164 protein-coding genes, 5 tRNA genes, 1 rRNA gene, 1 other RNA gene and 3 pseudogenes are annotated in these 198,872 nt (G+C 56.7%); 46 read left to right on the top strand and 128 right to left on the bottom strand.

Annotated elements, in window-relative coordinates; all coding sequences use genetic code 11:
• From G438_RS0103510 to panB, 13 genes are all read right to left on the bottom strand, one after another.
• A 16S ribosomal RNA gene (locus tag G438_RS0103510) occupies positions 1-110 on the bottom strand; the annotation flags it as partial.
• Between the two features lie 557 nt (positions 111-667).
• The gene (gene tyrS / locus G438_RS0103505; protein WP_026460182.1) at positions 668-1,933 is read right to left on the bottom strand and encodes a tyrosine--tRNA ligase; all 1,266 of its coding nucleotides are present in this window, start codon (positions 1,931-1,933) and stop codon (positions 668-670) included.
• 175 nt (positions 1,934-2,108) lie between these two features.
• Positions 2,109-3,539 (bottom strand): argininosuccinate lyase, encoded by a 1,431-nt coding sequence (gene argH / locus G438_RS0103500; protein WP_026460181.1) that lies wholly within the window; start codon positions 3,537-3,539, stop codon positions 2,109-2,111.
• A 25-nt stretch (positions 3,540-3,564) separates the two neighbouring features.
• Positions 3,565-5,019 carry an O-antigen ligase family protein gene (locus G438_RS10540; protein ID WP_051259245.1) on the bottom strand — a complete coding sequence of 485 codons (1,455 nt, stop codon included), beginning with the start codon at positions 5,017-5,019 and terminating at the stop codon, positions 3,565-3,567.
• A gap of 237 nt (positions 5,020-5,256) precedes the next feature.
• Positions 5,257-6,495 (bottom strand): argininosuccinate synthase, encoded by a 1,239-nt coding sequence (locus G438_RS0103490; RefSeq protein ID WP_026460180.1) that lies wholly within the window; start codon positions 6,493-6,495, stop codon positions 5,257-5,259.
• A gap of 14 nt (positions 6,496-6,509) precedes the next feature.
• A complete protein-coding gene (argR, locus tag G438_RS0103485) occupies positions 6,510-7,022 on the bottom strand; it encodes an arginine repressor (protein ID WP_051259244.1) in 513 nt (170 codons plus the stop codon).
• A complete protein-coding gene (locus G438_RS0103480; RefSeq protein WP_026460178.1) occupies positions 7,019-8,254 on the bottom strand; it encodes an acetylornithine transaminase in 1,236 nt (411 codons plus the stop codon). The genes argR and G438_RS0103480 overlap by 4 nt, the downstream gene beginning before the upstream one ends.
• Positions 8,251-9,429, bottom strand: a complete 1,179-nt coding sequence (gene argJ / locus G438_RS0103475; RefSeq protein ID WP_026460177.1) for a bifunctional glutamate N-acetyltransferase/amino-acid acetyltransferase ArgJ — start codon at positions 9,427-9,429, stop codon at positions 8,251-8,253. Before argJ ends, G438_RS0103480 begins: the two co-directional genes overlap by 4 nt.
• Positions 9,426-10,487: an N-acetyl-gamma-glutamyl-phosphate reductase gene (argC, locus tag G438_RS0103470; protein WP_034284922.1), complete on the bottom strand. Its 1,062-nt coding sequence runs from the start codon at positions 10,485-10,487 to the stop codon at positions 9,426-9,428. The genes argJ and argC overlap by 4 nt, the downstream gene beginning before the upstream one ends.
• A gap of 72 nt (positions 10,488-10,559) precedes the next feature.
• Positions 10,560-11,054 carry a flavodoxin domain-containing protein gene (locus G438_RS0103465; RefSeq protein WP_026460175.1) on the bottom strand — a complete coding sequence of 165 codons (495 nt, stop codon included), beginning with the start codon at positions 11,052-11,054 and terminating at the stop codon, positions 10,560-10,562.
• A 192-nt stretch (positions 11,055-11,246) separates the two neighbouring features.
• Positions 11,247-13,883: a phenylalanine--tRNA ligase subunit beta gene (gene pheT / locus G438_RS0103460; RefSeq protein WP_026460174.1), complete on the bottom strand. Its 2,637-nt coding sequence runs from the start codon at positions 13,881-13,883 to the stop codon at positions 11,247-11,249.
• 1 nt (position 13,884) lies between these two features.
• Positions 13,885-14,970: a phenylalanine--tRNA ligase subunit alpha gene (pheS, locus tag G438_RS0103455; RefSeq protein WP_026460173.1), complete on the bottom strand. Its 1,086-nt coding sequence runs from the start codon at positions 14,968-14,970 to the stop codon at positions 13,885-13,887.
• Positions 14,971-15,075: 105 nt separating this feature from the next.
• Complete coding sequence (gene panB / locus G438_RS0103450) at positions 15,076-15,879, bottom strand: 3-methyl-2-oxobutanoate hydroxymethyltransferase (protein ID WP_240470969.1); 804 nt, start codon at positions 15,877-15,879, stop codon at positions 15,076-15,078.
• A 135-nt stretch (positions 15,880-16,014) separates the two neighbouring features.
• Between panB and map the strand changes: the two genes are divergently transcribed.
• On the top strand, positions 16,015-16,905 hold the full coding sequence (map, locus tag G438_RS0103445) for a type I methionyl aminopeptidase (protein ID WP_026460171.1): 891 nt from the start codon (positions 16,015-16,017) through the stop codon (positions 16,903-16,905).
• Positions 16,906-16,974: 69 nt separating this feature from the next.
• A complete protein-coding gene (gene ppgK, locus G438_RS0103440) occupies positions 16,975-17,724 on the top strand; it encodes a polyphosphate--glucose phosphotransferase (protein WP_026460170.1) in 750 nt (249 codons plus the stop codon).
• A gap of 244 nt (positions 17,725-17,968) precedes the next feature.
• Here the strand turns inward: ppgK and rnpB are convergent.
• Positions 17,969-18,339, bottom strand: an RNA gene (rnpB, locus tag G438_RS11865) — RNase P RNA component class A.
• A gap of 52 nt (positions 18,340-18,391) precedes the next feature.
• Between rnpB and G438_RS0103435 the strand changes: the two genes are divergently transcribed.
• The gene (locus tag G438_RS0103435) at positions 18,392-19,177 is read left to right on the top strand and encodes a YaaA family protein (protein ID WP_026460169.1); all 786 of its coding nucleotides are present in this window, start codon (positions 18,392-18,394) and stop codon (positions 19,175-19,177) included.
• A gap of 79 nt (positions 19,178-19,256) precedes the next feature.
• On the opposite strand, the gene G438_RS0103430 is transcribed toward G438_RS0103435, so the two are convergent.
• Both G438_RS0103430 and G438_RS0103425 read right to left on the bottom strand, forming a co-directional pair.
• Positions 19,257-19,988: a zinc ribbon domain-containing protein gene (locus G438_RS0103430; protein WP_026460168.1), complete on the bottom strand. Its 732-nt coding sequence runs from the start codon at positions 19,986-19,988 to the stop codon at positions 19,257-19,259.
• The gene (locus G438_RS0103425) at positions 19,985-20,833 is read right to left on the bottom strand and encodes a Nif3-like dinuclear metal center hexameric protein (RefSeq protein ID WP_026460167.1); all 849 of its coding nucleotides are present in this window, start codon (positions 20,831-20,833) and stop codon (positions 19,985-19,987) included. The genes G438_RS0103430 and G438_RS0103425 overlap by 4 nt, the downstream gene beginning before the upstream one ends.
• 96 nt (positions 20,834-20,929) lie before the next feature.
• On the opposite strand from G438_RS0103425, the gene lipB reads away from it, so the two are divergent.
• From lipB to G438_RS10530, 4 genes are all read left to right on the top strand, one after another.
• Positions 20,930-21,631: a lipoyl(octanoyl) transferase LipB gene (gene lipB / locus G438_RS10535; RefSeq protein WP_051259249.1), complete on the top strand. Its 702-nt coding sequence runs from the start codon at positions 20,930-20,932 to the stop codon at positions 21,629-21,631.
• On the top strand, positions 21,628-22,701 hold the full coding sequence (gene lipA / locus G438_RS0103415; RefSeq protein WP_026460166.1) for a lipoyl synthase: 1,074 nt from the start codon (positions 21,628-21,630) through the stop codon (positions 22,699-22,701). Before lipB ends, lipA begins: the two co-directional genes overlap by 4 nt.
• 9 nt (positions 22,702-22,710) lie before the next feature.
• The gene (locus G438_RS0103410) at positions 22,711-24,378 is read left to right on the top strand and encodes a class I adenylate-forming enzyme family protein (RefSeq protein ID WP_084403016.1); all 1,668 of its coding nucleotides are present in this window, start codon (positions 22,711-22,713) and stop codon (positions 24,376-24,378) included.
• A gap of 140 nt (positions 24,379-24,518) precedes the next feature.
• Positions 24,519-26,057 carry an NAD(P)/FAD-dependent oxidoreductase gene (locus G438_RS10530; RefSeq protein WP_084403014.1) on the top strand — a complete coding sequence of 513 codons (1,539 nt, stop codon included), beginning with the start codon at positions 24,519-24,521 and terminating at the stop codon, positions 26,055-26,057.
• 195 nt (positions 26,058-26,252) lie between these two features.
• Here G438_RS10530 and G438_RS0103400 read toward each other — a convergent pair whose 3' ends face one another.
• Positions 26,253-26,690, bottom strand: coding sequence for a DUF2871 family protein (locus tag G438_RS0103400; protein ID WP_051259241.1), 438 nt, complete (start codon positions 26,688-26,690; stop codon positions 26,253-26,255).
• A gap of 121 nt (positions 26,691-26,811) precedes the next feature.
• Between G438_RS0103400 and G438_RS0103395 the strand changes: the two genes are divergently transcribed.
• Together G438_RS0103395 and G438_RS12725 are read left to right on the top strand one after the other, a co-directional pair.
• Positions 26,812-27,057, top strand: a complete 246-nt coding sequence (locus G438_RS0103395; protein ID WP_026460163.1) for a hypothetical protein — start codon at positions 26,812-26,814, stop codon at positions 27,055-27,057.
• On the top strand, positions 27,054-27,185 hold the full coding sequence (locus G438_RS12725; RefSeq protein WP_338054381.1) for a helix-turn-helix transcriptional regulator: 132 nt from the start codon (positions 27,054-27,056) through the stop codon (positions 27,183-27,185). The genes G438_RS0103395 and G438_RS12725 overlap by 4 nt, the downstream gene beginning before the upstream one ends.
• Before the next feature lie 110 nt (positions 27,186-27,295).
• On the opposite strand, the gene G438_RS0103385 is transcribed toward G438_RS12725, so the two are convergent.
• Together G438_RS0103385 and G438_RS0103380 are read right to left on the bottom strand one after the other, a co-directional pair.
• Positions 27,296-27,372: transfer RNA gene (locus G438_RS0103385), tRNA-Val, on the bottom strand.
• A gap of 193 nt (positions 27,373-27,565) precedes the next feature.
• On the bottom strand, positions 27,566-27,964 hold the full coding sequence (locus G438_RS0103380; RefSeq protein ID WP_026460162.1) for a DUF3052 family protein: 399 nt from the start codon (positions 27,962-27,964) through the stop codon (positions 27,566-27,568).
• A 274-nt stretch (positions 27,965-28,238) separates the two neighbouring features.
• Here G438_RS0103380 and aceE point away from each other — a divergent pair, with 274 nt between their 5' ends.
• Entirely contained in the window at positions 28,239-30,962 is a 2,724-nt protein-coding gene (gene aceE, locus G438_RS0103375) for a pyruvate dehydrogenase (acetyl-transferring), homodimeric type (RefSeq protein ID WP_026460161.1), read from the top strand.
• 74 nt (positions 30,963-31,036) lie between these two features.
• On the opposite strand, the gene G438_RS10520 is transcribed toward aceE, so the two are convergent.
• The 12 genes from G438_RS10520 to ispG form a co-directional block, all read right to left on the bottom strand.
• On the bottom strand, positions 31,037-31,708 hold the full coding sequence (locus G438_RS10520; RefSeq protein WP_084403012.1) for a thymidine kinase: 672 nt from the start codon (positions 31,706-31,708) through the stop codon (positions 31,037-31,039).
• A gap of 100 nt (positions 31,709-31,808) precedes the next feature.
• Positions 31,809-33,224: an aspartate ammonia-lyase gene (gene aspA, locus G438_RS0103365; protein ID WP_026460160.1), complete on the bottom strand. Its 1,416-nt coding sequence runs from the start codon at positions 33,222-33,224 to the stop codon at positions 31,809-31,811.
• Between the two features lie 153 nt (positions 33,225-33,377).
• Positions 33,378-34,124, bottom strand: a complete 747-nt coding sequence (locus tag G438_RS0103360; protein WP_026460159.1) for a succinate dehydrogenase/fumarate reductase iron-sulfur subunit — start codon at positions 34,122-34,124, stop codon at positions 33,378-33,380.
• A complete protein-coding gene (locus G438_RS0103355) occupies positions 34,121-36,067 on the bottom strand; it encodes a fumarate reductase/succinate dehydrogenase flavoprotein subunit (protein WP_026460158.1) in 1,947 nt (648 codons plus the stop codon). The genes G438_RS0103360 and G438_RS0103355 overlap by 4 nt, the downstream gene beginning before the upstream one ends.
• Entirely contained in the window at positions 36,067-36,777 is a 711-nt protein-coding gene (locus G438_RS10515; protein WP_034284918.1) for a succinate dehydrogenase cytochrome b subunit, read from the bottom strand. The genes G438_RS0103355 and G438_RS10515 overlap by 1 nt, the downstream gene beginning before the upstream one ends.
• Before the next feature lie 306 nt (positions 36,778-37,083).
• Positions 37,084-37,692, bottom strand: coding sequence for a PepSY domain-containing protein (locus G438_RS11860; RefSeq protein ID WP_026460157.1), 609 nt, complete (start codon positions 37,690-37,692; stop codon positions 37,084-37,086).
• 55 nt (positions 37,693-37,747) lie between these two features.
• On the bottom strand, positions 37,748-38,098 hold the full coding sequence (locus tag G438_RS0103340; protein ID WP_240470968.1) for an acyl carrier protein: 351 nt from the start codon (positions 38,096-38,098) through the stop codon (positions 37,748-37,750).
• Positions 38,095-38,595: a DUF3145 domain-containing protein gene (locus G438_RS0103335; protein ID WP_026460155.1), complete on the bottom strand. Its 501-nt coding sequence runs from the start codon at positions 38,593-38,595 to the stop codon at positions 38,095-38,097. Before G438_RS0103335 ends, G438_RS0103340 begins: the two co-directional genes overlap by 4 nt.
• 148 nt (positions 38,596-38,743) lie before the next feature.
• On the bottom strand, positions 38,744-39,235 hold the full coding sequence (gene def / locus G438_RS0103330) for a peptide deformylase (protein WP_026460154.1): 492 nt from the start codon (positions 39,233-39,235) through the stop codon (positions 38,744-38,746).
• 6 nt (positions 39,236-39,241) lie between these two features.
• Positions 39,242-41,050 (bottom strand): proline--tRNA ligase, encoded by a 1,809-nt coding sequence (locus G438_RS0103325; RefSeq protein WP_026460153.1) that lies wholly within the window; start codon positions 41,048-41,050, stop codon positions 39,242-39,244.
• 52 nt (positions 41,051-41,102) lie between these two features.
• Positions 41,103-41,594, bottom strand: coding sequence for a hypothetical protein (locus tag G438_RS0103320; protein WP_026460152.1), 492 nt, complete (start codon positions 41,592-41,594; stop codon positions 41,103-41,105).
• A 16-nt stretch (positions 41,595-41,610) separates the two neighbouring features.
• Positions 41,611-42,747, bottom strand: coding sequence for a flavodoxin-dependent (E)-4-hydroxy-3-methylbut-2-enyl-diphosphate synthase (gene ispG / locus G438_RS0103315; RefSeq protein WP_051259248.1), 1,137 nt, complete (start codon positions 42,745-42,747; stop codon positions 41,611-41,613).
• Between the two features lie 131 nt (positions 42,748-42,878).
• Here ispG and G438_RS12720 point away from each other — a divergent pair.
• Both G438_RS12720 and G438_RS0103305 read left to right on the top strand, forming a co-directional pair.
• A pseudogene (locus G438_RS12720) lies at positions 42,879-43,870 on the top strand (aldo/keto reductase).
• A 176-nt stretch (positions 43,871-44,046) separates the two neighbouring features.
• The gene (locus G438_RS0103305; RefSeq protein WP_034284913.1) at positions 44,047-45,405 is read left to right on the top strand and encodes an anaerobic C4-dicarboxylate transporter; all 1,359 of its coding nucleotides are present in this window, start codon (positions 44,047-44,049) and stop codon (positions 45,403-45,405) included.
• A 100-nt stretch (positions 45,406-45,505) separates the two neighbouring features.
• Here G438_RS0103305 and G438_RS0103300 read toward each other — a convergent pair whose 3' ends face one another.
• The 9 genes from G438_RS0103300 to rpsB all read right to left on the bottom strand — a co-directional run bounded on the left by G438_RS0103300 (position 45,506) and on the right by rpsB (position 53,786).
• Complete coding sequence (locus G438_RS0103300) at positions 45,506-46,759, bottom strand: M50 family metallopeptidase (RefSeq protein ID WP_026460149.1); 1,254 nt, start codon at positions 46,757-46,759, stop codon at positions 45,506-45,508.
• Complete coding sequence (gene dxr, locus G438_RS0103295; RefSeq protein WP_026460148.1) at positions 46,759-47,973, bottom strand: 1-deoxy-D-xylulose-5-phosphate reductoisomerase; 1,215 nt, start codon at positions 47,971-47,973, stop codon at positions 46,759-46,761. The genes G438_RS0103300 and dxr overlap by 1 nt, the downstream gene beginning before the upstream one ends.
• The gene (locus G438_RS0103290; RefSeq protein ID WP_026460147.1) at positions 47,973-48,524 is read right to left on the bottom strand and encodes a DivIVA domain-containing protein; all 552 of its coding nucleotides are present in this window, start codon (positions 48,522-48,524) and stop codon (positions 47,973-47,975) included. The genes dxr and G438_RS0103290 overlap by 1 nt, the downstream gene beginning before the upstream one ends.
• A complete protein-coding gene (gene rlmN / locus G438_RS0103285) occupies positions 48,521-49,738 on the bottom strand; it encodes a dual-specificity RNA methyltransferase RlmN (protein WP_026460146.1) in 1,218 nt (405 codons plus the stop codon). The genes G438_RS0103290 and rlmN overlap by 4 nt, the downstream gene beginning before the upstream one ends.
• Positions 49,735-50,631: a phosphatidate cytidylyltransferase gene (locus G438_RS0103280; RefSeq protein ID WP_026460145.1), complete on the bottom strand. Its 897-nt coding sequence runs from the start codon at positions 50,629-50,631 to the stop codon at positions 49,735-49,737. Before G438_RS0103280 ends, rlmN begins: the two co-directional genes overlap by 4 nt.
• The gene (frr, locus tag G438_RS0103275) at positions 50,631-51,188 is read right to left on the bottom strand and encodes a ribosome recycling factor (RefSeq protein ID WP_026460144.1); all 558 of its coding nucleotides are present in this window, start codon (positions 51,186-51,188) and stop codon (positions 50,631-50,633) included. The genes G438_RS0103280 and frr overlap by 1 nt, the downstream gene beginning before the upstream one ends.
• A 107-nt stretch (positions 51,189-51,295) precedes the next feature.
• On the bottom strand, positions 51,296-52,009 hold the full coding sequence (gene pyrH / locus G438_RS0103270) for a UMP kinase (RefSeq protein ID WP_026460143.1): 714 nt from the start codon (positions 52,007-52,009) through the stop codon (positions 51,296-51,298).
• Between the two features lie 75 nt (positions 52,010-52,084).
• A complete protein-coding gene (gene tsf, locus G438_RS0103265; protein WP_026460142.1) occupies positions 52,085-52,912 on the bottom strand; it encodes a translation elongation factor Ts in 828 nt (275 codons plus the stop codon).
• A 22-nt stretch (positions 52,913-52,934) separates the two neighbouring features.
• Positions 52,935-53,786, bottom strand: a complete 852-nt coding sequence (rpsB, locus tag G438_RS0103260; protein ID WP_026460141.1) for a 30S ribosomal protein S2 — start codon at positions 53,784-53,786, stop codon at positions 52,935-52,937.
• A gap of 368 nt (positions 53,787-54,154) precedes the next feature.
• On the opposite strand from rpsB, the gene G438_RS0103255 reads away from it, so the two are divergent.
• Positions 54,155-54,667 (top strand): M23 family metallopeptidase, encoded by a 513-nt coding sequence (locus tag G438_RS0103255; protein ID WP_026460140.1) that lies wholly within the window; start codon positions 54,155-54,157, stop codon positions 54,665-54,667.
• 57 nt (positions 54,668-54,724) lie between these two features.
• Here the strand turns inward: G438_RS0103255 and G438_RS0103250 are convergent, their stop codons facing one another.
• The 12 genes from G438_RS0103250 to rpsP form a co-directional block, all read right to left on the bottom strand.
• Positions 54,725-55,645 carry a tyrosine recombinase XerC gene (locus G438_RS0103250; protein WP_240470966.1) on the bottom strand — a complete coding sequence of 307 codons (921 nt, stop codon included), beginning with the start codon at positions 55,643-55,645 and terminating at the stop codon, positions 54,725-54,727.
• A gap of 17 nt (positions 55,646-55,662) precedes the next feature.
• A complete protein-coding gene (gene dprA, locus G438_RS10500) occupies positions 55,663-56,874 on the bottom strand; it encodes a DNA-processing protein DprA (protein WP_051259240.1) in 1,212 nt (403 codons plus the stop codon).
• Positions 56,861-58,423, bottom strand: a complete 1,563-nt coding sequence (locus G438_RS0103240; RefSeq protein ID WP_026460138.1) for a YifB family Mg chelatase-like AAA ATPase — start codon at positions 58,421-58,423, stop codon at positions 56,861-56,863. The genes dprA and G438_RS0103240 overlap by 14 nt, the downstream gene beginning before the upstream one ends.
• A complete protein-coding gene (locus G438_RS10495; protein WP_034284910.1) occupies positions 58,420-58,833 on the bottom strand; it encodes a YraN family protein in 414 nt (137 codons plus the stop codon). Before G438_RS10495 ends, G438_RS0103240 begins: the two co-directional genes overlap by 4 nt.
• A 329-nt stretch (positions 58,834-59,162) precedes the next feature.
• Complete coding sequence (locus G438_RS0103230) at positions 59,163-59,462, bottom strand: DUF2469 domain-containing protein (RefSeq protein ID WP_026460137.1); 300 nt, start codon at positions 59,460-59,462, stop codon at positions 59,163-59,165.
• A gap of 108 nt (positions 59,463-59,570) precedes the next feature.
• The gene (locus G438_RS0103225; protein WP_034284908.1) at positions 59,571-60,257 is read right to left on the bottom strand and encodes a ribonuclease HII; all 687 of its coding nucleotides are present in this window, start codon (positions 60,255-60,257) and stop codon (positions 59,571-59,573) included.
• A gap of 5 nt (positions 60,258-60,262) precedes the next feature.
• Positions 60,263-60,997: a signal peptidase I gene (lepB, locus tag G438_RS0103220; protein ID WP_026460135.1), complete on the bottom strand. Its 735-nt coding sequence runs from the start codon at positions 60,995-60,997 to the stop codon at positions 60,263-60,265.
• A gap of 86 nt (positions 60,998-61,083) precedes the next feature.
• The gene (gene rplS, locus G438_RS0103215) at positions 61,084-61,440 is read right to left on the bottom strand and encodes a 50S ribosomal protein L19 (protein ID WP_026460134.1); all 357 of its coding nucleotides are present in this window, start codon (positions 61,438-61,440) and stop codon (positions 61,084-61,086) included.
• 184 nt (positions 61,441-61,624) lie between these two features.
• A complete protein-coding gene (trmD, locus tag G438_RS0103210) occupies positions 61,625-62,971 on the bottom strand; it encodes a tRNA (guanosine(37)-N1)-methyltransferase TrmD (RefSeq protein ID WP_026460133.1) in 1,347 nt (448 codons plus the stop codon).
• Positions 62,971-63,492 (bottom strand): ribosome maturation factor RimM, encoded by a 522-nt coding sequence (rimM, locus tag G438_RS0103205; RefSeq protein ID WP_026460132.1) that lies wholly within the window; start codon positions 63,490-63,492, stop codon positions 62,971-62,973. Before rimM ends, trmD begins: the two co-directional genes overlap by 1 nt.
• An 88-nt stretch (positions 63,493-63,580) precedes the next feature.
• Entirely contained in the window at positions 63,581-63,820 is a 240-nt protein-coding gene (locus G438_RS0103200) for an RNA-binding protein (RefSeq protein WP_026460131.1), read from the bottom strand.
• Positions 63,821-63,822: 2 nt separating this feature from the next.
• Positions 63,823-64,275, bottom strand: coding sequence for a 30S ribosomal protein S16 (gene rpsP, locus G438_RS0103195; RefSeq protein WP_026460130.1), 453 nt, complete (start codon positions 64,273-64,275; stop codon positions 63,823-63,825).
• A 449-nt stretch (positions 64,276-64,724) separates the two neighbouring features.
• Here rpsP and G438_RS12775 point away from each other — a divergent pair, with 449 nt between their 5' ends.
• The 3 genes from G438_RS12775 to G438_RS10485 all read left to right on the top strand — a co-directional run bounded on the left by G438_RS12775 (position 64,725) and on the right by G438_RS10485 (position 66,634).
• Complete coding sequence (locus tag G438_RS12775; RefSeq protein ID WP_240470965.1) at positions 64,725-65,009, top strand: hypothetical protein; 285 nt, start codon at positions 64,725-64,727, stop codon at positions 65,007-65,009.
• A gap of 39 nt (positions 65,010-65,048) precedes the next feature.
• The gene (locus G438_RS10490; protein WP_051259239.1) at positions 65,049-65,990 is read left to right on the top strand and encodes an inositol monophosphatase family protein; all 942 of its coding nucleotides are present in this window, start codon (positions 65,049-65,051) and stop codon (positions 65,988-65,990) included.
• A gap of 128 nt (positions 65,991-66,118) precedes the next feature.
• Positions 66,119-66,634 carry a GNAT family N-acetyltransferase gene (locus tag G438_RS10485; protein ID WP_051259238.1) on the top strand — a complete coding sequence of 172 codons (516 nt, stop codon included), beginning with the start codon at positions 66,119-66,121 and terminating at the stop codon, positions 66,632-66,634.
• Between the two features lie 49 nt (positions 66,635-66,683).
• Here the strand turns inward: G438_RS10485 and G438_RS0103175 are convergent, their stop codons facing one another.
• From G438_RS0103175 to ileS, 13 genes are all read right to left on the bottom strand, one after another.
• Positions 66,684-67,790, bottom strand: a complete 1,107-nt coding sequence (locus G438_RS0103175; RefSeq protein WP_026460128.1) for an amidohydrolase family protein — start codon at positions 67,788-67,790, stop codon at positions 66,684-66,686.
• Positions 67,790-69,379 (bottom strand): signal recognition particle protein, encoded by a 1,590-nt coding sequence (gene ffh / locus G438_RS0103170; protein ID WP_026460127.1) that lies wholly within the window; start codon positions 69,377-69,379, stop codon positions 67,790-67,792. The genes G438_RS0103175 and ffh overlap by 1 nt, the downstream gene beginning before the upstream one ends.
• A 67-nt stretch (positions 69,380-69,446) precedes the next feature.
• A complete protein-coding gene (gene ftsY, locus G438_RS0103165) occupies positions 69,447-70,805 on the bottom strand; it encodes a signal recognition particle-docking protein FtsY (RefSeq protein ID WP_034284905.1) in 1,359 nt (452 codons plus the stop codon).
• Positions 70,806-70,847: 42 nt separating this feature from the next.
• The gene (locus G438_RS0103160) at positions 70,848-71,174 is read right to left on the bottom strand and encodes a hypothetical protein (protein WP_026460125.1); all 327 of its coding nucleotides are present in this window, start codon (positions 71,172-71,174) and stop codon (positions 70,848-70,850) included.
• 77 nt (positions 71,175-71,251) lie between these two features.
• Positions 71,252-74,878 carry a chromosome segregation SMC family protein gene (locus G438_RS0103155; protein WP_026460124.1) on the bottom strand — a complete coding sequence of 1,209 codons (3,627 nt, stop codon included), beginning with the start codon at positions 74,876-74,878 and terminating at the stop codon, positions 71,252-71,254.
• 65 nt (positions 74,879-74,943) lie between these two features.
• Complete coding sequence (gene ndk / locus G438_RS0103150; RefSeq protein ID WP_026460123.1) at positions 74,944-75,402, bottom strand: nucleoside-diphosphate kinase; 459 nt, start codon at positions 75,400-75,402, stop codon at positions 74,944-74,946.
• 89 nt (positions 75,403-75,491) lie between these two features.
• Positions 75,492-76,220, bottom strand: a complete 729-nt coding sequence (gene dhaM / locus G438_RS0103145) for a dihydroxyacetone kinase phosphoryl donor subunit DhaM (RefSeq protein ID WP_026460122.1) — start codon at positions 76,218-76,220, stop codon at positions 75,492-75,494.
• Positions 76,217-76,849, bottom strand: coding sequence for a dihydroxyacetone kinase subunit DhaL (dhaL, locus tag G438_RS0103140; protein WP_026460121.1), 633 nt, complete (start codon positions 76,847-76,849; stop codon positions 76,217-76,219). Before dhaL ends, dhaM begins: the two co-directional genes overlap by 4 nt.
• An 8-nt stretch (positions 76,850-76,857) precedes the next feature.
• On the bottom strand, positions 76,858-77,850 hold the full coding sequence (gene dhaK / locus G438_RS0103135) for a dihydroxyacetone kinase subunit DhaK (protein ID WP_026460120.1): 993 nt from the start codon (positions 77,848-77,850) through the stop codon (positions 76,858-76,860).
• Positions 77,851-77,969: 119 nt separating this feature from the next.
• Positions 77,970-79,688: a bifunctional folylpolyglutamate synthase/dihydrofolate synthase gene (locus G438_RS0103130; protein WP_026460119.1), complete on the bottom strand. Its 1,719-nt coding sequence runs from the start codon at positions 79,686-79,688 to the stop codon at positions 77,970-77,972.
• A gap of 167 nt (positions 79,689-79,855) precedes the next feature.
• Positions 79,856-80,698 carry a hypothetical protein gene (locus G438_RS0103125; RefSeq protein ID WP_026460118.1) on the bottom strand — a complete coding sequence of 281 codons (843 nt, stop codon included), beginning with the start codon at positions 80,696-80,698 and terminating at the stop codon, positions 79,856-79,858.
• Between the two features lie 167 nt (positions 80,699-80,865).
• Positions 80,866-81,843 carry a hypothetical protein gene (locus tag G438_RS0103120; RefSeq protein WP_026460117.1) on the bottom strand — a complete coding sequence of 326 codons (978 nt, stop codon included), beginning with the start codon at positions 81,841-81,843 and terminating at the stop codon, positions 80,866-80,868.
• A 285-nt stretch (positions 81,844-82,128) separates the two neighbouring features.
• Positions 82,129-85,416: an isoleucine--tRNA ligase gene (gene ileS, locus G438_RS0103115; protein WP_026460116.1), complete on the bottom strand. Its 3,288-nt coding sequence runs from the start codon at positions 85,414-85,416 to the stop codon at positions 82,129-82,131.
• Between the two features lie 627 nt (positions 85,417-86,043).
• On the opposite strand from ileS, the gene trpB reads away from it, so the two are divergent.
• Positions 86,044-87,327 (top strand): tryptophan synthase subunit beta, encoded by a 1,284-nt coding sequence (gene trpB / locus G438_RS0103105; RefSeq protein ID WP_026460114.1) that lies wholly within the window; start codon positions 86,044-86,046, stop codon positions 87,325-87,327.
• A gap of 122 nt (positions 87,328-87,449) precedes the next feature.
• Here the strand turns inward: trpB and G438_RS10480 are convergent, their stop codons facing one another.
• The 5 genes from G438_RS10480 to glpA form a co-directional block, all read right to left on the bottom strand.
• Positions 87,450-88,445: a DUF4349 domain-containing protein gene (locus G438_RS10480; RefSeq protein ID WP_051259237.1), complete on the bottom strand. Its 996-nt coding sequence runs from the start codon at positions 88,443-88,445 to the stop codon at positions 87,450-87,452.
• Positions 88,446-88,620: 175 nt separating this feature from the next.
• On the bottom strand, positions 88,621-89,382 hold the full coding sequence (locus G438_RS0103095) for an SDR family oxidoreductase (protein WP_026460113.1): 762 nt from the start codon (positions 89,380-89,382) through the stop codon (positions 88,621-88,623).
• A gap of 132 nt (positions 89,383-89,514) precedes the next feature.
• Positions 89,515-90,771: an anaerobic glycerol-3-phosphate dehydrogenase subunit C gene (locus G438_RS0103090; RefSeq protein ID WP_026460112.1), complete on the bottom strand. Its 1,257-nt coding sequence runs from the start codon at positions 90,769-90,771 to the stop codon at positions 89,515-89,517.
• Positions 90,768-92,015 (bottom strand): glycerol-3-phosphate dehydrogenase subunit GlpB, encoded by a 1,248-nt coding sequence (glpB, locus tag G438_RS0103085; protein WP_026460111.1) that lies wholly within the window; start codon positions 92,013-92,015, stop codon positions 90,768-90,770. The genes G438_RS0103090 and glpB overlap by 4 nt, the downstream gene beginning before the upstream one ends.
• The gene (glpA, locus tag G438_RS0103080; RefSeq protein WP_026460110.1) at positions 92,012-93,598 is read right to left on the bottom strand and encodes an anaerobic glycerol-3-phosphate dehydrogenase subunit GlpA; all 1,587 of its coding nucleotides are present in this window, start codon (positions 93,596-93,598) and stop codon (positions 92,012-92,014) included. Before glpA ends, glpB begins: the two co-directional genes overlap by 4 nt.
• A gap of 278 nt (positions 93,599-93,876) precedes the next feature.
• On the opposite strand from glpA, the gene G438_RS0103075 reads away from it, so the two are divergent.
• From G438_RS0103075 to G438_RS0103045, 5 genes are all read left to right on the top strand, one after another.
• Positions 93,877-95,892 carry a M13 family metallopeptidase gene (locus G438_RS0103075; RefSeq protein ID WP_026460109.1) on the top strand — a complete coding sequence of 672 codons (2,016 nt, stop codon included), beginning with the start codon at positions 93,877-93,879 and terminating at the stop codon, positions 95,890-95,892.
• A gap of 310 nt (positions 95,893-96,202) precedes the next feature.
• Positions 96,203-98,773 carry an aminopeptidase N gene (gene pepN, locus G438_RS0103065; RefSeq protein ID WP_026460108.1) on the top strand — a complete coding sequence of 857 codons (2,571 nt, stop codon included), beginning with the start codon at positions 96,203-96,205 and terminating at the stop codon, positions 98,771-98,773.
• A gap of 202 nt (positions 98,774-98,975) precedes the next feature.
• Complete coding sequence (locus tag G438_RS0103060) at positions 98,976-100,577, top strand: DUF418 domain-containing protein (protein WP_026460107.1); 1,602 nt, start codon at positions 98,976-98,978, stop codon at positions 100,575-100,577.
• A 163-nt stretch (positions 100,578-100,740) separates the two neighbouring features.
• Complete coding sequence (locus tag G438_RS0103050; protein ID WP_026460106.1) at positions 100,741-101,133, top strand: hypothetical protein; 393 nt, start codon at positions 100,741-100,743, stop codon at positions 101,131-101,133.
• 100 nt (positions 101,134-101,233) lie between these two features.
• Entirely contained in the window at positions 101,234-102,322 is a 1,089-nt protein-coding gene (locus G438_RS0103045) for a DUF4432 family protein (protein ID WP_026460105.1), read from the top strand.
• Here G438_RS0103045 and G438_RS0103040 read toward each other — a convergent pair.
• The 11 genes and pseudogenes from G438_RS0103040 to G438_RS0102990 form a co-directional block, all read right to left on the bottom strand.
• On the bottom strand, positions 102,315-103,328 hold the full coding sequence (locus G438_RS0103040; RefSeq protein ID WP_026460104.1) for a bifunctional riboflavin kinase/FAD synthetase: 1,014 nt from the start codon (positions 103,326-103,328) through the stop codon (positions 102,315-102,317). The genes G438_RS0103045 and G438_RS0103040 overlap by 8 nt on opposite strands.
• Before the next feature lie 16 nt (positions 103,329-103,344).
• Positions 103,345-104,709, bottom strand: coding sequence for a tRNA pseudouridine(55) synthase TruB (gene truB, locus G438_RS12600; RefSeq protein ID WP_026460103.1), 1,365 nt, complete (start codon positions 104,707-104,709; stop codon positions 103,345-103,347).
• Positions 104,710-104,888: 179 nt separating this feature from the next.
• A pseudogene (gene rbfA, locus G438_RS10475) lies at positions 104,889-105,332 on the bottom strand (30S ribosome-binding factor RbfA); the annotation flags it as partial.
• Between the two features lie 115 nt (positions 105,333-105,447).
• Complete coding sequence (locus G438_RS0103025) at positions 105,448-106,644, bottom strand: HipA domain-containing protein (protein WP_026460102.1); 1,197 nt, start codon at positions 106,642-106,644, stop codon at positions 105,448-105,450.
• The gene (locus G438_RS10470; protein ID WP_034284904.1) at positions 106,637-106,894 is read right to left on the bottom strand and encodes a helix-turn-helix domain-containing protein; all 258 of its coding nucleotides are present in this window, start codon (positions 106,892-106,894) and stop codon (positions 106,637-106,639) included. The genes G438_RS0103025 and G438_RS10470 overlap by 8 nt, the downstream gene beginning before the upstream one ends.
• 281 nt (positions 106,895-107,175) lie before the next feature.
• Positions 107,176-108,882 carry a hypothetical protein gene (locus tag G438_RS10465; RefSeq protein WP_051259235.1) on the bottom strand — a complete coding sequence of 569 codons (1,707 nt, stop codon included), beginning with the start codon at positions 108,880-108,882 and terminating at the stop codon, positions 107,176-107,178.
• 188 nt (positions 108,883-109,070) lie between these two features.
• A tRNA-His gene (locus tag G438_RS0103010) sits at positions 109,071-109,143 on the bottom strand.
• Positions 109,144-109,356: 213 nt separating this feature from the next.
• Positions 109,357-109,710 carry a metallopeptidase family protein gene (locus tag G438_RS0103005; RefSeq protein ID WP_026460101.1) on the bottom strand — a complete coding sequence of 118 codons (354 nt, stop codon included), beginning with the start codon at positions 109,708-109,710 and terminating at the stop codon, positions 109,357-109,359.
• 22 nt (positions 109,711-109,732) lie between these two features.
• Positions 109,733-110,647 carry an ATP-grasp domain-containing protein gene (locus G438_RS0103000; RefSeq protein WP_034284903.1) on the bottom strand — a complete coding sequence of 305 codons (915 nt, stop codon included), beginning with the start codon at positions 110,645-110,647 and terminating at the stop codon, positions 109,733-109,735.
• 37 nt (positions 110,648-110,684) lie between these two features.
• Positions 110,685-111,803: a D-alanine--D-alanine ligase family protein gene (locus tag G438_RS0102995; RefSeq protein ID WP_026460099.1), complete on the bottom strand. Its 1,119-nt coding sequence runs from the start codon at positions 111,801-111,803 to the stop codon at positions 110,685-110,687.
• Positions 111,804-111,851: 48 nt separating this feature from the next.
• Positions 111,852-112,880, bottom strand: a complete 1,029-nt coding sequence (locus G438_RS0102990; protein WP_026460098.1) for an NAD(P)H-dependent glycerol-3-phosphate dehydrogenase — start codon at positions 112,878-112,880, stop codon at positions 111,852-111,854.
• 46 nt (positions 112,881-112,926) lie between these two features.
• Between G438_RS0102990 and G438_RS11855 the strand changes: the two genes are divergently transcribed.
• Entirely contained in the window at positions 112,927-113,589 is a 663-nt protein-coding gene (locus G438_RS11855; protein WP_051259234.1) for an AMIN-like domain-containing (lipo)protein, read from the top strand.
• A 92-nt stretch (positions 113,590-113,681) separates the two neighbouring features.
• Here G438_RS11855 and G438_RS11850 read toward each other — a convergent pair whose 3' ends face one another.
• The 7 genes from G438_RS11850 to leuC form a co-directional block, all read right to left on the bottom strand.
• Positions 113,682-114,542 (bottom strand): hypothetical protein, encoded by an 861-nt coding sequence (locus G438_RS11850; RefSeq protein ID WP_051259233.1) that lies wholly within the window; start codon positions 114,540-114,542, stop codon positions 113,682-113,684.
• Positions 114,529-115,191 carry a DUF6318 family protein gene (locus G438_RS0102975; protein WP_131245739.1) on the bottom strand — a complete coding sequence of 221 codons (663 nt, stop codon included), beginning with the start codon at positions 115,189-115,191 and terminating at the stop codon, positions 114,529-114,531. Before G438_RS0102975 ends, G438_RS11850 begins: the two co-directional genes overlap by 14 nt.
• Positions 115,192-115,454: 263 nt before the next feature.
• Entirely contained in the window at positions 115,455-116,180 is a 726-nt protein-coding gene (locus G438_RS0102970; protein WP_026460094.1) for a lysophospholipid acyltransferase family protein, read from the bottom strand.
• A gap of 29 nt (positions 116,181-116,209) precedes the next feature.
• Positions 116,210-117,220, bottom strand: a complete 1,011-nt coding sequence (locus tag G438_RS0102965; protein ID WP_051259232.1) for a diacylglycerol/lipid kinase family protein — start codon at positions 117,218-117,220, stop codon at positions 116,210-116,212.
• A 258-nt stretch (positions 117,221-117,478) separates the two neighbouring features.
• Positions 117,479-118,801 carry a UDP-N-acetylglucosamine 1-carboxyvinyltransferase gene (murA, locus tag G438_RS0102960; protein WP_026460092.1) on the bottom strand — a complete coding sequence of 441 codons (1,323 nt, stop codon included), beginning with the start codon at positions 118,799-118,801 and terminating at the stop codon, positions 117,479-117,481.
• 335 nt (positions 118,802-119,136) lie between these two features.
• Positions 119,137-119,802, bottom strand: coding sequence for a 3-isopropylmalate dehydratase small subunit (leuD, locus tag G438_RS0102955; RefSeq protein ID WP_026460091.1), 666 nt, complete (start codon positions 119,800-119,802; stop codon positions 119,137-119,139).
• A gap of 26 nt (positions 119,803-119,828) precedes the next feature.
• Positions 119,829-121,238 (bottom strand): 3-isopropylmalate dehydratase large subunit, encoded by a 1,410-nt coding sequence (gene leuC, locus G438_RS0102950; protein ID WP_026460090.1) that lies wholly within the window; start codon positions 121,236-121,238, stop codon positions 119,829-119,831.
• Positions 121,239-121,409: 171 nt separating this feature from the next.
• Between leuC and G438_RS0102945 the strand changes: the two genes are divergently transcribed.
• Together G438_RS0102945 and G438_RS12175 are read left to right on the top strand one after the other, a co-directional pair.
• Positions 121,410-122,144 carry an IclR family transcriptional regulator gene (locus G438_RS0102945; RefSeq protein ID WP_026460089.1) on the top strand — a complete coding sequence of 245 codons (735 nt, stop codon included), beginning with the start codon at positions 121,410-121,412 and terminating at the stop codon, positions 122,142-122,144.
• 172 nt (positions 122,145-122,316) lie between these two features.
• A complete protein-coding gene (locus G438_RS12175) occupies positions 122,317-122,895 on the top strand; it encodes a rhodanese-like domain-containing protein (protein ID WP_205618400.1) in 579 nt (192 codons plus the stop codon).
• Between the two features lie 173 nt (positions 122,896-123,068).
• On the opposite strand, the gene G438_RS0102930 is transcribed toward G438_RS12175, so the two are convergent.
• The 8 genes from G438_RS0102930 to gltX all read right to left on the bottom strand — a co-directional run bounded on the left by G438_RS0102930 (position 123,069) and on the right by gltX (position 128,912).
• Positions 123,069-123,141: transfer RNA gene (locus G438_RS0102930), tRNA-Glu, on the bottom strand.
• Positions 123,142-123,199: 58 nt separating this feature from the next.
• Positions 123,200-123,272, bottom strand: a tRNA-Glu gene (locus G438_RS0102925).
• Between the two features lie 26 nt (positions 123,273-123,298).
• Positions 123,299-123,370 (bottom strand) — tRNA-Gln (locus tag G438_RS0102920).
• Between the two features lie 104 nt (positions 123,371-123,474).
• Entirely contained in the window at positions 123,475-124,347 is an 873-nt protein-coding gene (locus tag G438_RS10455; protein ID WP_034284902.1) for a metal ABC transporter permease, read from the bottom strand.
• 1 nt (position 124,348) lies between these two features.
• On the bottom strand, positions 124,349-125,353 hold the full coding sequence (locus G438_RS10450; protein WP_051259231.1) for a metal ABC transporter permease: 1,005 nt from the start codon (positions 125,351-125,353) through the stop codon (positions 124,349-124,351).
• A gap of 8 nt (positions 125,354-125,361) precedes the next feature.
• Entirely contained in the window at positions 125,362-126,198 is an 837-nt protein-coding gene (locus G438_RS10445) for a metal ABC transporter ATP-binding protein (protein WP_084403008.1), read from the bottom strand.
• Entirely contained in the window at positions 126,195-127,145 is a 951-nt protein-coding gene (locus G438_RS0102900; RefSeq protein ID WP_026460086.1) for a metal ABC transporter substrate-binding protein, read from the bottom strand. The genes G438_RS10445 and G438_RS0102900 overlap by 4 nt, the downstream gene beginning before the upstream one ends.
• 258 nt (positions 127,146-127,403) lie before the next feature.
• On the bottom strand, positions 127,404-128,912 hold the full coding sequence (gltX, locus tag G438_RS0102895) for a glutamate--tRNA ligase (RefSeq protein ID WP_026460085.1): 1,509 nt from the start codon (positions 128,910-128,912) through the stop codon (positions 127,404-127,406).
• Positions 128,913-128,989: 77 nt separating this feature from the next.
• Here gltX and G438_RS0102890 point away from each other — a divergent pair, with 77 nt between their 5' ends.
• Positions 128,990-130,171: a MalY/PatB family protein gene (locus G438_RS0102890; RefSeq protein WP_026460084.1), complete on the top strand. Its 1,182-nt coding sequence runs from the start codon at positions 128,990-128,992 to the stop codon at positions 130,169-130,171.
• Between the two features lie 181 nt (positions 130,172-130,352).
• Here G438_RS0102890 and G438_RS0102885 read toward each other — a convergent pair whose 3' ends face one another.
• Positions 130,353-131,129, bottom strand: coding sequence for a fumarylacetoacetate hydrolase family protein (locus tag G438_RS0102885; RefSeq protein WP_026460083.1), 777 nt, complete (start codon positions 131,127-131,129; stop codon positions 130,353-130,355).
• A gap of 4 nt (positions 131,130-131,133) precedes the next feature.
• Positions 131,134-132,621, bottom strand: coding sequence for an alanine/glycine:cation symporter family protein (locus G438_RS0102880; RefSeq protein ID WP_026460082.1), 1,488 nt, complete (start codon positions 132,619-132,621; stop codon positions 131,134-131,136).
• A 167-nt stretch (positions 132,622-132,788) separates the two neighbouring features.
• On the opposite strand from G438_RS0102880, the gene G438_RS0102875 reads away from it, so the two are divergent.
• Positions 132,789-135,452: a DEAD/DEAH box helicase gene (locus G438_RS0102875; protein WP_026460081.1), complete on the top strand. Its 2,664-nt coding sequence runs from the start codon at positions 132,789-132,791 to the stop codon at positions 135,450-135,452.
• Between the two features lie 269 nt (positions 135,453-135,721).
• Here G438_RS0102875 and G438_RS0102870 read toward each other — a convergent pair whose 3' ends face one another.
• From G438_RS0102870 to G438_RS0102845, 6 genes are all read right to left on the bottom strand, one after another.
• Positions 135,722-136,759, bottom strand: a complete 1,038-nt coding sequence (locus G438_RS0102870; RefSeq protein ID WP_131245737.1) for a hypothetical protein — start codon at positions 136,757-136,759, stop codon at positions 135,722-135,724.
• A complete protein-coding gene (locus tag G438_RS12170) occupies positions 136,752-137,963 on the bottom strand; it encodes a class C sortase (RefSeq protein WP_240470964.1) in 1,212 nt (403 codons plus the stop codon). The genes G438_RS0102870 and G438_RS12170 overlap by 8 nt, the downstream gene beginning before the upstream one ends.
• A gap of 149 nt (positions 137,964-138,112) precedes the next feature.
• Entirely contained in the window at positions 138,113-139,732 is a 1,620-nt protein-coding gene (locus G438_RS0102860) for a SpaH/EbpB family LPXTG-anchored major pilin (protein ID WP_165569220.1), read from the bottom strand.
• 87 nt (positions 139,733-139,819) lie between these two features.
• Complete coding sequence (locus G438_RS0102855) at positions 139,820-142,438, bottom strand: MSCRAMM family protein (RefSeq protein WP_165569219.1); 2,619 nt, start codon at positions 142,436-142,438, stop codon at positions 139,820-139,822.
• A gap of 485 nt (positions 142,439-142,923) precedes the next feature.
• Entirely contained in the window at positions 142,924-143,433 is a 510-nt protein-coding gene (ybaK, locus tag G438_RS0102850) for a Cys-tRNA(Pro) deacylase (protein WP_051259230.1), read from the bottom strand.
• Between the two features lie 12 nt (positions 143,434-143,445).
• Positions 143,446-143,835 (bottom strand): YccF domain-containing protein, encoded by a 390-nt coding sequence (locus tag G438_RS0102845; RefSeq protein ID WP_026460076.1) that lies wholly within the window; start codon positions 143,833-143,835, stop codon positions 143,446-143,448.
• A 220-nt stretch (positions 143,836-144,055) separates the two neighbouring features.
• Here G438_RS0102845 and G438_RS0102840 point away from each other — a divergent pair, with 220 nt between their 5' ends.
• On the top strand, positions 144,056-144,751 hold the full coding sequence (locus G438_RS0102840) for a YggS family pyridoxal phosphate-dependent enzyme (RefSeq protein ID WP_026460075.1): 696 nt from the start codon (positions 144,056-144,058) through the stop codon (positions 144,749-144,751).
• Between the two features lie 79 nt (positions 144,752-144,830).
• Here G438_RS0102840 and G438_RS10435 read toward each other — a convergent pair whose 3' ends face one another.
• The 3 genes from G438_RS10435 to ilvD are packed head-to-tail and all read right to left on the bottom strand — an operon-like array spanning position 144,831 to position 149,503.
• Complete coding sequence (locus G438_RS10435; RefSeq protein WP_240470963.1) at positions 144,831-145,997, bottom strand: lipoate--protein ligase family protein; 1,167 nt, start codon at positions 145,995-145,997, stop codon at positions 144,831-144,833.
• A 6-nt stretch (positions 145,998-146,003) separates the two neighbouring features.
• Positions 146,004-147,620, bottom strand: coding sequence for a citramalate synthase (gene cimA / locus G438_RS0102830; RefSeq protein ID WP_026460074.1), 1,617 nt, complete (start codon positions 147,618-147,620; stop codon positions 146,004-146,006).
• 2 nt (positions 147,621-147,622) lie between these two features.
• Complete coding sequence (ilvD, locus tag G438_RS0102825) at positions 147,623-149,503, bottom strand: dihydroxy-acid dehydratase (protein WP_026460073.1); 1,881 nt, start codon at positions 149,501-149,503, stop codon at positions 147,623-147,625.
• Positions 149,504-149,726: 223 nt separating this feature from the next.
• On the opposite strand from ilvD, the gene G438_RS0102820 reads away from it, so the two are divergent.
• A complete protein-coding gene (locus G438_RS0102820) occupies positions 149,727-150,905 on the top strand; it encodes a cobalamin-independent methionine synthase II family protein (protein ID WP_026460072.1) in 1,179 nt (392 codons plus the stop codon).
• Between the two features lie 129 nt (positions 150,906-151,034).
• Here the strand turns inward: G438_RS0102820 and G438_RS0102815 are convergent, their stop codons facing one another.
• Positions 151,035-151,766 carry a glutamine amidotransferase-related protein gene (locus G438_RS0102815; protein WP_026460071.1) on the bottom strand — a complete coding sequence of 244 codons (732 nt, stop codon included), beginning with the start codon at positions 151,764-151,766 and terminating at the stop codon, positions 151,035-151,037.
• A gap of 57 nt (positions 151,767-151,823) precedes the next feature.
• Here G438_RS0102815 and hisN point away from each other — a divergent pair, with 57 nt between their 5' ends.
• From hisN to G438_RS0102800, 3 genes are all read left to right on the top strand, one after another.
• A complete protein-coding gene (gene hisN / locus G438_RS0102810; RefSeq protein WP_026460070.1) occupies positions 151,824-152,609 on the top strand; it encodes a histidinol-phosphatase in 786 nt (261 codons plus the stop codon).
• A 222-nt stretch (positions 152,610-152,831) separates the two neighbouring features.
• Positions 152,832-154,040 carry an exonuclease SbcCD subunit D gene (locus G438_RS0102805; RefSeq protein WP_026460069.1) on the top strand — a complete coding sequence of 403 codons (1,209 nt, stop codon included), beginning with the start codon at positions 152,832-152,834 and terminating at the stop codon, positions 154,038-154,040.
• Positions 154,037-157,195, top strand: a complete 3,159-nt coding sequence (locus G438_RS0102800; RefSeq protein ID WP_026460068.1) for an AAA family ATPase — start codon at positions 154,037-154,039, stop codon at positions 157,193-157,195. The genes G438_RS0102805 and G438_RS0102800 overlap by 4 nt, the downstream gene beginning before the upstream one ends.
• Before the next feature lie 129 nt (positions 157,196-157,324).
• On the opposite strand, the gene G438_RS10430 is transcribed toward G438_RS0102800, so the two are convergent.
• The 3 genes from G438_RS10430 to G438_RS12435 all read right to left on the bottom strand — a co-directional run bounded on the left by G438_RS10430 (position 157,325) and on the right by G438_RS12435 (position 159,915).
• Complete coding sequence (locus G438_RS10430; RefSeq protein WP_034284901.1) at positions 157,325-157,789, bottom strand: DUF6912 family protein; 465 nt, start codon at positions 157,787-157,789, stop codon at positions 157,325-157,327.
• A gap of 193 nt (positions 157,790-157,982) precedes the next feature.
• Positions 157,983-159,287 (bottom strand): CpaE/TadZ family protein, encoded by a 1,305-nt coding sequence (locus G438_RS10425; RefSeq protein ID WP_051259228.1) that lies wholly within the window; start codon positions 159,285-159,287, stop codon positions 157,983-157,985.
• Entirely contained in the window at positions 159,280-159,915 is a 636-nt protein-coding gene (locus tag G438_RS12435) for an SAF domain-containing protein (protein WP_026460067.1), read from the bottom strand. The genes G438_RS10425 and G438_RS12435 overlap by 8 nt, the downstream gene beginning before the upstream one ends.
• A gap of 100 nt (positions 159,916-160,015) precedes the next feature.
• On the opposite strand from G438_RS12435, the gene G438_RS0102780 reads away from it, so the two are divergent.
• Entirely contained in the window at positions 160,016-160,225 is a 210-nt protein-coding gene (locus G438_RS0102780) for a helix-turn-helix domain-containing protein (RefSeq protein WP_026460066.1), read from the top strand.
• 13 nt (positions 160,226-160,238) lie between these two features.
• Here G438_RS0102780 and G438_RS10420 read toward each other — a convergent pair whose 3' ends face one another.
• Positions 160,239-160,799 carry a hypothetical protein gene (locus tag G438_RS10420; RefSeq protein WP_131245735.1) on the bottom strand — a complete coding sequence of 187 codons (561 nt, stop codon included), beginning with the start codon at positions 160,797-160,799 and terminating at the stop codon, positions 160,239-160,241.
• Positions 160,800-160,915: 116 nt separating this feature from the next.
• On the opposite strand from G438_RS10420, the gene G438_RS0102770 reads away from it, so the two are divergent.
• Positions 160,916-161,698 (top strand): LysM peptidoglycan-binding domain-containing protein, encoded by a 783-nt coding sequence (locus tag G438_RS0102770; protein ID WP_026460065.1) that lies wholly within the window; start codon positions 160,916-160,918, stop codon positions 161,696-161,698.
• Positions 161,695-162,177: an Rv3235 family protein gene (locus G438_RS11845; RefSeq protein ID WP_051259226.1), complete on the top strand. Its 483-nt coding sequence runs from the start codon at positions 161,695-161,697 to the stop codon at positions 162,175-162,177. The genes G438_RS0102770 and G438_RS11845 overlap by 4 nt, the downstream gene beginning before the upstream one ends.
• Before the next feature lie 18 nt (positions 162,178-162,195).
• On the opposite strand, the gene secA is transcribed toward G438_RS11845, so the two are convergent.
• The 6 genes from secA to mtrA form a co-directional block, all read right to left on the bottom strand.
• Positions 162,196-165,021 (bottom strand): preprotein translocase subunit SecA, encoded by a 2,826-nt coding sequence (secA, locus tag G438_RS0102760; RefSeq protein ID WP_026460064.1) that lies wholly within the window; start codon positions 165,019-165,021, stop codon positions 162,196-162,198.
• Positions 165,022-165,409: 388 nt separating this feature from the next.
• Positions 165,410-166,051: a ribosome hibernation-promoting factor, HPF/YfiA family gene (gene hpf, locus G438_RS0102750; RefSeq protein ID WP_026460062.1), complete on the bottom strand. Its 642-nt coding sequence runs from the start codon at positions 166,049-166,051 to the stop codon at positions 165,410-165,412.
• Positions 166,052-166,306: 255 nt separating this feature from the next.
• Positions 166,307-167,059, bottom strand: a complete 753-nt coding sequence (locus tag G438_RS10410) for a ComF family protein (RefSeq protein ID WP_051259225.1) — start codon at positions 167,057-167,059, stop codon at positions 166,307-166,309.
• 336 nt (positions 167,060-167,395) lie between these two features.
• Entirely contained in the window at positions 167,396-169,297 is a 1,902-nt protein-coding gene (locus G438_RS0102740) for an LpqB family beta-propeller domain-containing protein (RefSeq protein ID WP_026460061.1), read from the bottom strand.
• The gene (mtrB, locus tag G438_RS10405; RefSeq protein ID WP_084403000.1) at positions 169,294-170,919 is read right to left on the bottom strand and encodes an MtrAB system histidine kinase MtrB; all 1,626 of its coding nucleotides are present in this window, start codon (positions 170,917-170,919) and stop codon (positions 169,294-169,296) included. Before mtrB ends, G438_RS0102740 begins: the two co-directional genes overlap by 4 nt.
• The gene (gene mtrA, locus G438_RS0102730) at positions 170,909-171,589 is read right to left on the bottom strand and encodes an MtrAB system response regulator MtrA (RefSeq protein ID WP_026460060.1); all 681 of its coding nucleotides are present in this window, start codon (positions 171,587-171,589) and stop codon (positions 170,909-170,911) included. Before mtrA ends, mtrB begins: the two co-directional genes overlap by 11 nt.
• Positions 171,590-171,790: 201 nt before the next feature.
• On the opposite strand from mtrA, the gene G438_RS0102725 reads away from it, so the two are divergent.
• From G438_RS0102725 to G438_RS0102705, 5 genes are all read left to right on the top strand, one after another.
• Positions 171,791-173,131 carry a glycerophosphoryl diester phosphodiesterase membrane domain-containing protein gene (locus tag G438_RS0102725; RefSeq protein ID WP_026460059.1) on the top strand — a complete coding sequence of 447 codons (1,341 nt, stop codon included), beginning with the start codon at positions 171,791-171,793 and terminating at the stop codon, positions 173,129-173,131.
• Between the two features lie 2 nt (positions 173,132-173,133).
• Positions 173,134-173,760 carry a DUF4129 domain-containing protein gene (locus tag G438_RS0102720; protein WP_034284898.1) on the top strand — a complete coding sequence of 209 codons (627 nt, stop codon included), beginning with the start codon at positions 173,134-173,136 and terminating at the stop codon, positions 173,758-173,760.
• Positions 173,760-174,905: a DUF4350 domain-containing protein gene (locus tag G438_RS0102715; RefSeq protein ID WP_026460057.1), complete on the top strand. Its 1,146-nt coding sequence runs from the start codon at positions 173,760-173,762 to the stop codon at positions 174,903-174,905. The genes G438_RS0102720 and G438_RS0102715 overlap by 1 nt, the downstream gene beginning before the upstream one ends.
• A gap of 292 nt (positions 174,906-175,197) precedes the next feature.
• On the top strand, positions 175,198-176,127 hold the full coding sequence (locus G438_RS0102710; protein ID WP_051259246.1) for an AAA family ATPase: 930 nt from the start codon (positions 175,198-175,200) through the stop codon (positions 176,125-176,127).
• Positions 176,127-177,464 carry a DUF58 domain-containing protein gene (locus G438_RS0102705; protein WP_026460055.1) on the top strand — a complete coding sequence of 446 codons (1,338 nt, stop codon included), beginning with the start codon at positions 176,127-176,129 and terminating at the stop codon, positions 177,462-177,464. Before G438_RS0102710 ends, G438_RS0102705 begins: the two co-directional genes overlap by 1 nt.
• Before the next feature lie 188 nt (positions 177,465-177,652).
• Here G438_RS0102705 and G438_RS0102700 read toward each other — a convergent pair whose 3' ends face one another.
• Positions 177,653-178,645 (bottom strand): stage II sporulation protein M, encoded by a 993-nt coding sequence (locus G438_RS0102700; RefSeq protein WP_026460054.1) that lies wholly within the window; start codon positions 178,643-178,645, stop codon positions 177,653-177,655.
• A gap of 18 nt (positions 178,646-178,663) precedes the next feature.
• Here G438_RS0102700 and G438_RS10400 point away from each other — a divergent pair, with 18 nt between their 5' ends.
• Positions 178,664-179,518, top strand: a complete 855-nt coding sequence (locus G438_RS10400) for an RDD family protein (RefSeq protein WP_051259224.1) — start codon at positions 178,664-178,666, stop codon at positions 179,516-179,518.
• A gap of 394 nt (positions 179,519-179,912) precedes the next feature.
• On the opposite strand, the pseudogene G438_RS12595 reads toward G438_RS10400, so the two are convergent.
• A pseudogene (locus G438_RS12595) lies at positions 179,913-180,248 on the bottom strand (DUF3499 domain-containing protein); the annotation flags it as partial.
• A 121-nt stretch (positions 180,249-180,369) separates the two neighbouring features.
• Between G438_RS12595 and G438_RS10390 the strand changes: the two are divergent.
• Entirely contained in the window at positions 180,370-180,702 is a 333-nt protein-coding gene (locus G438_RS10390; RefSeq protein ID WP_026460053.1) for a metallopeptidase family protein, read from the top strand.
• Positions 180,703-180,945: 243 nt separating this feature from the next.
• On the opposite strand, the gene G438_RS0102680 is transcribed toward G438_RS10390, so the two are convergent.
• From G438_RS0102680 to G438_RS0102670, 3 genes are read right to left on the bottom strand one after another with little or no spacing between them, the layout of a single operon-like run.
• Entirely contained in the window at positions 180,946-182,349 is a 1,404-nt protein-coding gene (locus tag G438_RS0102680; RefSeq protein WP_026460052.1) for a DUF5719 family protein, read from the bottom strand.
• Complete coding sequence (locus tag G438_RS0102675; protein WP_026460051.1) at positions 182,346-185,516, bottom strand: glycosyltransferase; 3,171 nt, start codon at positions 185,514-185,516, stop codon at positions 182,346-182,348. The genes G438_RS0102680 and G438_RS0102675 overlap by 4 nt, the downstream gene beginning before the upstream one ends.
• The gene (locus G438_RS0102670; RefSeq protein ID WP_026460050.1) at positions 185,513-185,809 is read right to left on the bottom strand and encodes a WhiB family transcriptional regulator; all 297 of its coding nucleotides are present in this window, start codon (positions 185,807-185,809) and stop codon (positions 185,513-185,515) included. The genes G438_RS0102675 and G438_RS0102670 overlap by 4 nt, the downstream gene beginning before the upstream one ends.
• Before the next feature lie 145 nt (positions 185,810-185,954).
• Here G438_RS0102670 and G438_RS11840 point away from each other — a divergent pair, with 145 nt between their 5' ends.
• A complete protein-coding gene (locus tag G438_RS11840; RefSeq protein WP_131245732.1) occupies positions 185,955-186,848 on the top strand; it encodes a hypothetical protein in 894 nt (297 codons plus the stop codon).
• 193 nt (positions 186,849-187,041) lie between these two features.
• Here the strand turns inward: G438_RS11840 and glf are convergent, their stop codons facing one another.
• The 5 genes from glf to rfbB form a co-directional block, all read right to left on the bottom strand.
• Positions 187,042-188,223, bottom strand: coding sequence for a UDP-galactopyranose mutase (gene glf, locus G438_RS0102660; RefSeq protein WP_026460048.1), 1,182 nt, complete (start codon positions 188,221-188,223; stop codon positions 187,042-187,044).
• 48 nt (positions 188,224-188,271) lie between these two features.
• A complete protein-coding gene (locus tag G438_RS0102655; protein WP_240470962.1) occupies positions 188,272-189,219 on the bottom strand; it encodes a glycosyltransferase family 2 protein in 948 nt (315 codons plus the stop codon).
• A gap of 174 nt (positions 189,220-189,393) precedes the next feature.
• Positions 189,394-190,353 carry an NAD-dependent epimerase/dehydratase family protein gene (locus G438_RS0102650; protein WP_034284892.1) on the bottom strand — a complete coding sequence of 320 codons (960 nt, stop codon included), beginning with the start codon at positions 190,351-190,353 and terminating at the stop codon, positions 189,394-189,396.
• 5 nt (positions 190,354-190,358) lie between these two features.
• Positions 190,359-191,300, bottom strand: coding sequence for a glycosyltransferase (locus G438_RS0102645; RefSeq protein ID WP_131245730.1), 942 nt, complete (start codon positions 191,298-191,300; stop codon positions 190,359-190,361).
• A gap of 3 nt (positions 191,301-191,303) precedes the next feature.
• Positions 191,304-192,311, bottom strand: a complete 1,008-nt coding sequence (gene rfbB / locus G438_RS0102640; RefSeq protein ID WP_026460044.1) for a dTDP-glucose 4,6-dehydratase — start codon at positions 192,309-192,311, stop codon at positions 191,304-191,306.
• Between the two features lie 141 nt (positions 192,312-192,452).
• On the opposite strand from rfbB, the gene G438_RS11835 reads away from it, so the two are divergent.
• The 3 genes from G438_RS11835 (at position 192,453) to G438_RS0102620 (ending at position 198,872) form a co-directional block, all read left to right on the top strand.
• Positions 192,453-196,028 (top strand): N-acetylmuramoyl-L-alanine amidase, encoded by a 3,576-nt coding sequence (locus G438_RS11835; protein ID WP_051259223.1) that lies wholly within the window; start codon positions 192,453-192,455, stop codon positions 196,026-196,028.
• Between the two features lie 135 nt (positions 196,029-196,163).
• On the top strand, positions 196,164-197,717 hold the full coding sequence (locus G438_RS0102630) for a DUF2142 domain-containing protein (protein WP_026460043.1): 1,554 nt from the start codon (positions 196,164-196,166) through the stop codon (positions 197,715-197,717).
• Positions 197,718-198,539: 822 nt separating this feature from the next.
• Positions 198,540-198,872: a transposase gene (locus tag G438_RS0102620; RefSeq protein WP_026460041.1), complete on the top strand. Its 333-nt coding sequence runs from the start codon at positions 198,540-198,542 to the stop codon at positions 198,870-198,872.

The raw sequence follows: 198,872 nt of genomic DNA, 5'->3' as shown, positions 1-198,872 counted from the left end.
CCGTTCGCCACTCACCACCCAGACGCAAGCGCCCAAGCAGCCCGTTCGACTTGCATGTGTTAAGCACGCCGCCAGCGTTCGTCCTGAGCCAGGATCAAACTCTCCGAAAAAAACAAAACGGAAAACCCCAGCCAACCACCCACACACAACACGCGCAGACAGCCAACCAGAAACAATCCCAACCAAAAAACTCAAAAACAAAAAACAGGCAAAACAAAAACAAACAAACACACTATCGAGTTCACAAACAACAACCACACGGGTCCCACAACTATTGCTAGCGTTAGTTCCTGGTGATCGTCGCGGAGCATTTTCCGCTCTCGGCGACGGGTATTAACTTTAGGACGTTTGGCACCTGCATGTCAAGGCGAAAACTGCGACCCTAGTCACCTTTATTCAATCCGCAACAATTAAAACATCATCCAAACCTCAATGTGGCGGATTTTCGGGGCATAACACCCAGAAAATCCGCCACATATGTGAGCTCTGAGATGTCGAAAACATCTGTCGCACCATTATCTACTTGAGCGTTGACGCTCTGTCTGATCGGTGCAGCCCGCCCAACAGAACCGACGAGCTATGCGCGAGCTGCTTTGGAGCGTTGAGGCTCTGTACGATCGTTGCCGTCCATCGACTCTTGTGTCATCGTTCAGCCTCACCTGACCCTTTAGTCGGTCAATTCAACGACGATCAGATTACGCCGCCCCTTACGGACAAGTGCCAAGCCTCCTGGCAGCGCATCGGCGTGACCAATTGGCGCATCCTCATCGTCCACCTTGATGTTGTTCAAGTAGGCGCCACCTGAAGCTACCGTACGTCGCGCCGCAGAACGACCTTTTTCAACACCTGCACCGACCAACGCGTCAACGACGGTTCCTTCGCCCAGTTTTACCTGGGCACGCGGAAGGTCGGCCACTGCACTACGTAGCGTCACCTCGTCAAGCTGGCGAAGGTCGCCACTACCCCACAGTGCAGCGGTAGCCGCTAGCACGCGGTCAAGTTCCGTTTCACCATGTACGAGCGCGGTAACTCGGGCGGCAAGTTCTTTCTGTGCTGCGCGCTGGTGCGGTCGTTCGGCAACTTCCACTTCAAGTGCCGCCACCTCTTCACGTGTAATGAAGGTGAAAATCTTCAGGAAACGGATCACATCTTCGTCGGCAACCTGTAGCCAGAACTGGTAGAAGGCATAGGGACTCATCATTGCTGGGTCCAACCAGATAGCGCCGCCTTCTGATTTACCGAATTTTGTCCCATCGGCTTTGGTAATAATCGGCGTCGTCAAGACATGGGTCGTGGCACCTTCAACCTTGCGGATAAGGTCCACGCCACCGATCATATTGCCCCACTGATCATTACCGCCGGTCTCCAAAGTGCATCCGTGACGGCGGAATAGTTCCAAGTAGTCATTGGCTTGGAGGACCTGGTAGGAAAATTCGGTGTAGGAAATACCTTCCTCAGATGCCAAGCGGCGCGCCACGATATCGCGCGAAAGCATCGTTCCGATGCGGAAATGTTTACCAACACCACGCAACAGGTCAATGGCTGACATCTCCTGTGTCCAGTCCAGATTATTCACCATAGTTGCAGCTGCTGGACCGTCGAAATCTAAGAAACGTGCAATCTGATCCTTGAGGCGGCCAGTCCATTCCTTCACCACTTCAGTGGGGTTGAGTTGCCGCTCCCCCGACTGACGAGGATCACCAATTTGTCCGGTCGCGCCCCCCACCAATGCAAGTGGGCGGTGTCCGGCCAATTGCAAGTGCCGCATCACAAGGACCTGAACAAGGTGCCCGTGATGCAACGACGGTGCGGTGGGATCAAAACCGCAATAGAAAGTAACCGGCCCTTGAGAAAGGTGCTCACGCAGCGCGTCAAGGTCGGTGTGCTGAGCAATCAGCCCACGCCACTGGAGGTCGTCCAGAATGTCGGTCACAATCGTTTCCTTACAGTCGATGATCAATCTATTAGCGGCCTTCTACAGACCCTTGTCTCGTTGGGATCTACAAGACCCTACTGAGATCTCGTGGCACCCTGAGCATTTCTCGCAGAAGCCCATTTAAGTGTAGGTGACGAATGCGCTTCGCAGAGCTTTGCCACAGCTTCCGTGCCTATTCCGTCGCCTCGGCCCACCCCTTCAGGTCTGCCACGGCGCGCTCAAGCTCTGCGAGCTGTTCGAAGACCCGAACAGGAGCGGTACCTCCTCGGCCAGTCCTGGCATTAACAGAGCCTTCAATCGTCAACACATCCCTTACGGAAGGTTCAAGGTAAGGCGAGGCAGAACGCAATTCTGCATCCGTGAGATCAATGAGTTCCACCCCGCGGGCCTCAGCGATTCTCACACAGGCACCAGATATCTCATGTGCCTCACGGAAGGGAATACCGCGGCGTACCAACCACTCTGCAATGTCAGTGGCCAGTGAGAAACCCTGGGGCGCCAATTCTTCCATACGTGAAAGGTTCAGCGTCATCGTGTCGACCATGCCTGACACAGCAGGCAGAAGAACGTCCAAGGTGTCAATCTGGTCGAAAACGGGTTCCTTATCCTCTTGTAGATCCCGGTCATAGGCCAGTGGCAGACCTTTCAGCATCGTCAGCAGTGCCATGAGGTCGCCAACAAGGCGTCCAGCTTTACCACGCCCGAGTTCGGCAACGTCCGGGTTTTTCTTTTGAGGCATAATTGACGAGCCTGTCGAGAAGGCATCGTCAAGGGTCACGTAGTGAAACTCTTTCGTATTCCATATAACAATTTCTTCACATAGGCGCGAAATATCAACGCCAATCATCGCCATAATGAAAGCAAATTCGACGACAATGTCCCGCGACGCGGTCCCGTCAATCGAATTGGCAACGCTTCGGCTAAAACCAAGTTGGTGCGCTACTGTCTGCGGGTCCATACCCAAGGTATTTCCTGCAAGCGCTCCAGAACCATAGGGAGAAATGGCAGCCCGTTTGTCCCAATCGACGAGGCGGTCCACGTCACGTACTAACGGCCAGGCATGCGCTGCCAGATGATGGGCCACCAACACCGGTTGTGCGTGTTGCAGGTGGGTGCGGCCCGGCATGATCGCGGTACCAGCTTGATGTGCTTGTTTCGTTAGGGCTTCCACGACGGCGAGTGTGCGCAGGGCAATGAGTCGCGCATGTTGACGCAGATATATGCGAATAAGTGTGGCGATTTGATCGTTGCGGGAACGCCCTGCCCGCAATTTACCACCCAAATGATCGCCTGCACGCTCCAATAAGCCACGTTCTAAAGCGGTGTGGACGTCTTCATCTGCTGGCGAGGGCCGGAATGTGCCAGAAGCAACGTCTGCGGCCAAAGCGTCGAGGGCATCGTGCATCGCAGCAATCTCGTCGCTATCAAGTAAACCGGCTGCATATAACGCGTCGGCATGGGCGTGGGAGCCAGCAATATCCGCCTGCGCGAGGCGCCAATCGAAATGTGTGGACACCGACAATGCGGCAAGCGCATCTGCGGGGGCACCACTGAAACGACCACCCCACAGGCCAAATGTCGAGGCATCAGAAGAAGACGTCATATAACGATGATGCCTTTTTTCGTCGCTAAACGGCGTCGCGGTCCCCTTCGTGGACAGCGATCAGTGGTTCTTTAGCTGTCGCTCTCATTGGGTAGACACGTACCACCAGCCATGTGGCGATGGCGACAAACAGCACCCAGTTACCTTCTGAAATCAATCGCGATTCGGTAAATGACTGGACCACCAGCGCACAAACCAGCAGCATCGGAGCCAAGGTGAGGTAAGAGCGGGAAATATTGGAGTAAGCCACGTGAATAACGCTGCCACTGACCGCGATGACCGCAATGATCAGTATGGCCGCGCCGATGATTCCGGTCTGAAAAAGTGCCTCGATATACGCGTTATGTGCCGACATTGTGGGGGTGCCGTCTCCACGCACGACGAGGCGACGGAACATGGGAATCCACGGCGCCCAATACATAATCCATCCCCACCCTAGGATCGGGTGGCGCTCCCAAAGGTTGAAGAGGCGACTCCAGATCAGACCACGTCCGCTGAGATCTGAACTGCGATTCGTCCAATCGCTGATGTGTTCGTGGGCGAAAAACGATACGACTACCGAGAGTGCGGCCATCGCCAGCAGCACAATGAATACGTAACGACGCATCGGGGGTTTCAATAGGCGCAATCCCAGCGCAGCAAGAAGTACCGTCGCACAGATCAGCGAGGCGATGATGACGGTGGCTGACCGTGTCAGTGCAAGCACGGTAATGCACACAGCGATCCACACGAGGCTACTTAGCGTCTTTTCTCGCCGGTCAAGCCATATCAGGATCACGCACAACAGGCATAAAAGAGCAACAAAGGCCAGTGGATTGCGATTGCCAACAAAGCCTTGTATAGGCCCGCCTTCGAAAAGGAGGGCATTGACCCAATACTGGCTGTCGGCAACATAGGGCCAATCGCGCATATAGAACGGCGGAATGCGGTGGCCAACAAATATTTCAACGAAGAGTTCAAGCGCAAGGCTCAGGCTCAGTATCCACTTAAAACCAGCGGTAAAGATGTCCAGGAGTTCCCGCAGAGGAAACGCGATGGCAATGAGCAGACCACCCAAGGTGGTGGCGATGGACATCATGGATGCAACTGAGGTTTCCAATGGGTACTGCGACCACAAGACTGACAGCGTGCACCACAGAACGAAGGTGGCTGGCAAAAGTGGAATGCGGCGCAGCAGCAAACGCCGTCCCGCGATCACGAATAGTGCCGAGGCAACCACCAGGGTAAGCGCTGCGACAATACCGAAACCCCACCAGCCCAATAGATTGCGCACGCCATGACCGGCGAAGGTAAGCACGATCGTCCAAATGGCCACTGGCGGAAGGGCACGCTGTGCAAATACCCGGTGGCGTTCCACCATGGTGTCACGCACGTCGTGGAGCGCGTAGCTGAGTGGATCCCACACCACATCGTGAAGATATTCGCAGATAAAGGCAATGATGGCCGAGGCTTTGGTGCGCAAGGGGCTACCAGCGGCCATCCGTAGTCCTTCCTTCCAACGGTTAATGACAAACTAGGACCGCACTGCGTAACGGGTACGAGGCCCCGCACGGCGGCGGTGCCCAACGGTAACGATAGTAGACGAAAACAACCGGGAACCCCGACAAATATGCGGGGTTCCCGGTTACGATTCGGTTGCGATCATGGGTGTGGGAAGCTCTCTAATGGCCCATCAGATCGCATTGTTCCCAGGGTTACGACCATGGGCGCGAAAAACCTAGAGGGTGCCTTCACCCAGTTCAGGGCCACGCCCAAAACGCACGTCACGGGCGGTAGCCAACCGTGACGTCATCCCAAAGATTTCAATGAAGCCACGCGAATGAGACTGGTCAAAGGTGTCGCCAGTTTCGTAGGTCGCAAGGTTGAAATCATAAAGAGACGATTCAGAACGTCGACCGGTGACTGTGGCGCGCCCTCCGTGGAGCACCATGCGAATATCGCCACTGACGTACTGTTGCGTATCAGCGATAAAGCCGTCAAGAGCACGTTTGAGCGGTGAGAACCATAGTCCGTCGTACACTAATTCGCTCCACCGTTGATCAACTTGCCGTTTGTAGCGACCCAGTTCTCGCTCAATAGTGACCCGTTCAAGTTCCTGGTGTGCGGTGATTAGAGCAACCGCGCCGGGCGCCTCGTAAACCTCACGCGATTTGATGCCGACGAGTCGATCTTCCACCATGTCAATGCGGCCGACACCTTGCGCGCCCGCGCGACGGTTCAGTTCTTGGATCGCTTGAAGGGGCGTGACCGGCCGAGAATCAATGGCAACTGGGATACCCGCCTCGAAGGTGATAACGATTTCGTCGGGAAGCGGTGGGTATGTCGGATCATCCGTGTAGTTGTAGACATCTTTGGTGGGAGCATTCCAAATGTCTTCAAGGAAGCCCGTTTCAATGGCTCGTCCCCACACATTTTGGTCAATGGAGAACGGGTTGTGTTTAGTTGTTTCGATGGGCAGATTATGCCTATTGGCATAGTCGATGGCCACGTCGCGGGTCAGCGCCAGGTCACGCACAGGTGCCAGACATTTCAGGTCAGGAGCAAAGGACGTGATGGACACTTCGAAACGCACCTGATCGTTGCCTTTGCCGGTGCAGCCGTGGGCAACGGTTGTGGCACCGAATTGGCGTGCTGCTTGGACAAGGTGTTTGGAGATGAGTGGGCGCGAAAGTGCCGACACGAGCGGGTAGACGCCTTCATATAGGCCGTTAGCGCGCAGTGCTGGCATACAGAAATCCTGCGCAAATTCATCTTTTGCGTCAGCGATATAGGCTTCAACGGCTCCACAGTCAAGGGCTCGTTGGCGGATGACTTCGAGGTCTTCGCCTCCTTGGCCAACGTCTACGGCGACGGCGACGACCTCCATTCCGGTTTGTTCTTCAATCCATCCGATGGCCACGGAGGTATCGAGGCCACCAGAGTAAGCAAGTACGACGCGATCTTTCGACGGTGTCATTGAGTATTTTCCTTTCATTTCTCCGTTGAATATCCCGGCTGGGACATTTCAAGGAGTGTGTGTTCTACAGCCTGGGCGTCGTCAACCGAGCGACAGATGACCAGTATCGTGTCGTCTCCGGCGATGGTGCCTGCAACTTCGTCCATTCGAACGGCATCTATGGCACTGCCCAGTAGTGATGCGGCGCCAACTGGCGTGCGCAGCACAAGATGGTTGCCGACCTGGGTGGAGCCGGTGAGCAGGCTTTGGCACCACCGTACGAGGCGTTCTCTACCGGCTTCGCCTTCATGTGTAGGGGAACCATCAAGGTCAGGAACGGTGTAAACGAGAAGCCCTTCATGTGACCGCACTTTTGTTGCCTGCATTTCGACAAGGTCGCGTGACAATGTCGCCTGTGTCACTTCAAATCCGTGTCGGAGTAGTTGGCTTCGCAGTTCCTGCTGCGAGTTGATGCGATTGGCAGCGAGCAAGTCACGGATCGCTTCCTGGCGTGCTGCTTTAGTTCGTGGCACGGCTGCAGTATTCACTTCGCGTTATTCTCCTTTCGTGCGGCATCGTAGAGCGTAGGCAGTGCCTGGGTGAAGATGTCAACCTGCTCGTCAGTGATAGTGAGGGCAGGCGCGAGGCGGAGCGTCGTTTCGCTTGTGGCGTTGAGGAGAAATCCGTTGCGTCGGGCGGCTGTGACCATTGCGGGTGCGACAGGTTCTGCCAGTTCAATGCCGATGAGCAGACCACGTCCGCGTACCTCACGCAGTGACGTGCCGAGGTATTGGCTAAGGTCAGCGCGCCAGCGTGCACCCAGGTCGCGGCTTCGTTTCACCAGATCTGTCTGCTTGATGGTGTTGATGACGGCAAGGGCCGCAGCTGCGCACACAGGGTTTCCACCGAAGGTGGAGCCGTGCATTCCCGGTCCTAGTATTTGCGCAGCTTGTCCGTAGGCTATGCAGGCACCGATGGGCATACCTCCTGCGAGTCCTTTTGCCAGGGTAACGACGTCGGGCGTGATTGCCGACCAGTGGTGTCCCATCCATTGTCCTGTTCGTCCAAGCCCGGTTTGCACCTCGTCAATGACCATCAGTGCGCCGTAGCGGGTGGTGAGTTCACGGACGAGGCGCATGTAGCTGTCGTGGATTACGTGTACGCCCGCTTCGCCTTGGATGGGTTCAATGAATATAGCCGCAACATCGTCGCTCATTGCGTCACGAAGCGCGGTCTCATCATTTGCTGGGATGAACTCGATAGGACCAAGAAGTGGCGCGAAAGGAGCGCGATAGCTTTCTTTCCACGTCAGGGCTAAAGCACCGGTGGAACGTCCGTGAAAGGAGTGGTCGAGGGCCAAAATACGCGTCTTGGGCGTGTCGGCAGTATTGGCATAGGCTTTGACGATTTTGAGGGCTGCTTCAGTTGATTCGGTGCCGGAGTTTGTCAGAAATACTTTGCCCGACACTGGCGTATCGGGCGCAGTGATGGCAAGTAGGTGTTCCCCCAGCGTCACTTGAGGAATACTTGCAAAGAAATTGGAAATATGGCCCAGGGTTGTGATCTGTTGGCTCACGGCATCAACAATCGCGGGGTGTGCATGCCCTAGTGCGTTGACCGCGATACCTGCGTAGAGGTCGAGATACTTGTTGCCCTCGCTATCCCATACGTGGGTGCCATCGCCGCGAACGAGCATCAGTGACGGTGTGCCGAAGGTTGGCATGAAGGTATTGTCGTAACGCGCGGACCAGCCCTTTGGGCTATCGGTGATAGTACTCATGATGTGTAGGCACTGTTCTCGTGGACATAGTCGTGTGTGAGGTCATTGGTCCAGATCGTGGCGCTTGCATTGCCCGCATGGAGGTCGACGACGACCGACACTTCCCTGGCTGACATGTCGACCAGCGCGCGGTCTTGCCCTACGCCGCCTGCCTGGCACACCATGACATGGTTAATGATGACGTCGATCGCATTAGGGTCGTATGGGGCAACGGACTGTGGGACGGTTCCTACTTCAGAGATAATGCGTCCCCAGTTCGGGTCGTTGCCAAAAACGGCGGTTTTAAACAGGTTGGAGCGGGCAACTGCGCGTCCCACTGCTTCAGCGGCCTCCTCGCTGGTGGCGCCGGTGACGGTGATGGCGATGTCATGGCTTGCACCTTCGGCATCTGCAAGCAGTTGCCGAGCGAGGTTTGCACACGCAACTGTCAATTCGGCAGTGAAGTCCTCGATTCGTGGTGTAAGGCCACTTGAACCTGAAGACAAAAGGAGCACCGTGTCGTTCGTGGACATACATCCATCCGAGTCTGTCCGGTTAAATGTTGTGCGTACCGCTTCGGCTAAAGCGGCTGCGGCATTGTCATTATCCAGACAAGCATCGGTAGTGAGGACGCACAGCATGGTGGCAAGTCCCGGTGCAAGCATCCCCGCACCTTTGGCCATGCCGCCGATTCGCCAACCATCGGCGTATTCGCTGGCATATGTTTTCGCCACTGTGTCTGTGGTGCGGATCGCGTCTGCGGCGTCGAGGCTTGCCTGGGCGTGGGCAGATGCTGCTGCGCAAAGTGTGGGGATTGCGCCAAGGATTCGGTCCATGGGGAGCGGTACGCCGATAATGCCTGTGGAGCATACGCCCACGTGTTGTGGAGCGATGCCGATATGCGCGCCAACAGCTGCTGCCGTTGTGCGGGCGTTATCCATGCCAAGCGTTCCAGTGCAGGCGTTGGCGCCACCAGAATTTAATATGACGGCCCCAAGGGGGCCGTGGGTGAGATGTTCACGTGTGAGCGTGACAGGTGCGGCAACGATCCGATTCGAGGTGAATACACCTGCACTTGCAGGAACCGGCCCGTTGTTAATGACGATGGCGAGGTCCTTGCCACCACTGCTCTTAATGCCTGCTGAGCATCCTGCTGCTGTGAAGCCCCGTGGATAGGTGACGCCGCTGTAGGTCATGGTGCTACTCCGATCGTGGGAACGGCGGTATATTCGGGCAAGCCGAGGGCAATATTTGCGCTTTGAAGTGCGGCCGCGGCGGTGCCTTTACCGAGGTTATCGATGGCACAGATCATGACCAGCGCACCTGCCCGCTCGTCTATGCTCCAATGAATTTGAACTGCTCCAGTGCCGGTGAGTGGGCCCGTGGTCGGCCATGTAGGTGCCTGTGTGACAGTGACCAGATACTCTTCGTCGTAAACTGCTAGCGCTTGGTCAACATCGGCTCGTGTGATCCCACACTTGAGCGGGGCAACTACGGTCGCCAAAATGCCACGTGACAGTGGTGCCAGAACAGGCGTGAACGTCAGGCGCGCGTCGCCAGTAGCACCGGCGAGGCGCAGGTTTTGAAGGATTTCCGGGATGTGGCGATGAGAGCCGCCCACGGCATATGGCGCCAAGGTACCGCTTGCCTGCGATGCGAGTAGGTGTGGCTTCAGCGTTTTTCCTGCTCCAGAGTATCCGACTGCCAGGGTGGCAACCAGTGACTGTGTATCGATAATATTTGCATTGACTGCACATTGTGCAGCAAGGGTAACAGCTGTGGCATTGCATCCCGGTACAGCCAGTCTGGTGCTGTTGGCGATTAATGCGCGTTGCTTTACAGCACGACTTTCACCGGCGTGGAGGAGTTCCGGCATGGCGTATGTCCACGCTGGACAGTATTCGCCACCGTAATAGCGCGCCCATTCATCCGCATCGACGAGGCGGTGATCCGCCGCGAGATCAACAACAATCCCATTGTCACCTGATTCTGCGAGCGCGTCGCCGATCGCGCCAGAATGACCGTGCGGCAGTGCCAGAATGACAAGATCATGACCTGCAAGGGTGTCCACACGGGTTTCCTGAATCATGCGGTCAGCGAGTTGCGGGATATGGGGTTGGTAATTGCCCAGAGGTTGCCCACTTGAGGAGGCTGCAGTAACGGTCACAATGTCAATTTCGGGGTGCTGCGCCAGCAAACGCAGCGTTTCTCCACCTGCGTAACCGGATGCGCCCGCAACTGCCGCCTTAATCATGCACATAACTATACATGTGCATGAATATTATTCATATTGTGTGTCCGTAGGGTGATCATCCCACGTCAACGCCTACTGTGCACCTTCCAACTGCGTGGCAATCGAGTCCGCCCAGGCATTGATTTCGGTCCAATCACGGAAATCACCTTCGACCGCACCCGCCAAACGCACGATAGTTCGTTCACGCAATGAAAGCAGTGACGGGAAATAACGCCCTGGGAACATTTTATGTTCAACGGCACGTACCCTGGTCAACACCGGACCAATACGTGATGGGTCCTGCGGAACGTGCTTGGGCACTCCATTCATCCCCACAGAAAAGGCCCAAACTGGGATGCGTTCCAATTCCTCTTCAAAGCGCATCATAAACTCGTGCGCCTGCTCAATCCACTGCATCATATAGACTGCCGAGCCACAGATAACAGCATCAAAGCCGTCCAGCGTCTCTACGTCTTCAGGGCTGCGCCTGCTCACCTCAAATCCGCGTTCCACCAAATGTTTAGCCAACGCGTCAGCAATTTCGGTTGTCGCCCCATGCTTCGAGGATGCCGTAACTAGGATGTGCATGAGATAAGTGTGACAGAGTTTCGAAGCGAAAGCCCGTCACAAAGTCCCGACTCTTATCCCTCTCAACGGCGTGACAGGTAATCTGCGCGCACAAAAGGGTCTTTAGGCACGCCCCTCGCTCACCTATGGCAAAGCCGCACCTAGGCCGATCCCTTCGCGCGCGCAGACAGCATCACAAGTGACGCAAGACCCTCACGCGCGCAGACGCCCACCAAGTTGCTTGGTCACGCGTTGAATAACATTTTGGCGTACAGCCGCAATTTCCTGCGCTGACAGTGTGTGGTCGCCGCGTAGACGCACAGCAAAGGCCAACGAACGATATCCCGCGTCAACCTGATCACCCTGATAAATATCAAAAAGGGTGACGCTTTCCGCTAGGGCACCCGCGCCTTGACGCACCGCCTGCTCAACGCGGGAGGCTGGAATATCAGCGGGAAGGACGAAAGCAAAATCTTCCTTGGCGACCGGATAGGTGGACACTGGCCGAACCTGCACGGGCGCCTCGTCCATCGCACCGATTAACGCATCCAGATCAATTTCGGCAGCGATCGCGCGAGGCGGCAAAGCAAACGCCTGACACACACCCGGATGCAATTCACCAGCCATGGCAATATCGACGAGGTCGCGGCCCCGCCGGACAAAAATACGTGCCACGCGACCAGGATGCCACGGCGCCACATCAGCCGGATCAGTTGCAGGACTCGGCATAGGAGCGCCCTTTAGTGTGCTCACTTGCGCCTCCCAAGCGCGACACACCTCGACGCGAACACCAAGTACGCTTGCCACACGTTTCACAGCGTCCACGCCATCATGCCAGTCATAGGCACGTTGGCCCTCCAACGCGGATCCTGTTTTTCCCGCAAGGACAATACCCACATGCCACGGTTGGCGTGGGGTACCTGCCATAAGTGCCGCAAGTTCCTCATCGGCAGGACGGCGGTCAGCACCAATGAGTGGTGTTGGCTGGCACCCCTCAGGGCGCACAACCATGCCGCATTCGAAAAGCCCTACGCCTTCCATACCTCGTGAAATATTACGCGCAGCAGTATCCAACAAGGTATCGATAATGGATGTCCGCAATAGCGGTGTGTCATCAGCCAACGGGTTACGTAAACGCAGTGCGTTGCGACGCGTATCGGAAGGAGTCAGGCGTTGACGATCAAAAGAGTCCGATACAAATGGGTAGGAATTGACCTCAACGAGCGCTGACTCAGCCAGGGTTTGCGCCACCATACGTCGCGCCTTTTGCGCCTGAGTGAGGCCTTTACCTGCGGGTGCAGCCGGTAGGACAACCGGAATATTGTCATAGCCGTCTAAACGGGCAATTTCCTCAACCAGGTGTGCCGGTCCCACCAGGTCAGGTCGCCACGACGGTGGTACAACCTGCAAGGCGTCATCCACATATGTGACGCTGCATCCGATGGTTTCCAGTAACTCAACGATCCGCTCCTGGCTATATTCAACCCCGGTGAGGCGCTGAGCATGGTCACAGGCAAAACGAATGGGCGCAGGTGAATATGTATCGTCCAGGTCTGTGACCGCAGGGTCTGCAACCCCACCGCCATAGCGAACCAGAAGGTCAACCGCCCGCTGCGCAGCCACCGCAGGCAGTCTCGGGTCAACACCGCGTTCAAAACGCTTGGAGGCTTCCGAAACCAGGCGGTGACGACGCGAGATGCGCGCAACGGACACCGCATCAAAATGCGCCGCCTCAAGTAAAATATCCGTCGTATGCTCCTCAACTTCGGAGTACTGACCGCCCATCACACCGGCAAGACCAATAATGCGTGTCCCCTCACCCTGTGGTGAATCAGTAATGAGTAGATCCTCGCCGTCAAGGGGACGCGTGACATCATCAAGTGTGACAAGGCTTTCGCCGGGCATTGCGCGCCGCACAACGATTGGGCTAACCAAAGCCGAAAGATCGTAGGCATGCATGGGTTGACCAAGATCTAACATCACGTAGTTGGTCACGTCTACTGCCAACGAAAGGGACCGCATACCTGCCGATTCAAGACGGTCAACAAGCCACTGTGGGCTTGGGGCCTGTGGATTAATGCCGCGGACGATACGCGCAACAAAACGGTCGCAGCCAATACGCCCATTAATAGGCGCCCGATCGGCCACCTTCACCGGGAAGCCATCAGCGGTGGCGGCAGGCACCTCGGAAATAATGGTGCCAACAACACCTGGATCACGGAAAGAAGCCCCCGTGGAATGCGAATATTCGCGGGCCACACCACGCATCGAAAAGCAATACCCGCGGTCAGGAGTGACGTTGATTTCAAGGATTTCTTCACCTAAACCAAGGAACCCAAGAAGATCAGAGCCCACGGCCGGGATATCGCGGTCAGGATAACGTTCGGTGAGGACGATAATGCCGTCGTGCTCATCTCCAAGACCAAGCTCCCGAGCCGAACAAATCATGCCATCAGAAATGTGCCCATAGGTTTTGCGCGCCGCAATGGCAAAATCTCCCGGTAATACTGCACCCGGCAGGCAAACAGCAACAAGGTCGCCTTCAACGAAATTATGGGCACCACAGATAATGCCGCGGCTAGGAAGGTCAGAAGGCTCTTTGCCGCTACCGGGCGCATCGTTATGCTCCCCCACGTCCACACGGCAATAATTGACGGTTTTCCCGTTGGAAGCCGTTTCTTTCACAATGCTCAGCACGCGCCCAACAACAAGTGGACCGGTAACTTTCGCGGGGTGGATTGTTTCTTCTTCGAGACCGACCTTTACCAGCGCTTGAGCAAGTTGCTCAGCAGTGGTACCGGCAGGGATATCGACATGATCTGAAAGCCAGCTCAATGGAACTAAAGGCATATCAACGACCCTTTCCGTGAATGCCGAATTGCTGGGAAAAACGCACGTCGCCTTCAACAATGTCGTGCATATCGGCAATACCGTGACGCAGCATCAACGTGCGCTCAAGCCCCATACCGAAGGCAAAACCGGTGTAACGCTCCGGGTCAACCCCATTGGCTCGCAACACATTGGGATTCACCATGCCACAGCCACCCCATTCGATCCAACCGGGACCACCCTTCTTCTGGGGGAACCACAGGTCCATCTCGGCGCTCGGTTCGGTGAAAGGAAAGAAACTTGGGCGCAGACGCGTCTTTGCCTCAGGACCAAACATGGCTTGAGCAAAATGGTCAAGAACACCTTTGAGATGCGCCATCGTGAGCCCTTCGTCCACCGCAAGGCCTTCGACCTGGTGGAAGACCGGCGTATGTGTGGCATCAAGCGCGTCGGAACGGAAAACCTTGCCCGGGCACGCAACGTAAATGGGAACGCCTCGTTCAAGCATGGCACGCGACTGGACCGGCGACGTGTGAGTACGCATCACCAGGTTCCCATCGGCAGGGTGCTCTCCGCCGACAGTCGTTCCGTCAACATAGAACGTGTCTTGCATTTGGCGCGCCGGATGATCGATGTCGAAATTCAAACTGTCAAAGTTAAACCACTCGTGTTCAACCTCGGGACCTTCAGCGATTTCCCATCCCATTGCCACGAAGAAATCCGCGATTTCTTCCTGCAGGGTCTCAAGTGGATGACGCGCCCCCACCTGATGGCGCATGTAAGTAGCAGTCACGTCAACAGACTCTTCAACGAGCACCCGCGCCTCGTACTGGGCCGCGAGCACATCTTCACGGGCAGCAAATGCGTCGGTGAGTGCTTTACGTGCGGCACCAAGATTGCGCCCTGCCGCACCACGATCACTCGCATCGAGGCTACCAATCGTGCGGTTGGCGAGGACAAGCGCAGCATTATCCCCAAGGAAAGCAGCACGCACAGTTTTCAATTGAGCCAAGTCGGTTGCGGCCGTGATCTCATCTAGTCCCTCATTGACGAGGCGGGCGACGGCCGTCTCATCAAGGGGATTAAGGCTGGGTGAACGCTCGTCCATATCCTTATTTCCTCAGTCGTCAATTCAACAAGCACCAAGGGTGCACCGTGAACATCATAGTTGTGCCACCACCGTAGGGGCAGCGCTGCCCATAGCAGGAGCGATTTAGTGCTCTTTGTAGTGGCCGCTAGAAGGGAAGGAACGCTCACTTACCGAAGCAACGTAAGCGCGTGCCGCCTCGCCAAGCGCAGCACCGACCTCACCAAAGCGTTGCACGAAGCTAGGCGCCCAATCACCCATACCTGCCATATCCGACCACACCAACACTTGCCCATCGGTATGTGGTCCGGCACCAATGCCGATCGTTGACACTGAAAGCTCCCGAGTAATACGCGAGGCAATATCGTCTGGCACCATCTCTAAGACCAGCGCAAAGACACCCGCTTCCTGTAGCGCACAGGCATCTTCAAAAAGACGTTCAGCGGCTTGGCCTCGGCCCTGCATACGGGGACCACCAAGGGCATTTTCGCTCTGAGGGGTGTACCCAAGGTGTCCCATCACAGGAATACCCCCTTGGGTGAGTAAACGAATTGTCTGGGCACGCGCGGCGCCACCTTCTAATTTCACAGCATGGGCGCCCGCGCGCATGAGTACTGCCGCGTTGTCAAAAGCCCGCGTGGAATCGGCCTCGTAGGTACCAAAAGGCAGATCAGCAACCACCATGACACGCTCAACACTTCGGGCCACTGCGCCTGTAGCCCGCTCCATATCGGCCAGCGTCACCTGGAGGGTGGAAGGATGCCCAAGCACGACATTGCCCAAAGAATCGCCAACAAGCAACATATCGACACCAGCTGCCTCAAATATGGGGGCCGTAAGTGCATCGTATGCCGTCAGCATTGTCAGCGGCCGCCCCTGCGCTTTGGCTTCGGCAACATGATGGATACGGAAACGCTTAGGGCGTGCCATAGGTGCCGCATGATGTGACATATGTGTCCTCACTATTTGCAGGGCGAAGTACCACCGCCATTTTCCTCCTTTTTTGCCACTATGACCAATGAAGTGTGCACGTCGCTGCCCCGCTATGCGGCGTATCCTGGTTTCATGACTGACCTTGACGCATTGGCTCGCCGCGCACCGTTGGGCACCCTCACCCCCGGCATTATTTCGCCCACACGCACCGTCCCGGACCACATTGATCGACCTGAATATATGTTCCATGACGGACCGGAGGTCGTCACCGCATCAGATATCAAAGACACCGAAACCATTGAACGAATCGCCGCTGCAGGCAAGCTCGCAGCACAGGCACTTGTTGAAGTTGGTCAGGCTGTTGCGCCCGGCGTTACAACGGATGAGCTCGACCGGATTGGGCACGAGTTCCTTTGTGATCACGGCGCATACCCATCGTGCCTGGGGTATATGGGCTTCCCTAAGTCAATATGCACCTCGATTAACGAGGTCATCTGCCACGGTATCCCCGACAACCGGCCCCTTGCCGAAGGCGACATACTCAACGTTGATATCACTGCTTACCTTGATGGTGTTCATGGTGATACATGCACGATGTTCGAGGTTGGTACTGTCGACGAAGAGTCTCATCTGCTTATTGAACGCACACGCCAGGCGATGCTCCGTGGCATCAAAGCAATACGCCCTGGCCGTGAAATCAACGTGATCGGTCGAGTGATTGAAGCCTACGCGAAACGTTTCCACTACGGTGTCGTCAAAGACTACACGGGCCATGGTGTTGGAGAAGCCTTCCATTCAGGTCTCATTGTTCCGCACTATGACGCAGCGCCTCGACACAACGAGGTGATGGAGGTCGGCATGGTATTCACTGTTGAACCTATGCTGACCCTGGGCACCGTTGAATGGGAGCAGTGGGAGGACGGGTGGACCATCGTCACCGCGGACCGGGGCCGTACTGCCCAATTTGAACACACGGTTGTTGTCACTGAAGATGGTGCGCGTATTCTCACGAGTGTGGACTAGGCATTATGGCGCCCACCACATAGGCTATGGTGTGGATTGAATCACCCAACTAACCTGAGAGGGAAAGTAATGGCTAACGTGGCGTGCGGTATCGATATTGGTGGCTCAGGAATCAAAGCGGCCATTGTCGATCTTGACTCAGGCGAATTCGTTGGCGACCGTATCCGTATCGAAACACCTCAACCTGCGACACCTGATGCTGTGGCTGATGTGTGCCGCCAACTCCTTGAACAACTAGACGTTGGTGCTGACATTCCAGTTGGTATCGCCTTCCCTGCCCCGGTCTTGAAGGGTGTCATTCCATTTATGGCCAACCTCGACGACTCTTGGGTAGGCATTGACGTCAACGAATTGATGCTCAAACACCTGGGACGCCCTGTTGCACCTCTTAACGACGCTGATGCGGCTGGTATCGCCGAGGTCGCTTATGGTGCCGCTAAAGGTGTGAAGGGAACCATTATTCTTACTACCCAAGGTACCGGCATTGGCTCTGCCATCATTGTTGACGGGGTGTTGGTTCCCAATACTGAGCTTGGCCACCTTGAAATAGACGGGTATGACGCTGAGAAACGTGCCTCAGCAGGACAAAAGACGCTGCAGGACCTGTCGTGGAAAAAGTGGGCCAAACGTCTCCAACGCTACTACTCCCATGTGGAGATGCTGTTCTCACCCGACTTATTTGTTGTCGGTGGTGGCGTATCGAAGAACCACGAGAAATTCATGCCGCTGTTAGATCTGCGCACACCAATGGTACCTGCTGTGCTTTTTAACACTGCGGGTATCATTGGTGCCGCGTATTGGGCGGCGACACGCGCGTAATTTAGGGCTGCTGAACGCCCATAACGGTGGGTCTTGCATGGTGCGGGACCCACCGTTTTGTACGTGACGACAGTTGCGTTGCGCGGTGCCCACCGCTTTACACCAAACCACTGTTGCACTGCGCATAATGCCTGCAGTCCCATGCGAAACCACCGCTGCATTGCGCAGGCGCAACGCGACCAGCCTTCACCCGGCTGTGCACTCCAGCTGCGTTACCTGCCTTTTTCCCGGCGAATACATGTGGCGGATGAGGCAACCGTACGCCGGGTTCTGTTCCGCGGACGCTCATCACGTACGCGGTGGCGACCATCCATCTAGGACTGCTGTTACCAGCAGCCTCAAGCGACCTACCCGCAGACATTGGGCGGGCCGCCCTTAGCGTCTACTGCTTGGTCTTGCTCCGAGTGGGGTTTACCAAGCCAACGCAGTCACCTGCGCTGCTGGTGGGCTCTTACCCCACCGTTTCACCCTTACCGTCACAGCTGCGACGGCGGTTTGTTTTCTGTGGCACTATCCCGCGGGTCACCCCGGGTGGCTGTTAGCCACCACCCTGCCCTGTGGAGCCCGGACGTTCCTCGACACCTCAGTGGGTGGCGCGGCCGCCTGGTTACCTCATCCGCTTGGCCATGGTACCGCGCAACGCGCCCACGTGCCGTATCCTGACCACGTGTTCATTTGGCTGCCCCCATCCGAAGGAAAAACTGCTCCCGCAACAGGCCCTGCCCTCGACCATGCTCATCTAGCATTCCCCCAGCTTTACGAGGCGCGCCGTCAGCTCGCCACGATTCTTGCTACTACCGATGGTGACGTCGGCAACGCGGTCAATGGTGCGATACTTCATTCCCCTTGCGCACCTGCCAGGACACTCTTTAGCGGCGTGTTATTTGCCGCAGCGCGCCTGTCGCATCTGGAACCTTTGGCACATACTCGGGCCTTGAAAACGGTGCGCATATTTAGCGGATTATTCGGTGTTGTCCTCCCCGATGATCTCGTCCCCGATCATCGTTTGCCTATGGCGACAACGATCCCGGGCCTCGGTTCGCTAGCCACATTTTGGCGCCCACACCTGGACCTTGCGCTCGCCAACGAGGCAGCTGAGGACCTCATCCTTGATTGCCGTTCCGGCGCATACCGCACTGCTTGCCGGGCACCTTGGGCGCATGTCGTCGAATTAGCGGTGGTAAGACAAAGCTGCGGCAAGCGGTGCGTGATTTCGCACGACGCAAAACGCTGGCGTGGGTTGGCAACTGCGGCCTTCCTTGCAGCGCCGACGAGTCCTGCTGACATTCAAGACGCCGACGAACTTGCGTCCCACTTGCACAGCCATCTTGATGCGATTGTGGCGACCGACGCTAAAGGTGTCGATCATCATGCCATCGCCGTTGAACTCACGCAGGCGAAATACACCAAACAAGGTGGTAGCCACCGTATCGCCACCTTGGTCACAGACTAGATCGCCTACACCTAGCCACCTTGGTCACAGACCAAAATACGTGCATTGGCTCAGTTCACCTACAGCGCGAGCCTCCATCTTAGCCGTTAGTGCGCACCACAATCTGACCTGTGTCTTCGGTCCAGTACAGCTGATCAGCAGGGGTACGTCGAATCACGTCGAGTTCAGCGGGCGACAAATCGGTTCCAATACCTTGAACCAGACCATTACGCACCTCCACGACGGCCAGTGCACCATTTTTTTCACGGGACCGTTCGTATTCAGCAACAAGGGCTTGCCCAAGGCTTGCGGCTAACTCACGCCGTTTGGCTATGACAGCACGCAATTCGTTATCTGCATCGGCCATATCGGCCAAGAAATCTGCCTTCACCTTTTCCGCGTCAGCGGTGATCGCCTCCATCTGGGCTTTCATGTCACTTGTTGCTTTGTCGGAAGCTTCGAGGCGTTCTTCAGCGGAGAGTTGGTCACTTTCAAGCGAGGCCAAACGCTGGTTCATTTGAGCGATTTCATGCTGCATTGCGCTGATGTCCCGCAGTGGCACTTCACCTTTGTCGACGCGACCCTGTTGACGGTCCCTGCGGGCAGTTACTTTTTCGATTTCTGCCTCAATACGTGCTGCCTCACGTGTGATATCTGCACGAACTGCGCTTTGGTTGATAATTGCCCGTTTGAGGTCGTCGGCGCGGGCAGCAAGTTCTCGCACGGTAGCGTGAGCAGGATGATGATCACGCGTATGCCGGAGAGCAGATTCACGCTGGTCAAGTGCTTGAAGCTCAAGAAGTTGAAGTTGGTCGGCGTGAGAGACGTTCACCGTAGTCCTCCGGTGGTGGGTCGATGGCTGGTCCAGGGTTCAGTGACAATGGTAGAGACTTCTACGCCAAGCGACACATTATCGGCCTCGGCGCTGTCACGAAGTTTGTCAGCCAGTAGCGGCAACCACGGCCATTCTGTGGCCCAATGACTTGCACAAAGCAGAGCAGGCCCACCGCCTTCGATATGTTCTGAAGCAGGGTGGTGGCGCAGATCGGCGGTAAGAAATACGTCGGCGCCCATCTGACGTGCTTGGGCAAGGAAATGATCGCCGGCTCCCCCACTGACCGCGATACGCGTGACGGGGGTCGCCTCGTCGCCGGCTACATACAGTCCGTGCGGACCTGCCGGTAAGACCGCCGCAACGCGGTTGGCGAAGTCTGCCAAGGTAGTCGTGGCAATTGTGCCGATGCGACCAAGCCCGATGGTGTATCCATGGGCATCGACACCGTGGGGAACAAGAGGCTGACACTCAGTCAGTCCGACCAGACGCGCCAATGCATCGGCAACACCGTCATGTGCCACATCAGCGTTGGTGTGGGCGCAGTACAGCGCCGCATTTGCACGGATTAGATCGGCAACCATCTTTCCTTTCGGGTCATTTTCCGGCAGGAAAGATGTGCCACGAAGATACAGCGGATGATGGGTGAGTAGCAGATCAAAGTTGCCGTCCACGCATTGCCCGACGGTAGCCGACACTGGGTCCACGGCAAGAAGTATCCGAGAAATATGTCGCTGAGGATCACCAAGGATGAGGCCGACGCGATCCCATTCTTCAGCGCTGTGGCGCGGGTACCATGCTTCGATGCGGCCGATTACGTCGGCAAGTGTCCACTGCTTCGTCATTGCCTAAGCCTATCGGGGCATGACATTCCTTTCATCTCGTCCATACCGCCGGTTTAGCACTGCCCATCGTGGTGGCGCGGAGTAGCATTGTCTGCCGTGCGTATCGTTGATTTATTGCCTCGTGGCCTCACTGATTATCTGGAGGTGGACCGCCTGCAGCGTGCTCTTCACAGTGAGGTGGTTGCCGGAGGTGAAGATGCGCTGATTGTTGCCGAATTTACGCCGACGTGGACGGCGGGCCGACACACGAAACCGCAGGATATTCCTGATACGACACTTGAGGTAATCCCGGTTGATCGGGCAGGTTCAGCGACGTGGCACGGCCCTGGGCAACTCGTGGTGTACCCAGTGGTGAAGTTGAAAGAACCGGTCGATACGCTGGCGTGGATTCGTAGTGTCGAGGCTGGAGTTCTCAGCGCATTACGCGACGTGTGGGGGCTTGACGTCGAACGTATTGACGGCCGCGCGGGGGTGTGGATTCGCGAGGCGGGCCTGCCGGACAGGAAAATATGCGCGATCGGTTTGAAGGTGGCGCGCGGAGCCACCCTTCACGGTATCGCCTTAAATGTCTCCATCGACATGGGGCGGGCCTTTTCTGGGATTATCCCCTGCGGCCTCGTTGATGCCGATGTGGCGAGTTTACATTGCGAAGGTGTCACCACCACCGTTGTCGGCGCTGCCAACCATGTCGTTACTCACCTTGTTGCCAGTATTTCTGGGCAACTTGCCCGCCCAGCCACTACCGTGACACGTATCACCGATATGGCATTGCCGCCCATTCAAGGAGAACCCGTATGAGCACTCTTCCTAGCCCTGAAGGCAGAAAGTTGCTCCGTGTCGAAGCGCGGAACTCACAAACGCCGATTGAGGATAAGCCGGATTGGATTCGCTCTCACGCACGTTCGGGCGAAAACTATATGGATATGCGCGCCCTCGCGGCTGGCAAGACCTTACATACGGTCTGCGCAGAAGCCAATTGCCCTAATATCCACGAGTGTTGGGAAGATCGTGAGGCAACCTTCCTTTTAGGAGGGCGTCTATGCACCCGCCGTTGCGACTTTTGCAATATCGCCACAGGTCGCCCCACCGAATATGACACCGACGAACCCCGCCGTGTCGCAGAGTCGGTGCGTGACCTCGACCTACGTTATGCCACCATTACGGGTGTGACACGCGATGACCTGCCCGACGGCGCCGCGTGGCTCTACGCCGAAACATGCCGCCTCATTCACGAACTCAGCCCCAATACCGGTGTGGAACTACTGGTTGACGATTTCCGCGGCCAACTCGACGGTGTCGAACTCGTGGTCAGTGCTGGCCCGCAGGTTTTTGCCCATAACCTGGAGACGGTTCCGCGGATCTTTAAGCAGATACGCCCCGCATTCCGATATGAGCGTTCCCTTGAAATGATTCGCCATGCGCACAGCCTCGGGGCGATGACAAAGTCGAATCTCATCTTAGGGATGGGTGAGACCCGCGACGAAATACTGTCAGCGATGGCTGACCTACGCAGTGCACACTGTGATTTGCTGACACTCACCCAGTATCTGCGTCCCTCCCCATTGCATCATCCGGTCGACCGTTGGGTACATCCAGAAGAGTTCCTTGAGCTGTCGGTTGCGGCTGAAGAGATGGGTTTTGTCGGTGTCATGGCTGGCCCTCTGGTGCGTTCGTCGTATAGGGCAGGCTCATTGTGGGCCAAAGGGATGCGCAGTGCTGGACGAAAGATCCCTGAGCATTTGGCGCATTTGGAAGACTCAGGTACCACGTTGCAGGAAGCGCGCACAGTACTGACGGATTTGCATCGTCGCCGCGCAGCACGGGAGGCAGTGAAAGCCAAACGAGCTATGGCTGAAGCTGCTGGTTAGTGTTGTGTCATGCCTAATGGGATATCACCGGTGTCCTTACCGGCTGTGTCAGTAGATGCTCACCCTGCGGCAGTAGACGCGGTTCCTGTTGCCGACTACTCACCTGCACGGGTCTTGGCACGTGCCGCAGCCCAGCGACCACACCGCCTTTCCTTGGTGAACGCCTCCACCGGTCAGCAGTGGACGGTGGCACAAGCATGGCGCGCTGTGTGTCAATCGGCACAGGTTTTACAGGACGCGGGTATCAGTGCTGGAGACCGCGTTGCAGTCGTTGCCTCGAATTCGCCGTGGCATTTCATTGTGCATGTCGCTGCGTCGCTACTTCACGGTGTCACCGTTCCCCTGTCGCCGCGCCTGCCTCGCCGCCAACTTCGCGCGTTACTGGATGACTGTCAACCCCGACTCATTCTCACTGAGGATTCACTGGTGAATCAGGGCGTTTTTTATCAAGACATGGTGATGTCCGTACAGGATTTTGCGCAGTTGACAGCGCGCGTATCACCTCAGTTCAACGGCAATATTGTGCCATGCCATCATCATGCGGCAGCTATTATTTACACCTCGGGAAGTACCGGCCAACCTCGTGGGATTACGCTCAGTCATCGGCACCTGTGGTGGGCAAGCGCATCATTTCGTGATGGCTTTGAGTACTCCCCCGGCACGGATATTGTGGGGGTTGCGGCACCTCTGTCACATATTGGCGGCTTCAATGGCACGTCGTTAGATGTCTTTAGTCATGGTGGCACAGTTGTCGTATTTGATTCCTTCGATGCTGACCTCATTGTGCGCAGCGTTGATCACTATGGAATCACGATGATGTTCGCTGTTCCCGCCATGTGTTATGCCCTGATAGAGGCACACACACGGCTGGGTACGCATTTGTCCACGTGGACTCGACCACTCATTGGCGGCGAAAAGCTCTCCCCTGTCTTAGCGCAAGATATGAAGAAAGCAGGACTTTCCCCCATCCACGTGTGGGGAATGACTGAAACGGGTGGGGCTGGTACCTTTGCGTCCCCAGAGATGTACGAGGCGCACCCGGGCACTATCGGTCAGCCTTTCCCCTACACGGACCTGCGCCTCGTCGATCAGGACGAGGCAGTGATCACCGGCCCGAATCTTGTCGGTACCCTTCAGGTACGCGGCCCCGGGGTCGTTTCAACCCCACCTACATCAGCGATGGAAGGATCCGCCACGCAGTCAACCTGGCTTGATACTGGCGATTTAGCGCAGTGGGATGATGGCGGGGCTCTCCATTTTGTTTCACGCGCTTCGCGCATGATTAACACGGGCGGAGAATTGGTCGCTCCTGCGGTGGTGGAAGAAGCACTACGTGCCCTTCCTCAGGTGCGCGATGCATTGGTCGTTGGCCTACCCGATGAACGCTGGGGACAGATTGTTGCTGCTCTGTTGGTCCCTGCCAACACCGCTAAGGTCCGAGGCGCTGTTGACAACGGGGACGAGGCTTTGTCTGGGCTTGATGCAGCGTCAAGGCACGAGAGTATGCTGCTGGGCGTTGACGCGATACGGAGTGCACTTGCTGGCGAACTGGCCCCGTGGCAACAGGTGCGCCATGTGGTGTGGACACAACGATTGCCACTGACGTCGACGGGCAAGCCTGATATTGCGGCTGCCGCCGCCCAGTTGGAACAGACACGCGCGTCAATCGAGGCCTAATTCTGGTGTCGTCAGCGTTGCGGGTTTTGGTGCCGTGAGCGTTGCGGGCGGCGCCATCAGATAAGTCACATGGTCACCCATAGGCAGCACCCATCGATTTGAGTAACATCAATGTGTCGTAATTAAAGGAGGGTTTTCCTATGGCTCGTCATCGCATTGTGATCATCGGTTCTGGCTTTGCTGGCCTTGTGGCGGCACGTCGTCTCCGAAAAGCCGATGCTGATATCACGCTCCTTGCTCGCACAAGTCACCACCTTTTCCAACCCCTGCTGTACCAGGTAGCCACCGGCATCTTATCCGAAGGTGATATTGCCCCAACGACTCGTGAAATCCTTCGCGGCCAAAAGAATGTGACCGTCTTACAGGCCCTCGTTGAAGATATTGACACTGATGCCCGCGTTGTCCGTTGGCGTAACCACAACCGTTGGGAAGAAACCCCCTACGACACGCTGATTGTCGCTGCAGGTGCGGGCCAGTCCTACTTCGGTAACGATCATTTCGCTGTCTTTGCGCCCGGCATGAAAAGTATCGACGACGCCCTTGAGTTGCGCGCACGTATTTTCGGCGCTTTCGAGCTGGCTGAGATCGAAGCCGACCCAAAGCAGCTTGAAAAGCTTTTGACATTTGTTGTGGTGGGCGCTGGGCCAACCGGTGTGGAGATGGCTGGACAGATACGTGAACTCTCGGCAAAAACCTTACGCGGAGAATTCCGCAATATTGACCCCACCGACGCGCGCGTAATCCTCGTCGATGGGGCACCCGGGCCGTTGCCTGTCTTTGGCGAAGACCTCTCCCATATCACCCGACGGAATCTTGAGAAACTCGGCGTAGAAATGCGGATGAACGCATTTGTCACCGACGTTGATGCCACCTCGGTGACTCTGCGCGACAAAGATGGCAACGTCGAAGTCATTGACTCCATGTGTAAGGTGTGGGCAGCAGGCGTCCAAGCCTCTCCCTTGGGCAAGGTACTGGCTGAGCGCACAGGTGTCGAATTGGATCGATCGGGGCGCGTCGTCGTCGACAAAGACCTCACCATCCCAGGCCACCCAGAAATCTTTGTCCTCGGTGACATGATGAGCGTACCAGGCGTGCCTGGCGTCGCTCAGGGCGCAATTCAGTCGGCACGCTTTGCTGCCGATACGATACTGGCCCGCCTCACGGGACGGGAGCCTCGCCAAGAAATATTTACCTATTTCGACAAAGGATCGATGGCAACGATTTCCCGTTTCCAGGCCGTTGTCAAGATGGGGAAGGTACGCCTGACCGGCTTCGTGGCTTGGGTGGCATGGTGCTTCCTCCATCTGCTTTACATTGTGGGCTTCAAATCGCAGATCGGAACCCTGCTTCACTGGCTCGTGGCCTTCATGTCGGGCGCGCGCCCACAACGCACGACAACCAATCAGCAGTTGGTAGGTCGCTTGGCGTTGGAAAGTTTAGGAACTGGATCATCAGGGCGCCTGGTTGCGGGCGAGCGGCTTGTTGATGATATCGACGCCGACGCCAGTGCTGACGCTGCGGATACTATCAAAGCTGATACTGCAGGTGCTGCCACTGCCACCACAGATAGTGCCCAGGACATTCAGGAAAGTACCGACACCGAAAGCACCAGCAACGATGAACCTGACACCAGCGGCTATCAGCCTGGTAACGCCGAAGAGGACAAAACTACCCTGTAGACAGATCACCCGAAAAGAAACCGCTGATCAGCGAGTACCTAGCACTAGTGGCTGCACATCGCACACAGGTGCCTCACGCATGGTGAATTAGCTCCACACCCACTCATTGCATATATGTCCACACGGGTGAGCCAGCACTGCCGCGACGCGGTAGTCACCGACCGGATAGGTCACCTTATTTTTGTGCAGGAAGCGCTATTTTTGTGCAGGAAGCGCTTTGAAAAGGGTGACGAAGAACAGCACTAACCCGACAGTCAGTACTGTATGTCCCACACCCGATACCAGCGTCATCACCCATGGAATATCCATCCCGCGTACCGAATGGAAGCCTCGACCAAATAGGGTAATGATGGTCAAGAACAGACCTACATTCCATGCGACAAGGAATGGCAGGTAGGTTTTACGTGAACTCAGCAGCATCGAACGCTCAAGGAGCAGGGCAATCAGCATCAGGATCATACCTAAGGTAAGGGTATGTCCATGTGTGAGGCCAAGGACGCCAGAGTCATATTCAGCGTGACGGGTGAGTTCACGAAAGGCAATCCCGCTTGTCAAACCCAGGGCTGCCCAAAATGACGCAAGGATCACCAAGGTTTTTTGTGCGCGGAGCGACTTCACCGAAGTTTCTGACATAGTGTCACAATAACAGATTAACGCCAATTCGCCCACCCATGCCAAATGCACTTAACACTGTTGTTAAGTCGGCACCCTCCTCATCCTGACGAATACACCGCCCCGATGGTTAAACCTGGCCGTGATCGGCGTCAATCTTGTGACAATCCTTGTACTGTCCCAGCTCATGAAAGCTGAAGGTCAGACATTCGCAGACCTCTTCACCCCGTTTAACGGCAGCGATATCCTCTGTGGACTCCTTTTCGGAGCGGTCATTATCGTCACATGGTTTCCCGCAGCCTTTATTGGCAATTTGTGGACAGGGGCCATCCTTCTGGGCGCATGGCTAATCGCCGCACTCATCACATGGTGGAGGTATCAGCGATGAAAAACACTGTGCGTGAGCTACGCGTTGAAAAACGCTGGACACAGGCAGAACTTGGCGAAAAACTCGGTGCCTCTGGGCAAACAATCATCGCTATTGAGAACGGAAAATACGACCCATCATTAGGGTGAGCTTTAAGATATCAGCAATTTTCGCCGTCGCACTGGAAGAAATTTTCACGCCTGACGCCGACGATATCGACAAAGCACGATAGGCGATTCGCACGCTATCGCCTGGTATATGGTGGGCCCGGCCGGGTTCGAACCGACGACTTCTGCGGTGTAAACGCAGCGCTCTGACCAACTGAGCTACAGGCCCTTGCCCCGAAGGGCACCAGATAAGTGTACTGGCAATAATCGTTTCGACAAATCCGAATCGCCCCACACCCACAAAAGCTGCGAGCCTCACACGGTCGCCTTGCGTGCGCCCCACCCCGAAAGGAAGAAATCCGCCCAAAGGCCGCCGACGCCTCGTCAATTATTGCCGAGGCACCAGCACCGTGAGATGGTATTCAGCGGCCTCGCGGACGGGCAGTAAGGCGAATCCCCGACCAATCGGCACCAACAGAGGCAGCCGACGTGGAGTTCAAACCAGCAACCTTTGCTGCTTCCTCCACGTCAGACACTGGTACTGCCTGCGCACGTCCCGGCTTAGGGATCAGCACCCACACGACACCACCATCATCAAGATTTGACACGGCATCAACCAGCACGTCAGCCAAATCTTCTTCGTCGGCGTCATCTGCTCGCCACCAAACGATGACACCATCGACGACATCTCCGTAGTCGACATCGACGAGCATTTCGCCGGTGTGCGACTCGACTGAGGCACGCAACGCCTCATCGCAGTCATCGTCGAGGTAAAACTCCTGCACAATCTGCCCTGCAGCGAATCCAAGGTTGACGGTCATGACAACCACCCGACTACCTGGCATTGAGTCTGATGTACTCCACGGGAAAACACATGCACATCGTATGACATTGCGGCGCATCGCACATCTCTTCGATCAAAATGTTGCGCAATTGAGTCCTGAACATGAATTCGAACTAAATGAGGCTTTTCCCATAGGCCGGAAGTCCCCTACAAGGGTGAAAAAGAACGACGAACGTTAGACAATAGAGGCAAGCAACAAAGGCGTACACCTCAGCCGCCAACACAGATGAGACGAAGGATATTCAGAGCCGATGAGCGAGTTGCATCCCGTAGTCAATGGCCTACTCAGCCAAGTCCCTGACAATGACCCCGCAGAAACCGCCGAATGGGTCGAGTCACTGGCCGGTTTGATCGACGAAAAAGGTGGACCTCGGGCCCGCTATATCCTCATCCACATGCTGGAGCAGGCGCGCCGCGCAGGCGTGCAACTGCCGCAGAACTACACCACCCCATACGTCAACACGATCCCAGTGGCAGATGAGCCGTACTTCCCCGGCGACGAAGCGATGGAACGCCAGTATCGTCGTTGGATCCGATGGAACGCCGCCGTCCAGGTAACACGCGCACAACGCCCAGGCGTCAAAGTTGGTGGACATATCTCGTCCTACGCGTCAGTGTCGACCCTGTACGAAGTGGGTCTCAATCACTTCTTCCGCGGCAAAGACCACCCCGGTGGTGGCGACCATGTCTTCTTCCAAGGGCACGCCTCCCCTGGACCGTATGCACGCGCCTTCCTTGAAGGCCGCCTCACTGAAGAAGAAATGGACGGTTTCCGTCAGCAGGTGTCAACCCCCTCAGGACTGCCCTCCTACCCGCACCCCCGTCAACTCCCCGATTTCTGGGAGTTCCCCACGGTGTCGTTAGGACTTGGGCCAGCTGCAGCTATTTACCAGGCATGGTTCGACAAATACCTCCACCTGCGCGGCCTTAAAGACACCTCCCAACAGCGCACCTGGGCGTTCATCGGTGACGGTGAAATGGATGAACCAGAATCGCGTGGACTGCTTCAGCTGGCTGCCCAACAAGGCTTAGATAACCTGACCTTCGTCATTAACTGCAACCTTCAGCGCTTGGACGGGCCGGTTCGCGGCAACGGCAAAATCATTCAGGAACTTGAAGCCTTCTTTAAGGGCGCTGGCTGGAATGTCATCAAGGTGATCTGGGGTCGCGGCTGGGATCAGTTACTCGCAGCAGATAAGGACGACGCACTGGTCCACCTGATGAATGACACCCTTGATGGTGACTACCAAACCTTTAAAGCCAATGACGGCGCCTACGTGCGCGAACACTTCTTTGGCCGTGATCCTCGCACCAAGGCGATGGTGGAAAACTGGACCGACGACCAGATTTGGGCACTTCAGCGTGGTGGGCACGACTACCGGAAGGTCTACGCCGCATACAAGTCCGCTGTGGAACATACGGGACAGCCCACCGTGGTTTTGGCGCACACCATTAAGGGTTACGCATTAGGGTCGAACTTTGCTGGCCGTAACTCCACGCACCAGATGAAAAAGATGACGCTGGACGACGCCAAGATGCTGCGTGATCGTCTGCAGATTCCCATCACTGACGAACAACTTGAAGCTGACCCCTACAAGCCTCCGTACTACATGCCCCCAGCAGATCACCCTGCGCTACTTTACATGAAGGAGTTGCGTGAGAAACTGGGCGGATGGGTGCCAGAGCGTCGTAGCCATAATCCTCAGCTTCCTGAACTCCCTGCAAAGCCTTTCGAAGCGCTGGCCAAGGGTTCAGGTCAGTTGGAGGTGGCGACCACCATGGCGTTGGTACGTCTGATGAAGGACCTGCTTAAAGACAAGAACGTCGGCCGCTACATGGTGCCGATTATTCCTGACGAGGCACGCACCTTCGGTCTTGACGCAATCTTCCCCTCGGCGAAGATTTTCAACACCCACGGGCAGAACTACACGCCAGTAGACGCTGACCTTATGCTGTCCTACAAGGAATCTGAGCAAGGACAGGTACTTCACACGGGCATTACCGAAGCTGGTTCAGCAGCTGCGCTGCAAGCTGTCGGCACCGCATATACGACACATAACCTGCCGATGGTACCGTTCTACATTTTCTACTCGATGTTCGGTTTCCAACGCACCGGCGACCAGTTCTGGGCTGCTGCCGACCAGTTGGCCCGCGGTTTCGTTATCGGTGCGACCGCTGGCAAGACCACATTGACCGGTGAGGGCCTCCAGCACCTCGATGGACACTCGCATCTGATTGCTGCCACCAACCACGGTTTCGTCGCTTACGACCCGGCGTATTCCTACGAGATTCGCCATATCGTCTTTGATGGCCTACAGCGCATGTACGGCCCAAGTGATGGCCGCGATCCTAATGTCTTGTACTACCTCACCGTGTATAACGAGCCATACCAGCAGCCTGCTGAACCTGAGAATCTTGACCGCGAGGGCCTGCTCAAGGGTATCTACAAGGTGGAAGATCATTCCGGCTACGGGCACAAGGTCCAGTTGCTCGGCTCGGGCGTGTCGGTACCGTGGGTACGGCAAGCTAAACGCATCCTCGCCGAACAATGGGGTGTGGACGCTGCCGTGTGGTCTGTGACGTCGTGGACAGAACTACGTCGTGATGCGTTGGAAGCTGACGAACACAATTTCCTTCACCCCAATGGTGAGAAACGTACACCTTTTATTGCCACACGCCTAGGCGGTGCACAAGGCCCGTTCATTGCCTCTACCGACTACGATCGTATGTTGCCTGACCTGGTACGCCAGTGGGTTCCCGGCACCTACCATGTGTTGGGTGCCGACGGCTTCGGTTTGTCCGATACGCGCCGAGCTGCACGTCGCCACTTCCATATTGACGCTGAATCAATTGTGCTGCGCACATTGCAGGCGTTGGTAGAAGAAGGCCGCATGGACCATTCGGTCCTTCAGCAGGCAATCGAACGCTACGATCTGCACAACATTCCAGCTGCAGAAGTGGTCCACGAAGACTAACAATGCAAGGGGGGGGCAGTTCACATGTGGTGAACTGCCCCCCCTTGTGTATGACGGGCGGACGCCGCACTTTTCTACACCGACTCAGCAAACTCGGGCAACGCCTCGTTTCGCAGACGTGTCCCCTCAGCACTTGGCGCCGGGCGGGCAGAACGAAATGGTAGACGACCCCCCGCGTTGAGATAACACGACGGACAGAGCGACTCGTAGGTGACCGCTACCCCATCGATGGCCACCTGCTCGCCATCGAAAACGTAGGCATCGTTGACCTTACGGCCGTTGAACATGGCTTTACGGCCGCATCGGCAGATAGTTTTCAGTTCTTCCAGCGAGTGCGCAACCTCAAGTAAACGTCGGGCACCGGGGAATGACACAGTTCGAAAATCTGTCCGAATGCCATAAGCAATCACCGGGATATTCAGCTCAACGGCAACCGTCATCAGATCGTCGACTTGTGCCTCGGTAAGGAACTGGGCCTCATCTATCAAGATGCACGCGACCGACTCCCCTGGCCCTGCCACCGCCTCGGAAATAAGCGCCATGAGGTCAGCATCGCTGTCAACCAACAGATCGACCTCACGGCTCACTCCGAGACGCGAGACAATCTGGCCACCACCTTTGGTATCGATAAACGGTTTGAGCAGCAGGACACGCTGTCCACGTTCCTCGTAGTTGTGGGCTGCCTGCAGCAGGGCCGTGGATTTACCAGAGTTCATCGCTCCGTAACGAAAATAAAGTTTGGCCACCACAGGATCCTTTCATTCGCCCCGAATCATACCGTGGCGAGGCAGGTGTTCAGGCGCAACTGCTGCGGCGCGGACACGGCGTACCACTTCCTGCTGGTAATCAACCAATCAAACGTCCACGGAAGGAGGGATTTGCCAGGTTTTCCGGCGAGAGTATTTGATCGACCTCTTCTGGGCTGAGCAAACCCATTTCTAGAATAATGTCGCGCACAGTGCGGTTTTCTTCTGCTGCGCGTCGCCCGACGATATCGCCTTTATGGTGCCCAATAACGTCGTTAAAGTATGTGACAACCCCAATGGACCCCGTGACATACCCCAAGCAGACGTCCTTATTGGCGGTGATGCCTAATACGCAACGTTCACGCAGTGTGTCACACGCATTGGTGAGCAGGCTGATGGAACTAAATAGTCCTTGGGCGATCACCGGTTCCATCACATTGAGCTGAAGCTGCCCGGCTTCGGCAGCCATCGTCACTGTCAGATCGTTACCCATCACCTCAAAGCACACCTGATTGACGACTTCAGGGATGACCGGATTAACTTTGGCTGGCATTATGGACGAACCTGCCGCCATCTCGGGCAAATTAATTTCATTCAGTCCCGCTCGAGGGCCCGATGCCAAAAGTCGAAGATCATTGCAGATTTTCGACAGTTTCACCGCAGTGCGTTTAATGGTGGCATGCATCGAAACGTAGGCACCCGTGTCGGATGTGGCCTCAATGAGGTTCGAAGCGCCTTTAATGGGTAGGCCCGTAATCATTCGCAGGTGACGCACTGCGGCCTCTTGGTATCCTGGCGGCGTATTGAGCGCAGTACCAATGGCGGTGGCACCAAGGTTTACTTCCAACAGCAGGTCAGAGTTGTTAATCAGACGATCGTCCTCTTCGCGCAAGGTCACAGCAAATGCCATCATTTCTTGGCCAAGCGTCATCGGCACTGCATCTTGAAGCTGTGTGCGTCCCATTGTGAGGATGTCAGCGAATTCTTGTCCTTTTGCTGCGAAGGCATCCGCGAGCGCATCGACAGCTGTGCGTAGGCGTGCCACTTCGCGATGCAAGGCGATGCGGAATGCAGTGGGGTAGGCGTCGTTGGTGGATTGGGAACGGTTGACGTCGTCATTAGGGTTGATGATGCCGTACTGCCCTTTTTCGTGTCCGGTCAATTCAAGGGCAAGATTGGCAATGACTTCGTTGGCGTTCATATTGACGCTGGTGCCTGCACCGCCTTGGAATTGATCGACAGGGAACTGATCCATGCAACGCCCGTCGTTGACAATGGCGTCGCAGGCTTCAACGATGGCGTCGGCCACCGCTGGGTCAAGGACGCGCAGTTCACGGTTGGCCAACGCTGCTGCTTTCTTTACTTGGACGATGGCGCGCACCATCTCAGGCACATCGGAGATGGTGCGTCCTGAGATTTGGTAGTTTTCGATAGCTCTGAGTGTGTGAATCCCCCAGTATGCATCGGCAGGGACATCGCGTTCGCCAAGTAGGTCGTATTCAACGCGCGTATTCATAACTCTAGGCTCCTTCGTCGCAGCATCGGTCACAACTAGTGTACGTCGCCCCCAGTACACCTGGTGAATGCTCGCACGCGATACCGTGCGCCGCGTGGACCACGAGGAGTGCCGATCCTCTCCCTTATTCGGCGCCAACCTCAGGTGTAACCGTTAGCCATGGCTGGGATGGAAGAAGGCCCACCAGCGTTCGCGCCCCACCATGCTGGTTGCACCCAGGTCAATTCCGGCTGGACATACGCGCACACATTCGCCGTATCCTGAGCAGGCGCCGAAGTATTCATCGAGCGCCGAGGCGGTGGCGCGAGCGCGACGACGGCGTTCCATTGCGGGTATGGGGAGGCGTGCGAGGTGTGCCAAGCGTGCACCCGCGTATAGGGCCGCTGACCCATTTGGGCAGGCAGCGACACATGCGCCGCAGCCGATACAGGCGGCAAAATCCAGTGCGGCCTCTGCGGTGTCATGTCCGATGGGCGTGCTGTCGGCATCTGGGGCAAGTCCAGTGTCGACGCTGGCGTATCCGTTGGCCATCGTAACGTGGTCCAGGACACTGCGATCAACGACGAGGTCTTTGATGACCGGATACAGACCGGATCGTAGCGGTTCGATGGTGATGACGTGCCCTTGTGGGACTTGTCCGAGGCGTTGGTGGCAGGCAGGTAGATTGTCGTGCCATCCGTGGGGTTTGCCATCTACCGTTAGGCCGCAGGCGCCGCATATTCCTTCGCGGCAGTCCGATTCAAAAGCGACAGGTGCGCCTCCGGACTTGGTGAGTATTTCGTTGAGGGAATCCAGTGCTTCGAGGATGCTCATATGTGGTTCGCATTCGATGGGGTACTCCACGAATGTACCGCGCTCATTGGGGCCGTTTTGTCGCCAGATTTTGAGGATGATATTCATTGGTAGCTCCTCGTTGCTACTGTGACACTGCGGTAGGTGAGTTCTTCGCGATGGTGGGTCAATATCGGATCCTGATCCCATGCTTGGCTTTCCCATGCTGACACGCATTGCCACCGTTCGTCGTCACGTTGGGCTTCACCGTCGCTTTGGTATTCGCTTCTAAAGTGAGCGCCGCAGGATTCTTCACGGTGTAATGCGTCGACGCACATCAGCTGCGCAAGTTCAAGGTAGTCTGCAACGCGGCCTGCCTCGACAAGATCCGGGTTGTATTCGTCGTTGGTACCGCTGACACGAAGGGTGTCGTAGAACGCATGTCTCAGGTCAGCAATATCGTTGATTCCACGAAGTAGCCCCTCTTTGTTGCGCACGACGCCGCAGTCGCGGTAGAGGATGCGGCCTAATTCGCGGTGGAAGACTTTCGCGGGTGTGTCTCCGTTGATGGAGCGGAGCCTGTCGAGGCGGTGGCGCACCCGTGTGATAGCAGCAAGGGCAGCCGGATGGTCCTGGGTGATCAGTGGTTGTCCAAGGAGTGTGGCAAGGTAATTGGGGACGGTGCGTGGCAGGGTGAAGGATCCGTCAACGCAGGCCGCAAGGAGAGAGTTGGCGCCTAATCGGTTGGCACCGTGGTAGGCAGCGTTGGCTTCTCCTGCGACGAACAACCCTGGTATTGACGTCATCAGATCGTAGTCGACCCATAGTCCACCCATGGTGAAATGTGCCCCTGGTGCGATACGCATCGGCTGTATATAGGGGTCTTCCCCTGTGGCATCATGGTACATCGCAAAAAGGTTGCCGTAGCGTTCGGCGATGATGGTCGTTCCGAGGCGTTCTATGGCATCGCGAAAATCCAGGTAGACAGAGTTTTTCAGTGGACCAACGCCGTTGCCTGCTTGGATTTGAGCATAGGCAGCGCGTGAGGCAATATCGCGCGGCGTGAGGTTTCCAAAGGCTGGGTAGAGGCGTTCAAGGTAGTAGTCACGTTCGCTGTCGGGAATGTCGGCTGCTTGCCGCGTATCACCTGTTTGACGTGGCACCCAGATACGTCCGTCATTGCGCAGTGATTCGGACATGAGGGTCGTTTTCGACTGCCAGGGAGATGATACCGGTAGCGCGGTTGGGTGGAATTGGATGAGGGAAGGCGAAGCCATATAAGCACCTGCCCGGTGGCATCGCCAGGCTGCAGTCGCATTAGAGTTTTTCGCCAGTGTGGAGTGGAAGTAAATATTGCCGTAGCCGCCAGTGGCAAGGATAACGGCGTGCCCGGGATGAAATTGAATGGTGCCAGTCCTTAAGTCACGGGTGACGACACCGACAGCACAACCGTCTTTGGTTACCAGATCTAGCATTTCGTGACGGACCCACAGTCGGATGCGACCTTGTCCAACCTGCCGCATTAAGGCACTGGATGTGGCAACTTGAAGTTGTTGTCCGGTTTGGCCGCGAGAATAGTAGGTGCGTGACACTTGGACGCCGCCGAAGGAGCGCGTCGATAGTGAACCCGCGTATTCGCGAGCGAAGGGTACGCCGAGGGCATTCATGTGGTCAATGACGCGGCTCGATTCGGCACCAAGTCGCCATGCTTCAGATTCGCGTGCTCGGAAGTCGCCGCCTTTGAGGGTATCGCGGACGAAGCGTTCCAATGTGTCTCCGTCGACGCGGCGCGCCCGGGCGGCGTTGATACCACCTTGGGCGGCGACCGAGTGGGCACGTCTGGGGGTGTCGTGGAAGGTGATGACATCAACGGTGTAGCCTAATTCTGCCAGTGCGGCTGCAGCCCCAGCGCCCGCCAGTCCTGTCCCGACGACGACGATGGTGAAGCGTTTGCGGTTTCCGGGGCTGACCAGTTTGGCATTTGCAATGTAGTGTTCCCATGCGTTTTCGGGTGCGCATTGGGGTTCGCGTGCATCTAGGGCGTGTCCTTGGCGTATCTGTGGTGTGGGCATCAGTTGCCTCCAACAATCAGTGCGTACACGATGACGACGCCGTTACCGATGAGGATCGTTAGTGCGATGATCCCGCTGACGACATGGATGAGGCGTCGGCTGCGTCTGGATGTGCCCCCAAGATCTTGCCAGGCTTGCGGTAGTCCGTGAGCAATATGGAGAGCAAGGGCAGCTAGGGCAACTAGGTAAGTGATGGCCACCAGTGGCCTAGACAGAGAGGCGATGACATTGGCGGCGACGTGGAAGGCGGGGTTAGGGTGTTGGAAACTTTCCGAGGCGACGATAACACCCAGCGTCAGATCCGCTAGGTGGATGGCGAGGAACAGAAGGAGGATGAGCCCGGTGGGTAACATCATGCTGGCAACACGGCCTTGAAAGGCGCGTTTCCTTGTGCCTGGTGTCTTGGTGGCACGTCCTTGACGCCACAGGCTCCATGCGCACAGCACATGGGTGGCCAGGGCCACGGTCATCACGATGCGGAAGAGCCACAAAAAACCTTCATATGGCAGCAGTGGCACAAGAAGCTCCCGCAACCACTGGGCATAGTAATCAAGGTCGGCCGGGTCCATGAGCAGCTTGAGGTTGCCGATCATGTGAATAAGAACGAAGGCAGACATGATGAGGCCGGTGGCACCCATGAGGCTTTTTGCCACCCAAGAGGGTAGCCGTTTTTTCTGTTTCTGTACTTCCTGCTGACCGTGGACCTCCATGTCGCACCCCCTTCACATCAGTCTACGTGACCTAGAGCACAAATGCGACGTGTTGGTGATCGTGACTACATGCGCTCACACCTCCCAAACCCATGACCTCCTCCACCAACTACGCGAACCGCCCCAACATTTGGCAGGTCCAACACCGCCAGCCTGAACTAGCTCACACTACGGCGGCGAGAGTCGACACAAACACCAAAATGGCAGATTTTCAAGGAGCAATCTCCTGAAAATCTGCCATTTTGAGTGGACAGTTGAGCGTTCGGCACACTTTCAAATAGGGCGAAACAATGACATTGCAGAAATTCAGCTCACAATATCGCCTGTTTTTGCGTCAACAAGGACAACTGTCACGTCATCAACCTCGTCAATCTTCCACAGGACCGAGCTGTTAGAGCGCGTCAGATCCACGTCATCAACAAAGTCAGCACCGGATGCAATCAGGGCGTCGGCTAGGGTAATGCTGGCCTCGGCAAGAAGCGCCGCCTCGTCATCATCGATCAGACGATCATCGGCGTCATCATCAGCATCGTCGTCACGATCAGTGGCTACGATGGTGCCGTTGGCGTCGACGTAGACGTCAATATCGGATTTATCCGCACCAACGAGGGAGACATCCCACTGCTGGTTATCGTCCCAGTCAAGTTCGTATACGGTGTAGCCCGGGTTGGCGGCAAGGGCGGCTTCAATCGCCTTTTGGGCACTTTCAATGCTGCCGCCCGTGGTCGTCGTGGTGGTAGTGGTGGAGGTAGTTGTGCCACCAGCGGTGGAGCTATCAGTTGCGCTCGTCGTACTTGACGAGGTGTTGGCGCTGGCAGTATCGGTTGTGGTGGTATTTGAGGCTGTGCCCGAGCAGGCAGCCAGGGAGAATGCAGTAACGGCAGTGGCAGCGATGAAAATATTCTTCGTGTTCATACCTTCAGCCTACGCATCCAGTATTGGATAAGACTTTGATAAAAATTAGAAGGCTCTAAGAAACACCTTCCAGCAGATCACCCAATGTGACCCATGACGCAATATCGGTATCTTTCAGCGTCTTTTTCGTCTCATGCTCCACAGCAGAAACGATGGCATATAAGGCCAGTTGGTCTAGGTCAAGGTCTTCGACGAGGCGCAGCTCAGCTCGCGCTGCACTGGGGTCCAATCCGGTTTCATTCAGCACAGCCTCAATAGCAGCTTCTCGGGCACGCTCGGCAACACTCGACTGCGCGTCGTCAGCGATAGCGGATGCGGCCTCGTCAATAATTGTGGCCGCATTGTCGTCAGGATCGTCAATCCGATACCCCAAAAGGTCTGCAATAGTTCCCATTGTCGCGGTCACCCCACCTGGTTCAACCAGCGCACAGCCACACCCGCACCGGCGTAACGGAAAGGCTCAAGCTCATCGTCCCATGCTTGGCCAAGCGCTAAATCAAGGCCGTCGCGCAATTCCTCATAGGATGTGGCACTGGCCAGCGCAGCACGAATACGGTCCTCGGGAATCACCACGTTGCCAATGGTGTCGATCTGCGAGTGAAAAATCCCTAAAGATGGCGTATGTGACCAGCGCCCACCATCTGTTGTGGCCGTCGATTCTTCGGTCACTTCGTAGCGCAAATGCTCCCAGCCGCGCAAGGCCGAGGCGAGGCGCGCACCAGAGCCAACAGGTCCCACCCATGCATATTCAGAACGAAGCATCCCCGGCGCAGCATCTTGGGCACTCCACTGAAGATGAAGTTCCTGATTGAGGGCAGTGCCCGCAGCCCACTCAATATGTGGGCATAGAGCCGCAGGTGTTGAGTGCACAAAAAGTACACCGCGGGTGTATGTCCCTCTCATTGTGACCTCCAGTCAGTTGAGGATCGTCTTCCCCTACGTCCTCTATCTGGAGCGGTATTCACAATTCGATGCAGTGTCACTGCACACGGCGTGCTCTCATTATGCCTCATAACAAGCCAAAAATGCCAGCACACCAGCCCGCCTAATGTTAGAACGCCTTATTGCGGATATCGCGCAGGGCTTGTTTGCGAGTTGCACGGTCAAGGCGGTCAATATAGATCATTCCGTCGAGATGGTCGCACTCATGCTGGAGGCACCGTGCCATCAGCTCTTCGCCTTCAACCACGACCGGTTTACCGTCAAGGTTGATACCTTCCACGCGGGCATACCACGCTCGCCGGGTGGGGTACCACAGTTCAGGGACCGATAGGCAGCCTTCGTCGCCGTCTTGGAATTCGTCCTCGGATAACGCGACGATCTTCGGATTGAGCACGTAGCCGATGTTGCCGTCGATATTCCACGAAAAGGCCCTCAGTCCAACACCAATCTGATTCGCCGCAAGACCGGCACGGCCATCCAATGCAACCCCATCAAGTAGGTCTTCGACAAGCGCCTTAACACGGGCGTCAATGGTGGTGATGGGGTCACACGGTGTACGCAGTACAGGGTCACCAATAATGCGAATATCACGGATAGCCAACGCAGTTCACTCCCCTACCAACAATGAAGCATGCAGGCGGCGCACAGTGTCAACTGCCTCCGCCACAGGCACCTCCACCTTGTCGCCAGAAGCACGCAGGCGGATCTCGACCTTACCGTCAGCTAAGCCGCGACCAACAACCAAGGCCACAGGTATGCCAACCAATTCAGCATCGGCGAATTTCACGCCGGCGCTCACCTTACGACGGTCGTCATACAGCACATCAAAGCCCAGTTCATCCAGGGTGGCGGCAATACTCGCGGCAGCGTCAAAGACTTCATCGCCTTTGCCAGTGGCCAGCACATGCACATCAAAAGGAGCGATATTGGCAGGCCAGGCCAAGCCTTGGTCGTCGTGATTTGCCTCTGCTAGCGCAGCCATCACACGTGACACGCCAATACCGTAGGAACCCATCGTCACCGTGCGGGCCTTGCCGTTCTCGTCCAGCACCGTCAGTCCAAGGGCCTGCGCGTACTTTCGGCCAAGTTGGAAAATATGCCCAATCTCGATGCCGCGAGCCAGGTGCAGTGGGCCTGAGCCGTCCGGCGCAGGATCTCCTTCACATACCTCAGCCGCCTCGATGGTACCGTCGCCGTCGAAGTCACGGCCCTTGGTGAGGTAGAAAACGTGGTGGTCGATCTTATTGGCCCCGGTTATCCACGTGGTCCCGTCTACGATGCGTGGATCAAGGAGGTAGCGCACGGAACCGCCGATAGCACCGTCCTCGTCTACCGTACGCAATGGCGAATTCGGGCCGATAGCCTGCGGGCCGATATAACCGGCCACCAGTTCAGGGTGCGTTGCTAAATCTTCAGCGCTTGCCATATCAACTTCAGCTGGAGCAACAGCAGCCTCGACACGCTTCATGTCGACCCCACGGTCACCGGGAACACCAATCACTAGCAGTTCCTTGTCGCCGCCAGGGTGGGTCAGTGTCACCACGACATTCTTCAACGTATCGCCTGCATGCCAGGGTCGGTCGGCACGCGGATGCAACTCATTGGCCAGGTTGACCAGAGATTCAATCGTCGGACTATCCGGAGTGGGCAGCACCTGCGCCTCAGGAATACCGTCCATAGGCAGCGCATCGGGCACGGGCGTGGTCACCGCCTCCGCATTGGCTGCATATCCGCCTGCCGAACATACGTAGGTATCTTCACCGATATCACTGGGGTGGAGGAATTCTTCTGAACGTGAGCCACCCATCGCGCCAGACATCGCCGAGACAATCACGTATTCGAGGCCGAGGCGGTGGAAGATCCGCTCATAGGCGTCACGCTCAGCTTGGTAGGAAGCGTCAAGACCAGCATCGTCAACGTCGAAACTGTACGCGTCCTTCATGACGAATTCGCGGCCTCGGATAAGGCCCGCGCGCGGGCGTGCCTCGTCACGGTACTTCGTTTGAATCTGATACAGCGTCAGCGGCAAATCCTTGTACGAGGAGTACATATCTTTCACCAAAAGAGTGAACATTTCCTCGTGTGTGGGAGCCAGAAGGTAGTCGCCGTCTTTACGGTCTTTCAAGGTAAAGAGGGTTGGACCGTAGTCATCCCACCTGTGTGTGGCCTTGTAAGGCTCGGCAGGCAGTAGGGCAGGGAAATGCACTTCATGTCCACCCATGCGGTCCATTTCTTCGCGGACAATATCCTCGACTTTACGCAAAACTCGAAGCCCCAGAGGCAGCCAGGTGTAGACACCCGGAGCGGTGCGGCGAATATAGCCTGCACGCACGAGGAGCTTATGGGAGGCAACTTCGGCGTCAGCCGGGTCTTCACGCAGTGTGCGCAGGAAGTACGAGGAAAGGGTCCTAAGCATAGCCTCAAGGGTAGTTCACAAGGCGGCTGAGCGAAAAACTCAGCCGCGTAGTTCACATTGCTTGGGCAGCGGCCTTGATGTCTCGTAGCATCAGCATTGCCGAGGCGGACTCCGCTGCCAGTAGGGTGCGAAGTCGCCAGGCAGGAACATCTGGCGTTGATGTATGTCGTTCGCGCAGGTGTATGCGGGTGGTGCCATTGGCTTCTGGAAGCAGAGCGAGGGTGCACACACCGCTGCGGTCATCGTCATGGTCAAGACCTGGCAATGGAACGCGCAGGATCAGGCAGTCCTCTTCTTCGGAGGCAATCACATCATCGCCGTGGGCGTGGAATGCGGTTTCAATCACCTGCCATACGGCCTGAGGGTGAGCATGGACCACGATGGCACGGTCAACGACGACATCGGCGCCAGGCGCAAGCAGATCACCTGGCAGCGACAGGGCCGCCTGAGAGCGGGTCAGGCCGATGCGTGACGGAAAGCCTGTTGCACGGATCGCGCAGGCGACGGCCGCGACACCGAGGACAGCAAAGGTAAGGCGACGCATAGGAACTACTTTCGATTTATCGGACAACTGGTATTACTTCGACAGGACCTTCTTGACCGTCTGTTTCCATTGTTTCTGCCAGGATATTGGCATGACGTATTAATGTTTCGACGATCTGGTCTTCAGGCACTGTTTCCACGACTTCACCCTTGATGAAAATCTGACCTTTTCCGTTGCCTGATGCCACCCCAAGGTCGGCTTCTCTGGCTTCACCTGGACCGTTAACGACACATCCCATCACCGCTACACGTAGCGGTACTTTGAGATCTTTTAGCCCTTCTGTGACGTCCTCAGCCAGGGTCCACACATCGACTTGTGCGCGCCCACATGAGGGGCAGGAGACGATTTCCAGCGTGCGTTCACGCAGTCCCATAAATTCCAACATTTTGGTGCCGACTTTGACTTCTTCAACCGGCGGCGCTGACAGGGAGACCCGAATTGTGTCGCCAATGCCTTGGGCAAGGAGTACCGAAAATGCGGAGACGGATTTGATTGTGCCTTGAAAGGCAGGGCCAGCCTCGGTTACCCCCAGGTGAAGCGGCCAATCGCCTTTTTCCGACAAGAGTCGGTAGGCCTCGATCATTGTGAGCACATCGTGGTGTTTCACCGAGATTTTGAAGTCGTGGAAGTCGTTTTCTTCAAAGAGGGAGGCTTCCCATACGGCGGATTCAACCAAGGCTTCCGGTGTGGCGCGCCCGTACTTTTTGAGTAGGCTCGGGTGAAGTGAGCCCGCATTCACACCGATACGCAGTGAGGTACCGTGGTCACGGGCTGCTTTGCAGATTTCTGCGACCTGGTCGTCGAATTTTCGGATATTTCCTGGATTAACACGCACCGCACCGCATCCGGCTTCAATGGCTGCGAAGACATACTTTGGGTTGAAGTGGATGTCAGCAATCACAGGAATGCGGGACTGTTTGGCAATAATTGGCAGCGCCTCGGCGTCTTTATCCGTTGGGCAGGCGACGCGCACGATGTCGCAGCCTGCAGCGGTCAGTTCCGCAATTTGTTGAAGCGTGGCACCAATATCGTGTGTTTTCGTTGTCGTCATCGATTGAACCGAGACCGGTGCACTTCCACCGACGGCAATATCGCCCACCATTATTTGACGGGTCTTCCTACGCGGGAAAGGCGAAGCTTTTACCGACGGCATACCAAGGGCTATTTCAGTCACCTGTCCATTATTCCGTAGATACGTGCAGGCGTCTTAATAGTGACGGTGTGACATCTCCACCACCATTTTCTTTTGATACTATTAAAAATGGTGTCCCGAAGGAGAAGATAATGGAAATGCGCACACTCGGATCCACCGGAGCTAAAGTCTCGATAATTGGACTGGGCACATGGCAGCTCGGCACTGACTGGGGTGATGTCAGTACACACGACGCCACAGCACTGCTCGACACTGCGCTTGGCAGTGGCGTCAATTTCTTTGACACAGCCGACGTCTACGGCGATGGCCGTTCTGAAGGCATCATTGGCACATGGCTATCTACCCGCACCAAGGGCCGCCCGTTTATCGCCACCAAAATGGGGCGTCGCGCAGTGCAAGTAGCCAGCAACTACACGCCCGACGCATTCGAAGCGTGGAATACGCGCTCCCGGCAATTGCTGGGCGTCGACACGATTGACCTTATTCAGCTTCACTGCCCTCCCACCGAGGTACTGACCGATACACGAACTTGGGACGCGCTTAAACGTATGGTCGAAGCTGAAAAAATTCATGCCTACGGCGCCTCCGTCGAAACCTGCGAGCAGGCACTTATCGCAATGGAACAGGGAGCCTCGACCATTCAGATTATTGTGAATGTTTTCCGCCGCAAACCTCTAGAAGAAGTGCTACCAGTGGCCGCCCAAAAGGGTGTCGGCATTATCGCCCGTGTCCCTTAGCCTCAGGCCTCCTCTCTGGAAAATACACCGCTCACACCGTATTCCCAGCGAGCGACCACCGCACCTATAACAGGGATGGCAGCGCATTTGACATCGGCGAAACCTTCTCAGGTATTCCTTTTGATGTAGGTGTCACAGCAGCAGCGCGCTTCACCCAGCTGTGCGCCCAGTACGTCCCACAGGGCGCAACACCTACACAAGTGGCCTTGGCGTGGATTACACAAACACCCGGGATAACAACGGTGATACCCGGTGCACGCAATGCCGCACAGGTGCAGGCCAATGCGGCAGCAGCGGCTTTACCGGCCCTGGATGCAGAACTGTTGGATGCCCTCGAAGAGCTGTATAACGAGGCAATTCGTCCGCACGTGCACCATCGTTGGTAGGCACATCCTAGGCGCCTATCACAGGCGAATTTTCGTTATTGTTACACGCGCAGGGACGGTGGCAGTTCCTATGCATGCATCGCAGACACGCATACGTTGTCATGTAAGGGCTTTAACATAGCAGCAAAAACCCCTACGCTTGTGATAGAACACACATAAACGGTTGGGGGTCCGTGATGCTGTGGCTTCAACTTCTCGTGGTCCTACTGTGTTTACTGCTGGGAACCCGCTACGGCGGACTCGGACTTGGTCTCATCTCTGGATTTGGCCTGGTCATCCTTGTCTTCATCTTCCATCTTCCACCTGGCGACCCGCCAATTTCGGTGATGCTGACAATTCTGGCAGTAATCTCCAGTGCGTCGGTGCTTCAAGCAGCGGGAGGCCTCGATGTCCTCATGCGTTTTGCTGAACGGCTCTTGCGCCGTCACCCGTCACGCATCACGCTGCTGGCACCGCTGACAACATGGACACTCACGATGCTGTGCGGCACTGGCCACGTCGTCTACACCATGTTTCCCATTATTGAAGACATCGCGCTGTCAAAGAATATTCGCCCTGAACGTCCGATGGCTGCCGCATCGGTCGCCTCCCAGGTCGGCATCACCGCCTCACCTGTATCCGTCGCCACTGTGACGCTGGCATCCCTTCTTGCCACCCACGCTGAGGAAAGTGGTGGCGTGGCGTACTCCATTCCACAGATCCTTCAGGTGACCATACCTGCCACACTATGCGGCGTTATCGCAGCCGCCTTCTGGAGTATGAAACGTGGGAAAGATCTTGACAAAGACCCGGAATTCCAAGAAAAACTCAAAGACCCTACCACCCGCGACTTTATTTACGCAGGTGGCTCAGACGCAACGCTGCTCGACAAAGTCTTTCCTAAGACGGCGTATATTTCGACGTGGATCTTTTTTGGTGCCATCGGCATCGTTGTCCTCCTTGGCGCCTTTGAAGTACTCCGCCCCGAATTCGTCAGTGACAATGGCGAAGCCTCTCGCCTCTCAATGAATCTCATCATTCAGATGCTCATGCTGGTAGCGGGCGCTCTCATCCTCATTGTCTGCAAAGTCCCCGCAAAAGAAGTGCCTACCGTCAACGTCTTTTCCGCAGGCATGGTGGCCCTAATATCTGTCTTCGGTGTGGCGTGGATGAGTGAAACCTTTTTCGGCGCCCATATTGACGCCCTTGAAACGTCACTATCAGGCATGGTCGAACAGTACCCATGGACCTACGCCATTGCACTGTTCCTCGTGTCGAAACTCGTCAACTCGCAGGGGGCAGCCATTGCTGCGATGGCCCCCATCGGTCTTGCCATTGGCGTAGATCCCGTGGCAATGATCGGCTTTGCCTCAGCAGCATACGGGTATTTCATATTGCCAACCTACCCATCGGACCTTGCAGCCATCGGCTTTGACCGCACAGGGACAACACGGATTGGAAAATTCATCATCAACCATTCCTTCATCGTGCCAGGTCTTATCTGTGTCGGTGTCGGATGCCTCGTCGGAAGTGGTTTGGCTCAGCTGCTGCTGTAAGGCACCTTACGGAAACACGAGTCCTTTAGTCTGCACGGTCATGCTGAGAGCACTGGGCACAGCATCTGCCAATTGGACTCGGTTCGCACGCTGGACGTACCTAACCCAACGTGATCGGATTAAATATGTCGGCAAGTACAAGGATCAGCGTCATGCCAATAAAGAACGTAGCGACCGTGTAGGTCAGCGGCATCAGACGCGCAGTGTCAGCGGGCCCAGGATCATCAGCGCCACGCAGTTTAGCCACCTGGCGTCGCGTGCCCTCGTAAATTGCGCCAAGGATATGTCCGCCATCTAAAGGAGGCAGAGGCAAGAGGTTAAAAATGAACAACGCCATATTCAGCGACGCGACAAGCATGAGCAAAACAGACGCTGATTGACGCACATCAGTGATTCCAAGGGAGGAGGCATCGCCACTGGTCACCTCCGCAGCAATACGACCAACACCTACCACTGACACTAAACCTGTGCGTTCTCGTGGTTCATCTGTCACGAGCGACGTAGCAACATTCCACACTGACATGGGCAGACGCGCAACTAGGGCAGCTGTGTCGCGAGCCATCGACACAACAGTCTGTCCCACCTGTCCAAGGGTCGCCGGCCGATATTCTGTTCCTGAGCGCACACCAATCGCAACCGTTTCATCTGATACACGCACCGGTGTCAACGTCACCTTAAGATGTTGTCCTTGCCGGTCAACAAGCACTTCGATTGACGGTTTCGTCGACACTGATGTGTCGGCGATGGCATGTTGGAATTGACTCCAACTTGTGATTGCGACACCATCAACTTCAAGCACACGGTCGCCAGCCATCAGTCCAGCAGCGGAGGCGGGACTTTGAGTGTGGCTGCCCGAGGCTGTGGTGACCGTGGGCAGCACCTCGGCAATTTCCGTGGTGGCGCTACGGTAACCAATACCAATCATTGCCGTAGCAGCCAAAATTACGCACAGAATGAGATTGGTAGCAGGACCTGCGAACATGATGAGGAATTTTTTGGGCGCACTCAAACGGTAAAACGCGCGGTGCTCAGTGCCCGCTGGTAGCTCCGAGGCGGACTGGACACGCGCTTCCTGAGCCAGAGTGAGTCGCCCATTATTGCGTGTCAGTCGAGTGCCTGCTTTTGCAGGCGCAAACATCCCTGGAATGCGCACATATCCGCCTAATGGGATAGCGCGGAAAGAATACTGGGTGCCACGCCACGAAGTGGACCACAGCTTGGGGCCAAAACCAATCGAATACTCTGGGACAGGTACCCCAAAACGCTTCGCGAAGTACATATGCCCCAGTTCATGGACAGCAACTGAGACAAGTAGACCGACAATAACTGCGAGTATTCCCCACAAAGACGACATTAGGCACCTAACTGCGCAACAAGTTCACGTGCTTTGGAACACGCCCACTCTTGTGCTCCCATTACATCAGCAAGATCTGGCTGAGCTACCCCGTCATGTTCCTCAAGCACCTGGCCAAGAAGATCAACGATTGCCAGATACGGCAAAGCCTCCCGCAAGAACGCATCAACGAAGATTTCATTGGCAGCGTTATACACCGCAGGGTGGGTGGCAGATGCGGCAACTGCCTGACGTGCCAACGCTATCGCGGGGAAGGTGTGGTCATCCACCGGTTCAAAGGTCCATGCCTGCGGCGCTTCCCACGTCAGGGGTGCTTCAATATCCGGCAGGCGCTGCGGCCACGTCATTCCCAGTGCAATGGGTAGACGCATATCGGGTGGCGATGCTTGGGCAATGGTTGATCCGTCCTGCCAGGTCACCATGGAGTGGACGATGGACTGCGGGTGGATCACTGTGTGTATTTGATCTGGGGCGACATCAAAGAGGAGATGCGCTTCGATCAATTCCAACCCTTTGTTGACCAAGGTCGACGAATTAATGGTGACGACAGGTCCCATATTCCAGGTGGGGTGAGCCAGCGCCTCTTGCGCACTCACGTGGGCGAGGTCGCTTCGTTTCTTACCTCTGAAGGGTCCACCTGAAGCGGTCAGAACAAGGGCAGCAACTTCACTACGGCCTGTGACAACGGGGGCGGTCAAGCCTTTTTCGTGGACACCGCTCAACAGTGCCTGCGCGATCGCGCTATGTTCTGAATCGACAGGAATGATTTGTCCTGCGCGTTGCATTGCGGCGCGGACGAGTGGTCCGCCGACAACCAACGATTCTTTATTTGCCAGGGCAAGTGTGCTGCCTGCTTCCAGTGCCGCCAGCGTCGGACCCAGGCCCACTCCCCCTGTGATGCCGTTAAGAACAGTGGCGGACGGGTATAGTCCGGCAATATGCGTGGCAGCATCTGGTCCTGCAAAAATCTCTGGCAGAGCAGTACCTGTAGGGAGCAGGGCGGTGATCAGTGCCGCTAATTCGTCAGCACAATCGCGTGCAACTGCTACTGCTTCGACCCGATAGTCCACCGCTTGGCGGGCCAAAAGTTCAAGGTCGCCACCTCCGGCACCCAGTGCGCGCACAGTGAAGTGGGCGCGATGCGCCGAAATCACCTCAAGTGCTTGTGTCCCAATTGACCCGGTCGAGCCAAGGAGCACAACCTCGCGTGTCATTAATCAACCGCCAACAAGATCTCGGTGGCACGGCCCAGGTAGGCATCCACCGGACCCTCCGCATAGGCTTTCTTACCGCGTGCAGGACGGAAAATTGCATGCCGTATATCGTCGACAGTAATGTCACCACGGTCGTCAAAATAAGCGGCAAGTTGGTCAAGAAGATCGTCAACGGCTTCCGCATCATAGCCGCGTCCTGATTGTGGACGCGCGAAACGTTCGCCGCGGGGGCGCCGTAGGCGCGGGTACAGGGTTGTTGCTCTGTCAGCGATCTTTTCGAACCATGCCGCCTCGCCATTGACCGCCACATGATCACTACGGTCACGCTGTACGAAGGCAGCTTCAAGACGATTCATGGCAGCGTCAACAGCGTTGATGTCATAGCCACGCCGTTTCAGCAGAAAGGTGGCGCGGCGTACCTGCTCGGAACTGAATTGTTCGGCAGGAACACCACCTTCATAAGCACGTTTGGCATCTTCAAAGAATTCATCCACACCGGCAGGGTCATACCCGTGCTTGAAAAATCCCACGCGCGGGAATGTCATGCTCATGAGTCCTCCTGAGACGCCTGTTGTGTCTGCCGTTCTTTCACTGCGGTGGCAAGCTGTCCGCAAGCCCCGTCAATATCAGAGCCGCGAGTGTCACGGATCGTAGTTGATATTCCATTGTCTCGCAGTATCCGCACGAATTCGTCCTGAGCGCGCCGTGTCGAGGCGGTCCAGATTGATCCTGGTGTCGGATTCAGCGGAATGGGATTGACGTGAACCCAACCGTGGCCTCGTTTATTCAGTTCATCAGCCAGAAGTTGGGCACGCCACGCCTGGTCGTTCATATCTTTAATCAACGCGTATTCGATGGAAACACGCCTACCTGTCGCGCGGAAATACGCGCGTGCCTCGTCAAGCAGCTCAGCCACTTTCCAACGGGAATTAATGGGGATGAGATCATCGCGCAAATCGTCGTCAGGAGCATGCAAGGAGACTGCCAGGGTCACGGGGATTCCTTCGCCAGCAAGTTTCTTGATAGCAGGCACAAGGCCGACCGTTGACACTGTGATACCACGCGCCGACATTCCGAATCCGTGGGGGCTGGGTTCGATAAGGCGTCGCAAAGCTGCCATGACGGCCTTGTAATTCGCCAACGGTTCGCCCATACCCATAAAGACGATATTGCTCAGACGTGTGGGGCCACCTGTCAATTCACCTGACTCACAAGCGGCTCGCGCCAAGCGTACCTGGTCGATAATTTCCGCTGTCGAAAGGTTGCGTGTCAGCCCCATTTGGCCTGTGGCACAAAATGGGCAGGCCATACCGCATCCTGCTTGGGAGGATACACATAGTGTCGTGCGGTCACTGTAGCGCATCAGCACCGACTCGACGGTGGCACCATCGTAGAGTTCCCACAGATGCTTCAGTGTTGTTCCTCCGTCGGCACGGAGCACTGTCACTTCTTTGACGAGGCTGGGCAGGATTTTCTCAGCGACCACTGGCCGTGCCGCAAGTGGCAGGTCACTCATGCGTTCTGGGTCAGCAAGGTTATGTTCAAAATAGTGACGCGAGAGCTGATCCGCACGAAACGGCGGCAGCCCTGCTTCTTTAACGAAGACTTTACGGTCCGCATGGTCAAAATCTGCCAGATGGGCTGGAGCTTTACCTCGCCGTTTGGCCGTAAAGGACAGGATTGGGCGCGCATCCGGGCGTGTGGCCCCTTCTGGCGGCTGGTCGGTGGGCCGTACTTCTCGGCGCGCTGACACGTTCTTTATCACCTCGGTCCCCCTTGGGCGACAAGGAGAAGCAGATGCAGGACGGGGGCTGTCATCAGAATCGAATCAACGCGGTCAAGGACGCCACCATGTCCTGGCAGCAGATTCGACATGTCTTTCAGGCCCACTTCCCGCTTAATGAGCGATTCCGTGAGGTCACCAACAGTGGCAACGAAAGCGATGACGGTACCTGCGAGCACGCCCCATGCCCAGTGGTGCCCCAGGTAAATAAAGGCACCCACTGCCCCGCCGGTACATAACAGTATGGAACCTGCAAAACCTTCCCACGATTTTTTGGGAGACAAGCGCGGCGCCATAGGGTGTCTGCCAAAAAGTATGCCTGCCAGCCACCCGCCTGTGTCACTCAGGGTTGTCAGCCCCACATGTAGCAGCACGATCCACGGGTTCGCGTGCGCTGACACCAGCAGGACCACAAAGGACGCAAGGAAGGGCACGTAGGCTGCTGTGAATACGGAGGCGCTAATGTCGCGCAGCATCCCTTCACGGTTGCCGTCAAGGAGACGCCACAGTATTGCTGAAAAACAGGTGAGGACCAGGGCAGCTAGCAGCGCCTCAGAACTGAGCGTCCACACGCAAATCAGCATCCCAACAGTGCCGACGTAAAGGGGCGGCAATGCGATACGTACTCCGACGCGCGCAAAAGCACCACTGAGTTCCCAGATCGCTAGGACACTGAGGGTGGCAACGAGGCCAACGAATAGCTCAGGTAGGAAGAAAAGGGAGCCGACAAGTAAGCCGATGAGTACAACGGCGGTCCCCACCGCTGCGGGGAGGTTACGTCCGGCACGGCCGGTAGCTGCCAGAGCTGGGTGATCCCGCGAAGGGGTGGGCTCCAGCAGGCGCGACACGAGGCGGGAGCTGGGTTGGTCCGGCATCAGATTGTCAGCAATTCGCTTTCTTTCGTGGCAAGCATCTTGTCGATCTGGTCGACGTGAGACTTGGTGACCTCTTCGAGTGTTTTTTCTGCACGTGCCACTTCGTCTTCACCGGCTTCGCCATCTTTCTTCAGACGATCCAGTGCTTCTTTTGCCTTGCGGCGAACAGCACGAACGGCCACGCGCGCATCCTCGCCTTTGTTTTTGGCTTGTTTAACGTATTCTTTACGGCGTTCTTCAGTCAGGGCTGGCAGCGTCACGCGGATAACATTGCCATCATCGGTGGGGTTAACACCCAGATCAGATTCACGCAAAGTCCGCAGAATTTCTGCTGTAGCACTGCGGTCGAAGGGGGTGATGAGGACGGTGCGAGCCTCTGGAATCTGGAAGGAGGCCAACTGTTGCATGGGGGTAGGAGCACCGTAGTACTCAACAAGGAGTTGTTCGAACATCGCGGAGTTAGCGCGACCGGTACGGATATTTCCAAATTCGGCGCGGGCTACTTCCACTGCACGGTCCATCTTTTCCTCTGCTTCGAGCAAGATGTCGTCAATCACGGGAACTCCTTCATTATGTTTCTTCACAGTCGCCACAAGCCTACCTAATGGCGATGCAGCCTCGTCACAGTATACGAGACTGCATCGACACAGTGAGGTTCTACTGGTTACTTTGCAGCAACCAAGGTGCCGATATTTTCGCCAAGAAGTGCCTTGGTGACATTACCGGGCTCACTCATACCAAAGACGCGCATATTGAGGCCGTTTTCTTGGCATAGGGCGAAGGCGGCGGCGTCGACAACTTTGAGGCCTTGCGCGAGGGCATCAGCGTAGGTAATGAAATCGAGGCGTTTGGCGTCGGGGTTCGTCCGAGGGTCAGAATCGTACACCCCGTCAACGCCGTTTTTGGCAGCCAGCAGTTCATCACAATGTGTTTCAAGTGCACGTTGAGCAGAGACCGTATCGGTTGAGAAATACGGCATACCTGCGCCCGCACCGAAGACCACGACGCGACCTTTTTCCATGTGTCTGATGGCGCGAAGCGGGATATAGGGCTCCGCTACCTGTTGCATAGCGATGGCGCTTTGGACACGTGCAGGCACACCGGCCTGTTCAATGAAGTCCTGCAACGCTAATGCATTCATGACGGTGCCCAGCATTCCCATATAGTCTGCACGGGAGCGGTCCAGACCTGAGCGTGACAGTTCGGCGCCTCGGAAGAAATTGCCGCCGCCAACGACAACGCCCACCTGGATGCCTTGGTTAACAGCTTCGGCAATTTGTGTGGCGATATCGCGTACAACGTGTGGGTCGAGGCCGACTGCACCTCCACCGAATGCCTCACCTGAGACTTTCAGTAAGACTCGTCGTTGCCGGGTCATATACGCTCCTCGTAGATTGTGGGGAAAGTGCTTGTAGTAATGGCCCCGCCTCTGGGGCGGGGCCATTAGGACATATCAGGCGCCAACGTGAACGCGGACGAACTGACTGACGGATGCGCCAGCTTCTTTAAGAACCTGGGCAACGGTCTTGTTGGGATCGCGGGCGAAAGCCTGATCAACAAGGCAGTTTTCCTTGAAGTATGCCTCAAGACGTCCCTGAACGATCTTAGGAACGATGGCTTCAGGCTTGCCTTCTTCGAGGGTGATCTTTTCGAGGGTGGCGCGTTCCTTTTCAAGCACGTCAGCTGGGACGGCGTCGCGGTCAATGTAGGCAGGCATGTAGGCAGCCACGTGCATCGCAATGTCGTGCGCCACGGATGCGCCTGCGGCGTCGGTGACGACGAAGACACCCACCTGCGGGGGCAGGTCAGGGCTGGTCTGGTGCAGGTAGAGATCCACGTTTTCGCCTTCGACGCGGATGACGCGACGGATCTCCAACTTTTCACCAATGACAGCGGCCATTTCGTTGAGAGCATCCTGAACGGTTGCTTCCCCCATGGGGGCAGCCAGCAGTGTCTCAACATCAGCTGCGCCACAAGCCACGGCAGCGTCGAGGACGCTGGCAGCGAAGTCAATGAACTTTTGGTTCTTTGCGACGAAGTCGGTTTCAGAGTTCACTTCCACCATGACGCCGACGGTGCCTTCAACGCGGGCAGCCAGCAGACCAGCTGACGCCTGGCGGCCTTCGCGCTTGGACAGCGACTTGAGGCCCTTGAGTCGAATAATTTCGAGTGCCTTTTCAGCGTCGCCGTCAGCTTCAACAAGAGCCTTCTTGACGTCCATCATGCCGGCGCCGGTTTGTTCGCGCAGCGCCTTGACATCAGCAGCGGTGAAATTCGCCATTGCTGTGTTTCCTTCCTAAAAGTCAGTCCTGTGCGGGGGCTTCTTCAGCGGTCTCTTCGACGGCTGCTTCAACAGCTGCTTCTTCAGCGTTGGCTTCGGTACCTTCGAGGAGTTCGCGCTCCCATTCGGCCAGCGGCTCAGCTGCGGGGGCAGCTTCTTCACCGGTAGCGCCCTTGCGGGTGGCCGAGCGTGCAAGAAGACCATCAGCGACAGCGTCAGCAATGACACGGGTAAGCAGGCCGACAGCGCGGATGGCGTCGTCGTTGCCGGGAACGCGGTAGTCCACTTCGTCCGGGTCAGCATTCGTGTCAAGGATCGCCACGACTGGGATGTTGAGCTTGCGTGCTTCAGAGACTGCGAGGTGTTCCTTCTTGGGGTCCACGATCCACACAGCGGAGGGCACCTTGTTCATGTCACGGATACCGCCAAGGGTACGCGAGAGTTTTTCCATCTCTCGGCGCATCATCAGCAGTTCCTTCTTGGTGCGGCCCGAACCGGCGACGTCATCAAAGTCGATTTGTTCGAGTTCCTTGAGGCGCTGGAGACGCTTGGACACGGTGGAGAAGTTGGTGAGCATACCGCCGAGCCAGCGGTGGTTCACATAGGGCATGCCAACGCGGGATGCCTGTTCGGCCACAGCTTCTTGTGCTTGCTTCTTGGTGCCGACGAAAAGGATGGTGCCTCCGTGAGCGACGGTTTGCTTGACGAAGTCGTACGCAATGTCGATATCGGCGATGGTTTGCGCCAGGTCAATGATGTAGATGCCGTTGCGCTCGGTAAGGATAAAGCGCTTCATCTTGGGGTTCCAGCGGCGTGTCTGGTGACCGAAGTGGACACCGGACTCAAGGAGCTGGCGCATGGTTACGACTGCCATTGGTCGTCCTTCCCCCGCTTATGCGGGTTTGTGGGCGTAGTCGCCCGAACTCGGTTGTCGCCCGTGAACTGGAAGTCCCAGCCTGGGCCCTAGCGCCATAGCCACCCGACTCCCGTAGGACCGCGTCGGGTGTAGCTCCGATCTTGTGCCACACGAGGCGGCTGATGCGGTAATGGCGCGCGTAGTCACCTGCCGTGGCAGATGCCCGTCTATTTTATCCCATTGTGGAAGTTGCCTTGACCATGAGGCTTGTGAGCCTCGTCCCGCAGATCGATTACCGTGGACCGTCTGTGGAACAGTGTGAGTGCACGTCCACAAAGCCCCGCTTCGTTAGCGTAGTCAGTGGGCACACCGTCAAGAATTGACGTATGAGACGCACCGCTACCTTATCCGCAGCGTTCTTGCTTATCGTCGGCTCGCTTTATTCTTTTGTGGCAGCCTCAGCGGCGGATACGTCGACATTGCCACGCTGGCTGTGGCCAACTGGCGGACCTGTTCGGGTTCTGCGCGCCTTTGATCCGCCTGAACAACCATGGCACCCTGGGCATCGTGGGGTTGATCTTGATGTCCCGATTGGCTCCCCTGTCCTCTCCCCTGCCGCTGGCACTGTCGTCTATGCCGGTGTCATCGTCGATCGTCCGGTGGTGTCGATTGATGTAGGCGGGCACTTATACCCGCTGCGCACGACCTTCGAACCAGTCGAGGCGGTGGTGGCGGCAGGTGAGTATGTTGAGGCTGGTCAGCACATTGGGTATGTCGTGGAAGGACATTCGCCGGGCAACTTGCATTGGGGGGCGAAAACCTCATCTCGACACTGGGTGAATCCTTTGCGTTTCCTCGCGGGCCGGTCCGTACTGAAACCTTGGGACAATTACTGGTAAGTATTCCGCAGTGGCCTTCCCCGTCAACCGTGGCATATCGCGAAGCTACCAACGCTGTCATGCCCTTGGATGAGCGCGTCGGTATATCGCCGATAGACGTTGTGCATCGACGTGGGTGTAACGCTGGGTGGTGTTGAGTGAGGCGTGGCCAAGTAGCTCCTGGACTGCACGCAGGTCGGCTCCTCCTTGAAGGAGATGGGTCGCTGCCGTATGGCGTAGCGCGTGGGGTGCCAAGTCCTTGACCCCTGCTGCGGCACAGGCTTGGTGGACCATTGTGCGCACAACTCGTTGGTCGATTCGTGCACCGCGAGCGCCCAAAAACAGGGCACGCTGTCCACTGTCTTTGACTAGGCAAATGCGTACTCGCGTCAGATAATGATTAAGTGCGTCGATGGCGGGATCGCCCAGTGGGACGGTCCGTTCTTTGTTGCCTTTTCCGCGCACCCGTAGCGTCCCATGTTCTTGGTTGAACGACTCGACATTAAGTCCGCACAGTTCTGCCACACGTATTCCGCTGGAATACAACACTTCGAGGATTGCCCAGTCACGCTGAGCGGTCAGGCTAGCCGTAGAATTAAGCGCTACTTCACGCGCCGTTTCCATTAAACGATGTGCTCCTTCAGTGTCTTCAACCTGAGGTAGACGTTGATCGGGCCGTGCTGTTGCCAGTACGACTGCGGGGTCATAGTCAAGCAGTCCTTCTGATTTCAACCATGCGGTGAAGTTTCGCACCGATGAAACATGGCGAGCAATGGTTGACCGTGCAGCGCCCTGCTGGTGGGACTGAGCAAGCCAACGACGCAACGCACGCGTGGTCAGTTCGGTGTTAAGTGTTGCTGCATCGGCGGTGTGTTCCAATCCGAGGCTGTCAAAACAGGAGCGGATATCAGCCCCGTATGCGGCAACAGTATGTGCACTCAGCCCACGCCTGTGTTGAAGATGCTGAAGCCACAATGTTAACGGCGGATGCTCACTCACGTATCAATGCTAACCTGTCATATTTGCTTGACGTCCTTCGGCATGATGTCGCCCCTGCGACTTCGTTGTGGTGCGCGTCGCCATCCTCGAGGATCGCCACACACCCATCCTGATAATTCCAGTCGTGCAAGCGCAGCCAACACTTCTTGGCGGGACAGGCCCGCTGCGTTAACTAAGGTGTCTGTGCTGCACCCTGAACGCGCAGGGAGGGCGTCCCATACGCGTCGCTGGGCAATTGGGAGGGCATCGACGCCGTGATCTTTTTCGACTGGCATACCAAATATCGGTGCTTCGTGTTCTTGGATTGCCCGATGGTACGGGGCGAGCATTTCTGCGATGTCAGCCGCGTGTCGAATGAGGGTGGCGCCGTTGCGGATCAGTTCGTGACAGCCTTGCGACATCGTGGCCGTCACAGGACCGGGCACTGCTCCAACCTCTCGGCCAATTTCCATGCCTTGCCGTGCGGTCGCTAATGCACCTGAACGCAACGCCGCTTCGACAACTACAATGCCGTTACTTGCGGCGGCAATAAGCCGGTTGCGAGCGAGGAAACGCCACCGGGCAGGCCGCCAACTTGGCGGAACTTCGCTGACGATCGCGCCACCTGCGCGGACAATATCTGAAAATAGTTCCCGGTGTGCCTGCGGGTAAGGCACACCAATCCCGCCAGCCATATAGGCCACGGTTGGCGCGCCTGCATCAAGACTGCCACGGTGGGCAGCTGCATCAATACCGAATGCTCCGCCAGATATGGTACCGAAACCGCGCGATGCCAAGTCCACTGAGAGGTCACGGGCGGTCTGTTCACCCATGGGGCTCGAGGCGCGGGCACCAACTACTGCAACCATCGGGCAGAGTGGAAGTTGCCCAAGTACCCATAACAGGCGCGGTGCCCAATGCCCCAGGTCAGCAACGCCCTGCGGCCATCGTGGATTCGACGCGGTGACGATACCGCCTCCAATCCGTTCGAGTACCATCATTTCTTGGTCCACTGAGACATTGCTTGCGCGTGGATACCATCGTTTCCAAGCAGTCGTCCATTCCTGGGCGCCGATCGTCGCATATGCTGCTGCTGGAAGGGCGCCTGGCTTCTGAGCGCTCGCCCATTGGCGGGCTTCATGATCGCCCAGCAGGTGACGCAGTTGGGAGGCCATCGTGTCGCTGGGTTCAGCAACGCAGGACCACCAAATCGCGTCCCTTTCGTCGTCTGTCACGTTACAGGTAGGCATGTGGTCCTCCTGATCGCAGTGACAGGGCGGTGGCGAGGTGTCCTTCGTGTGGGGCAGCACAGTCATCAAGGTCAGCCACACTCCACATCAAACGCAGGACACGGTCTGCACCACGCATGGTCAGGTCGGCGCGTTCAATAGCTTCGTCGAGCAAATTTAAAATCGACCGGGGTGTTGGTAGGTGTGCGCGCATCCATGTGCCGGGTAGTTGGCGGTTGAGTATCCACGGGGTGTCACGTAAGCGATGCGCTGCACGGCTACGCGCGTTGGCCACCCGTTGTCGACTGCCCTGCGATGTATGTGCGGCACAATGCAATAGATCAGCACGCGTCGGTGCGCGCATAGCTATCGTGATGTCGATACGGTCCAGGAGCGGACCCGAAAGGCGTGCTCTGTATCGACGACGTTGGAGCGAGGTGCACGTGCATTGTGTGCGGCGGTTACCACCTCCGCAGGGACATGGATTCGAAGCGAGTACGAGTTGAAAATCCGCAGGGAAACGAGCATGTCCTTTCGCCCGATGCACGCTCACTTCTCCTTCTTCAAGTGGCTGCCGTAAGGCGTCTAAGGCGTGTGGCGAAAACTCGGGGGCCTCGTCAAGAAAGAGGACACCACCATGAGCTAAGGAAACCGCGCCTGGGCGCATATGAGTGCTGCCACCACCAATGAGTGCCACAGTCGTCACACTATGGTGAGGGTTTTGTAATGGAGGTTGGCGGATAAGACCGCCTTTAGTGCCAAGTGTTCCTGCCAGAGAATGGACAGCCGTGGCGGTCAGGGCGGTGGCGTCGTCCAAAGGCGGCAAAATAGTGGGCAATCGTCGGGCAAGCATTGTTTTCCCTGAACCTGGTTCGCCAATAAGATGCAAATGATGTCCACCTGCTGCGGCAACCTCAAGGGCAGCGATGGCGCAGTCTTGACCGCGGATATCGGCAAGATCACCGCTGCTACTTTTTCCTTGTCCCGCCCACTCGTCTGACGTGACGGTTTTTTGTTGCTCAACACTTGGTCGATAGCCACTTGGTGCCGTGCGGCGCGCTGCGCCACCTGCCCACGTGACGACGTCAGCCAAATGATCGAAGGCGGTGACGTCCATGCCTGGTACCAGACGTGCTTCCTTAGCGTTGTCGGTGGCAACTACCGCCTGGCCTATACCTGCCGATGCCGCCGCGACCAGCGCAGGCAGGACGCCTCGTATCGGACGTAAGGTGCCGTCGAGTGATAGTTCTGCCAGCAGCACCGTGGTGTGGAGCCGTTCGGCATGAACTCGTCCTGTCGCAGCCAAGATCGACATTGCGATAGCCAAGTCAAAACCGCTCCCAGCCTTTGGCAGGCCCGCAGGGCACAGGTTAACCACGATGTGCCGGTCGAGGACTTCCAATGCGCAACTTTGTAATGCAGCACGAACCCGATCTTTTGCTTCACGTAATGAGGCATCTGGTAAGCCAACCAGGGTAAAGGCCACAAGTCCGCGGCCTACATGCGTCTCGACTTCAACCAGATGTCCTTCAAGTCCAACAAGGGCGACCGCAAGTGTTGAAGCGCTCATGACACGCCCTCCACCCAGGTCACATGTACCTTGAACTGGTCAAAGTCGATCGGACCACTCGTGGCGAGGATCTGTGGACGGTATTCCACGGGGATCGTCAAAGCAATGACGTCAAGACGTATCGGCGCGCTGGTGTCATATTGGCGTGCCCATTGTGCAGCCAGTGCCCGTAGGCGTCGCAGTTTTTTCGGATCAACGGCTTCAAGTGCGGTGCCATAAAGTGTGCCGACACGTGTCTTGACCTCGCAGATCACGATCGTGCCTGCGTCATCTTGTGCGATGATATCGAGTTCTCCGTTGTGTCCAGCACGCCAATTGCGGGCGAGGATCTGGTATCCGCTTTCCTCCAGCAGGTCAGCAGCAAATGCTTCACCTGCTTTGCCTAGGCCCCTGCGAGTCTGTGCTTGCATATTGATCACCTCCACATTCAGCCTGGCATGTGGTGGCATATATGCGTCGACGATGGGCTGGAAGTGTGGATTGGGTTCGTCTGCTATCCCAGGCTGTGCATAGGTCGCACAGTGTGCCTACTGTGTGGATTCAACATGAAGTGGCACGACATATGTAGATTCGACAGGCACTGGCGCACCGCCGCGTTGGTCCAATATCAGCTACCGCACCGCCGCGTAGCACCCCACGGACAGACGAACACTCACCCCGTCGCCGCGCGCATTCTTCACCATTTGCGCTTTGGCCGCGGGCACCCCACGGACAGACGAACGCCCGCCTTCCAGACCGATTAAGGAATTTGCAGCTCAGATTTTGCTAGCTCTTCAACGTTGACATCCTTGTATGTCACAACACGCACCGAGCGCACGAACCGCGAGGAACGGTAGATATCCCACACCCAGGCATCTGTGAGTGTCAGTTCAAAGAAAATGTCGTTACCAACGGGACGAGCCTGCACATCAACCTGATTACACAGGTAGAAACGTCGCTCTGTTTCAACGACGTAGTTGAACAGCCCGATCACGTCCCGGTATTCCTTGAAAAGTTCCAATTCCAGGGCGTTCTCGTAGCTTTCAATATCTTGGCTCACCCTCTCATCATAGTCGGCGGTCATCTAATCGCTATGCGCAGCCTTGCGCGCGGCTAATTGCCGACGATGCGTTGCTTCTGATCGCACGCATGGGATGGCGTCGCACGGCTAGCGGTCCACGCCAGGTAATTTCCACGATCGTCGATGCCACTGACTTGGCCCCATCTCACGCAGCGCACTGATATGGGCCGCGGACGCATACCCTTTGTTTGATGCCCACGCGTAACCAGGATCAGGCAAGGTTGCCATATAGTCATCACGCGCCACCTTCGCAAGGATCGAGGCCGCCGCAACGACCGCACACGATCGGTCACCTTTGACCTGGGTAACAACAGGAAGGACGTCAAGCGCCTCGCTGCCAGGCAAGGTAGGACCATCTAACGCTGACAGCAGGTCATTGGGCGTAGTGAGCCAATTATGTGAGCCGTCAAGCAACACTCCGCCAAGCGTGTGCCCGTGAGCTTCGATTTCCGCTATGCCACGTCTGGCTGCCAGGCGCAAAGCGCACGTGATCCCCCACCGGTCGATTTCTTCAGCGCTGGCCCACCCCACTGCACTATCACACACCCAATTGGCAACGCGGGGAGCCAAAGCAGTGCGCGTAGTGGCGCTGAGCAATTTGGAGTCCGCTAAACGAGGCGGTGCTTGCCCACAGTGGGCATCAACCAAGGCAACACCAACGGCAAGGGGACCTGCCAACGCACCTCGGCCCACCTCGTCAATGCCGATTACTGTTCCCCATTTCGCGCACAGCGACAGTTCGAGGTCACGAGTGGGTCCGTTGCTGTGTGTCATTACACCTACTGCACTTGAGGGACCGCAGCAAAAGTGTCGCGTCCAGGTAGTGTCCCCCAGTTTCCTATGGGCCAGATAATTGCCACTGCTTTTCCAACGACGGCGTCGGTGGAAATAAACGGGGTTTCGTCGCCACTCATGTGATAGCGCGAATCGGCTGAATTGGCTCGATTGTCCCCCATTACCCACAGTTTTCCTTCAGGTACCGTGACATCAAAAACCATCGTGCAGGCTTGTCCCATCACATAGGGTTCAGTGATGCTCACGCCATTGACCTGAAGTTGCCCACCCATAGTTGGGCATTGAACACGGTCACCACCAACCCCAATGACGCGTTTCACCAAGTTTTGTCCAGCGTCAGCTGGGATGATTCCAAGAAACTCTCCGGCCTTTGTCCACCATGGTTGTTCGCCTGGCGGTAACCACCCTAAAACGTCGTCAAAAACAATGACGTCGCCGCGTTTAATATTGCCAGTCCATGAGTGGATACGTGACACAGCGATGCGGTCATTTTCCACCAGCGTTGGGTTCATTGACGGGGAAGGGATGTAGAACACTTGGACGATAAAGAGGCGCAACAATGTGGAGACAAGCAAGGCCAGGAGCACCACTAGTGCAATCTCTTTGAACCATTCCCATGGTGATGAGGCACGGCGACGCGCCTCACGGTGGAGTTCTCTGCGCGAGGGCAGGTGCATCGGCGCACGGTTCGACGCAGGTGTAAATCCTGCATTATCCATTGGCTCTCCTCACCTGGGTGGTATACACAGTGTGGCCCGAACTGCCGCTTGGGGCAATTCGGGCCACATCAGCAGGCCTTAGCAGATCACTCTGCGGAGCCGGAACGGTGTTCCTTGATCTTCGCTGCTTTACCATGACGTTCGCGCAGGTAGTACAGCTTTGCGCGGCGCACATCGCCCTTGGTGACGACCTCAATGTGGTCGATCGTGGGGGCGTGAAGCGGGAAGGTACGTTCCACACCGACACCGAAGGAAACCTTACGAACGGTGAAGGTGGAGGACACGCCGTGTCCGCGACGAGCGAGCACGACACCCTGGAAGATCTGGATGCGGGAGCGGCTACCTTCAATAACCTTGACGTGCACCTTGACGGTGTCACCGGCGCGGAATGAAGGGATGTCATCGCGCAGCGAGGCTGCGTCGACTGCGTCAAGCTTCTGCATTTTTACTCCTCGACGTCCCTGCCGCAGGTCAGTCACGTCTGATTCGGCAGGTTAACCCTGCGATTTCGTGATGGTCCTCCGCGTATGGCGTCCCCCTGCGGCAGGTTGCGCCACGGCGGACCAGTACATAAGTTTGCCACAGTTTGTGGCAGCACCCAAGTGTCGCCAAGGGCAGATATTTCGCTCATCGGGTGATATTGCGCACCAAGACGTTGTCGATATTGTCCACACCACCAACGTCAAAATGGCGTCTCCCGGCGATACGGAAACCGTGTCTCTTGTAAAACGCAGTCGAGCGTTTATTTCCAATATTGGTCCCCAGCACCACTTGCGTGTGTTGCGTGTGGGTGTAGACATCGTCTACGGCGACTTCCAGAAGTGCCCCTGCGATACCAGAACCACGCCAGGCAGCATCCAGATAGCATTTTGATAGGTAGGCAGCTGTCGTATCAATTTTGCCGGGCCGCACCATACCGTCAGGCAGGGCGTGTGGGCCCACATGCGTCAAGGTGTAGCCCACAGGATGTGTGTCGTCGCCGTCAATGGTCGCGATGAGGATTCGGTTGCGGTCCGGGTTGGCAAGAAGTTCACGGAAAACGTCAACGCCAAGTTGTGTGGCGATAAAGTCGTCAATGGCTTGGCGCGGCAGATGCTCAGGACAAGCGTCAGGGAAGGTCCGTGATGCTAATGCAGAAATGGCAGCCGCATCGTCAGCGGTGGCTGGTCGAATAACCAGGCGTGCGCTGCGCGGTACGAGCACGTAGCCCTTGCGTGCAAGTATTTCCCTGTCGGTAGTACCAAGCGTTGCTGGGTCAAGGCGAGCTACCATGTCGGGCCGACGTACTGCTGTACGTTCAAGGGAGCGCTCACGACGCCATCGCCCGATTGCCGCATGGTCACCACCGCGCAATACTTCAGGGACGTCAAAGTCACGCCACGATGCTGGCCGGGTATAGGCAGGATATTCCAACAACCCGTCGTCGCTATGTGATTCTTCAACAAGCGACTCAGGGTTGCCTACCACGCCGTCAAGGAGACGTCCGACGGCCTCGGCAAGAACGAGTGCCGCCACCTCTCCCCCGTTGAGGACGTAGTCGCCAATAGAAAAGTAGAGGACCTCGATACCTTCGGCTTCGTAATAGTCTCCGACACGTTGGTCAATACCTTCGTATCGACCACAGGCCACGATGATGTGGTCTGCGCTGGTGAGTTCTTCCGCCACACTTTGCGTGAAAGGCGTACCTGATGGTGTGGGGATGGCAAGGATTCGACGAGGCGAAGCCCCTTTCTGCGGTAACACGGGCTGAGCAAGGGCCTCGTCAATAGCCTTCCCCCACACGTCGGGCCGCATCACCATTCCCGCGCCACCCCCATAGGGTGTATCGTCAACAGTGCGGTGTTTATCTGTGGCCCAGCGACGCAGATCATGGACGGCGACGGTCAACAAACCTGCCTGTCGAGCTTTACCCATCAGTGAAAGGTCCAGTGGGGCGAAATAGTCGGGGAAGATTGAGATCAGGTCGAGGCGCATTAGGAGCGGCCTCCGTCTGCTCCATCTATGACATCGTCGTCGAAAAGACCGCCTGGAGCGTCAATGACGACGTAGCCGCCGTCAACATTGACGGTGGGGACAAGCTGAGTGACAAAGGGAACCATGACGGTGCCACTGGGCGCCTTCACCAGAAGGAGGTCTTGTGCTGCCCCCACGTGAAGGCCTGTGACGGTGCCTAACGTATTGCCATCAGGGTCTTGTGCACGCAGGCCTTTTAGTTGGTGGGGATACCAAGCGTCGACTTCTTCGTGTTCGTCAACCAGTAGTGCCGTACCACGCAGTGTTTCAATGGTTTCCCGGTCGTGTACTTCGTCGAAGACAACAAGGACACGGTCTTTATGGGTCCGCAGGTTCGCGATGGTCAGACGTGGGTGTGTGCGGGAATCAGTGTCAAGGATCGCACCTATACGGAGGAGGTCGGCATCGTCCGTACGCACATCAAGGATGGCTTCGCCTCGTAAACCATGTGCGGGACCAATAAGGGCTGCTGTCATCTGCATAGGGCTATGGTACGTGATCGAGGACAAAGGGTTCTTCAGGGAGAAAACGAAGGCCCGGACCTTAGGGCCCGGGCCTTCGCATTTGAAATTATTCCCTGTCAGTGTCGACAACGTCGACTCGGACGGGTCCGCGTGTGGAAAGTGCACCGATCACTGTGCGTAGTGCCCGGGCGGTGCGACCGCCACGCCCAATGACACGACCAAGGTCATCGGGGTGAACCCGAACTTCAAGGAGTTGACCTCGGCGTTGAGAACGGGTGCGCACGCGCACGTCGTCTGGGTTATCAACTATGCCACTGACCAGGTGTTCCAGCGCGTCAGCAAGCATGCTCAGGCTTCCTCTGCCTCGGCCAGAGCCTCAGCGGTCTCTTCAGCGCTTTCTTCCGCAGCAGCCTTTTCGGCAGCCTTCGCAGCTGATGCATCCGCCTTACGCTTTTCAGCGGCGGATTCTGCAGCTTTGATGGCTTCAGCAGCTTCAGCAACCTTGTCACCTTCAGCGACCTTAACGCGGGACACCGCGTCCTTCTTGCCGTTGAAACGAGCAATGTCGCCGGTGAGGACGAGCAGGTTACGGACCTGGTCGGAAGGCTGTGCGCCTACGCCGAGCCAGTACTGAGCACGCTCAGACTCAATGCGAATGATTGAGGGGTTTGGTGTGGGATCGTACAGGCCGATCTCTTCGATGACGCGGCCGTCACGCTTCTTGCGCGAATCGACAACGACAACACGGTAGACGGGTGCATGGATCTTGCCCATGCGCTTCAGTCGGATGCGAACTGCCACTTGTGTGGTCACTCCTGTTTCGTATAGAGGTGGGATGCCACGCGCGATGGTGGGAAACACATCGCAGGTATTATCCCAAGGACACGTTCATTCGGAGTGAGAGGGTCACCGAATGTTCGGGTACAGCGAACTATTTTGCCACGAATACGCCTTATTTCCCAAGTTTCTTCAGCGCTAACTTCGGGCCTATCACAGTGGAACTGGTCACTGAGGTGGCACATGAGTTACAGGCTCGCCAGCGAAAGGTGACCGCATCACATATATGTCCAAGAAATTGCCAACAGTGGTTCAAGGATAGTGTCAAAATGGGCACATCCCTGCAAAGTGTCGGCAATCTTTTCCGACGCATCGCGTTCTCAGTGACGAGAAACCCCATTAACAACATATTCCACTGCCGGAGGTTTATGATCGCCTGCCATCGTTTACGTTTAGTCGCCACGCTCCTTGCTATGACCGTTGAAGAGGCTCAACGAGCAGCCGAGGCTACTACAGTTCAGCAGGCTCAGATTCGCTCTCTTCAGGGGGAAGCGCAGCTGTCCTATCGCAATTGCACTGAGGCCCACGCCGCTGCGGTGAGACCTATATACCAGGGCCAGCCTGTGGCAACGCCGATCGAAACCCTCATGGCGGCCCTGTTCCACCTATATATGAGGGCCAGTCTGGCTACAGCAGGAAACTCGACCGTGACGGTAATGGGGTTGCATGCGAGAAATAACTCTGTGCGCGCGTGGTAGGGTGAAAATATTCCCGATGCAGCAAAGGATGGTCTCGTGATGAGCACGTCAACGCTCACACCGCTGGCTTCAGCTTTAGCTGATATCGCACTTGAAGCAGCATGGGCACCTGCCGCCTACCTGCGTCAAGCAGCACACAGCGGCACAGATTTCACGACGAAAGCAAATTATCACGATCCTGTGACCATCCACGACCAGGCAGTGGAAACCGCGTTACGTATCATCTTGGACTGCGCTGTGCCCGGCTCACTCCTCCTTGGCGAAGAAGGTGGCGCCGCACCACTTGGCGGCCCAACCTGCGACCTTGACGTTGCCTGCGCGCCACTGCCTTCCTCCCCTAGGTGGCACGAGGCGCTCAGTGCGGTAGCAGGCCTCGGCAATCGTGTGCGTTGGATCGTTGACCCCATTGATGGCACCGCAAATTTTGCTGCTGGAATGCCGTGGTTTTGCACGTCCATCGGTGTTGAGCTCGATGGACGTGTCGTAGCAGGCGTAGTTGTGGCACCGCTCCTCGATCAAGCGTGGGCTGCCGACAGCGCTAAGGCGTGGCATGAGGGACGCGGTATTCGCACACCCCTGCAGGCTGGCCGCCCACTTACTGAAAAAGAAGCGCTCTTTATCTGTTACTACCCTGGTCCCAGCACCATCAAACGTGATGGCGCCACCGCACTTGCCTATGAGGCGACACTATTCGAGGCGCATCAGACACTGCGGCGCACAGGGGCCGCTGCCCTTGATCTGGCCCATATTGCGTCGTCGTGGTGTGCAGGAATGATGGGTTTTGGTTTTGGGCCGTGGGATTTGGCTGCTGGTGTACACATTGTCCGCATCGCAGGGGGAACCGTCCATAATCCTGATACAGGCACCGGACTACCTGAAGGTCTACGGCCAGCATGTTTGGCAATCGCCCCTGGCGCCGAATTACCGACCGCGACCAATGTTTTTTCCCAGATTGTGGCGCAGCGGCAGCTCCGCACGTAGCGCCCGAAAGACGCGTGGCAGCACATACGCCTGAGGCGGCTGGGCCACTGGGCCGCTGTGCGGCTGCGCCACTGGGCCGCTGGGACGCCTTGGCCACGGGGTCACTTGGCCACTGTTAGTCTGAGACGATGAACCACACCCTTAACGGACAAACGGTCCTAGAAGGCACCAATCTTCGTTTGCGCCCACTGCGCGCAAGTGATGCCGAAGCATTGATGACGACCTCTAACGATCCTCGGACCCAACAGTGGACAACGATTCCATCTGACTACACCCTTGAGATGGCACACGACTGGATCTCGAACGCCACATTGGTGTGGGCGCTGGCAGATCCGATAACGGATGCCTATCTTGGCTCTATTGACCTGCGACCCGCTGAGCACCAAATGGCCTCCGTTGGCTACGTGACAGCACCTTGGGCACGCGGTCGTGGTCTGCAAACTCAGGCGCTGCAAATGCTCATGGACTATGCCTTCGCCAATGGTATCCACCGTATTGAAGTCTGCGTTGCACTTGACAATGCGGCTTCACGCCACGTGGCCGAAGTTGCTGGCTGCACATTTGAAGGAGTCCGGCGTGCAGGACAATACTGCCGTGGCCAATGGAGCGACCTCGCAGTGTATTCGCGCCTGTCAACTGACTAGATGAAGCAACAACGTCGCCTCGCCCGTCACTCCTTCACAGAGCACGCCACTACTTCACAGACACTACTTGTCCGCCACGGATCACGGTTGTCGGCACACCCCATAGGCGCTCATCGCCACGCGGGTCTTCCTCGAAATGAACGATGTCTGCGACCGCACCATCCGCCAGTGCGTCTTGCCCCATCGTTAAACGTGCCTGCCATGTCGCAATGTCGAGGATACGTTCGGTAGCCACGCCGATAGCTGCCCATGCACGTAATTCATCGCCAAGAACACCGTGTTCTTGGTAGCCGCCAGAATCTGTACCCGGCAAAATCGGCACTCCGCTGTCAAAGAGTGCCTGGGCATGTTCCCTCCGCCGCATCCACATCGCACGCATCGTTGCCCCATATACAGGAAACTTCGTACCTGCTTGGTCAGCGAAAGAACCGAATAACTCAGTTTGCAGAAGCGTGGGCGTCACCATAATGCCGCGGGCCGCAGCCTCAGCCATCTGATCAGCGTCCATACCCGTACCATGCTCAATATCGTCTACCCCGGCCTCTAACAGATCGTCAACTGCACGATGCGAAAAGCAGTGGACAGCGACCCGCGCCCCCGCCTCGTGAGCAGCTGCGACGCCGTCGATCAGTGCCTGACGAGGCCACAGCGGGTCCAGATCAGCATCTGCTCCCCCAGCTCGATCAATCCAGTCGCCCACAATTTTCACCCAGCCGCCGCCACGGCGAGCTTCCTGAGCCATTGCCGTTGGCAAATCACCTGGTTCCACTTCACGCGGCAAACCCCGCAGGTAGCGTTTGGTTCGAGCAATATGTTGCCCACACCGAATCAGAGTCGGCAGATCTGCACGGCCTACGAGTTCAGAGTTATCCACCGGAGATCCACAGTCACGCACCGTGAGCACGCCCGTCGCAAGATCAGCTCGAATTTGGTCTTCACGTTCACGCTTGGCAACAGGGCCGTGGGGGCCGATGCCGACATGGCAGTGCACGTCAACAAAACCTGGCGTAAAGTAGCCACTCAAATCTGCTGGCGCCTCGGCTTCAGCGGGCCTGGCGTGACGAATAACACCACCAGCAACGATCCACGCACCGTGGGTCCACTGGGCCTTCGTGCCTGCTGTGGCACCCCATAGCGTCCAACCTTTGAGGAGCATCACAAACCCTGCAGCATACGTCGCACGTCGTCAGGAAGATCATCCAATGTCGGACGCGCTGCTGGCACATCTTGAGTTTGAGGCACCCCGAAAGCACTGCCAGCTGGTGCGCCACCACGTTGTTCCTTCGGCAGTAGTGCCTCAAGTTCTTGTTGGCGACGCTTAGCGGGGTTACCCGAACGCGCTTTCTTCTTGATGCGCGCACGCTCAGCCTGAGCTTTCTTCGCGTTAGCTTTTTGTTTCGCCTTTCCGCCCTGCCCAGGCATGGCACCCATCCCTGGCATACCGCCCATGGCGCCCATCTGCCCCATCATTGCTTTGGCCCCTTCAAAACGTTTGACCAGGGCATTGACGTCAGCGACAGTGGTTCCCGAACCGCGGGCGATACGTGCGCGGCGTGAGCCGTTGAGGATTGACACGTCACGACGTTCGGCCGGTGTCATGGAGCGCACAATCGCTTCTACACGGTCAATTTCGCGTTCATCAAAATTGGCCAATTGGTCTCGCATCTGCGCCATACCGGGAATCATTCCCAGCAGTTTTTTCATTGACCCAAGTTTGCGGACCTGCTGCAGTTGGGAAAGGAAATCTTCCAAGGTGAGTTCACCCGACATGGCTTTGGCAGCCATTTTTTCAGCTTCTTCAGCGTCGAGTTTCTTCTCGGCCTGTTCGATGAGCGTCATCACGTCGCCCATGTCAAGGATACGTCCCGCCATGCGGTCAGCATGGAAGCGTTCGAAGTCGTCGAGACCTTCACCTGTAGAGGCAAAAAGGATGGGGGCGCCTGTGACACCTCGAACCGATAGCGCTGCACCGCCTCGGGCATCGCCATCGAGCTTGGACAGGACCACGCCAGTGAAGCCCACACCGTCACGGAATGCCGTTGCTGTTGTCACAGCATCCTGGCCGATCATGGCGTCAAGGACGAACATGATTTCGTGAGGGTTGACGGCATTGCGAATGGCAATGGCCTGCTCCATCATTTCCTGGTCAACACCAAGGCGGCCTGCTGTGTCAACGATCACGACGTCAATGCCGGTGGTGATCGCATGGTCGAGGCCCGTGCGAGCAACGCGGACAGGGTCGCCAACACCATTACCTGGTTCTGGAGCCCACACCTCCACGCCTGCGCGTTGCCCAACAACTTGAAGCTGCGTGACAGCATTGGGGCGTTGGAGATCAGAGGCGACCAGAAGTACGCGTTGGCCTTCCTCGGTGAGCCATTTACCAAGTTTGCCTGCCAACGTGGTTTTACCGGCGCCTTGAAGGCCCGCCAACATAAAGACGGTGGGGCCACGCTGCGCAAAATGTAACTCCCGTGTCTGTCCGCCCAAGATCTCAACGAGTTCATCATGCACGATGCGAACGACCTGCTGGCCTGGGTTCAAGGCACGGGAACGCGCAGCTCCATAAGCTTTCTCGCGCACCTGGCTGGTGAACTGACGGACCACAGGTAGGGCAACGTCGGCGTCAATCAGCGCGCGACGTATCTGGCTGATCGTCTGATCGACGTCTTGTTCAGTCAGGACGCCACGTGAACGCAGTTGTTTGAAGGATTCACTCAGGCGATCAGAGAGGTTTCCGAACACGGGTGTTGTTCTCCTGTTGACTTTAGGGCAGCGCGAGGCGCTTGGACTGGCCTTTAGCCTATCGCGTTTAGGCGCCGACGATTGCTTCAACGAATGCGCGCGGATCGAAGGGCGCTAAATCGTCAACCCCTTCACCAAGACCCACGTATTTCACCGGCACACCCAATTCGCGTTGGACGGAAACAACGATGCCGCCCTTTGCTGAACCGTCAAGTTTCGTCAACACAATACCGGTGACGCCAGCAACTTCAGCAAAAACTTTTGCTTGGGTTAACCCATTTTGGCCGGTGGTGGCGTCAAGGACCAGCAGCACCTCTGACAGTGGTGCATGACGTTCCATCACACGACGCACCTTACCCAACTCATCCATCAGTCCGGCTTTATTTTGCAAACGCCCTGCGGTATCGACCATCACTACGTCAACTCCGCGATCAATACCAGCCTTCACGGTCTCAAATGCGACCGACGCAGGGTCGGCACCTTCCTTTTCTGATGCCACCACGTCAACGCCCACGCGGGCAGCCCATGTTGCCAACTGCTGAGAGGCTGCAGCTCGGAAGGTGTCAGCAGCACCAAGAAGTACCGTCTGGTTTTGGGCAACCAAGACCCTGGCAAGTTTACCCACTGTCGTCGTTTTGCCGGTGCCGTTAACACCCACGACAAGGATCGATGCGGGCACCGTCATTCCTTCCACGTCGCGCTTACCCAGATTCAAGGTGCGGTCCATCGTGGGGTCAACAAGTTTTTCCAGTTCTTCGGCAAGGATCTTGCGGGCTTGGCCAGCATCTGTTGTGGAGTGGATTTTGACGCGGGTACGTAGCGCGTCCATGAGTTCTTCTGTGGCTGCTAGCCCAAGGTCTGCAACCAGAAGGGTATCTTCGATTTCTTCCCAGTCTGTTGCTTTGAGTTCGCCCTTTGACAGTACCGACAGCAGTGCCTTGCCAATGGCACCCGAACGCGCTAAGCGACCGCGGAGGCGTTCCATACGCGATGGCACCGACTCGGGCGTTTCAACGGGCGCCGCAGCTGGTACCGTATCGCTCTGCTCGGCCTCGTTGTGTTCTGCGGCGTGGAGCGCGCCCGCGGCAGTATCTGCCTGGGTAATAGCGTCAGCGGGTAGGGCCGCAGTACTTCCAGTGCTTAATGTCTCAGCAGTACCTGGTCCTTCGGTGTCGCCGGCCTTTTCGTGTGTTGGGGTATCCGCCGGTAGGGCGTGGGTTTCACCATCTGCGGTGCCGGTGGCCGCCTCGCGTGACGAGGCGGAGCTTCCTAGCGCTGTTTGGTCGGGAAAGCTGTCGGCTTCTGGCTGCTGGGTACGCTTTGATCGGGTCGCCACGAGAACGCCACCGCCAACAAGTACCCCGAGCGCCATCGTAATAGCAACGGGAAGTGCACCATCACCGAGGAAGGTAATTAACTGATCCATACTGCGTATTATCTCCTACTTCGCTGTCTTGCCCCAGAAGCACTAGCGGTTGCGGGACGAGCGATAACGTTCTTCCAGCCGAGTAGCGACCCCTTCCACCTGGGTAAAACCAGGCAGACGCGAAGGATCAACGTAGGCGGAGCCTTCAACTGAACGGTCGTTCATCATTTCGGCAAATGACACGGTCCGCGTACGAATAGGTTCACTGTCAGTCTCCGTGCGTGCAGAGACGTCGTTGACAGCGTCGCGCGCCCGCACAGCCCATTGTTCAAGGGGACGGCGACGCAGCGCGTAGAACGCCAAGGCACCCGTCGCAAGGGCAAGGAAAAGGAAGGGGACGAACAGCATGAGGAGAGCAAAACCAGTCATAGTTCCATGCAAGCATCTTCGGGCAGGTTCGGCATCTCCAGACACGCGCGGTCACGTATTCGTGACCATGAGGTCACTCACCCTTGAGACAGACGTTGGGAGACCACGCGGGTCACACCTTCGCGCATTGTCACACCGTACAGGGCGTCTGCGATCTCCATCGTCCGCTTCTGGTGGGTGATGACAATGAGCTGACTGCTCTCCTGCAGTTTCTTAAATACTTCAAGGAGACGTGACAGGTTCACGTCGTCAAGGGCAGCTTCTACCTCATCCATGACGTAGAAGGGCGATGGGCGTGCGTGGAAGATTGCGACCAGGAAAGCCAACGCCGCCAGGGAGCGTTCACCACCAGACAGTAACGACAAACGTTTGACCTTTTTTCCAGCAGGTTTTGCTTCGATTTCAATGCCGGTAGTGAGCATATCCTCTGGTTCGGTCAGTACGAGGCGCCCAGTTCCTCCTGGGAAAAGGGTGGCGAATACGGTTTCAAATTGGGCGGAGGTATCTTCCCACGCTTTGGTGAATGCCTCTTCCACTAGACGATCAACATCGTCAACGATTCGCAACAGGTCCGCTTTGGATTTTTTCAGGTCATGGACCTGCGAGACCAGGAACTCGTGGCGTTTAGCCAAGGCTTCATGTTCTTCTAAAGCCAAGGGGTTGACCTTCCCTAGGCGCGCCAATTCTCTACCTGCACGTTCTAACGCTGCCTCTTGCTGAGCACGTACATACGGCACCATAGGTGGCTGGGTATCGCAGTCAGGGTCGTAGTCGATGAGGTTTTCGGGAGCTAACAGGTGTGGCCCGAACTCGGTAATGAGCGCGTCAGCTTCGAGGGAAAGTTCTTCAAGGGATCGCGCTTCAACCTGTTCGAGGCGCAACCGAAGCTCGGCGCGAGCAATTTCGTCGCGATGTGACGCTTCACGTAGCTCCGCCTCTTGGGTGGCAGCATCGTTGAGGGCTTGGCGGGCCGCAGCAAGGTCGTGGAGCCGTTGTGTGCGGTTCTGCGCGACCGTGTCACGTGCCTGCGTTGCCTTTTCCAATATGCGTACAGCAGCGTCGAGGGCTTTGCGTGTGCCGTCAACGACGCCCTGTGCCTGTTGGAAAGCTGCCTGGCGTTCGGCTTCGCGGCGTCGATAAGCGTCACGTTCTTCACGCGCACGCGCAGCCCCCTGGCGCAGGTGGCGTGCGCGGGCTTGCACTTGGCGTGAGCGTTCCTCAATGGCACGTAATTCTAGGCGGGCAGCTGTTTCGTTTTCGCGCGCAGCCCTTGCTGCTGCGGAAGCTTCGTCGGCTGTGGTTTGCGCTTGGGCAAGGTTTTCGGGTGGCGCCAGTTGCGTTGCCGCTTCGAGGCGTTCACGTGCTTCTTCCACACGCGCACGCGCCCATTCCACTTGCTGTTGTGCCCGCTGTTCCACGGTGGCGGCACGCTCTGCTTCAGCGGCCGCAGCCTGCGCTGCAGAGGTGAGGCGTGCGCGTTCCTGCGCAGCTTTAGCGCGCTCCGCGTCGTGAGCACGCAAAGCCTTAAGGGCGTCATTTGCTGCCCGAATTGCTTCATCAAGTTCGGCATTGGCATGACTCAGGCGCTGCGCTGCCTCCATTTGGCGTTGTTCAGCCGCCTGTGCCCCTGCGACAGCTTCGTCGTAGTGGGCATGCAAGGTCAGTGGCGAGCTCGTCACTGTGCCTTGCCCACTGGCACTGACACTGGTAAGGACTTCACCGCGTTGGGTCACCACGCGTGACACGTCAGTGCGAGCAAGGAGTTCGTCAGCTTGGTCAAGGTCAGCGCATATGACCGCGCCAGCAAGAAGTGTGTCGACAGCGCGCGCCACGACAGCTGCGCGGTCAACGCAATGGATCGCCCATGCGGCGCCGTGAGGTAAGGGGAGCAATTGGGACTGACCTGGCCCCGCCTCGGCAATGGTGGCGGCGTCGGTTGCGCCACCATGCGCAGATGTCGTGGCAACGCCTGCCGCACTGGCTTGGCTACCCTCGTCGCCAGGCATTTGACTACCTGCGGCCACCACCATACGGATACGGCCACTTTGTTCCTGTCTGCCTTGGCGCAGTTGATCAACAACAACACCGAAGTCATCCACCACCATCGCGTCGTCAAAAGGATGCAGGAGCGCTGAAATGGCATCCTCATAACCGGGTGTCACCTTCAGATATGACGGCAATTCCCGGTCGACACCACGCCGCCCTTTGAGTGCGGCGGTCGCATCGCTTGGGGTGAGTGATTGCGCCAGAGCGTCACGGCGAGACTCCCAGCTTGCCCGGTCGGCACGTGCCTCACGTTCAACGGCGAGGAGTTCATCAACTGCGGCGCGTGCAGCATCACGGCGCGCCTGGGCGTGTAGATGCGCCTGAGACACAGGCGTGTCATTATCTTCTGTTTCGTCATGCTCTGGCAGCGCTGCTGCAGCTTCTTGGGCGCGAGTGTGCGCATCGGCCACAACTTTGGCCGCACGCTGCGCTTCAGCACTGGCCGCCTCGAATCGGGACTGCGCGGAAGCAACGTCACCAGTGAGGCGCGCGACTTTCTCCCGATAGTCCGCCAAGGTGCGGTGTGACCGTGCGAGTTCTTTCGCTGCGGCCTCGTCACGCGCTTCCGCTTCTTCTTTCGTGCGAATTGCCGCCTGCAGCGCAGATTTGTGTGTTTCAACCTCAGCAAGTATCGCTGCGTCTTCGGTGCTGGCCGCTTGGGCACGCTGGTCAAGCTCTTCGGGTGTGTCGCCTGTTGGAGCATCCAGGGAGCGCGAGTGGAGGCTTACGCGTTCTTGCGCAGCCAGAAGGGTTGCTCCTAGCCGTTCATGGACTGCCATTGCGCGTTGCCACGCACTGGCAGCGTTTTCGACTGACGAGGCGGCGGCAAGTTCTTCTTCTTCAAGGCTTGCCAGGCGGCGCCGAAGGGTCGTCGTGTGTTCGTGTAGTGACGCTAAACGTGCCTGCATGGCCTGGTCGTCGTGCCCACGCGCGTTGAGGCGTTCACGTGCAGACACTATGTCGTCGGCAAGGAGACGCGCTTTCGCGTCACGTAGAGCAGCCTGTATCCGATGAGCACGTCTGGCAGCTTTTGCTTGCCTGGCCAAGGGGCCCAGTTGTCGGTGAATTTCGTTGGTGAGGTCAAGGACGCGCACAAGGTTGGCGTCCATGTCACCCAGTTTCTTTAATGCGCGCTCTTTTCGGCGTCGGTGTTTGAGGACACCTGCGGCTTCTTCAATGAAACCTCGTCGATCCTCAGGCGTTGCCGACAAGATTGCGTCAAGCTGACCTTGCCCAACGATCACGTGCATTTGCCTGCCCATGCCGGTGTCGGACAGCAACTCTTGGATGTCGAGGAGACGCGCAGGTGCACCATTGACGGAGTATTCAGAGCCGCCGCCTCGAAAAAGGGTGCGCGAAATCGTGACCTCTGAATATTCGATGGGCAGGGCCCCATCGGAATTGTCGATGGTGAGTTCCACTTGAGCACGGCCCAGGGCGGGGCGGCTGGATGTGCCAGCAAAGATCACATCAGCCATGTTGCCGCCGCGCAGCGTTTTGGCTCCCTGCTCCCCCATTACCCAGGCGAGGGCGTCAACGACGTTAGATTTACCGGATCCATTGGGGCCCACGACGCAGGTGATCCCCGGCTCCAACCGCATCACGGTTGTTCCTGCGAAGGACTTAAAGCCCCGCAGAGTCAAGGATTTCAGGTGCACAGGTCAAGAATAGTGCCCGCCGAAGGCGTATGGTGCTATCGGCGGGCACTTCGAGACATTAACGTTCAGTTATGGAAGACAAGTTCAGGGAACCACAGGGCAATCTCCCGGTCAGCGGAGGTGGACGAATCTGATCCGTGGACGATGTTATACACGGCAGAACCTCCCCAGTCACGACCGAGATCACCACGGATAGTACCGGGGGCAGCCAACGTGGGATTCGTAGCGCCCATCAGTGAACGCACTCCTTCGATGACACGGTCGCCTTCAACAACAGCGGCAACGATCGGGCCGGAGGTCATATAGTCCAGCAGGTCTTTAAAGAAGTGTTTTTCTTTGTGTTCGGTGTAATGCTCGGTCAGCAGTTCCACGGTAGCTTTTTTAATTTTGAGGCCTTTAAGGACGTACCCCTTGGCCTCGATACGTTTAAGGACCTCACCGGTAAGTCCCCGTTGATACCCGTCAGGTTTGACCAGAACGAGGGTGTGTTCCTTGTGTGGATCCAGCAGATCAGGTGTGGGCATCGTTGCCACCTTTCAGTAAATGTTGAATGACTCGTTCCCCAAGCATAGAGCCCATGCTTGGGGAACGAGAAGAGGAAGCCAACAGGGCATTAGGCGCTTAGTTCGCGCCCTTCAAGGTAGGCAACGACCGCCGCGAGGGCCTCTGCGGCCTGCCTGCCACTGGAGCGTACTTGTACGATGTCGCCATGACGTGCACCGATGGTCATAAGTTCCAGGACCGATGAAGCATCCGCGTCGTTGACGAAGGTTTCTGCGTCAAACTCGGCAGCAAGCCGAGCGAGCAACGCAGCCGGGCGGGCATGTAGTCCTTCCGGGTCGGCCACCGTTGCGTGACGAGACAAGGTCTCACTGTCCAACTGAACGGGGTCACCACTGTGAGGTACGGGCACGTCATTTGTCCACTCCCCTAGTGCGGGAGCCCACTGCGCGCCAGCTTCGCGGGCAGCTGCCACCACCTCGTCAAGCCCGTCACCGACCTGTGCGCGTACCGCCGCCGCAACAGCGCCTTCCACGAGCGGTGCGTCCACCAATGCGAGCAGTTCAGCTTCGTCAGCCATATCGACCACTGACTCTGCCGTCATGGTGGCACTGCCAAGGTCAGTAAGGATCAGCACACCCTTACCGGGCCCTTCAATGGCAGCAAGCGCCGTATCGACAGCCGATTCGATACGGTCATAGGAGGTTCCTAAACCGTCATCGTCACGACCCCCGGCAGCGCATATCGTCACATCTGGCGCCATTTGCCCGGCAAGCTCAGCCAGGCCTTGAGCGATCAGGGTGCTGTGGCTCACAAGAACCACAGCAACCTTTGGACTCATTGCTCCGCTGCGGCCTCAGCTGCCGCAGCCAGAATCAGCGCGGAGGAGACAGCACCTGGGTCGAGGTGGCCGATGGAGCGCGCACCCAGGTATGAGGCGCGTCCTTTCGTCGCTTGCATGGGTTCGGTGGCGAGGGAGCCTTCATGGGCGGCTGCTGCAGCTGCCTGCAGCACAGCAGTTGCGTCTGCACCTTCTGCTGCTGCTAACGAGGCAGCACGCGTTGCTGGTGCCCACGCGTCCACCATTGTTTTTTCGCCCTCTTCAGCTTTGCCGCGTGCCTGTATCCCTTCAAGGGCTGCGCCCACAATGGCAGCAACACCATTTGCGTCAAGCTCACTGGTAGTGGCTGCCTTAGCTGCGCGCAGGAAAGCGGTGCCATAGAGCGGCCCAGCTGCACCGCCCACGGTGGACATCAGTGTTTTCGCCACTGTTTTAAGTACGTCCTGCACGCTTGCAGCCTCGGCGCTTTCTAGGGCGGCGCGAACCTGTGTGAATCCCCGGTCAAGGTTTTCGCCGTGGTCGCCGTCACCGATCATGCGATCAAGATCGATAAGGCGTTCACGGTTGGCAGCAACCACTTCTTGGGTTTTCGCCATCCAGGTTGTTGCCCATGCGGCATCCAGTGCCATTGGTGTCCTCATTTCCACGCAGGTGTATTCACCGGCGCATCGAATAGTTCGAGTAGTTCATCGTCGACGCGCAGTAGTGTCACTGACACGCCAGGCATTTCAAGGCTGGTGACATAATTGCCCACCATTGAGCGCACAATGTCAACACCGTCGGCCGTGAGTAATTCGACCAGACGTCGATGGCAGATATACAGCTCGGATGAGGGCGTTCCTCCCATGCCGTTCACGAGTGTAATGACCTTCTGACCTGCTTCCACCTTGAGGTCATCGCGCACCTTGGTGTAGAGCTCTTCAATGAGGGCGTCGGCGCTTTCCATCTGTCCGCGGCGGTACCCTGGTTCACCGTGAATACCAATGCCGAGTTCGATTTCGTCCTCGGCAAGGTCGAAGCTTGGCTTACCTGCGTGAGGAACGGTGCATGGGCCAAGGGCAAGGCCCATCGAACGCATTTCGGCGTTGACTCGGGTAGCTATCGCGGCAACGCCCGCAAGGTCGTCGCCACGTTCAGCAGCAGCACCAGCGATTTTTTCAACGAAGATCGTACCGGCCACGCCTCGGCGGCCTGCAGTGTAGAGGGAGTCTTCTACTGCGACGTCGTCGTTGACAACGACCGTGGCCACCTCGATATCTTCCATTTCAGCCATTTCGGCTGCTGTTTCGAAGTTGAGGACGTCGCCGGTGTAGTTCTTGACAATATGAAGAACGCCTGCGCCGTGGTCGGCAGCTTTGGTGGCTTCCAAAATGGGGTCGGGTGTCGGTGAAGTGAAAACAGCGCCGGGTACGGCAGCGTCGAGCATACCCAAGCCAACATATCCTGCGTGGAGGGGTTCATGGCCGGAGCCTCCACCGGAGACGAGGCCAACTTTGCCTTCAGCCTTGGGGGTTTTGCGGGTGACGTAGTCGGGGTCGAGGTGTACGTCAACGAGGTCGGCGTGTGCGTGAGCAAAGCCTTCCAGTGTTTCTTTGACGACGGAGTGAACGTCGTTGACCAGCTTCTTCATGGTGCCTCCTTGCAGCAGGGTTCAGTGGTCGCAGCCCGAATGTCGAGCACAGAACCATGGTGCCATTGCTTTGCGCATTTCACCATGCGAAACGGCACAAATGACCACTGAACGTCTGTTCACCCCTTGCGAGCCTCAATGAGATCAATGACCGTTCCAGCTAAAACAACAGACCCAAAGACTACAATACCTGCGCTGTCTGTTGGGTCGGTAGTGGACTCTGCGACCGTGACAGCCTGGTCGATGGCTTCCACAAGGTCGGCGCGCGCGTCAACGCGATCCTCACCAAAGACGTCGCAGGCGATGGCGAAAAGCTCATCAAGCGTCATGGCACGGTCAGTGTCCATGGAGGTGACAACAAGATGGTCAAAGTGGGGTTCAACTTCTGCGAGGATACTTTCCACATCTTTGTCGGCCATGGCACTGAAGACACCAACGGTGCGGGCAAACCCAAAGGATTCATCCAAAGCGTCTGCCAGGGCGGCCGCACCTCCAGGGTTGTGTGCGGCGTCGACAACGATTGTTGGCGATGAACGAATGACGTGAAGCCTGCCAGGCGACGTCACCGACAGCATGGCGTCTTCAAGGAGTTTTCCGTCGAGTTTGCGTCCACCGAGGAAAGCTTCCGCTGCCGCGATGGCAGCAGCGGCATTGCGTGCCTGGTGGGCGCCAAATAGCGGCACGAAGACATCTTCGTAAGTCGCTGCGGGTGTTCGCAGTGTCATCATTTGGCCACCAACGCCAATGGTGCGATCCAGGACTTCAAAGTCAACACCCTCGTAGCGGACAATGGCGTCGACCTGCTGGGCGCGTGCACGCAAAATGTCAAGGACCGCCTCGTCTTGTTTTTCGATGACAACGATTTGGCCAGGTTTAATAATGCCCGCCTTTTCTTGGGCAATTGATTCGAGGTCACGCCCAAGCCATTTTTCGTGATCGCGAGAAATGGAAGTAATCACGGCAACGTCTGCGCCGATAACATTGGTGGCGTCCCATTTTCCGCCCATACCCACCTCGATCACAGCAGCGTCGACCGGATAGTCGGCGAATGCCGCCAGGGCCATTACGGCGAAGACTTCAAAGAAGGACAGCTGTGCCCCACTGGGGTCGGCAGCGGATTGTTGGTCCACCATGCTGATATAAGGAGCAACATCCTCCCAGGCGGCAATGAATGCTTGGTGTGAAATGGGTTCACCTTCGAGGCTGATACGTTCGCGCACATCAGAGAGGTGTGGCGAGGTAAAACGTCCAACCTTCATCCCAGCAGCACTGAGAATGGCGTCCACCATCCGTGCTGTAGATGTTTTGCCGTTTGTCCCTGTGATGTGAACGCTGGGGTAGGTGTGTTGGGGGTCACCAAGGATGTCGAGGACAGCTTCAACGCGGGCTATTGAGGGCTGAACTTTGTGTTCTGGGGCGCGGGCCACGATATTTCGGTAGATGTCGTTAACCTTCGCGACCAGGTCAGCATGTGTTGCTGCGTCGTTGAGGGCGTGCACGTGGAGTCGGTCGGCGGTGTCTTCCTCAATGTCTTCGCGCCATTCCTCCCCTTCGGGCAGTTCTCCGTCGAGCTCAGCAAGGAGGCTGGGGTCTGGGCCAAGCAGCATCGAGTTTTCCACCAGGGCACGCAGCGCGGCTGCTCTCAGGCTTTCGGCTTCCTCGTCGCTATTAATTGACGAGGTGGGGGCAGGCGTATCGTCGTCGTCTGCAGCAATAAGGTACGGCAGTAGGTCGGCAGGAACGGTGGGAGTTGCGGTCTCGTCAGTGTCCTGGGTTGCCTGTGCGTCGCGGGCTGGTTGATTGCCGAAGAACGCGGGGTGACTACCGGCGTCTGCCATGGGGTACCTCCATATGTGGGCTTGAGTGTCCCATTCTAGGCCCTAAGGAGTCGATTCAGATGCGCGCAGTTGCCACCATCCTTTGTGTTGGAGTGGTGGCAACTGCGCGTGACGTGACAACAAGTGCGTTGTTGCACTATGTGGGCGCCTGCTGCACGGTAGGTACGTTATTTGGTCAGGCGTCGTCCCAATAGTGCCGCAGCCCCAACTCCACCGACAAGGATCATGGCAGCAAAGGGAACATTGACCCCTGTTTTCGCGAGTTTGCCTGCACCCTGGGGGGCTTGTGTGGCTGTCGCCGTGACCTGGGGCGTGGTCGCAGGGGATGTTTTTTGTGCACCGTCACCCGGCTGCGTGGGGTTAGTCGCGCCCGGCGTTTGGGGTTCCTGAGGCTTCTCTGTTTGAGGGTCCTGTGGCTTTGGGTCAGCAGGGTTGGGATTTTGCGTTCCGGGGTCGGATGGATTTACGGGTGGAACCGGCGGTTGTCCGTTGTCTGCGACTGCATCAAAACGAAGTTTAGCGGTCGCAGTTGCCGTGACCACCTTATTTGTCTCAGCTCCAGTGCCTTCGACGCCCACCTTAAAGTCGATTGTTTGGGCAGCATTTGCTTTGAGAGTAAAACTGCAACTGGTGTCGGACGCGGTAGGTTCAAGTGTGAGTCGCTGTCCCTCGATAATGCCTGGGGTATCGAAGATCTTGCAAGCACCCCCTGAAAGTTGGATGCCTTCAGCGCCCCCACCGAAGCTACTGACGTGTACGCCAGAAAGCCGTTCTTTTCCAAAATTACTAATGGTCACAACGATTCTGTGCTCTTTCCCGGTTGCGAGAATATGTTGTGCGCCATCACTAAAGTTCGTTCCATCAGAACTGCCCAAACTCACAGATATAGATGCCAAGTCAGGAACACTTGGTGGTGTCACAGTATCGGCAAATGCAGCTATCGGTGCGGTTGCGACAAGAAATGTCGAAAGCACCCCTACGAGAGCAAGTTGTTTTACTCGATGTGTCATATTTGTACCTTTCACAGTGTGTTGGGGACTTATCGCGCGTGATGTCCTTAGGGGCGGTGTTGTGACGAAGCGTCACAGTGTTCCACCAAACGCATGGTGCGCGCAGTCGCCTGAGAATCGTTTCGGATCCTGCATAGCGACTGCGCGCGAGGGGCTGCGACCACTGTTTATTTAGTGGCGAGGCGCCGTCCTAGTAGGGCTGCACCACCAAGTCCAGCGATGAGCACTGTCGCAGCAAGAGGTGTATTCACACCCGTCTTGGCAAGTTTTCCGGCTCCTTGAGGAGCATTCGTCTTCGCTCCCTGGTTTCCCCCCTGCGGCGGTACCCCTGGTTGAGCGCCATTTTGGGTGACCTCGGGTTTCCTTGGCTGCGCAGGAGCGTCACCAGCGGGTGCCTGAGGCTTTGCCTGCGGATCCTGCATCTTTGGATCCAGGGGCTTTGGCTTCTCGGTCTTAGGATCTTGATCCTTGGGATCCTGAGGTTTCGGAGTGTCCTTCGGGTCCTGTGGCTTTGGAGTTTCGGTCTTTGGATCCTCAGGCTTCGGGGTATCCTTTGGGTCCTGAGGCGTGGGATCAGAAGGATTCACATCGGGCTTCTTGGGGTCCTCAGGTTGTGTATTCGGATCGGTCCCTGGATTAGTGTTTTCAGCAGCCTTAAAGTTCACGGTAGCAGAGGCTGTTCCCGTGGCCGGCGTATCTTTTTCGGAAACCATCCCCCCCGCAGCAACGGTGATGACCTTGACACCCGCTTCCTTTGCAGTCACATTGAAGCTGCAATTCGTATACGAGTTGTTCCGCTCTAACCTAATGCCGCTAGGCTTCGTAAGTGGATCTTCAAAGATGTCACAACGTTCAACACGCACTTCAAGTCCTTGCGCATTCAGACTATTTACAAGCACATTGTCAAGGTTGTCTTCTGAACTGTTGGTCAGTGTCACGACGATTCGGTATGGCTTTCCGACGGAAGCGTCGTGCTGCGTTCCATCACTAATGAGTGTGCCTTCATGCCCTAACGACATGGTGAGCTTCGGAACTGAGATGGACAGATCCTGTCCAGTATCAGCCATTGCAGCATGTGCAGGCAGTGTCGCTGCGAGTAGTGTGGCTGCGGCAGCAGTAAGGATGAATTGTGCGGGACGTGCCATACGTCGTTTCCCTCTCCAAGATGATTACTTTCTAACTGCATCACCACCCTACGACAACAATTACTTAACAACCAACCGCACGACGTGCAATTATTGCCACATTCACACCTCTTTTTGAACACACGTCGTCACAATAAGGTGCCATGCGCACGGACTAAAAGCGTAGGGGGTGGAGCTGAGTGCACACTCAACTCCACCCCATCTCAGCCCGCCATTGACCTCTAGGTCAGGTGCATAACAAAAAGTTCACAGGCCTCGTCAAACAGGACAAATGCGACGGAAACGCTACCGCTTGGCCACACTCACCAAAAGCTGCCCACTGGCAGAAGCCACGACTTCCACGGACAGCGCCAAGGTTTCGGTGGCAATCATGTCACTCCACGTGCGCACAGCCTCCACCTTGTCCTCCGGTGCCTCAATGCGCAGATCAATACGGTCAGCAATATGCAGGCCCGCATTCTTGCGCTCATCTTGGACTGCACGCACCACGTCACGCGCGTAACCTTCCGCCTCAAGTTCTGCGGTAAGCGTCGTATCGAGCGCCACAATCGACCCATCAGACAAGACCTGAGCAACCTGCCCCTGCTCAGCATCCACCCGAGTAGACAAGGAGAATTGGTCACCCGTCAGCACCACTGGCCCTTCGCCTGCATCCACACCAGGGAACGTCACCGACTCACCATCAGCGGAAACTTCCCACGCGCCAGCCTTTTGAGCAGCAAACAGCGCAGACGTGTGACGACGAATCTGCGGAGCAAAGGCTCGCGGATTCAAGGACAATTCCGTTGACACCGCCAGACCAGAATCCTCCGGCGTCACAAAACGAACGTCCTTCACATTCACTTCGGACGCAACCAGCGCACCACAACGCGACACCGAGTTGGCAGTAGGAGTCACCACCAGCATCGACGCAAGAGGCTGACGCACACGCAAAGCATTCGTCTTACGCAATGCGTGCGCTGCCGAGACGACGGAACGCACCTGATCCATCGTGGCCACCATCGCCTCGTCAGCCGCAGCTTCCGGCAAGGTCGGCCAATCCACCAAATGCACTGACTCCCCACCGGTAAGCCCACGCCACATTTCCTCAGACAGCAGCGGCAACAGCGGGGCAGTGATCTCCGTGAGTGTCACCAATGCGGTGTACAGCGTGTCGAAGGCCAGCGGATCTTCATCCCAGAAGCGTTGACGTTGCGTGCGGACGTACCAGTTGGTGAGCACATCGAGGTAGTCACGCACCAATTCACTGGCATCACCAATGTTGTACACGTCAAGCGCATCACGCACCGCATCGGCCAAACGCTTGGTGTGGGCAAGAACGTAACGATCCATTTCTGGCAAGGCGGCGACCGCTTCGGGACTTGACAGATCAAGGCGCTTTGCCTCGTAACCCGCGCCCTGATTAGCTGCCCCAGCATACAACGTGAAGAAATAGTAGCTATTCCACATCGGAAGCAACACTTGTCGCACCGTGTCGCGGATCGAGTCTTCCGTCACCACAAGGTTTCCGCCACGCACAACCGTTGACGACATGAGGAACCACCGCATCGCATCCGAACCATATTTGTCGAAAACCATGGATACGTCGGGGTAGTTGCGCAGGGACTTACTCATCTTGCGGCCGTCGTCACCCAGAACAATGCCGTGCGAAACACAATTGGTGAATGCTGGACGGTCAAACAGAGCAGTGGCCAACACGTGCAAGGTGTAGAACCAACCGCGGGTTTGCCCGATGTATTCCACGATAAAGTCGCCCGGGTAATGCGACTCGAACCAGTCCTGATTTTCAAAGGGGTAATGCACCTGCGCGAAGGGCATCGACCCCGATTCGAACCAACAGTCCAGTACGTCGCTGATACGGCGCATCATGGACTTACCGGTGGGATCGTCAGGGTTGGGACGCACAAGCGTGTCAATGAATGGGCGGTGCAGATCTGGCACCTCAACACCAAAGTCTGCTTCCAGTTCAGCGATAGAGCCATAGACGTCCACACGCGGATACGCAGGGTCGTCGCTCACCCACACGGGGATTGGCGCACCCCAGAATCGATTCCGCGAAATCGACCAGTCGCGGGCACCTGCCAGCCACTTACCAAAGATGCCGTCCTTAGTGTGTTCAGGTACCCAGGTGATCTGCTGGTTGAGTTCAACCATGCGGTCACGGATTGCGGTAACACGTACGAACCACGACGACACCGCCTTGTAGATCAGCGGCTTGCGGCAACGCCAGCAATGCGGGTAAGGGTGCACGTAAGACTTCATTTGCACCAGAAGCGCGCGACGCGATGCCTCAACACGTGCCAGCGGACCAGTGGCATCACGCAGGTCAGCGATGATGGGCTTATTGGCGTCAAAAACCTGCAGCCCTTCATAGTCGCTTACCTCCGCCGTGAAGCACCCGCCTTCGTCGACAGGGATAACAGTGCCGATCCCGGCAGCCTGGCACACAAGCATGTCGTCTTCACCGAAGGCTGGTGCCATATGGACCAGACCGGTACCGTCGTCGGTGGTGACATAGTCTCCAGTGATGATCGTCCACGCATTGGGGCCAGGTGCGCCACTTTCTGCGCGGTTTTCGGCAGTGTCGAAGTAGTCGAAGGCCGGGAAATAACGCCGACCTGCGAGTTCTGAGCCTTTGACACGGGCCAGCACATGCGGATTTTCGCCAAGTTCCTTAGCGTAGGCTTCGAGGCGCGCCTCGGCGAGAAGCACATTGTGGCCAGCCACCGGAGAATCAAGGCCAGCATCGACGGCGACCACAACGTAGTCAATATCGGGACCTGCGGCTACAGCGGAGTTAGACGGCAAGGTCCACGGGGTAGTCGTCCAAATGAGGACCAGTTCACCCTGCGTGGCACCGGGAACGACAGGCTCTTCGAGGCGCAGGCCGAGGGTGACAGTGAGGTCTTGACGGTCCTGGTAAACCTCGTCATCCATTTTGAGTTCGTGGTTGCTCAGAGGTGTGCGGTCGTGCCAGCAGTACGGCAGCACACGGTACCCCTGATAGGCCAGCCCTTTATCGTAGAGGGTTTTAAATGCCCAGATCACGGACTCCATGTAGGACAGGTCAAGGGTTTTGTAGTCATTGTCGAAGTCAACCCAGCGCGCTTGGCGCGTCACGTAGTCTTCCCATTCTTTGGTGTAGCGCAGAACGGAGGTACGGCACGCATTGTTAAATGCTTCGATGCCGATACCGCCTTCGCGGGTGATTTCAGTGACGTCGTCAATGCCAAGTTCACGCTGTGCCTCAAGTTCGGCGGGGAGGCCATGAGTATCCCAGCCGAAGCGGCGCTCGACACGGGAGCCACGCATCGTCTGGTAGCGACCAACGAGATCCTTCACGTAACCGGTGAGCAGGTGCCCATAGTGGGGTAGGCCGTTCGCGAAGGGCGGACCGTCGTAGAAGACGAATTCGTTAGAACCGCAGTCTCCTGCGGGGCGACGCTCAATGGATTTACGGAAGGTGTCATGCGCAGCCCAGTACGCGAGGGTGCTGACTTCCATCTGCGGGAATGAGGGAGATGCCTCGACCTCTGTTTCCCGGTGGCGGGGGTAGAAACCATGTTTGGTCATGATGTCCTCGTCTCATGCGTCGCACAGGGACGAGGGCTGACGTTGCCAGCCTCCGCGGTACCACCCCGCTTGCCGCCGTTGCCGAACCCTCGATTACCGAGGCCGTGGCCGGCGACCGCTCATTGCAGGCTTTCGGGCCTGGACCGTTCGGTTCTAGTGGGTCAATACTGGCATGCATTGACTGTTCTTCCGAAGTGCTCCCCGGTGATACCCTGCACGCCTATCGCATCCAGGCCGGATCGTTGCACGGTTAATCGTAGCGGCGGGAAGACGAAGAAGCGATTCCGCTTGACGTGAAGCGCCTTACGCTTGGGCAGCACATGCCGTGGATCGGTTCAGCGCGGCCAATTGCGTTGCCGCAATACGACGTGAAGTTGACAGTGCGATGAGACTGTTTGCGCTCTGGGGAGCGCTCACGCGCCTCGTCCATCCACATTGTGGACGAGGCGTGATGTATCTATCGGTCGAACGATAGCGTGTGCTGTATGACGCGTCACCGTTCCTGGTGGTGGCTCAGCCAATAGGCGAGCCCCTGATGTGTCGTACCTGATTCACTGCTCGCCACGATGGCGGGCAGTTGTCTTATCCGGCACCGGGTCCGCCTCAACACTACTTAGAGGAGTTCCCATGCCAACCGCACTACCTAATGGTGCTGCGCCGACAGCGAATGCGCTGCCAACCGCCTCGGTCATCCCCGGCGACGAGCACAATATCCGTCAAACGCTACTACCGGCCTATTTCGGCCGTTTCGGCGGACAGGAAGTGCCCGATTTTCTACTTCCTGCTCTTGACGAACTTGAAGCGGCCTACGTTGACGCTCTAGCGGACCCCACCTTCATCACCGAACTCAATGCGTTGCGCAAGAGTTACCTTGGCCGCGCCACACCCATCTATGAATGCCGCAACCTCCCCGTTGGAGGTGGCGCACGGATCGTCCTCAAACGCGAAGACCTTGTGCACGGTGGCGCACACAAAGGCAATAACGTTCTTGGTCAGGCACTCTTGGCCAAACGAATGGGAAAGAAACGCCTTATCGCAGAAACTGGTGCTGGGCAACACGGCACCGCCACCGCGATGGTAGCTGCGCTGATGGGGATGGAATGCACCATCTACATGGGAGCACGGGACGTCGCGCGTCAACGACCCAATGTTGAACGTATGGAACTGATGGGCGCTACCGTTCACCCGGTGACGCGCGGTGATTCCTCCTTGAAAGACGCAATTGACGTAGCTTTAGAGGAATGGTGCACACGTTTAGAAGACACCTTCTACCTGCTGGGTACTGCCGCAGGGCCACACCCCTTCCCCACCCTGGTGCGTTACTTCCAAGAAGTGATTTCTGAAGAATCCCGCTCCCAAATCTTGTCCTCCTATGGTCGCCTGCCCGACGCAGTAGTGGCAGCCGTTGGTGGCGGTTCAAATGCGATTGGCGCATTTGCTGCCTACCTTGACGACCCTGAAGTCGACATTGTTGGCGTAGAACCAGCAGGGCACGGCTTGGACACAGGCGAACACGGGGCACCTATCTGCGCTGGCCGTGTGGGTGTTCTCCATGGGATGCGCTCCTTCGTCATGCTCTCAGACGACGGCGAAGTCCAACCGTCACATTCCATTTCCGCTGGCCTGGACTACCCGTCGGTCGGCCCTGAACATGCTTACCTTGCCGAATCTGGTAGGGCACGCTATGTCGGTATCACCGACGCTGAAGCACTTGAGGCGTATAAGAGTTTAAGCCGCTACGAAGGCATTATTCCCGCCATGGAATCCTCACATGCCATCGCACAGGCTTTGAAGATGGCGCGTGAACACGTCCAAACCAATGGGAAAGACGCTGAACCGTTACTTCTGCTCGTCAATCTGTCTGGCCGAGGCGACAAGGATATGGAGCAGGTACGCCAGTATCTGTCCTAGCCAACTCCACGGTGCCGCGACCCAGTGGGATACTGACACCTTCAAACACCAATTCTGCGGTGAATCGGAACTATTGGCCGAAATAGCGGTCATCATCCATATTCGCCGCAGAATTGGGGGTCTCAGTCGTGTGTATCGCTGCCTTCACCGTTGGCTGGCTCCGCACCTTTGATAGACCCGGCACCTTCGGCTGGCTCGGCACCTTTGGCGGGCAGATTTGCGCTTTCGGCGGCTTGCGACCCTTTGAGGTCCTTTGGCCCTTTTTTGCGTCGGCGCCGAATAAGCATCACGACCGGTGTCACGATCACTGCACCAAAGATAGCCCACGGAGCAAGGAAGACCAGGATTCGTCCGATAAGACTGATCCCGTCAACGAATAGCGTCCACGACCCCTCCCACACGTTCTTATCGGAGTCAATGGCCGAACTCGATGTCGTAAGGCTGATCGTCAAGGTTGACAACTCAGTTTGATCAGCCAGATAGGCCCGCTGCGATTTCAACGAATCAAGCTCAGATTGGCGATAAGTCAGTTCGCGTTCAGCCTCAAGTAAGTCAGTGACGTTGGCCGCCTCGTTCATCAATGCCGTCAAACGATCAATGGATGTCTGCAACGCTGCAATGCGAGCCTCAAGGTCTGCCACCTGTTGGCCAACGTCTTCGCGGCTCGTCTCTTGGTTCAGGACAGTACCCACCTCATTCAGGTAGGAGGTCAGTTCCGTGTAACGAGGCGCTGGGATACGTACCGTCGCCTCGGCGCGCGTAGTGTCGCCACTGCCGTAGAAACGGCTGGAATCAATGCGGCCACCCGCCTGCTCTACCCACGTTGTGATCTGGGTCAGAGCAATAGCGGGTTCGTCAACGCGAACCGTTGCCCACCCGGTGACAATGACGTGTTGCGCGCTGACCGTGGAGGATGCCTCCGCGGTGGCGCTACCCGCTTCAATTGCATTCCGGTCCCCTACCGCACCTTCAACGCTGTAGGTGCTATCTGCCACCGTCGACTCAACCGCGGGCTCGTAAGACATGGCATTGGGACTGCTAGCACTACAACCCCCCGCAAGTAATGCGACAGCAAGCACAGGGAGGGTAAGCCGTGTAGTAATGCGATGCAGGGACATGGCGGCACTCCTTAAACAATGTGGCACCTCCAGTTTCGCACCGCGGCGTGTCCACTACGACTCCAAGAGCCGTATCGTTGTCAGATCGTTACCTACTCGTGTGAACGGCACGTCACATCCACAAGTTGTCTGAAGATACACCCACAGCTGTAGCCGCCCACGACCCGCATGCACGCTACGAACGCCGAGCAATCAGCGTATTTGTGGCCTGGGCACGCGGACGAATAATCATCTGGTCGATATTGACGTGACGCGGACGTTCCAATGCCCACACAATTGCCTCGGCAATGTCGTCAGCCATTAGCGGTTCGTCCACTCCGGCATACACTTTGTCAGCGGCGGCCTCGCTACCTAACCGGTTGAGCGAAAACTCTGGGGTTTTCACCATGCCTGGCGCAATTTCGATAATCCTCACCGGCTCACCGACCAGTTCTTGGCGCAACGTGGTCGCAATAATGCGTTCTGCATGCTTGGCCGCCACGTATCCCCCGCCCCCCGGATAGGTGTCGTGTGCAGCAGTCGAGGTAAGGAATACGAGGTCTCCCCCGCCCCTTCGCATACCCGGTAGGAATGCGCGCGTGGTGTGCAGCGCAGTCATCACATTGCGGGCGTACATCGCCTCCCAACGCTGCGGATCGGCATCAGCCACACTGTCCACCCCAAGTGCGCCGCCAGCATTATTGACGAGGGCGTGGATCGGCCCGTCGGCAAGGACTTCCTGAGCCATTGTTGCGACAGCTGCTTCGTCGGTGAGGTCTGCCGCATACCATTGACAACCGATGTCCGCGGCGAGGGCTTGCAGGCGTTCAGCACGCCGAGCAACCGCCACCACCTGCCAACCGTGGGCAACGAGGAGACGCGCAGTCGCCTCGCCAATTCCGGTGGAAGCGCCGGTGACGATAGCGCGCCTGGCGGTGGTATCAGCGTAGGTAGTCATGACCTGATTCTTTCACAGGCAAGGCTGCGGCGCCGCGCAAAAGGAAGGGTACCTGCCAAAGGCACACAAAGCGGCGGTGGTCGGCACCCAACCGGCATCACTCATTTGCAGCGACACGTGCCGTCGTGACCTCTATCCGTTAGGTAGGCCGTAGGCCTTGTGCAGCAGCCAGATAGGATGCACAACATTGGCGCCTGTCGACGTGCGCAACTGCCAGCGACACGTTTCCGTATCGCAAGCTGCAAGTTCAGCGTTGACCTGTTTAATGAAGTCAAAAACTGGTTGGCCGACAGCCTGAGCGATGTCGTATTTTTCTTTCTTCAACCCGTAGGTACCTGCGATGCCGCAGCAGGGCTGACCTGACTCGAGAGCTTTCACTCCGGGGATAAGGTTCATCAGTTCCAAAGCCGGTAAACCCATGCCCGTTGATTTCAGTTGGCACGGAGCATGGTAAGGGATTGTCACGTCGATGGGCTGCATATTCATATCGAGTTCACCTCGATCATAAAGGTCAAGGAGGAACTCGCTGATATCCCACGTGCGGACTGACACATCACTGAGCGCTTCTGTCTCCATGCCAAGGATTTCTTTGGCTTCATGTTTAAGCATTCCACCGCAGGAACCCGAGGCCGTGATGATCGGCGCATTCCGGTTAACGCTGCGCAGGTCCTGCGTCAGGCGCGACACATATTTACGTGCGTCGTCGTACAGGCCGTTAGATTGAAGGGCCAAGCCGCAGCACCCATGTTTGGGAACCAGCACCTCGTAACCGAGGTGCTCCAAGATCAACACGGAATGTATTGACGTTTCCACTTCGAAGTATTGACCTGCACAACCGTGGAAGAAAATTACCTGCCCCTTTGTGCCGGCATTGGGCAGTGGCGTATGGCGTTTGAACCAGCCTTCAAAGGTGCGCCCAGCAGCCTTTGGCATCGGAGCGCTGCGGTGGATACCGATCACCGCCTCCACGGCCACACGCAGTGGTTTAATGGTGAGCAACCAGTTCGCGATTGGTGCGACAGGTGTCATGGCAGCACCCATCAGGGTGGTGCGCGAAATAAGTTTGTCGCGCAGCGGAATACCCTTCTTTTGTTTCATCGCTGTGCGGGCATGGTGGTTGATTTCTGCGACTTTCACGCCCTGCGGGCACACCAATGTACAGGTGCCGCACGATGAGCAGTAGTCGATGGATTCGTCAACTATGACGCCGTCTTTGCGGTAACGTTCCCCCTGAGGACCGACGAATTTTGGTCCAGGGAAGAGGTCGGTCACGCGAGCCACCGGGCATTGGGTTTCGCAGATGGTGCATTTGACGCAGGCGTCAAGTGAGGCACGCAAATTAAGATGACCGGTGGTGATGTCGATGGGGCTGATGTGTTCCAGTGTCATGACAGGCTCCCGATAATCGAGTCGGCGGCGCGCACCGCGCTAACAAGCGCAATGCCATCACCTGATTTTTCGCGCCACCGCATGGCGCCTCTGAGGTTGCCACCCGCAGCGTAGACATTCGTATATACGCTGTGTCCTTGGGCGTCTAGGACACGCATGGTGGGATCCACGTCGAATCCGGCAAGGAAAAGGGGTTGGTCCGCTCCCCAGAAGTCGCCGTGAAGAAGGGCGCCTTCGGGGCAGGCCACCGGAAGTCCAAGGACGGTATCCCCTAAGCGCATATACGAGTCGTATTCAATGGCTCCCGATTCGAAGCCCCCTGCGGCAAGGATAAAGGCTCGCGCTTCAATGCTGCGTCCGCGTCCTGCGCTGTCTACTTTCACTGATGTCAGACGGTCTCCGTCTGTTTCGAAGCCGACAACTGATGCACCGGTGAGTAGGCGTGCTTTGTCTTTGACCATGGCGGTGAGGGCTTGGTTGAGGCGCATGCCCGGCACTGATGGCGGTTGCAGCGGGATTTCAAAGACATCGTGCCCCAGCAGGTCTTGGATTTTCCGCCAGGCATGGGTGTCGTTGATTCCAAGGACTGCGGGCAGTGCGACGACTTCTCCGTCACGCAGAAGCGGTTTGAGCGCCGCGACGAAACGTTTACGCCCGTCGTCGGTGTCAAGGTATCGGGCGTGGTTGAGTCCACTGGTGTCGGCTTCGTCGGGTCGCACCTCAAGGTCGATCCAATCGGCGCGTGCACGTATTGGCCCTCCATCGGGTCCTTGTTGTTTGTTGAGGTTGTCAGCGATCAGAGCGGCCGGGAAATCTTTGAGTCTGCGTAGGCCGATCACGGCGATAGGGCTGTTGCAGGCGATACCGGCTGCCATTGATGGCTGGTACAGGGCGGTGGGTCGCAGCGCACCAACGGCGGTGGGCAGTAGCACGTTGCGCGTGGCGTCGCCTTGAAGGAGGTCTGGGCCAAGCAGGTCTTTCAGCCACGTGCTGGCCTCGTTAATTGCCGAGGCGGTGAAATGTTGGTACGGATGGTGCGGCCTGGATTGGCCAAGTTGGGCTGCCGCCTCACAGGGATCGTCGGCACGCTCAGGGCTGTAGCCCAGGATGTCAATGGTGCCCTGTCCGAGTTGAAGTCCACCAATACCGCGTGTGACAAGGGTGACGGATGCTCCGGCTTGAGCAAGCCTGAGGGTTGCCGCTAGGCCCGCGAGCCCAGCGCCGATCACAACTGCGTCTCTCATCGCACGACCTCCTTATCGCTGGCGGGTAGGTGTTCCACGTCAAGGGTTCCTTCGTGTATCCAGTTGTCCAATGCGGCTTGACGCACCTGAGCGCCGTTCAGGATGGGCCAAATGCCGATCCAACGGTTTTTGAGGAAGAGTTTAAGCAGGCCATTGGCACGGTAGGCGTCGATATCGCCTCTTTCGTGGGCGATGCCGGTTGCGCGTTGGCTACAGAATCCGCCTTGGCATGGCCCCATGCCGAGGCGGACCTGGCGACGTACGTCGTCGAGTTGTCCGTTGGGCAGGTCGTCCATGGTTTTTTCCAGCATCTTCCGTGTGACAAGTTCACATTCGCAGATGATCTGTTCGCCGCCTGGCGCTTTGTTGTTGCTTTCGACATCGCCGAGGCGGTGTCCGATGGTGTAGAGCTTCTTGTCTTCAGAGCCGGGCACAACTTCGTCAGCAGTGGTGCAGGGACGTTTATCGCCCAGTTGGTCGCACATGATGTCGACGATACGTTCTGCCATGAGTCGGTAGGTGGTGAGTTTGCCGCCTGCGATGGAGAGCATACCGGCGACACCGTCGCGGGTCTCGTGGTCAATGACGCTCATGCCGCGCGCCATGTGGCGCGTGTCGGTGGCGCCAACGCGGCTGTCTTTCACCAGTGGCCGCGCGCCTACCCATGCGTGGATTGCGCGGGCTTTGCGGAATCCTGGGATGAGGATTTCACCGGCGTCAAGCATCTGTTGAACCTGGTCGGCGGGGATGGGGAGGTTGTCTGGGTCATCAGCTTTGAGGTCGGTGGTGCCGATGATGCACACCGGGTGTACGGGCACCAGGATGTCGCCGTCCGCTGGCCACACACAGCGGTTGATGACGCGTTGAGTGAGGCGGTGGTTCATTGCGACCATGATGCCTGCGCCTGGGACGACTTCGACGCCGTGGCAGTCAGCAAGTTCGGCAATCTTTCCTGCCCACGGGCCGCCACAGTTGAGGACAAAGTGGCATTCGATGCGCACATCTTCGCCTGCGCGTTCGTCGCGGCAGATCACTGCGTTAACGCGATCGTTTTCTCGAAGGATTTGGGTGACGCGGTGGTAGGTGAGGACTTTCGCGCCGTGAGCCATTGCGGATCGTGCTGCGCCCCAGACCATTTGCCAGCCGTCAACGCTGCCGTCGTTGACCTCGAAGGCGCGTTTAAGGCCCGGGTCAAGGAGGGGTTCACGTTTGAGTGCCTCGCTGACGCTGATTTCTTGGGCAACAACTTTGGTGGCGGCTGCTCGTTGCAGAAATTGGTCGGCGTATTCTTCGTCGTCAACGCTGGTCGTGACGAAAAGGCCGCCAGTGTCTTCGATGGCCGAGGCATGGATGCGTTTAAGGATGATATTTTCTTCGGCGCATTCGGTGGCGGATTCTGGGTCAGAGGCTATGTAGCGTCCGCCTGAGTGGAGGAGGCCATGGAAGCGGCCGGAAGTGCCTTGTGCGAGGTCGCCACGTTCGACGAGAACGGTGCCGTAGCCTCGCATCGCGACGTCACGGACGACGCCGATACCTGTTGAGCCGCCGCCGATCACGACGACGTCGGTTTTTATGGTTCTCACACCTGTCTCCCTTGCCAGTTGTGTCAGATTTCAGGAGCTTCCACCCCCATAGTGCCCCATCAACACGGTATTGCACATCTGCTTTCCCCCTTGCGCACAAATGTGCAGACCACGCGAAAACCCCTGTAAAGTTCTATCCATTTACGCTAAAGAAACCTTTTCTAATTCCGATTACTTTGTCACACATTCCCCGTTTCCGGCCACAAATCACGAAAACAGACCCCTTAAATGCGGCGTATCTTTAGGCACAGGCAGACTCACGCGATTACTCTGAGACCATGTCTGAACCAAAGCACACGTGCCTCCTTGACCCGGCATCCGCAGATCTGACCATCCGTCCGCAAGACGATTTCTTCCGCTACGTCAACGGCACATGGTTGAGGACACACACAATCCCATCTGACCGCCCTGTTGACGGCGCATTCCACGCCCTGCGTGACCAGTCTGAGGAGCGATGCAAACTCCTTAGCGAGGAAGCTGCGGCAGGCACACTCCACGACCCGGATGCGGACCGTATCGCAACCCTGTGGTCACTATTCATGGACGAAGCCACCATTGAAAACCGCGGAGTCGCGCCTTTGACTCCAGAACTACACCTAATCCACGATGCCGCTTCCCACGACGAACTGGCGGTGGCAATGGGCACGCTTCAACGCATGGGTGTGGGAGGCCTCGTCGGATTGTGGGTGGGCACCAATCCGCATGATTCAACAGCGACGATGCTCAACCTCAGCCAGTCAGGTATTGGCCTTCCCGACGAGGCGTACTACCGCGAAGAAGCCCATGAACCTATTCGCCAGGCCTACCAAGTCATGGTGGCCACACTGTTGACGCTAGCTGGCCCCGAAGTGTGGTCAGCAGATCCCCACAGTGCTGCTGCTCGTGTTTTTGCTTTCGAAAAAGCTGTGGCAGCACACCATCGTGACGCGGTGGCTGACCGTGATCCTCTTGCGCACGACAACGCCTTCACCTTGGACCAGCTTGAACAACAGTGCCCAGGTTTCCCCTGGCGCGCTTGGCTTGAAGCAGTGGGCGTGGACACAACCCAGGTGCACACAGTCAACGTCGCTCAGCCCGAACATATGACAAATGCTGGCAAACTGTGGGCAGATACCGACCTCAATGTGTTGAAAGAGTGGCTTATCACCTCAGTACTGGACACGCGCGCGCCGCTCTTGTCCTCAGATTTCGTCAATGCACGTTTCGATTTCCATGGGCGCGTGCTATCGGGCACCGAGGAGCTCCGTCCCCGTTGGAAGCGGGCCCTCGGACTGATTGAAGGATGCGTTGGTGAGGCTCTGGGGCGCCTATGGGTGGAACGCTATTTCCCAGCCGATTCCAAGGAACGAATGGACCGCCTCGTCGATGCCCTTTTGGACGCCTATAGGCGCTCGATCTCCTCCCTCGATTGGATGGGTGAGGCAACACGTGCACGTGCGTTGGATAAACTGGCGACCTTTATGCCCAAAATTGGACACCCGGCGACATGGAAGGACTATTCTGCACTCGACCTTGCCCAGGTCGACGACGTTGTCGAGGCGGTGCGGCGCGCTTCGGCAGTGGGTACTGACCGAGAGCTCGCCAAGTTGGGTAAGCCTGTGGACCGTGCCGAGTGGTATATGACGCCACAAACAGTGAACGCCTACTACAACCCCACCTTTAATGAGATCGTCTTCCCGGCAGCTATTTTGCAACCACCATTTTTCGATCCTGATGCCGATGACGCGGTCAATTTCGGTGCAATTGGCGCAGTCATCGGCCACGAAATAGGACACGGTTTTGACGATTCAGGTTCTCGCTACGATGGGGACGGCAATTTGAAGAACTGGTGGGATGATGCTGACCGTGAGCGTTTCGAGCAGCGTACCCGCGCCCTTATCGCGCAATACGATGCCCTCACCCCCGCCGATCTCGCCGCTACCGATGCAGGCATCGACGTACCGCACGTCAATGGCGGTTTAACCGTGGGCGAGAACATCGGCGACCTTGGTGGTTTGACCATTGCATGGTCGGCTTTTCGGGCGTATTCCGGCCTGAGTGACGACGAGGTGTTTGAGCCTAACGAGGCGGGGTTCAGCGCCGCTCAACGTTTCTTTGTGTCGTGGGCGACGGTGTGGCGTACGAAGGCTCGCCCCGAGTTTGCTCGACAGATGTTGGCAGTTGACCCGCACTCCCCTGCCGAGTTCCGCTGCAATCAAGTCTTGGCCAATATGGATGCTTTTGTTCAGGCATTCAATGTGAAGCCGGGTGACGCCTTGTGGCTGGATCCAGATCAGCGCGTTCGTATCTGGTAGACGGGCTCCGCTAGGTGAGGACTGACAGCGTTTTCATGCCAGCTGTCCGCGGCACTTTTGTTGCAGCGTCACCTATTACCCATGTGCACATCACACCGAAGGCCACCGGAAGACTCTCGCAACAATACGATTCGCGTTCGCAACCCAATAGTGCTGAAACTGCACTGTTCAGCCACTATAAAACCGTTTGAAAGTTGTTCCATTTGCCGTAACTGCGCCTCTTCGAATCGCCCTTGCCGTCAAAAACGTGGGAAGATAGGGAAATAGGTGCCGTTTGGCGAACCATCAACGCATACACGAAAGGTATCCGATGCCGGGCCTGAACCTTACCCACGAAGAGGCAATCGCACGTTCACAGGCGGTGACCGTCACCCACTACGATGTGGAACTGGATCTCACGAAGGGCGAGACCGATTTTCGCTCGAAGACGACGATCACCTTTGACGCCACTGAAGGCGCCCAAACTTTTGTGGATCTCGTGTCGAATAATATCCACTCCATTACCTTGAACGGCCAGTGGGTGGACCCATTGTCGCACCAGGATCATCGTATTGTTTTGCCACCACTTGCTGAGCACAACAGTGTCACCATTGACGCGGACTGCCAGTACATGCACACAGGTGAAGGCCTTCACCGTTTTGTGGATCCTGCCGATGGGCTGGCCTACACCTACTCACAGTTCGAAGTACCTGACGCGCGTCGCGTCTACGCTACCTTCGAGCAGCCTGACCTGAAGGCCACCTTCCGTTTCACGGTGACCGCACCGCGCGGTTGGACGGTCTTTTCCAATAGCCCGACACCAGAACCTGAAAAAATCACTGGTGTTGATGGCGTGGAACGCTGGGTGTATCGCTTCGCCACGACAGAAGTAATGTCGACCTACATTACGGCAATCGTTGCAGGGCCATACGTAGGCGAAACGTCATCGTTGACCAGCACCGATGGTCGCGAAATCCCGTTGGGTGTGTACTGCCGCGCTTCCCTGCGTGAGTACCTGGATGTTGACCGTATCCTCGACATTACGCGCAAGGGTTTTGCGTTCTTTGAAGACAAATATGGCATCGCCTACCCCTTCACCAAGTACGACCAGATCTTTGTACCTGAATACAACGCTGGCGCCATGGAAAATGCTGGCTGCGTGACCTTCCGTGACCAGTACGTGTACCGGACACGCCCCACGGAAGCGGACCTGGAAACACGCGCCAATACCATCCTTCACGAACTGGCTCATATGTGGTTCGGTGACCTGGTCACCATGGAATGGTGGAATGACCTGTGGCTCAACGAGTCTTTCGCGGAGTTCATGAGCCACCTTGCCCTGTCAGAGGGAACCGAATACACCGACGCATGGACGGGCTTTATGCTGCGCAAAGACTGGGGTCTTCGCCAGGATCAAATGCCCACCACGCACCCCATTAAGGCTGAAATACGCGACTTGGCTGACGTGGAGGTGAATTTCGACGGCATCACCTACGCCAAGGGGGCGGCTGTTCTGCGTCAGCTGGTGTCCTACGTGGGTCGTGACGCTTTCTTCGCTGGCCTGCACGAGTACCTCACGAAGCATTCCTATGCCAACGCCACCCTGGCTGACTTGTTGGGTGAACTTGAGAAAGCCTCGGGCCGTGACCTGGCCGCATGGTCGAAAGTCTGGTTGGAAGAAGCAGGTGTCACCATGCTTCGCCCCGCTATTGACTGCGACAGTGACGGCCTCATTCGTCGCCTCACCGTTGAACAGACGGCGTTTACACCAGGTTCGTCTCTTCGCCCGCATCGCTTAGCTGTTGCGGGGTACAGCGTTGACGAGGCGGGCGCCCTTGTCCGCGTACTGCACGAAGAGCTTGATGTGGATGGCGCTTCCACTGAGGTGACGTCATTTGCTGGCCAGGCACGACCGGACTTCATTCTGGTCAACGATGGGGATCTTGCCTACGCGAAGGTCCGCCTCGACGAGGATTCTCTGGCCTTCGCCACGGCAAATATCGCCCTGTTCACTGATTCACTGACGCGTGGTGTTGTGATGGCGTGCGCGTGGGATATGTGCCGTGACGGTGAGATGCCTGCCTCGGATTACCTTGACTTGGCGTTGAATGCTGTGCCGGTGGAAACCAATACGCAGATGCTGGTCCTGCTGCTACGTCATATTGACGAGGCTGTGCGTACTTTTGTTGCGCCCGACAAGCGCGACGTGGCCCAGGAGAAGATTGGTCGCCAGTTGCGTTTGCTGGCCCGCACGGCTGCTAGTGCCTCTGACGCGCAGCAACTATTGGTGCGAGCTTTTGCTCGTAATGCCGTTGTTGGGGAACAGTCTGAGGCGCTGCGGGCTCTTTTCGATGGGAAGCAGACGCTGGAAGGCCTGACCGTTGATGTGGACCTGCGTTGGGCATTGCTGTTCAACCTTGTCCGTGTGGGGGCTGCAGGCGAGTCAGAAATTGCGGCGCTTGAAGCTGAAGATCCCACGATGACGGGTAAGCAAAATGCTGCTGCTGCGCGCGCCGCAGTAGAAGATGCCACTGTGAAGAAGACCGTGTGGGATGCCATTTTGCGCGATACTTCTATTCCGAATGACACTCGTTGGTCTATGGTTTCAGGCTTCTGGGCGCAGGTGAGTGCATCACCGTGCACCTACGCGCCATTTGTGGACGACTACTTTGCCTCGTTGGATGCCATTTGGGACGCCAACACCTTCCACACCGCCGAAGATATTGTCACCTTGATGTTCCCCTCACAGTTGGCGGGCTACGTTGACAGTGTCGACGTGGTTGCAGCTGGACGGGCCTGGATTGATACACACCGTGACGCTTCTGCTGCATTGGTACGTATTATCCGTGAACGGATTTCTGTAGCTGAACGCCAGCTTCACGCCCAAGCCAAGGACCGGTAAGACGTTGCGCCGCCCGTTGCCGGTGGTACGAAGTTCCGCCGGCAACGGGCGACCCCGCCGACAATAAGTGCCGCATCCAGCAATGGGTGACACCACTTGCCCACAGCCGACCTGAGATTTCACCTATCGCCGCGACCAGTCACTTTGACACGGTCGCGGCGATAGTTCATGAAAAATCATCAGAAACGCGTACCCTGGACCTATGGAGCAACTCAGCGTCACGCCCCCACCGTCATTGTCAATCCCTGCCCCAGCTCGTTATGCTGGCCGCCTAATTGGCCTTGATCTTGCGCGAGCCTTGGCCGTTATCGGGATGATATGGGCGCACACGGTCCATATTTACCCAAGCACTGCATGGGGGATTTTTCTCGAAGCAATCCCGCACGGGCGTTCCGCACTCCTATTCACATTCCTTGCGGGTGTTTCCATTTCTATTATTACTGGACGCAATATTGCCTACACCGGGATGCACATGCAGGTGGCGAAGCTGCGCCTCGTGGGCCGCGCACTAGGTCTGTTCTTCATCGGTGGACTGCTTTACACCTTCGCCCATCCGGTTGCCGTGATCCTTGGTTTTTACGCCTTGTGGTTCCTTGTGGCTATCCCGCAGGTGCACCTGTCAGCGAAAACATTATTCATCAGCGGTACTGTCTTGGCGCTGGTTGGCCCGCAGGTAGTGTGGGTGTTCAGCAGTTTTAGTCTGTTTGCCAATATTTTCGGTGGAACGGGCCTCCATGCGGTTTTCTCTGAAGGTTTTGTCACCGGCATGTACCCTGGTCTGGCCTATTTTGCGGTCATCCTTATTGGCATGGGTGTTGGTCGCCTCGACCTGGCTAAAACTCCTGTGAAACTGTGGATGATCGGTGTTGGCCTTGTGACTGCAACTATGAGCTACGGGTTTTCGTGGATCGCTGGACACTCGTTTGCGGCCATCCCCTTCGATTCCAGCATCGGCTTGGGAAGCTCCTCGATCGGCTCAGGTTCTATCTCCCCTTCCACTCCAACGTTGTCGGGCGATACGTCATCGTGGATCATGTCGCCAGAGGCAATAGCGGATGAAAAGTCTTACCTCAAGCAACGCCTTGCTGACCTCGACGCTATTGCCCGCAACGGCGGAAAAATTAATCCTGAGGAGTATTTCGGTTCCTCAATGGCAGATCCCCTTCTTGAAGGTGACCCAAGCGCTTGGACCTACACGTGGCAGACACTTTTTGGTTCCAGCGCACATAGCAATACGACCTTTGAAATCCTCGGCGCCATTGGGGTGTCGCTCGCGCTGGTCGGCATGTTGCTGCTGGTGCAGCACTATGTGCGTATCGCACTTAAGCCCGTGGCAGCCCTTGGCTCCATGTCGCTGACCGCCTACGTGGCACATATTGTGGCCATAGGTTTTGCAGGCGATTTGCTATACATTGGCCCTTCGACGCGCGGCTTTGTCATTATCGTTGTCGCGTTGTTGATCTTCGCTTTCGTGTGGACCTTCTTTTTCGCACGCGGCCCGCTTGAGTGGTTGCTCAGCCGTTTTGCCGACGCTGTGGCGCGCTCGGGCCTTGGCGGGGATGGCAGTGGCGCAACGGCACCACACACAGCACCGCATGTAGTTCAACAGCCCGCATCGCATGTAGTTCAACAACCTGCACCGCATGAAGGGCAGCAACCTGCACCGCATGAAGGGCAGCAACCAGCACCACTTTCGGTACCAACCCGGTCAGCCACACCAACGCCGACGGCGCCGCCGACGCAATCAACACAGCATACGCCGCCGCCCGCGCCTACAATTGGCAATGACGGCAACGATGCCTGAGTTAACGGAGGAACAGTCATGTATCCGCGAAATGTACGTGACATTCGGCGATTTACTCCCAAAGCAATCGCCTTGTTGGTGGTGTTTGGCGTAGGCGTGTGGGCTGTTTTGTGGGGCCTTGTCGTACTGATGAGCTACCTAGCGTGGTTATAGGCAGGCAAAAATGGCAACACTGAGGCATTCGTGGCTGGCACTGCTTCTGGGCGTGATTTGCGCCCTTTCCTACAACTACGCCTTGGGATTCGAGGCATTTCGGAACTTCGTTGGTGACGACAAGGGCTTGTCGGGCGTCCTCTTGGTGTTTCCTCTGATTGGTTACGTCGTGTGCCTTATCGAGTCATTCCGAGTGGGGTGGTCATTCCTGCGTCCCCTTTTTGTCGCTTTGCTGTCAGGCGGCATATTCGTGGCGCATGAAATGACGTATCTGCTTGACGGGAGGAGTCAGCCACTGCCCACGCTCGTCGGCGCCCTCTTTTGGATGGTGATCTATACGTTGCCCGCATTTCTTGGCGAGGCGGTAGGCCAGTTCGTTCGTTACCTTACCCGTCCGCGCTAGGTAGTCCGCTAGCACCACGCCCGCACAACCACCCCCCATTTCACACCGCCCCGCAGCCAAAAGCGCTGCGCGCGCCCGCCTCGGAAAGCACAATAGAGACATGACCCCATGCAACGAAGCACCCGCCGTCACCATTGCTCTGCGCCGTAGCCTATTTGGCGAGGCGGAAACAGAAATTGCGCGCACGGAACGTATCCGTGTATCCGCTTTCACTTACCCCAGTGGTGTGGAGGCGCTGCGTGTCACCACACCTCGCGTCGTCCTTGAATTGCTGCCTTTCCGTGGCCAACAGGTGTGGCACTACTGCGTCGATGGTGAGAACCTCACGATGCGCACCCACTTTGAATACCCGGCTGCCTCCACCGATTTTGCTGCCACCTACGGCCCATTTTTGCTGCACTGTGGACTCACAGGCATTGGGCATCCCGGACCCGACGATACGCATGCGCACCACGGTGAATTGCCAAATATTCGTTTTGACCAGGCCAACCTTGAGTTGCGCACGGGCACGGCCAGCGACTCTGTGACACTCACAGGGTCAGCGTCGGTGCGTTCTTCCCATAGCCTCGATTTAGAGTTCACACCACGCTTAACGGTGTCCAGCGACTCCACCGCCTTGCATGTCAGTGCCACCATCACCAATCATCGGCGCACCGAGGCCGAATACTCCTACTTGTGCCACATTAACTGGCCACTGTCAGCTGCCACGCTTGTCCAAAGTTGCCACCTAGACGACACGCATTTCCGCGTCTACCCCACCGGTGGGGCAACGCCTGACACAGCCGCCTACATTGAACAGATCACCGCCGACCCAGCTGCGGCCTCGTCAATTGACCAGGCAACACCGCTGCACCCGGAATACTGTGCGCTGCTGCGTCCTGAAACGGATGGCGACGGGTGGGCGCATTTCATGATGCTCCGCGATGACGGAACGGCACCATGTGTGCGCTACCGCGTGGAGTATCTGCCGTATGCGATCCGCTGGTTGTCAAATACAGGCGACGAGGTCGCAGCCGGTTTCTGTTTGCCGACTACCGCTCATCATCAGGGACGCAATTTAGCTGCGGCGGAAGGCATGATGGTTCACCTTGGGCCGGGCCAATCTCACGTGATGGAGATAGTTGCTGAGCTGTTGGATCCTGCCCAGGCTCAGCGCGAGCAGGCCCTTATTGAAGGCATCCTCAGCTGAGGTGTCGGTTGCCTGCGGCACCTGCCGTGACGCTGGCTGGATCAACGCGCGTGGCCACACTGATACCCAGTACGGCTGCTGTTGAACGCAGGTCGTCGTCCATTTGTAGCAGCAGCGCTTCCAGGGTGTCGAAGGACATCATTTCACGGATGCGCGCAACGAAGGTGATGGCGACCTGCTCGTCGTACAGGTCTAGGTCACTGCGGCCAAGTACGTGTGCTTCAACGGTGCGTTCGACGCCGTCAAACTGTGGGTTTGTGCCCACGGATATTGCTGCTGGGAGGAATTCGGCGGCCACCGTGTCGGGAACTCGGCGCACGAGCCAGCCTGCATAGACACCGTCACCGGGGACAACGCCTTCAATGTCTCCACGCAGGTTTGCGGTAGGAAAGCCTAGTTCGCGGCCACGTTTGTAGCCATGCTCGACGGTCCCGCGGATCCGGTGCAGGTGTCCAAGGACCCGGGCAGCCCCTGCGACGTCTCCTTCGGCCAGCAATTCCCGCACCCAGGAGGACGACCAGCGACGCCCTTCGGGGGCTTCAATGTCGGTGACCATAACGACGTCGAAGCCGTAGCTGCGGCCAAGGGAACGTAGTGTGTCAATGGTGCCGACATTGCCGCAACCGAAACGGAAATCTTCACCCACAACGACTTCAACAACGTTGAGGGCTTCCACCAGGTAAATGCGGACAAAATCTTCTGGGCTGAGTGTGTAGATACTTTCGTCGTAGTGAATGACGAAGGTGGCGTCCAGGCCTGTGGCGTCCATCGCGTCGAGGCGGTCACGCAGTGGCACGATGAGTTGCAGACCCGAGTTGGGGTTGTGAACCTTTCGAGGGTGAGGGTCAAAGGTGATGGCAACGGATTGAGCGTGGTTACGGCGGGCGCGTTCAACGCAGGTGGCAATCACTTTTTTGTGGCCCAGGTGCATTCCGTCGAAATTGCCGATGGTCACTACGCACCGGTGGTGTGTGGTGATCTCTTTCAGGCTGGTCCAGATCTGCATGGTGGCTGTGGGTTCCTTAGTTGAATACGAGCAGAGTGCGCAACTGGGTGCGTTGAGCGTCAAGTAGGCCCATGACGTGTCCGTCCGGGTGGAGGGCGGCGACAGGCCGTTTACCTTCCGCGGTGCGTGTCGAGGCGCAGCGGAGTGCGTCGATTTCGGCTTGGCTGCGTGTGGGGTGCGCGCCGTTGGCGAAAGCGTGGGCTTCAGCGTCGGTAAGGCGCAGTGCAGGAAAAATGGTGGTAGTGGCATCAGTGAGGCCGATAAGGTATGGCGCCGCTTGCTCGGGTGCCGCTTGCCGAGGTGCCGCTTCGAATTGCTGAGGCGCCGCTTGCTCAGGTGCCGCTTCAAATTGCTGAGGCGCTGCGTTGAGCGCGCTCGACTGTGCAGGAGCGGCAGCGTCATGGGTTTGCTCAGCCGGTGAGCTAGGCGCGCCCTGCTGGGCTTTGGCAGCCTCCTGGAGCTCAGCGAGGCGATGGGCGTCCTCTACGGTGAATGTTCCGACTCGCGTGCGTCGCAGAGCCGTCAAGTGTGCGCCTGTACCAAGCACTTGGCCAAGGTCACGTGCTAGTGCACGAATATACGTGCCTGATGAGCATTCCACCCGCACATCGACATCAATCACCGGAATACCGGCCAGCTGCTCACCCTCAATAGGGTCAGCGTTCCCAATGCCACGCACACCGTCAACATGAGCCACGCCGTCCGTGTTGTGTGCGCCAGCAATATGAGCCACGCCGTCCGTGTTATTCGCGCCAGCAACATGAGCCACGCCGTCCGTGTTATTCGCACCAGCAACGTCGCCAACACACAGTTCGTCAACCGTTCCAGCGCGCCCGGCGCCTTGCCCTGTCTGCCGGTGCTGCATATTTTCGACGTAATGCGTTGCCGGCCGAAGTGGCGACGTCACCTCGAAACGGTGGATCGTGATCGGACGAGCTTCAAGGTCGAAATCTTCACCTGCCCGCACCAGCGCGTGCGCACGTTTTCCGTCAACTTTAATGGCGCTCACCTTGGACGGCACCTGCATAATGTCACCCGTAAGGCCCGCCATCGCCTCGGCAAGAACTGCGCTATCCATGCTGGTGCAGCCGCGAGCGCACGTGACATGCCCCTGTGCGTCCTCGGTACTGGTGTCGACGCCAAAACGAATGGTCGCCTCGTATGTTTTGTCGGCGCCGACCAGGTAAGTGAGCAGCCGCGTTGCCTTGCCGATTCCGAGGACGAGGACGCCCGTTGCCATGGGATCCAAGGTGCCCGCATGTCCAACTTTGCGTGTGCGGGCGATGCGGCGCACTCGTGAGACCACGTCATGGCTGGTCATCCCCGGATCTTTATCAACGATCAGCAGACCAGGGACGGACGTATCGGGTTTTTTTGCCATTACTTGTCGAGGCGGTCGGCCCGTGGTGCGTGTGGGTCGGCGTCACTGCCGGGGGCGTTGTCGGATTCAGCGTCGGCTGCGTTGTCGCTGTCGTCAGGGTCGGCTGAGTCGTCGGTGTCTGCCTCGTCGCTGTCAGCGTCGGCTTCGTCGTCAGCGTACTCGTCATCTTCGTTGTCTTCGTCGCCGTACTCGTCCTCGTCGTATTCACCCGGCTTACGGTACGGATCCGCGTCACCAGCATAGGACGCTTGGGCGGCCACCTGGGCAATCTGCGCGTCTTTAGCTTTGGCGGCAGCGAGGGCCTCTTCCAGGGCGGCAGCGCTTTCCGGCAGAGCGTCCAGGATGAACTCAATTGTCGGCGTCAGGCGGATACCCAGCGCTTTGCCCACCTCAGAACGGATAATGCCTTTGGCTGATTCGAAGGCGGCGGCGCTAGCTTTACGGTCGTCATCCCCGCCGAGCACCGTGTAGAAAATCGAGGCGTGCTGTAAATCGCCGGTGACACGCACATCGGTGATGGTCACAAAGCCCAGGCGCGGGTCTTTAATGCGTCGACCCAGCATACGCGCCACCGTCTGCTGGATGCGGTCCTGAACCTTACGCACACGTGCTTCGTCAGCCATTGCTACTCCTGCCCTTGTCACCTCACGGCCCACCTAATCAACGGGCCCGCCAAGGACTAATCTTACGGCCTTTCACGCATAGGTGTATTTTCTGGGCTCCACGGCGGTGCTGTACTCATGTGTCCATCATCGAAGTGCAACGGTCAATGATGCCAAGAAGCCGCGAGCGCGTCGAGTCGGGAATATCGGGCCAGCTCCACGCCTCTTGGGCATGATGACGAACCCCTTGAGCAGTACGGGTCGCAATTTCGACGACCTCATCTACGGGGAGCGAGACACGATCGGCCAGGTGCATCCAATCGCGCCGAGTGACCGCGTACGCGTGGCTGGCAGAGCCGATTCGCATGGCAAGCCGCGTAGTGAACTGAGACCACAGCATCGTTGGCACCGCGTCATACAAGGGTGCGAGACGCGGATCGTCGTCCAGCATCAGTGAATAGTTTTTCGCATGTGCGTCCGCATTCCCGATTGAGACATTAAAAGCAAGCATCCGAATGAATTCCATTGCTTGGCTCTGTCCCAGTGTTTTCCGTATAAACGTCAGAACCGGAATGGCACCAAGGTCGTATTTTGCATGGGCAGGCCGTCCCATTGCCTGTAGCAAGTCCTCAGTGTGCACTCGACGCACCTGCTCAGCCCCGTTCGCACGGTCGAAACGTTGGACAATGAAGGTGGGATAGCCTGCGATCGTTTCCACATAGGCGTGTGGTGCTTTGATGCCTACGGCTCGTGCCAGTGTTAGTGCTCCCGCTTCGAGTGCGGCAAGTCCGGGCAAGTGTTGGGGTTCTGGTTTGAAAATATGCGTTGACGCGAGCGTTGCACTTGGCCAGAACCATGCATCCCCCATTCGGCGCAGCGTGAATTTTCCTTGCGCTCCTGCAAGAGACATGCGATATGTTCCAATTTGAGCACATTCAAGCCACTCGGTAGATTCGTGGCTGATTGTGGCGACTCGGGAGGCGAGCGCGTCGTCGTCAACGCGAACTACCGGCTGGTGGAGGCGTTCTAGCGTCGCCTCGGGACTAAGGACAAGTGCGCCCGCGATGTCCTCCCCCATGTGAGAAAGCAATGTGAAAGGGTCAGCGGCACTGCCCAGTTGGCGTGCCCACGAGCGACGGACCCGCAGGTCATCCGGCAAAAGATTGTCGAGGTACCTCCCAGGTGCGTTGTGTCCGAAGGTTCCGTCAATGGGAAGTGATAGAGAAATCGGGTGGGTTGCGTCCTTGGTGTAGGCAAAGGAAATGTCGTCACCATTTTTCGTAAAGCACCCAACGTGCAGGCCATTGCGAAATACATTGAGGACTTCACTCATCGTGGCCCTCTTCCCATGGTGCGGGCGCAGGCGCAGGCAATGCCTTTGGTTTGGCACCCAAGGCACGCAGGATACGCCACACCGCTTCGATCTTCCACGTGCCGTCACCTGCCTCCAAACGGCGCACAAGCTCTTCGCTGGTCTGTGCACGTTGCGCCAGCGTTGCGACACTCATCTGCTGGTCGGTGCGGCGCTGCACAATTTCGACGGCAAGGCGACCGTTGGTATCAATGAAGGGCTCATCATTCATGTCGCCTCACCTCCGAACCTGCGGATACTGATATGTGCTCCTCTAAGTGTGCCTGAGGACAACGCACTTTGGGAGTTAACCGGCAGGAAAAGGTGGTGGCCGACGACGCACGGCTCAAGCGGCGGCACAACTTGGTCTATGCCTCATGTGCCTTACGGCATGAGGTCACAACGTCGTAGCCATTGAGATTCTTATCCGCACCATACAGTGACCGGAAAACCGTACAGCGCACGTCGCCGTTCAGCGTTCGCCGAAATCCCTGTACGGGCCACGAAAGATCATTACGATCCAGACGCACTGCGAGCGATCAAGTTGTTCCCATCAGAGGCACCGTAAGACTTTTCGACGATAAGAGTGATAAGCCTTTCAATCATCTCTGAATCCGCAGACTTTGGAAAGCACCACTGTAAGTCGGTTCGTTCAGTCGCGATGCCAACAGTTTGTAGTTCACTATTTTCATAATTCTGTGGCGGCCGCACGTACTTCACCTGGCTAAGCGGGAAGGAATCACCTAGCTCGCCTTTCTCGCGAAAATCGCTCTGATCCGCTGTGATAATACGGCGATCTGTCACCGCAACGAAGAGAGGCGAAACTTTGGCTCCCCGGGAAGATGATTGACCTTCCCACATACGTTCGACGCCTCGAACGACATCTGGTCGTGCTACGCCTGAAGGTTCACGATCCTTCGCAATATATGGGAACGCCAGAGCCCAGAGTTGTTCGTCACCTTCCGTGCAGTACCCAAGCATTTCGAGATACGTTTCAACGTTGTCCACGGTCTTCTCAGGTGCACAAACAATACCTGGAGTCGGATACTTCGTGGCGCCGAGACCTAAGTTTTCCGCCAATGGTTCGATCACTTCAAGGAGTTGTTGGCAGTTCTTCTTCGCAGCATCAGCATCACGTCGCGCCTTAGAGACTCCCCATGTCGTGCTCTTGGTCTGCTTGGCGATAATCGTCAGCTCGCGGAGCAACAAAGACACCAAGCCCCGAATCTCCTCCATATCTTCGTGGATGTGACTGTAAAGCTCTTCCAACGTCCGTTGGGCCACCTCCGCTTCACTCGCATCGTTCGCGCTCCGAGTCCGCGCCATTCCTGCTTTTAGAAGGCCGTAGCACACATGTGCACGAAGCGAGTCCAACAAGGCATAGGTATCAAAAACGATGGCACCGGCGTTAGTCTCCAGGTATTGACGTCTGCGGTGGAGTTCCGATCCTTTGTGAATATTGCAATTTTCAAGTGTCGTGATGTGATTCCGAGTGTTCCGCTTATACAGATCCCGCTGCTTTTGAATGCTCGCCTTTGTGTGACGCACCTGATCCCAAATTGTTTCATTGACAGTGTGCAGTTGTTGGGCCTCCCGGAAGGCGTTGTCGATGGTCGATACCAGCCCCGTCAATTCGGACCACTGCTCATTTCGGATTCCTTGAAGAACCTCTTTGGTTAATTCCGCATGGTCACGTACAAGTGCTTCTATCTGACTCAACTGCACCTGCAACGCGGCCATCGCAATAGCCGGGCCAATTGCTGCCACCGCAGCAGTGGCCGTTACTGCGACTGGAACAAAGCGAGCTTGAGCGATAATCTTCCCGTTTCGGGCAATAGCTCCGAGTTTTGCACCATCTTTCGAAGCAAGTTCACCGCCACTTTTCAACAAAAGCAAAGTCGTGTCACTCAACCGGTATAGGCCCTGCGCGCTAGAAAGCGCCTCCGAAAAATTAGCAACTGCAGTACCAGCGTTACTCGCTCCGCCAATTATTTCAGCGAGTTCAGACTCCTTAGGTGGAGCAATCAATTGGAGATCAATGACGTCATATTCTGGGGGTACTTGACCCGACAGTATCGCAAAATCTGGCGCCAGCTCCCGGAGCGTCAGCGGAACACTTTCTCCTTCGAGATCGACCAATGCTGCTGTGCCGATGTCGGCAGACTGACCCGTTGACTCAGTTTGAGTGTCACCAGCATCCGCGTTGAGTGCACTACCCAAGTCACACCCTCTTTCTCATCGGTGAGAACCCTCGTTGGCGCCAAGTAAAGCGCGGTACTAAGGATATACCAGTCGCATCGTTGCGAGAGGTGACTCCGCTACGGAATCGTCATCAATGAACAGCACCGCACGCCGTGGCGCGCAGCGCAAAACAAAACCCGGTTCGCTGACGAACCGGGACCTGTCTGGGTGGCTGACGGGACTCGAACCCGCGACGTCCTGGACCACAACCAGGTGCTCTACCAACTGAACTACAGCCACCACCGTTACGCGAAGCGCAACGCAGGAAACTCTAGCAGATCGCGCCGGTCAAGGAAAATCCACATGCCCGCACCCACAGTGGCATGAGCCACCTTTGACGCCCAGCAACGACGGTGGCGAAGCTGACGGCACCTGCTCCTGCCCCCGCAGCATCTGGCCTGATAACGACACAGCCACGACAACCGCCCACGCCTCAGCCGACGATAATGCCCGCTATCCCCACCCCATCTGGTGCAATGCCTCGTCCTCAATGCCGAAAAAATGCGCGATTTCGTGAACAACGGTGATGGCAACTTCTTCAGCCAGTTCTTCTTCCGAATCACACATCGCCAGCAGTGGCTCACGGTAAATGAAAATACGGTCCGGCAGCACACCAGCATAGTCACCGCGCTCAGTCAACGGCACGCCGTCGTATAAGCCAAGGAGGTCCTGTGGCTCATCGGGGCCTGGCCTGGCCTCAATGAGGATCACGACGTTATCCAGCAGAGCCAGCAGCTCGTGGGGAATCATGTCTAGCCCGTCATCGACCAGACGCTCAAAAACGTCGTCACTTACCTCAACAGGCATGGTTTACGCTGCCAAGCCTGGCTCACCAGAAGGCGCGCATCGCAATTGCGTCAGCAAAATTACCCATCGCCTCAGGTGTCGCATCCAAGTACAGATCCGCGTCCACCATCGACACTTCCATCACATGGAAAGAGCCTTTGCCGTCAGGCACCACGTCAACACGGTTGAAAAGGAATTGCTCATCACGCCCCATACGGTCACGCACATAAGCGTGCAGAGCATTACGGATCGTCTCACCCCACTGCCACGCCAACGTGTCGGCGCTTTGCGCAGTGACCACCGCCTCGTGAATCGAGGCGTCCGTCACCGACGCAGTGTGCAGCGGAATACGCTTTTCTACCGCGTGAGAAACCAAGCCGTTAAAGAACACCAGCGAAATCTCGCCGTGGACATCAATTTCTTCCAGGTAGCGCTGCACCATCACTGTGCGTCCTGCACCGAGCAGGTCAACAGTTTGTGCCATGGCAGCCTGACGTTGATAAATATCAATCGACGAATAGCGGCCAATATCGCGCACGCCCGACGACACAGCCGGTTTAATGATGAAATCACCATAGGCAGGGAACCGCGTGTGAATCTGGTGTTTCGACAGGTTCTGCCCCGGCTCCAGCCAAGCGGTAGGAATCGTCGGCAAACCGCGCTGAGCAAGTTCAGCCAAGTAATGCTTGTCAGTATTCCAGTCCAGCACATCCGCGTGATTCAATAAACGAGGCACACTGCGCGCCCAGTCCAAAAACTTCGTCCGGTCTTTGGCGTAGTCCGACACGGAGCGCACCACGCACATTCCAGCGTCAGACCAATCCACCTGCGGGTCGTTCCACACGCGGATCGCCGGATCAATGCCCCGTTCCGCAAGGGCGTCTAAAAGCCCTTCTTCGTTGCGGTACAGGTTCGGCATATCCGCCGAAGTAACCAAAGTGACGCAAGGTTTTGCCATAGTTTCCAACCTACCCGAAGAGGTGCCTGCCTTGTGGTCAGCGGAGCCCTGATGGACGGGCCAGCGCCTCGCCCAGCAGTGCGTCGAGCAGTTCCGCATACGAAACGCCTGCCGCAGCCCACATTTGAGGATACATAGAAAATGGAGTGAAGCCCGGGAGTGTATTGACTTCGTTGACGACTACTGAACCGGTGCGCGGATTGTGGAAGAAATCGACACGCGCCAAACCCTCACATTCCAGGGCTTCAAAGGCTTCCAGCGCGACGTTTCGGATCTGCTTTGCCACCGCTTCGTCGACGTCAGCAGGAATAGTCAGGGACACGCCGTCTGTGTCGAAGTATTTAAGTTGGTAGTCGTAGAACTCCCCTTCAGGGACAACGATTTCACCAAGGATCGACGCTTCGGGTCTTTGCCCTGCGCGCGCCAGCACACCGCATTCAATTTCGCGGCCTTCACACAGGGATTCAACAATGATACGCGGGTCGTTATTTGCGGCCTCTTTCATTGCCGCAGCCAACTGTTCTGGCGCATCCACGCGAGAAATGCCAATGGAAGAACCCGCTCGGCATGGTTTAACGAAAACGGGGTAACCCAGGCGTCCAATCCGTTCAGCGCAAGCCTCAGGGTCTTCCTGCCACTGGCGGGCAGTCACCAGTTCCCAACTGCCAACGTCGATACCGGCGGCAGCCAGAATCGTTTTCGTCAAATGTTTATCCATGGACACTGCGCTGGAGGTGACACCGCAACCCACATAGGGTACGTCTGACATTTCAAAAAGCCCTTGGATGGTGCCGTCTTCACCGTAAGGGCCATGCAGCAGAGGCAACACAACATCCACGTCACCAAGGTCGCTCACAGTCCGCGCACCGTCGTCGCCGACGCTGATACGCAGCAGTCGCCTCGTGCCGGGTTGCAGCATGACGGTTTCGTTACCTGCGTGGATGGATTGTCCTTTGCCGTCTTTAAATTCCAGCGCGGCTGGGTCGTCGTCAACTGGCACCCACTGCCCATCTTCGGTGATGCCGATGGGCAGCACATCCCATTTGGTACGGTCAAGCGAACGGAGAATACCTGCTGCGGTTGCGCACGAAATCTGGTGTTCGCTGGAGCGCCCGCCCATGATGACAAGGACGCGCGGACGAGGCTGTTGAGTCATGCTGTCTATCCTATGCGCTCATTTCGCCTGCTCTGTGACGCCCGCAGGCTAGACAAGTGTGATTTTCCATCCGTCCATCTTTTGTGGCCGCGACAAAAGCATCGCCCCCATTTGTTCCACTGTTGCGCGTCCGCTGGCCACTTCGACAACACCGCGGGTGATGGGCATATCGACGCCGAGGGAGTCGGCCAGGGCCAGGATTGGTTCGGCGGCCCGTATACCTTCAACAACACCGCGGGATGCTGCCAGCGCGTCGTCTTTACTCATCCCCTGTCCCATGCGCAGCCCGAAGGAGTAGTTTCGTGACAGGTGTGACGAGCAGGTAGCAACAAGGTCGCCCACACCAGCTAGTCCAAGGAATGTGTCAGCTTGGGCACCCATTGCCATACCCAGCCGCGTGATTTCAGCGAGGCCGCGGGTAATGAGGGTGGAACGCGTATTTGCCCCCAGCCCCAGGCCTTCCACTGCCCCCAGCGCCACGGCGATGACGTTTTTGGTGGCTCCAGCTATTTCACAGCCCACCACGTCTTGACTGACGTAGGAGCGGAACCAGCTGGTGTGGCAGGTGCGTGCCACCGCTGTAGCGACATCAAGGTTTTGGCATGCGACCACTGTGGCGGCAGGTTGGCGCTGGGCAATTTCACGTGACAGGTTCGGGCCAGATACGACAGCGATCCGGTCGCCGTCCAGGCCGGTGGTTTCGCGCGCGACGTCAAATACGGTGGCGTGGGTATCTGCTTCAAGCCCTTTCGACAGTAGGGTCAGCACGGTGTGATTGCCGAGGTGTGGGCTTGCCTGGATAAGTGTGGTGCGCACTGCCGACACGGGGACGGCAACAACCACCATATCTGCGCCTTGCACTGCGTGAGCGAGGTCAGTGGTGGCGCTCATTGATGTGGGCAGTGAAACGGCTGGCAGGTGGGCGCTGTTTTTTCCAGCGTTGATCTGGGCGACTGTGATGGCGTTGCGACCCCAGATGGTGACGCTGCGCCCCGCTTCGGCAAGGATCAAACCAAATGTTGTGCCCCATGCGCCGCTACCAAGGATCGCCACGCGTTCAATAGTCGTTTCACTCATGTTCGAAGACTACTAGTCTTAACCTAGGCTATGGAAAGGAAAGGCAATGTCGTCGCGAATTCGCCGTGCAAGTGTGGGTTTTATTACTGCTGCCGCCACCTGTGCACTTGTTGCATGTTCTCACGGTGCCACCACGTCAACGGGCACCACGTCAACCTCAGGTGACTCGTCGGCCTCGTCATCTGCAAGCGAGGAGACGACGACCAATAGCGACACGTCAGCCACTACCCCATCGACTCAGGCGACCACTGCCGAAGGGACGCAACCCATTAATGGCGACAAGTGGCAGGATAACGCGGCCCCCTCACAGCCTGACTACGCAGGCCAGCTGGTCTTTCACGATATTCGGGTCGGAAGCCACGAAGGTTTTGATCGCGTGGTCATCGAATACGTCGGTGAAGGAACACCCGGGTGGACAACGACCTGGGCAAATCAATCCTACGAGCAGGGCCGAGGCGAACCGCTTCCTTTGACGTTGCCACAGGTTTTTGACGTGGTGATGACTGGTACGTCAATGCCGTTCTCAGATGAAATGATCGCCCAGTATTACCAGGGTGAACGTCTGCTCTCATTTGACGGTATTGAGGTGGCTGTCGATGGCACGTTTGAAGCAGACACGCATATTGCCATTGCGATGAAAGAGCAACGCAAGGTGCAAGTTGGCGTATTAAAGGATCCAGTGCGAGTCGTCATCGACATTCAGAAGTGACGCTACAAAGTAACACCACATCGCGTGCAGAAGTAACAACGCATCGCGCGTCAACGGGTCGTAGGTGGCAGCCTTTGTGTGTGGTGGGGTGTTTAGTGTCCGGCGAGTTCTTCGGCGGTGTCGGTTAGGGCGACGTGTGCTTTGCGTACGGGAAATGGCTGGGTGCGTTCGGTGGTGGACAAGGCGCCGTCGACATGGACTTCTTCTCCGGTAAAAGGGTTGACAATATGGGCGGCCCATGTGGTGGTCAAGGTCAAGACTCGTGCGGGGTGGGTGTGGGTGTAGTGGTGGCTGATGGTCATATCTGGGTAGGGTGCTCCGGGTGTGGATGATGTGATGGGTGGGGTGCCGTCTCCAAAGTCGAAGGTGAAATTTGTGGCGTGCAGTGTGATGGTCACGGGTGTGCCCATTAGGGTCACGGTGTGGGTTTGTGTGGGGGTGGTGGCGTGGGCGAGTTGAGCAAAGTCGATGTAGGCGTATTGGGCAGGTTGCATGACAAGGCCCGCGCCGTTGATAGTGACCGAGGCCAACGCGGCGTACAACAGATCGTGGGTTGAAGGTGTGGGGGTGGGTGTGGGTGTGCCTTGGGGTGGTGGGGCGCAGTAGACCTGTGTGCCGTTATCGCCGATGTACAACACTCCACAGTCCGGGTCAGACACCGGCGCCATAAACGTCACATCCTGCCCAACATGACGCACCACCAACACCTCACCCGAAGCGCTAGGAGAAACGCCCGCCGCCGCACCCACAGCAGCGGCGTTAGCGCTCTCACCTATCCGCGCGCCCACTGTGACCACGCTGGTGTTGCCTGCCGGTTGAGCTCTGGCCCATAATCTCTCGTCTTGTTTGGGGTCTGCTGCCAATGCAGTGCGTGGCAGGCAGAAAACAATCACTGCGGATACAAGGACCAACAGGAGTGGCACAAGGCGTGTGGACTGTTTATTGGCCAACATCTTCGAACGCTCCTCCTCCACAAGCAATCCATGCCCCATCCTGATCACACACGTGAAGTTCCACGACATCGTTTGCTTCAGCGACGTCAAGAAGTTCTCCGTCAAGGTAGGACGCGCGCGCGTCAATCGTCACGTGGACAACGACGGCATATTTTAATTGGTCACTTTCCATCGCCACCGCGTTTTCTACTTGTGTGATGTAGTAGGTGACTTTGTCGGCCCATCCACCCTGCGCGTATCTCTCATTGATGCTGGTGATAAAACCTTGGCACATGGTGCAGTCGGTGGTGGAGCGTTGGGTAAGGGTGGTGGTGTTTCCGGTGCTCCAGGAATAAGCGATGAGGTTCATGTAGTACTGAGCAAAAGCTTGGGCACCAATATCTGTCATCAACGCAGCAGTACCTGAGGGCGTGGGTTCATCCAAGGCACGGTCGGGTTGGACAAGGTTCCCATCAGGACCAACCTCATAATCATCGGGTGAAGGCGGAGCATTTTCTGCTTCGAGACGTTCCAACGTTTCGGCGATACGCCGCGCATCTGCTTCTTCTTCGGATTCGCCACTGCTGCACGCGGCAAGACCAAGGGCACCACACACGCACACAGTAAGCAGCGCCACCACAGTGCGCACCACCATCACAGACCACGACATGCACCCTCGACCTAAAGATCGCCCAGAAGCAAAGCCCGACACCTGGCGCCCCGAAACGCCACACAGGTCCTCACCAGTGCACGAATCATGACCACAACACACCCGCGCACCATCACGCACACCCGTAACAGCGTCAGCGTGTGACACCACCTGACCATCAGCATGTGACCTCATGCACACACCGTAAAACACCAAGCCCCACCCTGACTACCCCCAACAACAAACCTGTGGAAGTAACACCCCGACAACGCCGCTCAGGAGCGTCAGACACGTTGTTGCAGCTGCGGGTCCCACGTTCCGTCAGGAGGCGTTTCACCTCGGATCGCGGCAACTTCAGCAACAAGCGCAGCGTGGATACGCCTCGTCGCTTCCTCTACTGCTTCATGATCTGCTGAGCCAGCCTCGGAATACAGATCCGACAGGTCCACTGGCGTGCCAACCACAGCAGTCACTTTACGGCCCGGACGAATATCAGGAAATTTCACACCATCCGGGAAAATCTTCTGCCCACCCCACTGCACATACGGAATGACTGGAACCTGTGTATCCAGCGCAAGGCGTGCAGCCCCAGTTTTGAGTTTCATCGGCCAAAAATCTGGATCCGAAGTCAACGTCCCCTCTGGGTAGATGGCCACCGCCTCGCCACTGCGCAGTGCCTCAGCGGTAGGGGCAAGTGCCGCACCGGGAACTTTCGACTTACGGTCGACGGGTACTAGACGCAGTGCACGGAAAATGGCGCCAACAACCGGCACCGAGAAGAGTTCAATTTTTGCCATGATACGCACCGGCACACCCATGCGTGCCATCTGCCAGCAAGACAACACACCGTCAACATAGGACACGTGATTACACACAGCAATGAAGCCACCATCAGTGGGGATATGTTCTGCTCCGCTGGCTTTGACTCGAATCCATGGGGATAACACGATCGTGAGTACCGTACGGGCGAAGCGATAGAAACCGGTGACGCCAATGCTGCGTGTGCTCATAGTTTCGTTAGTGTAGCGCCTCGCCTCACCTAAATGAGTACAGCCACCGCAGCGGGTTCCACGTCGATATCCAGCGGCACGACCGCCACCTCATCCCCATCAGCCATAGCAACCATCCCTTTGGGGCCTTCTATTTGCACGCGGCTCACAGGACGCACAACCATAGATGGGTGTTGTCCTCGCGAAACCAAAACTTTCGACAGTACGCGCACCGCCTGTCGTAGTGGCATGGGCGCCACATGTACCAGTTCCATCGTTCCATCGGTGAGCGATGATGACGGCGCTAAATTGATGCCACCACCAAACCAGCCCGAGTTCGACAATGACGTGAGCCAGCCACCTAGGTCGAGCCGTTCGCCGTCAACGATTGCGGTAATCGGCGTCGGCCGAAAGCGGCGCAACGAAGCCACAGCCCCATAGGCGTAGGCAAGGCTACCCGTTTTAATCCACGCTGTCTGATTCGCAACCTGATTAGCACAGGCATCAAAACCAAAGGACACAATGCCAAGAACCATGCGGGCGCGTTTGTCTTCGCCAGTGACTCGCAGGGCGTCAATTCGGGTCAAGCGTCGCGCAAGGTCCTCCCCTATTGCATGCCGAGGCCGCACACCCTCATGCGGATCGGCGTCGCCCTTTGCGTCTACATCGCCCGCCCCGAGAGCTGCAGCACGCGCCACAGGATCTGTCCCAAGGCCTAATGCGCGGCACAGGTCGTTTCCACGACCGCCAGGGAAGGGCACGAGGATGCCTTCGCCTCGTCGAACACCTGCTGCCACAGCTGACAGATAGCCATCTCCACCTAAGGCACCCACGCAACAGTGACCAAGCGATGCGGCAACCTGTTCAGGGTTTTCATCCGGCGTCGTCACGCGCGCATCAACATGCCATCCGGCGCGTCGAAGGGTGGACACCACCTTGGGTCCAACGGTCACGGCAATACCGTGAGCAGACATGGAGGACACCAGCAGCACGAGGCGACGCTCAGCAAGTATGCGCTGCTCGATGACGGTGGGCGCGGATTCGTCGTGTGCCAATGCCATGTCAGTTCACCTGGAATGTGGGCGACAAGGCGTCCCGACTGCCTGTGGCGAAGCCGCTGTGTGTTGCGCGGGCGCGGTGAGAAAAGTGGTCGCCGTGAGCCGCCCGGTCACAGTGGGCGGTGCGGGCATAGCACACAGCGTGGGCACGGCGGGCTATGCAACCACGGTGAGCCGCGCGAGCACAGCGCGCAGCCCTGGCACGCTTAAGCACGACGCGCATAAGCGCAAGGCGGACACGGCGACAGGTCTTCACGGCACTCAGTCGACGTAGTCGACCCGCGCATTAAGCTGGCCGAGTTTCGACATGAAATGCTCATAACCTCGGGAAATAACATCAATGCCAGCAACGGTAGATGTTCCTTGAGCGGCCAAAGCAGCGATGAGGTGCGAGAAACCCCCTCGCAAATCAGGGACCTCAATGTCTGCAGCATGCAGCGGCGTTGGCCCCGAAATAACCGCCGAATGGAAGAAGTTACGCTGGCCAAAACGACACGGGGTACCACCCAGGCATTCGCGATACAATTGAATATTGGCACCCATTTGACGCAGTGCTTTGGTGAAACCAAAACGTTTCTCGTACACCGTTTCGTGGACGATTGACAGACCACTGGCTTGAGTGAGGGCAACAACAAGTGGCTGCTGCCAGTCCGTCATAAAGCCCGGGTGAACAGCCGTTTCAAGGGCAATAGAATGGAGTTGTTCACCTGGATGGTAGAAACGAATGCCTGCCTCGTCAATATCGAAGGCGCCACCAACCTTACGGAAAACATTGAGGAAGGTAATCATGTCTGGCTGGTGTGCGCCCTCAACGCGAATATCGCCGCCAGTGGCCAAGGCAGCAGCGCCCCACGATGCTGCTTCAATACGGTCAGGCAGGGCGGTATGTGCGTAACCTTTCAGACTGTCGACGCCTTCGATCCGAATCGTGCGGTCGGTGTCAACAGAAATAATGGCGCCCATCTTTTGAAGAACGTTGATGAGGTCCATAATTTCTGGCTCAACAGCGGCACCACGCAATATGGTAATGCCTTCGGCACGCACCGCAGTCAGCAGTGTTTGCTCTGTGGCGCCAACGGATGGGAAGGGTAGTTCGATAACTGCGCCGTGCAGCCCTTCAGTGGGCTTTGTAATGTGGACGCCGTCTTCACGTTTATCCACGATCGCACCGAATTTGCGCAACGTATCCAAGTGGAAGTCAATAGGGCGTCCGCCGATGGCGCAGCCACCGAGTTGTGGGATGAAAGCCTCGCCCAATTGGTGCAGCAGTGGCCCGCAGAAAAGGATCGGGATTCGCGAGGCACCGCCAAGTGCGTCAATATCGCTGCGCCGCGCCCGTTGTACGTTACTGGGGTCCATCACCATTTCACCGGCGTCATGGTCATAGTCGACAACGACGCCGTGTGCACCTAAAAGGTCGGTGACCACGTCAACGTCACGGATGAGCGGCACATTGGACAATTTAGAAGGCGTGTCGCCAAGGAGGGAAGCGACCATCGCTTTAGGCACGAAGTTTTTTGCTCCACGGACAGTGATAGTGCCCGTCAGCGGATGTCCGCCTTCGACGCTAAGAATCGACTTCATCGATGGGCTCCTTCTTTCAGACGACCTTCTCCTACTGTAAGGCGAAGCGATCACCTCGTAAGTCACTGGGAACCTTCGGGGCAACTTCCCCTACTTTAGGGCAGAGCGTGGCCCTAGGTCGCCCCACAATGCCGTCATACCTGCCACAGTTAGGACCTTATCGGCCAAATACTGGGGATTTATGCCCCCGCTTAGCACACAACGCCTCGTCCGCGAGCGCACGACCTGCGACCATTCGCTTCGCAGGGCAGGCCTCAGCCCACATACTTAGCGCAGCACACAACGCCTCGTCTGCACGTGGCAGCACGCGAGGCTGGAACGGCGCGGCGGCACTACTATCCACGGACTGTCGGCATACCTAGCTCGGTAACTGGCCGCGCAGAGACAACTTCTTGTGGCGGCAACGTTTTTGCGGGCAGTGTCTTCGGTTTAAAGCCTGGGCGCTTTGCTTCAAAGGCAACGATGGCCTCTTCATCGCGCAACGTCAGACCAATATCGTCAAGACCCTCCATGAGTGTCCACCGCACGTAGTCATCAATTTGGAAGGTCGTAGTAAAGGCACCGCATGTCACAGTTCGATCTTCAAGGGACACCGTGATGGCGGCACCAGGTTCCGCTTCAAGCAGTTTCCACAGCTGTTCGCAATCTTCTTGGCTGATTACGCCCGCCACAAGGCCTTGCTTGCCCGCATTGCCACGGAAAATATCTGCGAATTTCGGAGCCAATACAACGCGGAAACCGTAGTCTTTCAGTGCCCACACGGCGTGCTCGCGGGACGAGCCGGTACCAAAATCAGGGCCTGCCACCAGGACAGAACCTGAGGTGTAAGCAGCTTGATTGAGGACGAAGGATGGGTCGTTGCGCCATGCCGCAAAGAGCGCATCTTCGAATCCTGTGCGGGTCACGCGCTTGAGGTAGACGGCGGGAATAATCTGGTCGGTGTCAACATTTGAGCGACGCAGGGGAACACCGATACCGGTGTGGGTGGTGAATTTCTCCATGGCTCGATACCTTTCGTGCGTCTACGTCAGTTGTCGGTCAAGTCTGCGGGTGAGGACAGGGTGCCTCGTACCGCGGTTGCGGCAGCAACCAGCGGCGACACCAGGTGGGTGCGCCCACCTTTGCCTTGGCGCCCCTCAAAATTGCGGTTCGAGGTGGAGGCGCTCCTTTCGCCGGGCGCTAGCGTATCCGGGTTCATCCCCAGGCACATTGAGCAGCCGGCGTTACGCCATTCAGCACCGAAGTCTTTGAAAATCTTATCCAGACCTTCAGCTTCAGCTTGGAGTCTCACACGCGCAGAACCTGGCACCACCAGCATCCGCAGGCCTTCCGCTTTTGAGCGGCCTTTGATGATGTCTGCGGCGGCACGCAAATCTTCGATGCGGCCATTGGTGCACGATCCTAAAAAGACCGTGTCCACACGAATGTCACGCATCGGTGTTCCTGCCTGAAGGTCCATGTATTCCAATGCTTTTTCAGCGGCCAGGCGTTGCGTTTCGTCGCTAATTTCGTCGGGCACTGGCACGCTGGCTGATAGCGGCACACCCTGACCGGGGTTGGTGCCCCAGGTAACGAAAGGTTCGATTTCGCTGCCTTCCAGGATGACTTCGGCATCAAAAGTGGCGTCATCGTCAGACACCAGTGAACGCCAGTATTCAACGGCCCGATCCCATTCTTCGCCTTCTGGCGCGTGCGGGCGACCTTTAATGTAGTCGAATGTCGTGTCGTCGGGGGCGACCATGCCTGCGCGGGCACCGGCTTCGATGGACATATTGCAGATCGTCATGCGCCCTTCCATGGACAGTTCACGAATTGCCTGCCCGCGGTATTCCAGGACGTAGCCTTGTCCGCCTCCTGTGCCGATCTTGGCGATGACAGCCAAAATAATGTCTTTCGCAGTTGATCCGGGTGGCAACGATCCGTTGACGGTGATGGCCATTGTTTTGAAGGGGGCCAATGGCAGTGTTTGGGTAGCCAGAACATGTTCGACTTGGGATGTGCCAATACCGAATGCGAGCGCGCCGAATGCGCCGTGGGTCGAAGTGTGGGAGTCGCCACAGACAATGGTCATACCCGGTTGTGTAACGCCCAGTTGAGGTCCAACAACGTGCACGATCCCCTGGTCAGCGTCTCCAAGGGAATGAAGGCGTACTCCAAATTCTTTGGCGTTGGAGCGCAGTGTGTTGATTTGAATGCGGGAGGTTTCGTCAGCAATCGGCAGGTCAATGTCTACCGTTGGCGTGTTGTGGTCTTCGGTGGCCAGCGTCAGTTCGGGGCGACGCACCTGACGACCTGCCAGACGCAGGCCTTCGAAAGCTTGCGGGCTGGTGACTTCGTGGACAAGGTGGAGGTCGATGTAGAGCAAGTCGGGCGCACCGTTTTCACCTTTTTTCACAAGGTGGTCGCGCCACACTTTTTCTGCCATTGTTCCGGCCATATTTCCTCCTTTGTCACGCAACGAAACGGTCGAAATATTGCTGACCTACCGGTTTACAGAAAACCATTGCGAGCATTCGTGTCTTTTATGACTCTCTGTATCTTCAATCGTCACGGGTTCCACGATACGAAGATTTGCCATCTCAGCCAGTGAGATGACAAGATGGTGTCTATGGAGGACTCATCATCAAGCGGAGTGGGAGTCCTGGACAAGGCTGCGATGGTCCTTGGCGCCCTTGAGGCAGGCCCCGCAACCTTGGCCCAGCTCGTCTCTGCAACCGGTCTTGCCCGTCCAACCGCGCACCGCCTTGCGGTGGCCTTGGAATATCACCGCATGGTTGCTCGCGACATGCAAGGACGTTTCGTCCTTGGCCCGCGACTCCAAGAACTCGCCTCTTCTGCTGGCGAAGATCGTTTACTATCCGCATCAATGCCTGTGCTCATCGCTTTGCGCGACCACACGAAAGAATCCACTCAATTGTTCCGTCGCCAGGGTGAACATCGGGTCTGCGTGGCGGCCTCGGAACGCGAAATGGGCTTGCGTGATTCAATCCCGGTGGGTGCCGCTTTATCAATGAAAGCAGGCTCGGCAGCCCAAGTTCTCTTGGCTTGGGAAGAACCCGACCGCCTTCACCGTGGCCTATACGCCGCCACATTCAATGCCACCATGTTGTCGCAGGTGCGACGCCGAGGCTGGGCACAGTCTGTTGGTGAACGTGAACCCGGCGTCGCCTCGGTTTCAGCGCCGGTGCGAGGTCCTTCCGGGCGCGTCATTGCGGCACTGTCCATATCTGGGCCGATTGAGCGCATGGGGCGCCAGCCTGGTCGGCAACACGGCCCCTCCGTTGTCGCCGCCGCAAACCGCCTGTCAGATTTCCTCCGCAGCGTTGAAGGCATGGAGGAGTGAATACTCTTTTCGGAGAGGAAGAACCTCGCCTCCGTAACGCCGCTGTGTGGACCCTGCTGGCATCCGCACTCCTCCTGGGACTTGGGCGCGCGTTTAATACTGCGGATATGTCACCGGTGGCTCACGCGCTTTTACTCCTTGCTGCCTTCAATCTGGTTGCGTCGGTGGTCTTATGGGTTTACCGCGCTATCCGTATGCGCAGGAATCACAAGACCCACGACACCAGATCCCGCTGACCTTCACACAAAAGAGCACCATCATGCTTCCTTCGACACTTCGTTTGCGCATTGCCACTTCGTCACTCGCTGCCCTACTTGGTATCGCTGTGTTTACGGGGTGTACCTCAGGGCAGGTGGCCTCGTCAAATAACGAGGCGACCTCCGCCTCTGCGCAAAGCACCCAGTCCGGCACCGCCTCGGCTAGCGAGACCACGAGCGCCGACGCAGCCAACACGGCAGATACACAGGCAAGCACAGAATCAACCACAATTATTGATGTGCGCACACCGGAGGAATACGCCCAAGGGCATCTAGAAGGCGCCATCAATATTGACCTGTCATCACCGAGTTTTGCAGACACAATTGCTCAGCTCGACACTGCGGGCAGCTACGTTGTGTATTGCCGCAGCGGCAACCGGTCTGGGCAGGCGCTCACGCTAATGACCAACGCGGGTTTTGTTGATGTGACCAACGCCGGTGGTTTACAAGAAGCTGCAGAAACACTGGGGTTACCTATTGTGAGCGGCAATTAGCGCCGACCAGTCACGCACCACACCAACGAATACGCACCACCCGACGAATAGGTACCGCACCAACGAAAACTCGAACAAAACCAACACCTTTTGTCCAATAGCCTTTACCTGCCGATACCATCTGCAGCAAAACGTGAGCGGGAATCCCCTTGTTAGGTGATTCCCGCCTTTTGTACCCCCAACCGGATTTGAACCGGTGTTAACGCCGTGAGAGGGCGTCGTCCTAGGCCGCTAGACGATGGGGGCATCTATAACGTCTCGTCGTGACCGAAACGTATTTGTGGTTGCCGCTTTACGGCTACCGTACCCCCAACCGGATTTGAACCGGTGTTAACGCCGTGAGAGGGCGTCGTCCTAGGCCGCTAGACGATGGGGGCTTGTCTATCGTCCGAGGTGTTGACTGCTGGGGTACCAGGACTCGAACCTAGAACAACTGAACCAGAATCAGTCGTGTTGCCAATTACACCATACCCCATGGCGTATCGCGTTCTTCCTCAGGAAAACCTTTGGTCGAGGCGACATTGAAGAACTCTAGCCGATGACACTTCGCCCAGACAAATTGACGGGCCGTGTTTCTGTTCACGCTGCCTGTCGTAACCGCGTCCGTGTGCGGCGACTGCGGATGTGTTGGAATGCCACAGACAGAACGAAAACTGCACCAAGTACAAAAGCAGTCCACGACGACGTTGGGCGGTTCCCCCAATAGGTAGCGAAAAACGATGGGATGACCACTGCAACACCGATGAGGACCGAATAGATGACGGTACGAGCAAAGCTTTGAGCAAATAACACTGCTATTGCGGCCGGTACCACCACAAAGGCGATGACAAGTACCGCTCCGGCTGCATGGAAGGCTGCCGTCAATGTCAGCGCCACCAGCACCATCGCACTTGCCTTGAGCCTCGTCACCGGGATCCCCAATGTCTTGGCATAGTGCTCATCGAAAACGACAAGGGCAAGTTGTCGATGTGTCACAGCCACAAACACAGCATTAACAAGGGCAACCCCTGCCATTACCCACGCATAGGAAGGCCCCAACTGGAAAGAGCCTATTTCTAGCGGAATAACCGCGACAATATTAGGATCGCCCACCAGTACCGCATCTTCATGCAAATGCAGGTGCGAAAAATGCGTGGAGAGCAGTACGACTCCAATGGAAAATAATCCGGGGAACAGCAGTCCTTGGGCTGCATCCTTCGGCACGATTCCCGAGGCGGTGACCGCTTGAGCGGCAAATACGACGACGAGGGCCATAGCGGTTGCGCCAACGGTAAGCATTGGCGACCCAATTGGCCACACGAGCGCTGCAAGAACAATACCTGGCAGAGCTGCATGACTCATGGCGTCAACAAGCATTGACTGCCGGGAGGTGACAAGGAAGGCTCCAGGTATCGCACAGGCAATAACTGTCACCACCATCAAGGTAAGGACGCCAAATGCATAGGCAGTCATACTATGCCCGCCTCTCAGTCACAGCGCAGGCATTGGCGGCATACGACAAGTCCGCTGAATGACGCGTAGACGCCTGGGAGGGACCACGATTCTGTAGTTCACCAGCTAGGCGCCTTCTGGCCTCGGCCCGCCTTATGGCCCGCACAATCAATGACCGACGCGGAGCTGCCACCATTGAGAACAGGGTAAAAACCGTCAATACAATCACCGTCAGCGGACCAGACGGAACCTTCCCCAGCATCACTGAAAGCAATGCGCCAACGAGAGAGGCGACAAGGCCAAGGAATGCAGACAAGCAAGACATGGTTCCAAGATGTCGTGTCCACTGTCGGGCTGCTGCCGGTGGCAAAATCACGTAGGCGACTACCAGCACTAACCCCACCGCTTTGAGGCCAATCACAATCCCAACGACGGTGGCGCCAACAAGCGTCATTTCAATAAAACTCACTGGCCGCCCCATGACGTGGGCATTCGAGCGATCAAAAACTAGCAGGGCAATATCGCGCCACATGACAAGTATCAGCATGACAGCAATTACCGCGCAGATGGCACTGAGGGATATATCCGACCATGTCAAGGTGGTGGCGTTACCAAAAAGGTAGTCCTCAAGGCCAGCTCGCGAGGAGGGGAAAGGTCGCAGGCGTATTTCAGCCATGATGACCATTCCACCTCCGAAGGTCAACGCAAGGACTACGGCCATTGCAGCATCAAGGCCGACGCGCCTGAATCTGGAAAGCGTCGAGGTGAGAAATGCGGACAAGACTCCAACGAGTGCGCATATGACGATAATGGGCACAATGGATCGTCCATCAATGCCCAGCAGCAGAACACTCAGCAAATAGGCTGAGGTCACGCCCAACATCGAGGAGTGGCCGACAACGTCCGCAATAAGGGATTGGCGTCGCAAATAGGTGAAGGTGCCAAGAAACCCACAGGTGGCACCAATAACGGAGGTTCCCACAATGACACGTTGGTACACTGTTTGGCTCAGAAAGTCGACGATCATGACATTCCTCAGCTTTCAGATGAGCCTGCCATGGTGACGGTGGCCAATTTCGGACCTGTGTCCGTCCCATTTATGGCGCTTGGCCGCTCGGCTATGACACTTGGCACCTCCGCCCACTCCATCGCTGGAGTTCCGTAGGCAGCGCGAAGGTTCGCAGCGGTCATCACATCGTCGATACTGCCGTGTGCGATGACACTGTGGTTGAGCAGCACCACGCGATCACAGACGCGTTTGAGACTGGACAGATCATGGTGTACGAGGACGACGGTTCGCCCCTGTTCCCGTAGAGTCACCAACACGTCCATAATGGAACGCTCAGAGGCTGCATCAATTCCGGCAAAAGGTTCATCCATCAAGAAAAGCTCCGGGTCCTGAGCGAGCACACGTGCCAGAAATACACGTTGCTTTTGTCCTCCTGACAGTTCACCAATTTGTCGATTGGCATAGGCGCTCATGTCAACACGAGCAAGAGCCTCCTGCGCTTGCGCCTTTTGTTTGGCGTTGGGTCGCCTCCCCCAGCGTAGGGAGCCGTAGGTACCCATCAGAACAACGTCGTGTACTGTCGCCGGAAAATCCCAATCGACCGACGCACTTTGAGGCATATAGCCCACGCGGCGTCTCACATGCTCTAAGGGCTGACCGAAAAAGGTCACGGCACCGCTCAGTGAAGGGAGAATACCAAGCGCAGCCTTCAACAGCGTCGATTTGCCCGCGCCATTCGGCCCAACGATGCCCGTCACCGTGCCTTGAGGAATTTCGATGGTGGCATTCCTCAAGACTGGAATATCACGATAAGCCACCGATAACGAATCGACGTTCAGGGCCGAATGGGCAGGAGTGGTCACCGGGCACCTAACCCTTCAGTAATGGCCTGAATATTATGTTCGAAGACACCGAGGTAGGTATCCACTGGCGCGCTTTCACCCAGGGAGTCAGCAAAGAGTTCCTTGTCGGAGATTGTGACATTCCATCCTTTGGAGGTCACCGCCTCTTTCAAAGATTCGATCGCCTGCGGGTTTTGAAGGTTATCGACGAAGATCGTGGGAACCTTCGCTTCGACGATGGTATTGGCAAGTTCCTCAAGGTCGGCTGCCGAAAGTTCAGCTTCGGAGGTGACAAAGTCGGTGGCGTGTACGGTCAGTCCGTAGCGCTGGCCCAGATAGTTGAAGGCGTCATGTCCTGTCACCAACACACGGTTCGCCTGCGGGATATCCTTGAAGGCTTTCATTGCCCGTTCATCAATATCAGCGATTTTTTGGTTATAGGTTTTGGCGTTCGTGCGGTATTCCTCGGCTTTGGCTGGATCAATCTGCGCGAGGCGGTCACCGATTTGAGTGACAACATTTTGCCAGATTTCGGGCGAGTTCCAGATGTGGGGATCGTGCAGAGGGTTACCGTGATCATCGGTTTCGGGCCAGGAAAGAAGCAGCTTTTCTGGCACATTCGCCCCAACTTGGAGTCCTCGAGGTGCAGTGGCCTCAAGCTGGTCAATCATGAGGGCTTCAAGGTGCAGACCGTTCCATAAGACCAGGTCAGCACTATTCATCGCTTCGATGTCTTGCGTAGTTGGTTGATAGGTATGAGGATCACCTCCGGGGGCCACCATCACCTTGATGTCGGCTGTGGGGGCGATATTTTTTGCGGCGTCGCCGAGGTAGCCTGTGGTGGCAAAGATCGTCAGTTTGTCGTTGTCAGTTGCACTTGACGAGGTATGTGAAGGCGCTCCGCTGCAGGCACTCAGTGCGAATGCGGCAGTTGCGGCAACTGCAAAGGCACGCAGGATATTCTTCATCGTGGCTCCTGTTGAGGTTGAAGATTAGCCTATAACTAAGGCGTACCTAAGTTATATAACGATGAACTTGCTTGTCAAGAAATCATTCTCATTATCGCATGGCCCCCCATCTCCTCGCCCCACAAATATGAACGCAAATACAGGAAAACGGCCAAAAATGCGGCACCTCGAAAAGGAAGACATCCCAACAAAACGGAAGGTAACCCAAAAAGGTGCCTACCCATATGGGTAGGCACCTTCCCAGCCAATCAGCTCAAATCACGACAGTTGCGCCTTCAGGTGACGCAAACGCGCCAAAGAAGACTCTTTGCCAAGGATTTCCATCGACTCAAACAACGGAGGCGAAACCTGCCGCCCTGTTACCGCCACGCGCAACGGACCAAAGGCAATACGCGGCTTGATGTCCATACCGTCGACAATCGCCTCACGCAGTTTCTCCTCCAGAACCGCCGTACGGAACTCTTCGTCAGACAGAGCGTCGATGACACCAATAGCAACCTCCAGCACCTGCGGAGCATTGTCTTTAAGCTTACGTACCGACGCCTCGTCAATCTCAAGCGCATCATCAGCAACAAAGAGGAAGCCCGCCATTCCACGCGCCTCACCAAGAAGCTGAATGCGTGTCTGCACGTGAGGAGCAATCGCTGTAAGGACCTCCTGCTCACGCTCCCCCAGCGCATCGAAGGTGTCAGCTGAAAGGTAGCCAGCCTCGGCAAGGAAAGGAACAATGCGGTTACGGAAATCCGTGGGGTCAAGACGTCGAATATGTTCGGCGTTAATAGCAATGCACTTCTTCGGATCAAAACGCGCCGGATTGGGGTTGACATTAGCAATGTCGAACGCAGCAACCATTTCATCCATAGTGAATACATCATGGTCAGGGGCAATCGCCCACCCCAACAACGCCAGGTAGTTATTCAGGCCCTCAGGCGTCATCCCCGCCTCGCGGTGCAGCAAAAGATTCGACTCAGGATCCCGCTTGGACAGTTTCTTATTGCCTTCACCCATAACGTAGGGCAAATGACCGAACTGCGGGATGCACTTAGCGATCCCTAGTTCCATAAGCGCGCGGTATAACACCACTTGACGAGGCGTAGACGACAACAGGTCCTCACCACGCAACACGTGCGTAATTTCCATCAACGCATCATCGACAGGATTGACCAAGGTGTACAGCGGATGCCCATTACCGCGCACAATGACATAATCCGGCACCGAACCTGCCTTGAAGGTAATGTCGCCGCGCACAAGGTCCGTAAAAGACACATCGTCATCAGGCATACGCATACGCAGCACCGGCTGGCGCCCTTCAGCCCGATAAGCGGCCTTTTGCTCCTCGGTCAAGTCGCGGTCAAAGCCGTCATAACCAAGTTTCGGGTCACGGCCAGCGGCCTTATGCCGAGCCTCAATTTCTTCCGGGGTGGAAAAACTCTCATAGGCATAGCCACCGGCAAGAAGTTTCGCAGCAACGTCTTTGTAGATATCCATGCGCTGCGACTGGCGGTACGGTGCGTGTGGCCCTCCCTTGTCGACACCCTCATCCCAGTCCAAGCCAAGCCAACGCAGCGAATCAAGGATCTGATCGAAGGATTCTTCAGAATCTCGCGCAGCGTCAGTGTCTTCAATACGAAAAACAAATGTGCCACCTGTGTGGCGAGCCCACGCCCAGTTGAAAAGGCAAGTGCGGACCATACCAACGTGAGGAGTGCCGGTAGGTGACGGGCAGAATCGGACGCGAACGTGAGAGGTAACGGGCGTTTCAGTCATAGGTTCAAGTTTACTCCGAGCCGACCGCTGTCCTTAATGCAGGTAGGCTGGGGGAAGCATCACTAAAGGAGATCACAGTGACCGTTCGACAATTCACGCCCGATGAGCTTCGCGACACGGGGTTACTGAAGTGGACTGGTATTACGCGCAGCGATGGTTCACCAACCCTTGGCGCGTGGGTAGCGGAAATGGATTTTGGAACCGCCCCTGAAGTGGAAGATGCACTGATCACCGGTATTCAACGTGGCTTTTTGGGGTATCCACCACCTTGGCTAGATGCACGTACGCGTGAAGCTACAGCAGCCTTTCAAGCACGCCGCTTCGCTTGGCAACTTGACCCTGAAACCATACGTCTAACCGGAGCAGTACTGCCCGCACTGGTGCGCACCATCGTGTATCTCACGCGCCCTGATTCACCGGTGATCGTACCTACCCCGGCGTATTTCCCTTTCCTCACCATTCCACCCAACCTTGGCAGGCGCGTTATTGAAGTGCCTTCCCTGCGTGACGAGGCGGGTACACAGAAACGCTGGAAACTCGACCTTGAAGGAATCGAAGCTGGGTTGCGCGCGGGAGCTGGATTGGTCATCCTGTGTAACCCGTGGAATCCAACCGGGCAAGTCCTTACTGAAGCAGAGCTGCGAGATCTGCACGCAGTGGTGTCACGATATGATGCCCTGGTTTTTTCTGACGAAATCCACTCTCCACTTGTCCTAGACGACACACCCTTTGTGTCCTACGCACGCCTGGGCGAAGAATTTGCTGCCCACACGGTGACGGCGACAGCCGCAACAAAAGGGTGGAATTTCGCGGGTCTACCGAATGCGCAGGTGATTCTTCCTGACGATGGGCTGCGTCGTGCGTGGGATACGGCGCCAACACATGGTGATCAGCACCCGATTCCATTGGGCTGCGTGGCCACTATTGCTGCCTACACGTTGGCCGATGCCTGGCAGCGCGAAGTCATTGACATTATCAATACAAATATTGATCTGGTTGATCGCGCACTTGCTGGTAGTGGCATTGATTTTGTTCGACCGCAAGCCACTTATCTCACGTGGTGGGGGTTTGATGGCATTGATTTAGGCGGACAATCCCCTGCCAAGGTCCTGCGTGAAGAAGCAAGCTTGGGGGTCAATGCGGGCGCCACCCTTGGTAAGGGGTGGGAGTCTTGGGCGCGTGTCAACCTGGCGTGTCGCACTGAGGTGGCCGAGCAAATAGTTGAGCGCGCACTGCGGGTACTGCCCTGCGCATTCTAAGCTCATACGCTCTGCGGGCATTGTCCCCGCCTCAACCAGAATATGGCCCACGAAACAGGCAGTCACCGTTAATAACGCGCGTGATAAACCGTCACGAGCCATATTCGTGACTTAAACATTGCGTGGGAGGGTTTTTAGTGGGCACAGCCCACTAAAAACCCTCCCCCATCTATCGACTCCTTTACCGGCGAATCACCGGGTTTGTCAGCCACCCAATCTGCTCAATACCAAATGACACAGTGTCACCCGCCTCGATGGGCCCTGACACACCTGGGCAGCCCGTCACAATGACATCGCCTGGTAACAGCGTGAACAGCGTCGAACAGTAGGCGACAAGCTCAGCCACCGTGTGCAACATATATGCTGTTGAGCCGCTGGCTTCCTGGCCACCATTGACACTGCCTCGTATAGTCAAGGCTTGCGGGTCAAGCTCCGGGTCGATGGTGATCCACGGGCCGATCGGACAGAAGGTGTCTGCACCTTTTGCCTTATCCCAAGGGCCGCCATCCATTGCGCAACGTGCGGTGACATCATTGGCCAACGTGTAGCCAAGGATGACCTGCGACGCATCCTCAACGGCAACATCTTTAGCCAGCGACTTGATAACAACCGCAAGTTCTCCCTCGTAAATCACGTCGGTGGCCCACGGTGGCAACACAATCGGGTCATCTGGACCAATAACCGAGGTATTGGGCTTCAGGAAAATCGGCGGATAAGGTGACGGTTCGGGGCTACCTGCAACACGCGGTTCGGTGCCGAAATTATTCCCAATGCCAATCACCTTCGAGCGGGGAATCACCGGGGAAAGTAGCCGCACCTCGTCAAGTTCAACGATTCGTCCCGACGGTTCCACCGGGTTAAACAACGGGTCGCCTTTGAGGACAACGATACGATTCGACCCATCTTCAAGGGCACCGTAAGCAGGACTATCACCATCCGAAAAACGCACAATTCTCATGGTTTTAGCGTACTCGCCTTTCGTCGTTCGTCCACACATTGCCAGGCACGTCCCCAGGAAGATGCACATTATTGCGGCCCACAAAGATTGGCGAGGCCACACCCGCCTTACGCTGTGACTCCCAGTCTCGTAGTGCACCCAACCCCCATTTGGCCAGCCACAACAGTGCAACAAGGTTCGTTACCGTCATTACTGCCATAGCAATGTCAACAGCGTTCCACACCAAGTCAAGGCTAACCAGCGCACCGATCACCACGGACACAACCGACAGGACACGCACGCCCCACAGTGCCCACGGCGACCGCGTCACAAAAGCCATATTTGTTTCCGAGTACACGTAGGCAGCAATAATCGACGAATAGGCCAACACAAAGATGAGGAGTGCCATCGGCATAATGCTCCACGCACCAATCTCGTGAGCCACAGCCAGTGTGGTGAGATTTGCAGGATTGACACCTTCACTCCCCCACACTTGGGGGCCCGCGATCAGGATGGCGAATGCGGTGGCCGTACACACGATAATCGTGTCAATAAAAACGCCCAACGATTGGATAAATCCCTGTGAGACCGGGTGATCAACGGTGGCTGTTGCTGCAGCATTTGGGGCTGTCCCCTGGCCAGCTTCATTGGAGAAAAGTCCACGTTTCGTACCGTTGATGATGGCGGCAAGGATGCCGCCACCTAGGCCACCTACCAGTGGTTCAGGCGCAAAGGCGCTGGTCATGATCATTGCCATCACGGCACCGAATTGGCCGATATTGACCACAACAATGACCGCCACCATAATGACGTAAACCAGGGCCATAATGGGCGCCATCCATTCGGTGACTCGGGCAACAGTACGGATACCGCCAAAGATCACCATGGCGGAAAACACGAAGAGCAGTGCCGCGATGACAATTTGAGCGGGGGTCAGGCCCCAAACTCCGGGGAGCGGTGTGGCACCGGTGTCTCCGAGAGCCGCAAGCAACGTACCCGCGATGGCATTGGCCTGCACTGACGTAATCACGAAGGCGCAGGTAATTACCGTGATGAATGCAAAGATTGCGGCAAGGATCTTATTTTTCATGCCCAGCGCAATATAGTAGGCGGGGCCGCCGCGGTAACTACCATCATCGGCACGCACTTTGAAGATTTGGGCCAGCGTCGCCTCGAAAAACGCTGTTGCCATACCCACTAGGGCAACCACCCACATCCAGAAAATCGCACCTGGGCCACCCATGAGCAACGCCGCCGCCACACCAAATACGTTGCCGACGCCGACACGGGCTGCCAAGGAAATAGTGAAAGCCTGGAAGCTAGATATGCCGCCACGAGAACCTTGCCGGGAACCGGATACGGTACGCACCATGGCAACAAAGTGGCGTATTTGCAGACCACGCGAGGCCACAGTGAGGATCAGGCCGGTACCCACGAGCACCCACAGGGTCACGTGTAAGGTCAACCAGTCAGCGACCGCAAGAACGTGGTCAGCTAGGTTATGTGCAAGCATCGGCGACTCCTTGGCTTCATGATGGGTATGCCCCATGATCGTCCCACGTGAGAGGTCCTCTGCGGGATAGTCGTCCACGTCACGAAACCCCCGCCAATATGGGTGCGGACAAGTAGCAGGATTCCGCTGGCAAGCGCCAAATGACGAAACTACGAGACAATAGAGCTATGACTGCTCCCCTCAATGCCGTGCTTGATCGCCTCGAAGACGCCGAACAGCTTGGCGATATTGATGCCCTTTACGAGGCATTCACCCAGTGGGCAGCATCAACGGGCCGACCACTGTATCCGCATCAAGATGATGCCCTGCTAGAAATCCTCTCTGGGAATCACGTTATCGCAGCCACTCCCACCGGTTCTGGAAAGTCAATGATCGCTTTGGCTGCCCATTTTGTGTCGATGGCCCAAGGGGGACGAAGCTATTACACCGCTCCGCTGAAAGCACTAGTGTCTGAAAAATTCTTCGACCTTGTGGATCTATTTGGCCCAGCCAATGTGGGAATGGTGACAGGCGATGTTGCCCTGAATGACACTGCACCAATTATTTGTTGCACAGCTGAGATTCTGGCAAATCTGGCGTTACGAGAAGGCTCCACATTAGACACCGACATGGTCATCATGGACGAGTTCCACTACTACGGTGATCCTCAGCGCGGCGCCGCATGGCAAATACCTCTACTTGAGCTTACCCAAGCGCAATTTGTTGCCATGTCAGCAACCCTTGGCGACGTATCGGCCTTTCAGCACACGTGGCGAATGCGCACAGGCCGCGAAGTCAGTGTGATTGACAATGCTGAGCGTCCCGTACCCCTGGAATTTGACTACATCGTTGACGACTTGGCGCCCACAGTGTCTCGCCTATTGTCAGAGGGACGCTGGCCAATCTACATCGTCCATTTCGCACAAAACGATGCGGTAGCGACCGCGCAGTCCTTCGACAAGAACACATTGATCACACCAGAACAGGTGGCCAAAATCGACCAGGCTCTGGCTAGGGTAACTTTTGGTCGCGGTTTCGGTCAGACCCTCCGTCCACTGCTGCGCCGAGGAGTGGGCATTCATCATGCGGGAATGTTGCCGCGATACCGTCGCCTCGTTGAACGCCTCACGCAGCAAGGGTTACTCGCGGTAGTGTGCGGCACCGACACGCTTGGGGTGGGCATTAACGTTCCCATTCGCACAGTGCTGCTTACGTCCCTGGTCAAATACGACGGCAATAAGATGCGACACCTGTCTGCCCGTGAATTTCACCAGATCGCTGGACGCGCTGGACGGGCAGGTTTTGACCTCGTGGGTTATGTGCGCGTTTTAGCCCCCGAAGCAGAAGTTGAGGCACAACGCCAACGTGCACGCCTAACAGCCGCCCAGGAGGCAGCGCGTGATGAGCGTGAAGCCAAACGTGCAAAGAAGAAGGCGGCAAAGAAAAATAAGAGTGGCGAAGCGGGGAAGATTTCGTGGACACGTTCCACCTTTGAACGTCTTGTCGCCGCTGAACCCGAAAAGTTGCAGTCCCGGTTTGAAGTGACCCATGCGATGGTGCTCAATGTGTTGGCCGGCGCCTCATTAGCACAGCGAGACCCAGGCGAACACCTGGTGACATTGGCGACGCATAACGACGATGCGCCTCGGGAATCAAATATGCATCTGCGTCGTTTAGGCGATATTTACACGTCGCTACGTACCGCTGGCGTGGTTGAGCATGTCTCAAGTGCTCAGGCAACACACGATGGGTTGCCGCGTTTGCGTTTAGTAGCGGATTTACCAACAGATTTTGCTTTAAATCAGCCGTTGTCTCCTTTTGCGTTGGCGGCCTTGGAACTGTTGGATCCGACTGATCCTTCGTATGCACTTGATGCCGTGTCGGTGGTCGAGGCTGTTTTGGAGGACCCCAGGCCGCTGCTTTTTGCTCAGCAACGCGTGGCGCGTGGTGACCTTGTTGCTGCATTGAAGGCACAGGGCATGGATTATGAGGAGCGGATGAACCTCCTTGAGGAGGTAACGTGGCCACAGCCTTTGGCTGAGCTTTTGGGCGGTGCTTTTGCCGTGTATGCCAAGGCGAATCCGTGGGTGGGATCATTGGAGATTTCTCCAAAGTCGGTGGTACGTGAAATGGTGGAAAACGCGATGACCTTTTCACAGCTAGTGTCTCGCTATGATATGGGACGCAGCGAAGGGGTGATCCTGCGGTATCTGACCGATGCTTACCGGGCACTGAGGCAATTGATCCCTGAGCCGTTAATGACACCTGAACTTGAGCAGATCGTGATATGGCTTCGCACGCTAGTACGTGCGGTAGATTCGTCCCTATTGGATGAGTGGGAATTGTTGTCTTCGGGCGGCACGGCGCGTGTTGGCGCCGAAGAATCTGAAGGCGCGGAAGAACTCGCCTTCGGTGCGCGTGCTGATGGGACAATTCCGTTGGTGGCGAATCGACATGCGTTGCGTAATGCGGTGCGTCAAGCAATGTTCCGGCGCGTGGAATTGGCGTCACGTGACGACGTGGTGGCTTTGGCGGCATTGGATCAGACAGGCGTGTGGGGCCAGGACCGTTGGGACCATGCTTTGGCGCGCTATTGGGCCGAGCACGATTGGATCGGCATCGATCAGGCGGCGCGTTCACCTGCCCTATGCGTTATTGACGAGGCGCCGCAACAGGCAGACCTTCTCGCTGCGGGTGTAGATCATCCAGTGGGCGAGGCGTGGCTGGTCACGCAGACGCTGTGTGACCCAGCAGGCGACATGGATTGGACGATGCGTGCAGTCGTTGATTTGGCTGCGACGGCTGAGCGTGACGAATTAGTGCTGATATTTCTTGATTTCTCGCCACGTTAGGTGGCGTGACAGTCAGCAAACCGTTGTGTCTCGCTCACAATCAGGTCGCGCGAACCGTTGTGTCGTGCTCACAAGTACCTTTCGCTCACAATCAGGTCGCGCGAGCGCATATATTGGCGCCACTGGGCGACTACGCTTCGGCCACCCTGCGCCCGTGCCACTTCTGCTTCTGGCTGCCGTGCTTGGAGTACTGCTCCTGGTTGCCACGCCTGGACTATTGTGCTCGGGGGCCGCGCCCGATCCACTACTGCACTTGCACCCCCTGGTCGTTAACTGATGTCACCGTCCGACGCAGCATTATCGACCGAATCCTCACCCGTGCGTGTTGGCAGCTTGGAGCCGAATGTGGCATACCACAGTGCTGGACTGTAGAGCTTTCCACTGGGGGTAGTGGTGACGTAAGCGGGAACTCCTTCTTTACGCAAGGCACGCGCCCAGCGGTGAACGTCAATCGCTGGAGCTAGGACACAGTACGGTATCGGCGCACCATAGTCCCGTAGTTTCTCAGCCGCGCGCACAACGCTGGTGTAGGGATCAGCAACCACGGCCTCGGAACGCGTGCGCCATGTGAGAAGCCCGTCGGGACGCAGGTGATTTGCCATTGCCTCGGCCGGTGAAAGGAGGTCGTTGGCACCACGCCCACCCGCAAGCATGAGGTACGCAGTCGTCCCATGATGCTCTTTGCTCCGTGTGCGCAATTCGTTGGCGTAGGCCAAGCGAGCCTGGGTAGCTTCGTGAAGCGATAGGCCGTCAATCAGCGGGTCAGCGGCAACAATGATGCCTTGGGGATGGACGCGAGCAACGCTGTTGCGTATGTTGTGCGCCAGGATGAAACACACGTGGCTGAGGTATTGGAAGGCGAGGACACCTACGGAAATGCTCAGCCCCACCATGGCTGCATGGAAAGACGAATCCAGAGGGAGGTCTTCGATACGGAACCGCCTACTCCACGACACAGGTACCCACACAATAACGGCCACTACTGTCGCATAAAGCAAGGCTCGGACACGCTGCCACGGGGTAAGTTCACCTCCGGGCGTGATTGCCGCCAGGACAAGTAGTCCAGCCAGGACCAGCGGCATAAAGCCCACGAAAGCAAAGGCGATTCCGACGATAATATTGGGCGCATTGAAAGACGCGCCAAGTGGGCTGGCGGGTACAGCAATGCCAAGCAGTAGTGCAGTCGTCAAGAGCAGGCCGATTCGTGGCTTTCGCGGATCGTGCCACGCGTCTAAGCAGGCGAGCGCGAGGAGTAGTGCGATGGATCCAAAGTAAAGCAGCACCACAAAATTGTAGGTGTTATTCACCGTTGCCACTATCTGGAGTGCTGTCGTTTCGGCAGGGCTTAGATTCATTCGAATGGGTAGAGGCGTCGCTTACTGGTGGCACTGTGTCTGCTACCGGTGGCGTTGTGTCTGCTCCGGTTGTGGGTATTGCAGTGCTTTCTTTGCTTGCAGGTATCTCGACTGCCCTATCCGCAGCCTTCGCCACATGGGCACCCTCAGCCTGAGTGGGTATTGTCTCTGCTGTTGTCTCCTCGTTCATCGCGTCGGTTGTCTTCTTTTTGCGTGTGGAGGGTGTGGGTGTCAGTCCTGACCACCACAGGTATAGGCCAATGAGGGTGATGCCACCTAAGCCGACAATGATCCACCATGGGAATCCTGGGATATCGGGGCGCGCTTCAGCTTTGGCAATGTCCTTGATGGGTGTGGGGACGACCCGGTGGCCAGTGACGAGGATGCGGTGCGTATTGATGCCTAGCGGTGTGCATGTCACCAGTGTGGCAAGGTCTTTGCCTTCCTCGACGCGCAGCGCTTCACGTTCGTCAGGCTGCACGACGCGTTTGTCATGTACCTCGTAGGTGAGCACTTCACCAAATACCGACACTGTGAAGCGGTCGCCAATTTCCACTTCATCGAGGCGGGTGAACATCTCGGCATTTGCCAGGCCACGGTGTGCGGTTAGCACGGTTCGTGTGGATGCCCCACCGATGGGTAGTGAGGTTCCTTCGAGGTGACCGACACCTTGGAGGAGCGTGTCGTCGCTGGTGCCGTGATAGATAGGCAGGTCGAGTTTAATGGCGGGGATTTGGATACGTGCCATTAGGCCCGCGTCGTTGGCTTTGAGGATGTCAAAGTAGTTGAGGGCATCGTTAGCAGAATGTCCGTCGCCGGTCGGGATGGTGACGCCTGGTTCTAGGAGAGCCCCGACGTTGAGGGCGTCGTTGTATCTGCGGGCTTGGATAAGTTGTTCATGTGCTGAAGGATCAGCGTCTTCTACTTCGGAAGAGTAGTCGGTGACAATCTGGGATTGGTTGTATTGGGTGAGCCATGAGGCGACTGACGGATACATCACTAAGGACAGTCCAACAAGGGCAAGTAGCGCGCTGATTGCAGGACGCGGGGTGAGGCGCCACCGTCGCGTATGCCGTGCGGCTGCATGTTTTGGGTGCGGTGTGCCTGCGTGTTGTGGACGCGCCTTCGCGTTCCCCTGGGGCGTCATTGAGTTCATATCCTCTTATTGTCTTGTTGTACACGTGTAGGTGGCGGGGAGTTTTTCTCCCCGCCACCTGTTTACTCGGCTGTGTTGGCACAGTATTTCGTCAGCAAATATTGCATCGGAACGCTGTCTTTGTCACCCGCGTGACACACATTGGCCCCTTATTGGTCGGTCTTGCGTGCCGCGCGTCGACGGGACACCAATGCTGATCCTACCGCGAATAGGACCAATGCCGAGCCAATAACAATCATCAGCACTTGCCCATTCGCACCGGTCATTGGTAGCTGAGGCACAGACTGCTTGGTGTTCTTAATGGTGGCATCCGGTGTAGCAACCTCGGTGGTACCAAGTTTCACGGTGATCGCTGTGAGCGCATCAGTGCCTTGTGGAAGCACGTAACCGACTGGCGGGGCAACTTCTTCCAGGACATAGCACCGGGTGGTGTTATCAAGCACTGGGTCAGCACCACCAACGCCAATTTTCTTATCGATGTACAAACCAGGAATATGCACAGTGCCATTTGTTGAGGTGAAGGTGTCGGTCATTTGTCCATTGACCAGGACCTGAACAGGAGCGGTGACAGTCGTGCTCTTTTCCTTAGTGCAGGTACCAAACTCAGCTTGCCCAAGGTAGATCTTGAATTGTGCGCCAGTCAGACCAGTGGCGTCATTATTCGTGTCGACTTTCTTGACCAGCACGTCACCCCAGCCAGTGACCACCTTATTGGTGGGTACGTAAGGAGGATTGGTTGGTGGCTCTTCAGGCGTCGGAGGGGTATTCGGTGGTGGATCTTCGCTCAGAATCTTGGTGTCCGAGGCGACGTTAGCGATGTTGGTAATCTGTCCATTGGTGACGGTGCCGGTTACTTTACCGGAGAAAGTCACAACCAGATTCTTATTCTGACCTTCCTTGGCTTTGATAAGACCTGCGGCGGTCAGCTTGACGGTCAGCGCGTTACCAGCTGTAGCGACCTGATAGTCCGCATTTGCAGAGAGTGCGGTGTCGCCAATCTTGACCGACGTTACCTGAGGTTCCGAAAGACGGCTATCAAGCTCGTCCTTGACCCAAAAGTACTTGTAGTATGACTTCGGCGCCACTTGTGGCAATGTGACACTCACAGGGAAGGTCACTGTCGAACCAAGGCCATAGCCATTGGGAGCATCAACCGATTTAGTTGGTGCCTGTTGGACAGCATTCTTGGGGTAGACGTGCACGTCGTAAACCCATTTACCAGTAGCGGTCTGCCCAGTGGTATCTGGGAACGGAATGGTGACAACAAAAGGTGCAGCCTTGTCAACGACGTTATTAGGCGCTGCAGTTTCACACACAAGGTAGGCGCCAACGTTGAGATTGCTGAAGGTGGCTTGTCCGCCGTTGGTGGTGATTTGAGGGGTTCCGCTATTCATGTTAGCAGTCACGTTTTGCCCCAACTGGCCGGCAGTGCATGCATCCAAAGGAATGCCAGCAGCAACCTTTGCAAGGGTGTCCCATCCTTGTGTTGTTTTAAGGTCAACATTTACCGGGTAGGCGGTGAAAGTGACGCCATCAACGCCAGGTGTGGTGATAGGAGTGGTGCCATTGGGCGAGCCAACAACAACATCCTGGCCGGTGGGCTGGTGTTGATGTTTGTGGACGATAATCGAACCCTTCGCATTTGGGTCAATATTGCCAAACGCTGGGTCGGTGGCTTGGGCAGTTCCGCCTATGAGGAGCCCCATACCGAGGGCGAGCACACCACTGGCGGCAATAACCCGCCGGGTGCGCGTGATGGTGCTGGTCATCATGACTCTTTCTCTGATGCGCTTTCGCGCTGTGTTGTGCAGTGATAGGGATTGGATGGGCCAGCGTTACGCTGACCTGACGATGGTCTAATGCTGCTTGCGCCTCCTCCACAGTGGTCCAACGAGGAGTGCAAGTAATGTGATGCCTGTTCCAGCAATCAGCAGATGATCAGCACCCATTCCGCCGGTAAGCGGAATGCGTACGGGGTCCTGTGGACGGTTGATTTTCGCACCGAGATTGACAACTTGACCTACCGTATTAATGGTGAAGGGGTACTGTGTGGTGACGAGTTTGTACCCGACAGGGGCGCGGCTCTCGGTGAGCGTATAGGCGCCGAACGGGAGCTTATCAACGCGAAGGCTGCCCTTTGTGGGGTCAACATCGTGCATTGACGAGGCGCACGGCGCACTCGCGCAATCCTCCACCGTAATCGCCGGGCCCGCAGGATTTGTTGGCGTGATGGTCCACGCGGATCCGCCAAGCGCATTCGCTGGGGTTTGGCCATCTGTTTTTGACCAGGTAATGGAGCCTTCAGCTTTGGCGTTGGTAATTGCGCCGACGACTATCGTTGCACCGTCGGTCGTGACCGTGATCGTTCGCGGGGTAGGGTCTGGGACGTAACCGGCTGGTGCAGCTGATTCAGCTAAGGTGTAAGTTCCGTATTTCACCCGATCAACGCGGAAGTACCCTGGGCGCGGATCGGCGTCGTAGTTGGCTGCTGTGCATGGCGATGCAATGCAGTCGCGGATCGTCATCGCGGGTCCTGCGGGATTCGTTGGGGTGAGTGTCCATTCTGAACCGGCCAATGCAGCGCCTGCTGTGTCGGTTTTCGTCCAAGTGACGCTGGATTGGATTTTTCGGTTGGGTATTGGCCCCAGATCGAGAGGCGAAAGATATGACGATGCCATCACATTAACCGTGCGATCAGGTGCCTTGACATATCCCTGCGGCACGGTAGTTTCTGTGAGGGTATACGTACCCTGTGGAATTACCTGGTTAACGAAGAAACTACCTGCTGTTGGGTCGGCGTCATTCCATACATTGTCGGTGATCGTATAGAAAATATTCGGATCCGCGGTACTGGTCAGGCGCCACTGGCTTCTTGCAAGAAGTGCACCAGTGTCAGCATCTGTTTTGGTCCACCGCAATGAGCCTTTTGCCGCCTCGTTACGAAACTCGCAGGTAATGGCGACGCCAGGAGTACGTGCCGGGATAGTCAGATCGTATTGACGAGGGTCTGTGGTACTTTGAACGGTTGTCAGGCTTTGCCCGGTCTCTTTTTCACTGCATGACAAGCTGGTTTTGTATCCGGTGATATCCGTGCCATCCTGTGCCGTTTCCCAGATACTGTACGTTGTTCCCGTCATGACAATTTGGGGGCCAGCAACCTGGGCTTGTACGCCCAGGTTCGAGCCGCTGGTAGCAGCTGCAAGCACACGCGTTCCCAAACTAATGCCGTACCTAAACTGATCTGTGGGCGTCACGCGCGACACGATATTTTTCTTTACTTCGACGGTGGTTGGTGACGCACAGGACGCTAGGTCACCCGCATCCCTCACGCCTGCAATTTGGGCACTTCCGATGGTCTCGAATGTGAAGCCATTCAACGTTTTGATTGTCGACACTGAGTTGGTCATATTCTGCAAAAGCAGACGTCCAGTAGAGTCAAGGGCGATGCCATTGTATTGGTCCCTTGCGGACACGCTGGTGTCAGGTTCGCTCACACCCGGTTGGATATTTCCACCAGTGGCGTTCGCAAGTGCCTCTTTTGACACCGGAACGATACCTTGCGCATATCCGCCTGCAGTGTTCCACAAGATAAAGGCGTCACCGTTGGCATTAATTGCGAGATCGCCGTTGAGACCCTGTTCTCCACTCGACTCACGAATGTAGACGTCACCTACTTTTTCGGGGGACGTCATATTGACGTTGTAACGCCACAATTCGAAGTAGATTGATCCCCAGGATTCGTAGAAACCACCAAAATAATAGTCACCACCATTTACTGGGTTCATCGCACCCGCAACGAGGGCGTCATTACTGAAATTGGCGCCAATTGGCCCATGAAACACACGACGATTTTCTCCGCTTGACGTCCAATAGTAGATACCTATAACGCCGTTATCGCGACGGGCCACTGAGTATGCGACCGTGCCGTTTTGCCCGATGGCCAGGGCATTAAAATACGACGCCGACCAGGAACGGTTAAATTGGAAGGCATACGAAGAAGTCCCGGTTGCCACGCCTGTCGTCGGATTAATATTCATCAGGTAAACACCGCCGTCAGCTTCCAGCGCATAGATAACGCCGTTACCGCAGTTCAATGCTCCGTTTTGCGTGAAGGCGCGGGCCGTCGATACTGAACGAAAAGCTGTGTATCCAGAACTGGTTGTTTCCGCGGAAGTCCCGCTCGGATCATTCGCAGAGGAAATAGATTCAGAGGAGAGCGTTGAGGCGACATCATCGCTTTCCATTCGGACAGTGTTCGCCTCAGACAAGCCCTCAGTCTCATTGTCCTCATTGTCAGTCTCCTGGGAGGCATCCACATCATCAGATATCGCTTCGGCTGTTTCCTCCCTCAACGATGGAGCAGCCGACGTGCGAATAGGACCAAAATGTACCAGAGCGAGTACAAATACCACGAAACCCACAAGGAAGGCATAGGTTCGAGAACGAATGCCGCTTGCGCGGGAATGTTGTGGCATGTACACGGTGTTTCCTGTCGACAAGAGTAGGGACAGCCTTTGACGGAATGGGGACATTAAGCGAATATTTACCAAGTGGACAAAGAGATGAGCTTGTCAGACAATAACAAAAAACTGTCGTTATAACATTTCTATATACGGTCAGAGCACAGCAAGCTCAGTGAGTCAAACAGAAAAGTAGCACATATTTACAACATGAACAATAGACTTACTCAGCAAGGCGTTACCAATCGGTAAATTTGCGCTAGTTTCACAATAGACATACGGGCACAACAAAGCGCAAGACGCTTGCATTATCCCAGCTCAGTGGATATTTGGCATGAGATCTTACAATCTGTCACTTTATGTCACTATGAAACGCCGCACGGACAACCGCTCAGCGGACATTCCGCCACTGCTGTCGCTGGCCCTCACTACCTGCAATACCGCCACATAGAAACGTCACCACAGGCCGCCTCGTCAGTCTTTGACACCGCACCGCTACGTCAGGTCGTTCCCAGCGCCGCCACATCAGCATCGAGCAGCTCTAAAAGATCCCAAGGTGACAGCTCAACTGAAAGCCCCCGTTTGCCACCCGAAACGACGATGGCTTGGTAATCAAAAGCCGATTCATCGATGAAACTGCGATGACTCCTGATCTGGCCAAGTGGAGAAATACCGCCAACGACGTACCCTGTCCTACGCTGTGCAACTGCCGCTTCGGCCATGTCGGCACCGCGAACACCGGCAGCGCGGGCAATATTTTTCATGGACAAGCGCATGTTCACTGGAACAATTGCCACCACGTATTCGTCGGTAACACAACGAACCATTAAGGTTTTAAAGACCCTCCTGACCTCCACACCCAATTTCTCTACGGTTTCATCTCCAAAGGAATGCCGACGGGAATCGTGTTCATACTGATGCACAACAAACGGCACACCCGCACACTGCAAAACGGACAGTGCTCGACTCGCTGCGCTGCCTATTTCATCTCCCCCATCGGGCGCACGCATACGCAAAATCCCTCAGATAATCGGCGCATTGCGGTCATCAATCACCATCTTGCCAAAGGGGAAGCACGTCACCGGAATCATTTTAATATTGGCAATACCCAGGGGGATTCCAATGATTGACACGAACATTGCAACAGCTGTCGTCAAATGCCCAATCGCGAGCCAAAGACCTGCGACCAGGAACCACACAATATTCATCAGCGACGAGCCAACACCAATCCCCGGCTGTTCGACAACGCGCCTACCAAAAGGCCACAGCACGTAGCCTGCAATACGGAAGCAGGCCAACCCCGCCGGAATGGTGATAATGAAAATACACGCAACGATCCCCGCCAGAATATAGCCCAGCCACAGCCACAAGCCGCCAAAAACTAACCACACAATATTGAGCAAGGTCCTCATAGCTCCATTGTGTCGGTTGACCGGGACAGGCGCATCGCGAAATATCCCTGATTTTCCCCTGATATTCACACAATAGTGGCGCAGCAGGCACCTTCACCCCATCAATGTGAATCCTTGAATACTGCGATGCAGATTATCGCGCGCCACCCAGATCTGACGGCTTTGTCGCAACGGCCTTTATCAACTGCCCAGTTCTGACCCAATACCGTAGGCTGTGTGGGTGAGCATCCTTCAAGGAATTAGGTCCGCACGTGAACGCATTGATGCCGCCCTGCAGGCAGCAGGCCGAACCGACGACATCGAACTTCAGCTGGCAGTCAAAACCCGTAGCCCACAAGATTGCTACGCCGCGGCCCTAGCGTTAGAGCAACTAGGATTACCGGTATTACTGGGACACAACCGCGTACAGGAAGCCACCGCAACACTGGCTGAAATCCGCCGCTGCAACGCTGCACGCATCCACTTGATTGGTCCTCTTCAGAGCAACAAAATAAACCACGCGATACGATGCGTCGATGCCATTGACACTATTGACCGAATTGACCTGATTGACCGTTTAGATGCACGCCTGAACACTGCGCTGCCGGTCCTTGTCCAAGTCAATGTCTCCGCCGAAGCCACCAAGTCAGGGGTGGCACCTGCGCAGGCACTCCGTTTTGTCGATGCAATTATGGACAGCGCACATCTTCGCTTCGACGGATATATGACGGTCGGTCTGAACTCGCCAGAAGAAAAACCTGTGCGCACCGCGTACAGCGTGCTGCGGAAACTGCGCGACAACACTGCGGAGCGCATCGGTGTTGACCCGACAAGTCTTACCTTATCGATGGGTATGTCCGGCGACTTAGAATGGGCGATCGCCGAAGGTGCAACACGTGTTCGCCTGGGCACGGCAATATTTGGTGCGCGGCATTAACCACATTCAGCCTGCCTCAGGCAGCCAGAAAGTCCACAACCCAGATTACAAGTACGAAAGGGCAGCGTGTTCAGCTGAGCTAAGGCAGTCGGAACGTCCACTCTGCGGTACCGAATTTGGTGCGGACACGGTCGGTGGCCTCGGCAATTTCTGCGTCCGTCAACGCTGACACGCGCCCGCTATACTTGCTGATGAAGTAGGTACGGAAAGCCTCCACCACCGTTTCACGCGGCAGATCGATCTGCCGCGTGAGTGGGTCAACGAATTTTGCGGCGCTGCGTGTCCCTTTATCGCGGATCTTCTCCATCCCGATGCGCAGCACTTCATTCATTGCGCCAGAATCAATGTCATACGCCATGGTGACGTGGTGCAGCGTAAAGCCTTTCGCCCATCGCTTTTGTGCTGCTCCAGCAATCTTTCCCCGGTCAGAGGCAATATCGTTCAGCGGCACATAGCGGGCATTGACCCCCAATGATGCCAGTACTTCCATTACCCACTGGTCAAGGTAGGGATAGGACTGTTCAAAACTCATCCCTTCAATAAGTGCAGTTGGAACAATCAGCGAAAAGGTGACACATTTTCCGGCTTCCATATACATGGCGCCGCCACCACTGATACGCCGCGTAACGATGACATTATGCTTGTCCACGCCCGTGGGTTGGAGTTCATTTGCGTAGGACTGAAAGGAGCCGATCACAACCTGAGTGCCTTCCCAATCCCACAGCCGCATCAGTGGACGACGCTGCCCAGCCATGACCTTTTCAGCCAGGGTTTCATCCAGCGCCACGTTGACGCGCGGATCAAGCATGGGGCCGCAAATGACGTCAAAGTCAATGTCGGTCCACGACAACGCACCGACCAGTGCGCGCCTAACAGCTATCGCGATAGTCTCTTCTGCGCGAATTAACGAGGCGTCGCCCCCTAACGCTTGCCACGCCGTTTCCTCACCCGCCGCATGCGCACCTGCGCACCCGGCTTCAGCTTGTGCGGACGCAAGTACCGGCGCAAGCCTGCCACGCAAATCTGCGACCGGTGCCTCACGGCTAGCGCCTACCAACACCGACTGTGCCTGCGAGCAGAGCGCAGGTCCCATGGCCTCGGCAAGCGTGCCACTGAGACGCGCCTGAACGATTGCCTCACCACGCACAAGCACCCCGACGTCAACACCGTAGGCATCATGGCCCGGAGGTGTATATTCGCCGCGGAGTTGCTCGTCGACCATTCCAGACATCGTTTCGTTGTCCACCTGCACCTATTGTTCCAGCAGGGAGGTGACTTCCGCATGAAGAAGTCCCCACGTGTAGGCGTCATACAGCGCTTCCCAGGAGGCCTCGATAATATCCGTACCAATCCCAACGGTAGTCCACTGCGTATCGCCATTAGTCATCGTGATAAGAACACGTGTCGTCGCATCCGTGCCAACATTGATGTCTTCGAGGATACGTACCTTGAAATCAGTAAGTTTGAAGGATCCGGCCTCGGGGTAATTTCGTGTCAACACGTGCCTCAAAGCCCGATCAAGGGCGTTGACAGGGCCATTGCCTTCTGCGGTGCGGATACGCCGCTTATCCGTATGTAATTTGACGGTCGCCTCAGACTGAGTGAACGGCTCACCGTTAATCCCAGTAATCTCCTGTGTCATCACCTTCCACGACTCCACGCGGGCGAAAGACGGAAGTTGTCCAAGTTCGGCACGTAGGAGTAACTCGAAAGAAGCATCAGCGGCGTCAAAGGTGTAACCCTGTGCTTCGCGTGCTTTGACTGCAGCGGCAAGGCGGGCCGACACCTCCTTTTGGCTGGACAGGTCCACGCCAATCTCCCGCGCTTTCAATTCAATCGAAGCGCGGCCTGCCATTTCGGAGACAAGCATCCGCATATCGTTACCCACCACAGCGGGGTCGATATGTTGATACAGGTCAGGGTCAACGCGGATCGCTGACGCATGTAACCCTGCTTTATGAGCAAAAGCGCTACGGCCCACATATGGGTCGCGCGGGTGCGGCGCGATATTGACCAGTTCAGCAATCTGATTCGACACATGATCAAGCTGGTCAAGGTGGCCTTCCGGCAAACAGTCAAAGGACGTTTTTAATTCGATATTGGCCGCACAGGTCAGCAGATTCGCATTTCCTGTACGCTCGCCGTACCCATTAATGGTGCCTTGCACTTGGCGTGCCCCAGCTTCAACTGCTGCCATCGCATTGGCAACTGCGCAACCCGTGTCGTTGTGGGTATGGATGCCCAGCGTGACGTGGCTCAGTCCATCATTGTCGAGGCGCTCCCTGGCCTGTGTGCAAATCCTCCCCACCGTGGTGGGGAGGTTGCCCCCATTGGTGTCGCATGGAATGACCGCCACAGCACCCGCGCGCGCGGCCTCGATCATCACCGTAAGGCCGTATTCGGGGTCGGCACTGAGTCCATCGAAAAAGTGTTCAAGGTCCACCATGACTTCGCGGCCAGCTGCCGTCAAATACTCCACGGTGTCACGGACCATGCGAAGGTTTTCTTCACATGTGGTGCGTAGTGCCTTTTCCACGTGCCGCGGGTCTGATTTTGCCACCAGGGTGATAATTGGGGCGCCACTGTCAAGCAAAGCAATCACCTGCGGATCTTCACTGGCGGACATACCTGCCCGGACAGTGGAACCAAATGCGGCCAGGCGCGCGTGACGCAGTTCAATGGTGGCTGCGCGCGCAAAAAACTCGGTGTCTTTGGGGATAGCGCCCGGCCATCCACCCTCGATGTAGTCCACACCGAACTTGTCAAGAATCTGCAAGATCGCCACTTTGTCGGCGACTGACAACGATATGCCTTCTTGTTGGGCGCCATCACGCAGGGTTGTGTCGTAGAGGGCTACGTGTGTATTCATGGTCAGCCCTTTCTGCGGAGCACTCGGTTAACGTCACGGGCAGCGCCGTGGGAGGCGGACATGGCGGTGGCGGCATAGAGCTGCAAGGCAGGCGAAACGGTTCGTTTGCGCGTCAGAGGGGTCCACGGGTTGTCGCGTGCTTCTTGGGCTGCGCGTCGCCGCGCGATTTCTTCTTCCGACACATCCAAGTGAAGCAGGCCTTCGGTGACATCAATAATGATGGTATCGCCATCTTCTACGAGGCCGATCAGCCCCCCGTCGGCCGCCTCAGGGGAAATGTGGCCAACAGAGATACCAGAGGTGCCTCCCGAAAAACGACCATCGGTAATCAATGCACATGCTTTGCCTAGGCCTCGTCCTTTGAGGAAGGACGTTGGGTACAGCATTTCTTGCATACCTGGCCCACCAGCTGGCCCCTCGTATCGGATCACGACCACGTCACCTGCCTCAACGGTCTTGTCAAGGATGCGATCAATGGCTTCTTCCTGAGACTCCATCACGCGGGCGCGACCTTCGAAGTGGAAAAGCTCCGGGTCGATACCAGCAGCCTTGATAATGGCGCCCTCTGGGGCGAGGTTGCCAGAAAGAACGGTAAGGCCCCCGTTGGCGGTGTAGGCATGGTTAACGTCGCGCACGCAACCTGCCACCGGATCCAAATCCAGATCGACCCACAGATTTGAGGTGGAGAATGCCTCAGTTGTGCGTACATTCCCAGGGGCAGCGTGCCACAATTTCAGTGCGTCACCGCTGGGGTTGGCGGCGCGGGGATCCCACTGGGAAAGCCACGTATCAAGGTCGGGTGCGTGTACCGCGTGGACGGTGTGACGCAAGAGTCCAGCGCGATCAAGTTCGCCAAGCAGCCGTGGGATACCACCTGCACGGTGAACGTCTTCCATGTGATAGTCGTTGTGGTTGGGGGCAACCTTTGACAGGCACGGCACTGATTGCCCGAGGCGCGCGATATCGTCCATCGTGAAGTTGACGCCACCTTCATGCGCGACGGCAAGCAAGTGAAGGACCGTATTTGACGACCCACCCATTGCCATATCTAAGGTCATGGCGTTGTGGAACGCGTCTTCGGTGGCAATGGCACGAGGCAACACAGAGTCGTCCTCGTTGGTGTAGTAACGGGTACATAGGTCCACGATGAGTCGTCCAGCTTCAACGAAAAGGTCCCGTCGTGCGGCATGTGTGGCAAGGGTTGAGCCGTTGCCAGGCAGAGATAAACCAAGGGCTTCTGTCAAACAGTTCATAGAGTTCGCGGTGAACATACCCGAACATGATCCACAGGTGGGGCAGGCTGCTTTCTCAATGGCAAGTAGCTGCTCGTCAGTGATGGAATCGTTAGCGGTGGCATTCATGACGGTGATGAGGTTGCCATGCCCGGTGGTCGCGGGACCAACGATGGTGGTAGGGTCAATATTCTTACCCGCTTCCATTGGTCCGCCGGAGACAAAAACAACCGGGATATTGAGGCGCATCGCGGCAATCAACATGCCAGGGGTGATCTTGTCGCAATTCGAAATACACACCATGGCGTCAGCGCAATGCGCGTTGACCATGTATTCCACTGAGTCCGCAATGACTTCGCGTGATGGCAGAGAGTACAGCATGCCGCCGTGTCCCATGGCAATACCGTCATCGACGGCAATGGTGTTCATTTCTTTGGCAACACCACCTGCCTCTGCAATTGCCTCTGCGACGAGTTTGCCAACGTCGCGCAGGTGAACGTGGCCTGGAACGAACTCGGTGAAGGAGTTGACGACTGCGATAATTGGCTTGCCGAAATCGCTGTCTCCCATCCCAGTTGCTCGCCATAGGGCGCGAGCACCAGCCATATTGCGGCCCGAGGTGGATGTTGCAGATCGCAGTTGCCTACTCATATGCGTCTCTCCTGTTTGCTTTACGTGCCCTTAAGCCTAAGTGTTGGATGACTTTTCGGGCATTTAAGCCAAGGTGTGGACGCTGTGTCAGATCCCTAAAGACGATCATGCAGGATTAGCGAGGCGGCGCCTCCTCAGGCTCTCATGTAGTGGACGCGATACGAATGCGGCAGACAGCCCCGTAGGCTGAAGGCGTTGCAGATCACCGGAAGGGGCTTCGTCAATGTCCGTGAAAACCACCCACGTCGGTTCCCTCCCCCGCTCCCAGCGGCTTCTTGAGGCCAATCAACGCTACAAAGACGGCGTCATCGACCACGACGAGTTGGCGACTATCGTCACCGAAGAAACGACAGCAGTCGTGGCCCGTCAAGTCGAGATTGGTATCGACATTGTCAACGATGGCGAATACGGTCACGCAATGACTGACGCAGTCGACTACGGCGCTTGGTGGAGCTATTCCTTCGAACGTTTTTCCGGCCTGGAAATTGTTTCCCAACCGGTCAAGCCAAAAACGAACCGTTCAGGTCGCCTCGTTCTTGATCACATGCTTGACCGGCGCGACTGGGTGGCATTTGCCGACGCCTACTGGGACCCCACCTCAGGTATTCACCTAGCGACAACCCCACCGCCCGTATGGCCTGTTGTGACTGGCGAAATAACATACACCGGTGAGAAGATCGTTCGCCGTGATATCCACGCAACCCTCACAGCATTGAACAGTGCAGGTCGCGATGCCTCCGATGGCTTCATCGCCTCCTTGTCTCCGGCCTCGGCTGCGCGCATTGGCAATGCGTATTATGAGGATGATGAGGCAGCCGTGTGGGCGTGGGCTGAGGCGTTGCGCACTGAATATCTTGCCATTACGGATGCTGGCCTTACTGTTCAAATTGACGCGCCCGATTTGGCTGAGTCTTGGGACCAGTTCAAAGTGGAGCCTTCCCTGGAAGATTACCGCGCATTTTCGCAAGTACGCATTGAGGCACTCAACTATGCACTGCGCGGGATTGACCCGTGCCTAGTGCGTTACCACGTCTGTTGGGGTTCCTGGCATGGTCCGCACTCCACAGATTTAGAGTTCGAAAAGGTCGTTGACCTCGCCTTACAGGTCAACGCCAATGGCCTGACTTTTGAGGCAGCTAATGCGCGCCATGCGCATGAATGGGAAATGTGGAAAGACATTACTCTGCCAGACGGAAAGTATTTGATCCCTGGCGTCGTCTCTCATTCAACGAATGTGGTAGAACACCCTCAGCTTGTCGCACAGCGTATTCGCCAATTCGCGGACATTGTTGGCGACGAGCGCGTTGTGGCCTCAACAGACTGTGGTCTTGGCGGGCGTGTCCACTGGCAGATCGCCTGGGCGAAGTTGCAGGCATTAGTCCAAGGAGCACGCCTCGCATAGTGCCCAAGGCTCCGCCCAACGGTTCGGTGCCTCGTGTGGCGGCACAGCCTGCGCCGCCACACGAGGCTGCACAAGCCGTCGCGCTGTTCAAGCATTCAAAGCCAGACGCCTCGTTAAGCGGCGCAAGCTTCAGCGCCGGTGAAGTTCAACGAAACGCGACAGAATCGTTGTCGCCGCTGACGTATCCACTGCACTCACTTCTTTGCGGATCTCGTCGGCTTTTTCTGCCGCATAGTACCTACCACCGTATTCATCCACGCGCACCAGCACACCTGCGAGGTCGAGTTCTGGATGAAATTGCGTTGCCCACGCGCGTTCGCCTGCGCGCACCATTTGGATGGGGCATGCCTCACCGGTAAGCAATACCTCAAGTCCGGGTGCCAACTCGACGACGCCCTCGTGATGGCCCACATAGGCGTGGAATGTGTCGGGGCACTGCTCAAGCAACGGATCATTGTGGGCCGCAGCAGTACGCCGCAGGATGGGCGCGGATATTTCCTCACCGACGGTGGAGTCGGTGACGCCCCCCAGATGAACGTTGAGCGTACCTAAGCCGTAGCAGATGCCAAGGAAAGGGAAGGCCTCGTCAAGTATTCGCGGGTAAAGCGCATCGAGCCCGCGTTCCACCTCGCGCTGTATGGGACTTTTACTTTCCAAAGGACCGCCTGCGTCAAACGGTGATCCGCAGACAATAATGCCTGACCAATCGTTGAGGTCGATAACAGGCAAGCCGTAACGTTCCATGCGGATCTGGACCCATTCTCCGTCGTTGAGGCCCGCGAGGCGCGGCAAAGCTTCCGCTTCAGAGGCAAAAACAACCTCGTCAGCACGGGAGGACAGCATGAGGAAAGGCTTGGACATGCGCCCATGCTACGGGAGTGAGGCGACCGCGCGCGCAAAGGACGCTACGGTGGGACTATGCAACATGACCCCAATGACCTCGCCCTTGCTCGCCGTTTGGCCGATGTGGCCGACACCATCACGATGTCCCGCTTCCGCTCCCATGACCTGATCGTTGAATCGAAACCTGATCTCACTCCGGTCTCGGATGCTGATCGTGCGGTTGAAGACGATTTGCGGGCTATTCTTGCCGCTGAATGCCCTGGCGACGCGGTGATCGGTGAAGAACGTGGCGAAACGGGGCAGTCGACTCGCCAATGGATTATTGATCCCATTGACGGTACCCGCAATTACGTACGCGGTGTGCCGGTGTGGGCCACCCTCATTGCACTGGTTGTTGACGGTGAGGTTACCGTCGGCATTGTCTCCGCCCCAGCATTAGGACACCGCTGGTGGGCTCAAGTGGGTTCTGGGGCGTGGCGCAGCGTGGGTGGCGGCGCACCAGAGGCTATTCGCGTGTCGGCGGTTACCGAGCTTTCGGATGCGTTTTTGTCGTATTCCTCAATCCACGGCTGGGCACATTTGGACGGTGGGGCTGCCTTTAACACGCTGGTTGATACCGTGTGGTACAGCCGCGCTTACGGTGATTTTTGGAGCTATATGCTGGTGGCCGAAGGTGCTGTCGACATCGCATGTGAACCAGAGCTGGCCTTGCACGATATGGCAGCGCTCGTACCAATTGTGCGTGAGGCAGGTGGAGTATTTACGGCCATAGATGGTACCCAGGGGCCGTGGGGAACAAATGCGCTTGCGGCAAACCCGGTGCTCCACGCCAAAGCTCGCGCGCTATTGGGGTCCCGGTAGTTTCTGAATTGACGAGGCTGTCGCCTGCCTTGGTGGTGAAGCTGCTGCAAAGTAGTTGGCCCGTCTGCTGCACATGGTGGGCCTCTGTGTAGTCTGCCCGCGTTCTTCGTGAGTGTACAGGTGTTTCGTCCGCCCACCTTCGTCGTGGGTGCACGGCTGTTTCACCGGACCGCCTGCCGTGCCTGGTACGCAGATGTCAGACGGTGATGTCACACTGTGTCTATGCGTATCTTGCACACTTCGGACTGGCATTGTGGACGTAGCCTCCACGGTGAAGACCTCAATGACGCCTTCGATGCTTTCGCCTCGTGGCTCATCGAAACGGTGCAGCAGCACGATGTTGATGCGGTACTCGTCAGTGGTGACCTTTTTGATCGCGCTGTCCCACCAATACACGCAGTGAATCGCTTGTCGTCACTACTGACGCAGCTTTGTTGTCACTCAACCGTGATACTGACTCCAGGCAATCACGATTCAGCGACACGCCTTGGTTTTGTAGCGCCGTTATTAAATGGCCGACTCCATATTGTGTCTGACATCGAGCGCATTGGTCACGCCATTGAGGTCACTTCCGCGACGGGGATTGGTGCCTTAATTTACCCAATCCCCTATGTGGAACCTGACGCGGGACGCACCATCCTGTCAAACAGTGACGAACCGCTTGCTCGTTCTCATCAGGCAGTTCTTGGCGCTGCGCTACAACGTATCGACGCCGACCTACGACCTCGACGCAACGCTGGCGACGATCGGGCCGCCATTTGCATGGTCCATGCCTTTGTCGTTGGCGGTGCTCCATCTGATTCTGAACGCGATATCCAAGTCGGAGGAGTCGACAGTGTCCCTTCTGAACTTTTCGACACCCTCGGTGTAGGTAGCGCAACTCAACCGCTCGCCCACGGTTTAGATTACGTGGCAGCAGGCCACCTTCATAAGGCACAGGCCATCGCCGCTTCTCAGGTTCCCATTCGCTATAGCGGCTCTCCCCTGTTCTATTCGTTTTCCGAGGCGTCTGTCAGTAAATCCGCTGTCTTGCTCACCCTGGATCATCGCAGCGTCACCTCAATCGACCTGCTCCCAATCCCCACATTTCGAGCACTCGCATCAATCACCGGCACCTTTGATGATCTACTGAGCGAAAACTACACCCATGTTGAAGATCATTGGTTATCCATTACGGTAACCGATTCCCACCGCCCAGAATCAATGGTGGCAGTATTAAAGAAGCGTTTCCCCTTTGCTCTTGCCATCATGCACTGCCCTGATGCATCGTCGACACGGCCAGTTGCCCATACTGCTGATTTTCGGGTACGTAACGAAGTGGATATTCTCAACGACTTCTTTTACGACGTTGGCGGAAAAGAGCTCAATGACGCAGAAACACGTGTCATCTACGACGTACTGACGTCCGCCCGACAGGAGGTCATGCAATGAAGCTTCATCGCCTCACGCTATGCGGTATCGGCCCTTTCCATGGCGAATACGCTATCGACTTTACGGCCTTCGATGATTCTGGACTCTTCCTTCTTGAAGGACCCACGGGTGCGGGAAAATCCACCATCATTGACGCAGTCACATTCGCGCTATACGGTGACGTTGCCCGACAGGCTGACTCCGACAAAGCACGTTTACGTAGCGCTTACTGCACGGCCCATGACAAAAGCTGGGTTGACCTCATTTTCGAGGTGAATGCAGGCGTTTTTCGTGTCCACCGTACACCTTCCTATGTGAAGGAAGGACGTAAAACCCCTGTCGCAGCCACTGTACGTCTTGAGCGCCTTTCCGCCGCGGATTGCACCACGGCTGGTGAACTTGTTTCACGATCCGTTGGAGAGGCAGATGCGGAAATACATAGCATTGTGGGGTTGTCAAAGGAACAGTTCTTACAAACGGTGGTTCTTCCGCAGGGCAAATTTTCACAATTCCTTACCTCCACCTCGAAAGAACGGGAAGAAATACTTCGCGACGTTTTTGGGGCGAGCCTTTTTTCACGTATCGAGAACCTCTTTAAAGAACGTGCCCGCGAAGGCGAGACCGCGTTAGATGCAGCCCATCGTGACGCACGCCTCGCCTGGGAACTCCTCGTTCATGCCGTTCGCGACGACCTTGCAACACAAGCGCAAATGGAGGTCGATACCGACCTCAGTGCCCTCGACCGGGAAACCTCAGACCGCCTCGTCACGCAAACCGCTGCCTACCTGCAGCTCCTCGAAGGGAAGCTGGCACGGGCGCGCGCCAACCTTAACCCCTTAGTTCACAACCTTGCCCAGGCTGACAAGCACCTCACCCAAGCACGCAATACCGCGCGTATCCTGGCAGAACAGGCCGACCTACATAACACTCTTTCTGCTTTAGAGGGCCGCAACGACCATATCGCTGCCATGCAACACACGCTGCGCCTCAGCCAGGAATACAGCGCCGTGCTTCCTGTGGTCAGTGCCGAACGTCAAGCGCAGGCTGACTACCATGACGCGCTCACCCAACTCAATGTTCACCTTGATGAGTGCACCAACGCGGCACATGCACTGGGCATTGCTTTCACGCCGCCTCGTGACACTGATGATGCCGCCATATCCCCCCTACCGTTTGCTCAGACAGCTGGTGACACCGACTCAACAAACACGCTTGTGCGCGTCGGGAGTGATACAGGTGATACGGGGAGACTTCGCCAGTCGCTTACTGCACTATCTGCCAGCGCCCGCGCCACACAAGTCACGTTATCGCGCGGCAAAGACCTATCACGCCAACGCCAACAGGCACGCGCACGTGCCGTGAGCGTGAACAACGACCTCGCTGCGCAGCAGGCACTGGAAGCCAGTTTGGACGATGCCATCGCGGCATTTCCTGAGCAACTGGCCAATGCGCAAGAGGAATACCAGGCGAAGCAACAACTTGCGGCAGGGCTAGAAACTCAAGAGGCGGCGTATGCTCAAGTACTTGCCAGACTTGAGGCAGCTCAAAAAGCAGAGCAACTCACGCAAACCATCGCTCTGCTTCACAGCGATGCGCGTGATGCCGTTGATGAAGCCACCACACGCAGCCGTGAAGCCTCTCGACTGCACACACAGTGGCTCACGCATACAGCAGTGGCGTTGTCGGCTGAACTAACAGCCGGTGAGCCGTGCCCAGTGTGCGGCTCAACAAGTCACCCGCAGCCTGCGCATCTTCACGCCAACGGCGACGAAGCTGTGACCCGAAGCCAAGTGGAAGATGCCGACACGGCAAAAAAGGCCGCAGATGATGTCGTGGCGACGCTGTATGCGAAGCTCGCTGAACAGCAGGCAGCCCTGAAAGCAGCACAGGCCAGAGCAGACGGTACCGTGGATGAGCTTACTGATGCGCTGAGCCAGGCGGAAGCTACGGTGGAGCAGAGCCGTCAGGCACGCGCTTGCCTGGAGGATATCCGCACCGCGCGTGACACCTTAGAGGCAGCATTTCAACAGGCGCGCAACCAGCGCGAACAGGTACGTCAACAGTCGTCGGCCCTTGCCGCACAGTACGAGGCTGCTCAACGTGAGGCCGATCAGGCACAGGCTGCACTGGAAGCCGATGGTCTTGACAGCGTTGATCTTGAGGCACGTTTGGTCGTGGTGGAACGACTCATTGAGGGTGCTTCGTCAGCTCTCACTCAAGTGAGCCTGTGCGAAGAACGTCAGCATGTGTGGCTCACTCACCACGACACGTGCAAAAATGCCCTGGCCACGGCCTCGATACCGTGTGATAGCGACCCTGAGTCTTTCCTGCGTCTCCACATCTTGCCTGCGGCAGAATCGGAACGTATTGCGCAGGAAATTGACGACCATGCAGTAAGTATGCGCGCCACACAAGAGCGACTGGCCGTCCTACAAACGGGCCTTGCCCCACACACTGTGCCGCCCGATATTGATGCTGCTGAAGCGGTTTATCAGCAGTGTCAGCAGGCACTTGAGCAGGCACGGATTGAATTGAGTCGTAGCGACGACCACCTGGATGCAGTACGCGCCCAGGTCGAGGCCGTTAAGCGCGCCTTTGCCGCCTACCACGCCACACATCAGCAGTGTGCTCCCCTACGACGGCTCGCAGCATTGGCAACAGCCAGTGGACGGGAGAACCTCAAACTCACACCGCTGAGCACGTGGGTGTTACTTACGCGCTTTGAAGAAGTTCTCGCCTGCGCTAATCCGCGCCTACTAGCAATATCCAATGGACGCTACGAACTTCGGCGCACCGACGATGACGGAACGCGTTCACGTCGTGGTGGACTCGGCCTTGAAATCGTCGACCATGACACGGACGAGTCCCGCCCTACGCGCACGCTTTCTGGAGGTGAGACTTTTTATACCTCTTTGGCGCTCGCACTTGCGTTGGCCGATGTGGTCACTGCCGAGGCTGGTGGCATTACTCTGCACACGATGTTTGTTGATGAAGGGTTCGGATCGTTGGATTCGGAAACCTTAGATGTCGTGATGGGTCAACTCGAGGCGCTGCGCGATCAAGGTCGCACAGTAGGGGTCATTAGTCATGTCGAAGAGATGTCGCGCCGCATCCCCGACAAAATCACGGTGACATGGACGAAAACACAGGGATCGCGCCTGCATATTCGTTCCTGACTGTGTCCAGTAGTACTGCATACGGCTGCTCGGTGCATGCGGGTGCACGTCGAATGCATGCTAATGCGCATCGATCAGCGCCCAGTGGATATAGACCAGCTGGGTGTCCACTTGCGTCCCCGCTCGCTGCTAACCCTCCGCACGCAAACGCTGAGCAAGTTCGTCTACTTCATCGACGTCATACCATTCCATGGCTTCTTCCCACAGAGCAGCCACCGCCTCGTCAGCATCGTCTTGCCCAGTGGCATCGAGTACCGCTGCGACAAGCATCCCCATTCCGTCGCCATCAACCAGGTATGCCACCGGTGTCATCGCGGCTGGCTCGACTGCTGGTATCTCCACGACAGTCTGCTCGGTGGCACCGATGTGCAGGCCTGCTATTTCCACGGCGACAACGAGGCGCCGCAACGCATTGCCGTCGCGTGCATCTCGCAGCAGTGTAAGGGAAGCGAGCGCCGCTTCTGTTTGAGCATCGTCTTCAGCAACTTCACGAGCCTCTCCATTCAGGGTCGGATCATCGCTGACTGTCCACAAAGGACGACTGGGCAGTGGGGCGGGCAATTCACTGGAAAGCAGAGGCAGATAGGCGCGCATACTTCAAGTGTCGCATGTTTGTTGGCGCCGTGGTTGGGCCACTGTAGGTGGTGTCAGCGAATATTCCTGCGCATTCGGTGAGGACATCACCGTCGTCAACAGTGTTTCTCCTATGAAGCACGCACCACGCTCGTGCTGTTTCCTATCGGACACACGGCACGCTATTGCTATTGCCTATCGGACACACAGCACGCTAGTGCTTTTTCTTATGAGGCAACCAGCACCTCAGCGTCAAAGGGCGACGTCGAGGCACTGGAGGAGGAGATATGCCAATACTGTCAGCGATTTTCAAACCAAGGGTACGTATCACGGTTGCTGCCGCACTGTCCGGCGCTTCGACAAGTAATGGCTGTCCTCGTAACAATGCTCGCTGAACAGCCTCATCTTCTGGCAGCATCACCACAGATGTGCCCGGAAGTATGGGCGACAATGCAGCATGTATCGCTGACTGCCAACTTCGGCCTGCACTAGAGGCACAACATCGGTTAATTAGCACTTCCACCGGCGTGGATCGACCGGTGTCCTCCCACTGTCGCACAAGAAGGCTCAGGCGATGAATGCCGATAGGATCGCCTCTGCCGACGACGACCACGAGGTCAGCCTCATCCAGCGCTGCATTGCACACGTCATCGCGTTCTGCCCTACCCCGGTGCGCATCGTGCTCTGCGTCAAGGTGAAGGGCAGCGCAATCAACCACCACGATATCTGCCCATCTGCGTGCAGCGTCAATGACGGCATGGAGTGTGCGCGGCCCAATTTCTCGCCAACGTTGCGGTGAGGACAGGCCAGTCAGCACTGCGAGACGATCGCTCACCGGCAAGGTCGCGCGGTCAATGTCGTCATCGCTGACAACACCACGCCCAGCGATCCGTGACAATGCGGTAAGTGCTGATGGTTCCAGCGGTAGGGACAGGGCGTGTGCCACCGATGGGTTCGTCGTGTCTGCGTCAATGAGGAGGGTCCGTGCGCTTGCACTGAATGCGCACGCCAACGCTACGGCAACGCTTGTACGCCCAGGAGCACCGCTGGTCCCCCACACTGTGATAACACGGCCACGCCCTGCCTGTTGAGGCGGTGCCTGACCAACGAAGGGGAGATTCTCAACTGCGGGAATCCCGCGTGATGCTTGCGACCGCACGGAGATGTCGTGCCGCACAATCGCCAGCAACGCCTCGACAATACTGTCCACCGCTGTTTCAGATATTACTGCATCGGCACCGAGGGCATGCAATGCCTTGCCGTTCTGCGGGGCAGCCAGGAGGATGACGCCGACGCCGCGCCTGTGAATTTCGTCGATAATGTCCCGATCTATCTCAGGATCAGACCCGTCAATACACACGGCGTGCACCAGACCTGCATGAGCTGCGGCGAGGATTTCTGCAAGATCTGCGCATCGTCGGGTGACTTCCATTGTCTCTTTGTGCGCGTCGATCGCAACGACAAGGTCCGCTTCGCAATCAGGTTTGGCCAGTATCGCCACCGAGTAGACACTATTCATGGCTGCCCACCGGAACAGCGGCAAGTTCACCGCGTGTGGACAAGATATTGAGGATGGCGGCAACGTCATCGTAGTCGACGAGGACTTCGATACGGCTTCCTGTATTGGCAAAGCCCGCCAGCGCTGGCAGTTTGGCGACAAGCACCGCATTGGAAGCGATCACCCTCGCGCCTTCGTCTTCGGCTGATTCGCTGAGCGTGGGCGCAGGCACGCTCCACAATTCAAGGGTGTCACCGGTGTTGATTGTTTCGGTGAGCCCTTCCGCGATGGTGACGACCAGCCTTCGCTTCGTCATATCTTCTTCGTACACAATTGCCGAGGCGGCAATGAGTTCTCCATTGCCAATGGAGTGTCGCGCGAGCGCACCTGGGTGAAGCGCGCCTTGGGTGAGGTAGGCGTCGCTGCCTGGACGTACTTGGACGATAGTGGTGTTATCTGCAGTGATCGGCTCACCTTGCGCTATTGGTCGGCTACTTTGATAGATTGCTTGGCCGGAGCGGGCAGCGTCCAACAACCACAGGTTTGCCAGGATTGATGCGGCGATGAGGGCAAGTCCGAGGAGGAAACGAGGATCCTTCCAAAATGGTCGGGAGGCTTTGACCCGCACCACCGTATTACGTGTGCTCATAGTCACCATTGTGCCGTGTTTTTTGACCTACGTCACTCTATCCACAGGAAGTAACTAGATGAGGTTGCCATGAACTGGAATACAGTGACATGATGGAGTCATGGCTCCACGATTCCTCACATTGGCTGATGTCGCAGAGACACTGAGCCTCACCATGTCCGCAACACGCGCACTTGTATCCTCCGGTGAGCTGCCAGCAATTCAGGTAGGCGGCAAACGCGTATGGCGGGTCGAAGAGAGCGCCCTTGAGGCATATATTCAAGAACAGTATGCGCTCACCCGCGAACGCACAAAGAGCGGCCAAGCTTAACTCAGCACGCAAATTACCATTGCCCCTGCGTGCTGCGTAGGTACCGTAACGAGGCGATGGCAAGCCCCATTGTCACGGGTTCCCGTTTCCAGCGCCCACCTCCTCTTCCATGCTCATCAGCACTGAGGTGAAGATCAAAATGGTCGGCATAAACTGCAGTAATTATCCCGTTATGCTCCCCCGCCTCGTGACCCACATACACGCTAAGTTGCTCATTTTGGAGTTCGCGCAAGATATGCGCGATTGACAGTGTCGCGCCGGGACGAGCACCTCCTGCTGCGATAGCTCCAAGAGGCCATGCTGATGATATCGCGCGCGACGGCACAAGGTAGGTGCTGTTCGCATCTTTCAGTACACACCACGTGCGCGCGGCTTGCACCACTCGCCCTGTGATCGCATATCCGCCTGTCAGACACACGGTGCACACAGCTCCAACACTGCCCCTTAAACGGTCAGCGAAGCTCACACTCACGCGCTCGACCTGCGCCAAGTCATCTACTTCTTCGTCGCGTTCAGCTCGGATATTGCGATCGAATTGGCTGGATAGGTCAGCAAGAAAGATGTCGAAATCCATAAGAATAATCTCCCACAAACTGATACGAAAAACTATCACTTGACAGCACCAGTCGACGCCTCACATAATCTATGTCACAGATTGATACGAACTGACACGAATAATGGTGACATGCAATGGATCAGCTTCAACAACGCAGAATCGTTCAAGATTTACAGTCGTGGGCAGTACTTGTCGTTGGCTTTCCAGCAGGGGGCATCCTTGCGATCGTGGCGTATCGGCTATTTGAGGACCTCAGCCCATATCGTCCACACGAGGCGGTCGTTGCCTTTCTGGTAGCTGCGACCTCCGTGCTGTTGCTATGGAATACCATCTCGCTAGCTGCCGCCTATGCTGCAGCATGTGCCTCACTACCGCATCTTATTCGCCGATGCTGTGTGGTCTTTGTCCAGCATCTCGGGAATGGGCGTAGTCGCGAAATGATCCGACGCGGGTTAGGCCTGAGCGTCGGTATTTCGATGGCATGTGGCAGCGCATTTCCCGCATTTGCGTTGAGCGCCGACCCTGACACGTCTACCGCACCACACCAGGGTGCGAGTGAAACAGTGCCCGCGGCTGACGATCTGTTGTGGGGTTCGGACGCAAGCGGTGAACATGTGCCAGCAGACGATGTTCAAGGCGAAGGTATCGCCCAGGGGCTTGGAGAACCTCCTGCAAACACTCAATCCACCGGCTCAGATGACGGTAAAGAAAACACTGATACACCTCAGGTCTACACCGTCCATGCAGGTGACAGTCTCTGGACGATTGCTTCCTCCCACCTTGGGGCAGAGGCAACACCGGAAGCGATTACCGAAATGTGGCAACACATCTACACACTCAACCAGCACACGATCGGCGCTAACCCTCATCTGATTTTCCCCGGCCAAGTACTCACATTACCTAAGGAGCCATCATGAGCACAGCTGTGGCCACTCCTCGTAATGCCACACCCACAAGTCGACCCTTCCGGCGTCGGCAGTGTCTGCGGTGGGATGGCAGCGTTGCAGACCATACGCGTCCGCCTCGGCCTCGTCACACGCCGCTGGAAGTCCTTGAGATCCTGCCAGATGCCAGCGGCTTACCTGCCGCAAAACAATGGGCCAGTAACCTTGCGCGAGGCATCACTGAAGTGCTGTCCGGCACGCGTCCCATACTTCAATTACAACGTTGGCTCAGCACTGACCTCTATGAGCACCTTACTCAACTCACCATGCACCTACCGGAACAGACGAAAGTCGTGCCGATGCGTGCCACCAACTGCCTGATATGCGACGTACGCGACGGGGTCGTCGAAGCAGCCGTCATCGTGGCATGTGGACCACACAGTCGCATTGTCGGCCTCCGTTTGGAGAATCGGCACCAGCGGTGGGTGGCCACTGCCCTCGATATCGCATAGCAACGCCGCGTGGTTCGGTCAGCGTCCTTTACGCTTTCGCTTTGCTGCTGCGCGACGTTGCGCACGGTTAGTGCTGCCGTCTCCACCAGTCGTCGAGGATCCTTCTTGGCGTTGCCCGTCGGAAGAGCTGTAGCTGAGCTTCTTCAACTGCGATTCACGCCCCACCGTGCCCATAATCGAGGCGGACTTGGCTACTGCTGCAGCGCGACGAGCTGCCTCTTTCGCAGCCTTTTCTGCATCAGCTTCGGACGCCTCGTCAGTGGAGGAAGCCGCTTGTTGTTCAGCCTTTTCTTGTTCCTGCGCAAGCGCAAGTTCAAATTGACGGCAGAAGGCGAATACGCCCTGAACTGATTCTTCGCGAATCTTTTCCATCATGGCGGCGAACATGCGTGCGCCTTCAGCGCGGTATTCGACAAGAGGGTCACGCTGGCCCATCGCACGCAGGCCGATACCTTCTTTGAGGTAGTCCATTTCGTAAAGGTGTTCACGCCACAAACGATCAACGGTCGCAATTACGACGCGGCGTTCAAGGGCACGCATCGGCTCCTCCCCCAGCTGAGCAACAGCTAAGGGGTTACTGTTCAGTCGTACTTCCGCGTCTTGGTATTGATATTTAATGTCGTCGGCGATTTCGGTGACGAGGTTGTCGCGCACCATTGAAGCCGCGCCACCGTATTCGGCTTCTACTTCTTCCGCAGTTACCGACGGAGGGTAGTAGCCACGCAGGGTGTCCCACAGGGCGTCCAGGTCCCAATCTTTCGGGCTAATTCCAGCGGTTTTTTCGTCAATGATGCCTTCCACAAGGGATCGGGCAAAGGAGGCCATCTGTGGTTCAAGGTCTTCGCCTTCCAAGACGCGGCGGCGTTGCTCGTAAATGAGTTCACGCTGCCCCGTCATCACGTCGTCATATTTGAGGACGTTCTTGCGGATTTCGAAGTTCCGGGCCTCAACCTGACGCTGCGCAGAAGCAATCGTTCGGGTCACAACCTTATTTTCCAGTGGAAGATCATCTGGGTAAGCACCCGACGACATGATGCGGTGGGCAAGTCCCGTGGCGAAAAGGCGCATCAATTCGTCTTCCATCGACAGGTAGAAACGGGACTCACCTGGATCCCCCTGGCGACCAGAACGGCCTCGGAGCTGATTGTCGATACGACGCGATTCGTGCCGTTCCGTACCCAGCACGTACAGGCCGCCGAGTTCACGTACCTCGTCACGTTCAGCGGCAACCGCATGTTCAGCTTCTTCAAGCGCAAGCGGCCACGCTTCACGGTATTCCTCAGGGTTATTCTTCGGGTCAAGGCCTCGTGCCGCAAGATTTGCCTGCGCAATGAACTCCGAGTTGCCGCCAAGCATAATGTCGGTGCCACGGCCAGCCATATTCGTCGCAACCGTGACGGCACCTTTACGTCCAGCCATCGCCACCACTGCTGCTTCGCGTGCATGCTGTTTGGCGTTGAGTACTTCGTGAGGGATACGCCGTTCTTTCAACAACTGTGAAACCAGCTCGGATTTATCAACCGAGGCGGTACCCACCAAAACAGGTTGACCGGCGTCGTGGCGTTCTGCAATGTCGTCAATAATGGCTTGCAGCTTGCCCTTTTCTGTGGGGTACACCAGGTCAGGTTGGTCCTTGCGAATCATTGGTTTATTCGTCGGGATTGGGATGACCCCAATCTTGTAGGTCGAGGCAAATTCGGCAGCTTCTGTTTCTGCTGTACCAGTCATACCTGCGCGTGAACCTTCAGGATAAAGCCTGAAGTAGTTCTGCAATGTGATGGTGGCAAGTGTCTGGTTTTCTGCCTTAATTTCGACGCCTTCTTTCGCTTCGATGGCCTGGTGCATGCCATCGTTATAGCGCCGACCTGGCAGGACACGGCCGGTGTGCTCATCGACGATGAGGACCTCTCCCCCATCGACAATGTAATCCTTGTCGCGGTGGAATAGTTCCTTCGCACGGATCGCATTGTTGAGGAACCCAATGAGCGGTGTATTGGCGGCCTCGTAAAGATTATCCACACCCAACTGGTCTTCGACCTTGTCGATACCGTCTTCAAGTACACCAATGGTTTTCTTCTTCTCGTCGACTTCATAGTCTTGACCGGCGGTGAGAAGTTTGGCGATACGCGCAAATTCTGTGTACCACCGGTTAATGTCGCCCGAGGCGGGGCCGGAGATAATGAGCGGCGTACGTGCCTCGTCAATGAGGATCGAGTCCACTTCGTCAACGATCACATAATTGTGTCCACGCTGCACCATGTCTTCGACGCGCTGGGCCATATTGTCACGCAGGTAGTCAAAGCCGAATTCATTATTTGTTCCGTACGTAATATCGGCTTCGTATTGGAGCCTGCGCACAGAGGGATCTTGACCGACAAGGACACAGCCGACGCTGACCCCGAGGAAGTTGAACACGCGGGCCATGAGGTCAGACTGGTATTTTGCCAGGTAGTCGTTAACAGTGACGACGTGTACCCCTTTACCTGTAAGGGAGCGCAGGTAGGCAGGCATTGTGGCGACCAGTGTTTTGCCTTCGCCGGTTTTCATTTCTGCGATATTGCCCATGTGCAGGGCTGCGCCACCCATGACTTGCACGTGGAACGGACGTTGACGCAGGACACGCCACGCTGCTTCGCGGACGGTCGCAAAGGCCTCAACAAGGAGATCGTCAAGGGTTTCACCTTCTTCGAGGCGCTCCTTGAACTCGTCGGTCTTGGCACGCAGTTCCTCATCGGAGAGCTTCTCGAAATCCTCCTGTAGGGCATCCACTTGGTCAGCCAAGCGGTCAAGCTTCTTAAGAGTGCGGCCTTCACCAGCGCGGAGGATTTTGTCAATGATGGACACGGGGGCTCCCAGTCTACGTGGCCGGCGCATGGTAGTGCTCCGGGCGCGTGTGGATACGCGCGGTCTCAAGTTTACGCAATATGCGAGCTTCAGGCGCAATCAGTGGCCATACTCCCACCCATATTTGCTTTCGCAGTGATCAACAATGCGCTGTTGTGCATGCAGTGCACTGCCAGTGCCCGCTTCTTTTCTCTCGAGTAGCCGCAGCCCCCTGGCACCAACGCCTACCTCCACCCCGCGCATGGCAACACGATCACCCTGACACAACAGCCGAGCAGACACGGCACCCCACCATGCATACAAAGGCCCGTGGGGTAAAACCGTCATACAGCGGTTCCACCCCACGGGCATGTCGTTGAGCAGTACGGCGCCGCTTGGGTGCGCCAAACTATTGGACGGTGGTGTTGAGTCGAATCACACCGTAGGTCCAACCGTGCCGGTGGTAGATCACGCAGGGCTGCTTGGTCTCAATGTCAACGAAGAGGAAGAAGGGGTGTCCCACCAGTTCCATCTGGTACAGCGCGTCGTCAAGGCTCATTGCTTCAGCTTCATGCACTTTCTGGCGCACGATCACAGGAGAATCACCAAGTTGTTCTTCTCGCGCTTCACCTACCTTCAGGTCGCCCGCGCTTTGCAGCCGTGCAGGTGGCTCTTCGACCTCAACGGTTGGTGCCACCGCCTCGTCAACAAGTAGCTCTACATCCTCAGGCACGTCATAGCGGCGCCGATGATCTTTAGCCCTGTCACGCATACGGCGAAGCCGCTCAAAAAGTTTTCCTGCAGCAATGTCGACAGCGGCGTAACGGTCAGAGGACTGCGCTTCTGCTCGGATAATCGGCCCCTTGCCGTAGACGGTCAATTCGATGCGTTCAGCTGTGTCTGCCTGCCGCGGATTCCTTTCGTGGGTTAATTCCACGTCGATCCGTTGTGCGCGTGGGTAGAACTGCGTCACCTTAGACACTTTTTCTTCCACGTACGACCGGAAGTTTGGGTGAATTTCCGCATTGCGTGCGACGACGGTAATGTCCATGTTCTCCTCCAAAGGGAATTGCGAGCTATGCCCGCACCGGTGGTGTCCAGATATTTCGCCATTCCGGACGGTGTCCTTAGCTTCCACCTCCCTTCAACGCGGCGGGCTGGCATCTTTGCCATCCCTGTTTGTTGCGTTAAGCATAGCCCATCCGGTGACCTGCGTCATACGGAACGCGGAAGGAGCATTTCAGTACCCGGTGTCCGCTAGGCCATCCCAACAGCCGAAGGCTCGCCACCTGTCAACAACGAAACATCAACGCTTAACGGAATGGGCAAGCGCAACAACCGCCCACGGGGTGACACCGATACACCGTATTAATTCGCTGATCGTTGCACCGGTTGCCACCACATCGTCAAGTAGTATCACGGTGACATCCTCAGGGACCATACACCGGCGGTACATCGCACCTTTACGCCCAGCACGTCGCTGCTCTCGGCCCTTTCCCGCCTGCGAATGTGCCCACGGAAAAGCCCCTACCGCCTCGACAATGTGCACCGGAAGATCGCACCTGTCAGCAAGCGTTTTGCTAAAACCGCGCGCAATCGACAATGTCACTTCGTGACCGCTCAGATGTCGCTTCCAACTTGACGGGGCGGGTACCACCCACACGCGGCGCGCATGTGGTCTGGGATTCAACGCCGCCATATTTTGTGCGACAAAGGCCTCCGCTAGGCTGTGCCCCGCGCGTGCCAGCCACGCAGAGTAGTCCACCACCGTGTCATGTTTTGCTGCCAAGAGAAGTGAACGCATCACTCCTTGATAAGGGTGTAAGGCAAGGATCGGCACTTCAGCGTCGAGGACACTCCATGGCAACTGTGGTGTGCACGAGTACTGCTCACATTCTGAGCACAGCACGGTGTCTTCTACGCCGCAGCCGGGACATTGACTGGGAAATACGAGGTCACGAAGTACTGCGAGGGCATCGATTAACGAGGCGGCAACGGCTGTTAGGTTACCTGCACGTCGGCGCACCGCAGCGTATTGCGCACGACGGGTGGGCATCATCGAGGTGCCTATCTTCGGAGGTGCTTGAGCCAAGCAGCAAGGAGCGTCGAAGTACGTTCGAGATGACAGGAGCATAGGGTCAGTGTGATGGCAATCCTGCTTGCGTGCGCGGCCTATGTATTCATCTGTGTATTGCCCTGATATCGGTACCGATGATGTGGATAACGGTGCACACTCCACACCCCCGTTGCCCGGATTGAGAACTAAAGCGCCTCCGTCTCGGAAGACACATTACCCAGCAAACGAAAGAGGGACCGCTCAGCAGACGACGGCGGAGCAACTGGACTAACGGCAGACGCGCCACCGCCTCGGCACGCATATTTTGCACATGCCTATCTAGCCGGGGTAGCGCACCTCCACGATAGTGTCACGCAGTAATTGCCACAGCGCACCCGAACGCGACTGGAATGTGCCGTCACTCAGCCCAATAATGACAGCGTCAACATTGGAACCGGCGGTGACTGTCGTAAGATCTGTTGGCACTGAAAGCTCGTCAACGAAACCACCGATATCAACGCTGATCAGCGCCGACGACGACATTGTGTCAGCGCTGTCACGGAGCGCCACTAACGCATGCTGCTCACCCGCCCATGTCACGTCAAGCACATGACCTGAAATGCCTTGGAGTAATTCCAATGCGTCAACCGCTAGTGGCATACCTGCACCATCGCGCCGAATCATCGCTGACCACAGGCTGGCAGCACCATCGCTTTCTTTCACCATGAGTAGCCTTGTTCCATCTGGGGACACTGCTATGTCACGGATTTGGGAGGCTGTATCGGAGGCGAGGGACGCAGTAAGTGCAATATCTGCTGCTGACCATGCCGCGAGCGCACGTCCCCTATTATCTGCAGCCCACACCCAGCCGAAGCGGTCGATCGACAGCATGTGGACGGCGTTGGGGTCATCAACACTGATCGTTGCTGCTGTATTAGCTGATGGATTGGCCACGGTGATTCCTTGGCCATCAACCCACGCCACCGGGGATGCCGACAAGGGGCCCACCGCGACAGCACGTGCCTCGCTGCTGGGCTCCGCTGGCAGTTGTAACGGTCTAATAGTCGTACCTGACAGGCGACCCACACTTAGCTCGGTGAGCACAATTGGGGTATCGAGCGAGTAGTCAATTGCCTGAGGCGGCGACACCTGGGGAAGATTCTGACCTGCAACACTGATCTCGACAGAAATGATGTTCCGCGTGGCGGCCAGCGTCGTTGTGATTTGCCAACGGAGGTCGCGCTGCGCAGTAGCGTCGGTGGGCATCGGGGCGTTGAGCTGCACCTTGGCAACTTGCCCAGAAATATCGATATGTTGCGGCTCGATGACAGTACCGGCGGGCATAGCATTGGTGACGATATTTGCCAAGGAGGGGCGCGGCCCTTTGACGAGGCCCTCGAGCAGGTACGTGGTGACACGCCGAGAGGGGTACCACCGTGGATCTGCCACTAGGGCGTCTGCACTTACCGACGGGAAGTACAGTGCGGAGCGGGCGTAGGCGTTGACGAAGCTGGCCTGCGACATAATCGTGCCGTTGGGTGCTGTGTCGATACGCCACTGTCCGTTGTCTTGTACCAGCGTGAAACTGCCCGACAACGCTGATGCGGTGGCGCGCGTCAATATGCCGTCGGCGTCAAGGGAGGCGATGGCTGATCCAACCAGTGTGACGACAACGCGGTCCTGTGCGCTTGTTTCGACGACGCTGACTTGGGGCGAGGTATCGGTGGAAAAGATCTGTACCTGCGCCATTGGATCCCATTGTTGGGTACTGGTCGAGGCGAAGAAGGATCGGGCGGCGGCAAAATCGTCGGAGAAACCTGCAGCACAGGCGAGTAGGAAATCCCTGACCAAGGTTTCTGGGGTGGAGTCATCCAGCGGACCGCCTGGCACGAAGTCAATAGGGATTTCAACGGGGGTTCGGATATCGAAGGGTTGCGGTGCACCGGCACGAGGCAACGAGGAGCATGCAGTTAGGGTCAGGCACAGGCTGGTCGCCACGCTCACGGCAAGTAGACGTAGAGCCATGCGAGCACGCCACAGCCGACTGCCCGCCACGTCGGTACGCCACAACCCACTGTCCACGGAGCGTGCACGCCGCAGCCGACTGCCCGCCACGTCGGTACGCCACAGCCCACTGTCCACGGAGCGTGCACGCCGTGGTCTGAGACCCGCCACACTACTCAGCATCTCTGCCACCCTTTCTTTGTTGTGGTCTGACGTATGTCCTCCCGGTGTACTCATACCTCCTCCCACAATTCCAGTGGACATATTGCCGGTGCGTGACCTGCCAGACGCGGCAACGTCATAAGAAAGCTGGCGCCCTTTCCGGGTTTTCCATAGGCCTCAAGGTAACCGCCGTGAAGTGCCACATCTTCTTTGGCGATGGCGAGGCCAAGTCCTGTTCCCCCGGTGGTGCGGGCGCGCGCAGGATCGGCACGGTAAAAACGGTCGAAGACGCGCCGCGCGATGTCTTCAGTCATACCCACGCCGTAGTCGCGGACTCGCACAGCAATGGAGTCTTCACTGGCAGCGATGTCGATCTCGACGCGGGTACCGTCAGCATGTTCAAGGGCGTTCACCAAGAGATTTCTCATCACCCGTTCAATGCGGCGCACGTCAATTTCTGCTGCGCAGCGCAGACCAGGGTCGTTCACCGTGACGGGCACACCTAAGCGTTCACTGAGTTCTTCAACTGAGGTGACGACTTTGGCGACGACGAGGCGTATGTCGGTGTTTTCTGGGTCCAGCAGGGCTGATTGAGCGTCATAGCGGGATATTTCCAGCAAATCTGACAGCATCGAATCGAATCGTTCAACCTGGTCATGGAGCAGTTCAGCGCTACGTTTCGTGATGGGCTGGAAAGTGTCGCGATCTGACCAAATCATTTCTTCAGCCATGCGAATCGTCGTCAGTGGCGTGCGTAATTCGTGCGACACATCGGACACAAAACGTTGCTGAAGTTTTGACAGCGTGTCGTATTCCTTAATTTGTTCAGACAATGAGGACGCCATGTCGTTAAATGCGGTAGCCAGCCCACTCATTTCGTCGTGGCCACTTGCGGGCACGCGTACACTCAGGTTGCCCTCAGCAAGTTGAGCTGCCGCTTGAGATGTGCGTCGTACAGGCCGCATGAGGTGGTGAAGCATGAGGAATGCCCCTACTGGAACGGCGATAACGAGGGGCAGAACTGTGAATGCAAGTGTCCTCATGACGGTGTCGACCATTGATTGGTCGTCGGCAAGGGAGTAGACGATATACAGTTCGTAAATACCGACACGAGGCAGTCGTATCTGAGTGCCAACGAGGATACCTGGCGCATGATCGGCGCTCACAGAGCTGTGTCCCCCAATGTCGACTGATTGCCAGTACGGCACTGTGGAACTTGTCAGAGCGTCTCGGAACTGGGCGGTAATGACGTGGGCTAGGGAGGCGTCGGTGATTTCGTTGATGCGCGTGGTGGATGTGGCTGCTTCGGGGCGCAAGAGCAGGACCGAGATTGCGCCTGCGCCTGCTGCGGAGGCCTTAATACTTTCCACCACTTGGCGGGCCGCTTCTTGTACCTGATCAACATTGGATGCGGTTGATTGATCAAAGGTTGTTTGAGCGGAAGAGAATCTCAGTGACGCATCCTCAAGTACTTGTTCGCGTCTGGAGTCGAAAACATTGTGTCGCATCTGTGTTGAGACGGTGGCACCGAATGCGGTGATCAGCAGCAGGCCTGCAACGGTGATCAGCACGGCAGCGCGCAGCGACAACGATGAACGCACAGCGCGGACAGGTCGCCAGCGTCGAATTGCCGAGGCGAGGCGACGTAGCGCTGCAGGTGCGGCAGGCGTGTGCCTGGGAGTGTGGTTAGGAGGCATTTCCTGCACGGTAGCCTACGCCTCGAACAGTGACGATGACCTCAGGCTTTTCTGGGTCACGTTCAATTTTGGAACGCAGACGCTGGACGTGCACGTTGACCAAGCGCGTATCGGCAGCATGTCGATAGCCCCACACACGTTCAAGTAGTTCTTCACGCGAGAACACCCGCCACGGCGCACGCCCAAGGGCAACAAGAAGATCGAATTCCAGGGGTGTCAGGGGAATCACTTCGCCGTTGCGACGCACCACGTGACCAGAGACGTCGACAATGATGCTGCCAAGTTTGAGCAATTCTTCGCTGGTGTCGTCGCGGCCACGCAGGCGTGCACGGACGCGGGCAACAAGTTCCTTTGGCTTGAAAGGTTTCGGCACGTAGTCATCCGCGCCGGCTTCAAGGCCGGCAACGACGTCGGTGGTATCCGATCGAGCGGTCAGCATAACGACGGGCACATCAGATTCTTCACGGATAAGGCGACATATTTCAATGCCGTCAATACCTGGAAGCATGACGTCGAGAAGAACCAAGTCTGGCGCAACTTTTCGAAATGTTTCTAGCGCCGCTGCCCCATCAGCGCATTCAGACACGGTGAAGCCTTCTGACTGAAGGACAATGCCGATCATTTCTGCCAATGCGACATCGTCATCGACGACGAGGATGTGCGAACTCATGTAACGATCGTGTCACGACTTGCCCGCCAATGCACGTTAGTTGAGAGAAAAGGTTCGAATTTTTATGGCAATTTGTGTCTTTCCCGGTGAGACAGGACGCAACTGTGGGCACGTCGTGGCACGATAGATGCGGTAGCAATATGCGGCCGTTGTCTCATGGTGACGGCTCCTTCACCAGTTGGTGGCAACGAGAGGATATTTATGAGTAACACTTCAGGCTCGGAAAACTCGTGGACTTCGGGCCAAGAACCGACGTGGACACCCCCTGCTCCTGCCACACAATATGACACACATTACGGTCAAGCTGCTGTCCCTCAGCCTTTTTCCATGCCGACGCAGCCGTCAAGCGTGCCCTCACAAGCAACGCCCTACCCACAGGACTGGAGCGCTCCGCAGGAAACACCTCCTTCACCGCAGTTCGCTGCGCCTCAGGCGGACCCGTATCAACCCGGCTGGAGCGCTGCGCAGCCCCAAAGTCAGCAGCCACAGAATCAGACCTCCAGTTGGGGGACGCCTCCGCCTCCGCCAGCATGGGGTGGGCAGGCCGACGCAGCTACTGCTGGCTCTTACGCACCTGCGCCAGCTTCAACGATGTGGACCCAACCCGACCGTCCAGGCATTATTCCACTGAGGCCCTTGGGGGTTGGGGACCTCTTTGAGGGAACCTTCCGCGCCATTCGTTCAAACCCGACTGTCATGTTTGGCTTCTCAGTCGCACTAATGACGATCGCTGGTGTTGTGATAGGCGTAATGTCGTATTTTGTCTTCGGCGATTTCTTGTCGACGTTGGAAGACCCCACTGCTGCCGTTAACGACGATCTGACTTTCTTCGCTTCTTTGCTCAGCAGTACCCTTATGGCCAGTCTTGTTCAGGGCGCAATAGTCACAGTTACCACCGCATTCTTGTCGGGTATGTTGGCAGTGGCAGTTAGTGAACTGGTCTTGGGTCGTGTCCTCACCGTGACACAGACGTGGGAGCGTTTGCGTCCTCGTATTGGTGCGCTGATTGGTACCACACTGCTCACTGCTCTGGCGTCACTTGCACCTATGGTGGTTTTGGTCATTCCAGGCATCATGTTCTATTTCGCAGGTGCGTCTGATGTCTCCGTGGTGGCTGTGACCGTCGGTATTACATTCCTCATCTTTGCACTCGCCATTGGCGGCTCATTCTTCATTAGTATGCGGTTAATCTACACTCCGACGATTACCGTCCTTGAACATCAAGGTCCTGTGAATTCACTGAAACGGTCGTGGAGTTTGACCAAGGGTGCTTTCTGGAAGACATGCGGTCGTTACATTCTCCTCACCTTGGTAACAGGCCTTGCCGCTGGCATCCTCGGTGGCGTCATCGGCATCCTGACGGGGCTGCTTTCGGTCTTTTCAGGTCCTGCCCTCAGCATCGCGGTGAGCAGCACATTGCAGTACATTGTCCTTGGCTTCGTCGCACCGATGACCGCTGGTTTCCTCACGCTGATGTACCTGGACCAACGCATGACTTCAGAAGGGCTTGCACCTGTTCTTGCTGAGGCCGCGCGGCACTGACAATGTTGTTCCTCGCAGTCACCCCTGATAAGGATGAAGCTCAGCGGTGGGTGTTCGATGAGCTGGCCAAACCAGAGTACAGTGACGAGCTCACCCCATTGACGCGTTTTATCCGCCGGATTTTACAGTGGATTGCTGACGCACTCGAAGGTGGTGGAACGCCACCACCGCTGGAATTCTGGTTACTGATCGGTTTTGCCTTGGCAGTGATTGTCGCTGTTGCAATCGTCCTATTTAATCCGGTTCGTCTTGCTCGCCATCGCAAGTCTGGAGCTGTTTTTGATGGGGAGGCTGTCAGCCTCCTTCAAGCGCAGCAGCACCTCGCGTTGGCAATCCAAGCCAAGGAATGGGATAACGCATTAGTCTGGGCCTTCCGTATCCTCGTCCTTTCGCTCGCCGAGCGCGGCATGTTGAAGGACGGGCCAGGCGTGACTGCACACGAGGCGGCCATTGCTGCGGCCCGCGCTGTGCCTGCCGACCGCGATCAATTCCTCACCGCTGCTGCTTCTTTTGACGCTGTACGTTACGGCGATGCATCTGCTGACGAGGCGATGACGCGGCAAGTCGTCGCGCTCAGTGAACGCTTCGGGGTTGCCACAGGTGTGTTAGGCGCAGGAGGTCGCCCCTGATGCGCGCCACACAGTCCACGGTGATCACTCCCACCGCCCGCACGTTCAGTGGTCGCGTCAAAGCGGCGGCAGCTATTGCAGGCATTATTCTCTTTGGCATTATTGGCCTCATTTGGATTCCCTCAGTTGCATCAGATACCGTCCCTTACTCTGCGAATAACGCTGGAGGTAACGGCGCGCAAGCACTTGCTCGCGTACTGCAGGACCACGGTGTCAAGGTCACGGTCGCACAAAACGGACTCCACGCTCAAAAACTTGGGCAGGAAGGCGCAACCGTCGCTGTCGTCCTTCCCTCCCGGATGAGTGCTGAGGTGACCGATGCGATGGAGGCCCTACCTTCGGTGGTGTACATCGGTGTTGAGACGCTGTACACCACCGAAATTGAAGGCAAGGTGACGCCACAGGCCACCTGGCTGCAAGACGGACATCCACTTCAGCCTTCATGTCACTCGTCGGCAGCAACCAAAGCAGAAATGATCTCTCCTCGTGGCTACGGTGTCACTCTCAGTGATTCCACCTGGACTGGTTGTTTTCCGCTTGAATCGGGCGTTTATGCCTACGCAGAGCGCGACACTGGCGGCTTGTGGCGTGCAGTCATTGGCGACTCAAAGCTGGTGACAAACGATTTTATTGCTGAGCACGGCAATGCCGCGCTAGCAATCAATGCCTTAGGACGCACCCAGCATGTGGCATGGTTTATCCCATCGTTTTCTGACGATATGACAGACCCACCCGATTTCTCACCAACCTTCCTCAATCCGTGGATCGTGGTGCTGACAGGAGCCACCCTTCTGCTTGCTGTCGCCTACGGACGCCGGTTGGGTCGCCTCGTCCATGAGGATCTTGCCACCCCCGTGCCTGCCGCCGAAACGGTGATCGGAAAAGGACGTCTGCTCAAATCGTCGCGAGACTACGCGCACACCGCGCAGCTGCTACGACATGAGAGTGCCGATCGTCTCTGTCGGCGCCTCGGACTGTCACGAACAAGCACCGCTGAGGAGCTCCATCGTGCACTGACTGGGCGCGGACTAAATCCCGAATGGACCTACCAGACACTGTGGGGAAATCCTCCACAGACCAAAGCTGAGCTTTACGCTTTAAGTAACGCCCTGTCCGAGATAGAAAAGAGTCTGACCCGTGACTGAACCTCAACAACCAATGCAACCTCCCTCACCAGGTGCGCATCCTTACGCGACCGGACAGGCACCCACCCACCCCTCGCCATATGCGCCCGGTACACCATCGCAGGCAGCCCCCTCAGGCGCTCCTCAGTCCGTTCCGACAGCGCTTCCGGCACCTTCAGGGCTTCCCACCCAAGCGCCACTTCCTACAGTGGCCGCACATGGGGCGACCGCAACCGCATCAGCGCACGCTGCTGCCGCCTCGACACCCCCCACACCAGTACTTGACGACGCAGGTTTAGCTGCACGTGCTGCCCTGGTTGCCTTGCGGGCCGAAATTGGCAAGGCCGTCGTCGGCCAAGACAATGCTGTGACCGGTATTGTCATTGCCCTTGTTGCTGGTGGCCATGCGCTCCTTGAAGGTGTGCCTGGCGTAGCGAAAACGCTGCTTGTGCGTACCGTTGCCACTGCATTGGACCTTGACATGTCTCGCGTCCAATTCACTCCGGACCTCATGCCCGCCGATATCACAGGATCTCTGGTGTGGGATGGTGGGACGAGCTCTTTCGAGTTCCGTCCGGGCCCGGTTTTCACCAATCTTCTGCTGGCTGACGAAATCAACCGCACACCTCCAAAGACACAGTCTGCGCTTCTGGAAGCCATGGAAGAGCGACAGGTCAGCGTTGATGGGCATACACATCGCCTTGACGATCCGTTCATGGTGATCGCCACACAAAACCCCGTTGAATACGAAGGCACCTACCCGCTGCCTGAGGCACAACTCGACCGTTTCTTAGTGAAATTAGAGTTGCCGCTTCCTGCTAGGGACGAAGAAATCGAAGTAATTAGCCGACACCAGGCAGGTTTTGACCCATTGTCCCTACCTGAAGCTGGGGTGCGTGCTGTCGCTGGTCCACAGCAAATTCGTGCGGCCCGCCAAGCTGCCGCGAAAGTGGAGGTTGCACCCGAGGTGCTCGGGTATATCGTTGACCTTGTGCGCGCCACACGTACCTCACCGTCCCTACGTTTGGGTGTATCGCCTCGTGGCGCAACCGCCCTATTGCGCACGTGTCGCGTGTGGGCATTCCTTCAGGGACGCGCCTACGTCACCCCTGACGATGTCAAAGCAATGGCTGTGGCGACCTTGGCACACCGCGTAGGGTTGCGTGCCGAAGCAGAACTTGAAGGTATCACCGCTCGCGCAGTTATTGAGGGCCTGCTCGCGCAGGTGCCGGTACCACGCTGATGGCACTGTCGTGGCGTGCGGCAGCTTTGGCTGCCGTCGGGGTGATTCCCCTGGTATTTATCCCCACCCACGCGCTGGCATGGGGGTGGCTGTTCCTTGTCCTTGTGGTGTGTGCTCTTGACCTGTATTTGGCGTTGTCGCCGCGTCTGTTGCGGGTAGAACGCGAAGTAACGGAAACACTGCGGGCGGACGAGCACACCGAGTCGATTGTCACGATTACCAACCCTACGAAGCGCGGTATTCGTCTGCATATTCGTGATGCGTGGCCGCCGTCGACTCATCCAACACCGGCCCACCACCACGCTCTTTTGCCTGGTGGTGACACGGTTCGAGTCGTCACGACCTTAACGCCTCAGCGGCGTGGAACACGTGCGGCAGATCGTGTCACCCTGCGCGTGTGGGGACCGTTGGGTGTAGCTGCGCGCCAAATATCCTTGGTTGCTCCATTGAAGATTTCGGTGTTGCCTGAGTTTCGGGCACGTCGGCTCCTTCCGTCACGACTGGCGCGCCTACACGAACTTGAAGGTTCGACAGCAACCGTTTTACGGGGCCCTGGTACCGAATTCGATTCACTGCGCGAGTATGTGCGTGGCGATGATCCACGTGACATTGATTGGCGTGCATCGGCCCGCACCCCCGAATTAGTGGTACGTACCTGGCGACCTGAACGTGACCGGCACGTCGTCATTGTGTTGGATGCAGGACGTTCTGGTGCTTTGCTCCTTGGGGCACCTCGAGATGTCGCTGAGGATGCGAATGCTCTCGATTTAGGTGCTGCGCCGCGCATCGATGCGGGCATCGAGGCTGCATTGTTGCTGGGTGCCCTCGCTGACCGCGCGGGTGATCAGGTGCATTTCCTTGCGATTGACCGTGAGGTGCGTGCCCGTGTCAGTGGGATTCGTGGCCCCGGTTTGCTTCAGCAGTGCGCATCCTCGCTAGTGGATGTCTCGGCCTCGTTGCAGCCCATCGACTGGAAGTTGGTTGTCGCTGAGGTGGGCCGCACGGTTCGTCATGCTGCGTGCGTGGTTCTTTTGACGGAATTACCTCCCGCTGGCACAGATCCAGAGCTTTCCGAGGCGGTTCAAATCCTCTTGCGGTCCCATACGGTCATTGTGGCAAGCGCACAGGATCCGACTGTCACTGCCTTGGCGCAGGGACGTGACGGCAGCGGTGATGTATTCAGTGCTGCATCGGCCGCTTCGGTGTTGCGGGAAACAGCGCATGGCGCGCAGGATTTGCGTCGCCAAGGCGCGGTTGTTGCTGATGTAGATGCGGGTCGTTTGGCCGCACGCTTGTCAGATCTGTATATCGAATTAAAGAAGGCAGGTCGTCTGTAGTCATCACCGTTACGCTCTGGCGGTGCAAGCGGATACGTGAGGTCGCCACACAGGAGCGTCGCTGCTGTAGACGGTCCGCGACACTGGCGTATGCGTATGCGTATGCGTAACATACTGCACTTCGCGGCGGATTATAGGCAAGTCACCGCAGGGTATGGCGAAAAGGCGAAGGCCGCACGCTACCGGCACTACGCGGCTGTTGGCGCCTCGTACCCGGCATCGTATTGGACGTCACCGGTGTAGCCTGCCTTATAGGCATTGCCACCAATCACCCAGGTATACACCCACACACCGCCTGTGACCAACGCACCAAGTGTAATTTTGAACCAGTCTGGTAGTGCCGACGGCGTGACAAAGCCCTCCAGGACACCTGAGACAAAGAGCAATATCACAAGGCCCCCAGCCACAGTCACCATCGTGCGTCCAGCAATACCAACAGCACGTCCCCGTGTTAATGATCCTGGAACCAGCAACGTCCAAAAGACACGCAACCCAGCTGCACCTGCGATGAAGATTGCGGTGAGTTCAGGTATGCCGTGCGGCAGAATAAAACGGAAAAAATGCCACCAACCGCCGTATTCGATAACAACTGCAGCTGTCTGTCCAATTGATATCGCGTTATTGATCAGCACATACACCGGGAAAATACCGGTGACACCGGCGCCTACGCACTCGACTGCGATCAGTGCGTTATTGAGCCACACCGAGGCGCCAAATTGCGCATGTGTATCTTGGCTGTAGTAGGCAACGAAATCGTCTTTAGCGAAGGCTTCAAGTTCACTGGCTGACCCCATATAGGTGAAAACATGGGGGTCACGTATCAGCCACCACACTTGGATAGCGGCGATGAAGATAAATGCGCCCATGACGCCTAGAGTCCACCAGCGAATTTGGTAGAGCGCAGACGGAAGGGACAGTCGAAACCAGCGTGAAATCGCGGCAGCTGAGGCTCCCTGTGTGCCTGTGAGTCGCCCACGCGCCTGAGCAAGGTCAGCTGAAAGCTGACGGATCACATCCGTGTCAGGACTCAGCGCACGCACATCGGCTAAATCAGCGGTTCCTTGCCGGTAAAGCGCAGCTAGTTCATCGATTTCAGCGCCACTTAGCCGACCTTTTCTGCACAACGTATGTAGACGATTCCAGTTGTCTCTCCGTGCGGCTCTTAGCGCATCAATGTCCATTAGGCTAGCGTGTCATATATGACGGCTTCGCGCGTACCTGACACTACGGAATATCGCAGACTGAAAGACGAATCAATCGTCACCGGCGCTGCGGTCAAACTTGACATTCACCCGGCTTCACCTATGTTGCGCATAGCGGCGACCCTGGTGGACCTATCGTTGAGCCTGATGACCTTATTATGTGTCTTGATCGGCATTGGCCCGCATATTGAGATTCAAACTGCTTCGACGCAACGGATCGTGACGATATCCGCCATTGTTATCCTCACCTTCGTCCTCCCTTTCATCATGGAACTTGCTACACGCGGCCAGTCACTTGGGAAATGGGCATTTCGTATTCGGGTGGTCCGTGACGACGGTGGCGTAGTGAGTGCACGACACGTGGCAATGCGCACCCTGGCGGGGATCATCGAAGTGTGGTTGACCTTTGGGGCACCTGCCCTGCTGTCAGCCATTGTCTCACCTCGCGGAAAACGTTTTGGCGATATGGCGGCAGGCACTACCGTTGTGCAGCTACCCGAGGCACGCTCTTATCCTGCGTTAGTGATGCCACCAGAGTTACAGCAGTGGGCTTCTCATGCACAAATACTTCCGCTGCCTGCAAAAGTTCATCGTGAAGCACTGGAGTTTTTACGGGTGAACCGCACCCAGGTTCCGGCAGTGCGCACCCAAGTGGGCAACAGCCTCGCTGCGCAAATATCCTTGCGGGTCGCGCCCCCGCCTCCGCCGGGTACCCACCCGGAGCGGTTTATTGCAGCGGTCCTGGTTGTGTTGCGTAACCGCAATTACCGGCGCCTGCAGCAGCGCGAGTCAAATGGCCGCCAACGTCGCGATGCGCTGACTACCCAAGGGCCGGTGCCACTTAGTCAATAACGCGGAATTGTCCCCGGCGCTGCGCCCATATCGATGCAGGGTCAAGAGGGTTGTCACTCGGCCCGGGCGTAGTGTCCTTGGCGGAGACATCGCGCATTATGGGAGCAGGGCCGTTCGTGGAGGTGGACGGCTCATTGGGTCCGAGGCCAGGGGAAGTATTTGCACCGCCGTTAGGTGCGCCGGTGCTGACGATCCCACTGCCCTGCTCTGCGTCACTATTGTCGCTGTCAGCGGGAAGGGTTGTGTGAGCGGAACGTGGCGTAGCGAAAGGTCCGAATTCGACGCCACGGAGGGCATGTGCGTTGCGATCGGCGGTGCGGCTCGCTTGGTGAGGCGAAGGTGCCTGCTGCTGAAGCGTAGCCTCGCGTTGTGTTGCGGTTGGCAGGGTGTAGATCGTTGCTTCAGGCTGGGTGGGCCGAGGCGATGCCTCCGCTGCTCGTGCAGCTGCCGCTTGTCGCACGGCGTCAGCCAGGGCCATCAGGTCATCTTGTGACGGTGGTGCGGGTTCAAAATGTGTTTGTAATCGAACGATTTGCCATCCACGCGGAGCAGTTAAGTGTTGTTGATGCGTATCGCAAAGGTCGTAGGTGTGTGGCTCGGCTGCGGTGGCAAGCGGCCCAAGAACAGCGGTCGATGCCTGGTAGTCATAGGTGAGCGTAGCAACTGCTTCACGGGCACATCCGGGTTTTGAACATTGTCTTGCTGAAGTCACCGCTTCACTGTACGCCATTAGGAGCACGTGGGCATGTAGGGTATTGTGCGTGTGCTCTACTCTGCTGCGTCCTCCTCACCGTGACCGCCATGGTCGTGGCCAGCGTGGTCCGACTTTTTTCCCAGGGTCACGCGCGTGGATGACACGGAGGGAAGCCTTTGATCGCCTTGTTGCTGATGTTGTTGCGGAGTTGACGAGGCGGTGGCCTGCAGTGTCCACCATTGAATTTGCGGTCGAAGATGTTCCCCCATCGGCACCTGCACCGTGGGAGGATCATGGGGTTGTGACTGCCCGGATATTTCCTGCTGACCGGCGCCGCGGCCTGTCCGATCGGATCGTCGTGTATCGGCTGAGTGTGCTTCGTCGCTGCTCCTCTGAGGAACTCCCCCAATTTCTTCTGCAGCTACTTGCAGAACGTATCTCCCATCTGCTCGTCATTGACCCCGACGATTTGGACGAACTGTTGGGCTAGCGGGAAGCTTTGGGGCTAGCGGGTAGTATTCTGGGCTAGTGGACGGCCAATGTTCTGGGCCCCAGGGGTGGCTCCGCAGCATTCACCGTGCCTTCCGAATCTGTCACCCTACGCCGCGGGCCTGTACCCATACGCTGCAGGCATGTCACCGTACGCAGTTACGTTCACCACACGCCGCGGGCCATGCCCTGTGCGGCCCAAATCCGCGACCGTGCGCCGCAGGCCAACCCCAGTGCGGTGCTACTAGTTATTGACGTTGACACTGCCCACTTGTGCTAGGGGGATTCGCCCTCCCAGTGGCCACACGGCACGCAGAAGTCCCGTTGGTGTTTCAACAGTGACACGAATGGCGGCATAGATATCGCCATCGGCGGACAGCGTCCCTGCTATTTCAGGGGCATCCATGGTGACCTGCGTGCCGGGCGCGATTGTTGTTTTCTGAGACGTGCCTGGTAGCGTCACGGTAACAGCCTGAGTAAGTGAAGTGAGGATCAGTTCGGCAGACACCGCGTTGACACCATCGCGGGCATCAACCTGTGAGGCACGTACCGGGGCCTGAGTGAGCACTTCCTCCACATGAGAGTGGAGTTGCGATGCTGAAGGTAATTCGAAGGCACGCGTCAGTTGAGCTGAGGCCAATACGGACCGTTCACCCCACGCTTCGTCACTTTGTCCCCAAGGTTGGCCCGCCTCGTCAACTATGACGTGCGCAGCGAGTGCTTGATCTGCCTCAACAACGAGGGTGGCGCCGCCTTGTGTGATGGCGCCCAGCGGCACGTCAATCACCGTTTGGGCGGGCAGGTCCAAGGTGCCAGCAGAAAGCTCCACTGGCCCATCGCTCCCTAGCAGCGTGAGCGTCGCGGTAGTCGCTTGCCCACCTGTATTGGCCAGACGCACACGTGCCTCCGTCAGCCCTTGTGCAATCCCCGGGATGACAACGCGAGTGGCGGCTGGCGTGGCCACTGTCCAGGTGGCACCAAGAGGCCGTTCGCCATCCATCGCGGAGGTCTGCATCCACGCTGCCACACCTGGCCCGTCAGCTTGGAGGTGCAAGGCCAAGCGACTGAGGTCTGGAAACCATGTGCCGGGCAGTATCCGCACCTGACTGTGTGCAGGCACGTTGACCTGTTGGGGAGGCTGGTTAACGTATCCTTGCGGCCCGATGCCGGTGATGGAAACCACCGATGGTGTTGAAGCAGGGTTGGCAAGGACAATGATGGCGTCCTCCCCCACGGTTGTGGCGCCAACACTGAGCCATTGGTCGCTCGATGCGGGGCTACACGGCGAAAGAGATAGTCCACGCATTTCTCCGCCACTTTGACCTGCGATGACGACGCCTGAAGGTAACTCAAGGATGCCGTTGGCTGCGCGCGACGTGATCGTTGCGTTGGCCTGTGTAGTAGTCCACGCGTCGTCTACTGATGACCATTGGTGCGACGTCGTGGCTGTACCGTCTGGCGCGAAGGAGTCGATCGTGCCCGGTGGGCATGCGAGGGTGAGTTCAGCTGGGCTGGACTGCGTTTCGAGGCGACTGACGGTAACGATCGGAAAATCGGGAGTGTGGGGGCCAAGGAGCGCTAGGGCAACCAAGGCGGCGCCTGTAATGGCGGCGGAGCTCCGCAACAGGAGGATCGGGGTGCGACTCATTGTGTCCTCCGTGTTGGCACCAGGGCGATCAGTGCCCACGTGAAGCTCAGTGCGCATGCTGCCCACCAAGGGTAGAGCCACCACGCGGTGTGCCATATGCGCACGTGTCCGCTGTTGGGTGCGTCAAAACGCTGTTGCCATCCCTGGGGGTGTGCCGTGAGTGCGACACCGTTGAGGCTGGCTTTCCACCCGGCATTGGCGCGTTCCGCAAGTACAATCTGCCCGGCATACTCAAGTTGTGTGTCAACAGTAATGTCGCTGGCATTCAACGGTGCAGCAGCGTCGTTCGTCACAAGCGTGACACGTGCCGGTTGTGTGCCGTCAGCGCGCAAGCGCCACAGGTGTCCCGCGGAGGTGGTGCCAACGCGTTCGAGGCCGGGGGCACGGTTCAAGGCTTCTACCTGAGCAGGCATGGACTGGTCTGTGGGGATGAGTATCGTGTCGACCGCGTGCGTGGCAAGTGCCCGGGCAGTAGTAATGTCGGGGTATGTGGTCAGCGTCAGCGCCAGTGATGCCAATTCGCGTGTGGCATCGTCCCATGTTGCTGTTTGGGCATGGTATAGCGCGAGTGCGCGGGTGATTGCCGAGGCGTCAATAAGGGTGTCGCCGTTATGTCGCCATAGCGCAGTGTTGAGTGTGCCGTCAGCGCTAAGTGTCAGTACGAGGATTCGTCCGGCGCGTGGGGACGCTTGCCCTTGGGCACTTAACGCAGGGACGATCCGTATGTCGTTCGTAGCCTCGGTGGTGTCATCGGTACTGCTAACACTCGGAGTTGTATCGGTTGGAATTGGGGTCACTGACGTGGTGGGCGTGGGCACAATAATGAGGTAGGCAGGAAGTGCGCAGATTGCGCACAACGCGGCGGCCACCGTGAGTGTGCCCAGCAGGCCGTGAGCTGCCACGGAACGTCGTGGCGCTGCATCACCTATGGCCTCCATTGGACGCGTGGCAATCAGACCTGAGAAGAGCAGAGCGAGGAAGCCTGCGGACAAAACAATGCCTGTCCATGTTCCTGCGGGTGTTGCATCGACGAGGCGGGTAGGAGTATTGCGGAGCACCCATGCGGCACCCACTGTGAGTAGCGCACTTGGCAGGACGAAAGCAGCGAGGCGGCCAAGGAGGCTGTTGGCAGTGCGACGAGCACTTATACATGAGATGAGTGCCCACAGGTAGAAGGCGACTGCAGTGGCGACGAGCACCCAGTTCAGGGGCGCCCAGGCAAGTGATGCTGGTACGCCAAGGGCTAGCATCCAGGCGGGTGCGGCCTCGACATGTGGCAGCGGCCCACCGACTGCCAACAGTGCTGGCCAAGCCCCTTGGGTACTCGCGGCAACATATACGGTGGGGGCAACGAGGATTGCTGCTGGTACCAAGGTGGCCAGTAGAACAAAGATGCGTTTGCGCAGCCACGGTGTTGCAGCAAATACGAGGAGAGTCAAGATGGCGAGCATCAGCGGTTGAGCAGCAATAATGGCGGCGCTGCTGAAGGCAGCGACACCCAGTGCGCCGTGCCTGGGTGGAGGTGAGACTGACAGGATGCGGTCTGCGCCTGCTACATGGCGGGTGATGCGTAGTCCAGCCAAGCTCAGCCACGAGGCGAGCAGTAACGGCAGGGCAATGTGGGCCAGTGTCCCTGCGAGGATACCCAGATGTTGGGCTGCCACAAGGGACGGTGCTCCTGCCCATAGTAGAGCGGTAGCAGCGCGACGAGGCGCTGAATAGGTGAAACGGCTAGCTAGAATCCATGCGGCTGCCGCTGATAGTGGTGTCGCAAGCCAGATAGCCGTCACTGCAAAGGCATGTGGCGAGTGTCCCAGAAGAAAAGCTGGTGATGCCAAGATGGCGAAGACCATGGCTAGCGGGTCTGCTGGCGAGGCGTGACCGTCACCTCCGGGGATCCAGCTGGCCACAGCCGCGCCCCACAGGTCCGCCATTGATTCAGGTGCGCCTGTCCACGTGAAGGTGAGCGGCGCGAGGCTGTATGCCCAGCCAATAAAGGCGACAATACCGGTAATAAGAGCGACCGTGGCCACGTAAAAAGCTGTGGTCTTACGGTAGTCATTAAAGGCGCGTCTAGCGACGTCATCCAAGATATCTGAGGTGGCAACGTGTTCGACGTGCCGAATGAGTTTGCGTCGTTCTTTGATGGCTTTGATGGGGGTTTCTAGTGGCCGCAGAACACTCAGTGGAGCAGTTGCTGCTTTCGCATTTCGCCGCCGCGAGGCAAATATGTGCCCCGTTGCGGGTAGAAGCCTTAGCCATGCAATGAATTCATCGGCCGCCAATCGTGGTGATCCTTGACTGAGGCGAATGATGGCGCGGGTTGGGCACAAAATGGCAAGCCACAGCATCAGGGGGATCAGTGACCACCAGGGGGTGGCCAGGAGCCAGTTGTAAAGCTGCGCTGTGCGGCGACGCCTAAACGATCGGTGGGCGTGATAGCTGTCTTGTGTGTGTCGCAAACGCGCGAGCGGCGCGGCAACGACCCGGTAGCCTGCACGGTGGAGTCTGCGCCCATATTCTAGGCCTTCACCGAAGGGACCAAGGAAAGAGTCGAATTCTCCGACTGCGTGCCAGGCTTCACGTGACAGCAGCATTCCGGCGGTACCGACGGCTAGGACATCTGTCGTATTGTCGTACTGGCCTTGGTCGATTTCGTCGGGCAGCATACGCTCGAGGCGTCGGCAGTCTTTGGAGGCATGTATACCCAGTTCAACGAGTTGGGTGCCATCGTCGTTGAGCTGTTTTGGGCCTACGGCGCCGATCGTGCGTCCTTGGTCGGCGATGCGAGTGAGTTCTTCCAGACACTCCGGTTCGGGGATTGTGTCGTCGTGCAGGATCCACCAGCGTTCATAGCCACCTTCTTGACCTGGTGCGCGCCGATTCGCTTCTTGGGAGGTCAGAGCTTTATTGAGGGCCGTCCCAAGTGTTGTGGCGCGAATATGGATAAGGTCGGCGCTGGCTGGTACTTCGCCGTTGCGCAGCACAGGGGCTTTTTCGCCGGGGACTCGTACATCGACAACGAGAATGCCGCCTGGGGCAAGGGTTTGGGTGTGCAGTGCACGGAAGATTTGTTGCAGGGCTGGGGTAGAGCCTCGTGTGATGACAACTGCGAGGGCTCCACTTCCCCGAGTGGGTGGGACGGGCGCGGTGAGGTCGGCGCTCATACGACTGTGCGACGCATTTTGCGTCGTTCACGCTCCGAGAGTCCACCCCAAATGCCGAAGCGTTCATCGTTGGCAAGCGCGTATTCGAGGCATTCTGCACGTACGCTACATGCTTTACACACGGCTTTGGCTTCGCGTGTTGACCCACCTTTTTCGGGGAAAAAGGCTTCAGGATCTGTTTGGGCACACAGCGCGTCTTGCTGCCAGGCAAGTGGTCCTTCGTCGATTCCGTTGAGGACATCGTCGATAGGGTTGGTCCACGCGATGGGCCCGTCACCGAAGATGTTCCACACGACGTTGTCTCCTCAATCGAAAAACTTACTAGATGTAATTACACGCGTGTCATACGTGTTTCGTCAAGCGGTTTGGTGTAAATGAGACGTTCCCATCATCTTGTCGGGCGTGTCGTTATGGCCCATGACAGTTATCGTGGATCACATGACGTTACTGCCTGACCTTATTGACCGCCTTGCCGCAAATCCGGGTCCTGCGCTGACCTACTACGGTGTGAGTCGTATGGAACTTGGCGGCCCGGTTGTGGCCCGATGGATGGCCAAGATCGCCAACCTGCTGGAGGATAACCTCTCCCCTGCGTTGATGGGTGGCGAGGACACGGGGTCTATCGTCATTGACCTTGGTTCGACATGGCAGGGTGTGCTGTGGCGGATATCAGCATCCCTCATGGGGTGGCGGGTGTGCGACCCTCGTCAAGCGGCTCAGGCACTGCCGCAGGCGCAGCTTTCTCCTGTGGCTCCCACAGTTCAACTGCCCACAGTAAAGTCGGCCGCACCAACACAGCCCACCCCACGGCAATTCGTATCTGAGCCGCCCGCCCCACCTCAGTCGGTATTACAGGAGCCCGCCACGTCGCAGTCCGTATCGGAGCCACCCACCCCACCATTGCCTGCATTACAGGCCGATGTCTATGTGACAAATGACGCTGCAGCCGCCGAAATATACGTGACGCAAGGTCTAGCTACCCACATCCTCATGCATAACCTGTCGCCGATGGCCTTTACGTGGGATGGCGCACTACCTGCTTGGACGGTGGATGCATTGGGTGAACTCATGGCCCAAGCTGACGGACTTGTGGTGGACACGCCATACGACCCTACTCCGTTGGAACTGGCGTCACGCCGCTATCGTGTGCCTACGTGCGAACGCCTCGCGACGCATACGCGCACCCCTGAGCAAGATGCGGAGTTGACGGTCGCATGCTGGACTGTGGGGTCTTCTCTTGTCCTTATTGATCCACTCCGGCATCCTCAGGCGCATCAACATGCGGAGATTGCGCGCGTTGAAGGCGCCACACTGCTCTCAGATTTCATGTAAATGCGTGGCATATTGTGTGTGACGAAGCCGGTAACAGCAGTGCGCCTCGTGGTGTGCTTAGATTTCGGCTTGTGAACGCCGTGGCTGTGGGGTGGTAGGCACGCACAGCCGCATACGTCACGCTCAGCCGCATACGTCGCCTCGCCTGGTCTTTTATGGTGTCGCCAAGCTCTTCAGGCATAGCCTGGCGACGCTAGCGGGTCGCGCGTGCGTCAAATAGAGGCGCCAACTCGTTATCCACCATGGTTAACGCCGAGGCGATCGCCATATGCATATCAAGGTATTTGTATGTGCCAAGACGTCCACCAAAGAACACCTGGGATTCACGCGCCATGAGGTCACGATAATGAGCGAGGCGTTCACGATCCTGTGGGGTATTCACCGGGTAGTAGGGCTCATCGCCTCGCTCAGCAAAACGTGAGTATTCCCTAAATATCACTGTCCGGTCGCTGCGATAGGCTCGTTCGGGGTGAAAATGCCGAAATTCAATGATGCGAGTGTATGGCACATCAAGGTCGCCGTAATTCATCACAGGACAACCCTGGAAATCCCCTGTTTCCACCACTTCACGTTCAAAATCAACCGTGCGCCACGACAGGTCGCCTGCGCTGTAGTCAAAGTAGCGGTCCACTGGGCCGGTATAAACAACCGGTACCTGTCCGGCAACCGCGGCCTTGTTGAGTGGGTGGGTCGGGTCGAAAAAGTCCGCCTCAAGGATGACATTGATGAGGTCTGCGTCCGCCATGCGGGTCAGCCACGCTGCGTAACCGTCGGTAGGTAGGCCCTCGTAGGTGTCGTTGAAGTAACGGTTATCGTAGGTATAGCGCACAGGCAGGCGCGAAATAATCGAGGCTGGGAGTTGACGCGGGTCAGTTTGCCACTGTTTTGCTGTGTAGTTTTTGAAGAAGGCTTCAAAAAGGGGACGTCCTACAAGGGAAATACCTTTGGATTCGAAATCGGTCACCTCTTGGTCGGACACCTCAGCGGCTTGAGCAGCAATAAAGGTGCGTGCTTCGTCTGGTGTCATGGCGGCGCTGAAGAATTGATTGATCGTGCCGAGGTTAACGGGCATCGGGTAGACGACGCCCCCAACGGTGGTCCAGACCTTATGCACGTAATTGGTGAAACTGGTGAAACGGTTGACATACTGCCAGACACGCTCATTGGACGTATGAAAAAGATGAGCACCGTAACGGTGTACTTCAATCCCCGTATCGGGATCAATCTGCGAGTAGGCATTGCCCCCAATGTGATCGCGCCTGTCGATGATGGTGACACGCAGGCCCCACCGCTCGGCACATTGCTGGGCGACGGTCAGTCCGAAAAGGCCTGAGCCGACAACAATCAGGTCCGTGTTTTCCATGACACCCTCCATCTGGCAGGAAACTGGATCCAGCCTAGCGGCTGTTGGACGACTACTGGGCTATTTTTCGCGCACCTGCACGAAATCACGTGCAGCAGTAAGTATCCCTCGGGAGTAGTGTCGGTATCCGCCTGTGACGTATTCCCTCATAATCGGCCAAATGCGCCTAAGTCGGGCCAGTGGCAGCGCCATGCGGAACTGCTGGTGAACGTATGCAGCCTGGAGGCGCTCCCATTCCTTGCGGGTCCCAATACCTCGCGCTGGTAGGACCTGTGCTGCGGTTCGTGCGCGCGTAATACGTCGATGATCGTCAACAGGATCTGGTGCCATCATGCGTCGCACTCGGGCGATGACGCTTTCTTTTTTCGCGCCGATTTGGTTGCCGCCGTGTTGACGGTAGTCGGTGAGAACCTCAGGAATCAGCGTGAGGCGCCCGGCGGTGGCTGCGCAGATGGCGAGCCATTCGTCGTGGATCCATCCATCTGGCACCGGCATCATCGCTCGGGCGAAGGGGCCACGCACAGCTGCGGTCGCGCCAGTGACCATACTGCGACGCAGTAGTACCGCGAGGGCGTCACCGTCCATGAGGTTACCGCGTTCCCATCGGCTTGCCTTAAGTTCGTCAAGGAGAAGGCCGCTGATCGGCTTGCCTTCACCATTGACGAGGCGCGCATCAGAATGGACGAGGTCCGCATCCTGAAGTGCTTCAACAAGGTGCTCAACTTTTGTGGGGTACCACAGGTCATCTTGGTCACACAGGATGATCACATCACCAGTTGTGGCGCCGATTGCGTCAGAAAAATTGGCGGCGACACGCAAGGCGGGGTCGTGGTGGCGAATGACGAGGCGGATGTTGCTCCCGGCGACAAGGGTCTGCACGATGTCGATGGTGTTATCCGTCGACGCGTCATCGCCAAGGACTATTTCATGTACTTGCCGGGTTTGGTTGAGGATAGAAGTGACCTGTTCTGCAACATAGCGTGCCCCATTGTGAGTACACAGTGCCACACTGATTGTGGGATTGTCCGGCAGCGGCGTTTGCGTCGACACTGAAATTGGCGCAGGCCCAGCCGACGACACAGACTCACAATGGGGCGGTATCCCTGGGGCAGGCTCAGTGTGGGGCATCGACCCGGATGGCGACGCAGGCTCATTTGGCTTTGTCATAGCACCCTACCTACATCACAACTCGGCTTTGAATTCCGCCCGCACTGTGCGTCTGAGCCCTTCTTCAATGGTGAAGGGACGCCTAAAGTCACTTTCCTCCAGCTGTTCGGTACCCACAATGGTGGATGCGGCAAATTTCCTGATTCGCACAGACGATACCGGTAAAGGTTTACGGAGGATGACAGCGAGTCCGTCGAATGCGTAGCCGCCAAGTAAGCCGAGCCACAAGGGTACCTTGATGTTTTGGAAGCGATGTTGGTCTAGGGCGTTTCTGATGGTGGTGACCAGTTCATTTGTTGTCAGGTCGGGTTTGTCACCGTAGTTAATCAGCGTGTACCCCTGGGCGTGTTCCACTTGGTGGGCGAGGAATGCCGCAACGTTGCCGACATAGGCCATGGATTTACGGTTATGTCCGTCGCCCACGATCAGGAATTTTCCGCTCGCGATCTGTTTCATTAGGGTGTACACGTTGCCGCGGTTGTTTTCACCGAAGATGACGCAGGGACGCACGATGGTCAACGTGCCGTTGGTTTCTTTTTGCCAGCTACGGAAGACCTCTTCTGCGGCGAGTTTGGTGCGCCCGTATTCATTGAAGGGGCGCGGCTGATCAGTTTCAACCGAAGTTCCCGAATCGAGGCCGTAAACCGCCACTGTGGAAGTAAAGATGATGCGCGTGATGCCGCACCGCCTCGCCACTTCGACTGTGTGAGTAGCGCCGTCGACATTGACGCTGTGGTACAGCTCAATAGGCTTGACGTCGTCGCGGTGCTGTGCGGCAAGGTTAATGATGGTGTCGCATCCTTGGGCGGCCTCAGTGTAGGCATCCACGTCACGCACATCCCCTTGGATGGTGATATCTGCAAAGTTGGGGTTGACAACCAGGTCATAGCATCGCACGTTGTGTCCGCGTTGACGCAGTTCAGGGATGAGCCTGGACCCAACGAATCCGCTTCCACCAGCAATCAGTACGTTCATGGGGTTCACCACAGTCCAATGAGTTCCGTTAGGGCAAGGCCAATTTGGTCGCGTCGGCGCCTTCTCAGATGTCGGCAGTGCCATGCGAGCCGGAGTCGGGCGAGCAAACCTTTGTCGGTGAGCATTCTATAAGTGTGTTCAAGGTCTGCGCGCAGCTGTGGGTCAGTGCTCACAGCGCCAGCCCACTGTGCGGTGAGGGCAAACTGTTGACGGTACCAGCCGGTACCCAGCATACGCGCTCGACGTTTCAGGGCGTGGGCACCGTCATTAGCACCCATTTCGTTTGCTTCGTGCTGTCGGTAGGCTAATGTGGGCGTTCCATCAATGTGCCAGGCGAGGCCTCGGGCGCGAAGTAGTGCGTAGGTAAGCCAGTCATGGAAACCTACCTCATCGATATCGACTATGCCGGACTGAAGGTCTGCGCGCAGGGCAGCAAATGCAGCGGGGGTGAACACGTAAGTGGATCCGGGACCTGCTGATTCACACACGAAGTCCAAGCGCCGTTGTGGGTAGTCTTTGCGGATGCGTCGGGTCGTACCATCGGGGTAGAGCGCGTCAATTGACGAGGAGACGACATCAGCGTTGCGGTCACGGATCAGCTGGATTTGATTGCCCAAGCGGTGCGGGTACCAGATATCGTCTTGGTCAGCGAAAGCGACATATTCGTCCAGCTGAATATCGGCATGCGTGACGAGGTGGCAAAAGTTTTGCGCCGAGCCACTCTTTCCGCTGCGGGCTGGCATGAGCTGCACTCGCTCACAGGCGCGCAGGATGTCGCAGGTTGTGTCGGTGGAACCGTCGTCACTGGCAATGACACGGACGTCGACGTCAGCTTGACTCAGTATCGAGTCGAGCTGTTCTTTGATCCACTGCGCGCCGTTGAAGGTCGCCATGAGGACGACAACCCGGGGAATTGGTGTCCCCGGGTTGCCTAGTGGGGTGTTCAAGCGTCACTGCCCCTTTTGAGCATATTTTGCTTCAACCTCGTCTTTGAGGGGTGCCCACCATTCTTCATTGGTGCGGTACCACTCAATGGTGTCAGCAAGGCCGGAGCGGAAGTCAACGAATTGAGGTTCCCAGCCGAGTTCTTCACGCAGTTTGGTTGCGTCAATTGCGTAACGCAGATCGTGTCCAGCACGGTCAGCGACATGGTCGAAGTCATCTGCGGGATACCCCATGAGTTCGTTCAAGATGGCGACAACATCTTTGTTATTGGTTTCGCCATCAGCACCAATAAGGTAGGTTTCGCCAATGCGGCCTCGGGTGAGGATTTCCCACACCGCAGTGTTGTGATCACGCACATGGATCCAGTCACGCACATTGAGGCCATCGCCGTACAAGCGTGGGCGCACGCCGCGGATGCGGTTCGTAATCATCCGCGGAATGAATTTTTCGACGTGTTGGAATGGGCCGTAGTTATTCGAGCAATTCGAGATTGTGGCTTCCACACCGAACGAGCGTACCCATGCGCGCACAAGCAGGTCGGAGCCTGCTTTTGTGGAGGAGTAGGGAGAGGACGGGTTGTACGGAGTGGTCGGCGTGAATTTCGCGGGATCGTCGAGTTCAAGATCGCCGTACACTTCGTCGGTCGAGATGTGGTGGAAGCGCACCTTGTGGCGGCGCACGGCCTCAAGGAGCACGTATGTGCCGATGAGGTTGGTGGTAATGAAGGGTGATGGGTCGTTCAGGGAATTGTCGTTGTGCGATTCGGCAGCGAAGTGCACAACCGCATCAGCCTGTGCAACGAGGGAGTCCACCAGGTCCGCATCGGCAATATCACCCTCAACGATGGTCAGACGCGCTTGCTGAGCTGGATCGGTGACAACAAGGGAACCGTGGTTACCTGCATAGGTAAATTTGTCGAGGACGACGACGTCAACCTCTGGGTGATCCTCAAGCAGTGTGTGGACGAAGTTGGCGCCAATGAAACCCGCACCGCCGGTGATAACAATACGCATGGATGAACTCCCCATCGCTCAGACAGTTGTCTACTTATTATGCCTTACGGCTGCAAAAGTATTGACTATGACATTCTTGTCAGTTCGTGCTATTTTATGCACAGCTTTCACTTTAATCCCATTGACAACTGGAGTAACAGGATGTCCGTTATCGCTTCGGCCACCAGTGCAATGACGGCGCTGAGTCTTGTGGGCATGATGCTCACGTCCCCCATGCCTGCTGCGATTCACGCACCAACTACTCCAGAGAACCCGGCTACTCCAGAGAACCCGGCGCCCGTGCAAGTACTTCAACTCACCCAAGAAAGTGGTGAACCAACTGAGGTCGCAACCGCGGAGCTCGAGGATATTGCTGTTGCAGGCAGTGGTACTGCCATACGGTCAATTCACCCTGCGCTATTCAGTGTTACCGGTGACATTTCGACTGACTTTGCTCACGACTCTGCAGTACTTACACCACCGGTGGAAGTTGATCCGTTTATGGTCGCCGGCCTCACTTGGTCAGCTGAAAGTTTTCTTGCTCCAAGCTCCCAGGTTTTCATCCGTGTGCGCGAAGGCAACCAATGGTCCACGTGGCATGCACTTGATGCAGAAGATGCCGCGCAAGATTCAGGGCAAGATTCTGCCACTGTCGCTCGCAGCGGCACTGAACCGTTTATCACTAGCGGCGCTAACGCATTCCAAGTCCGCGTGAGTGGAGCAGGCGCTGCCCTTCCGTCTGATCTTCGCGTGTCCCTCATCCCAGCGACGCCGGAGGGCGAACTAGTCATTGAGCAGGCTGAAGTTGTTGAAACTATTGCTGAGCCGACGCCGATCAACTCTCAAAACGAAGTTTCACTCGAATCGGCTGTTAGCCAGAGTGGCACGTCCTCGTCTCCGGTCGGAATGAGCGTGAAGACGTCGACATTGTCGCGTTATTTCCCCGCCACGACAACAAACACAACTTTTCCTGTCGCTGTGACGAGCCGCGCCCAGTGGGGTGCTGATGAATCAAAAATGACGTGGACACCTCGCGTCGTGGATGCTCCGTTTGTCGTAGTACACCATACTGCTGGCACAAATACATATACCCGTGATGACTCTGCCTCTATCGTCCGAGGCATTTACAATTTTCACGCTGTTCAGCTTGGGTGGGGCGATATCGGATATAACTTCCTCGTTGACCAGTGGGGACGCGTTTTTGAGGGCCGCAGTGGTTCCCTTGCTGCTGGTCCTGGGAAGATGCCTGTGGGCGCTCACGCTCTTAACTACAACACGGGTAGTCTTGGGATTTCGATGATGGGAACCTACACGACCACCGCACCGAGTGAAGCCACACTTCTTTCGGTGGGTAAGGTTGCTGGTTGGCACCTCAAACGTGCGGGCGTCGACCCCAGCGGTAGCGGCGTATTTCCCGGTAAAACTCAAACACTAAAACGTATTATTGGCCACCGGGACGTCAACGCTACCGCATGCCCTGGGGATGCAGCGTACGCCAAGCTCAGCCAAATTCGCCAAATCGCGGCAGGAAGTCCGCCGCTGCCTCGTGCAACCGGCACATGGCAATGGTTTTATGACGCTGCAGGACGAATTAGCTGGTATTTTAACGACAACAACGGTGTCCCAAAAAAGGGTTGGCTACTTGACGCTGGGAAATGGTATTACCTTGATAACACCGGAAGAATGCACACCGGATGGCTCCACATTGATTCTGGAACATATTGGCTAGACGGTACTGGAGCGATGTCCACAGGAGTCACCCGAATCGGCGAACACACCTACTTTTTTTCGCCATCAGGAACCCTAACTACTGGCTGGACGGCAGATTCCGATATGTGGCGATGGGGCGATGTGGAAGGGAAACTTGCACAGGGGTGGAAACTTATCGATCAAAAATGGTATTACTTCAACGAGTCTTTCGTCATGCAAACAGGATGGCTCCAATTTGGAGATACCTACTATTGGCTCACTTCACAAGGAGCAATGACTACCGGACTGTCAATTATTGACGGACACGCGTACCTATTCAACGAGCTCGGTATGATGACGCGTGGATGGAGCCAAGTTGATGCTAACTGGTACTGGGCAGACCACAGTGGAAAACTCGCGAAAGAATGGAAAGAAATCCACGGAAAGTGGTACTTCTTTACAAACAGTTACGTCATGCAAACCAATCCCCTAGTTCACCACAGCATAACCTACATCTTTGATGCTAGTGGACACATGATTCACGGCATCCAACAGGTCCACAACTCAACACGAACCAACACGTACACTTCCCCGGTAACAAAAGGGTGGCAACAACGCCCCGACTTTTCCGGAAACATCGCATGGTACTTTCATGATGACACACTTCAACCAAGAACTGGCTGGCTAAAAGACAAGGAAAAGTGGTATTACCTCGATGCAAACGGAAAGATGCAGACGGGGTGGCTCAACTCGGGAGGCTCACGCTACTGGCTCGATCAAAACGGGCAAATGGCAACGGGACTCACCCGAATTAACGGCTTTTCGTATCATTTTGCTTCAACAGGAGCACTAGCATATTCATGGATCCAACTGGACGGTAAATGGTTTTGGGCTGACGATAAGGGCACTTTGGCAACCGGATGGAGACATATCGGCGATAATTGGTACCACTTTCACACCAACCATGTGATGAACACAGGATGGCTACGCAAAGGCTCGGTGTATTACTGGCTATCCCCAAACGGCGACATGGTAACTGGGCGCCAAACAATTGGTGGTCAAGAGTACTATTTTACCTCGTCCGGTCAGATGACTACTGGATGGTTTACAATAGGTCAACATTGGTACTTGGCCGACGCTACGGGACGATTGGCAACCGGTTGGGCCAACGTCAATAATGCATGGTACTACTTCAATAGTAGGCACCAGATGCACACAGGATGGCTCCAAATTGACTCAACACATTATTGGCTTCAGCACAGTGGTGTCATGGCTACAGGGCTACAACATATTGGTGGTAAAGAGTACAACTTTGACAGCTCTGGTGCCCTGCTCAATACACAACCGCACAACCCACGAATATTCAATCCGGCAAATATCATTTCCAACAACGAGATGTTTAATTCAGCTACTATGTCCCTGGAACAAATCAATACCTTTCTCCAACAGAAAGGCGCATCCTGTATCTCATCTGTATCAGCCGTCCCGTGTTTAAAGGACTACCGCGTAACTTCAACGACAATGTCGTTACCGTATTGTTCACCTTATTTGGGCGCTACTAACGAAAGTGCAGCGCAAGTAATTTCTAAAGCTGCCACTGCTTGTGGCATCAACCCACAAGTGTTAATCGTCTTATTACAAAAAGAACAAGGGCTCGTTACGGCAAACTCTACATTTCTCAGCGAGGATAGATACAAGAGGGCAACTGGTTTTGCTTGTCCCGACGGTGGAGGATGTTCAAGCATGTATGCCTCATTTCCCTTGCAGGTGTACGGTGCTGCTTCTCGACTTATTCAGTACGGCGAAGAACCGAATCATTTTACCTATGCTGCTGGAAGGAACTCCTGGATTGCGTTCAATCCAGACAAAGCATGTGGTGGTTCTCGTATTACGATCGAAAACCGTGCAACAGCCGCCCTATACAACTACACCCCTTATCAGCCAAATGAAGCGGCGCTTGATAATCTTCAAGGACCCGGGGACTCATGTTCCACCTACGGTAATAGAAACTTCTGGCGTTTATACACTGACTGGTTTAGGGTCCCCTAACGAATTAACTAGCTCAATGAGTAAGCAGACTGCCCCAACCGAGTCTTGTCCAGTTGATAGGATCCATGGTGAAGTAGGCACTTGCATTGCAAGTTCATAGTCTTTGCTTATCTGAGATATGCAGGAGGTAGCTACATGAGGTTCACAAGCTTTTTCGCGTTTCTGCGTCCCCTCAAAGCTGCACTCGCACGGTCAGATAGTGGCAACCGAATTTTCTCCCCACGTTCGGTATTCTGTGTATCCTTTGTCGCCTTTTTCCTACTGACATTGATGTGGGCGCTTTCGAATCCACTGACAGCTTCACCTGACGAGCAGTCTCACATTAAAAAAGCAGCGGCAACTGCATATGGACAAGTATTTAATTCTGAACTCCTTGCTGATCGTATGGTCTCAATCCCGGAGTTTTATCATGATGTCGAAGCATACACGTGCAATGCGTTCGAGCCTGACCTTCCGATTTCTGCGTGCGATTTATCCCGCCTCACCACAAAAGAACACCCGGACGGCTGGGTAACCGTTCCAACTCCAGCTGCACGATACAACCCTCTCTATTATGCAGCAGTAGGATGGCCTGCACTGATATTTCACAATGCTACTGGCGTTTACCTCATGCGAACACTTAGTGGCCTTCTCGGGTCACTATTCCTAGCCATTGGATTTCGTGCTCTCCGCCAGGCAAAAATTTCCGCGATCGGTTTTATTACCGCGACTGGATTCATCACACCGATGGTGCCCTTCCTCATGTCCTCGGTTAACCCGCAAGCACTCGAAATCACTGCTGCTTTTGCCCTCTGGTGTGAACTGCTCCTAATCATTCGCGCTACCCCGATGTCCGCTGTGGGGCCACGGATGTGGCTTCTCGCCTTTATTGCTTCCGCTTTCACTAATTCTCGTGGACTAACGCCATTTTTCCTCGCACTAATGGTGATGGGCGCAGTATCACTTCAGCCATGGAACTTTTCAAGGCGAGTAATCAAAAATCGACGTTCTTGGGCGCCAATGGCCACGATTTTTATCGTCACTATTGTCGGCTCCGTCTGGATTCTCACAACGGGAGTGCTCACCTCAGAAGAGCCTCCACCGGATACTGCAGTGACACCGCGTTGGCTCGCTATCTACACTTTGAGGCAAACTGATACTTATCTCCAACAAGCCATTGGTTCTTTCGGCTGGCTACATGCTCCCCTCCCTTTGTCGTTGACTGCCGTATTTATTGCCGCTGGATTGTGCATGTTGGCCACAATTTATGCTGTGGCAAGTCGTAGAGAACGTTTCGTTGTGTTCTCCTCGCTCGTGCTGTACGCTCTAGTGGTTCCAGTCGCCCTACATGCCTCACAGGCGCGTACCCTCGGTATTATGTGGCAAGGTCGCTACATACTCCCGTTGCTCATTGGCGTTCCAATACTGGCTGCATTCGTTCTATCGGAGAAAGTTCTGCCATCAACTCAAGTAAACCATCGTCTACTACGATTTTGGGCTCTACTATTTGGAGCAGTTCATGCGTATTCGGTTATTTTTGAAATGCACCGTCAAATGCTTGGAATTAATGGGTCGTGGGATTTAAGCGAAAGTGCGTGGTTTCCACCAATTCCTCTTTGGCTTCTAGCACTTGTCCTCTCAGTGGTGTTGTACCTGCTTGTTGTTCTTTTCGACCGCGCACCTGAAAACGCCGAAAACACTACTCCCTGATCTCCACAAGGCACATCGACAACAAGATGTCCTATACCGAAGGTACAGACTGTTAATTTCAGAGCCCTGTTTCTACTATAAAAACTGATGTGCAGTGGGATGCGTACCGCTTTGGGACCGGTGACACGAGAAGGCTGGATGGTGCGCTCATCGAGCAATACGGCAAATAGTCAACCTAAGTGTTGGTAACATCTCAAGAAGTTTAAGGAGTAGTGCGGTGCTTTGGTGATCGAGTTGAAGAGGCCAATCATCCAAGTAACCCATGAATGAGGCATCAACAGGGACGCAGTCTACCATCGGGACATTATCGACGGAGTCTCGCCTCGTGGCAGATTTTCCCTTCTACACCTCTAAACGTCAGGTCAGAGAGACTGATCGACGCACCCTGGCTGAACTGAAAATAGAGAATGTGCTCCTGAAAAGTCGTAGCCTTCCGTATGTCCAAGTACTTATCAGAGTCAAGTTTGAACTGATTAGAAGTGAAGAAGAGAAGTTTAAGCTTGAGAGGCTATGCCAAAAACTGCGCCCCACACGCTCGTCGTAAGTTGACTGGAAGAAACGTCACAGAACTGTCAACGCCAATACCCAACGTCACCTAGAACTCGCTGGTGAATTCAAGAAAATTTTTTGCCCAACAGTGCCGTCCTCGAGCGGGACTCGAAAATAGTACAGAACTACGCAGGCAAGGTCATGACGTGGAACTCAACGCGATGGTACGTACCATGCGAGAAAATGACCTGGTAACAATCCAGTCTCGCGCATATAAAGAAGGGTTGAAGCGTGCTGGGTTTTGTTCCTACCTGTTTTTGAGTAGATAGGGACGTGCCTAAGAGGTATTCACAAGAGTTTAAGGATCGCGCGGTACGGATGGTTGGTGACCGTGTGGCTGATGATCCTTCCTGTACGCAGTGGAGAGCGATAAACGAGATCGCCCCACGGCTGGGGATATCGGTGGGGTCGATGCGCCGCTGGTATGAACAGTCGTTGATCGACACTGGTCAGCGTCCAGGACTGACCCGTCAAGAACGCGAGGAGATCAAACGCCTCAAACGTGAAAACGCTGAGCTGCAGCGAGCGAACGAGATCTTGAAACTTGCTTCGGCTTTTTCGCACGAGAACTCGACTACCCCGGGAGCACATGATCACGTTCATTGA

Origin of the sequence: Schaalia suimastitidis DSM 15538 (genome assembly GCF_000429105.1) — a bacterium.
Lineage (GTDB): Bacteria > Actinomycetota > Actinomycetes > Actinomycetales > Actinomycetaceae > Pauljensenia > Pauljensenia suimastitidis.
This window is presented reverse-complemented; position numbering and strand designations above follow the sequence as displayed.

What these genes read in the sequence shown, in the direction of transcription:
- argH (WP_026460181.1), bottom strand. Translation starts at nt 3,539, where the DNA reads ATGACGTCTTCTTCTGATGCCTCGACATTTGGCCTGTGGGGTGGTCGT.
- G438_RS10540 (WP_051259245.1), bottom strand. Translation starts at nt 5,019, where the DNA reads ATGGCCGCTGGTAGCCCCTTGCGCACCAAAGCCTCGGCCATCATTGCC.
- G438_RS0103490 (WP_026460180.1), bottom strand. Translation starts at nt 6,495, where the DNA reads ATGACACCGTCGAAAGATCGCGTCGTACTTGCTTACTCTGGTGGCCTC.
- G438_RS0103480 (WP_026460178.1), bottom strand. Translation starts at nt 8,254, where the DNA reads ATGAGTACTATCACCGATAGCCCAAAGGGCTGGTCCGCGCGTTACGAC.
- argJ (WP_026460177.1), bottom strand. Translation starts at nt 9,429, where the DNA reads ATGACCTACAGCGGCGTCACCTATCCACGGGGCTTCACAGCAGCAGGA.
- argC (WP_034284922.1), bottom strand. Translation starts at nt 10,487, where the DNA reads ATGATTAAGGCGGCAGTTGCGGGCGCATCCGGTTACGCAGGTGGAGAA.
- G438_RS0103465 (WP_026460175.1), bottom strand. Translation starts at nt 11,054, where the DNA reads ATGCACATCCTAGTTACGGCATCCTCGAAGCATGGGGCGACAACCGAA.
- pheT (WP_026460174.1), bottom strand. Translation starts at nt 13,883, where the DNA reads ATGCCTTTAGTTCCATTGAGCTGGCTTTCAGATCATGTCGATATCCCT.
- pheS (WP_026460173.1), bottom strand. Translation starts at nt 14,970, where the DNA reads ATGGACGAGCGTTCACCCAGCCTTAATCCCCTTGATGAGACGGCCGTC.
- panB (WP_240470969.1), bottom strand. Translation starts at nt 15,879, where the DNA reads ATGGCACGCCCTAAGCGTTTCCGTATCCATCATGTTGCCGAAGCCAAA.
- map (WP_026460171.1), top strand. Translation starts at nt 16,015, where the DNA reads ATGACTGACCTTGACGCATTGGCTCGCCGCGCACCGTTGGGCACCCTC.
- ppgK (WP_026460170.1), top strand. Translation starts at nt 16,975, where the DNA reads ATGGCTAACGTGGCGTGCGGTATCGATATTGGTGGCTCAGGAATCAAA.
- G438_RS0103425 (WP_026460167.1), bottom strand. Translation starts at nt 20,833, where the DNA reads ATGACGAAGCAGTGGACACTTGCCGACGTAATCGGCCGCATCGAAGCA.
- lipA (WP_026460166.1), top strand. Translation starts at nt 21,628, where the DNA reads ATGAGCACTCTTCCTAGCCCTGAAGGCAGAAAGTTGCTCCGTGTCGAA.
- G438_RS0103410 (WP_084403016.1), top strand. Translation starts at nt 22,711, where the DNA reads ATGCCTAATGGGATATCACCGGTGTCCTTACCGGCTGTGTCAGTAGAT.
- G438_RS10530 (WP_084403014.1), top strand. Translation starts at nt 24,519, where the DNA reads ATGGCTCGTCATCGCATTGTGATCATCGGTTCTGGCTTTGCTGGCCTT.
- G438_RS0103400 (WP_051259241.1), bottom strand. Translation starts at nt 26,690, where the DNA reads ATGTCAGAAACTTCGGTGAAGTCGCTCCGCGCACAAAAAACCTTGGTG.
- G438_RS12725 (WP_338054381.1), top strand. Translation starts at nt 27,054, where the DNA reads ATGAAAAACACTGTGCGTGAGCTACGCGTTGAAAAACGCTGGACACAG.
- G438_RS0103380 (WP_026460162.1), bottom strand. Translation starts at nt 27,964, where the DNA reads ATGACCGTCAACCTTGGATTCGCTGCAGGGCAGATTGTGCAGGAGTTT.
- aceE (WP_026460161.1), top strand. Translation starts at nt 28,239, where the DNA reads ATGAGCGAGTTGCATCCCGTAGTCAATGGCCTACTCAGCCAAGTCCCT.
- aspA (WP_026460160.1), bottom strand. Translation starts at nt 33,224, where the DNA reads ATGAATACGCGCGTTGAATACGACCTACTTGGCGAACGCGATGTCCCT.
- G438_RS0103360 (WP_026460159.1), bottom strand. Translation starts at nt 34,124, where the DNA reads ATGAATATCATCCTCAAAATCTGGCGACAAAACGGCCCCAATGAGCGC.
- G438_RS0103355 (WP_026460158.1), bottom strand. Translation starts at nt 36,067, where the DNA reads ATGCCCACACCACAGATACGCCAAGGACACGCCCTAGATGCACGCGAA.
- G438_RS10515 (WP_034284918.1), bottom strand. Translation starts at nt 36,777, where the DNA reads ATGGAGGTCCACGGTCAGCAGGAAGTACAGAAACAGAAAAAACGGCTA.
- G438_RS11860 (WP_026460157.1), bottom strand. Translation starts at nt 37,692, where the DNA reads ATGAACACGAAGAATATTTTCATCGCTGCCACTGCCGTTACTGCATTC.
- G438_RS0103335 (WP_026460155.1), bottom strand. Translation starts at nt 38,595, where the DNA reads ATGAGAGGGACATACACCCGCGGTGTACTTTTTGTGCACTCAACACCT.
- G438_RS0103325 (WP_026460153.1), bottom strand. Translation starts at nt 41,050, where the DNA reads ATGCTTAGGACCCTTTCCTCGTACTTCCTGCGCACACTGCGTGAAGAC.
- G438_RS0103320 (WP_026460152.1), bottom strand. Translation starts at nt 41,594, where the DNA reads ATGCGTCGCCTTACCTTTGCTGTCCTCGGTGTCGCGGCCGTCGCCTGC.
- ispG (WP_051259248.1), bottom strand. Translation starts at nt 42,747, where the DNA reads ATGCCGTCGGTAAAAGCTTCGCCTTTCCCGCGTAGGAAGACCCGTCAA.
- G438_RS0103305 (WP_034284913.1), top strand. Translation starts at nt 44,047, where the DNA reads ATGCTGTGGCTTCAACTTCTCGTGGTCCTACTGTGTTTACTGCTGGGA.
- G438_RS0103300 (WP_026460149.1), bottom strand. Translation starts at nt 46,759, where the DNA reads ATGTCGTCTTTGTGGGGAATACTCGCAGTTATTGTCGGTCTACTTGTC.
- dxr (WP_026460148.1), bottom strand. Translation starts at nt 47,973, where the DNA reads ATGACACGCGAGGTTGTGCTCCTTGGCTCGACCGGGTCAATTGGGACA.
- G438_RS0103290 (WP_026460147.1), bottom strand. Translation starts at nt 48,524, where the DNA reads ATGAGCATGACATTCCCGCGCGTGGGATTTTTCAAGCACGGGTATGAC.
- G438_RS0103280 (WP_026460145.1), bottom strand. Translation starts at nt 50,631, where the DNA reads ATGCCGGACCAACCCAGCTCCCGCCTCGTGTCGCGCCTGCTGGAGCCC.
- pyrH (WP_026460143.1), bottom strand. Translation starts at nt 52,009, where the DNA reads ATGACCCGGCAACGACGAGTCTTACTGAAAGTCTCAGGTGAGGCATTC.
- tsf (WP_026460142.1), bottom strand. Translation starts at nt 52,912, where the DNA reads ATGGCGAATTTCACCGCTGCTGATGTCAAGGCGCTGCGCGAACAAACC.
- rpsB (WP_026460141.1), bottom strand. Translation starts at nt 53,786, where the DNA reads ATGGCAGTCGTAACCATGCGCCAGCTCCTTGAGTCCGGTGTCCACTTC.
- G438_RS0103255 (WP_026460140.1), top strand. Translation starts at nt 54,155, where the DNA reads ATGAGACGCACCGCTACCTTATCCGCAGCGTTCTTGCTTATCGTCGGC.
- dprA (WP_051259240.1), bottom strand. Translation starts at nt 56,874, where the DNA reads ATGCCTACCTGTAACGTGACAGACGACGAAAGGGACGCGATTTGGTGG.
- G438_RS0103240 (WP_026460138.1), bottom strand. Translation starts at nt 58,423, where the DNA reads ATGAGCGCTTCAACACTTGCGGTCGCCCTTGTTGGACTTGAAGGACAT.
- G438_RS10495 (WP_034284910.1), bottom strand. Translation starts at nt 58,833, where the DNA reads ATGCAAGCACAGACTCGCAGGGGCCTAGGCAAAGCAGGTGAAGCATTT.
- G438_RS0103225 (WP_034284908.1), bottom strand. Translation starts at nt 60,257, where the DNA reads ATGACACACAGCAACGGACCCACTCGTGACCTCGAACTGTCGCTGTGC.
- lepB (WP_026460135.1), bottom strand. Translation starts at nt 60,997, where the DNA reads ATGGATAATGCAGGATTTACACCTGCGTCGAACCGTGCGCCGATGCAC.
- rplS (WP_026460134.1), bottom strand. Translation starts at nt 61,440, where the DNA reads ATGCAGAAGCTTGACGCAGTCGACGCAGCCTCGCTGCGCGATGACATC.
- trmD (WP_026460133.1), bottom strand. Translation starts at nt 62,971, where the DNA reads ATGCGCCTCGACCTGATCTCAATCTTCCCCGACTATTTCGCCCCACTG.
- rimM (WP_026460132.1), bottom strand. Translation starts at nt 63,492, where the DNA reads ATGCAGATGACAGCAGCCCTTATTGGTCCCGCACATGGTTTACGAGGC.
- G438_RS0103200 (WP_026460131.1), bottom strand. Translation starts at nt 63,820, where the DNA reads ATGCTTGCTGACGCGCTGGAACACCTGGTCAGTGGCATAGTTGATAAC.
- G438_RS12775 (WP_240470965.1), top strand. Translation starts at nt 64,725, where the DNA reads ATGACCGTTGAAGAGGCTCAACGAGCAGCCGAGGCTACTACAGTTCAG.
- G438_RS10490 (WP_051259239.1), top strand. Translation starts at nt 65,049, where the DNA reads ATGAGCACGTCAACGCTCACACCGCTGGCTTCAGCTTTAGCTGATATC.
- G438_RS10485 (WP_051259238.1), top strand. Translation starts at nt 66,119, where the DNA reads ATGAACCACACCCTTAACGGACAAACGGTCCTAGAAGGCACCAATCTT.
- G438_RS0103175 (WP_026460128.1), bottom strand. Translation starts at nt 67,790, where the DNA reads ATGCTCCTCAAAGGTTGGACGCTATGGGGTGCCACAGCAGGCACGAAG.
- ftsY (WP_034284905.1), bottom strand. Translation starts at nt 70,805, where the DNA reads ATGGATCAGTTAATTACCTTCCTCGGTGATGGTGCACTTCCCGTTGCT.
- G438_RS0103160 (WP_026460125.1), bottom strand. Translation starts at nt 71,174, where the DNA reads ATGACTGGTTTTGCTCTCCTCATGCTGTTCGTCCCCTTCCTTTTCCTT.
- ndk (WP_026460123.1), bottom strand. Translation starts at nt 75,402, where the DNA reads ATGCCCACACCTGATCTGCTGGATCCACACAAGGAACACACCCTCGTT.
- dhaM (WP_026460122.1), bottom strand. Translation starts at nt 76,220, where the DNA reads ATGAGTCCAAAGGTTGCTGTGGTTCTTGTGAGCCACAGCACCCTGATC.
- dhaL (WP_026460121.1), bottom strand. Translation starts at nt 76,849, where the DNA reads ATGGCACTGGATGCCGCATGGGCAACAACCTGGATGGCGAAAACCCAA.
- dhaK (WP_026460120.1), bottom strand. Translation starts at nt 77,850, where the DNA reads ATGAAGAAGCTGGTCAACGACGTTCACTCCGTCGTCAAAGAAACACTG.
- G438_RS0103130 (WP_026460119.1), bottom strand. Translation starts at nt 79,688, where the DNA reads ATGGCAGACGCCGGTAGTCACCCCGCGTTCTTCGGCAATCAACCAGCC.
- G438_RS0103125 (WP_026460118.1), bottom strand. Translation starts at nt 80,698, where the DNA reads ATGACACATCGAGTAAAACAACTTGCTCTCGTAGGGGTGCTTTCGACA.
- G438_RS0103120 (WP_026460117.1), bottom strand. Translation starts at nt 81,843, where the DNA reads ATGGCACGTCCCGCACAATTCATCCTTACTGCTGCCGCAGCCACACTA.
- ileS (WP_026460116.1), bottom strand. Translation starts at nt 85,416, where the DNA reads ATGACCAAACATGGTTTCTACCCCCGCCACCGGGAAACAGAGGTCGAG.
- trpB (WP_026460114.1), top strand. Translation starts at nt 86,044, where the DNA reads ATGCCAACCGCACTACCTAATGGTGCTGCGCCGACAGCGAATGCGCTG.
- G438_RS10480 (WP_051259237.1), bottom strand. Translation starts at nt 88,445, where the DNA reads ATGTCCCTGCATCGCATTACTACACGGCTTACCCTCCCTGTGCTTGCT.
- G438_RS0103095 (WP_026460113.1), bottom strand. Translation starts at nt 89,382, where the DNA reads ATGACTACCTACGCTGATACCACCGCCAGGCGCGCTATCGTCACCGGC.
- G438_RS0103090 (WP_026460112.1), bottom strand. Translation starts at nt 90,771, where the DNA reads ATGACACTGGAACACATCAGCCCCATCGACATCACCACCGGTCATCTT.
- glpB (WP_026460111.1), bottom strand. Translation starts at nt 92,015, where the DNA reads ATGAGAGACGCAGTTGTGATCGGCGCTGGGCTCGCGGGCCTAGCGGCA.
- G438_RS0103075 (WP_026460109.1), top strand. Translation starts at nt 93,877, where the DNA reads ATGTCTGAACCAAAGCACACGTGCCTCCTTGACCCGGCATCCGCAGAT.
- pepN (WP_026460108.1), top strand. Translation starts at nt 96,203, where the DNA reads ATGCCGGGCCTGAACCTTACCCACGAAGAGGCAATCGCACGTTCACAG.
- G438_RS0103060 (WP_026460107.1), top strand. Translation starts at nt 98,976, where the DNA reads ATGGAGCAACTCAGCGTCACGCCCCCACCGTCATTGTCAATCCCTGCC.
- G438_RS0103050 (WP_026460106.1), top strand. Translation starts at nt 100,741, where the DNA reads ATGGCAACACTGAGGCATTCGTGGCTGGCACTGCTTCTGGGCGTGATT.
- G438_RS0103045 (WP_026460105.1), top strand. Translation starts at nt 101,234, where the DNA reads ATGACCCCATGCAACGAAGCACCCGCCGTCACCATTGCTCTGCGCCGT.
- G438_RS0103040 (WP_026460104.1), bottom strand. Translation starts at nt 103,328, where the DNA reads ATGCAGATCTGGACCAGCCTGAAAGAGATCACCACACACCACCGGTGC.
- truB (WP_026460103.1), bottom strand. Translation starts at nt 104,709, where the DNA reads ATGGCAAAAAAACCCGATACGTCCGTCCCTGGTCTGCTGATCGTTGAT.
- G438_RS0103025 (WP_026460102.1), bottom strand. Translation starts at nt 106,644, where the DNA reads ATGAGTGAAGTCCTCAATGTATTTCGCAATGGCCTGCACGTTGGGTGC.
- G438_RS10470 (WP_034284904.1), bottom strand. Translation starts at nt 106,894, where the DNA reads ATGAATGATGAGCCCTTCATTGATACCAACGGTCGCCTTGCCGTCGAA.
- G438_RS0103005 (WP_026460101.1), bottom strand. Translation starts at nt 109,710, where the DNA reads ATGCCTGTTGAGGTAAGTGACGACGTTTTTGAGCGTCTGGTCGATGAC.
- G438_RS0103000 (WP_034284903.1), bottom strand. Translation starts at nt 110,647, where the DNA reads ATGGCAAAACCTTGCGTCACTTTGGTTACTTCGGCGGATATGCCGAAC.
- G438_RS0102995 (WP_026460099.1), bottom strand. Translation starts at nt 111,803, where the DNA reads ATGACTCAACAGCCTCGTCCGCGCGTCCTTGTCATCATGGGCGGGCGC.
- G438_RS0102990 (WP_026460098.1), bottom strand. Translation starts at nt 112,880, where the DNA reads ATGAGTGAAACGACTATTGAACGCGTGGCGATCCTTGGTAGCGGCGCA.
- G438_RS11855 (WP_051259234.1), top strand. Translation starts at nt 112,927, where the DNA reads ATGTCGTCGCGAATTCGCCGTGCAAGTGTGGGTTTTATTACTGCTGCC.
- G438_RS11850 (WP_051259233.1), bottom strand. Translation starts at nt 114,542, where the DNA reads ATGTTGGCCAATAAACAGTCCACACGCCTTGTGCCACTCCTGTTGGTC.
- G438_RS0102975 (WP_131245739.1), bottom strand. Translation starts at nt 115,191, where the DNA reads ATGTCGTGGTCTGTGATGGTGGTGCGCACTGTGGTGGCGCTGCTTACT.
- G438_RS0102970 (WP_026460094.1), bottom strand. Translation starts at nt 116,180, where the DNA reads ATGAGCACACGCAGCATTGGCGTCACCGGTTTCTATCGCTTCGCCCGT.
- G438_RS0102965 (WP_051259232.1), bottom strand. Translation starts at nt 117,220, where the DNA reads ATGGCATTGGCACACGACGAATCCGCGCCCACCGTCATCGAGCAGCGC.
- murA (WP_026460092.1), bottom strand. Translation starts at nt 118,801, where the DNA reads ATGAAGTCGATTCTTAGCGTCGAAGGCGGACATCCGCTGACGGGCACT.
- leuD (WP_026460091.1), bottom strand. Translation starts at nt 119,802, where the DNA reads ATGGAGAAATTCACCACCCACACCGGTATCGGTGTTCCCCTGCGTCGC.
- leuC (WP_026460090.1), bottom strand. Translation starts at nt 121,238, where the DNA reads ATGGCCGGAACAATGGCAGAAAAAGTGTGGCGCGACCACCTTGTGAAA.
- G438_RS0102945 (WP_026460089.1), top strand. Translation starts at nt 121,410, where the DNA reads ATGGAGGACTCATCATCAAGCGGAGTGGGAGTCCTGGACAAGGCTGCG.
- G438_RS12175 (WP_205618400.1), top strand. Translation starts at nt 122,317, where the DNA reads ATGGGTTTACCGCGCTATCCGTATGCGCAGGAATCACAAGACCCACGA.
- G438_RS10455 (WP_034284902.1), bottom strand. Translation starts at nt 124,347, where the DNA reads ATGACTGCCTATGCATTTGGCGTCCTTACCTTGATGGTGGTGACAGTT.
- G438_RS10450 (WP_051259231.1), bottom strand. Translation starts at nt 125,353, where the DNA reads ATGATCGTCGACTTTCTGAGCCAAACAGTGTACCAACGTGTCATTGTG.
- G438_RS0102900 (WP_026460086.1), bottom strand. Translation starts at nt 127,145, where the DNA reads ATGAAGAATATCCTGCGTGCCTTTGCAGTTGCCGCAACTGCCGCATTC.
- gltX (WP_026460085.1), bottom strand. Translation starts at nt 128,912, where the DNA reads ATGACTGAAACGCCCGTTACCTCTCACGTTCGCGTCCGATTCTGCCCG.
- G438_RS0102885 (WP_026460083.1), bottom strand. Translation starts at nt 131,129, where the DNA reads ATGAGAATTGTGCGTTTTTCGGATGGTGATAGTCCTGCTTACGGTGCC.
- G438_RS0102880 (WP_026460082.1), bottom strand. Translation starts at nt 132,621, where the DNA reads ATGCTTGCACATAACCTAGCTGACCACGTTCTTGCGGTCGCTGACTGG.
- G438_RS0102875 (WP_026460081.1), top strand. Translation starts at nt 132,789, where the DNA reads ATGACTGCTCCCCTCAATGCCGTGCTTGATCGCCTCGAAGACGCCGAA.
- G438_RS12170 (WP_240470964.1), bottom strand. Translation starts at nt 137,963, where the DNA reads ATGAACTCAATGACGCCCCAGGGGAACGCGAAGGCGCGTCCACAACAC.
- G438_RS0102860 (WP_165569220.1), bottom strand. Translation starts at nt 139,732, where the DNA reads ATGACCAGCACCATCACGCGCACCCGGCGGGTTATTGCCGCCAGTGGT.
- G438_RS0102855 (WP_165569219.1), bottom strand. Translation starts at nt 142,438, where the DNA reads ATGCCACAACATTCCCGCGCAAGCGGCATTCGTTCTCGAACCTATGCC.
- ybaK (WP_051259230.1), bottom strand. Translation starts at nt 143,433, where the DNA reads ATGCGTGCGCCCGATGGGGGAGATGAAATAGGCAGCGCAGCGAGTCGA.
- G438_RS0102845 (WP_026460076.1), bottom strand. Translation starts at nt 143,835, where the DNA reads ATGAGGACCTTGCTCAATATTGTGTGGTTAGTTTTTGGCGGCTTGTGG.
- cimA (WP_026460074.1), bottom strand. Translation starts at nt 147,620, where the DNA reads ATGAATACACACGTAGCCCTCTACGACACAACCCTGCGTGATGGCGCC.
- ilvD (WP_026460073.1), bottom strand. Translation starts at nt 149,503, where the DNA reads ATGAGTAGGCAACTGCGATCTGCAACATCCACCTCGGGCCGCAATATG.
- G438_RS0102820 (WP_026460072.1), top strand. Translation starts at nt 149,727, where the DNA reads ATGTCCGTGAAAACCACCCACGTCGGTTCCCTCCCCCGCTCCCAGCGG.
- G438_RS0102815 (WP_026460071.1), bottom strand. Translation starts at nt 151,766, where the DNA reads ATGTCCAAGCCTTTCCTCATGCTGTCCTCCCGTGCTGACGAGGTTGTT.
- hisN (WP_026460070.1), top strand. Translation starts at nt 151,824, where the DNA reads ATGCAACATGACCCCAATGACCTCGCCCTTGCTCGCCGTTTGGCCGAT.
- G438_RS0102805 (WP_026460069.1), top strand. Translation starts at nt 152,832, where the DNA reads ATGCGTATCTTGCACACTTCGGACTGGCATTGTGGACGTAGCCTCCAC.
- G438_RS0102800 (WP_026460068.1), top strand. Translation starts at nt 154,037, where the DNA reads ATGAAGCTTCATCGCCTCACGCTATGCGGTATCGGCCCTTTCCATGGC.
- G438_RS10430 (WP_034284901.1), bottom strand. Translation starts at nt 157,789, where the DNA reads ATGCGCGCCTATCTGCCTCTGCTTTCCAGTGAATTGCCCGCCCCACTG.
- G438_RS10425 (WP_051259228.1), bottom strand. Translation starts at nt 159,287, where the DNA reads ATGAATAGTGTCTACTCGGTGGCGATACTGGCCAAACCTGATTGCGAA.
- G438_RS12435 (WP_026460067.1), bottom strand. Translation starts at nt 159,915, where the DNA reads ATGAGCACACGTAATACGGTGGTGCGGGTCAAAGCCTCCCGACCATTT.
- G438_RS0102780 (WP_026460066.1), top strand. Translation starts at nt 160,016, where the DNA reads ATGGCTCCACGATTCCTCACATTGGCTGATGTCGCAGAGACACTGAGC.
- G438_RS10420 (WP_131245735.1), bottom strand. Translation starts at nt 160,799, where the DNA reads ATGGATTTCGACATCTTTCTTGCTGACCTATCCAGCCAATTCGATCGC.
- G438_RS0102770 (WP_026460065.1), top strand. Translation starts at nt 160,916, where the DNA reads ATGGATCAGCTTCAACAACGCAGAATCGTTCAAGATTTACAGTCGTGG.
- G438_RS11845 (WP_051259226.1), top strand. Translation starts at nt 161,695, where the DNA reads ATGAGCACAGCTGTGGCCACTCCTCGTAATGCCACACCCACAAGTCGA.
- hpf (WP_026460062.1), bottom strand. Translation starts at nt 166,051, where the DNA reads ATGGACATTACCGTCGTCGCACGCAATGCGGAAATTCACCCAAACTTC.
- G438_RS10410 (WP_051259225.1), bottom strand. Translation starts at nt 167,059, where the DNA reads ATGATGCCCACCCGTCGTGCGCAATACGCTGCGGTGCGCCGACGTGCA.
- G438_RS0102740 (WP_026460061.1), bottom strand. Translation starts at nt 169,297, where the DNA reads ATGAGTACACCGGGAGGACATACGTCAGACCACAACAAAGAAAGGGTG.
- mtrB (WP_084403000.1), bottom strand. Translation starts at nt 170,919, where the DNA reads ATGCCTCCTAACCACACTCCCAGGCACACGCCTGCCGCACCTGCAGCG.
- mtrA (WP_026460060.1), bottom strand. Translation starts at nt 171,589, where the DNA reads ATGAGTTCGCACATCCTCGTCGTCGATGACGATGTCGCATTGGCAGAA.
- G438_RS0102725 (WP_026460059.1), top strand. Translation starts at nt 171,791, where the DNA reads ATGAGTAACACTTCAGGCTCGGAAAACTCGTGGACTTCGGGCCAAGAA.
- G438_RS0102720 (WP_034284898.1), top strand. Translation starts at nt 173,134, where the DNA reads ATGTTGTTCCTCGCAGTCACCCCTGATAAGGATGAAGCTCAGCGGTGG.
- G438_RS0102715 (WP_026460057.1), top strand. Translation starts at nt 173,760, where the DNA reads ATGCGCGCCACACAGTCCACGGTGATCACTCCCACCGCCCGCACGTTC.
- G438_RS0102705 (WP_026460055.1), top strand. Translation starts at nt 176,127, where the DNA reads ATGGCACTGTCGTGGCGTGCGGCAGCTTTGGCTGCCGTCGGGGTGATT.
- G438_RS0102700 (WP_026460054.1), bottom strand. Translation starts at nt 178,645, where the DNA reads ATGGACATTGATGCGCTAAGAGCCGCACGGAGAGACAACTGGAATCGT.
- G438_RS10400 (WP_051259224.1), top strand. Translation starts at nt 178,664, where the DNA reads ATGACGGCTTCGCGCGTACCTGACACTACGGAATATCGCAGACTGAAA.
- G438_RS10390 (WP_026460053.1), top strand. Translation starts at nt 180,370, where the DNA reads ATGACACGGAGGGAAGCCTTTGATCGCCTTGTTGCTGATGTTGTTGCG.
- G438_RS0102680 (WP_026460052.1), bottom strand. Translation starts at nt 182,349, where the DNA reads ATGAGTCGCACCCCGATCCTCCTGTTGCGGAGCTCCGCCGCCATTACA.
- G438_RS0102675 (WP_026460051.1), bottom strand. Translation starts at nt 185,516, where the DNA reads ATGAGCGCCGACCTCACCGCGCCCGTCCCACCCACTCGGGGAAGTGGA.
- G438_RS11840 (WP_131245732.1), top strand. Translation starts at nt 185,955, where the DNA reads ATGACGTTACTGCCTGACCTTATTGACCGCCTTGCCGCAAATCCGGGT.
- glf (WP_026460048.1), bottom strand. Translation starts at nt 188,223, where the DNA reads ATGGAGGGTGTCATGGAAAACACGGACCTGATTGTTGTCGGCTCAGGC.
- G438_RS0102650 (WP_034284892.1), bottom strand. Translation starts at nt 190,353, where the DNA reads ATGAACGTACTGATTGCTGGTGGAAGCGGATTCGTTGGGTCCAGGCTC.
- rfbB (WP_026460044.1), bottom strand. Translation starts at nt 192,311, where the DNA reads ATGCGTATTGTTATCACCGGCGGTGCGGGTTTCATTGGCGCCAACTTC.
- G438_RS11835 (WP_051259223.1), top strand. Translation starts at nt 192,453, where the DNA reads ATGTCCGTTATCGCTTCGGCCACCAGTGCAATGACGGCGCTGAGTCTT.
- G438_RS0102630 (WP_026460043.1), top strand. Translation starts at nt 196,164, where the DNA reads ATGAGGTTCACAAGCTTTTTCGCGTTTCTGCGTCCCCTCAAAGCTGCA.